168 protein-coding genes and 3 pseudogenes (2 of these 171 only partly in view) are annotated in these 230686 nt (G+C 48.9%); 110 read left to right on the top strand and 61 right to left on the bottom strand.

Annotation, left to right across the window (positions count from 1 at the left end):
• From BGX14_RS04240 to BGX14_RS04205, 8 genes are all read left to right on the top strand, one after another.
• Window positions 1-94 carry the 3' end of a hypothetical protein gene (locus BGX14_RS04240; RefSeq protein ID WP_095879160.1) on the top strand. It extends 1955 nt beyond the left edge of the window, so only the last 94 of its 2049 coding nucleotides appear in the window; its start codon lies off the left edge, out of view; it ends in the stop codon at window positions 92-94.
• On the top strand, window positions 91-1593 hold the full coding sequence (locus BGX14_RS04235) for a secretin N-terminal domain-containing protein (protein WP_073303850.1): 1503 nt from the start codon (window positions 91-93) through the stop codon (window positions 1591-1593). The genes BGX14_RS04240 and BGX14_RS04235 overlap by 4 nt, the downstream gene beginning before the upstream one ends.
• A 21-nt stretch (window positions 1594-1614) precedes the next feature.
• Entirely contained in the window at window positions 1615-1998 is a 384-nt protein-coding gene (locus BGX14_RS04230) for a co-chaperone GroES family protein (protein ID WP_078775349.1), read from the top strand.
• A gap of 339 nt (window positions 1999-2337) precedes the next feature.
• Window positions 2338-7629: an excinuclease ABC subunit UvrA gene (gene uvrA / locus BGX14_RS04225; protein WP_095879159.1), complete on the top strand. Its 5292-nt coding sequence runs from the start codon at window positions 2338-2340 to the stop codon at window positions 7627-7629.
• 61 nt (window positions 7630-7690) lie between these two features.
• On the top strand, window positions 7691-9793 hold the full coding sequence (locus BGX14_RS04220; protein WP_095879158.1) for an SUMF1/EgtB/PvdO family nonheme iron enzyme: 2103 nt from the start codon (window positions 7691-7693) through the stop codon (window positions 9791-9793).
• Window positions 9790-10329 carry a hypothetical protein gene (locus BGX14_RS04215; protein ID WP_073303860.1) on the top strand — a complete coding sequence of 180 codons (540 nt, stop codon included), beginning with the start codon at window positions 9790-9792 and terminating at the stop codon, window positions 10327-10329. Before BGX14_RS04220 ends, BGX14_RS04215 begins: the two co-directional genes overlap by 4 nt.
• 37 nt (window positions 10330-10366) lie before the next feature.
• Entirely contained in the window at window positions 10367-12046 is a 1680-nt protein-coding gene (gene ettA / locus BGX14_RS04210) for an energy-dependent translational throttle protein EttA (protein ID WP_073303862.1), read from the top strand.
• An 85-nt stretch (window positions 12047-12131) separates the two neighbouring features.
• Window positions 12132-13793: an alpha-glucosidase gene (locus BGX14_RS04205; RefSeq protein WP_073303865.1), complete on the top strand. Its 1662-nt coding sequence runs from the start codon at window positions 12132-12134 to the stop codon at window positions 13791-13793.
• Between the two features lie 46 nt (window positions 13794-13839).
• Here BGX14_RS04205 and BGX14_RS04200 read toward each other — a convergent pair whose 3' ends face one another.
• Complete coding sequence (locus tag BGX14_RS04200; protein ID WP_158223230.1) at window positions 13840-15756, bottom strand: BamA/TamA family outer membrane protein; 1917 nt, start codon at window positions 15754-15756, stop codon at window positions 13840-13842.
• Window positions 15753-19607 (bottom strand): hypothetical protein, encoded by a 3855-nt coding sequence (locus tag BGX14_RS04195; protein WP_158223229.1) that lies wholly within the window; start codon window positions 19605-19607, stop codon window positions 15753-15755. The genes BGX14_RS04200 and BGX14_RS04195 overlap by 4 nt, the downstream gene beginning before the upstream one ends.
• Before the next feature lie 39 nt (window positions 19608-19646).
• On the opposite strand from BGX14_RS04195, the gene BGX14_RS04190 reads away from it, so the two are divergent.
• The 8 genes from BGX14_RS04190 to BGX14_RS04155 are packed head-to-tail and all read left to right on the top strand — an operon-like array spanning window position 19647 to window position 27161.
• Complete coding sequence (locus BGX14_RS04190) at window positions 19647-19877, top strand: hypothetical protein (RefSeq protein ID WP_073303871.1); 231 nt, start codon at window positions 19647-19649, stop codon at window positions 19875-19877.
• Window positions 19874-20659, top strand: a complete 786-nt coding sequence (locus tag BGX14_RS04185; RefSeq protein ID WP_095879155.1) for an ATP-binding protein — start codon at window positions 19874-19876, stop codon at window positions 20657-20659. Before BGX14_RS04190 ends, BGX14_RS04185 begins: the two co-directional genes overlap by 4 nt.
• A complete protein-coding gene (locus BGX14_RS04180) occupies window positions 20656-21015 on the top strand; it encodes an STAS domain-containing protein (RefSeq protein WP_073303877.1) in 360 nt (119 codons plus the stop codon). The genes BGX14_RS04185 and BGX14_RS04180 overlap by 4 nt, the downstream gene beginning before the upstream one ends.
• Before the next feature lie 25 nt (window positions 21016-21040).
• Window positions 21041-23086 carry a tol-pal system YbgF family protein gene (locus BGX14_RS04175; protein WP_073303880.1) on the top strand — a complete coding sequence of 682 codons (2046 nt, stop codon included), beginning with the start codon at window positions 21041-21043 and terminating at the stop codon, window positions 23084-23086.
• Window positions 23087-23126: 40 nt separating this feature from the next.
• The gene (ndk, locus tag BGX14_RS04170; RefSeq protein ID WP_095879154.1) at window positions 23127-23582 is read left to right on the top strand and encodes a nucleoside-diphosphate kinase; all 456 of its coding nucleotides are present in this window, start codon (window positions 23127-23129) and stop codon (window positions 23580-23582) included.
• Window positions 23583-23618: 36 nt separating this feature from the next.
• The gene (locus BGX14_RS04165; RefSeq protein WP_095879153.1) at window positions 23619-24467 is read left to right on the top strand and encodes a succinate dehydrogenase cytochrome b subunit; all 849 of its coding nucleotides are present in this window, start codon (window positions 23619-23621) and stop codon (window positions 24465-24467) included.
• Between the two features lies 1 nt (window position 24468).
• Window positions 24469-26382, top strand: a complete 1914-nt coding sequence (locus BGX14_RS04160; RefSeq protein ID WP_073303889.1) for a fumarate reductase/succinate dehydrogenase flavoprotein subunit — start codon at window positions 24469-24471, stop codon at window positions 26380-26382.
• Window positions 26382-27161: a succinate dehydrogenase/fumarate reductase iron-sulfur subunit gene (locus BGX14_RS04155; RefSeq protein ID WP_078775360.1), complete on the top strand. Its 780-nt coding sequence runs from the start codon at window positions 26382-26384 to the stop codon at window positions 27159-27161. The genes BGX14_RS04160 and BGX14_RS04155 overlap by 1 nt, the downstream gene beginning before the upstream one ends.
• Before the next feature lie 889 nt (window positions 27162-28050).
• Here BGX14_RS04155 and BGX14_RS04145 read toward each other — a convergent pair.
• The 5 genes from BGX14_RS04145 to BGX14_RS04125 form a co-directional block, all read right to left on the bottom strand.
• Complete coding sequence (locus BGX14_RS04145; RefSeq protein ID WP_198951137.1) at window positions 28051-29403, bottom strand: IS5 family transposase; 1353 nt, start codon at window positions 29401-29403, stop codon at window positions 28051-28053.
• Between the two features lie 239 nt (window positions 29404-29642).
• Window positions 29643-31094 (bottom strand): efflux RND transporter periplasmic adaptor subunit, encoded by a 1452-nt coding sequence (locus tag BGX14_RS04140; protein ID WP_072977154.1) that lies wholly within the window; start codon window positions 31092-31094, stop codon window positions 29643-29645.
• A gap of 55 nt (window positions 31095-31149) precedes the next feature.
• Window positions 31150-31620 carry a uracil-DNA glycosylase family protein gene (locus BGX14_RS04135; RefSeq protein WP_095879151.1) on the bottom strand — a complete coding sequence of 157 codons (471 nt, stop codon included), beginning with the start codon at window positions 31618-31620 and terminating at the stop codon, window positions 31150-31152.
• 126 nt (window positions 31621-31746) lie between these two features.
• Window positions 31747-32163, bottom strand: a complete 417-nt coding sequence (locus tag BGX14_RS04130) for a hypothetical protein (RefSeq protein WP_095879150.1) — start codon at window positions 32161-32163, stop codon at window positions 31747-31749.
• Window positions 32164-32390: 227 nt separating this feature from the next.
• The gene (locus BGX14_RS04125) at window positions 32391-32762 is read right to left on the bottom strand and encodes a hypothetical protein (RefSeq protein ID WP_143394124.1); all 372 of its coding nucleotides are present in this window, start codon (window positions 32760-32762) and stop codon (window positions 32391-32393) included.
• A gap of 236 nt (window positions 32763-32998) precedes the next feature.
• On the opposite strand from BGX14_RS04125, the gene BGX14_RS04120 reads away from it, so the two are divergent.
• The 21 genes and pseudogenes from BGX14_RS04120 (at window position 32999) to BGX14_RS04035 (ending at window position 61989) form a co-directional block, all read left to right on the top strand.
• Entirely contained in the window at window positions 32999-33409 is a 411-nt protein-coding gene (locus BGX14_RS04120; protein ID WP_095879148.1) for a hypothetical protein, read from the top strand.
• Window positions 33410-33419: 10 nt separating this feature from the next.
• Window positions 33420-34154: a restriction endonuclease gene (locus tag BGX14_RS04115; RefSeq protein ID WP_158223228.1), complete on the top strand. Its 735-nt coding sequence runs from the start codon at window positions 33420-33422 to the stop codon at window positions 34152-34154.
• Between the two features lie 26 nt (window positions 34155-34180).
• Window positions 34181-35416 (top strand): IS256 family transposase, encoded by a 1236-nt coding sequence (locus tag BGX14_RS04110; protein ID WP_095879753.1) that lies wholly within the window; start codon window positions 34181-34183, stop codon window positions 35414-35416.
• A gap of 228 nt (window positions 35417-35644) precedes the next feature.
• On the top strand, window positions 35645-35980 hold the full coding sequence (locus BGX14_RS04105; protein ID WP_095878959.1) for a transposase: 336 nt from the start codon (window positions 35645-35647) through the stop codon (window positions 35978-35980).
• Between the two features lie 11 nt (window positions 35981-35991).
• Window positions 35992-36945 (top strand): DDE-type integrase/transposase/recombinase, encoded by a 954-nt coding sequence (locus BGX14_RS04100; protein WP_095878958.1) that lies wholly within the window; start codon window positions 35992-35994, stop codon window positions 36943-36945.
• 180 nt (window positions 36946-37125) lie between these two features.
• Window positions 37126-38697 carry an NACHT domain-containing NTPase gene (locus tag BGX14_RS04095; RefSeq protein WP_095879146.1) on the top strand — a complete coding sequence of 524 codons (1572 nt, stop codon included), beginning with the start codon at window positions 37126-37128 and terminating at the stop codon, window positions 38695-38697.
• A 15-nt stretch (window positions 38698-38712) separates the two neighbouring features.
• Complete coding sequence (locus BGX14_RS15225) at window positions 38713-39420, top strand: hypothetical protein (RefSeq protein WP_143394123.1); 708 nt, start codon at window positions 38713-38715, stop codon at window positions 39418-39420.
• Window positions 39417-39845 carry an FISUMP domain-containing protein gene (locus tag BGX14_RS04090; RefSeq protein WP_095879145.1) on the top strand — a complete coding sequence of 143 codons (429 nt, stop codon included), beginning with the start codon at window positions 39417-39419 and terminating at the stop codon, window positions 39843-39845. Before BGX14_RS15225 ends, BGX14_RS04090 begins: the two co-directional genes overlap by 4 nt.
• Before the next feature lie 18 nt (window positions 39846-39863).
• Window positions 39864-39992, top strand: coding sequence for an LEPR-XLL domain-containing protein (locus tag BGX14_RS16445; protein ID WP_095879144.1), 129 nt, complete (start codon window positions 39864-39866; stop codon window positions 39990-39992).
• Window positions 39993-40043: 51 nt separating this feature from the next.
• A complete protein-coding gene (locus BGX14_RS04080) occupies window positions 40044-40979 on the top strand; it encodes a hypothetical protein (protein ID WP_095879143.1) in 936 nt (311 codons plus the stop codon).
• A gap of 97 nt (window positions 40980-41076) precedes the next feature.
• A complete protein-coding gene (locus tag BGX14_RS04075; RefSeq protein WP_095878741.1) occupies window positions 41077-42036 on the top strand; it encodes an IS30 family transposase in 960 nt (319 codons plus the stop codon).
• Between the two features lie 86 nt (window positions 42037-42122).
• Entirely contained in the window at window positions 42123-47582 is a 5460-nt protein-coding gene (locus BGX14_RS04070) for a hypothetical protein (protein ID WP_095879142.1), read from the top strand.
• 167 nt (window positions 47583-47749) lie between these two features.
• Window positions 47750-48628, top strand: a complete 879-nt coding sequence (locus tag BGX14_RS04065) for an IS30 family transposase (protein WP_095879463.1) — start codon at window positions 47750-47752, stop codon at window positions 48626-48628.
• Window positions 48629-48673: 45 nt separating this feature from the next.
• Window positions 48674-49168, top strand: coding sequence for a hypothetical protein (locus BGX14_RS04060; protein ID WP_143394121.1), 495 nt, complete (start codon window positions 48674-48676; stop codon window positions 49166-49168).
• 24 nt (window positions 49169-49192) lie between these two features.
• On the top strand, window positions 49193-49681 hold the full coding sequence (locus BGX14_RS04055; RefSeq protein ID WP_095879140.1) for a hypothetical protein: 489 nt from the start codon (window positions 49193-49195) through the stop codon (window positions 49679-49681).
• On the top strand, window positions 49663-50706 hold the full coding sequence (locus tag BGX14_RS04050; RefSeq protein WP_106520597.1) for an IS3 family transposase: 1044 nt from the start codon (window positions 49663-49665) through the stop codon (window positions 50704-50706). Before BGX14_RS04055 ends, BGX14_RS04050 begins: the two co-directional genes overlap by 19 nt.
• A gap of 703 nt (window positions 50707-51409) precedes the next feature.
• Window positions 51410-51556: a hypothetical protein gene (locus BGX14_RS16000; protein ID WP_233126403.1), complete on the top strand. Its 147-nt coding sequence runs from the start codon at window positions 51410-51412 to the stop codon at window positions 51554-51556.
• Between the two features lie 92 nt (window positions 51557-51648).
• A pseudogene (locus tag BGX14_RS16440) lies at window positions 51649-52461 on the top strand (calcium-binding protein); the annotation flags it as partial.
• Window positions 52462-52902: 441 nt separating this feature from the next.
• Entirely contained in the window at window positions 52903-60138 is a 7236-nt protein-coding gene (locus BGX14_RS04045; protein ID WP_143394118.1) for a calcium-binding protein, read from the top strand.
• 29 nt (window positions 60139-60167) lie between these two features.
• Window positions 60168-61406 (top strand): AAA family ATPase, encoded by a 1239-nt coding sequence (locus BGX14_RS04040; RefSeq protein ID WP_095879137.1) that lies wholly within the window; start codon window positions 60168-60170, stop codon window positions 61404-61406.
• Window positions 61399-61989 (top strand): hypothetical protein, encoded by a 591-nt coding sequence (locus BGX14_RS04035; RefSeq protein WP_095879136.1) that lies wholly within the window; start codon window positions 61399-61401, stop codon window positions 61987-61989. Before BGX14_RS04040 ends, BGX14_RS04035 begins: the two co-directional genes overlap by 8 nt.
• A 7-nt stretch (window positions 61990-61996) precedes the next feature.
• On the opposite strand, the gene BGX14_RS04030 is transcribed toward BGX14_RS04035, so the two are convergent.
• Genes BGX14_RS04030 through BGX14_RS04020 form a run of 3 tightly spaced genes read right to left on the bottom strand, consistent with a single transcriptional unit; the run spans window position 61997 to window position 65777 of the window.
• Window positions 61997-63493 (bottom strand): TolC family protein, encoded by a 1497-nt coding sequence (locus BGX14_RS04030; RefSeq protein ID WP_095879135.1) that lies wholly within the window; start codon window positions 63491-63493, stop codon window positions 61997-61999.
• Complete coding sequence (locus BGX14_RS04025) at window positions 63490-64287, bottom strand: efflux RND transporter periplasmic adaptor subunit (RefSeq protein WP_095879134.1); 798 nt, start codon at window positions 64285-64287, stop codon at window positions 63490-63492. Before BGX14_RS04025 ends, BGX14_RS04030 begins: the two co-directional genes overlap by 4 nt.
• The gene (locus BGX14_RS04020) at window positions 64287-65777 is read right to left on the bottom strand and encodes a hypothetical protein (RefSeq protein ID WP_095879133.1); all 1491 of its coding nucleotides are present in this window, start codon (window positions 65775-65777) and stop codon (window positions 64287-64289) included. Before BGX14_RS04020 ends, BGX14_RS04025 begins: the two co-directional genes overlap by 1 nt.
• 97 nt (window positions 65778-65874) lie before the next feature.
• Between BGX14_RS04020 and BGX14_RS04015 the strand changes: the two genes are divergently transcribed.
• From BGX14_RS04015 to BGX14_RS03950, 14 genes and pseudogenes are all read left to right on the top strand, one after another.
• The gene (locus BGX14_RS04015; RefSeq protein WP_095879132.1) at window positions 65875-66213 is read left to right on the top strand and encodes a DUF3467 domain-containing protein; all 339 of its coding nucleotides are present in this window, start codon (window positions 65875-65877) and stop codon (window positions 66211-66213) included.
• Window positions 66214-66295: 82 nt separating this feature from the next.
• A complete protein-coding gene (locus BGX14_RS04010) occupies window positions 66296-67330 on the top strand; it encodes a toll/interleukin-1 receptor domain-containing protein (protein WP_095879131.1) in 1035 nt (344 codons plus the stop codon).
• A gap of 16 nt (window positions 67331-67346) precedes the next feature.
• Window positions 67347-67712, top strand: coding sequence for an HNH endonuclease (locus BGX14_RS04005; protein ID WP_095879130.1), 366 nt, complete (start codon window positions 67347-67349; stop codon window positions 67710-67712).
• The gene (locus BGX14_RS04000; RefSeq protein WP_158223227.1) at window positions 67705-68829 is read left to right on the top strand and encodes an AAA family ATPase; all 1125 of its coding nucleotides are present in this window, start codon (window positions 67705-67707) and stop codon (window positions 68827-68829) included. Before BGX14_RS04005 ends, BGX14_RS04000 begins: the two co-directional genes overlap by 8 nt.
• A complete protein-coding gene (locus BGX14_RS03995; protein WP_095879128.1) occupies window positions 68826-69665 on the top strand; it encodes a DUF4435 domain-containing protein in 840 nt (279 codons plus the stop codon). Before BGX14_RS04000 ends, BGX14_RS03995 begins: the two co-directional genes overlap by 4 nt.
• 14 nt (window positions 69666-69679) lie before the next feature.
• Window positions 69680-70105, top strand: a complete 426-nt coding sequence (locus BGX14_RS03990; protein WP_095879127.1) for a hypothetical protein — start codon at window positions 69680-69682, stop codon at window positions 70103-70105.
• 65 nt (window positions 70106-70170) lie between these two features.
• Window positions 70171-71394, top strand: a complete 1224-nt coding sequence (locus BGX14_RS03985; protein ID WP_158223226.1) for an FISUMP domain-containing protein — start codon at window positions 70171-70173, stop codon at window positions 71392-71394.
• An 85-nt stretch (window positions 71395-71479) separates the two neighbouring features.
• Window positions 71480-75574, top strand: a complete 4095-nt coding sequence (locus tag BGX14_RS03980) for a hypothetical protein (RefSeq protein WP_143394117.1) — start codon at window positions 71480-71482, stop codon at window positions 75572-75574.
• Window positions 75575-75648: 74 nt separating this feature from the next.
• Entirely contained in the window at window positions 75649-87081 is an 11433-nt protein-coding gene (locus BGX14_RS03975; RefSeq protein WP_095879124.1) for a calcium-binding protein, read from the top strand.
• A 117-nt stretch (window positions 87082-87198) separates the two neighbouring features.
• The gene (locus BGX14_RS03970; protein WP_158223225.1) at window positions 87199-88383 is read left to right on the top strand and encodes a hypothetical protein; all 1185 of its coding nucleotides are present in this window, start codon (window positions 87199-87201) and stop codon (window positions 88381-88383) included.
• Complete coding sequence (locus BGX14_RS03965) at window positions 88380-89243, top strand: hypothetical protein (RefSeq protein ID WP_095879122.1); 864 nt, start codon at window positions 88380-88382, stop codon at window positions 89241-89243. Before BGX14_RS03970 ends, BGX14_RS03965 begins: the two co-directional genes overlap by 4 nt.
• Window positions 89243-91186, top strand: a complete 1944-nt coding sequence (locus tag BGX14_RS03960; protein ID WP_095879121.1) for a hypothetical protein — start codon at window positions 89243-89245, stop codon at window positions 91184-91186. The genes BGX14_RS03965 and BGX14_RS03960 overlap by 1 nt, the downstream gene beginning before the upstream one ends.
• Before the next feature lie 238 nt (window positions 91187-91424).
• On the top strand, window positions 91425-92198 hold the full coding sequence (locus tag BGX14_RS03955; RefSeq protein ID WP_095879120.1) for a DUF6261 family protein: 774 nt from the start codon (window positions 91425-91427) through the stop codon (window positions 92196-92198).
• A gap of 410 nt (window positions 92199-92608) precedes the next feature.
• Window positions 92609-93112: pseudogene (locus BGX14_RS03950) on the top strand (succinate dehydrogenase/fumarate reductase iron-sulfur subunit); the annotation flags it as partial.
• Window positions 93113-93233: 121 nt separating this feature from the next.
• Here BGX14_RS03950 and BGX14_RS03945 read toward each other — a convergent pair.
• The gene (locus BGX14_RS03945) at window positions 93234-94328 is read right to left on the bottom strand and encodes a hypothetical protein (protein WP_143394115.1); all 1095 of its coding nucleotides are present in this window, start codon (window positions 94326-94328) and stop codon (window positions 93234-93236) included.
• Between the two features lie 156 nt (window positions 94329-94484).
• On the opposite strand from BGX14_RS03945, the gene BGX14_RS15485 reads away from it, so the two are divergent.
• Both BGX14_RS15485 and BGX14_RS03935 read left to right on the top strand, forming a co-directional pair.
• A complete protein-coding gene (locus tag BGX14_RS15485; RefSeq protein WP_158223224.1) occupies window positions 94485-94649 on the top strand; it encodes a hypothetical protein in 165 nt (54 codons plus the stop codon).
• A gap of 56 nt (window positions 94650-94705) precedes the next feature.
• Window positions 94706-95770 carry a co-chaperone YbbN gene (locus tag BGX14_RS03935; RefSeq protein ID WP_095879117.1) on the top strand — a complete coding sequence of 355 codons (1065 nt, stop codon included), beginning with the start codon at window positions 94706-94708 and terminating at the stop codon, window positions 95768-95770.
• Between the two features lie 120 nt (window positions 95771-95890).
• Here the strand turns inward: BGX14_RS03935 and BGX14_RS03930 are convergent, their stop codons facing one another.
• The 12 genes from BGX14_RS03930 to BGX14_RS03875 form a co-directional block, all read right to left on the bottom strand.
• Window positions 95891-96742: a TIGR02147 family protein gene (locus BGX14_RS03930; protein ID WP_073302870.1), complete on the bottom strand. Its 852-nt coding sequence runs from the start codon at window positions 96740-96742 to the stop codon at window positions 95891-95893.
• A gap of 48 nt (window positions 96743-96790) precedes the next feature.
• Window positions 96791-98362 carry a GNAT family N-acetyltransferase gene (locus BGX14_RS03925; protein WP_095879116.1) on the bottom strand — a complete coding sequence of 524 codons (1572 nt, stop codon included), beginning with the start codon at window positions 98360-98362 and terminating at the stop codon, window positions 96791-96793.
• Between the two features lie 44 nt (window positions 98363-98406).
• On the bottom strand, window positions 98407-99939 hold the full coding sequence (locus tag BGX14_RS03920; RefSeq protein WP_095879115.1) for a tol-pal system YbgF family protein: 1533 nt from the start codon (window positions 99937-99939) through the stop codon (window positions 98407-98409).
• Between the two features lie 115 nt (window positions 99940-100054).
• Window positions 100055-101563, bottom strand: coding sequence for a hypothetical protein (locus BGX14_RS03915; protein ID WP_095879114.1), 1509 nt, complete (start codon window positions 101561-101563; stop codon window positions 100055-100057).
• Window positions 101564-101572: 9 nt separating this feature from the next.
• Complete coding sequence (locus BGX14_RS03910) at window positions 101573-102193, bottom strand: hypothetical protein (RefSeq protein ID WP_073302875.1); 621 nt, start codon at window positions 102191-102193, stop codon at window positions 101573-101575.
• Window positions 102190-103542 (bottom strand): hypothetical protein, encoded by a 1353-nt coding sequence (locus tag BGX14_RS03905; RefSeq protein ID WP_095879113.1) that lies wholly within the window; start codon window positions 103540-103542, stop codon window positions 102190-102192. The genes BGX14_RS03910 and BGX14_RS03905 overlap by 4 nt, the downstream gene beginning before the upstream one ends.
• Entirely contained in the window at window positions 103539-105068 is a 1530-nt protein-coding gene (locus BGX14_RS03900; RefSeq protein WP_073302877.1) for a hypothetical protein, read from the bottom strand. The genes BGX14_RS03905 and BGX14_RS03900 overlap by 4 nt, the downstream gene beginning before the upstream one ends.
• Entirely contained in the window at window positions 105065-105715 is a 651-nt protein-coding gene (locus tag BGX14_RS03895) for a hypothetical protein (RefSeq protein ID WP_073302878.1), read from the bottom strand. The genes BGX14_RS03900 and BGX14_RS03895 overlap by 4 nt, the downstream gene beginning before the upstream one ends.
• A 390-nt stretch (window positions 105716-106105) precedes the next feature.
• Window positions 106106-106735, bottom strand: a complete 630-nt coding sequence (gene nth, locus BGX14_RS03890; RefSeq protein ID WP_095879112.1) for an endonuclease III — start codon at window positions 106733-106735, stop codon at window positions 106106-106108.
• The gene (gene cysE, locus BGX14_RS16265; RefSeq protein ID WP_073302881.1) at window positions 106732-107562 is read right to left on the bottom strand and encodes a serine O-acetyltransferase; all 831 of its coding nucleotides are present in this window, start codon (window positions 107560-107562) and stop codon (window positions 106732-106734) included. Before cysE ends, nth begins: the two co-directional genes overlap by 4 nt.
• Window positions 107563-107577: 15 nt before the next feature.
• The gene (locus tag BGX14_RS03880; RefSeq protein ID WP_073302883.1) at window positions 107578-107949 is read right to left on the bottom strand and encodes a hypothetical protein; all 372 of its coding nucleotides are present in this window, start codon (window positions 107947-107949) and stop codon (window positions 107578-107580) included.
• A 19-nt stretch (window positions 107950-107968) separates the two neighbouring features.
• Window positions 107969-108730 (bottom strand): nitrilase-related carbon-nitrogen hydrolase, encoded by a 762-nt coding sequence (locus BGX14_RS03875; protein ID WP_095879111.1) that lies wholly within the window; start codon window positions 108728-108730, stop codon window positions 107969-107971.
• A gap of 70 nt (window positions 108731-108800) precedes the next feature.
• Here BGX14_RS03875 and BGX14_RS03870 point away from each other — a divergent pair, with 70 nt between their 5' ends.
• Both BGX14_RS03870 and BGX14_RS03865 read left to right on the top strand, forming a co-directional pair.
• Window positions 108801-111128 carry a hypothetical protein gene (locus BGX14_RS03870; protein ID WP_233126401.1) on the top strand — a complete coding sequence of 776 codons (2328 nt, stop codon included), beginning with the start codon at window positions 108801-108803 and terminating at the stop codon, window positions 111126-111128.
• Entirely contained in the window at window positions 111118-111840 is a 723-nt protein-coding gene (locus tag BGX14_RS03865) for a M15 family metallopeptidase (protein WP_233126400.1), read from the top strand. Before BGX14_RS03870 ends, BGX14_RS03865 begins: the two co-directional genes overlap by 11 nt.
• On the opposite strand, the gene BGX14_RS03860 is transcribed toward BGX14_RS03865, so the two are convergent.
• Both BGX14_RS03860 and BGX14_RS03855 read right to left on the bottom strand, forming a co-directional pair.
• Entirely contained in the window at window positions 111800-112771 is a 972-nt protein-coding gene (locus tag BGX14_RS03860) for an L-threonylcarbamoyladenylate synthase (RefSeq protein WP_095879110.1), read from the bottom strand. The two genes, BGX14_RS03865 and BGX14_RS03860, sit on opposite strands and share 41 nt — an antisense overlap.
• A gap of 1 nt (window position 112772) precedes the next feature.
• Entirely contained in the window at window positions 112773-115655 is a 2883-nt protein-coding gene (locus BGX14_RS03855; protein ID WP_095879109.1) for a DUF349 domain-containing protein, read from the bottom strand.
• Window positions 115656-115797: 142 nt separating this feature from the next.
• Here BGX14_RS03855 and priA point away from each other — a divergent pair, with 142 nt between their 5' ends.
• Both priA and BGX14_RS03845 read left to right on the top strand, forming a co-directional pair.
• Window positions 115798-118002, top strand: a complete 2205-nt coding sequence (priA, locus tag BGX14_RS03850) for a primosomal protein N' (RefSeq protein ID WP_233126399.1) — start codon at window positions 115798-115800, stop codon at window positions 118000-118002.
• A 364-nt stretch (window positions 118003-118366) separates the two neighbouring features.
• On the top strand, window positions 118367-121414 hold the full coding sequence (locus tag BGX14_RS03845) for a DNA methyltransferase (protein WP_095879107.1): 3048 nt from the start codon (window positions 118367-118369) through the stop codon (window positions 121412-121414).
• Window positions 121415-122005: 591 nt separating this feature from the next.
• Here BGX14_RS03845 and BGX14_RS03840 read toward each other — a convergent pair.
• The 5 genes from BGX14_RS03840 to der all read right to left on the bottom strand — a co-directional run bounded on the left by BGX14_RS03840 (window position 122006) and on the right by der (window position 126530).
• The gene (locus tag BGX14_RS03840; protein ID WP_095879106.1) at window positions 122006-122758 is read right to left on the bottom strand and encodes a transporter; all 753 of its coding nucleotides are present in this window, start codon (window positions 122756-122758) and stop codon (window positions 122006-122008) included.
• 286 nt (window positions 122759-123044) lie between these two features.
• On the bottom strand, window positions 123045-123434 hold the full coding sequence (locus tag BGX14_RS03835; protein WP_143159323.1) for a hypothetical protein: 390 nt from the start codon (window positions 123432-123434) through the stop codon (window positions 123045-123047).
• A 53-nt stretch (window positions 123435-123487) separates the two neighbouring features.
• Window positions 123488-124495, bottom strand: a complete 1008-nt coding sequence (locus tag BGX14_RS03830; RefSeq protein ID WP_095879105.1) for an NAD(P)H-dependent glycerol-3-phosphate dehydrogenase — start codon at window positions 124493-124495, stop codon at window positions 123488-123490.
• A gap of 27 nt (window positions 124496-124522) precedes the next feature.
• Window positions 124523-125185: a glycerol-3-phosphate 1-O-acyltransferase PlsY gene (plsY, locus tag BGX14_RS03825; RefSeq protein WP_073302897.1), complete on the bottom strand. Its 663-nt coding sequence runs from the start codon at window positions 125183-125185 to the stop codon at window positions 124523-124525.
• A complete protein-coding gene (der, locus tag BGX14_RS03820; protein WP_073302898.1) occupies window positions 125100-126530 on the bottom strand; it encodes a ribosome biogenesis GTPase Der in 1431 nt (476 codons plus the stop codon). Before der ends, plsY begins: the two co-directional genes overlap by 86 nt.
• A gap of 203 nt (window positions 126531-126733) precedes the next feature.
• On the opposite strand from der, the gene BGX14_RS03815 reads away from it, so the two are divergent.
• Both BGX14_RS03815 and alaS read left to right on the top strand, forming a co-directional pair.
• Window positions 126734-128806, top strand: a complete 2073-nt coding sequence (locus BGX14_RS03815; RefSeq protein ID WP_143394112.1) for a M6 family metalloprotease domain-containing protein — start codon at window positions 126734-126736, stop codon at window positions 128804-128806.
• Window positions 128807-129178: 372 nt separating this feature from the next.
• Window positions 129179-131824 carry an alanine--tRNA ligase gene (gene alaS / locus BGX14_RS03810; RefSeq protein ID WP_095879771.1) on the top strand — a complete coding sequence of 882 codons (2646 nt, stop codon included), beginning with the start codon at window positions 129179-129181 and terminating at the stop codon, window positions 131822-131824.
• Window positions 131825-131904: 80 nt separating this feature from the next.
• Here the strand turns inward: alaS and BGX14_RS03805 are convergent, their stop codons facing one another.
• The gene (locus tag BGX14_RS03805) at window positions 131905-132483 is read right to left on the bottom strand and encodes a GNAT family N-acetyltransferase (RefSeq protein WP_233126398.1); all 579 of its coding nucleotides are present in this window, start codon (window positions 132481-132483) and stop codon (window positions 131905-131907) included.
• Window positions 132484-133071: 588 nt separating this feature from the next.
• Window positions 133072-133884 (bottom strand): RNA polymerase sigma factor RpoD/SigA, encoded by an 813-nt coding sequence (locus BGX14_RS03800; RefSeq protein WP_073302901.1) that lies wholly within the window; start codon window positions 133882-133884, stop codon window positions 133072-133074.
• A gap of 312 nt (window positions 133885-134196) precedes the next feature.
• On the opposite strand from BGX14_RS03800, the gene BGX14_RS03795 reads away from it, so the two are divergent.
• Together BGX14_RS03795 and BGX14_RS03790 are read left to right on the top strand one after the other, a co-directional pair.
• Window positions 134197-134985, top strand: coding sequence for a class I SAM-dependent methyltransferase (locus BGX14_RS03795; RefSeq protein WP_073302902.1), 789 nt, complete (start codon window positions 134197-134199; stop codon window positions 134983-134985).
• Window positions 134986-135078: 93 nt separating this feature from the next.
• Entirely contained in the window at window positions 135079-136059 is a 981-nt protein-coding gene (locus tag BGX14_RS03790) for a lysylphosphatidylglycerol synthase transmembrane domain-containing protein (protein ID WP_095879102.1), read from the top strand.
• A gap of 35 nt (window positions 136060-136094) precedes the next feature.
• On the opposite strand, the gene BGX14_RS03785 is transcribed toward BGX14_RS03790, so the two are convergent.
• A complete protein-coding gene (locus BGX14_RS03785; RefSeq protein WP_095879101.1) occupies window positions 136095-138263 on the bottom strand; it encodes a UvrD-helicase domain-containing protein in 2169 nt (722 codons plus the stop codon).
• 356 nt (window positions 138264-138619) lie between these two features.
• Here BGX14_RS03785 and BGX14_RS16435 point away from each other — a divergent pair.
• The 6 genes and pseudogenes from BGX14_RS16435 to BGX14_RS03755 all read left to right on the top strand — a co-directional run.
• Window positions 138620-139635 (top strand): annotated as a pseudogene (locus BGX14_RS16435) (DnaA ATPase domain-containing protein); the annotation flags it as partial.
• 60 nt (window positions 139636-139695) lie between these two features.
• Window positions 139696-140073, top strand: coding sequence for a helix-turn-helix domain-containing protein (locus BGX14_RS16430; protein ID WP_369833018.1), 378 nt, complete (start codon window positions 139696-139698; stop codon window positions 140071-140073).
• A 198-nt stretch (window positions 140074-140271) separates the two neighbouring features.
• Window positions 140272-140799: a Tfp pilus assembly protein FimT/FimU gene (locus BGX14_RS03770; protein WP_158223222.1), complete on the top strand. Its 528-nt coding sequence runs from the start codon at window positions 140272-140274 to the stop codon at window positions 140797-140799.
• Window positions 140800-140808: 9 nt separating this feature from the next.
• Window positions 140809-141270 (top strand): hypothetical protein, encoded by a 462-nt coding sequence (locus tag BGX14_RS03765; RefSeq protein ID WP_095879097.1) that lies wholly within the window; start codon window positions 140809-140811, stop codon window positions 141268-141270.
• Window positions 141267-142586 (top strand): prepilin-type N-terminal cleavage/methylation domain-containing protein, encoded by a 1320-nt coding sequence (locus tag BGX14_RS03760; RefSeq protein WP_095879096.1) that lies wholly within the window; start codon window positions 141267-141269, stop codon window positions 142584-142586. The genes BGX14_RS03765 and BGX14_RS03760 overlap by 4 nt, the downstream gene beginning before the upstream one ends.
• 9 nt (window positions 142587-142595) lie before the next feature.
• Entirely contained in the window at window positions 142596-149555 is a 6960-nt protein-coding gene (locus BGX14_RS03755) for a hypothetical protein (protein WP_095879095.1), read from the top strand.
• Window positions 149556-149663: 108 nt separating this feature from the next.
• On the opposite strand, the gene BGX14_RS15480 is transcribed toward BGX14_RS03755, so the two are convergent.
• On the bottom strand, window positions 149664-149858 hold the full coding sequence (locus BGX14_RS15480) for a hypothetical protein (RefSeq protein WP_158223221.1): 195 nt from the start codon (window positions 149856-149858) through the stop codon (window positions 149664-149666).
• 439 nt (window positions 149859-150297) lie between these two features.
• Between BGX14_RS15480 and BGX14_RS15750 the strand changes: the two genes are divergently transcribed.
• Genes BGX14_RS15750 through BGX14_RS03740 form a run of 3 tightly spaced genes read left to right on the top strand, consistent with a single transcriptional unit; the run spans window position 150298 to window position 151609 of the window.
• Window positions 150298-150651 (top strand): hypothetical protein, encoded by a 354-nt coding sequence (locus BGX14_RS15750; protein ID WP_198951144.1) that lies wholly within the window; start codon window positions 150298-150300, stop codon window positions 150649-150651.
• The gene (locus BGX14_RS15745; RefSeq protein WP_198951143.1) at window positions 150648-151091 is read left to right on the top strand and encodes an AAA family ATPase; all 444 of its coding nucleotides are present in this window, start codon (window positions 150648-150650) and stop codon (window positions 151089-151091) included. Before BGX14_RS15750 ends, BGX14_RS15745 begins: the two co-directional genes overlap by 4 nt.
• A complete protein-coding gene (locus tag BGX14_RS03740) occupies window positions 151088-151609 on the top strand; it encodes a hypothetical protein (RefSeq protein ID WP_073302919.1) in 522 nt (173 codons plus the stop codon). The genes BGX14_RS15745 and BGX14_RS03740 overlap by 4 nt, the downstream gene beginning before the upstream one ends.
• Window positions 151610-151705: 96 nt before the next feature.
• Here the strand turns inward: BGX14_RS03740 and BGX14_RS03735 are convergent, their stop codons facing one another.
• Entirely contained in the window at window positions 151706-152530 is an 825-nt protein-coding gene (locus tag BGX14_RS03735; protein WP_158223220.1) for a phosphatase PAP2 family protein, read from the bottom strand.
• Between the two features lie 343 nt (window positions 152531-152873).
• Here BGX14_RS03735 and BGX14_RS03730 point away from each other — a divergent pair, with 343 nt between their 5' ends.
• The 3 genes from BGX14_RS03730 to BGX14_RS03720 are packed head-to-tail and all read left to right on the top strand — an operon-like array spanning window position 152874 to window position 156754.
• Entirely contained in the window at window positions 152874-154766 is a 1893-nt protein-coding gene (locus BGX14_RS03730) for a hypothetical protein (protein ID WP_095879094.1), read from the top strand.
• Complete coding sequence (locus BGX14_RS03725) at window positions 154763-156256, top strand: oligosaccharide flippase family protein (RefSeq protein WP_095879093.1); 1494 nt, start codon at window positions 154763-154765, stop codon at window positions 156254-156256. The genes BGX14_RS03730 and BGX14_RS03725 overlap by 4 nt, the downstream gene beginning before the upstream one ends.
• Window positions 156257-156268: 12 nt before the next feature.
• Window positions 156269-156754: a dihydrofolate reductase gene (locus BGX14_RS03720; protein WP_073302925.1), complete on the top strand. Its 486-nt coding sequence runs from the start codon at window positions 156269-156271 to the stop codon at window positions 156752-156754.
• A 51-nt stretch (window positions 156755-156805) separates the two neighbouring features.
• On the opposite strand, the gene radA is transcribed toward BGX14_RS03720, so the two are convergent.
• Window positions 156806-158179 (bottom strand): DNA repair protein RadA, encoded by a 1374-nt coding sequence (radA, locus tag BGX14_RS03715; protein ID WP_095879092.1) that lies wholly within the window; start codon window positions 158177-158179, stop codon window positions 156806-156808.
• Window positions 158180-158260: 81 nt separating this feature from the next.
• Complete coding sequence (locus tag BGX14_RS03710) at window positions 158261-159694, bottom strand: pentapeptide repeat-containing protein (protein ID WP_233126397.1); 1434 nt, start codon at window positions 159692-159694, stop codon at window positions 158261-158263.
• 117 nt (window positions 159695-159811) lie between these two features.
• Between BGX14_RS03710 and BGX14_RS03705 the strand changes: the two genes are divergently transcribed.
• Genes BGX14_RS03705 through BGX14_RS03695 form a run of 3 tightly spaced genes read left to right on the top strand, consistent with a single transcriptional unit; the run spans window position 159812 to window position 162033 of the window.
• Entirely contained in the window at window positions 159812-161014 is a 1203-nt protein-coding gene (locus BGX14_RS03705; protein ID WP_095879091.1) for an NAD(P)/FAD-dependent oxidoreductase, read from the top strand.
• Window positions 161015-161023: 9 nt separating this feature from the next.
• On the top strand, window positions 161024-161476 hold the full coding sequence (locus BGX14_RS03700; protein WP_095879090.1) for a SufE family protein: 453 nt from the start codon (window positions 161024-161026) through the stop codon (window positions 161474-161476).
• 8 nt (window positions 161477-161484) lie between these two features.
• The gene (locus BGX14_RS03695) at window positions 161485-162033 is read left to right on the top strand and encodes a hypothetical protein (protein WP_095879089.1); all 549 of its coding nucleotides are present in this window, start codon (window positions 161485-161487) and stop codon (window positions 162031-162033) included.
• 329 nt (window positions 162034-162362) lie between these two features.
• Here the strand turns inward: BGX14_RS03695 and BGX14_RS15975 are convergent, their stop codons facing one another.
• The 4 genes from BGX14_RS15975 to BGX14_RS03680 form a co-directional block, all read right to left on the bottom strand.
• Window positions 162363-162479, bottom strand: a complete 117-nt coding sequence (locus BGX14_RS15975) for a hypothetical protein (RefSeq protein ID WP_288787794.1) — start codon at window positions 162477-162479, stop codon at window positions 162363-162365.
• An 88-nt stretch (window positions 162480-162567) separates the two neighbouring features.
• A complete protein-coding gene (locus tag BGX14_RS15740; RefSeq protein WP_233126396.1) occupies window positions 162568-162990 on the bottom strand; it encodes a hypothetical protein in 423 nt (140 codons plus the stop codon).
• 1 nt (window position 162991) lies between these two features.
• Window positions 162992-163219 carry a hypothetical protein gene (locus BGX14_RS03685; protein ID WP_095879088.1) on the bottom strand — a complete coding sequence of 76 codons (228 nt, stop codon included), beginning with the start codon at window positions 163217-163219 and terminating at the stop codon, window positions 162992-162994.
• 122 nt (window positions 163220-163341) lie between these two features.
• On the bottom strand, window positions 163342-163896 hold the full coding sequence (locus tag BGX14_RS03680) for a hypothetical protein (RefSeq protein ID WP_095879087.1): 555 nt from the start codon (window positions 163894-163896) through the stop codon (window positions 163342-163344).
• A 400-nt stretch (window positions 163897-164296) separates the two neighbouring features.
• On the opposite strand from BGX14_RS03680, the gene BGX14_RS03675 reads away from it, so the two are divergent.
• The gene (locus BGX14_RS03675) at window positions 164297-165142 is read left to right on the top strand and encodes an Rpn family recombination-promoting nuclease/putative transposase (RefSeq protein ID WP_095879086.1); all 846 of its coding nucleotides are present in this window, start codon (window positions 164297-164299) and stop codon (window positions 165140-165142) included.
• Window positions 165143-165390: 248 nt separating this feature from the next.
• The gene (locus BGX14_RS15475; RefSeq protein WP_158223219.1) at window positions 165391-165585 is read left to right on the top strand and encodes a hypothetical protein; all 195 of its coding nucleotides are present in this window, start codon (window positions 165391-165393) and stop codon (window positions 165583-165585) included.
• 74 nt (window positions 165586-165659) lie between these two features.
• Here BGX14_RS15475 and BGX14_RS03665 read toward each other — a convergent pair whose 3' ends face one another.
• The 3 genes from BGX14_RS03665 to nspC all read right to left on the bottom strand — a co-directional run bounded on the left by BGX14_RS03665 (window position 165660) and on the right by nspC (window position 170361).
• On the bottom strand, window positions 165660-168431 hold the full coding sequence (locus tag BGX14_RS03665; RefSeq protein ID WP_095879085.1) for a fibrobacter succinogenes major paralogous domain-containing protein: 2772 nt from the start codon (window positions 168429-168431) through the stop codon (window positions 165660-165662).
• A gap of 368 nt (window positions 168432-168799) precedes the next feature.
• On the bottom strand, window positions 168800-169237 hold the full coding sequence (gene tsaE, locus BGX14_RS03660) for a tRNA (adenosine(37)-N6)-threonylcarbamoyltransferase complex ATPase subunit type 1 TsaE (RefSeq protein ID WP_095879084.1): 438 nt from the start codon (window positions 169235-169237) through the stop codon (window positions 168800-168802).
• Entirely contained in the window at window positions 169234-170361 is a 1128-nt protein-coding gene (nspC, locus tag BGX14_RS03655; RefSeq protein ID WP_073302939.1) for a carboxynorspermidine decarboxylase, read from the bottom strand. Before nspC ends, tsaE begins: the two co-directional genes overlap by 4 nt.
• Window positions 170362-170409: 48 nt before the next feature.
• On the opposite strand from nspC, the gene BGX14_RS03650 reads away from it, so the two are divergent.
• The 6 genes from BGX14_RS03650 (at window position 170410) to BGX14_RS15970 (ending at window position 179326) form a co-directional block, all read left to right on the top strand.
• On the top strand, window positions 170410-171210 hold the full coding sequence (locus BGX14_RS03650) for a hypothetical protein (protein WP_073302941.1): 801 nt from the start codon (window positions 170410-170412) through the stop codon (window positions 171208-171210).
• A gap of 10 nt (window positions 171211-171220) precedes the next feature.
• Window positions 171221-172192: an iron ABC transporter permease gene (locus tag BGX14_RS03645; protein ID WP_095879083.1), complete on the top strand. Its 972-nt coding sequence runs from the start codon at window positions 171221-171223 to the stop codon at window positions 172190-172192.
• Complete coding sequence (locus tag BGX14_RS03640; protein WP_073302945.1) at window positions 172185-172904, top strand: ABC transporter ATP-binding protein; 720 nt, start codon at window positions 172185-172187, stop codon at window positions 172902-172904. The genes BGX14_RS03645 and BGX14_RS03640 overlap by 8 nt, the downstream gene beginning before the upstream one ends.
• A 31-nt stretch (window positions 172905-172935) precedes the next feature.
• Window positions 172936-173841, top strand: a complete 906-nt coding sequence (locus BGX14_RS03635; protein ID WP_073302947.1) for a TraB/GumN family protein — start codon at window positions 172936-172938, stop codon at window positions 173839-173841.
• A 116-nt stretch (window positions 173842-173957) separates the two neighbouring features.
• Window positions 173958-177113 (top strand): DNA methyltransferase, encoded by a 3156-nt coding sequence (locus tag BGX14_RS03630; protein ID WP_095879081.1) that lies wholly within the window; start codon window positions 173958-173960, stop codon window positions 177111-177113.
• Window positions 177114-177739: 626 nt separating this feature from the next.
• Entirely contained in the window at window positions 177740-179326 is a 1587-nt protein-coding gene (locus tag BGX14_RS15970; protein ID WP_095879080.1) for a fibrobacter succinogenes major paralogous domain-containing protein, read from the top strand.
• A 245-nt stretch (window positions 179327-179571) separates the two neighbouring features.
• On the opposite strand, the gene BGX14_RS03620 is transcribed toward BGX14_RS15970, so the two are convergent.
• From BGX14_RS03620 to rho, 3 genes are read right to left on the bottom strand one after another with little or no spacing between them, the layout of a single operon-like run.
• The gene (locus BGX14_RS03620) at window positions 179572-180915 is read right to left on the bottom strand and encodes a sigma-54-dependent Fis family transcriptional regulator (protein WP_078777158.1); all 1344 of its coding nucleotides are present in this window, start codon (window positions 180913-180915) and stop codon (window positions 179572-179574) included.
• A gap of 6 nt (window positions 180916-180921) precedes the next feature.
• Window positions 180922-181731, bottom strand: coding sequence for a pyrroline-5-carboxylate reductase (gene proC / locus BGX14_RS03615; RefSeq protein ID WP_095879079.1), 810 nt, complete (start codon window positions 181729-181731; stop codon window positions 180922-180924).
• A gap of 10 nt (window positions 181732-181741) precedes the next feature.
• Complete coding sequence (rho, locus tag BGX14_RS16425) at window positions 181742-183682, bottom strand: transcription termination factor Rho (protein WP_369833003.1); 1941 nt, start codon at window positions 183680-183682, stop codon at window positions 181742-181744.
• 92 nt (window positions 183683-183774) lie between these two features.
• On the opposite strand from rho, the gene folK reads away from it, so the two are divergent.
• From folK to panC, 3 genes are read left to right on the top strand one after another with little or no spacing between them, the layout of a single operon-like run.
• A complete protein-coding gene (gene folK / locus BGX14_RS03605; RefSeq protein WP_233126395.1) occupies window positions 183775-184362 on the top strand; it encodes a 2-amino-4-hydroxy-6-hydroxymethyldihydropteridine diphosphokinase in 588 nt (195 codons plus the stop codon).
• A complete protein-coding gene (locus BGX14_RS03600) occupies window positions 184355-185044 on the top strand; it encodes a deoxynucleoside kinase (protein ID WP_233126394.1) in 690 nt (229 codons plus the stop codon). The genes folK and BGX14_RS03600 overlap by 8 nt, the downstream gene beginning before the upstream one ends.
• A gap of 4 nt (window positions 185045-185048) precedes the next feature.
• A complete protein-coding gene (panC, locus tag BGX14_RS03595; protein WP_073303725.1) occupies window positions 185049-185894 on the top strand; it encodes a pantoate--beta-alanine ligase in 846 nt (281 codons plus the stop codon).
• Between the two features lie 80 nt (window positions 185895-185974).
• Here the strand turns inward: panC and BGX14_RS03590 are convergent, their stop codons facing one another.
• The 4 genes from BGX14_RS03590 to rapA all read right to left on the bottom strand — a co-directional run bounded on the left by BGX14_RS03590 (window position 185975) and on the right by rapA (window position 195498).
• Window positions 185975-186535: a hypothetical protein gene (locus BGX14_RS03590; protein WP_095879078.1), complete on the bottom strand. Its 561-nt coding sequence runs from the start codon at window positions 186533-186535 to the stop codon at window positions 185975-185977.
• Window positions 186532-190962 carry an acyl-CoA dehydratase activase gene (locus tag BGX14_RS03585; protein WP_073303721.1) on the bottom strand — a complete coding sequence of 1477 codons (4431 nt, stop codon included), beginning with the start codon at window positions 190960-190962 and terminating at the stop codon, window positions 186532-186534. The genes BGX14_RS03590 and BGX14_RS03585 overlap by 4 nt, the downstream gene beginning before the upstream one ends.
• Before the next feature lie 431 nt (window positions 190963-191393).
• On the bottom strand, window positions 191394-192533 hold the full coding sequence (proB, locus tag BGX14_RS03575; protein ID WP_073303717.1) for a glutamate 5-kinase: 1140 nt from the start codon (window positions 192531-192533) through the stop codon (window positions 191394-191396).
• Window positions 192534-192549: 16 nt separating this feature from the next.
• Window positions 192550-195498, bottom strand: a complete 2949-nt coding sequence (gene rapA, locus BGX14_RS03570; protein ID WP_095879077.1) for an RNA polymerase-associated protein RapA — start codon at window positions 195496-195498, stop codon at window positions 192550-192552.
• Window positions 195499-195539: 41 nt separating this feature from the next.
• On the opposite strand from rapA, the gene BGX14_RS03565 reads away from it, so the two are divergent.
• The gene (locus tag BGX14_RS03565) at window positions 195540-196343 is read left to right on the top strand and encodes an RDD family protein (RefSeq protein ID WP_073303714.1); all 804 of its coding nucleotides are present in this window, start codon (window positions 195540-195542) and stop codon (window positions 196341-196343) included.
• 5 nt (window positions 196344-196348) lie between these two features.
• Window positions 196349-197626, top strand: a complete 1278-nt coding sequence (gene murA, locus BGX14_RS03560; protein ID WP_095879076.1) for a UDP-N-acetylglucosamine 1-carboxyvinyltransferase — start codon at window positions 196349-196351, stop codon at window positions 197624-197626.
• A gap of 899 nt (window positions 197627-198525) precedes the next feature.
• Here the strand turns inward: murA and fabF are convergent.
• Window positions 198526-199761 (bottom strand): beta-ketoacyl-ACP synthase II, encoded by a 1236-nt coding sequence (gene fabF, locus BGX14_RS03550; RefSeq protein WP_073303707.1) that lies wholly within the window; start codon window positions 199759-199761, stop codon window positions 198526-198528.
• Window positions 199762-199850: 89 nt separating this feature from the next.
• Here fabF and orn point away from each other — a divergent pair, with 89 nt between their 5' ends.
• From orn to BGX14_RS03520, 6 genes are all read left to right on the top strand, one after another.
• On the top strand, window positions 199851-200423 hold the full coding sequence (orn, locus tag BGX14_RS03545; protein ID WP_095879074.1) for an oligoribonuclease: 573 nt from the start codon (window positions 199851-199853) through the stop codon (window positions 200421-200423).
• 2 nt (window positions 200424-200425) lie between these two features.
• On the top strand, window positions 200426-201676 hold the full coding sequence (locus BGX14_RS03540; RefSeq protein WP_095879073.1) for a penicillin-binding transpeptidase domain-containing protein: 1251 nt from the start codon (window positions 200426-200428) through the stop codon (window positions 201674-201676).
• Window positions 201677-202573: a prolipoprotein diacylglyceryl transferase gene (gene lgt / locus BGX14_RS03535; RefSeq protein ID WP_095879072.1), complete on the top strand. Its 897-nt coding sequence runs from the start codon at window positions 201677-201679 to the stop codon at window positions 202571-202573. It begins immediately after the preceding gene.
• 64 nt (window positions 202574-202637) lie between these two features.
• Window positions 202638-204056 carry a sodium:alanine symporter family protein gene (locus tag BGX14_RS03530; protein ID WP_095879071.1) on the top strand — a complete coding sequence of 473 codons (1419 nt, stop codon included), beginning with the start codon at window positions 202638-202640 and terminating at the stop codon, window positions 204054-204056.
• A 791-nt stretch (window positions 204057-204847) separates the two neighbouring features.
• The gene (locus tag BGX14_RS03525) at window positions 204848-205894 is read left to right on the top strand and encodes a DNA cytosine methyltransferase (protein WP_095879070.1); all 1047 of its coding nucleotides are present in this window, start codon (window positions 204848-204850) and stop codon (window positions 205892-205894) included.
• 6 nt (window positions 205895-205900) lie between these two features.
• Window positions 205901-206899 (top strand): BsuBI/PstI family type II restriction endonuclease, encoded by a 999-nt coding sequence (locus BGX14_RS03520; protein ID WP_078776985.1) that lies wholly within the window; start codon window positions 205901-205903, stop codon window positions 206897-206899.
• A 66-nt stretch (window positions 206900-206965) separates the two neighbouring features.
• On the opposite strand, the gene BGX14_RS03515 is transcribed toward BGX14_RS03520, so the two are convergent.
• From BGX14_RS03515 to BGX14_RS03490, 6 genes are all read right to left on the bottom strand, one after another.
• Window positions 206966-208318, bottom strand: coding sequence for an IS5 family transposase (locus BGX14_RS03515; protein ID WP_198951137.1), 1353 nt, complete (start codon window positions 208316-208318; stop codon window positions 206966-206968).
• Window positions 208319-208591: 273 nt separating this feature from the next.
• Window positions 208592-209323 (bottom strand): peptidylprolyl isomerase, encoded by a 732-nt coding sequence (locus tag BGX14_RS03510; RefSeq protein ID WP_095879069.1) that lies wholly within the window; start codon window positions 209321-209323, stop codon window positions 208592-208594.
• A gap of 58 nt (window positions 209324-209381) precedes the next feature.
• Window positions 209382-210368 (bottom strand): RluA family pseudouridine synthase, encoded by a 987-nt coding sequence (locus BGX14_RS03505; RefSeq protein WP_078776987.1) that lies wholly within the window; start codon window positions 210366-210368, stop codon window positions 209382-209384.
• Between the two features lie 10 nt (window positions 210369-210378).
• A complete protein-coding gene (locus BGX14_RS03500) occupies window positions 210379-211953 on the bottom strand; it encodes an NAD(P)/FAD-dependent oxidoreductase (protein ID WP_233126393.1) in 1575 nt (524 codons plus the stop codon).
• Window positions 211954-212257: 304 nt separating this feature from the next.
• A complete protein-coding gene (locus tag BGX14_RS03495) occupies window positions 212258-212698 on the bottom strand; it encodes a hypothetical protein (protein ID WP_095879068.1) in 441 nt (146 codons plus the stop codon).
• A 12-nt stretch (window positions 212699-212710) separates the two neighbouring features.
• On the bottom strand, window positions 212711-213298 hold the full coding sequence (locus BGX14_RS03490; RefSeq protein ID WP_095879067.1) for a DUF6345 domain-containing protein: 588 nt from the start codon (window positions 213296-213298) through the stop codon (window positions 212711-212713).
• Between the two features lie 146 nt (window positions 213299-213444).
• Here BGX14_RS03490 and BGX14_RS03485 point away from each other — a divergent pair, with 146 nt between their 5' ends.
• Window positions 213445-214458: an IS30 family transposase gene (locus BGX14_RS03485; protein WP_095879066.1), complete on the top strand. Its 1014-nt coding sequence runs from the start codon at window positions 213445-213447 to the stop codon at window positions 214456-214458.
• A 205-nt stretch (window positions 214459-214663) separates the two neighbouring features.
• Here BGX14_RS03485 and BGX14_RS03480 read toward each other — a convergent pair whose 3' ends face one another.
• Window positions 214664-215296, bottom strand: a complete 633-nt coding sequence (locus BGX14_RS03480; RefSeq protein WP_095879065.1) for a hypothetical protein — start codon at window positions 215294-215296, stop codon at window positions 214664-214666.
• A gap of 393 nt (window positions 215297-215689) precedes the next feature.
• On the opposite strand from BGX14_RS03480, the gene BGX14_RS15470 reads away from it, so the two are divergent.
• Window positions 215690-215842, top strand: coding sequence for a hypothetical protein (locus BGX14_RS15470; protein ID WP_158223218.1), 153 nt, complete (start codon window positions 215690-215692; stop codon window positions 215840-215842).
• A gap of 42 nt (window positions 215843-215884) precedes the next feature.
• Here the strand turns inward: BGX14_RS15470 and BGX14_RS03475 are convergent, their stop codons facing one another.
• Window positions 215885-217390: a FecR domain-containing protein gene (locus BGX14_RS03475; protein ID WP_158223217.1), complete on the bottom strand. Its 1506-nt coding sequence runs from the start codon at window positions 217388-217390 to the stop codon at window positions 215885-215887.
• An 84-nt stretch (window positions 217391-217474) separates the two neighbouring features.
• Between BGX14_RS03475 and BGX14_RS03470 the strand changes: the two genes are divergently transcribed.
• The 4 genes from BGX14_RS03470 (at window position 217475) to BGX14_RS03455 (ending at window position 220078) form a co-directional block, all read left to right on the top strand.
• Window positions 217475-217765 carry a hypothetical protein gene (locus BGX14_RS03470; protein ID WP_073303683.1) on the top strand — a complete coding sequence of 97 codons (291 nt, stop codon included), beginning with the start codon at window positions 217475-217477 and terminating at the stop codon, window positions 217763-217765.
• Window positions 217755-218228, top strand: coding sequence for an rRNA maturation RNase YbeY (ybeY, locus tag BGX14_RS03465; protein WP_083545742.1), 474 nt, complete (start codon window positions 217755-217757; stop codon window positions 218226-218228). The genes BGX14_RS03470 and ybeY overlap by 11 nt, the downstream gene beginning before the upstream one ends.
• A 2-nt stretch (window positions 218229-218230) precedes the next feature.
• A complete protein-coding gene (locus tag BGX14_RS03460) occupies window positions 218231-219517 on the top strand; it encodes a hemolysin family protein (RefSeq protein WP_073303681.1) in 1287 nt (428 codons plus the stop codon).
• A gap of 201 nt (window positions 219518-219718) precedes the next feature.
• Entirely contained in the window at window positions 219719-220078 is a 360-nt protein-coding gene (locus BGX14_RS03455; protein WP_143394111.1) for a hypothetical protein, read from the top strand.
• On the opposite strand, the gene BGX14_RS03450 is transcribed toward BGX14_RS03455, so the two are convergent.
• Window positions 220072-220833 carry a hypothetical protein gene (locus BGX14_RS03450; protein ID WP_095879063.1) on the bottom strand — a complete coding sequence of 254 codons (762 nt, stop codon included), beginning with the start codon at window positions 220831-220833 and terminating at the stop codon, window positions 220072-220074. The two genes, BGX14_RS03455 and BGX14_RS03450, sit on opposite strands and share 7 nt — an antisense overlap.
• A gap of 336 nt (window positions 220834-221169) precedes the next feature.
• Here BGX14_RS03450 and pflB point away from each other — a divergent pair, with 336 nt between their 5' ends.
• The 9 genes from pflB to BGX14_RS03405 form a co-directional block, all read left to right on the top strand.
• Window positions 221170-223422 carry a formate C-acetyltransferase gene (pflB, locus tag BGX14_RS03445; protein ID WP_095879062.1) on the top strand — a complete coding sequence of 751 codons (2253 nt, stop codon included), beginning with the start codon at window positions 221170-221172 and terminating at the stop codon, window positions 223420-223422.
• Window positions 223422-224165, top strand: a complete 744-nt coding sequence (pflA, locus tag BGX14_RS03440) for a pyruvate formate-lyase-activating protein (RefSeq protein ID WP_095879061.1) — start codon at window positions 223422-223424, stop codon at window positions 224163-224165. The genes pflB and pflA overlap by 1 nt, the downstream gene beginning before the upstream one ends.
• 355 nt (window positions 224166-224520) lie before the next feature.
• A complete protein-coding gene (locus BGX14_RS03435; protein ID WP_073303672.1) occupies window positions 224521-225036 on the top strand; it encodes a hypothetical protein in 516 nt (171 codons plus the stop codon).
• A 194-nt stretch (window positions 225037-225230) separates the two neighbouring features.
• Complete coding sequence (locus BGX14_RS03430; protein WP_198951137.1) at window positions 225231-226583, top strand: IS5 family transposase; 1353 nt, start codon at window positions 225231-225233, stop codon at window positions 226581-226583.
• Between the two features lie 90 nt (window positions 226584-226673).
• Complete coding sequence (locus BGX14_RS03425) at window positions 226674-227381, top strand: hypothetical protein (RefSeq protein WP_143394110.1); 708 nt, start codon at window positions 226674-226676, stop codon at window positions 227379-227381.
• A gap of 145 nt (window positions 227382-227526) precedes the next feature.
• Window positions 227527-227862 carry a transposase gene (locus tag BGX14_RS03420; RefSeq protein ID WP_095878959.1) on the top strand — a complete coding sequence of 112 codons (336 nt, stop codon included), beginning with the start codon at window positions 227527-227529 and terminating at the stop codon, window positions 227860-227862.
• 11 nt (window positions 227863-227873) lie between these two features.
• On the top strand, window positions 227874-228827 hold the full coding sequence (locus tag BGX14_RS03415; RefSeq protein WP_095878958.1) for a DDE-type integrase/transposase/recombinase: 954 nt from the start codon (window positions 227874-227876) through the stop codon (window positions 228825-228827).
• Between the two features lie 57 nt (window positions 228828-228884).
• Window positions 228885-229115, top strand: a complete 231-nt coding sequence (locus tag BGX14_RS03410) for a YARHG domain-containing protein (RefSeq protein ID WP_158223216.1) — start codon at window positions 228885-228887, stop codon at window positions 229113-229115.
• 50 nt (window positions 229116-229165) lie between these two features.
• Window positions 229166-230686, top strand: partial view of a TonB family protein gene (locus BGX14_RS03405; RefSeq protein ID WP_095879058.1) — the 5' portion only. The gene runs 96 nt beyond the window's last position; 1521 of the gene's 1617 nt are visible here — the first part of the coding sequence; its start codon is at window positions 229166-229168; its stop codon lies off the right edge, out of view.

Raw genomic sequence — 230686 nt, 5'->3', positions numbered from 1 at the left:
GCAGACCGATGTGCTGTTTTTATTGCAAGAATTTGGGGTAAGTCGTAGATATTCCATGAGCCTGCCCGATCAATATGGGAGTAATGCCAAATGAATAAGATCGCTCGTTTTTCACTGATTGCCTTGTTGGTGTTCAGCCTTGTTTCCGCCTTTGCGCAGGAATCCGCGCCAAACAACAAGCTATATGATTTCAAATTCGTCGATATGAATTTTGCGACGGCGTTCCATTCCATTTCGGCGACCTCGGGAATAGACATTGTGCTCGCTCCCGATGTTTCCGGAAAAATCACTCGCCTTCAGGTCACAAAGAAGTCTTGGCAAGATGTGCTGAAATTGATTTGCGACACGTATGATTTGACATGGACCATCGAAGACAACTACATCTACGTGCAGCGTTCCTCTGCCTATCAAGAAAAGCAGAAGAAAATTGCGGACAAATTGCTTGCCGAAGAAAACAATGCGCCGCTGGTACGTAAAAATTTCCAGATTGAACACGCCAAAGCCGCCGAACTGGTGAAAGTCTTGGAAACGATGAAAACGAATCGCGGAAAAATTACAACCGTGGAACGCACGAATTCGATTATTGTTTACGACACGGAAAAAAGCATTTCGCAAATGGAAAACGCTTTGGAAGAATTGGATGTGGAAACCCTGCAAATCATGATTACGGCAAAATTGGTGGTCGTGTCCAGCGATTTGGCTCGTGAACTCGGCGTGGACTGGACCGCGAAAATGGGAACGACCGCTTTGACTCCGGGAACTGCCGGAACGCCGACAGGAAACGTGGCGGGTGCTTCTCGCACGAGTATGGCTATCAATTCTTTCCCCAAAAACGGTATCTCGCCGAGCGTTTCCAATGCTACGACCGCTATTTCGGCGAGTGTGCTAGATAACAATGTACAAGTCGCCATTGCGAATATCCTTTCGGATGCTTCGACCGAAGTGCTTGCAACCCCGCAGATTTCGACACTGGATAATGTAGAAGCGCAGATTTTTATGGGCGACGAGATTTCGATTCGGGTGATTGACGATGACGGCGAATCTTCGACCAAAATGGTGGAAACCGGCATCAAGCTGGTCGTCACTCCGCACGTGTCGGGGGACAATCGGATTATGCTCGATTTGCATCCGCAGAACAACTCTTATCGTTACGATGATATGGGACAGGTCGTCATCAGCAAGCAGGAAGCGGAAACCAAGGTGGTCGTCGGCGACGGGGAAACTGTGGTTATCGGCGGCCTTACCCGGAACGAACATCAGGAAACCGAATCCGGCATTCCGTTCTTGATGGACATTCCGGTTCTCGGCAATCTTTTCAAATACACCCAGAAAAAGGTCACAAAGAACGACCTGGTCATTTTTGTAACGCCACGGATTGTCCATAATCATGTCGGCAAATTCCCGCTTTCAGAACCGCCCAAAACCAAAGTGGTTCCAGCTGCTGAAGCGGAAAAGGCGAAAACCCCGGTTGTTCAGAAAGCGCAGCCCAAGGCTGTCGAGAAGGCCCCGGCGGATTCTTCTGCGGAAGCGGATGCTGTTTCTGGCGAAAACTCTGCGGAAAATGAAAACTCGTCGGAAGAAGGCTGGGAATAGCCTTTAGCGAAAGATTTGCCCATGCTTAATCCATTAAAGAATGTCGTAGTCATCGGCGACCGAATCCTTATCAAACCCATCGAATCGTCCAATAAGACGGGAAGCGGGCTTTACTTGCCTCCCAGCGTCAAGGAACACGACAGCGTTCATACGGGGCTTGTCGTGCGGGTAGGGCCGGGCTATCCGATTCCGGCGAGCCATGACGTCGATGAGCTTTTCCGCAGCGATTCCAGCGATGTGAATTACGTGCCGCTTCAAGTCAAAGAAGGCGATGAAGCTCTTTACCTGCACGCCAACAGCCATGAAATCGAAATTGACGGAGAACACTACGTCATCATTTCGCAAAACGCCGTGCTGATGGTCATGCGCCCTGAAGTGCCGTCCGATATCGAAAGTATTGAATAAAAGCACTTGGCTGGGTGGGGAAGGCCTTCCCCTCGCTCGCGCTACGCTGCTCACTACCCCTTCGCCTAGGGGTGTCCCCCTAAAACCCCGTTTGGACAGGAACGCAATGCGTTCCTTGCATGAGGGATGGTGACCCGGACGGGCGGAGACGCGCGAGCGCGGCTCCGTTGCTCTTGGCGGCTGTAGCTCTGCGTTCTTGTTGCGCTTGCCGCCTAGAGCAATACAGCCCGGCCCGCCGAAGGCGGGGCATGCCCAGTTGTTTATAGAATTTTTGGCACTTGAGGAAAATGAGGACTTGCGTTTTTTGAAAACTGCACAAACGTTTACTATATTTGGCGCATGACACGTTCTATTGTTGTTCGAGATGCTTGCGAGCATAATTTAAGGCATGTTGATGTAACGATTCCCCGGGACGCGATTGTCGTGGTGACGGGGGTTTCCGGGTCGGGCAAGTCGAGTCTGGCTTTTGATACGGTTTTTGAAGAAGGCCAGCGGCGTTATGTGGATTCGCTGTCGGCGTATGCGCGGCAATTTATCGGCGTGATGAAGCGGCCTGATGTGCAGTCGGTGACGGGGATTTCTCCGACGATTTCGATTGACCAGAAAACGGTGAATCGCAATCCGCGTTCGACGGTGGGGACGACGGTCGAGATTTTGGATTTTTTGCGTTTGCTTTTTGCACGGCTCGGTGTGCCGCACTGTCCGCGTTGCGGGAAAATGATTCAGGCCCAAACGGTGGATCAAATTGTGGACGGCTTGTATGCGGAATGCGCAGGCCGCCAGATGACGATTTTAGCGCCGATTGTGCAGGAACGCAAAGGCGAGTATCGCAAGGAGCTTGCGGATTTGGCGGAAAAAGGATTCGGCAGAGTTCGCGTGGATGGCGAAATTTTTCGCACAAATGAAGTCCCGCTTTTGGTGCGTTACGAAAAGCACACGATTGAAGTGGTCGTCGATAGGCTGGCCATTGAAAATCGGAATGTGTCCCGGATTCGGGAAGATTTGGAAACCGCGCTGCGTTTGACGGAAGGCAAGCGGGTCGCATTCCTTTTCGAGGACGGGGAATATCGCTTGCAGGGAACGGAACTCGCGTGCGTGGATTGCGGCATTTCGATTCCAGAGCTGGAACCGCGTCTGTTTTCTTTTAACGATACCCACGGGCAATGCCCGCACTGCAAGGGACTTGGACGGGATTATGTTTTTGCGCCGGAATTGATGGTTCCCGACGAGTCGCTTTCCATTCATGGCGGTGCATTGAAATGCCAAAAATCCGATGGAAAAATCATCTTTACGGATTTCGGTTGGCGGGAATTGGGAAAGCTTGCCAAAGCGGAAGGCTTTTCGTTGGATACGCCGTGGAAGGATTTGCCCGCACGGGCGAAGAATGCCGTGTTTTATGGTAGCGAAAAGGCTGGGCTGGAAGGAATTGTCCCGCAGATGCAGGCGCTTTGGGAACGCTGGCATATTGCCCATTTTCGCAAGTTCATGCACGAAAGCGATTGCCCAGTCTGTCACGGGACGAGGCTTTCTCCGGTGGCGAATGCGGTGACTTTTCGGGATTTGTCTATCGATCAGATGTGTCAAATGCCCGTTGAAAAATTGGAAGCGTTTTTCCGGGAGTTAAAACTTTCGCCCAAGGAAGAGCGGATTGGTCACGAGCTTTTCAAGGAAATTCGCAATCGGCTGAATTTTTTGGTGAGCGTCGGGCTAGGCTACTTGACGCTGGCACGTGGGGCAAGGACTCTTTCTGGCGGCGAGGCGCAGCGAATCCGGTTGGCGAGTGCCGTGGGCGCGGGATTGCAGGGCGTGCTTTATGTTTTGGATGAACCGAGCATCGGTTTGCACGCTCGGGACAATGAAATGCTCCTGGGCATTTTGGAACGCTTGCGTTCGCAGGGAAATAGCCTGCTGGTCGTGGAACATGACGAAGAGACGATGCGTTATGCGGACTATGTAATCGATGTAGGTCCCGAAGCCGGAGTAAACGGTGGACGGGTCGTCGCGGCGGGCACCGTAGAAGATTTGGAACGGAATCCAGAGTCTCTGACGGGCAAATATCTTTCGGGAAAACGCCAAATAGAAATTCCTCAGGAACGCAAACCGGTTACGGAGCGAACGCACTTTTTGGAAATTTTTGGCGCGGCGGAAAATAATTTGAAACACGTCGATGTGCGTATTCCTCTGGATGGCACGTTTACGGTTGTAACGGGGGTTTCGGGTTCGGGAAAAAGTTCCTTGGTCGATTCGATTTTGAAAAAGGAATTGGCGCGGATTTTTTACGGAGCGACGGATGCCCCTGGAAAGTTTGAAAGCATCGCTGGGACGGAATTTATCGATAAGGTGATTGAAATCGACCAGACGCCGATTGGCAGGACGCCCCGATCGAACCCGGCGACTTATACGGGAATTTTTGACGACATCCGCGATTTATTTGCGAAGCTTCCCGAAAGTAAAGTGCGGGGTTATACCAAAAGCCGTTTTAGTTTTAATGTCTCTGGCGGGCGTTGCGAATGTTGCGAAGGGGCGGGAGTCAAAATCGTTCAGATGCAGATTCTTCCCGATGTCGCCGTCCCTTGTGACGTGTGTGGTGGCAAGCGTTTTAACGAATCGACTTTGGAAGTGCACTATAAAGGAAAGACGATTACCGATGTGTTGGAAATGTCGGTGGACGAGGCTTGCGAATTTTTCGCGGACTTGCCGAAGATTGCGGAACCGATTAAAGTTCTTCAGGAGGTCGGGCTTGGCTATTTGAAACTGGGACAGCCTTCGACGACTCTTTCTGGCGGCGAGGCGCAGCGGGTGAAAATCGCAACGGAATTGCGCAGGCCGGGAACAGGTAAAACGCTGTATCTTTTGGATGAACCGACGACGGGTTTGCATTTTGAAGATATCCGCCGATTGCTGGATTGCCTGAAACGTTTACGGAAGCTGGGCAACAGCATGCTGATTATCGAGCACAACATGGATGTCATTAAGTGTGCGGATTGGCTCATCGATTTAGGCCCGGATGCGGGCGAGCGTGGCGGTCAAATTGTCGCTGTGGGCACGCCGGAAGACGTGGCGAAAAATCCGGATTCGATAACGGGAAAGTTTTTGGCGAAAGTCCTTTTCCAGAAAACGGAAACGGCAAAGGCTGTCTCTCGTCAAAAAGAAGATCCGCAAAATTTGGATATTCGGATTGTCGGTGCCCGAAAACATAATTTGAAAAATTTTTCCGTGACCATTCCGCGACACCAGCTCACCGTTATTTCGGGAGTTTCGGGTTCGGGAAAGTCGAGCTTGGCTTTCCATACTCTTTTCGCCGAAGGCCAGCGGCGCTTTGTGGAAACCTTGAGCACTTATGCCCGGCGCTTTTTGGGGCGTCTGGACAGAGGGAGCGTGGACTATATTCACGGTCTTTCTCCGGCGATTGCCATCGACCAGGGATGTGCTTCTAAAAGTCCAAGGAGCACCGTTGCCACGCTGACGGAAATCTACGATTATTTTCGCATTCTTTGGGCAAGAATTGGCGACTCCCACTGCCCGCATTGCGGACGCGCTTTGGAATTTTCTCCGGTGTCTGCAATCATGGAAGAGCTTTTTTCCAAGGCCAAAAAGAAAACGGTAACGATTTTTGCTCCGATTTTTATCGCGGGTTCCCGTGGCGAATGGATGGCCTCGGATGCGCAAAAAGTGCCCCTGTTGTCGAGCAGATTGCAGGAACTCGGTTATCGCAAGCTTTGGATAGATGGGAAGGAAAAGGATTTGCCGTTAAAAGCATTGCCTTCAAAAGTACGCGAGGTTTATGCGATTGTGGATCGGGTTCCTGTTTCGGAAGCGAACGCCCCGAGGCTAAACGAAGCTTTGGAACGGGCGTATCACGATGGCATGAATGTTCTGGGTTTCCGGATCGATTCGGGAAAGCTCGTTTTGAAATCCCTTTTTCCCGGTTGCCCGCATTGCCATTATTATTTGAAACAGGAGTTTGATCCGAAGCAGTTCAGTTTCAATACGCATTGGGGTGCTTGCGAGACCTGCTCCGGACTTGGCGTTCTTTCTTCGGGGAAAGTTTGCCCGGATTGCCATGGAGAACGCTTGAAACCCGAAATTTTGGCGGTGACTGTCGGCGAAAAAAATATCAGCCAGGCTTCAGCGCTGGGCATTCATGAAGCGCGGGAATGGTTTGCTAAACTCCGGTTGGACAAAAATCGTGAAAAAGTCGCGCGTCCGCTGCTGCGAGAAATTCTGGGCCGGCTTGCCTTTTTGGAAAATGTGGGACTTGGCTATTTAAACTTGAACCGGGCGGGAGACTCTCTTTCTGGCGGAGAATCGCAGCGGATTCGCTTGGCGAGTCAGATTGGCAGCGGCTTGGAAGGCGTCATGTATGTGCTGGACGAACCGACTGTCGGTTTGCATCAGAGCGACACGAAAAAACTTTTGGATTCGTTGTATAAATTACGGGATCTGGGAAATACGCTGATTGTTGTCGAACATGATTTGGAAATGATTCGCGGGGCGGATCACTTGATTGATATGGGGCCGCAGGCGGGTGAATTTGGCGGTGAAGTGGTCGCCGAAGGTTCTCCAAAAGAACTTTCGAAAAAAAGTGCGCTCAAAAAATTTCCGCAAAGCGAAACGGTCAAGTATCTGAGCGGAAAAGTGCCAATGTCCAATCCGCCGCTTTCACCGTTGTCCGCAGATGCCACTTTTTTGGAATTTCGGAATTTGCAAGCTCACAACCTCAAAAATATCTCGGTGCGTTTCCCTGAAAATCGGATTTCCGTGGTCTGCGGGGTTTCGGGATCGGGAAAAAGTTCCCTTGTCCTGGACGAGGTCTTGCCGCTTATGCAGGCTGCGTTCGGTCGAGGTGAACGCCGTCGTGCAGCGCGCAGTCGGGCGAGTTTTCCGGATTCCATTAAAGAGGTACTGGCGGTGGATCAGAGCCCGATTTCGGGAACGCCCCGTTCGACGCCGGCGAGCTTTACGGATGTGCTGAACCCGATTCGCGACCTGTTTGCGAAAATGGAAATGTCCAAGATGAAAGGGTTCAAGTCGAACCGTTTCAGCTACAATTGCGGTGCCGGTCGATGCGAAGCGTGTGAAGGTCGAGGGCTGATTTCGGTGGAAATGCACTTCTTGTCGGATGTCTGGGAAGTTTGCGATGTCTGCCACGGCAAGCGCTATAATCAAGAAACCCTGGCTGTGGAATTCAAAGGCAAGAATATCGCCGACGTGCTGGATATGCGAATCGATGAAGCCTGCGAATTTTTCAAGGATATTCCGAAGATAGTCAAGAAGTTGCAAGTCCTTTTGGATGTTGGTCTCGGGTATTTGCGATTGGGGCAATCGGTGACGACTCTTTCGGGCGGCGAAGCGCAACGGATGAAATTGGCAGCGGAACTTTCCCGCGGCAATGGAAAAAAAGGTGTGCTCTATCTTTTGGACGAACCCACGACGGGCTTGCATTTGAAGGATATCCAGATTCTGTGGAATTTGCTGCGGCGTCTTTCGGCTCGAGGAAATACGATAGTCGTCATCGAACACCATCCGGATATCATTCGCCTTTCGGATTGGGTCGTGGAACTGGGACCTTCGGGCGGCAAAGACGGCGGCTTTGTGACTTATATGGGAAGTTCGGCGGACAAAACCTGAATGATGTTCTCCTTTTGATTTGAATTTACTTAAATTAAGCATCAGGTCTATTGGAGAATCTATGCACTTAAAAATTTGGCTGGCGGCTTTTGTTTTTGCAACTCTGTCTTATGGCGGCGGACTTCACGATTATCGGTTTTCGGTTCCTAACGAACAGTTTCAAACGAATGTGAAAATCCTCAATGCCGAAAACATGTGTGTGGAGTCGGAAAAAGATTCTTCGCACATCTATGCGGAAAAACTCCGGTTTCCCCTGAACAAAGGCAAATTTTATCTGCGCTCCAAAGCGAAAGGAAATCAATACGGCTGGTATTCGGGGGGCATTAAATCGGAGTGCTATAAAAAATTGCACGCCTTCAATCTGCAGGAAAATCATTTGACTGCTTTGGAAGCGGTGCATTTGCGCTTTTATTCTTCCATGTCGAGCCGTCCATTCCAAGATGAATCGGAAATTTACTTCGACAAAAAGTATCTGTATTCTTCCCGCGTTCCCAATCTTTATTTTATGAAAAACGGGAAATGGCAAAAGTTGATACCGGCCGCTCTGACGGGAGTCGTCGTTGTGGATTCCTTGCCAGAAGGATCTTTTATTTTGATGGATGCGGAAAAATGGAAGACCCCGTTGACGATTGCTTCGGTGGATACGGGCTTGTTTTATGCGACGGTTTTTGTTCCCGGCTATTATCCCTATATGGCGAGTTTGCGGGTGTCGAGTGGAAATACTTCGCGGTTGAAAACCGTCTTGATTCCTTTAGACACTCTTGTCTATCGCATTGAATCCGAAGTGACGCTGGAACGCATCCAATCCGCGCAAAATTTGGAAGAGACGGAAGCTCTTTACGATCGTTTCATTGCCGATTTGGAAGCGGCGAAAATCGACAGGAGCGTTGCTCCATTTGATTCGATTTACCCTAGGGCAAAGAGGCCGCCTTCCGGAATGGACTCGTCGAATGCGCAGTATGTTGCCTATCTAAAGGCGTATCAAGGCGTTCGTTCGCGTGCACAGGCGCAGTGGCTTTCGGGCAGATTGTCGTCGATTTTGCAAATCAATAACGCGTTGCAAGCTCGTTTGGATTTTTTCCAAAAGGATACGATCCATTTGAACGCCGACTTAATATCCATCGACTGGAATGATTCCGTTTTCACGTTTCGCCTTGGGGATTCTACAGGTCGAATTGATGTGGCTTTCACTGGAAAGCTGCAGCCGGAAATGGATGTTCCGGCAAGCGTTTTTGCCGCAGAAGCGCAGGAACCGGGGCGTGTCCTTTTTACGCTGACTCTGCAAAATAAACCGCTGTGGAAATACGAGGGTTCCAAAGTCAAGACTCGGCACCATTATCGCTTTACGCAGTTGAATGTTTCCTATCGAGGTCAAGTCTATACAGGTTTGGGCGAATTTATTTTGCCGCAGGATATTCAAAGTGAACCGGAAGTGCAGAAATGGTTGCATCCGTCGCCCAAAGATACGCTGACTCCTCCAGTTCCTGAGGCTTCGGACGATACCTCTGCCGCCATCCGCGATTCTTTGGAAGAAAATGTGAGTCGAGCGGTCGCCTATATCGATTCCGGGACTTTCCGCTATAAGAACAAAATTGTTCGCATGAGTCCTTTCCGCATTCGAAAAACGGAAGTAACGGTGGGCGAATATCGGCAAGTCATGAAGGATTCGACGACGAAATTCACGTTTGCAGATAGTCTGATGCCTGCGCACAATGTAAATTGGGACAAAGCCCGGAAATTCTGCTTGGCTGTTGGCGGCGATTTGCCGACCGAATCCCAATGGGAATTTGCCGCCCGTGCGGGAACGAACGAGGGGTATATCTGGCGCAATCGAAATGGCGCACTGCCTTTTGAATACGCGGTTTACCGAGCGGATGCTCCGAAGCGGGTCGCTTCCGCCAAGCCCAATGCCTGGGGACTCTACGATGTTTCCGGCAATGTGGCGGAGTGGACGCTGGATTCCTATTCCTGGTTTTCGTTTTATGTAGAAAGCGAGAATCCGACGGGTTCTTTCTTTGGCGACTCCCGCGTTTTCAAAGGCGGTTCCTGGAAAAGCCGTTCCGACGATGAGCTGGATTTGACGGATCGGGACGACGAAGATCCTAGATATTGGTCCAATGCGCTGGGATTCCGGTGCGTATTTCCTCTAGAGGAGAAAAAATGAAACGCGATCTGAAACTCTTTCAAAAACTCTGTTCCTTTCCCTTTTTGCTGATTTTTGTGGCTTTTCTGTTTCCGCTGGTGAATGTCTCCTGTTCCGAAAAAGCCATCATGCCCGAAGTTCTCGCGTCCCCCAATGTCTATGAATTGGCTTTTCCCAACAACATGGAATCCCTTTTAGAAAAGGACGTGGCCGAAAATATGGCGGATATGAAGAACAATGCCCAATTGAAAGAATTTTTGTTTCAGGATGTTCAAACGACTCCGGCAGTTCTTCCGATTATTTTTGCCGTGGCATTAGGGGCGATCTTCGCTTTCTTTACGCCTGCGGGTTCGTTGGCGATGGCTTTGGCTTCTTTTGTTTCCCTGTGGGTTTTCATTTATAATTTGGGACTGTCTTTGCAAAGGCAGCATTTGACGCTGGAACCCGCTGTCGGAGCGTATTGCATTTCCTTTCTTTTGGCGATTGCCATCGCTATGAATTTGACGGTCTTGATCAAGGGTCGTCGTCAAAAGAAAGACGAAACTTTGCCGAAATAAAATTTCAATTTGTCATTCATTTTTTCAAGGATAACGCATGGCTGAAAAATTTGTATTCTACATGAACCGCATGAGCAAAACGTATGCGCCGGGCAAAACGATTCTCAAGGATATTTCGATCAGTTTTTACTATGGTGCAAAAATCGGAATTATCGGAACGAATGGCAGCGGAAAATCGACCTTGCTTCGCATTATGGCGGGAATCGACAAAGAGTTCCAAGGAGAAGCTTGGATTGAACCGGGGCGCACGGCGGGCTATTTGCCGCAGGAACCGCAGCTGGATGCGAATTTGACGGTTAAAGAAAACGTGATGCAGGCTGTTGCCAAGAAACAGGCGATTTTGGACCGTTACAATGAAATCTCGATGAAGTTCGCCGAACCGATGGACGACGACGAGATGAATAAATTGATGGAAGAGCAGGGCAAACTGCAGGACGTCATCGATGCGGAAGACTTGTGGAATCTGGAGCGGAAAATTGAAATCGCGATGGATGCGCTGAACTGCCCGCCGGGGGACTGGGGCGTCGCCAATTTGAGCGGCGGGGAAAAACGCCGGGTCGCTCTTTGTCGCTTGCTTTTGGAAGAGCCCGACTTGCTTTTGCTCGACGAACCGACGAACCACTTGGATGCGGAATCCGTCGCCTGGCTGGAACGGCATTTGCGTGAATACAAAGGCTCGGTGATTCTGGTGACTCACGACCGTTACTTCCTTGACAATGTGACCGGCTGGATTCTGGAGCTGGATCGCGGGCGTGGCATTCCTTGGCAGGGAAATTATGCGGAATGGCTGGATCAAAAGCTGGAACGGATGAAGAACGAAGAAAAGGGCGAATCGGATAGGCAGAAACGCCTTGCGCGTGAACAGGAATGGGTAAAGCAAAGCCCGAAAGCGCGTCAGGCGAAGAACAAGGCCCGTTTGAAAGCTTATGAAGATTTGCTGGCGGAAGATTCCCGAGAGCAAATCAAGGTGGCGCAGATTTATATTCCGAATGGCAAGCGTTTGGGCAATGTCGTTATTCAGGCGGAGAATTTGCGCAAGGCCTATAACGATAAACTTTTGTTCGACAATCTGTCGTTCACGTTGCCGCGTTCTGGAATTGTGGGAATTATCGGGCCGAACGGTGCCGGTAAAACGACTCTTTTCAAAATGATTACGGGTCAGGAAACTCCCGATGCGGGAACGATTAAAATCGGCGATACGGTCGAAATGATTACGATGGAACAGGGACGGGAAAGTCTGGATGATTCGAAAACGGTTTTTGAAACGATTTCCGGCGGCAAGGAAGAAATTTTGTTGGGCGAACGCAAAATGAATGCGCGCGCCTACTGCGGACTTTTCAATTTTACCGGTTCGGATCAGCAGAAAAAACTCTCCGTCCTTTCTGGTGGCGAAAGGAATCGGGTGCTGATGGCGAAAAATTTGCAACGTCCAGGCAATCTGCTTTTCCTCGATGAACCGACCAATGATTTGGACATCGAAACCTTGCAGGCTTTGGAACAGGCGATTCTGCGCTTTGCGGGCTGTGCCGTTATCATTTCGCACGACCGCTGGTTTTTGGATCGTGTGGCGACGCACATTCTCGCTTACGAAGGCGATTCAAAGGTCGTCTGGTTTGAAGGCAACTGGAGCGAATACGAAGCGGATTACAGAAAGCGGATGGGCGACGATGCCGACACGCCGAAGCGGTTCAAATACAAGACCTTGACGCGGGAATAATTTTTTAAACGGCGAAAAGTTCAAAACAGTCACGGGCTGCTTGGCAATTGTCGAGCGCCCGTTTGTTTACAGGAACAAAATTTTTATGCAAAAATCCGAAGCACTGGAATATTGGAAAAAAATCGTCTGCTATGAAATTTACCCGAGCAGTTTTCAGGATGCAAACGGAGACGGCTTTGGCGATTTGAAAGGAATTGCGAACCGTCTGGATTATCTGGAATCGCTGGGCGTCGGCTGCATTTGGATGACGCCGGTCTATGCGTCTCCCATGCGGGACAACGGCTATGACGTTTCGGATTTTTATAAAATCAACCCGCAGTATGGAACGATGGAAGATATGGATGAACTCTTGGCGAAAGCGCGGGAGCATCATATCGTCGTGATGATGGACTTGGTATTCAATCACGTTTCCAAAGAGCATCCTTGGTTTTTGGAATCCCAAAAAAGCAGGGACAATTCCAAAAGCGACTGGTTTATTTGGAAAGATCCCAAGCCGGATGGTTCGCCTCCCAATAATTGGCGCGGAATTTTCGGCGGCTCGGCGTGGACTTGGAATGCCGCACGCGGGCAATATTATTTGCATACCTTTGGCGACTTTCAGCCCGATTTGAACTGGGAAAATCCGGAAGTGCGAAAGGCTCTTTACGATATCGCCAATTTTTGGATTGGGAAGGGAGTGGGAGCTTTTCGGATTGACGCCATCGTTTACATCAAAAAGCCGAAGGATTTTGCGGATGGCAAGCCCGATGCTTCGGACGGCATGGTGCTGATTCACGACATGACAGCAAATACGGACGGCATTCTGGACTTTTTGCGGGAATTTAAAACGAATGTCTGGAAAAATAAAAACGTGTTTACGGTTGCGGAAGCGAATGGGATTCGCCCGGAAGAGTTGAAAAATTGGGTTGGCGAGAACGGCGTTTTTGACATGCTGTTTGAATTTAATCATTTGCAAGGCGGCGATATTTGGTTTAAAGCGAAGAAACTTTCAATGCTGGATATCAAAATGGCAATTGTTCGCAGCCAGATGGCGACGGCAGAAAACGGCTGGTATCCGATTTTTTGGGAAAATCACGATAAACCGAGATCCATCAGCGCGAACTTTTCGAATGCGGCAGATCCCGTGCTGGCGGGGAAAGCGCTTTTGACTCTTTTGTTGACTTTGCGTGGAACGCCATTTGTCTATCAGGGCGAAGAAATCGGCATGACAAATGTGAATTGGGATTCCATCGATGCGTATAATGAATTGAATTCCCGCAGCCAGTATGAACTGGCGCGCCGAGAAGGTTTTGGTGCAGACGAGGCTATCCGTTTTGTGCAGGCGTTTAGTCGTGACAATGCCAGAACGCCCATGCAGTGGGACTCTTCAGCAAATGCCGGTTTTACTTGTGGAAAGCCTTGGTTGGCTTTGAATGAAAATTATCCGCAGATCAATGTGCAAAAAGAAGAAGGGGATCCCGAATCGGTTTTGGCCTGGTTCCGCAGGTTGTCCAAATTTCGAGAGAAAAGCGAAGTGCTTTTGAATGGCGATTTTCAAATTCTCCTTGCGGATGACGAACGGATTTTTGCATACAAACGCACTTTTCGGGGAAAATCGCTAACGATACTGGTGAATTTTTCGGAAGCGGACGCTTTTTACAACAAAAGCTTGCTGGGCGATGCAACGCTTCTTTTTTCCAATTACGGCGATGCCAAAAAATCGCATTTGCATCCTCTGGAAGCAAATATATTTTCTGCGGACGGCTGATTTCGACAACCCGAATTTTTGAATTTTCGGTTTTTGTCGCCGGCTATTAAAATGCCTGAGAAAGGTCGAAATTGATTCGTTGGAAAGCGAAGGATTCCGGGTTCCAGTCGTTGAAATCTTTTTTGAACGTATAATCCAGACGGATGGTCAGGAATTGCCATTTGTAGCGAATGCCCGTGCCGAATGCCGCTTGAGATCTTCCTTTGTAAACGCCGGATTCCTTGTCGCTGACGTAAGCCCAATCGTAAAATTCGACGAGCTGCCAGTTTTTGGACCACTCGAATGGGGAATTGATGCGAAGTTCCGCATTGGCGCGAACGTATTGTGGAGTCAGACCTGTGTTGATGATTTCTTCGCCTTCTTCATCGATGCTGGTGTAGCTGGGATAAATGCTGCGAAAACGGTAGCCGCGGACGGTTCGCGATCCGCCTTGATAAAAAATGCGGGCGTCGTCTTCCATCGCTTTGTCGAAGAATTTGCCGTAGCTGACGCTGAATGCCGAAAGAAACGGACCGAATAGAGGCAAGTAACCGATTCCTGTGATTTCTCCGTATGTATAAGGGTTCCCTTCCATTTTGGGGTCGCGGATGTTCCCCGTAAAGTTTGCCCCCATGCCGAGTTTTGGCAAAGCGCGTACGCCTTTTGTCGGGTTGAAGTAATCGTCGGTGAAATCGAAAGAGAGCGCTGTTTCGCCTTTGATTTTGAAAAGTCGAAGATCGTTTTTTTGAACAAATCGCGTGTCCAAAGTCGCTCGGAATCGGATGCTTCGGGCGAGTCCAAAAGTCAGGTCTCCCCGGTTGATGATTTCGTAGCGTTCTTCTAGGCTGTCCGGATATGCTGGCGGTGATGTTTTTTCGTGGTTGAAACTGATATGGTCGTCAAAACGGATGGCGGTCGGAATAAAGCTGAAACGGGTGCCGAATAAAAGTGGATTGGCGTAGCCCAATGTCAGTTCCTGCTTGTTCTGGGCAACAAGAATGCTGGCGGATCCTTCGTGAAAATGCCCGCCCAGATTTTTGTGCTTTACCGTGGCGGAGGCCCCGAATCCGTAAACCTCTTCAAAGAACACCGAGTAACGTGCTTCTCCGGGAATCCTTTCGACTGCGCTGAATCGAATGTCGGAAAGGCTGTCGCTGCGGGGGGCGTCCTCTAAATGGATTTGGGAAAAAATCTGCGTGGATAGTAATTTGTTTCGGAACGAAGTGTAGGTTTTCCCGTTGATGACTTCGCCTTTGGGAATGCGCCAAAGCCGGTTGAGCCAAGCCGTGTCGGAAAGTCCCTGCCTGTCGGTGGTATTCAGGTTTGCAATGCGGGCGGGTTTTTGTGTGCTGCTGGTAAAATCTCCCATGCGGACTTTTGTGCCGGGTTCCACATAGATTTCCACGTTTACCTGGTGATGAAGAGTGTCCAAAAATTCCAGATAGTCCGCCCGGACATGAAGATAACCGTTTTCGCGATAAAGAACTTGGATTTGCAAGACGTTATCGGCAACAACAGAAGGGTCGTAATGGGCGCCAGTCTGGAATTTCAAACCTTTCAGCGCAACGCTATCCGCAATGGAATCTCGGTCGATTTTGATTTCATTAAATGTGTAGCGTTCGCCTTCTTGAATGAGAAAACGGTACAGGGTGTAAGGAACGGAATCCTGCTCGTCGGTTTGATTTCGCAAGACTTCCAATTTGGTTGTAAAACTAAAGTAGCCGGCGGAAAAATACAGGAGTTCCAAATTGGTTCTTGCCACCTGCATCAAAAAGTCCTGGCGAATCGTATCGACAATGCCAAACTCTTCGGGAATATCCAGTTCCACGGCGAGTTGCTCGTCGGCATAAAGCTCGTTGCCGATAAAGGAAACTTTCCACGCATTTTTAGGAGGATTCTGAACGGAGGAATCCGCAGGAATCTCTTTTGCTAAAACCATTCCGGTCAAAAAAACAAGAGCGAGAAACAGTTTTTGCAACATCATTTCTTTTCCTTGTTTTCTGCGCATTTCCCCAGCCCAAAGAAGCAGGGAGACCAGAATGTGTAGCTGTAATTAAAACCGATGTTTTTTTCCAAACGGCTTTCGTCTTCGGTGGTCGTCGTGATGTAATTCTTTTGGACAAGGCTTGCGCCAAAGTCCAGTTGCGGATTGTAGTGCTCCGGATTTTTTGTTTTGTCGGCTTCGGAAAAGGCGGGAATGATGTACGTGATGCCGGCTTCCAAAGCGCGATCGTAAGTCGGCGTTTCGCTCTGATCCTGCTTGTATCCAAAAATCAGGCTCAAGTCCTTGACCCAGCGATCTAGGGAAATGGGAATCGTCAAGTAGCTGGAATCTTTTTCCGAAAGGGCTTCATCATCGAAGAATTTCAATTTCATGTCGATATCGCCAACGTATTCTCCGCCGAGGGTTTTGTTTGCTGTCGAAGAGAGAACGCTGCCGATCAGTTTTCCCGCCACTTTGTTCTTGTCAATGGAAGAGTTTTCGCCTTCGGAAATACAGCCCAAAAGAACGCTGTAGTAAAGGGAGGCGGGAGAGTCGTCGGTGTTGCAGTTGGCACTGGGCATCGGCTTGGGCGCAATCAGGGTGCCGAGAATGTCCAAGTGGACAGGGCAAGTTTCGTTGTCGTCGCGGTTGTTGCTGGTTTGGCAATAAGGCAACTCTTGAACGCTGGAAATGTTAATCGTTCCGCGCTTCCAGGGAACGTCCTGAAAAGAGATGGCGAAAGATTCCAAATTGAATCGGAAAAGGTCTTTAAGACCGATGGAGCCGTTTCCGGAATTGTTGATGTCTCCGCGGAAAAGCGGATGGTCCGAATTGCCGAGGATCCAAAGATCGACGGTAAGGGGAAATGAAGCCAGGTTGGTCAAGATGGCGACGGTATCTCGCTGCGAATCGCTGATGTGAACGGAAATGTTGAGAGGTCTGGATTTTGCTGCCGTTTTTTTGACGGGAGGCTTTGTTCTTCGGATTTTGGTAAAAAAGCTGGACAGGGTCGCCGAAATTTTGCTGATACTGCCGAAACCCAGATCCACCGAAAAAGTATTCTTGTAAACGGCTCTGTCCAAACGGATATTACCCTCCAAAGTCGGGTTTGCAAAGCTCCCGTTTTCCGCATGGGGCAAATGGAGAGTGGCGTTCCCGTGAGCTAGGGCATCAGCTTCTCCCCATTCGGGCTTGTTTAATTTATATGTAACGCTGTCCAGTTGAAGAGCCAATTTAAATTCCCTGTCGTCGTCTTCTAGAGTGCCGCGGACGCTGTTGAGTTGAATCCGGTGAATTTGATTCCACAGGATGGAAAATTTATCGGTTCCCAATCGGACGTTTTGCAGCTTTTTGTTTTTTAAATCATAGGAGGCTTCCGCCTGGATAAATTCCCCTTTGTTGTTGGTGAGTTTCGCCGTTGGAATGTGGAATACGCCGTTTTCAAACGTTCCGGAAAATGAAACCGGCAAAATGGGAAATCCGCGTTTGGTATCGATGGCGGTGGAGTCCGAATGAAAGGAGAGACGCAGGCTGTCGATAAAGGAATGAAGGTCTCCCGAAGCGTCGGCCTTGAAGTCGGTATAGACAATTTCCCCCATTCCTTGCGGCAAGAACCAGGAGCCGGAAACCTGCGCATTTCCTTTCCAACGATAGGTGGAGTCGAGAGTTCCGTCCAGCCAAGCGGTCCCGCCAACGGGAGTCATAAAATAAGCGAACAGATGGCGATGGGGTTCCAAAAGCCCATTGATGTCGATTTGCAGATCTCCGTTCCACGCTTGATTGCCCGCTTTGACTTTTCCCGAAATCTGCATTTTTTCTTTTTCGGCAAAGACGTTCAATTTGGAAATGGAAAAAAATTCGGGATCGACATCTTTGAGGGCGAGGTCGCTGAAGGCGAGCGAACCTTGGATTCCAGAACCTTTTCTAAAAGAAACGTTTCCGCTAAAGACCCCTGTAGAAAGCGGGGAACCTTTGTAGGCTTCCAGCAAAAGCGGAATGTCGAATTTTTCCGTAGAAGCCCATGCTTCTATGATCTGCATGTCGTCAAAAAAATTGGCGGCGCTGTCGAAATGCAGCAGGGAAAGTCCTTCCATTAAAATGGAGTTGGTTTTGGTCGAAATGATGGCGGAATCCAGCGAAAGAGAATCTATTGTATTGTGGATTTTAAAGTGCCCGCGCAATGGAATTTGGAGGATTTCCGTTTCCACTTCGGCGTCAAGGTTTCCGTTCCAATCCGAAAAATTCTGGGCGAATGTCGCTGTCACAATGCCGTCGAATCCGCGCAAGAGGGAAGAATCGGCAAAAGGAATGGTCGAAAGGCGAACCCGGTGCGCTTCGCTCTTCAAGTCTAAATCAAAATCGATAAACGCTTTGGCGAATCCGCTGTCGGATTGGTGCACTTCCCACGAGGTATGCGGAATGGAATCGTGCCATTTGACATCTCCCGTAAAAGAGAATTTTTCCTTTGGCGTTCTTATATGGCCGTTTACAAAGTCGATGCCGTTTTTGTTTAGAACAAGAGTTGTAAACAGGGAATCCGCAGTCATATTGTAGGCGTATTCGACCGGAGCGATAGAAACGTCTGCGCGCATGGTGCCGTTCTGAAAATTTCCTTTTACTTGGGGACGGGAACCCAATCGCAAATGCTTGCCGCTCCATCTTGTCGCCCAAGCCTCGTTTGGGGAAATGTCTCCGGTAAAATCGATGTTGAATTTTTTGTTTTTGGCGAGTCCGGAAATGTCGGCTTTCACTTCGGAACCGGATTCTGTTTTGACGACCGCTTTTAAAGAGTTGGCAGAAGACTTGGTCGCGTGGACGGTACAGTTCAGCGGCTGGAATCGGGGGCCGAATCGGGACTCGATGCCGGAAATTTTGATGTCGGCGGATCCCATCAGATTCTTATCGACTTTTCCTTGCAGGGCGATGATTTGCCCCGGTTTCTTCCCGCTCAATTTCCCGTTGATTTGAAAAACCATTTTTTCGTTGCTCTGGAGGTTCAGGTCGAGAGCCAAGGCGGGCAATGGCCAAAGCGCACCAAGATTCGTTTGGATTCGGGCGTTGTAAGAAAATTTCTTTTTTTCGATGTCCGCATTGTATGCGGTATGGAGCCGAATATTTTTGATGGAAATTTGCTTGGGAATTCTGTTTGGAACCAGCAATGCGGGATTTTGGATTTGAGCGTCCGCAGTTCCGGAAATACGCGTAGGCGCATTTCTTGGACAGTGGAGTGCCAAAGACAAAGTGTCGTTGTCCTCCGTCTGGATTTTGACATTTGCCGAAAGAAAATCCCCTTGCCAGGAGGCGTCCAATGTTCCCGATGTTTTTCTTTCGATGAATTTCCCTTGGGCGTTTTGAAAGGAAAGACGGGCTTCTTTTTCGTTCAGGGATTGGATTTCAAAGGAGTCGGCGGACCAGTTTCCCATATTTTTTACCGAAACCTGCAAGTGGGATATGCGGGTTTGGACGTTCAGTGGAATGCGAAAATCCGGAATCTGCACCGTCATTTTTGAAGAGTCGCTTTGGGGGAGCTTTTCCGGATCGATTTCCATGCGGACCGTATCGGTTTGGATCCGGATAAAGTCCTCGCCGGGAGAGAGCAGCAGGTGCGCATTTAAATCGGGATTTTGGAGAACGACGTCAAACCCTGCTCCTTTGACTGCGATGGAATCCCAGCGGTGCGAAAGAAATCCTTGTGACGAATGCCCCTGAAAATGCACTTCGACACTCCCGTATGTGTGGGAGGTATTCAGGTAATTGTTCAAAAAACGATAACCCAACCAGACTAAAGCCACAAGGCAGCCTACGAACACGGCGAAGATACTGATGGCAACAGCGGGTTTTAACCGTCTCACAGGTTGCAATATAGCTAGAAATCTATATATATTGGAGGCATGGTTGAAATTCGTTCCATCCGTTTGGAAATTTCTGCGGACGAGGATTTTGCTCCCGTTTTGGAAAATTCCGTTGCTGATTTTGCGCGCTCGCTGGATTTAAGCGAACCGTCTTTGGCGCGCATGAAAGAAGATTGTTATCGGCTTTTCAAAAAGAATGCAGACCGGGAAAGCGTGCAGTTGAACTTCTGCTTTGACGAAAAAGGGCGGACAGGTGTTTTCTCCGTATGAGTCCGATTCAAATCCAAAATCTCGATGAAGAACCCGAAGTATTCGTGCTGAAGTTGCAGGGCGATATTGGGTTGGACTTGGTTCCGCAGATGACCGCCGCCATGGAACGCCATTTTGCAGCGGGAGCTTTACATTGGGCGGTGGATCTTTCGGATGTGTCTTTTTTGGGTTCGCCGGCTGTTGGGGCGATTATGGGCCTTCGTTCCCGGGTTATTCGTCAGCAGGGCAGCGTTTCGCTTTTTTCCGCCCATGCGGAGTTGAAAGAAAAACTGAATTTGATGGGCGTCGATTTGGCAATTCCGGCGTTTAAAGATTGGCATAGTTTTTTGGAATATTTTCGCTGGGAATATCGCGGGGCGTCAAAATTTGTCGATTTGACATTGCCGGCGAAAGCCTGCATGGTGCCTCCGATGCGCCGCTTTATCGGCGGGCTTTTGTTGAGCAAGGGCTACGGGGAAAAGGACGTTTTTGTGATGGAATCCCTTGCCGATGAACTGGCAAATAATGCCATAGAACATGGGAAACCGCCCAACGGCATATTTCAGATGCATTTAAAGTTTGACAAGAAAAAAATGGAATTGAAGGTTGCCAACGATTGCGCGCCTCTTTCCGACGAAGCGCAGCGGGAGCTGGTTGAAAAATATGAACATCCGAAAATGACTCCGGGATCTTTGCGCGGTCGAGGAATCGTCCTTGTCAAAAAATTATCGAACCAGATGTCTTATTCTGTAAAACCGCAGCGGGTTGAAGTTGCGGTTGTTAGAATGCGAGAGGAAAAATGAACGAAAATCCAGAAATTTTAACCATCGAACAGATTGAAAATTATCCGGCGGCTCGTCTTTTGCGATTTGTCGGCGACTTGGATTCCACCAATGCCGAGGCAACATCGAATCGGATTCTCGCCCTGCTGAACGATAATGTGAAAACGCTGGTCGCCGATTTTGCCAAGTTGCGCTATATCAACAGTACGGGACTTGGTGCCCTCCTTTTTGTCAATAAGAAGGTAAAAGAAATCGGCGGCGTTTTTAAAGTGGCGAATGGAAATGAAAACGTTTTGGAAATCATTGAAATCATCGGTGCCGACCAACTGCTCGAAATCTATGCTTCTTTAGAAGACGCATTGCGGACGTTGAATTAGGATTTTATTTGCAAGGAAAACCGAAATGAAAAAAATTGTAGCTTTCCCGATAATCGTTCTTCTTGGCGTTTTTTGGGGCTGTTTGGATAAACAGGGAGAAGACAAGCTCGTTGCCAAAGTGGGCGCGGAAAATATTTATGCTTCCGATGTGGATTTTTTAAAGAGGATCCAGCCAAAGCCCTATGCGACTCCGGGACAAGAAAAAGCGGCCTTGGAAAATATCATCGAATCCTTGGTGATTTTTCAGGAGACCAAGCAGCTAATCGGTGAAGACTCCGTCATTGAAAATCGGATTCGCGATTTGGAAGACCGTTTTTGGGCGCAGGCTTACGGCGATTTTTTCCTCACGCAAAATTTGGGATTTTCTGATGAACGTTTGCAGGATTTTTTTCAAAAAAATCGAAAAATCTTCTTGGCGGATTCCTGTAAATCCGTGGACAATTGTCGGGAACGAGTCGCCAAGGCTCTTTTGATTTCGGAAAACGCGGATTCTTTAAAACGGTATGTGAAGAAACAGCTTTTGGATGCTCAATCTGCCAAAGTGGAACTGGCTTATGTGGAAGCGTCGGATTCGTCTTCAGTTCGTAAAGCGGAAGAGGATTTGCGTGCCCAAAAAATTTCTCTGGAGCAGATTCCGGGATTAAAGCGCGAAGAATTTTTGTCTAAAATGCCACGTGGAATTTTGGAAATCGATTCGGTTTACCATTTGCTTTTCGGCAAGGATTCGCTGGCTGTCGGGGAAATCCGTTTTGTGCGCGGTTCCCAGAGTTTTGTTGTGTTCAAAGTGCTGTTGCGCCGCGCGCCGCGCGATCTTCCCGAAGATAAACAGGATTCCATTTTGCAGGCAAATTTTGCTTCGGACTGGGCTGCGTTTCTGGTGAGCAAAAATGACAGCGTTCTCGAAAGCAAGTATCGTCTCCGTTACGAGCCAATCATTACTTCGGAAATCCGCAAATACTATGAAGCACACAAGGATTCTTTTGGCGACTCTCCCATCGACAGCGTTGCCCGGCAGATTGAAAATACGCTGTTCAAAAATGCCGAAGTCGAGCTGGATTCGGATTATGTTTTAGCGACTGTTGGAGGAAAACCGCTGGTTTTGGAAAAGGATGTCCAAAAGTTGAAACTGGAAATGCCCGAGAGATTCCGTATCCAGTATCCTCGCCGTCGTTGCGTAATGATGCTTGCCGGTTGGAAAATGAAAGCGCTGGCAGCTAAGGAACAGGGATTGGATAATGACGGTTTGGTTCGGCGGATTCGCGAGTCTGTGCGACGTTCTTTTTACCGCAATGCGTTTGCGGGAAGGCTTGCGGAATTGGGCTTTTTCGCTTCGGAAGCGACGATGCGTTCTATTTATGAACGGATTGGGACGCGGCTGTATCCGAACCGGGATTTCGCATCGATTCGCGGCGAGCTGGGTATTTTTGCGCAAACCCATGACCGGGAGTTCCTGTATGAATACTATCTGCTCTATCCGAATTCGGAAGTGACGGATCTGGACTCCATCAAGTTGGCGGTGTTTCCTCAGAAAACGACCATTTTTTCCAGGAACTGGTTTGAAAACTATCGCCGGGATCTCTATAAAAAATATCCGGTCCAAATTGAAGACCCGGCATATTTGCCGCGGGCGGATCTTTTCTCTACGCAGAATTTGATGCTGATTGCGGATTCCATGTACCAGAATCAAAATCTGGTCGGCGCTTATATTACGTGGAAACGCATCATGTCGCTCTCGTCGTCGGACGATTCCCTGTTCGCTCGTGCGGCTTACGAGCTTGCGGAACTGGATTTGGAACGGGAAAAATACAAGGAAGCGGATGCGGAATTTGCCGCATATCTGCGGCTTTGGCCGCAATCGGCTTTGGCGGAAAAATCCCTGTTCAGCCGGGCGTTCCTGTTGCACGAATATCTCAAAAACGACTCTCTGGCTCTTCCGCTCTTTTTGCAGTTCCAGCAAAAATACCCGAAAAGCGAGATGATTGAATCCGTGAATTGGCTTGTCAAGGATATTCAGAGCGGCGGAAAGCTTGGCGAGGAACTTTTGCAGAAGATTTCCGAACAGGAAGAATAGATTTTATATATTTGCATCACTATTTCAAGGCGGTAATTCTATGGAAATGACATTTGCTATGATCAAACCCAACGGCGTCAAGTCTGGGCTTATCGGTCGAATTTTGGATCGCTATACCGGAGCGCGTCTGGCGGTTGTGGGGCTCAAATTGCACCAGATGACTTCGGAAGAGGCGCGGGGCTTTTATGCGGAACACGTGAACAAACCGTTTTTCCCGGAACTCGAAGAATACATGACAAAGGGACCTTCGGTGATGATTGCCCTTGCCGGTGAAAATGCGATTGCCGCCGTACGGGCGATTAACGGAGCGACAAATCCGGAAAAAGCCGAACCGGGTACCCTGCGTTACGATTTTGCTCCGTCGATGACGGAAAACGTCGTCCACAGTTCCGATAGCCCGGCCAGTGCGGAACGCGAAGTGGCTTTCTGGTTCACAAAAGAAGAGCTTTATGATTACGCCGCAGCCTCTCAAAAGGCCTGCAAGGTTCTCGGTTAAGTTTTCGTTTAACCCAATTAAGGAGACAAAAACCTCATGCAATGGATAATCAAATATCTGACTTCCTCCATCGGTAAGAAGCAGATTATGGGTTGCTCGGGTGCTGCGATTGCGCTCTTCGTTTTAGGGCACATGATCGGTAACTTGCAACTGATCAATTTAGATCAGGCGGCGGCGCAGGCGCATTACAATGCCTACACGCAGCTTCTCACGGGAATGAAGCCTATCATCTACTTTGTAGAAATCGGGCTCATCGCGATTTTCTTCATCCATATTTTCCTTGCTATCAAACTTAAAATGGAAAACCGCAAGGCTCGCGGTCCCGAATCCTATGAAGTGAATGCGCGCAAGGGCAAGAAGACTTTTGCGAGCTTTACCATGATTTGGTCGGGTCTTATCATTCTCGGCTTTGCCATTCAGCATTTGATGACGCTCAAGTTCGGTGCGCACTATCTGTATGAAAATGAAGCCGGGCTTGTGATTCGCGATATGTGGCTCACCACCATCGATATGTTTGCCAATCCGATTTGGACGGTTTTCTATTTGGTAGCCATGTTTGTTATCGGTATGCACTTGTTCCATGCGATTTCGTCGGCGTTCCAGACTTTGGGCATCGCCCACCAGAAGTGGACTCCGATTATCGATTTTATCGGAATGGTTTACAGTGTCGTTGTGGCTTTGGGATTTGCTTTTGAAGCGGGCTTCAGCTGCTACATTGCCCACCAGCCGGGGACGGAAGCTCTCCGCAATGCGGCCCACCAGAATCAAAATGTTCTGGAACAGAAAAAACAGGCTCAGGAAGAAGCGGCGAAGGCCAAGAAGGTCTCCTTTGCTGTTTCCGCTGACGAATTTCAAGTTTCTTACATCGTAGAAGGAGATCGCTAAGATGAAACTGGATGCTCATATTCCTGGTGGAAATATCTCCGAAAAGTGGACTCGCCATAAATTTGAACTTAAACTGGTGAACCCCACGAACAAGCGTAAATTCAAGGTGATTGTGGTGGGAACCGGTCTTGCCGGCGCAAGCGCTGCCGCTTCTCTTGGAGAACTCGGTTACAATGTTCTGGCTTTCTGCTATCAGGATTCTCCGCGCCGTGCACACTCCATTGCAGCACAGGGCGGTATCAACGCAGCCAAGAACTATACGAACGACGGCGACTCCGTTTACCGTCTGTTCTATGATACGGTAAAAGGCGGCGACTTCCGTGCTCGTGAAGCGAACGTGCACCGCCTTGCCGAAAACTCCAATTTGATTATCGACCAGTGCGTGGCGCAGGGCGTTCCTTTTGGACGTGACTACGGTGGACTTCTGGCTAACCGTTCTTTTGGCGGAACCCAGGTTTCCCGCACGTTCTATGCTCGTGGACAGACCGGACAGCAGCTTCTTCTCGGCGCTTATCAAGCTCTGATGCGTCAGGTGGCGAAGGGTTCTGTCAAGATTTTCCCTCGTCGCGATATGCAGGACCTGGTCGTCATCGACGGCAAGGCTCGCGGAATCGTGGTTCGCAATCTGGTGACGGGAGCTTTGGAAAGCTACGAAGCGGATGCGGTCTGCTTGGCGACTGGCGGCTACGGCAACGTGTTCTATCTTTCGACGAATGCGAAGGGCTGCAATGTCAGCCCGGCTTGGCAGGCTTATAAGAAAGGTGCGCTCTTTGCGAATCCCTGCTACACACAGATTCACCCGACTTGCATTCCGGTGACGGGCGATCACCAGTCCAAGCTGACTTTGATGAGCGAATCCCTCCGTAATGATGGACGTATCTGGGTGCCGAAAAAAGTCGGCGATACCCGTCCGGCAAATGAAATTCCGGAAAGCGAGCGCTATTACTATTTGGAAGAACGCTATCCGTCTTTTGGAAACCTGGTCCCGCGTGATGTGGCTTCCCGCAATGCGAAGATGGTCTGCGACAAGGGCATGGGTGTCGGTGCGACGAAACGTGCCGTTTATCTGGACTTTGCCGATGCCATCAAGCGTATGGGTGTCGCAGGCGTTTCCGCCAAATACGGCAACCTGTTCCAGATGTATGAAAAAATCACCGACGAAGATCCGTACAAGGTTCCGATGCGCATCTATCCGGCTTCCCATTATACGATGGGCGGCCTCTGGGTGGACTACAACCTGATGAGTACGATTCCGGGCTGCTTTGTCTTGGGCGAAGCGAACTTCTCGGACCACGGTGCGAACCGCTTGGGCGCATCCGCTTTGATGCAGGGACTTTCCGATGGATACTTTGTCATTCCTTACACCATCGGCGGTTACTTTGCGGGAACCAAGCTCGACAAGGTCAGTGCTTCTGATCCGGCTTTCAAGGAAGCGGAAAAGAATGCGATGGAACGCCTGAACAAGATTCTGAACATTCATGGAAAGAAGAACGTTTCCGAAATCCATCGCGAATTGGGTCAGGTCATGTGGGATTATGTCGGGATGGGCCGTAACAAGGAAGGCTTGGAAAAAGCGCTGGAACGCATTCCGGAAATCCGGGCGGAATTTTGGGAAAATGCCAACGTGCTCGGTGCCGAAGGCGATTTCAACCAGAATCTGGAAAATGCCAACCATGTCGCAGACTTCCTGGAATTTGCCGAACTTCTCGCTCGCGATGCTTTGCACCGTGAAGAATCCTGCGGCGGACACTTCCGTGAAGAACACCAGACCGCAGAAGGCGAAGCCATGCGCGACGACGAAAACTTCTGCTATGTCGGCGCCTGGGAATACAAGGGCGATGGCCAGATTCCGGAACTTTCCAAGGAACCACTCACATTTGATAATGTTCACCTCGTGACGCGGAGTTATAAGTAATGAGCGATAATATGCATCTGACTCTCAAAATCTGGCGTCAGAAGAACGCCAATACAAAAGGTCAATTTGAAACGGTAAAAATTGACGGCATTTCTCCGGATATGTCTTTCCTTGAAATGCTTGACATCGTAAACGACCGGGAAATGAAACAGGGCAAGGAAGGCTTTGCTTTTGACCACGATTGCCGTGAAGGTATTTGCGGAATGTGCTCCCTGGTCATCAACGGTATGCCGCACGGTCCCGATCATGCCATTACAACTTGCCAGCTTCACATGCGCAAGTTCAAGGATGGCGATACGATCGTCATCGAACCGTGGCGCGCTTCGGCATTCCCGGTCATCAAGGACTGTGTCGTGAACCGTTCCGCTTTTGACCGCATTATTCAGGCTGGCGGTTATGTCAGCGTGAATACCGGTGCGGCTCCGGAAGCGGCGTCTCTCCCGGTTCCCAAGGATAAGGCGGATCGCGCATTCGATGCGGCTGCTTGTATCGGTTGCGGAGCTTGCGTTGCCGCTTGCAAAAACTCTTCGGCAATGCTCTTTGTCGCAGCAAAGGTCAGCCATCTTTCCTACTTGCCGCAGGGCAAGGTCGAAGCGAAAAAGCGCGTGCTCGCCATGGTCGCCCAGATGGACAAGGAAGGCTTCGGCAACTGCACGAACCTTTACGAATGCCAGGCGGCCTGCCCGAAGGGTATCACCGTGGATTACATCGCCAAGATGAACCGCGAATATCTCGGCGCGACGGTCTCGTATGCCGAAAAGGTGTACGGGAAGGACTAATGTGGGGTGTGGAATGTGGAATGACAAATTGATTTCATTTCACATTACACATTACAAATTGCACATTGGTTTTAGTGTCATCCTGGAGCGTCCGTAGGATGCGATAGGATCCAAAGCATTAAAAAGAGGACTGCTCAATAGCAGTTCTCTTTTTTTATGAAGGGGGAAGACAACTCACAAGGCGAATGCTGCGACTGTGCTTGCAGGGGCATTGCTGAGCCTAAAGGTTGGGACTTGAGCAAAGCGAGAGTCCAATCCCCCTGGCTTCAGCCCCTTTGGGGCTTCCGCGCACCCCCACTGCGGGCTTCAGACGCTAGCCCGCAACGCCCCGCTTTTAGCAAAAATGCTCCCACAATTGTGTAAAGTCGCTTCCGTATTTGCGGGAGCGGCTTTTACATTGTGGGGGAGTTGCTTGAACTTTTGCTTTTGTTACAATGTCACTTGTGTAAAGCAGCGGGGGCAAATGTCCGGGCGGTTTTGTCATTTGTGCAAAACGGCCCGGTCTTTTGCCGGAGTGTCTTTTACACTTATGCGAAGAAGCCTGAACATTTGGCCGAGCACCTTCACCGCTTAGGTGATGGTGCTGGGGCGTTTGCCGGAGCGGCGTTACCACGGTGATGAAGTTGCTTGGGCTTTTGCGCGAGTGGTTTCACCACTTGTGCAAAGGTCCTCGGACAATTGCATAAGCGCTTTCTCCACTTGTGCAAAGGCGCTAGAACTTTTGCGGGAGATGCTTTTACAAGGTGAAGAAGGTGCCTGGACTTTTGCCGGGGCGTGTTGCATTCTTGTGTAAAGGGGCTCGGGCAAATGACCGAGGGGCAACACTACTTATGCAAAGGCGCTTGAGCATTTGCGGGAGCTCCTTTTACATAGTCGTCCCTTAAAAAGGTCACTTTGCGAACGCAAGATAAGGACGTTCGCATTTTTTGTTCATTCCGTTCCACAGAAGGCAAAAAAAGTATAGCCATTCCAACAGGACAAAAAAGCGCCTCATGGCCCTCTTGAAGTTGAACGCCGCTGCTGCAAGCTTTGCATTGAGCATATCGCCAAAGATTCCCTTGTAGAAATTTCTGCCCATACGGTGATCGCTTTTCAGATGGCCGTTGATAGGCTCGATGCCAGCCCTCTTGCAAAAAAGATTGTGTGCCTTTTTCTTCTGGTAGTAAGTCGCGTTTTTCTTCGGGACGTCGGGTATCACGATCTTTGTCGTTCCGGATTCCTTTTGTCCGCGGTAGCCTCGGTCGCATGCGGCCTGGCTCGGCCTGAATCCAAGCATTTGTTCAACATGGTCAAGCGTATCGTCTATCGTATGTCCGTCATACTCGTCCCTGAACGCGACTGCGCCGACGATGATGCCGTTGTAGCTCCGGGCAATTGACACCTTGTTGCCGAACTCGTATTTCTTGTGTTCCTTGCCCTTGCCGATGCATTTCACTTCGGGTTCGTGTAGCGAATAGATTTTGTCCTTGTCGCATTTCTTCTGTGCCAGAACTTTGTAGAAAAGTTCAATTTTTCCTTTGTACGTACCCGACAGATTTTTCTTCGAAAGATTCCGTTCCATTTCGCGGACGAGCCGTCCCGCGATGGTTTTCAACCTGCGATCCGCCTTGTGAGCCTTTTTGGCGTTTTTCGGGTGATTGCGGAAACGCTGGTCACGATGAATCTTCTTCAAGGTTCTCTTGTAGGACTGTCTCTGCGGAAGGCCGTGTTCTTCCACGATTTTCTGCACCTGCTCTATTATCTTGTTCGCAAGTTTGGCGTCTGTAGGGAACGTGATGTTCTTTTCCTGCACGGTCGTGTCAAGAAAGACCGTGCCGCATCCTGTCGGTCCTTGTTTATCGTGGTCATCGTTGACGAGGATACTTTCCTTGAGGATCATGTCCAAGCCTTCCTCGCCGATCTTATGCCGGAAGTGGACAAGTTCGCTCGGGTCGCAGGGTTGCTCCGTCGAGAAGAACCGTTCTCCGCAAAAGTACTGGTAATAGGCGTTTTCCTGGAACTGCTCCACGACGGACTCGTCCGATACGTTGCGGATGTGCTTCAGGATGATGAGCCCGGTCATGAGACGGATCGGCTTGTTCGGCGCACCCATTTTGTCGTCAAACAGTTTCGAAAACTCGGTCTCGAACTTGTTCCAGTCAATCTTGTTCGCAAGAACGTAAAGGGGATGCTTGTGGTTCAACTGCTCCTCAAGGGAACAGAAAAGGCTTGTCTGGGCGGAGGATTTTGGCGGTCTGTACATGGGAAAAATTGCAAGGTTTTCAGTCATATTTTAGAAAACCTTGCAATATTTTCACAGGGTAGAAATCAATTTTTCCCAATAGTTATGCGGGCTGGGCGGGATTTTAAGGGACGACTACATAGTGGGGAAGTCGCTTGCACTTTTGCGGAAGCTGCATTTACAAGGTGACATTGATGCTTGCACTTTTGCAGGACCTCCAACCACACTTTTGGGCTGCTTTTCGGGACTTTTGCCCCCCCTTACCACCAGAGTTTCAGGCGCAAGTAGTCAATGGCCTGGTGCGAAAGAATCCACCAGAGGGTGCGTTTCCCTGCGAAAATCTTCGCGATACCTGTCATGCCGGGGCGGAACCACGGGGGAGTCGCTCGCACGAACTCGCCGCGCACGGCGAAGGTGTTTTCCTGGTCCTTGACGCTTGCCGTCGGGTTCATGAGAGTAGTGCGGAACCTGTACACGTAATCGGGACGGCTCTTGATGGCCATGAAGCCCTCGCCGCCAAGCCGCACGTTGTTCACTTCCAGTTCGCTCACGTCGGCCTCCATGTAGATTTCTTCGATGGATGCCAGCTGGAACAGTTCGCCGCCCTGGTTCACATGCGACCCCACGCGCTTTTGCAGGTCGCCCTCGATGACCACCGCGCTGTCCGATTCGCAGCGCACCACCGAGCGAGAGAGCTTGTAGCGCACCGTCTTTAATTTCGCCAGTGTCTGCGAGAGCTTGGCCTGCTGTATGCGCAGGTCGGCCAGCTGCCTGTTCGCCTGGGCCTTCTGTATTTCGCGGCGGTTGTCCTGTTCCTGGGCCATGAGGTCGGCCTCTTCTAGCTTGAGTTCCTTTTGGTCGAGTCGCAAGAGCTCGTCGCCCTTGTACACGATGTCGCCCGGCTTCACCTTCACGCTCTGGATGAACCCGTCGAAGGGGGCGCTCAGGTAGGTGATGTGGTCGGTCTTGAGCATGGCCGGGGCGCTAACCCTGTAGGGGATGGGCACCAGTGCCGCGAAAAGCACGAACGCCGTAAGCAGAATGCCTAGCAGTTTTGCCCAGGTGTGTTCGTGGCCCAGCAGCTTGGCTAACCCCTCCCGCGCGGCCCGGGCGAACCTCTTGCCGAACCAGCCGCTCTTGCGGTAGAGCTCGTCTATCCTTGCGCTAGTGAGCGTTGCTACCAGGTGGATCTGGGCGGACTCCTCGTCGTCGAAGGGGTGCGCCCCGCGTTCGCAGGTGATTACCGCGATGGTCTCTTCGCCCCGCCTTACCGGGACCGATAGCATGTGCCCCACGCCGTAAGTCTTGCTGTAGTACTCGTGGATTCGGGTGGCGAGCGGGGTGCCGCCGTCCGGGGGCGGGTAGGCTATGCTGGCGTCCTGTTCGTAGGCCTCTTCCATGGCGCACTCCAGGTCGCGCACCACCTGCATCTTGCCCTCGAAATGGTCGGTGTGGCTTATGGCCGCGAGCACCACGTAGTCGTGCTTGACCATGCCGATGCTTACCCTTTCGGCGTGGTGACGGTCGGCGATTTCGCCCGCGAGTGCGAGTGCCGCCGTCTTGAAGGTCTTTGCCTCGCCGACAACCCGCACGATGTCCAGGACCTCGTTCATCTGCCCGATCTTGGAACTGGTGGTGCGCAGGGCGTTCTGCAGCGCCTTGATGATGGCGCCCTGGTCGAACTGCGGCTTTTCCTGGTTCTGTGCGGTCATTGGACTGTCGGTTAGGGTGTGGTTTGGGTGGAAATAATAGTAAAACGAATTTGTGTTACGAAAATAGGTTGCCAGAATTGTTTTTGATTTCTGTTGTAATTACGGCCAATCTTTTTTCCGTATTGCCTTTTTCGCCTTTTTTTAGTTCATTACCATCAATGTCTGTTTTTATCATGAAGTTGATGTTCCGGGGAGATAAGTGAATTGATTTAATGATTATCAAATCGGGACGGTACGTCTTTTTGACAAGTTCAAGAGCTAAAAGAGCTTTTTGACCGAATGCAATTGCATATTTTGTTGTTAAAAGATCCCTGTTAAGGCGTGCAATATTGTTTGAATCTACGATTTCTTCATTGCTTGCTTCACTCCGCTCTGTTTTGCGTTTGTATTCAATTTTATCCCAGGCGTTGGTTATTCCGATTAAAGATCGTTTGAGGCGAAATCCTTGAAAGTGTAAATGTTTAAGAATAAAGTCTAGTGCTTTGCCTGTTTTACCAGCACAGGGCAGTCCCTTTTTTTTCTTCAAATCGACCAGGACAGGAGAATACGGCTGTGATTGCTGTAGAACTGTTCAAATTTTCGAAATAGGGATGATGTTTCATTTCCATTCCTTTTAAGACAGATTAGGGGCTAGTTTACTAGCCCCTATATTTTATTTCAATAGTTCTGCGATGATTCTTGCCTGAACATCGGGATTCATTTCGATGTACATGGTGCCACCGCGCATGAAATCGTATTTGTCCTGAAGTCGGCCAAGCCATAGCCAGTTACTTTGCCTTGTTGCGTGAAATTTCCAGGCAACTTCCCTTGCGTAGCCAAGATTATCGGTTTCGCTAGGTTGCAATATTCTAGAGGATGTTACGAGGCCGATAGCCTTGATATAAAGTCCTGCCTTTGGACTGAACGACTTAAGGAAGACGATATCCCCTATATTTATCTGGCGGAGCATTTCGTGAAACGCCGGAGCGTCCTTGCTGTCCCAGCCAATACAGGCGATGCCTTTGCTGATGAAGGTTGATGCGTGGTCTTCTGTGCCGCTTGAGTATGCGGCTCCAATGCCGTAAAACATATTTTACCTCTCTAATAAATTTAGGTATAGGATTCTGTTAATGGAGCGAACCCTGTTCCACAATTTCGTGGTATTACAATCAGCTCGCTAGCCTATGGCTATAATAGAAAAAATTGGGTGTAATGGCAAGGGGGTAGAAAAAAGAACCCTGCTTGTAGCAGGGACCTGAAAAGTGAATCGTTCAAACTGTATAATCAATTATATTTTTTGAGAATTAATCGCTTGTTTTATGCGTTCAGATATCTATTGAATAACTGGCTAGCCTTAAACATAAATTTTACTATATCTTTCATTCCCATATTCTCTATTGTCGTCTTTATTGCGGCTGTCTGGTTTATGTCCTCTCTCTCTGGTTGCATATTCCAGTTAATATTTGTTGGTGATAAGATATCGTAAGTATCTATATTTGTGTAAGTAGGTAGTTTGTATGATTTTGTACCTAATACGATTTTAGATATTTTCCCGTTGTAAACACCTCCGTTAGCACAAATGTTTCCGTTTCCGTCAACGTAGGCAAAGTTGTTGAGTTCGTTAATAGAAACACTGGTTACGCCGAGTTCTATGGCCTGTTTTAGTTCTTTGAGTTCTTCGTCTGTCATATGATTTCCTTGTTTCTGCAAATTCAACATTGAATTTGTCAAAAAAATATAAGCATTATGTTTTTGAAAGAAACTCAAATTTCAGCGGTATACAAAAAAATCGGACCTCGGGACGGGGTGTGGGGTGAATAAGGTTTTTTTTACCCCCATTTGGGGCGTTTGGGGCTGGAAAAGATTACTTCTTTATTATTTTTATGTTTAATTGGATCGCTTTTTGCGGTAGGAGTTGTTATTCTATGGATGCGGCTAAACTGGACCAATTGAAGGATGTCCTGAATCGGGTATGGGCCGAGGACACCTGTTATCCTGGTTCGTGGAATAAGGATATCCCATGCAAGGGACAATGTGAGCCGACGGCATGTGTCGTGCAGGATTTATTTGGCGGTGATATCTACAAGATTGTCGGCGACGAGTCAATCGGTGCTAAGGGCGCGCATTTTTTCAATGTTATTGATGGCAAAATTGTTGACCTGACTGCCGCTCAGTTTGACGGTCCTGTTGCCTATGGAAAGGGCTATAAGGTGGAAGGACTTGCTCTTCGACAGCTGAGAACTTATAGCCGATTTAATCGAAAGCAACGCTATGAAAACCTGAAAAGAAAGATTGCTGCTATAATGGAATATCCTTTAAATGCTGAGGGGAAATAAAAGGCTGTTTATGACGAAACAAGAATATATCCAATCCTTGAAGAAAGAAGTTGAACAGTTTCATCCTTTTTTAAGGGACCGGCTTTTTGCGGCCATGCAAAAAGAGACTGCTATTGATTCCTATGATTATACGCATGGAAATAATGAACAAGGTGCGGACTTTATAGTGATAACCCGTGATGGGGTTACAAAAAAAGAAATAGCTGTAGCGGTGATTGTCAAGTCCGGTTCTATTACGAATTCTCTTGAGACCGTTGAACGACAGATTTCTCAATCAAAAACAGACAAAAAAAATCAAGATGGCGAAGATTTTTCTGTCCGCAGATTTTGGGTGATTACAAATAATACCATCTCAAAGAACGCAAGAGACTATATAAAAGATAAGTTTAAAAACTTGAATATTGAATTTTGGGATTATCAAGAAGTCGTTAGATTAAGTGATTTGTATATGGGTGATGATTGGTTGGAACCGCATCATTCGACAAATACCTTCTTGCAGACGAAACGGCAGTATTTTGTGGATATGATGTCAAGGAATTCCCTTGCCCAAAATTTAGGAGAATTCTCTTTAAGACAAACTGTTGTTGAACGAAAGGCCGAATACAATAGCAACCAGCAGAAGAATGACCCGCCGAAGAAGGTAAATGTCTTGGAGTGCGCCAAAAAAAGGAAAATGATTCTGCTTGAGGGGGGATTTGGGACTCTATCCATAAAACTGTGTCATTCACCACCAAGCATCATTTGAAAAATGATGTAAATTGAGGAACTATGATGACACACGAAGAATATAAAGAGATGATCAAAAAAGCAGCATCTCAGTTCAAAACAGGAAAGCCAATTTTTGGCAAAGACGGAGCATTTCACCAAGTATTGGAAGATTTTTTGAATGCTGCATTAGAAGCGGAAATGGATGTTCATTTGGAAAAAACAAAGCCCGAAAATCGAGAAAATCGGCGCAATGGGAAAATGCCGAAAGAGATAAAAACGGCATACGGAGCAGTCCAAATAAACACGCCTAGAGACCGCGAAGGAAGCTTTAATCCTGAGATTGTGAAGAAACGTCAAACCGTGCTTGCCGAAGGTCTTGCAGACCGAATTATCGGCCTTTACGGACTCGGACAAAGTATGCGCGATATTCAAAAATATTTGGAAGATGATTTTGGCGAATACATTTCAGCCGATACCATTAGCAACATCACAGAACGCGTGTGGCCAGAGATTAACGAATGGAGAACGAGACGTTTAGAAACGGTTTATCCCATCGTTTGGATGGACGCAATTCATTACAAAGTAAAAGATGAATCAGGCATCGTAACAACGCGAGCAATTTACAATGTCATCGGTGTTGATTCAAATGGTTACAAAGATTTGCTAGGCATGTATGTGTCGCAAAGCGAGGGTGCAAAATTCTGGATGCAAGTCCTTTCCGATTTGAAAAATCGCGGAGTGGAAGACATTCTCATCGCTTGTGTAGACGGACTTTCAGGCTTTCCGGACGCAATAGAATCCGTGTTTCCAAAGACCAATGTTCAGTTGTGTGTAGTGCATCAAATTCGAAATTCACTCAAGTACATTAACGCAAAATCACAAAAAGAATTTTTGAAAGAACTGAAGTTAGTTTATGCGGCATCGACCAAAACGGAAGCCGAAATTGCACTAAAAAAATTAGAAGAAAATTGGGCAAAAAAATATCCAATCGTCATTCAATCTTGGAAAGAAAAATGGGATAAACTTTCGTGTTATTTTGATTATCCAAGTGAAATTCGTCGCATTATTTATACGACAAATACTGTCGAAGGTTATCATCGCCAAATTCGAAAAGTGACAAAAACAAAAGGTCTGTTTCCAAATGATGACTCGCTTGTAAAACTCGTGTACTTGGCGTATCGAAATATCAAAAAGAAGTGGAAAAAGCCATTGCAAAACTGGACAACTTGCGTACAAAAATTATCGATTCTTTTTGGTCAAAGATTTAATCCACTCAACTTAAATCAAATTCCAAAATGAATTTTCTCCGCCCCCAAACGGAAACACAAAAACTTTAATTGGATGATTTTTTTTCAAACAAGGAATGATAATTTTATCATTTCTTGTTATATTTGAATTGCTTCAAAAGGAGAAATTTGAAGTTGTCGCAAAGACAAAATCGAGTTGAAAAAATGTAGCGCTTAACCGCAACTTGGAAAAAATTGAGGAAGCTAATAAGGTGTATATTTCCAACCAAGGAGCCACCTTATGGCAGAAGAAAATAAACCTGAAAAACAGAAACGTCGCCGCCTGAGTGCGGAGGACAAAGTCAAAATCCTGAGCGAAATTCTCCTCAAGGGCAGGGGCTTATCTGAACTTGCGGACGAGTACAAGATACATCCGAACAAAATTCTCGAATGGAGGAAGGTACTTTTCGAATCCGCTACGGGGATTTTCGAGCAGAAACGCCCCGACATAACCGAAAAGGCGCAACAGCGTAAAATAGACGCTCTCGAGAAAACCCTGGCCGACAAGGATGCCGTCATCGCCGACATCGCTCAGGAGAACCTGGCCCTCAAAAAAAAATTAACTGGCCGTCCCTAGGAAAGAAGAAAATGAGCCTCTCCGAACGGACCGCCATCATTGCGGAAATCGACGCCATTTACGCAAGGACGGGAATCGCCCCGTCCAGGCTGGTATCCTTTTTGGGAATCCCGCAAAGTACATGGAACAACTGGGTTTCGCGGAGGAAGGCGGAAACGCGGCATAACCACGATACGCCGAAGTCCAACTGGATGACCCCGGAAGAGACTCGCGCCATCGTCGACTTCTGCAAACAGTACAAGGACCATCTGCATGGATACCGCTACCTGGCCTGGCTTATGGTAGACAGGGATATCGCATACGCCCGTCCATCGACGGTTTACAACATACTGAAGAGGAACAACCTTTTCGGCAAATGGGCTTTTCCTGCGGAAGCGCGGAAAAAGGGGTTCGACCAGCCGACACGTCCGAATGAACAGTGGCATACGGATTATTCCTACGTCAGAGTTTGCGGAGTGTTCTTCTACTTCGCCTGCGTCCTGGACGGGTTCAGCCGCAAGGTTCTCGTCTGGGACCTTTTCTCCACGATGGAAGGCTTGAACGTTGAAATTCTCGTGACCAGGGCGAAGGAACTCCATCCCGATGCGCATGCCCGCATAATCCACGATAACGGGAAGCAGTTCGCCTCGAAGGATTTCCTCGATCTGGTTTCGAAACTTGAACTCAGGGAGACCTCTACATCTCCCTTCCATCCGCAAAGCAACGGGAAAGTGGAACGTTTTCACAAGACCCTCAAGGCGGAGGAAGTCCGTCGTGACGCTTACCAGGACTATTCCGATGCAAAGAGGAAAATGTCGGACTGGATCAATTACTACAACTCGGAACGGCTACATTCCGCAATCGGATTCCTGACTCCTGACGAGGTTTTCGCAGGAAAGATGGAGGAACGACTTGCAGAACGAAGAACAAAATTGTATAATGCGACAAGAGAACGTGAGGACTATTGGGCTAACCAACCGACCTGACGGAATCCCTTATTAGCTTTGTTAAAATTTTCCAAGTTCAACTTGGGCGGGACAAAAACATCGCTTTGATTTTGCTTTTCGCTTCTTCAATTTTGAAATTTCAAAGCTCTTTTTTTAGCTAACAAAAACTAAATGACACAGTTTATTTGACAGAACCGGATTTGTTCTGGCAAAACTCGCATGCTCCATCAGATTGGCCTTGATTTGTGTGACCAAAAGAATGATGAACACCCGTTGATTCCGATTTATTTGACATATCAGGATTTATGCACCAAATATAGACTCGATGCAGACGAAGTTGTTCTCAATGAAATAGAAAAGAGTGTTCAGGATGAACTGCAAGATGATGGCCAGTACCTGTTCCTTATAGATGGTGTTGACGAAGCAAACTTTCCTGATCGTGAAAAAGCTGAAAAGTTATTCAAGTTTTATCAAAAAATAGAATCGAAAAATGTGAATGCGGTCCTGGCGACTAGAAACATAACGCCGCTATTTCAAAAAGAAGAAAGACTTAAGAGCGACTGTCGTGTATTGGAAATACGTCCTTTATCTACAACAGAAATAATCCGCTACATTTTGAATGTTTGCAAAAGAGAAAATCTTTCGAATAGGGTGTTCTCGGATTTAAGCAGTAATGATTTGCTTAAAGATATTGCGAAAATCCCCATTACGGCGATTCTACTTGCTCAGATATTAAAAAACGATGTGAAAGATTTGCCATCTACATTGCCCGAACTTTTCCAGAAATTTGTAGAGTTGTCTTTGGGAAGATGGGATGTCGAAAAGGGCTTGCTAGCCCAAAAACAGTATGAAGCTCTCGATGCTATTGCGACCGATATTGCGATATACATGTTCGACAACTCTCTTACGCAAATAGGCGAAGATGAGGCGAAAGGGTTCTTTGTAAAATATGTAAACGAGCGCAACACCGGATTGGTTGTTGAGCTACTATATAGACATTTAGTGGATAATTCCGGCATTGTGACGGTATATGATGAGTGTTTTTCGTTCAAGCACCGTGCAATTCTGGAATTCCTGTATGCTAGAAGGAAGGCTCTGGAAAAGACTCTCCCTATCAACAAGCAAATGCTGACTCTGAATTGGCAAAATGTCTATTATTTCTATTACGGATGTCTGAAAGATTGCCCTAATGAAATTAAGGCGTTCAAGGATCTTGAATGCAGTAACACGTTTGAAAAAATGATGAAGCTGTTTTTTGCGCCGAACTTCCTTTTAGCGGCATACAATACACCATATAATGTTATATCTGAAACTTTGTCTAGCGCATTCAATGAGTCTGGTCTCATCTATCTTGAGATGAAAAAGGATGCCGATTGCCCATTTTTGCGTTTTTCGGAGATGAATTTTCTGTGGTTCTTCCAAATGCTGATGAGGAATCTGTATTCTTACAATTTCTTTAGAGATGCCATAGAAAAATATCTGGTGGATTTAGACTCAAATAAAATTACCGAACCCGATGCTTACACGCTGTTCTTTATTTCTATGATTCGCGTGACATTAAAAATCGACAAGCCAACAGATTTCTTGTTCGATATGCAAAATAAGTTGCCTGCCCAAATTAAGCTGGGGCTTTTCCATGAAGTTAAATCCGAAAAGGACTTGTCGGAAAAAGCGACGACTTACATTAAGAAAATGACTAACAAATTGAAAAAAAATGGCTTTGCCGATAAGGGATTCTTGAAAACCCTTTACAATGAACCTTTAACAATCAAAGCTAAAAAGAAAGTTTAATAATAGGAGTATGAAATGAAAACGATTAAGAAAATTGGCCTGGTGAGTGTGGTTGCATTTGCGATGCTCGCGTTCTCGGCTTGCGACGATTCGTCGTCAGCCTCTAGCAATGGACCGGATGAAAATGCCACGGTGGAGTCGTCCTCATCTTCAATCTGTAAAGATTGTGATGACGAATCAAGTAGTTCTGCTAAAAAGATTGAATCTTCTGATGAAAAGGATGTTGGGACGTCAAGTGATGCCAAAACAGATGAATCATCTTCAAGTAAGGGAAAGGGAACAAGTAGTAGTTCCGTAAAGACAGATGATTCTTCTAGTAGTAACAAGGATAAGTCCAGTTCGTCAGTTAGTTCATCTTCTAGCGAAAAGCAAAATAGCTCTTCTTCTACAAAGCAATCATCATCGTCAGTAATTTCAAGTAGTAGTGGGGAGTATGTTCCATATGCTCATACGGCGGATCTGGGACCCCTATGGTTTGATGACGTGTTTAAACAATTTGTGGACACAAGGAATAATCGGTCCTACTATTATTTAACCATTTACAATAAGGATCATTCAGATTCGTTGACTGTGTTTGCGGAAAATCTGAATATTGGTGAAATGGTCGAGTTTATAGATAGCACATCTTTTCAGTCAGACAACAAAAAAATTGAACGTTTTTGTTATGACAATGATACGACCAACTGTGACCGTTATGGGGGCTTTACCAGTGGGCGGAAATGATGGCTTTTAATGACAGTTGCAATACCAAGAGTTGTGCTCATTTGATTCAAGAGGACCATCAAGGAATCTGTCCGAAAGGATGGCGCTTAATGACCTATGCTGATTACAAGTTTGTTGCTCAATCGGAAAATGTTATTCATAATAGCTATGAAGATATGAGAACGCAAAATGGCTTTAACGGCTATAATGCAACTGGATTTAGTATTGTGCCCGCTGGATACATTTGGATGAACGCATTTACAAGAATACGAGAAGGCGTATATTGGCATTATCCTGCAGAAAGCGTTAAATTTGACGCAAAAGAGTATTCAAAGAGTGGCCGAACAAATACTTCTGGTGGTGATCTTAATGTCCAGAATACAAAAAAAACATACGGATTCACGGTTCGTTGCGCAAAAGTGACAAATAAGGCTGAAAATAATTAATACAGGTAGAGGTTTCATATGTCTAAGGCAAACAATAAAAAGAACAGAATTAACAAAAAATCTACAAATAACTTCCGCATCGAATCTCTTGAACCAAGATTCATGATGGATGCGAGTGTTGACTATGAAACCTTTACTAACGCATAGCATTTCCAGACTGAAATAACGGAGCAGCTCCAAAATTTTGAAACAGCGGATTTGAGTAATCTTGGGCTTAATGGTACCCAAGTCGAGGCTTCTGCATTGTTTAATGGAATTGCTACTGATGCAGTGCAAAAATTTAATACCCTGCAAAATCAAATTGCCTCGCAGTTGAATGATCCTGATGCCGGTTTGTCTGGCATTGTAAGGCAGGATGGCGAAATCGTCAGTGTTGATAAGGCAACATTGTTGTCGGTCCTTGCAAACATGGACATCTCTGGTCTCGATATTTCGGTGGACGGAGACCTTGTCGATGTTTCTTATGCGTATGCAGGCTCAGGCAATCTGCCGCAGATGTCTTTAGATACATTAGACATGGCCGTTGCTGCAAACGACTCGCTTTCTATTGGCGCTACAGTTAACATTCAGTATAATCTTTTGGATAATGGAACGGCAGTCACGAATCCTGGCGCGAGCGTGACTGTCCGCGACTTGTTTGCGCATGTTGGCAATGTCGGCGGAACGGCTCGTTTCATGAATCTGAATGTCCTTGAAATTGCTGATTCAGGAAATTCGCCAATGGATGTCCATCTGGGGTTTGATGAAAATAACCCGTCCGTTGACTTGGATTTGGAATTCCAGCTCGCAGCCAACAATGGATTCCCCTTTGAATTCAATAATACGACGGATTCAATAAAAGTCGGTCTTGATGATAATGACGAAATATATGTGGAATTACCGGAGCTGAAACTTGCCAATGGTTTCGATGATTTCTCAATGACGCATATTATTGAGGGAATCGATTTTTCTCAAGTTCCCTTTATAAGTAATCCGAAGTTTAAAGTTGATGGTGTAGAAAAATCTATCCCTGAAATTGTTGCTGCCTTGCAGAATTATTGGGCTAAATGCTCTTTTGCTGTAAGTGGTGCCGTTCAGCAGGTTCAAGGCGGAAACGGTTATCAAATCGCGAATTTTCACCGTCAATGCGACTGATATAGGTTGAATCGGGAAGAAAAAAAGTTCCCTAGGGCTAGCCCCTGGGGAACCTGGCCGAAACTTTTCTACCTTGCCGATTCTACCAAAAAAGGACATGGCGGTGAGTCTCAACCAAGCACAAAGATACGAAATACGAGCGCTCAATGCGGCAAAGATCCCCCCGAAAAACATAGCCTTGCAGCTGAAGGTCCACAAATCCACAATCTACAGGGAACTAAACAGGGGCGGCGGCCGCCAGCATTACGACCCGGTCAAGTCGCAGGAACGGGCAGACCTCCTTGCCGCGACAAGTCACCTGCATTACGACTACGACGAGGACGACTGGAAAATCGTGGACGGGAAAATCAAGGAAGACTACTCTCCCGAACAGGTGAACGGACGCGCGAAACTCGATGGGATGGGTGTCCCTAGCGTCGCCACGATATACAGGCATGTGAACAAGGACGAGGACCTGAAGAAGCACTTGCGGCACGGCAAGAAACCATACCGTAAGCGCGGGGAGAAGAAGGACAAGAGAGGCCAGATTGTAGGCCGCGTGCCCATCGAGGAACGTCCGGCAATCGTGGACGAGAAATCACGCGTAGGCGACATCGAGATAGACCTGATAAACAGCGCGGACCATGACGCGAACCTGCTCACGATCAACGACAGGATGACGAATTACAGCCTGATAAGGTATCTTCCGACGAAGAACGCGAAAGACCTGAAGAGAACGCTTGTGAGGGCGCTGAAGGACTTTGAGAAAACGTTCGAAGTCAAGATTCTCACAATCACTTCGGACAACGGGAAGGAGTTCGCCTGTCACGCAGAAATAGCGAAAGCTATGAAGGCGGATTACTACTTTGCGAACCCGTACCACTCCTGGGAGCGCGGTGCCAACGAGAACATGAACGGTCTAATACGCCAATATCTTCCCAAGAAGGAGTCGTTCAAGGGAATCTCTCCCCGGAAAGTTCGCTGGATACAGGATAAACTGAACAACAGGCCTCGAAAAAGGCTTGACTTTATGACCCCTTTAGAGTATATTTATACGCAAGTTAAACTACAAACCTAAGTCGCGTTAGCGACGAAAATCCGCCAATTGATTTCTCTAGGGTGCAGACCCTTTTCAACTTTATTCAGGGAAGTTCTACGGGAGGGGTGCTGAAATCGCTCACTATTGGTGACAAAACCGAAAACGGGACCTGTGTATTGGGCAATAGCGCCCAACAAGCGACATCCTTGTTCTTGACATTTGAACCCAATATTGACATAATTAATGAAAGCCTTGATTTTGGGTTGCTAAATCTTTCTGGATTGACAGTGAAATCATCTATTTCTGTCGAATTGAAAGTTTATGTCGATGCCTCTGGCAACCTATGTTTTGAAGACTTTTCCCTTGATGAGTTTAAACTTGATGTCAAAAAAACGAATATTTCAGGTACAGTAAATCTTGGACTTTTCAATGCAGAAATTACGAATGGGAATTTTTTACTTAGCATTGAAAAGAATAACGGTGCTGATTTGCAAACGAATGTGTCGTTCAATTTCGATTCTGCCCAACTAAAGTCTGGCAGCGTAAATGTTTTGTCGTTGCCGGTAAAGAATGGTGAAGGTGGTGTCGTAGTACCCTATACCTTTAAATATGATGGGGTGCAAAACAACTGGGATGTTCCCATAGAATTGAAAAAGTACACGTCACTTTCTGGAGAGACACTTGTTAACCAGGTTCAGATATATCTTAATTCCTTGCAGACGACACTGCGCTCTGCTATAGAAGATCGCTTGAAATTAGATTTTCTGGGTGACTCCGCCGATAAGATTGTTGATATAATAGATAAGGTGGAAAAGGTTGTTTATGGGGGTTATAAAGAAGGTGATGAAACTGTTTTTGTTGCGGGCTTGCTAAAAAAAGTTGATGCGACTTATCAGAAAAATTTTGATAGCGTTGAGTCCTTTGTAACGCTGTTCAATACCCTTTGGGCTGAATTTCTTGGCGTTTCTAATGTATGTTCAATGAAATATGTCGGTGAAAATCTGCAACAATACTCTTTTGTTGATGAAGGCGCAATAGAAATTCCTGCGGATTTCCAGTTGAAAAATTACTTGATTGCATTTAACTTGGGTTTTGGGCTAGATAAGTATATTGAATTGAACTTGTCGAAATCCTTGGGCTCGTCGTTTGCCAATGTTTCAACAGAAGGTGTTGCAAAAATAAGTGGCAATGCGGGCCTTCAATTCACGCTGAGTATAAAGTTTGAAGCTGAATTGTTGGGCGAAACAACAACACTTGGCGAAATTGGTTTCGAAAACCATGACTTTAGCGATGAAAAATATTTTTATTTAGATGATGACAATCTGTTTACTTTGAACAATGATTTGTCTTTTAACTTGATTGATTCTGGCAAGAATTCTTTGGGAATTGTAGCGGCGACAGTAGGCAAAGTTAAAGAAGAAATAGGTGATTCTTCTTGGAACGTAAGTGCTACGGGCTTTTCACTTGATTATTCGGAGGATAACCGAATCCTTATTATAGGCAATCAAGAATTTGATGTTGTAGGTTCAGAATCTGATATCGCTTTTTTGAGTTTAGGCCTTACCAGTACAAATTTGCAAACGACTGTTGAAAAAACTATTAGTGATTCCTGGACAGAAATTTCGTTCAATATCTATGCATCTGACTCAACGGAACCGATTGCTTTTCAGGTGACGAAGAATGAACTAAATCGTCTTTCTTCTGAGGGAATAATCCTTGCTACTGATTTAAAGGGTCAATTAAATGAATACCTTTCTTTGCAGTTGTCAGATTCTGAAAGCGATGAAATACAAACTTGGTCCAACAAGTATGGCTTGTATGTATTGGATGTAAAAGATTTGGGTGATGGAAATAAAAAAATTCGCTTTGCCTGTGATAATTCTCGGTTATTGCGCAAAACCGACCCGTCTGCAAGTGCGACATATAAGATAAAGGATGGTGAATCATACAACTATTTACGGATGTCGAGCGTTCTGCGCGCAGCTGCTGAGAAAAGTGATGGAAACGAATATGCGGTCTTTAAGAAAGATGGAGTGACGTATTTCTACAATTTGGAATCCAATGAATATTCGAGTAGTGAGGCTGATAGCAAAATTTCTGATATAAATTCAGTTCTATCAGGGTATGGTTTAACAAACTGTTTTAATGTTTCCAAAATAGATATAGGGACAGACCAATTCTCTATTACAGTTTCTGGAAAACCTGTGGTAGATACAAGTAGCAATTCTGTTACAAAGCCCAATGTTGCCAAAGTTTCCCATAATGTAATTTCTATCAATGCAAAGAAAGACAATGTCGATAATATTGTGCTTGTTGATACGGCTGGTTGTTTAACGGCTTCGAACTTGGCTGTTGTCATCCGGGATGCATTCAAGACGAACGAATTGTTGAATGATAACTATGTCAAGTCCGTTTCTTTCGAGAATGATACCCTTGTATTAACAACAGCAAGCGACGTTGTTGTTGAAAGTTCGTTGTTTGGTAATACACCTTATTCTTCCCTTGATGATGTGAAAATCAAAAACGCTCAAAGTGAAAGATCAGTTGATTTTGAAAGCGATTTAGGCAATTTATCGAGTTCAACGACTCTTTCGGAATTGGTGAGTGCGATTAATTCCTATCTTAACCCAGAATCGGAACTGTCGGAATGTTTAGGTGTTACACTGCACTATTGTGACAACGACGGGACTGAAAATACAGAGAACTGGGACCATTTGGAATTTAGAAGTGCCAGCGCGTTTTCGATAGAATCGATGTACCAAAGTAAGGTGCTGGAAAAACTCGGCTTTTCGTCGGGAACAGCTTTTAAATATAATGAAAATGATTATCGCATTGTAGGTAGCACCCTGATTGGATGTGACTGGTCTAAGCAGATTTCTTTTGCCAAGAATTCGGAACTGAATGTGTATGCGGATGCGTCTTTCTCTATTGTGCATAGTGAAGAAGATGCTCAAAACCCTGCGGTCGTTAAGGCGTCTCTTGGCTTTATGGGTGTTGAACTTGATGTTGACGGCCAGTTGGATGTTCATGCCTCGTTTGGCCTTGAATTGTATGAAGATTCTAGTGCTGAAGGGCCCGTTGCATTGCGATATAAACTGACTCCAGAGTTTACAGTTGGCAATGTCGAGGGGAATCCTAACAACGCATTATCTTTCGATATAAAGGTAGATGGACTTGGCTTGAGTGAAAATCCAACAATGGTTGGTTCCGGTACAGTGTCGCTCAGCTATGATTTAGAGAATGGCTTTGAGACTGCGACGAGCTACTCCATGGGAGAAGGCTTCGAGAGCCTTTTGGATTATTTTTCTTCATTCTCGATAGAAAAACTCTATACTGCTCTGGATTCTCTTGCAAAGCGAATTGCAGAATCGGTAGAGGGGTCGAATCAAAAAATACCGGTTATTAATAAGTCCGTTGGCGATATGGTGAATGTCGCAAACGACATTCGTGATGTAATAAGCAAACTGCGCAGAAGTAATATTACGAGTTTCCAGGAATTAAATACATTTTTGGTTAAGGCCTTTAGAGATTGCGGAATTGCAATCCCAACTTCATGCGAAAAAATATTTGAGATTCATATTGGCGAGGGAACTCAATATAATTTGCTCTTGAATCTTAATTTCGAAAAAGAGTTTTCGTCTGTCCAGAAATTTCATTTTGGAGGAACAACTTGCGGGATAAGTGGAAATGCTGATTTGAATGTCCAGGGAAAATTCTGGCTTGATTTTTCTGCAAAAGTAAATATCAGTAGCACCTCCTTTGATTTGCAACTGACGGATGCAATAAAATTCGGTGCAGATGTAAACATTGTTGGTGAAAAGCTGTCGTTCAACTTGGGAATAGATAGCACGGATGGCAGTTTGTTGGCCAATTTGATAACGGTTGGCTCCAATGACTCTAACGCTTTTGTTGTTGCGCAAGCCTGCTTGATTGGAAAATATGGAAACGAAAATGTTTCCGTTACAGATTGGCGTAATGGATCTACTGCTGTAGCAAAACCAAGCATCACACTGCCCGTTGCTGTTTATGGTGTTCTTCCGATTAGCGTCTGTAATTATTCCCTGGGTGAAATATCTTTTGGAAAATTAAATGGTGGTTCTGTCATATCCTATTCGGATTTGAGTAGGGCTCAATCAACATTTAACACTAGTCTGTCTGCTTACAAGAATTCTTGGCTGACGTCAACAACGGAACCAGATTGTCCGTCTCAGGCTATTGATGTCTCAAAGACTGATTTTGGTTTCGATTTATTGGGAACAGAACAAGAATCCTCAATGGCCACAAATGTATTTGCTGTTGATATGAGCGAGGTTTACCAAGAGCTGGGTAAATTGAGTGACCTGGAAAATATGGACTGGTTTGATAAAATCAAACTGGCCGTGACGGGTTTGAATACTTTGTTTGATACTTTAGAATCAAGTTTGAACAGCAATCTGGCGAAGAATATAAAGTCTGTCCCTGTAGTAGGAGATACTCTTAGCACGGGTGTTGATTTCTTAAGTAAGTTGAAGGATTCTGTCTTGGATCCGTTCTCGCAGTTTGTCTATGAATCGACTGGCCTAACAGCAGAAATGGTCGCTCGTCAGATGAATTCGCTTTTTGGAAAATACCTTATTGAAGACAATACAAATCTTTCTGTGTTAGATGGTTCAACATGGTCACGTCTTGACAATAAGAGCTATTATCGTTCTGGGAATAAAGAGGCGGAATGGTTCTTCAGACTTGGTGGGGAATATGATTATGGTCAAGGAATTGGCTTTGATTTTGGATTCCCCGGATTAAGTTTAGATGCAACTGGAGGACTTAACCTTAAGCTGAATTGGTCTCTTGAATTTGGATTCGGAGTGTCCGAAGACAATGGCTTCTATCTGATTTTGGGCGACCAAAATGAGATAGATGTTTCTGCTGTGATTGACTTTGATAAAACGTCTATCAATGGCTCTTTGGCAGGCTTGGGAATGTCTTTGTCTATGGGGACTGATACATGGGCTTTGTTGAATTTTGGAATTGATTTAGGTGAAGGATACGATGAAAAATTTAGCTTGACTCACGCAAGAGAATCCTTTGTAAGAGATAATGAATCCGGGGATGTTGAAAAAAGTGATGTGGGTGAACTTGAAAAGTATGGACGGGTCGACCTTGCTCGCGTTATAGGAAATTTGCCGACCTTTAATTATGAAGCATATATTCATGTTCAAGCAGACATTTCTGTTGGAATTTCGAAAGATGTGGCTGGAAACACCCCTAAATTCCCGACTATTGGGGGAAAATTCGTCTTTGAAGCTGGAAAACTACTGAGTGATGAATCCTTCGAGATTGATGCTCTCGGTTTCCATGAAATGAATATTGAATTGGGCTCGTTTGTCAATGGAGTCCTGGGACCGATTGTCTCAAAAATTCAACAGGTTGTGGAACCTTTAAAGCCCCTTATTGATTTCTTGACAACGCCTTTCCCCGTGCTTGATGACTTGGGAATTGTGATTACCCCGCTTGACTTGGCAAAGCAATATAGCAAGGGTAAATTTGATGATAGCATGATTTATGCTACGCGAATTTTCACCGTCAATGCGACTGATATAGGTTGAATCGGGAAGAAAAAAAGTTCCCTAGGGCTAGCCCCTGGGGAACCTGGCCGAAACTTTTCTACCTTGCCGATTCTACCAAAAAAGGACATGGCGGTGAGTCTCAACCAAGCACAAAGATACGAAATACGAGCGCTCAATGCGGCAAAGATCCCCCGAAAAACATAGCCTTGCAGCTGAAGGTCCACAAATCCACAATCTACAGGGAACTAAACAGGGGCGGCGGCCGCCAGCATTACGACCCGGTCAAGTCGCAGGAACGGGCAGACCTCCTTGCCGCGACAAGTCACCTGCATTACGACTACGACGAGGACGACTGGAAAATCGTGGACGGGAAAATCAAGGAAGACTACTCTCCCGAACAGGTGAACGGACGCGCGAAACTCGATGGGATGGGTGTCCCTAGCGTCGCCACGATATACAGGCATGTGAACAAGGACGAGGACCTGAAGAAGCACTTGCGGCACGGCAAGAAACCATACCGTAAGCGCGGGGAGAAGAAGGACAAGAGAGGCCAGATTGTAGGCCGCGTGCCCATCGAGGAACGTCCGGCAATCGTGGACGAGAAATCACGCGTAGGCGACATCGAGATAGACCTGATAAACAGCGCGGACCATGACGCGAACCTGCTCACGATCAACGACAGGATGACGAATTACAGCCTGATAAGGTATCTTCCGACGAAGAACGCGAAAGACCTGAAGAGAACGCTTGTGAGGGCGCTGAAGGACTTTGAGAAAACGTTCGAAGTCAAGATTCTCACAATCACTTCGGACAACGGGAAGGAGTTCGCCTGTCACGCAGAAATAGCGAAAGCTATGAAGGCGGATTACTACTTTGCGAACCCGTACCACTCCTGGGAGCGCGGTGCCAACGAGAACATGAACGGTCTAATACGCCAATATCTTCCCAAGAAGGAGTCGTTCAAGGGAATCTCTCCCCGGAAAGTTCGCTGGATACAGGATAAACTGAACAACAGGCCTCGAAAAAGGCTTGACTTTATGACCCCTTTAGAGTATATTTATACGCAAGTTAAACTACAAACCTAAGTCGCGTTAGCGACGAAAATCCGCCCTATAAAAGACCTGATAGCATTGAGTGAAAAAATAACTCAATTCGGTGATAAAAATCCTTCCATTGATATTGGAAGTATGGATTTGGTTGGCGGCAGTGGCGATGAAGATGCTGCGGAAGATTTTTTAAATGGAAAAATATCATCTGAAGCTATCGGGGCTGTTCTTGAAACAGGGTATCTCGGCTTAGCATCTGATGCATCTGTTGTTCAAGAACAAATTTCCTCGACTCTTTCTGGAAATGGCTTAAACGTTGGAGATGGAAGTTGGACATTCATTTGGGACAATCCTAGCGACATTTTCAAGCTTTTGCTAGGCCAAGATATTACACTTGTGCATTATAACATGCCCAAGCTGAGTTTCGATTTTGATTGGGATACGTTTATCAGAATTTGGGGACCATTGGGCGCCCGTCTTGGTGTAGCTTTCAATGCAAGTATTGACCTTGCGTTCGGTTATGATACCTTGGGCATCCGCCCCCTTCCTCAGGTCAAAATGTCCGCTTTCATCTCCTAAATCCGGGGCGGAAAGGGGACTTTTATGTCCAGAAAAACTACCGATACAACACTCAGGGATTCATTTCTTGAGCGAATAAAGAAGCCGGGATGCCCGTCTGTCAAGACCATCGCCGAAGAAATGAACCTGCCAAAAGCTACATTGTACTCATGGATTGCTGCGGAACGGCAACGCAAACGTCAGGGAGTCTCCATGAGCAAGAAATCGGCAAAAAGATCCGCACTCACCAAGTTCAGCCTCGTCGCAAAATCTGAGGGCATGACACCCGAGGAACTCGAAAAGTTCTGTGCCGAAAACGGGGTTTCTTTTGCAGAACTCCAGTCCTGGAGAGACCTTTCTCTTTCCGCAATGGAGAACTCTGGTGACGGAAACGTGATGTCCGTAAAACAGCATGAGGATGAAGTTGCCAAGCTCAAGGCGGAACTTGCACGCAAGGAAAAAGCACTTGCCGAAGCAGCCGCACTCCTGATTCTTCAAAAAAAAACTTCGGCAATATTGGGACCGGAAAAGTAGAAGAGGAAAAGAAACGGAAAATCCTTGCGGCCATCGAGGAGGCTATCCAAAATGGCGCAAGGCTTTCCAAGGCGTGCGATGTAATCGGTCTTTGCGAACGTCGTTACAGGCGCTGGCGAAGGAATGTTGCGGACAACCGAGGTGGCTATCGTGAAAACAATTCACAACGGCTTTCCCTGGAAGAAACAGCCTCGATTATCGAAAACTTTACGAGGGAAGAATACCGTAACCTCCCGTTGAATATCGCCCATGCAAAGCTTATGGATCAAGGAATCTACATTGCTTCGCCGTCGACTTGCGAACGCGTTATGAAAGCTTATTATCAAGGCATAGGCAGAGTCGCCGACCGCAATATTGTGCGGCGTAAACGGCCTGAATATTCAGCGAAAGGACCGAACCAGGTCTGGTGTTGGGACATTACCTGGCTCCATTCCGAAGTGACCGGGAAGTACTATTACCTCTACTTGATTATCGACATGTATTCGAGGTACATCGTCGGATGGAGTCTGCATACAAAAGAAGATGGAAAACTGGCGGAGATGCTCTTTGCGGAGACTCTACAAAAATATTGCCCCGGCGAAAACGTATCTCTGTTGGTCCATGCGGACAACGGGAAACCCATGCGCAGCAAGGATCTTAAATCTTTGTTTGAAAAGCTGCACGTGATGTCAAGCCATAGCCGGCCGCATACGAGTAACGACAACGCCTTTGCCGAGAGCATTTTTGCTACGATGAAAAGTCGTGTGGTATATCCGGAATACTTCATGACTATCGAGGACGCGGAACGATTTGTCGTGGAATTTGTGGACTGGTACAACAACGAACATCTGCACTCCGGACTGGATTTGCTGCCGCCGTGCGCCGTTCATTTTGGCTACCACCAGGAGATTCTCGACCGCAGAAATGCGTTGCTGGAAAGGTCCAGGGAACTGCATCCTGAACGCTTTGGGGGAAGGAGAAAGTTCTACAAAATTGATGAAACCGTCAGCCTAAAACATCGAATCCACTTGCAAAAAGCAGTATGACATACTAACTTTAAACTAAACTAACCGAGCGGACATATTGCCTGAAAATTGCCGATCCGCCAGTGGGTAAAGAGTGACTATAAGGATTATGGCCGCCTGCTGAACGGTTTTTATGTAGATGACTTGGATGAAAAAGGAAACGATAAGAACGAACTTTCGTTCTATGGTGGCTTGACTGCTGCGGCTGAACTCAACGCAGGTGTTTCTGCCGGAGTCGGTGGTGGTGTTGGCATCAATGTAGGCTTTAATCTCTACGACCCGAATAAAGATGGCAAAATACGTTTGAATGAAATCTCGGAATTGTTCAAGAGTGAAGGCCTTTTTGGATTCTTCGATGTGAATGGTGCCATCACTGCAAAACTATACGCTTATGTCGATTTGCTTTTCTATACCAAGAAGTGGAACATTACCGACGATATAACGCTGTTTGAGTTCGAGTTCAAACACAAAACGACTCCGGTAATGATTTCAAAGTCGGGAGATGATGTTGTTGCGAATATTGGTTCTAATGCATCGAGCCGTATATCAACCAATAATCTGAATAAGACTCTGGATGATGGTGATGAAACACTAGAATTAGATGTTAATGGTAGCGAAGTTTTTGATAAATATGGGCATTCAGAAAAGGTTGATGGAAAGCTTATCATCAATGCCGAAAAGGGCAATGATAAGATATATATTAAGTTAGCCAAAGAAGATGGTGTTGAAGCAGCAGATTTTGACATCGAAATCAATGGCGGTGATGGTGATGATTATATTGACCTTTCTGGATTGCAAATGGCAAGTAATCGCACCGTATTTATATGGGGTGGTGCTGGCAACGACACTATCATCGGTGCAGATGGCTTGAACATAATCTTTGGCGATATTGGTACAGTTCGCAAGGAGGACGATAAATATATTATTGAAGCGAATGTTGACCCTGGTGTTGCCGGGAACGATATGATTTTAGGGGGCTCCAAGAAGGATATTATCTTCGGTGGCGCTGGAGATGACCAAATTGATGGCGGTGCTGGCGCTGATTTTATTTTCGGCGATGGTGGCCGTTACGATGAAACGGGCTCCATTCCCCAAATTGATAGGACCGATATCAGCCTCGATGGGGGCAAGGATACGCTCATTGGCGGAGATGACGATGATGTGATTTACGGTGGTGGGGGTGACGACCATATTGATGGTGGTGCCGGTGATGATTTAATCTATGGTGAAAAAGGCCATGACCGCATTATGGGTGGTTCGGATGACGATACTATCCATGGCGGCGAAGGTATGGATATTATCTTTGGCGACAGAATAAATAATACCCCGCTGGATCTTGCTGCGCCCTTTGCTGTTGATACAACGAACAAGACGGCTGCATTTAGCCAGGAATTTATAGATGCTCAGTTCAAAAAGAATGATGTAAAGGATACTGAAATAAATGAAAATGAGTTTAAAATAAAGGTTGATAAGAGTGCCGACTATTATAAAAAATATACCGAGGAAATCAAGAATAAAATTAATAACGAAGGTATTCTTAATTCTTCCAGTGATACATTAACAGAAAATAATTTTGGCAGTGATTTTATCTATGGCGACGACGGCAACGACCTTCTCTTCGGCGATGACGGCAGTGATACAAATGAAAATGGCGGAGCCGATAAGATTTTCGGCGGTATTGGCAACGACATCATCGACGGCGATGGCGGGGCCGATACAATCAGTGGCGGCATCGATAACGACTTGATTTATGGCGGTGCCGGTGATGACATCATTGACGGTGGTGCCGGTAACGATATGCTGTACGGCGACAATGGTGTGACGGATTACCTGCCGTCGTCGATTGCCGATGGAAATGAATTGACCGCTCAACCCGGTGTTGATGACAAGATTGTCTTTGGTGATAACTATGGCTTACATGGCAAGATATATGCCAATGCAAAATCACAGACGACGGGCGGCAACGACAAGATAACTACTGGCCCGGGTATGGACTTTGTGGACGGACAGCGCGGCAACGACAAGGTGTTCGTAAACTTGATGGGCGACAGCACCACCAACTATGCCAATGTGACGGACTCCGGTGAAGATGAGGGGGAAATTAATACTCTCACGGTTGAAGGGACAGAAAATAATGACTTGCTGCTGATGCGCCGTAGCACAGATGGGAAATTGGGCTTTGTTGCCTTGTTGCCTAATTCAAGTATCGATGATTCAATGAATTCTAACATTGAACGAGTGAATTTCACCAGGAATGTGAATGCGGTAAACCTGAATGCCAATGGCGGCGATGATAAAATCTTTGTTGATGGCACGGCGAAGAAAACCAACATTGACGCTGGTGCCGGGAACGATAAAATTCATATCGGGCAGGTTTATAAGTCCAAACGCGATAGTGGTGATTACGCCAAAGTTGCTGAAGATGACCATTTTGAAACCGTCGAGACGGATGACGGTCTTTTCTTAAGCACGGGTGTCACGAAAGATACCTCGCTGAATGTTGAAGGTGGGCTAGGTACAGACAATTTTATTTCCTTGAACAATGTCGGTCGCTTGAGCATGAACGGTGGCCGAGGAAACGATAACTTTACCATTTATGGATTCAGCGATGTCAATGGCGACGTTATCGAGAAGGGGAGTAATTCCATTGATGGTGGAGAAGGTGATGACTCGCTGTTTGTTCGCGGAACCAATGGCGATGATACTGTTGTCGTTACCAAGGATGGAACCCTTAGTAACATGGTAGGTGTAAAGGCTGCCGGAGTAGAAAAGACCACTTTCGATGCGGCTGGCGGTGACGACATGTTCTATGTGCTTGGAATCCGGGAAGACCAGGTGACGGAACTGAACGGTGGCAAGGGTAATGATACCTTCACTACGGGTGGCCTTGACGAAGATAAGGTCCTTCGCAGTTCAGAAGCGGATAGTCAGGCGTGCTATGTTGAATATGAAATTTTGACTAGCGAAGGGCTTGATGCAACCCAGCAGGCTACCCGAGATACGGCTTTCGATACCGCAAAGGTAATTGCGGATAAGTTTAACATTGTAGATACCAGTAACGCTCCCGCTGTATTTATTACGGATTCAGAAAACCATATTTGCTCGAATATATCGATAAATGAGGGAACAGCAGGTGACTTCTATGTCCGCTATGCGGGCGATATTAAGGGCGGTTCAATCAAAGTAACTCTCGGTGCTCCTATTCTTTCGAATACGGCGTTTATGCAAGGCGACCGAGGTGTAATGATCGCCTTGATTGATGATAGCGAAAATGTAGTCAGTTACGGCGAAACTGTTTCGTTTACGTTCGACAGTTCGCACCAAAGTTCCCATATAAGGATTATTGCCTTTAATGACAGGCTTGCTGAAACAGAATCCGTCAAGTCGGTTTCTGTGGAAAGTTTCTGGACCCGTACCGAGCAAAACGAAAGTGTGACATCAGCCCTAAGCGATTCTGTGTCTGCACTAGCCGTATCAGTTGGCAATAGTGCCGATTCTGCATCGAACCAGTTGCTCTGCTATTCCGAAGAGTTCCGCTATACGGGAAGCCCCGTTCAACTTGGAGAGTGGGCGAAGGGTCTTCCGCAAGGTTACACGATGCAGGTGTGTGCCGTTGGTGAAGATGGTGTGAAACCCTCTACGCTGAATACTACGACGGGTATCCTGACGATAAATGATTCAAATTGCAAAGGAAAAACTCTTGTGGTAAATGTCCGTTCAAATTCCATGCGAATTGACGGTTCCAAGGCCATCCTGGCATACGACGAGATTCAGTCACTGACGGTTAAATATAATGGCAAAGATGTTCCCGTGGCGGGAGCATCCCAAAATACTACAGGAATCTACTACAAGCAAAACGGCAATGTGCTGGTGTTCTATAATGCCGACAATAATCGTTTTGTCACATTGCACGGAACACTGACTGTAACAGGAACGATAGCTTCTTCGACAAATTCCGCTGGCGAACCTCCTGCAACGCCAACGGAACCCCAGAATATGCCTCCTGCCGTTGTCGTAAGCAGCCATGCAGATACTCTTGTCGAATATGCAAGCGATAGTCACAATTCTGTCCAATGTTCTGTTGGACTAAATCAGACTGTTGCTGCAGGGAAGACTGTTTATGTGAAGGTTAGTACGAAGGAGCTTGCTTTCGCAAAGGATGTTCTCGAACAGGATGGCTCGCTTAAGAAAAATAAGCAGGTAACATTATCTGCTGAAGGAGTGACGCCGGAGTCCGATGGCAGCCTGATTCTAGCCTTTACCAGCGAGAAGACTTCTTATACGGTGACTGTTTCAGCCATTGCCGATACATACAGGGAAGATTACGGACTTACGACGGTTACGGCTGGGAACGACAAGACTATAGCCGAAATTGATGGCCCTGTCTATGCCTATGGTGAAGGTAAGAGCATCGACGTGGATTTGGATAATCCCGAATTGCTGAAATACGAACACAAGATTCAGGCAAGTACGCAGAATGTTGACGCAAGCGATTATAACGAAAAGAACAATTACGATATGGGCTCCCTCTTTGTTGCACGGAGTGTGGCAGGAAATGTTGTCTCTATCGCCTTGTCTGATAATCAGGACTTGTATGCTTCCATTTTTGAAAAACTTGAAATGGATGTGACAGATGAAGCAACATTTTTTAAGAAGACGCTCAAGTTTATTCCGACTGGAGCGGGAACCGTTGAAGAATCTGGATGGTTCCAAATTGTAGATTGTTCCATTGCGGATGGTGTTGTCACCCTGACTCTGAACGACGATTGTGCTGATTTCAGTGCGTCCAATTCAAAGATAATGCTTTCTGGCAACAAGGATTACCTGTTCCAGGATGAGGCGACTATGGTTGACCGCCTGTTTGTGAACAACCAGGATGATAAAAATGCCAAGACCAGTTCGCTGAATGCGTTTACGTCAATGACATCGGGTAGTAGTATGGTTGTAGAGGCTGAAAATCAGGTGCCTGATTTTGATGCCCACGCAGTGCGTTTCAACCATAGTGACCTTGCTGCGGAAGGTATCGCTGCCGCCCAGATGGAATATGCCGAATACAACCTGGGTTCGGGTTCCGACACGGTAAATGTGAACAAGACTATCTACCGCGAGGATGGATTCCAGACATTCACCGTGGTGAATACGGGTTCTGGCGTTACTGGCGGAAACGCTACTGACGATACCGTGAACATAAACAGTTATGCCGAGGAATCGGCAACTGAAATTGCTTCGGGTACATCTGCCGTTCTTTCGGGAACTGCCGATAACGGTGGCGCAACATACGCCTACACGCTTACCGGAAGTGCCGAGGCGTTCAATGTGGCCAAGTCCGCACTTGATGTATCGGAAAAAATCTATGTAGATGCCACGCTGAGCGACGGCACCACCCAGCGCCGTGAAGTGACGGAATTCGATTCGGTTTACTTTGCCGTGAAACGCGCCTTCACGCTTGCTAGCGGCGTTTCCGTTGTCTCGGTAAGCTTCAAGCATGGCTACAGCGGTGACGGTCAGCTTGTGGTGAACGCCCAGGGTGGTGACGATATAATCAACGCCACCTCGAATGCAGTGACCCGTAACGACATGGTTGTTTTAGGTGGTTTCGGTGACGACACCATAAACATGAACCGTGGCGGCATCGCGTTCGGCGACCGTGGCCAGGTGCTTTACGGCGAAGACCCGCAAAACCCCGTGACTGTGCTCGGTTCTACGAACAGCGGTCTTGACTATACGACTGGCATAAGCAAGAACCATGGCGACGATACCGCTGCAAACGGACCCGTGCATCGCTTGCAGACGGACGGTGTGCGTCGCGGAGCCTACGAAATCCGCTCCATGAACGATGGTGAGGGTGGTTCCGATACTATAAATGTCGGTGGAACCGATAGCGTGGTGATTGGCGGTGCCGATGGCGACACCATTACTGTTTCGGGCAACAACAACATTGCCCTTGGCGATAATGGTTCCGTTAAATACTATAACGCGGCGAATGTGGGTGCGGTCTATGGTGACTCGCTGAACCTTGGCCTGCATACTGTAGAGACCACGAGCGATTCTGTGGGTGATGTCGATACTGTGACCATCAGCGGCAACAAGAATGTCGCCATGGGCGGCGAGGCTGGCGATACAATCGGTATTGGCGGCAGCGACAACGTTGTGATTGGTGATGGTGGACGTTACACGGTGTTGTCGGATCGCCTGATTGCCGAGAGCAAGAGCGATACTGAGGGCGGTCGCGACACGATTACCACGGGCGACGGCAAGAATGCCATTATCGGTGGAACCGATGCCGATACCATTACCACGGGTGCCGGAAACGACATTATTGTGGGTGATGGCGGCAAGGTCATTATGGACACCGGGCGCAATGCGCTTATGGTCACCAACAAGGACCGCAATATTACGGGAGCGGGTCTCGAAGACGGTAGCGCAGGTGGTGACACCATCGATGCCGGAAATGGCCGCAATGTGGTGTTCGGCGGCCTGGATAGCGACCATATCAAGACTGGCGAAGGTGAAGATGTCGTGTTTGGCGACAACGGCTTTGCGACCTTCCAGGGCAATGCCGCCGAAAGCGGTGTGGAAACCCGCACCGAGGCGACGCTCAGTTTCAACTTCCAGGGAGCCTCGCAGACCGGGCTTTCGTCGGAAGCTGTGGCGGGCGCCCTGAACGCGACCCATGGCGACGATTACCGCAGCGCCAACTGGAACAACGTGGGCGGGAACCTTGCGGGCACCTACGGCAACGACGACCGCGAGGTGGTGCGCTTCGACGACGGTACCCGTGCGAGCGCCGTGAGCGTGAGCTATGGCGGCATCGAGAGCCACCGCAACACGGAAACCGACAACCGTATCAACCTGCAGGCCTACGGCCACAACTTCGCGAACGCCTCTACCGACGCAGATGCGGCGCTGATGAACGCGGGCCTCATGACCACGGCCCCGAACGCCCAGTGCGACAACAGGCTCGAAGTTGTGGTGGATGGCCTTGCCCAGTACTTTACGGAATACAGGGTGGTGGTCTATCTGGATATACCGGATTCCCATTCCGCGTACGAGCACAGCGTCCGCAAGGTGAGCCTGTATGTGGGCGACTCCAGTGCTGCCCTGCAGAGCTTCTATGTGGACGATGCCGAAGGCGAAAATTTTGACGGCGGCTACGAACGGGCTACAGCCACGACGGCATCCGCGGCAACCTACGCGAACTACGCCGTGTTCACGGTGTCTGCGGCCAGTTTTGCCGACAGCTTCCGCGTGGTTATCGAGGACGCGTTCCCCGACCAGCACCCCAACGGCAAGAACTTGCCGGGCATCGCGGCCATCCAGGTGCGCGGCGACCTGTATGCGCAGGATGTGGCCGTGTCTACGCAGTTGAACCTCGGCGGTGATGATATCGTTTCGACGGGTGGCGGCGACGACATCGTCGTGGGCGGTGCCGGTAGCGACTACATGGCTACCTTCGGCGAACTTGCGGGCGGCATACGCGACAACGACCTTGTGTTCGGCGACAGCGCCTCGCTCCGTTTCGAGGATCGCCTGGGCACTGGCGATACCATGATGTCGTCTGCCCGTAGCCTTGACCCCGCCGCAGCAGACCTTGTCCAGGGAGTCGGCTTTGACGACCGCATAGTGACTGGTGACGGCAACGATACGGTTGTGGGCGGTCTCGGTGGCGACAAGATTCTTGCGGGTAGCCAGTCCGAACTCACGCAGCTGGGCATCGCGCAGGCGTTCTATGGTGACGAGGCTACGGTGGAAAGCCTTGACGCCGCGAACGGCCCTGCCGCCATCCGCGACCTGGAACAGCTCAAGGATGCGACGGTGGAAGGCCGCAAGGTACTGAGTATCAACTTCACGACCCGCGACGCGGACGATTCCACCATGGCCTCGGGCCATGCGGGCGTAGTGCACGACACCGGCTGGAACAACCTCTACCTGTACAACAACCACCTGTACACGCATGAGGGTAACGAAAATTCCACGACTCCGGTGCTGCGCTACAGCGACGGCGGCACGGTCACGGACAGTTCCGTCGGCATATCCCTGACATCGTACGATTCGGGAACGACTGACCAGGGCCAGAACGGGAGCCTTGTGTTCCGCACCTCTACCGAACTGGACGGCGACACGGCCAACAGCCGCCTGTTCGCGGGTTATACTGCCGCCCAGCAACAGCAGGACATCCATGTTTCGCTCACGAACCTATCTTCGTTCCGTGGCGAGGGCGGGACCTGCGACGTGTATGTGTACCTGGGTGCGGACGACTCCGACACGGACGCCCACAGCCACATCTACGAAATCCAGGGTTCCGAGGATGGTAGCCGCTACCTGAACGACTGGAAGGGCCACGCCTTCGACGGCGACTATCGCGAGGCGACCTGTAGGAGCCGTAGCGATGCGCTCGCGAACCTTGCCTCGGGTGCGACCCCCATGGTGGAACTCATCGGCAACTACGTGGTGTTCCACGGTGTTGCGGGCGATACCTTCGACCTGTACATTCGCAACTTGCACACGGAAGGCGGCCAGTGGCCCATGAACTTGCCGGTGATTGCGGCCATCCAGGTGGTGGCGGGCTCGGGCAGGGCCGATGCTGCCGTGGGCGGCGACCATGACCGCGACCTTGTATTCGGCGACAGCGCCGCGCTCACATTCGACATGGATGTGCCGTATGCCGCCGGGGAAGACCTCGCGGACTTCGCGAACATCAACCGGGTGAACGGGGCTTCTTCTGTGGCACTTGACGACGGCCTCTATGCCCTCGGTGCCGATGATGCCATTTACACGGGCATGGACCGCGACGTGGTTGTGGCGGGCGAGGGGCCCGATACGGTGACACTCGGCTCGGGCGACGATGTCGCCCTTGGCGACAACGCCTCGCTGGTGCTGGAGCACAACAACCCCGTGGGCGTATTCCGCCCCGATGTGGAAACGGTGCTCGAAAGCAACAACTACCAGGCCGACAATGCGGCGTATCTCGGTTCGCCCACGGTAGATGCCGGGGATATCCAGGACAAGTTCGAGGATGGCGATGTGCCGGGCGTGACGCTCGAAGCGTCTGCAAACGGCGGCACGGATACATTCACCGATGCGACCGACAAGGACTGGACCGTGCAGCAGGAAGTGACACCGGGCACGATTTCGCGCACGATTGACATTTCTTCGGGTGCGCAGGTGATTACCTTTGCCGAGGGCGAAACGGTGCTGCTGGTAAGCGACACCTGGCCCGGCAAGGACAATCCGTGGTGGAACCCGAACATCGTGTTGATTTCTGATGGTCAGGGCCATAGCGTTCCCGCTCTCGAGTGGGAATGGGACGTGAACGGCACAACCATGACGGCTACCACGCAATCGGGCTATTACTTCACCGTAGATATACCCGACACACCCAATGGCGATAACCGCTACGAAATCCGCGTGACTGCACTCACCGCAGGCACCGCCGTCATTTCTATCGGGTAGTTTTTACTAATTTTGGAGCGCAAATGCATATGAAGAAATTGGTAATAAAAAACATCGGTCCGATACAAAGTGTTTCTTTGGACTTGAAAAAGATAAACGTCGTAATTGGTCCACAGAGTGCAGGAAAAAGCTGCATTTTGAAAATAGCCTGTTTCTGTGCCTGGGCAGAAAAACGCATCTTGCTGGAACAGGGGAAAAATGGCTTTGCCAACTTTAGCTATGTCATTGATAATCTAATCGTATTCCATAAACTGGAAGGTTATATCCGTTATGGAAGTCTTATTGAATATAAATCCGATTATGTTCATTTTATTTGCGATTTCAGTAAATCGACATTTGACTTGACTATATTTGACGGTTGTTGGCGATATAAGCGAAGTAAGATTTCTTATATACCCTCGGAAAGAAATCTTGTTGCGGCTATTCCCAACTGGTTTGAGGTAAAGTTCGATAATACGAATATCCGAAACTTTATCGCAGACTGGAATGGTGTCAGGGGCATGTATAGTCCTGGCAATATGCTTGATATTTTGGATTTGAATGTCAAATACTACTATGATGCGGAAGCATCTAGGGATTATGTCTTGCTTGGTGATGGAAACAAGGTTAACTTGACGAATGCATCTAGTGGATTGCAGTCCGTTATCCCAATGTGGGCTTACCTGAAGTTCCTTTTTGACGAACAGTATTCTGCCAAGTTGCCGTCCAATATCGTAAGTGATAGTGAAAACGAATCGGTGCTTTTCCATATATACGAAAAACGCTACAAAAAATCCCTGGAAGCGCTTGCAAGCGAAGAAGATCGATATTTTGGAAAAGTCGGTCGCTTGACATTGCCCTTTAAGTCTCAAGAAGACTATAAGGAATGTTTGAAACTATACGAGAACTTTACTCGTACTGCGTATTCGGATATATACCTGGAAGAACCCGAGCAGAATCTTTTCCCGCTTACGCAGGTCGAACTTGTACAAAGTCTTCTGAAAAATGCTTCGATGCATTCTGACGGATTGTTTATTGCGACGCATAGTCCCTACCTTTTATATGCGATTAACAATTATATGCTTGGATATATTGTTCGCGACAGATTGCAGGATGATGACCGAAAGGATTGTTTTGTAGATCCACAAAATGTAGCTGCATGGGAATTACGTGATGGGACTGTAACCCCGTTACAAGATGAAGATGGACTCATTCGAGGCAATTACTTTGACCGCGTAATGAAGCGTGTGATGAGCGAATTTTCCAACTATGCAGCATACTATGGCTAACATTGTTGAAGAATTCGAACACGCCCGCGAATATCAAAATGACGTGTGGGTCGCCGATTATACGGAACAGACTTGTTTCGAACCGGAGAGCGCAAAAAAGGGCGTCTGCGTCTCGGAATCCGAGTTTGACGATATAAAGTCATTCCATTTGCAAAATCCCAAACATGTTGTAATCTACGGTGTTAATTTTGAAGAACATCCGGATTACTTTCCCGATAAAACCAAAAATTGCGAATGCCTTTTCAAACCGAGAGATGTTGTTGATGGTGGGTTTTTGCTTCTTTGCGAATTGAAGTATTGTAGAGCGCACAACATCGAGGCTAATGCGGACAAGGCATACGAACAGCTTAAGTCAACCTGGTCGCATTTGGAAAGCCAGCAAATCTTCGATAGAAATCACTGCAAGAGTTTTCTCAATATATCTGTTCCTGACCATAGCGATAAATCGCCTTTCAAATCTTTCACGGCAAACCAGGATGAAGAATTGAAATGGCTCAAGGAATATAAGATAAATTTGCTTGGTGAAAATGACCTTTTGATTCTTGATAAGGGCGTTGTCAGAATCCCGGAAACGGAAATATAGACTTGCCCTATTCTGCGGTCAGGTCGTCGCGCAGCACGAGTCTATCTTTTTTCCAGGTTTCGAGTCCGTTCTGCAGTAGCAGTTTGCCCGAGGCCCGCATAAGCCGCACATCTATCACGCGCAGGGTCCGCATGTTTTCGAGCTGGCGGCGCTCCGCTTCGCGCAGGTCCTCTTCCATCTCGAAAATTTCGCGGTAGTTGCTCTTGCCCATGGCGAGCTTCTTGAATTCCTCTTCGAGTTCCTTCTGGTGGTATTCCACCGCAATCTGCCCGTAGCGCCACTGTTCGCGGATTTCTTGCGCCCTGTTCTGCAGAATCCGGTATTCCTCGAAGATTTGCGCCTGCAACAGCATAAGCCTTGTGCGGGCGGCCCTCACGCTGTATTTCTGGGCCGATATGCGGTGCCGCTCGGCAACGCCGCCGAACAGCGGTATGTTTATCTCTATGCCGCCCGCAAGCACGGTCTGGCGCTTGCCCTCGGTCTTGAAGTTCCTCACGGCCTCGCGGGCCTTGTCGTTACGGCTCCTTATGCCGTAATTGCCCACGAGGTCCACGGTAGGGAGCCAGTCTGCCCGCCTTGCCGAAAGTTCCGATTCGCGGAGCATGACCTCGGCCCCTTGCGATAGGTAGCCCGGATGCATGAGCGACATGGAATCCAGGAAGGTGAGCGAATCCAGCCTTGCCGCCGAATCGGGGGCAAGGTCCGGGCGCATGGCGATGGGGCGGGGGTCGTGGATGTATTCGCCGGACGACAGCGTGAGCAACAGCGTAAGCCTTGCGCCGCGCAGCTTGTCGAGTGCGTCGAGCCTTGCCGACTCGCGGTCGGAATACTCCGCGACGGCCTTGCTATAGTCAAGGGGCGAAAGCAGACCCTGCTTGAGCCGCTTGCCCGCATCTTCCACGATGTCCTTTGCCACGCGGGCCGACTCGGTGGCCGAGGCAAGGAACCTGTCGGCGTAGTAGTAGTTCCAGTAGGCGTCGCAGAACTTCTCCAAAATGTCGTTCAGTGCCTCGCGGTATTTCTGGTAGGCGAGTTCCCTGCGGAGCCTTGCCTGTTCCAGCTCGTTCGTGGCCGAGAAGAACAGCGGGCCGTCCTTGAGGAGGTGCTGGCGCAGCTCCCCGCCAAAATAGAGTTCCGAGGTGTAGTCGCTGTGCGTGTAGGTGGCCTGGTTGAACCCCACGTTATATTCGGTGCCTGTGGGGAGCGCCCCCTGTACGCCTATCCTGTATTCTTCCTTTGTCTCCGTAAACAGTGCGCCGGGCCGCTCGGCGGTCTCCTTGAACGCGCGGCCCACGAGCCTCGGCTCGAACTTGCCGTAGGCCCCCGTGGCCGCTTCGGATTCCGAGAGCCACGCGAACTTCGCTTCCGTCACGTCGGCGTTGTTCGTGAGCACGGCCTGCAGGGCCGTCCCGAAATCCAGGTACAGCGAGTCGCCCTTTTCTTCGGCGGCAAGGGCGGCAACTACAGCCAGGGTGGCGATGATGTTTACGGCGCGGAAACTCATTTAAGCAGGATTTTCCCCGTGACTCCCGGCTCGACGGCCAGGTCCGTGTTGTCGAATATGACCTTCACGGTGCGCAGCATGCTGGACTTGTCCACCACGGGCGACACGAACTCGATTTTGCCCTTCTTGCGGCGAACCTGCTTGCGTCCGTCGAGCGAAAGGCTTACCTGTTGGCCGGGCTTGAGCTTGCCCGACCTGTTCGCCACCACATAGGCGACTATGCGGCAGGTGCGCACATCCGCGATTTCGATGACGGGTTCCAGGGCTTCGACGCTTTCGCCCTTGTTCTTGGATATGGAAACGATTTCGCCGTCGAAGGGGGCGGTGAGAACGCGCTTTTCGAGTTCTGCCCGGGCGACATCGTGTTCGAGCTTCGCGCGTTCCCTCTCGGTTTGCGCCGAGGTGAGTTCGGCGGCCGCCACGTCGTGGTTCATCTGCTTTTCCCAGACCTGTTCCGCGCTTACGGAGTTGCTGTTCTCGTAAAGGTTGCGGGTCGCGTCTAGATCCTTCTTGTAGGCCTGGATTTTCGCCCTGGCCGAGAGTACAGCCGAGGAGTCGTTTGCCGTGATACCCGTGATGCGGACGCGCAGCCGTTCTTCGCGGTTCACGAGGTTCATGAGCGTGTCGCCCTTGCGCACGAACGCGCCTTCCTTGACCCAGATGCTGTCAATCTTCCCGGACACGGTAAACCCGACGCGGGCCTGGTTGATGGGTTCCGTGACACCGTCGAACCCCTGCTGCGCAAGTGCAGATGCCGCGAGGGCGAGTGCTGTAAATAGGGCTTTGCCGAGCATCAGTCTGCCGCCGCGCTGGAAGAACTGGATGACGAACTAGACGCAACCGATGAACTGGACTCTGCCGACGAACTCGAAGCTTCGGAAGAGCTGGAAGCCTCGGACGAACTGGACACGGGGGCCTTGGAAAGCTCGGTGAGCACCGTCAGCCCCTGCAAGTAGAGCCCGTTCTTCGCGTGGGCGGTGATGTTCATGCCCACGGTGTCGCCCGCCGCAAGGGAGTCGTCGAATGTCTCGAACATCTTGACGAACAGCGTGTCGGCCTTGATCCAGGCGTCGGCATTGGGGGAAATGTTGTCGGCGTAGATGGACTTCTTGACCTTTGCCGCCTTGCTCCATTGGACCGTGGCGAGCGAGTCGGAGAACTTGACCCAGAGCGTGTCGTTTACCGAGAAAGTCGCCTTGTAGCGGCTGCTTGCCGCCCAGGCGTTGCTCGTGACGGCATAAAGTCCGCGGTTCGTGGTAAAGGCCGCGTCGCCCGAAAGGTCTACGGTCAGCCTCTCGCCCTTCTTGGTGTAGCCCACGATGCTCACGGAGTAGGACTTCTCGGCGGCAAGCGGGGCCGTGTGCCGCAGGTACAGCGTGTCGCCCTTGATTTCGGGCATGAGGACCGTTGCGGAATCGCCCGCGAGGCTCACGGAAATGTTCTCCTTGCTGAGCGCCTCGCTGAACACGTAGTAGGGCGTAATGAGCGGCGAGAGGTTCTTGTAGCCCATGCGGTTGTTGTCCATCACGTTTGAAGATACGATGACGGGGGCGCTCTCCTTGAGGGTGTCGCGGACGAGGAAGATTCTGCCCATGTCGTGAACGGCGTCGGAACGCAGGCGGGGGAGCGCCGTGTTCGAAAAGCGGTAGGTCTTGCCCTTGTAGGTGAAGGGTTCCGCCGAGAGCGTGAGGCCGGAATCGGCGGGGAGCTTGTTGAATGCGAAGCGTCCGAGCGAATCCGTCGCGGCGGAGAAAGTTTCGGGGGCGATGTTCACGAAGGCCGTGTCCTGGTGCGCGAGGCGCAGCTTTACCTTGGGGGCGGGTGACTTTACGCCCGTGGCCTCTTCTTGCACATAGAGTTCGCCGGAAATTCCCGCGTTCAGCGGCGAAAGCCGCACGACGCGCGACCCGCTCGCCACTACGCCCTCCATGTAGCTCGATTCGCCCGTGGATGCCACCGTGATAATCTTGGGGGCGTAGTAAAGCGTGTCCTTCTTGTCAACCGTGTAGTGGCTGAAGGTGAAGGTGTGCTGGCCGTAGGGCAGGCCGTCTATGAAGAATGCCCCCGATTCGTCGGTGGATGCGGTCTCCTGCTTGCCGGAATCGTCCAGGTAGTCTATGGAGGCCCCTTCGAGGCCAAGCCCGGTGGAGCCGCTTACGACACTGCCCGAGAAGGTCCACTTGGAGTATTCGTCGTCCTCGGAATCGGACACGGAACAGCCCGAAACGAGAGCCGCCACGGCAAGCGCCGCAGCAAAGGATGTATAGATTTTGACCAGGTTCATAAAACCCCTTGATATGCCCTCGGAAATCTAGTAAAAGGCCCTCCATTTTACTAAATATCCATAAAAACATTAACCTTAAAAACAAAGGAATTGCAAAATGGCAGAAAACAAGCAGCCGCAAATCGAATGGAACGACAAGGACATGCGCACCACCTACGTGAACGCGACCAACGTAGTGGCCGGGCGCGAAGAGGTGATGATGATTCTCGGCGTGAATCGCGCATGGCAGATGAACCAGGAAAAGGTCGATGTCGCCATCTCCGACCGTATCGTGATGAACCCCTACACGGCAAAGCGCCTCGCCATTATGCTCAGCGCCACCGTGCGCGCCTACGAAAAGAAGTACGGCCCGCTTGATATTGGCGTGAATACCGCCCCGGCGGCAGCCCCTGCCGCTCCCGCGGCCGCCAAGGCCACCGGCAAGTCGGCCAAGTAACGCCCGCCCCGCCCGCCCCCAAGGTCCAATCTCTTTGGGGGAGGGGGAGGAGGGATAGGTTTTCTTTAGGTAAGAGGATTTTATGCCTGTAAAAATCTTTATAAGTCATTCTAGTGCAGATAAACCTGTAATTGAGGCATTGCAGAGAGTGCTTCAGTTGGCGTGTAACCTGAAACAACAAGATTTCTTTTGTACGAGTATTTCTGGAATGGGATGCTCTGGGGGTGATTTTTTTAATGAAACAATCAGAAAATCTCTACAAGAAGCTTCTGTCGTTGTTGCTTATCTTTCTAAAAACTATAAACAATCGGAATTTTGTTGTGCAGAATTAGGCGCAACATGGATTTCTAGAGAAAGTAAACTTTTTGTACCTCTGTTAGATTCTGAGTTGGACTACAATGTTTTTGGTGGTGTTCTAAACGGAACGCATTTGTATAAAATAAATGATAGAGCGAATTTACTTTCTACGGTGCAGTCAATCATAAAAACATGTCGGTCCAAATCCGATTTGCCTTATCTATCAGATCAGATAGATCATTTTATTAAAGAATATCCAGCGCTAAAAATAAACGTACCAGATCCTTTTATTTGTACTGAAGAACAATACAATACTTTGATGAATGAGCGTGATTCTTTAAGGACGAAAAACGTAGAATTGAATGCGACTATAGAGTATAAAGAAAAAGAGATTGCTCGCTTAAAAGAATTAAAAGATGCTGAAGAGGTCAGGAATCTTGAACTAGAAAATAATAGAGACTCTTTGCAGGCCTTTAAGGATGCCGCACATGAGGTGTATTTGAAGGGAAAAGAAATGAATAGTTATGTTCGCAAGTTCATTATTTATGATTATTTCGGCTTGACTGTTAGAGATTGTGATGATGAGGTTTATAAGGAATATGTTAAGGCGAAGGATGCTGGTTATTTAAGGGAACCATTTGACGGCGATTTTCGCGTCAATGAAGAAAATCGGCATGTAGGAAAAATCCATTCTGCTCTAGCGCAATTTAAGGATTTTGCAGAATCCCTAGATGAAGAGGTTATTCGTGTTATTGAAGATGAATATGATGCAGACTTTGATTTGAATAGTACTGAATTTATTGACAAAGTTCTATGCTAAACGATAGGTTTTTGTTATGACCGAAGAAGAAATTAATGCTATTTGGGAAAAGGGCCGGAAAGTGCCGGACTATGACCCGTCCAAGTTTAGGAAGGATGCCTGCGGCGCATGGATTGCCCGTGATAAATATGGCGATGCAGATGCCGATTTTGGCTGGGAAGTTGACCATATTTATCCGCAAGCATTAGGTGGTGGCGACGATGATGTAAACAAAAGACCTCTTCATTGCAAGAATAATCGAAGCAAGGGCGATGACTATCCTTCTTATAAGTCTGCAGTGACCGCTCGTGGAAATAAAAATGTTGAGCTTGAACGAATTCTTGTCGTGAATAAGAATAAAATGGAACTCTTGAACTCTATGTATGGAGCGCCCAATGCTTGAAAAAATGACAGTAAAAGGCTTGTTGCATCAGTTCAGTTATGAACTAGACTTTACTAATGAAAACGGACCTGCTGTAAAGTATATTACGGGACCGAATGGATTTGGTAAAACGACAATTTTGAAACTGTTGGTCGCTCTGTATGGTGCCGATTGGAAAACTATGGCGGCTTTGCCGTTTAAGTCTTTTGATTGTGTAATAGATGCCAAACGTCTAATCGTAACAAAAGATGAATGTCAGATTGTACAAAATGATGATTCCGATGAACAGGATGACCTTGATGTTCGTTTAGACATTTTGTTTGAAGGCCAAAAACCATTGCAGGTTTCTGTAAAGGGGCGTGATGGTAAGTTCTACACACCGAAAAAGAGCGGGGACCACTCTGTCGAGATGATTCTTTCGCAAAAGAAAATCTTGTACATTCCGGATACACGTGTCATAGAAAAGAATCTTCCCAAAAGAAACCGAAAGTCTCCTGTGAAGACTTGTAATGATTCTTTCATTAAGAATCTATCGATGCTTTCTGATAAAATAGAGGATTTTCTAAAGAGCAAACTCAAAAATGAATTCCCGGTGAATGAACCCATCGAAGGTTTGAAATTTCCTCTAGTTGACAAAATGCTCGGTTTCGGCTTGGATTCTGAATTCTTGACGGATGTCAAAAAATATGGTTCAATTGTTGAAAAACTCTTGAACGATGAGTTTTCTATTAAGCACGAAGTTGATAAACTTGAAAAGTTTATGGAACTCATAAATCGATATGAGTTTATCAACAAGAAAATCTCAATATCCGAGAAAGATGGTTTCCGGTTTAAGTTGACGGACGAATACAATACGATTGTCGATTTGGATGATTTGTCATCTGGCGAACGGCAGTATTTGATGCTTGTTTATAAAATGCTGTTTGAATCTAGCGAACATACTTTAGTTCTTGTCGACGAACCTGAAAATTCCATGCATATGTCTTGGATTCTTGAGTTTCCCAAAGTCATCAGGGAACTTTGTAAATGGAGTGATTTGCAATTCATTATCTGCACCCATAATTCCAACATTTTTGAACAAAGATGGGATATGTCGCAGGACTTGTTTGAAAAGAGTCAACTGAGGAAGGCAGAATGATTCAAGCTCCATTGCAAGAAGTGACGGAAGCAAACCGTCCTGGCGACACTTTAGGTGCCATTCACCAAAGTATCAATTCGCATATGCAAGCGATGTGGGTTATTGTTGAAGATGAACCTGATGTTTTGGTTTATAGCAAATTCTTTTCAACGAACCGCTTAAATGTTCGGTCATCATCGATAAACAAAAGAAAAAGCTGTAAGAATGTTGAAAAAATCGTAGATACTATACTACACGAGAATTACGACAAAATTATAGGAATTAGGGATAGGGACTCTGTTGACTTCTTAGTACCGGCATATACACCAAAAAAGAATGTGTATTTGACTGATCAACGCGACATTGAAATGCAAATGCTTAAGTCAGACAGGGTGGTTTCATCACTAAAGCAGAAAGATTCTGACATTGAACAGAAAATTGAAAATGTTAAGCCGATTGCCAAAGCAATAGGGTGTTACCGAATCTTTAATGACATTAAAGAGTTTGGTTATTCATTCAACAAAAAATTAAAAATAGGTCGTTTTAGAGATGATAATGCCCATGTTCTTAAACAGAACGCTTTAGTAGAACTTGACAGTTCCTTTTTCGAAGGCAAAACGGAACAAGATCGGGACAATTTTAATAATCTTAAAGAACTTTGTGATGAAAAAGAATTCGCGTTAATTTGCAATGGACATGATTTTCTTGCTTTATTAGATTGCTTAGCGACTATTCCGCACTTGAAGGAATTTCTGCCTCAATGCTACGACATGGATGCTTTTAAGCAGTCTACCCTTTATACTGATTTAAAAAACTGGGCTGATAGTAATAATGTTTCACTATTTGAGGGAACATAAAAGTTTTTGCAAGAATGAAAGAGTTTAAAGAAAATCCCTTTATAATCGAGTCGCTGGAACGGCGACAGATGATGGATGGCGCGCCGGGCGACATCGTGCTGCCGGGTGGCATTGAACAACCCGAAGCCGTTATCGAGGCCCCGGCGGTGATTGGCGAGATAGAACAGCCCGTCAATGTGACCCCAAACGACGCCGACTTCTTGACCAAGGCGAGCTTCAAGCAGCTTGCCAACACGGAATTTGTCCGTAACCCCGAGACGGGGCTGTATGTGGCGGAAGATTCCGGCGAACTAGTCAAGTCCGTAAACAAGGGCTTGATAGTAAAACCCCAAAAAAGTTTGGATATTCAACAGCCCGCACCGCTGAGCGTTGCGGACATTCAAGCCCTGCTCTCTATTGACCCGGACAACCTGGGTGGCAAGGGCAACACAAAAGTTTAATAACAGGAGAATGGATAATGAAAACGATAAAGAAACTCGGCTTGGTGAGCGCTGTTGCTTTTGCAATGCTTGCGTTCTCGGCTTGCGATGACTCTTCGTCGGCTAGTTCCGACGAAACCGGTACTTCCAGTTCATCGGTAGAAACTTCTGATTTGGATGAGTCGTCATCTTCTGTTGACAAGAAGTCGTCGGGAAATGAATCTACAGAAAAAGACAAGTCTTCCAGTAGTGTCAAGGGATCTGAGCCTGTCGAAGTATCAAGTAGTTCTGCAAAAGAAACAAAGAATTCATCTGACTCCAAGAGCTCAAGTTCTGTAAAGACTAGTGATTCTTCTAGTAGTAACAAGGATAAGTCCAGTTCGTCGGTTAGTTCGTCTTCGAGTGAAATTTCCGTATCTTCTTCTAGTTCTAAAGATGTAATGGGGGGACCTTGCCCAAAAGAAGGCTTAAAGAAAAAAATAGGAGATGAATTCGCCAAATGTGTAGATGGTGTGTGGGTCGTTTATCTTCCTCCCTCATCTAGTTCCGTCGCCCGCAGCAGCAGTAGCCGAGGCTATGAACCCCTGCCGAGTCCATTGGGTTATAACATGTCTTATGGTGAATATGAAGACACTCGTGATGGAACGAAGTATGCGACCATTGAAATAACGAACAAGTACGGCCCGGACAGCGTTCCTAAAATCACTTTTACCGTATTTGCGCAGAACCTAAAATACCATGAAAAGATAACGCTTGGTGCAAATGAACAGGACGATGATACCAAGGTTGAAATGTATTGCTATAACGATAGCGTTGAATATTGCAACGACTGGTGGGGCGGACTCTACCAGTGGGCCGAAATGATGGCGCTGCCGTATGAGTGCAATAGCAAGAGCTGTGCCGACCGGATAGATCCCGACCATGATGGGTTCCACCAGGGAATTTGCCCGAACGGTTGGCACTTGATTACTAAGCTGGAAATGCTCGCCGTATCTTATGCGACAGGCGGAAGCACTTATATCGAGGACAGAATGAGTTCACTTGCTTCGGAAGTATCTTTTTCGGTAAGTATAGGCTTGAATACATCTGGAATGAGTTTTGTTGCTGCTGGGTATCGGGGATATGATTACGAAAAACTTATAAATAATGTTTTTGTAGGTAAGAATAATGCTGCTTCTTATGACTATCCAGAAGAGTATCCATCGCGTGAAGATAGATGCAGAGGGGGAGGAATTTCAAAATATTCATCATTTGATTCCGCTTGTGAAAAAAAATGGGGAGCGAGTGTTCGCTGTGTAAAGAACTACTAAACCATCATAAGTTATTACTTCATCTTTAAGGATTCAGCGTATGTCTAGAAAGAACAATAGAATGTCTAGGAAAGATAATTGCAACGTGTATAAAATCGAATCTCTTGAAAAAAGGGAAATGCTCAGTGCCACGGCAGAAGATGCTGCTGTAGATTGGATAAACGAACAGGTGATAACAGAAGTTTCCACCAATCTCAATCTTTCAGAGAACGATATTGTAAAGGTTGGCGGAACGAACCTCTCCATCAATGACTTAATTAACGGCTCTTTTGTGTTGACTTCGTCAGATGTTCAATTGACAAAACAGGAAAATACGGATTATTACGATGTTTTGCTTTCTGATGACATAAATTTTGAATCGATATCATTGAATAACTTGTCTGTAGATGTTGGTGGACATACCATTTCTGGGTTGAATGGACTCGTAAATACATCAATTTCTTTTGACGACCTGCAACTAGAAATAATTGAGGATGACGGGAACTTCTCTGTTTCAAGTAAACAATATACTGATATCAGTCTGAATTCTCAAATTTCTATTGATGAAGCGGCAAATGCAGGTTTGAATGATGGATATCTTGGTCTTGTCGAACAGACGGATTCCTTGGAAACATCGGCAGACATCGAAATAGATGTTGCTGCAAACCAATCAAATTCTAGCATTGATTTGAGTTTTGATTTAGAATTTGATACTGACACAAATTCGATTGTCACTTTCAATCCGGACATGAAGGTGACATCTGTTACAACTGCTTTTAGTTACGATGGTTTGACATTTAGAGACTCTGTTGATCAGTCGATCAGAAGAATTGAAGAAGCCTTTGATTTTTTCAAAGACGGAACTAGCGAATTTATTAATGGCGTTAAGGTAGGAAACACCGTCGTTGAATGGAACTCTTTTGCTGAAATCATTCGCCATTATGCTGCTGCTGCGTATGTTGCAAGGCAAGTTGCCGCAAGTAATTCTACTGATATAGGCGATGTCTTTGATGAAATTCTTGATAAGACATCCTGGAATACCTTTGATGACAATAGTTTGACTATTTCAAGTAATCAACTTGTATTGAAGAAGACTTTCAATGGAAATTTGAATTTTGATTTGCTTAATGTTTCTGCAATACCCGTAGATATGGAAATTATACTCAACTTGTCGGATTCGGGGGTGACGGTTGATAAGATTTCTGCATCAATCAGTGAAACAGGTATTTCGTTTGATACAAATTTTGGATTATTTGATGGTCATGTGGAAAATGCTTCTGTGAATTTTGATCTTGATGTTGTGTTTAGAGATGGAGAATACTCGATAGGTAATATCAGTGGATCTGTTTCCTCTAATGCGGCGAAAATTGTTTATAATGATGCGTCTTCTAATTCCGAAAAAGAATTTGTTGTCTGTGATGAAAATTCACCATTGTCAATGGAATATGATTCCGATGAAGGTGTATGGAAGTTTTCAAGTAACTTAAACAAGTACACATCAATTACGGGGCTTACTGTTGCCAATGAATTTGAAGTTATAATTAGGACAATTGATGGGGCTGTCCAAAAAATGGTTGCAGAAAACGTAAGTTCAGCCCTGAATTACAAAACGAATGCGAATATTTTGGATGGTTCTTTGAGTGAATATGTCAAGTTCCTTGATGAATTTAAGGACACTTTAGATGGATTGACTGTAGCTGGCGAATATGGAAATATCGCGGCATTTGTCAATTATGACGGACTGAATTCGAAATTGCAAGAGATTCTTGGTGATACAACAAAACAGTTTGTTGAAACAACTGTTGTTGACGGAAGTATCTCTGTCAAGATTAATTTTAGCAAGACTGCTTCGTTTGATTTTAGCAATAGTAATATCTTGATGGACTTATCGAAGGCTATGGAAAATATTGAATTGTCTTCGAATGCAAAGTTTAATTTTACGGCTAGTGGAAATCTTGGATTTACGATAAGTATTTCATTCGATAATGCTGACGTGACAGCAAACACTCCGTTTACCCAGATTTCTCAGAATTCAGTTTTGCAAAATACGCAAGCGCTTGAATTGGTAAAGGGAGAAATCTTTTTACCACACGATGCTAAATGGACTTTGATGTCGGGAAATAATCCGACCTCTCAGATTCTTTCTCCTACAACTACGACAGAATCTTATACTGATGTTCATATGATTGTGTCCGATCTAAATACTCGAAATGACTCCTCTCCCTATACATATAGTAGTATTGATAACAAAAAAATAGTTGTTTATTCTGATTCTATTTTTTCAATTCAATCTGAAAGCGGTGCTAATGCATTCTCTGTTTTGGGCTTTTCCAATGCCAAAGGTCATTGGGCTCGAAAAATTACCGGTGATGTAGAAATTCAGATTAATGGAGTGTCCCTTTCGCTTGAAACTAACGGGTTGACTGAAAAATCGTTAGCCGATTATCTAAATGAACAACTTTCGGATTTAGAGAAGTATAAGGTTGATTTAGGTCTTGATGGTGTAAATGATAAGTCATGGTCAAGTGAATATGGCCTGTATGCTGTCTGCCTTGATGACAATACGGTTTTTGTTGTGTGCGATAGTAGTCGAGCAAATTTTTCAATAGATAAGACTGCTCAAGAAAATTTGGAAAATAATTTCAAACAAAATGCTTCAAATGCTGTATTTTTGTATATATCCTCGAATTTAGAATACAAATCGAAAATAGAGTCTAGTTTTTCCATAAATTTAGGTAATGACTCAATTACGATAAACAACGATGAGAAAATGCAGACCTTTTCATCGTTGTCGTTGATGGCTAAGGAATTAAACAAAGAACTTGCTAAAGGGACTCTAAATGGCAAAGTTGTTGCCGTTGTAGAAAATGATTCTATAATCCTTAGAACGAGCTCCTCTGAAAGCCTGTCTGCACAATATCTTAGTTCTTCTACGAATTGTCCCGCATATGCTGATGGAATATATGAATTTAAAATAAATGATGAAGGTGTTGATGTTGATTTATCTAATGCAAATACAATCAATGATGTTTGCAATATAATTAATGTCGCCTTGACTCAGCTGCAAAATATAAGCGTTCAGTTAGCGTTTGTTGATGGCACGTTTAAATTCTCTAGTACGGAGTTTTTTACAATTGCATCTGTATTGAATTGTGATTTACTAAAGGTGCTGGGTTTTGGCAATAATGCTGTTGCCGTAAAATACGGAAATTCAAACGATTATATTATCAAGGGGGCTTCTGTTGGGTGTCAAGATTTAACAAATCGATTTAAATTTAGTGTTGACGAACTTGAACTTAGTCTAAATGCTTCTATTGGTGGGTTGTATGCTGAATATGGAGAGGATTCTAATTTAGATGATTCTAATGCTGAATCTTTTGTTGTTTCCGGTTTAAAAGCAGCTAGTAACAATGTGAATGATTACGTTGGAACCTTCTTGAAGATAACAAATACTTCGGGTGTTTTTTATTTTGAAGTTATGTCTGCTCAAATGGGACAAAATGGCTTAATGTCCATTAGTATTAAGCCTGAAGCGAAGAATGATGAAAATAAGGTGATAGATGTTTTTGATTTAAATGAAGGAAAAATTCTATTTGTTAAATTAGATAATCCGGCTGTTTCTCTTAACGCCAATTTTGTTGAAGCTTCTGTTTTCGCTTCTGGTGGATTTGCACTGAATGTATCTTATCCACAAAAGACCAATAGTTTCCAGACAAATAACAATGACTTCCTAACGGATTTGTTGAGCACATCAGTTGATGTATCTGGCTCCATTGATTTGGATGGCTATTTGACCATTGGAAATCATTCTTCACTTTTTAATATTGGCTGTGTTGCAGTTTCACAAACCGAAGGGCTTGATGTATCTGGCTTAAGTATCGATTCGTGTGACTTGTTGAAAAATCTTGATGATTTTTCGATAGAATCAGTCCTTTCTATGCTGGAAAATATTGCAAAACAGGCTAAGACTGCTATTTCTAAACTAGATGTTTCTATTCCACTTGTAAACAAACGTGTTAATGACATTGTCAAGGTCGGCGAGAATCTTTCGCAAATTGTTGCGGAACTTCGCAATTCCGATGCGTTGAGCGTTCAGACCTTACAAAAGCTGGTAAACAAGTTCCTTCTTGATGCGAGTTTCATTGAAAAAGCGGTCAATTATTCTGAAGATAATCCTGTGTATGTGGGGGCCTTGTTTTAAGTGTTAATGCGCTTAATCAACTAGAAGTATCCTTTTCTCTGAATAAATTCATTAACGAAAGTTCTTCGTTTAGTTTGGGAAAACACCTGAGCGGTGCTGCAAAACTGGTTGTTTCCGGTGGAATCTCCGTTGATATGAAAGGACACTTTGAGGGAACGTCTTTTAAACTTGACCGGGAGATTTATGTTGATGCAAACATTGATTTGAGAGTCGATAAGCCTTCGTTTGACTTGAGTATTCCTGAACTGAATGTAAATGGGGTGTTACATGTTGGAACGAATAAAAATAACGATAGCCCATCCTCTTTGAATGCGAAATTTATTGTCGCTGCGGGTATTGGAGACAAAGGCGAAACATTGGCAAATATCAGTGGAGAATCCTTTGGTTTTGGTTATGCCTTTGACTTAGAAGGCGAACTCTTTGTTTATGTGGGTGATTCCTATCTTGGAAATATAAGCATCGACAAGTATATTGACGGAGTGAAAATTGCGTCTGATTTAACGAACCTGCCGGATGTCAGGATTGAAAGTGATGGTGCTGTAGAGTATAAAAAAATATCTCAAACGGATTTCGTCCTAAAAAAGTTGTCGACAGATCCAATCCCAGAAACTGGCGCGGTATTTGTTGTTGATATTTCAGGGATAATGGATGCTGTTGGTGATTTTATCAATAATCTCACAAATGGTAATCTTTATGAGAAATTAAAGTTAGCCGTTTCTGGGTTGGATTCGTTCTTGGATATCGTTGATACGACGATGAATGATGGGTTGGCGAATAGGTTGAAATCGCTGCCTGTTGCCGGGAATGCCCTGAGTGCTGGAGCTGATTTCATTGAGAAATTGCATCAATCAGTAATTGATCCTTTGGCGAACCTTGTTTATTCCTCGCCGGATTTGGATGCCAAGTCCATGGCGAGCTATTTTGTCAAATGGCTTGAAAGTTACATAAATCTAGACCTTATTGATTCGGATGACCAATTTAATGTAAATGCAGTGCGTCAGGATTGGACTAATGCTGGAAGTGGTGTTTACTATCGTAGTGAAATAACAGAAGAAAATGAATGCGCCGAATGGTTTTTCACTTTGGCGGATGAATATAAATTCGGAACAAATCTTGACTTTGATTTGGGTTTCCCTGGTCTTGGCTTAAAGGGGCAAGGCGGAGTAGGATTGAGCCTTCTTTGGCAGTTGAACTTTGGTATTGGCATTTCTCAAGACAAGGGTTTCTACCTAATCTTGCCTGATGGTGATGAATTGAAAATCAAAGTCAATGTCAAGCTGAATGAAACAGGAACTGAATCTACAATAACAGGCCGTTTAGCTGGGCTTGGTGCAAAATTGTCGAATAAGATTGAAAACTCTATTGTAGACGAATTTGCAGAAGCGTCGTTAAATATTGATCTTAATAAGAATGAAGATGAAAATATAGGTGTAGAAACTAAATCAATTGGTGAAATCCTATCAAATGCTCCGAGTGTTGCCTTTGATGCTTCTGTAGAGTTGAAGTATGCAATAGAGGTTGGTGTTATAGGTGACAATGATGTTTCCGCCAAGTTCCCCAATATTACGGGAATCTTCGAATTTGCATGGGGTCTTGATACCGGTGTTACTTCTTTAGGCTTTTCTACCTTGAAAATAGACCTTGGCTCCTTTGTAAAAGGAACGCTTGGGTCTGTAATCTCTAAAATTAGGACGGTCCTTGAACCTGTTGAACCCATTATTGAATTCCTGACATCTCCGTTCCCTGTTCTTGATGATTTGGGATTGAGTATTTCTCCACTTGACCTGGCGAAGATGTGTAATCCTGATATAAAGGTTGATTTCATCTATGCCATGCAAGATTTACTTGTGTTGGCAAATAAAATTAAAGGCTTAAGCGATGTGAATGGAATTGTTTTGCCTGATTTGCAGTTGATTAAAGGCAAACTTGATAGCGAAAAAAGTGTTTCAAATGCATTTTTAAATGGATCTGGAAAACTTTCTGCAATTACAAGCAATATTGAAAACTACTTTGACAAATTTGACGAATTCAAGCAGACATACGGAATTTCTAGTTTAAATGAATTGAAAACCCTGTTTACGGAAGAAATGAATAGCCATGTTGATTCTAGTGGTGTCAGCGCAGGCTTTACGTCAAACGGTGGTGGCTGGGAATTTTTCTGGGATAATCCGACTGAAATTTACAAGTTGCTGCTTGGCGAAGATATCATGCTTGTCAAGTACCATATGCCAGAATTGGATTTCAATTTCAACTGGGACCAATTTTTCCCAGTGGTGGGTCCGCTCGGTGTTCGGGCCAGTGTTACATTTGGCGCGAAAATAGATTTTACCTTTGGTTACGATACCTTGGGAATCCGTCAATGGGTGAAAAGCGATTTCAGGGATGTTGAAAAATTGATGAATGGCTTTTACCTGGATAATAGTGATGGTAAACCTGAACTCACGTTCTATGGAGGTCTAGGGGCATCCGCTGAACTTAATGTGGGGGTAAAAGCTGGTGTTGGTGGTGGCGTGGATATAAATATATATCTTGACGCTTTTGACCCGAACAAGGATGACAAATTACGTATTGGCGAAATAAAAGAAATCATCAATGAACTTGGTGCTTTAAGTTTATTTGACGTAAGGGGTGAAATAACTGCGCAACTGTCCGCCTATATCAAATTTTTATTCTATACAAAACGTTGGGATATTACTAGCAAGATAACACTATTCAGTTTCGATGTTAATAACCAAATGCCAACGGTTTGGGCAAGTGAAAGTGATGGTAATGTCATTGCGAATGTGGGTGACAGTGCTGAGTCTCGAATTAACGATACCTCAAATAGAAATGAAAAGGTAACTTACATAATAGATGGAGATAAGGTCTCTTGGGAAGATGGCTCAAAGAAGGAACTTCAAGTAGCGAGTGGAAAAATTTTTAAGATTGATGCCAAGGACGGCAATGATGAAATCACTGTAAAATCTGAGGATGGAAAAAATGCAACCATAAATATTTTGATTGATGCCGGTGAAGGCGACGACATCATTGATTTGTCTGGTTTGTCTATTGATAGTTCTCATTACGTAATTATTGTTGGCGGAGCAGGCAAGGATAAGATAAGGGGGGCCAAGGGCAAGAATATTGTTTTCGGTGATAACGCCGTGTTTGTCTATAACAAAAATGGCGATATTGTAGGAATTCAGGAAGTTCCCGTTGATTCGGGAAATTCTGGGGACGACTATATCGATTTGAGTGCTAGTACCTCGGAAAATATCGTCTTTGGTGGAGCCGGAAATGATCAAATTCTTGGTGGTACGGGAAATGATATTTTAGTTGGCGATGGCGGAAGGATTGCTGTAGACTTGGTTGGTTCTTATGCCAATGCAATAATTTCTCATACTTCGCTAAGCAGCGAAGGCGGCAGCGATATCATTTATGGAAATGCTGGTTCTGATAAGATTTACGGCGGTGCCGGAAACGACTCTATAGATGGTGGTGCTGGCGATGATGTAATTCATGGCGAAAAGGGCGACGACCGCATTGGGGGCGGCTCTGGGAACGATGAACTTTATGGCGAGGCTGGCATGGATGTACTCGTCGGAGATTCAAGTGACAACCTTGACCTTTCGGGATTGTTTGGAAGCCAGATAAAGTCTGTCATAGCGCAGGAGTTTCTCGAATCTTATAAATTCAATTCAGACAATTTATCCGTCGCATTACTGTCGCTGGACACATGGTTTGGCGTTACAACTCCTTCCGATAGCGACATGGCTGATGACGACAGAATCTATGGCGGGGAAGGTCAGGATGTGCTGATTGGAGGAGCCGGAAACGACCATGTCGAGGGCGGCATCGGCAACGATATAATCCATGGCGGTTCTGGAAACGATAAACTTTATGGAGGCTTGGATAACGATGTTATTTATGGCGGTCTCGACAGTGATTTAATTTATGGCGAATCTGGAAACGATACTATCTATGGTGATAATGGTCTTGTTGGTATGAGCATCCCATCGACCTCTGGTCTCGATGCGGAAATTACATTCGGAATAAACCTTGGATTGCTTGGGAAAATTTATCCTGATGCCCAAAGTGAACTTGGTAACGATGATCAAATCTTCACTGGTTCGGGAATGGATTTTGTCGATGGACAAGGCGGAAATGACGAAGTTACCGTAGAATTTATGGGTGATAGCACTCTAGGTTATGCGAATGTATTTGATAGCGGAGAATCCTCAGGTGATACACTAATTGTTAACGGAACAAATTACAATGACAAATTGCTTGTGCGTGCATCTGAGTATGGCGTTGGTTTTGTCGCGTTAGTTCCGAATATTGATATAGATAATGCCGTAAATAATACCAATCTGGAACGAGTTAACTTTTCGTCAAAAGCAGATTTTGTTCAACTGAATACTGGCGATGGAAATGACCGCGTTTCAATTGATGGAACCGTTACTGATATGTCGATTAACGGCGGTGCTGGCAACGATTCGTTCCAAATAGGTCAATTGTATGAATCTAGGCGAAATTCTGTTGCAAATGTTGCTGAAAACGATCTCTTTAATACCGTCCGCACATCAGATGGATACCTAAGTGAGGGCGTTGGACAGAATACATCTTTAACCCTTAATGGTGAAGAAGGCGAGGATAATTTCAACTTGCTACATAGTGTTGGAGATACCAATATGTTTGGTGGCGCCGACAATGATACATTTACTATTAATGGCTTGTCTTATGATGAAGAACCCGGAAAGACCGGAACCGTTGAAAATGGTTCAATTGGCATAGATGGTGGGGCCGGTATTGATAAGATGATAATGAATGGCACCCGTGGCGATGACACATTTGTTTTGACCGACAAGGGCCTGATTAGTGATATTGCGGCGGTTGATGCTGTTGGTGTAGAGGAAACACTCGTAAATGCTGGTGATGGAGATGATCTCTATTATGTAATCAGTAGCAAGGCAGATAACGCTATTGAACTTAATGGCGGTAATGGTAATGATACTGTAGCTGTTGGTGGTATGCCCAAACAGTCATTTAAGTCCACCAATGTTGAAGGAATGACTGAAACAGTTACATTTGCGATGGGTGATGATAAAATTATTGACAGTTTTACAATTGTTGATACCGAAGAACCTGTTGTATTTTTGCAAGATGCGAATGGAAACTTTGTTTCGAAAGTGTCAGTAGTTGAAGGTCAACGGTCTGGTGCTATTACGGTTGGCTATGCAGGTAATTTAGCAGATGGTGAAGAAATTGAAGTCACGATTAGTATTCCTCGCGTGTCAAAGAATGCTTTGCAGAGTGGCAACCGCGGTATTGGACTTTCTAAGGATGGATTGTCTGCTTGTGAAAATACAATTACTTTAAGATTGACAAGTGCTGGTGATTCCGCTACAGGAACATTCTATGTTCACGCATTAAGCGATTTACTTGCTGAGGGGGCTGTCTCGACAGGTTTGATTATAAAGTCGAGGAAAATTGATGCTTCTGGAACTTCGCACAATTTGAAACAGGTTTCAATGACCGTTGAAGTGTCTGATGAAAGTGCTTCTGTCTCGGATAACAAGGGCTTGATTGCTAAAACTTCGTCGTATAATTTAGATGTAAATAATCCAATTATTGAGTTAGAAGACGGTTGTGCAGGAATAGAGCTTGTCTTTATTGATGGTTTGACAAGAAGTCTTATAAACGAAGTTGATTATTCAATTTCTGGCAACTCGCTTACTATTACAAATGATGAACTGAAAGCATTTTTGTCAACAATTAGTCAGCCGACTTTATATGTTCATTATCGCTTAAGTGAAATGGCTGTTAGTGGGAGTAGCATCAGTCTTGCTTATAGTTCTTTTGATGAAAATGAAGATTTCTGCGTGATGTTGGACTCCTTGCAAATAGGAAATAAAGCTCAAATGGGCGCAGGAACTTATAGTAGTGACTATTATTATGTTCTTAGCGGTTCAACAATAACATTCTATAGCGCTACAACTCAACGTCAGGTTGCGGTAAACGGAAATGTTTCTGTCGTTGCAACAAAAAAATTACAACTTGATTCTGTGAAACCACTCATAGATAATGTTGTTGTGGGAACTGCTTTTTCTGTTAGGAAGAACCAGATAAAGATATACGAGTCTACAGAAACATCTAAGGATGATGCTGATGCTTCCTCTTGCATTGAGTACACGATTACATTGGCCGAAAAATTGACTGAAGGTGAGACGGCGGACATTGTCATGCATTTAGATGAACTCCAAAATGTGTGTGTAGATGGCGCAGTCCAGAATGCAGATGGATCCTATACTATTCATTTTGAAGGAATTGGGGTTGATACAGCTGTTGTCAGAATATATGCATTAAATGGATGCTGTGACCCTGCAAAAATGGCAAAAAAAGTTGTGCCAGAACATGCTAAGGACATTAGCGAAATTCGTGGAAATATTGTCGCAAATGGCTTTGGTGAAGCCGGCGGAATTGATGCGGGCGACACGACCGTCCTTACCTATAATCATAAATTGACGAACAATGATGCTGTTGCTGAACCAGAAAGTAATACGCGAATTGATGGCGATGTGTTCGGAAACCAAGTAGCAGAAGATCCTAATGCGGAAAGTGGTAATGTTGATCGAATTATCGTCAATAATCAGGAATCTTCCCTTGCTCGTTCTGAAACAACCCTAGAGAGTGTAAATGATGTTGGCGAGGAACTGAACACGGAATCGCTCCTATTTACCAATAGTGATCTTGCGCAGGGCAAAGGTATTACGGCGAATGAAATGGAATTTGCCGAGTTTAACTTAGGTAAAGGAAAAGATCAAGTTGACATTTCGAAGACCCTTTATCGTGAAGACGGATTCCAGACATTTACTGTGGTAAATACCGGTGACGCAAATGATTTGTTGGATGCATCTGAGTATGATGACCAGGTCGTTGTTGAAAGTTATGGTGATAAGGATGGAACACTGGTTTTGAATACCCAAGGCGGCAAGGACAAAATTGTCGCGACTTCTGACGAGATAACGAAGGATGGTATCATTGCCTTTGGTGGCAATGGCTCAGATGAAATAGATGTTGCACAGGGTGTGATTGCTTTCGGCGACAAAGGCAACGTTCTGTATAAGAATGCGGCAGGCGCGTCCGTGACGAATCTCGGTTACGATATTGGTGGAAACATTATCTACACTAGAGTTGAAAAAGATGCCCAAGGAAATCTGCAGAAACAAACGGATGGTGTGGCTAGAGGTGCAAGTTCCATTAAATCTGTTCAACCTTCTGAAGGCAATCGTGATATTATTACTGCTGGAGGAAAAGATAGCGTTGTAGTCGGTGGCTATGGAAATGACGATATCACGATTAATGGCGCAAATAATGTAATTCTCGGAGATAATGGTGAAATCAACTATAGTTCTAATGAAACGACAGATACGACTTGGAATAACCAAGACGGTCTTGAATCTTATATCTCTAAGGTAAAGACGATAGAAAATGGAATTGGTGATGTAGATAATATTGAGATTACAGGTTCTGAAAATATCGTTATGGGTGGAGACAAAGGTGATTTCATCAATATTGGAGAATCTGGAGTAGAAAATAGCGGAAAAAATAATGTTGTTCTTGGTGATGGCGGAGAATACGAAGTTAATAATGATAAAACCAGTGTGAAAGTCACAACCGATGATGACTCAATTGGTGGTGCTGACGAGATTAATGTCTATGGTGGTGGAAACATCGTCATGGGTGGCGCTCAAAGTGATGAAATAACCATTGGTGAAAGTGCTTCCTCAAGCAGTAATGAAAATGTTGTTCTTGGTGATGCCGGTCGATATGAATTAAAGAAAAATGAATCGCTGGAAATTCAGACGAAGAATGATTCCATTGGTGGCGTAGACTCTATTAAAATATATGGTGGAGACAATGTTGCCATGGGTGGAGCCTTTGGTGATACGATCGAAATAGTCGGGACAACTAATGTTGTACTTGGTGACGGAGGCCTTGCTGAATACGATAAATCTAACGTCTCTAATATGGTAAATTCTGGCTTGCAGAAAGTTGAAACACAGGCTGATGCTGAAGGTGGCGTTGATGATATTGACATTCATGGCGACAGAAATGTTGTGATGGGGGGTGCCTATGGTGATGAAGTTGATATTGACGGTGCTGACAATGTTGTTGTTGGCGATGGCGGTAAATATCAGGTTGAAGAAGACTATCGTACCATTGAAACAAGGTCGGAACATGATGGCGGACATGATACTATAAATACAGGAAATGGTCGAAATGTCGTAATGGGTGGTATGGATTCTGATGAAATTACTACGGGCAATGGAAACGATATTATTCTCGGCGATGGAGGCTTTGCTAAAGTAGATAATGACTTTAATGCGCTGATGGTCTCCAACGAGGGTTACAATGTTGGAACCGACCTGGGAACGGCCGGTGCCGATGACATTGATGCGGGCAACGGCGACAATGTGGTGTTCGGCGGCCTTGATGGTGACGATATCCGTACCGGGACAGGGAAGGATGTCGTGTTCGGCGACAACGGCTTTGCGACCTTCAGGGGCAACGCCGCCGAAGCGGAAGAACAGGTAACCGATACGCAGAGCATTCCCGAGACCCGCACCGAGGCGACGCTCTCGTTCAACTTCATGGGTGCCTCGCAGACGGGGCTTTCTTCGGAAGATGTTGCGGGTGCGGCAGATTTCGCGAAGGCGAACTGGAACAATGTGGGCGGTAGCCTTGCCGGGACCTACGGCAACGATGACCGCGAGATTGTGCGCTTCGACGACAACACCCGCGCAAGCGCCGTGAGCGTAAGCTACGGCGGCATCGAGAGTCACCGCAATACGAGCACCGACAACCGTATCAACTTGCAGGCCTACGGCCACAACCTTCCGAACGCCTCTACCGATGCCGATGCGGCGCTCATGAACAGCGGCTACATGACTACCGCTCCGGGCAACCAGTGCGACAACAGGCTGGAAGTCGCCGTGGATGGCCTTGCTCAGTACTTTACCGATTACAGGGTGGCCGTCTACCTTGACATGCCCGACGCGAATTCCTGGGAAGGCCAGAGCATCCGCAAGGTGAGCCTGTATGTGGGTGACTCGACAGTTGCCCTGCAGAGTTTCTACGTGAACGACTGCGCCGGTTCCAACTTCAACGGCACCTACAAGCGTTCCGAATACACCAGCGCCGAGGCGATTTTGGCAGACCTCGCGCACAATGCGGCGGTTCTCTCCGGTGAGCTGACGGGCGATGATGCAGTGCTGATAGACACCACGGGCAACTACGTGGTGTTCGAAGTTCCAGCGGGTGTTGCCGCGGACAGCTTCCGCGTGATTATCGAGGACGGCTACACGCTCGACAACATCAACGGCAAGGACATTCCGGGCATAGCCGCCATCCAGGTGAAGGGAACCCTCCACGCGCAGGATGTGGCCGCCTCTACCGACATTGCCCATGGCGGTGCCGACACGGTTTACACTTCCGGTGGCGACGACATCGTGGTGGGCGGCACGGGTGGCGACACCTTGACGACCTACGGCGACGAGCGCTACGGCATCTACGACAACGATGTGGTGTTCGGCGACAATGCCAAGATGGTCTTTACCGACCGCGACAGCTCCGAGGCCACGGCCTCCACGCTCTCGCTTGCCGAGTCGCTTGATTCACGCACTGTGGCGGGCGACTACAACGACCATATATACACGGGTAACGGCAACGATGTCGTGGTAGGCGGCCAGGGGGCCGACCACATCGAATCCGGCGCGACAGCCGCAGCAGAAACGATGCTCGACGGAATCCAGGTTGCTTCGTTCAACTTTACCCGCGAGAATGCGACCGCAAGCGAGATAGTCGCTCCTGGTGATTATATCCCTGTGCTTGATGAAAACAATCAACCCGTTTATGAAAACGACAAACAGGTGTTCGACTTTATCCCGCACGAGACGGCGGGTGTTGTCGCGGATAACGACTGGACGAACCTCTACATAAAGAACAACGGCCTGCATGTCGTTGGCGAGAACTACACCAACGACCCCGTGACGCACGATGGCATAGGCATTTCGCTGGTTGCCTACGATACCGCCGTGGGCGACGGGACGCAGAATTCGAGCCTGATGCCGAAGGATGATGCCCAGCTTGACGGTGACACCTCGAATTCCAAGCTGTTCAACGCCTACTATGCTGCCCAACAGCAGCAGGAAATCAAGCTCACGCTTACGAACCTTGATTCCTTCGCGGGCGGTGCACCCTGCGATGTGTATGTGTACCTCGGCGGCGACCAGCAGAACACGGACACCTACAACTACCTGTTCGATGTATGGGGCCACCAGGTGGGCGGTGATACGCCCGACCAGCACTACTACCTGAACGACTGGACCGGTAGCCATTTCGACGGCGACTACCGCCGCGTTGAACGCGAGACCGCCCCGACAGCTGCCGAGCTGCTTTCGCAGGTTGCGCCCGACATGAGCCTGGTTGGAAACTACGTGGTGTTCCACGGTGTGAGCTCCGCTACCTTCGAGGTGCGAATCAGGAACCTGTTCACCGACACGAACCAGTGGTCGCTGAACCTGCCCGTGATAACCGCCGTGCAGGTGGTGGCGGGCGAGAACCGCGAAGAGGATATCGCCGTGGGTGGCGACCACGACAAGGACCTGGTCTTTGGTGATGATGCCCGCGTGACTTTCGATATAGACACGCCGTTCGCCCGCAACGAGAACCTGGCCGACTACGCGAACCGCGCCATCGAGGCCGAGAGCATACATTATGACGGCGCGGCCGTGGAAATCCCGCTGGACGAGAACGACGAACCTGTCGAGACGGGCGACACCATCTTGACGGGCAAGGACCGCGACGTGATTGTCGGTGGCGACTTCGGCGATACGATTACCATGGGCGACGGCGACGATGTGGCCCTTGGCGACAATGCCTCGTTGATCCTCGAACACAACAACCCCGTGGGCGTGTTCGCCCCCAGCGTGGAAATCATGCTGGAACAGCACACGGTGACGACATCGACGCCCGAGGTTTTCCTGGGCAACAACGATGCCGACGCCGATGACATCCAGGACAAGTTCGAGGATGGCGATGTGCCGGGCGTCACCCCGGAAACCTCCGAGAACGGGGCGACCGACACCTTTACGGACACGACCGACAAGGACTGGACCATACAGCAGGAAGTGACTCCGGGCACGATTTCGCAGACGATTGACATTTCTTCTGGTGCCCAAGTGGTAAACTTTGCCGAGGGCGAAACGGTGTTGCTGGTAAGCGACTCCTGGCCTGGCAACCAGTGGTGGCACCCGAATATCGTGATGGTGGCCGACGGCCAGGGCCATAGCGTTCCCGCTCTCGAGTGGGAATGGGACGTGAACGGCACTACCATGACGGCTACCACGCAGGAAGGCTACTACTTCACCGTAGATATACCCGACACCCCGAACGGAGACAACCGCTACGAAATCCGCGTGACTGCACTCACCGCAGGCACCGCCGTCATTTCTATCGGGGCCTAAGAAGTGATACAGGACCGTCAGCGCAAGATTTTCCACGAGTCGTGGTACCGCCTTGCGGGGAGCCGTATAGCTCTCCGTTCGAGCGTCCGTATTCACCGCCAGATATATCGGGGCGTCTTGTGGTATGTGCTCTACGAGCCGTTCACCAACCAGTATTTTCGTCTGCCGCAGGGGGCCTATTCCTTTGTTTCTCGACTTTCCGTGAGTAGGACCGTGGGCGAGATTTGGAACAGCATGCTGGAAAGCGGCGAGGGCGACATCCCGGGCCAGGGCGAAGTCATCGAGATGCTTGCGCAACTGTACCAGGCGAACATGCTGCTTTATGACGGCGTGGAAGATGGCACGAAACTTTTCGACCGCGACAAGAAAAAGACCCGCAAGAAGGTCAAGTCCACCTTGCTCAATATCTTTTTCCTGCGAATACCGGTATTCGACCCCGACCCGCTCCTGAACCGTTTACGGTGGCTGATCCGTATTCTGCTCAGTACGCCGATGATGCTGGTGTGGCTTGCGACGGTCATTGTCGCCGTCAAGTACGGTGTCGAGAACTTCGACGCACTCAAGGACCAGAGCGCGGGGTTCCTGGCTCCGTCGAACATTGGCTGGGTGTACGTGTGCACCGTGTTCGTGAAGCTGTTCCACGAGTTCGGGCATGCGAGCGTCGTCAAGAAATATGGCGGCGAGGTCCATACGCTGGGCGTGATGTTCATGCTCCTTGCGCCCCTGCCGTATGTGGATGCCACGGCGAGCTGGTCTTTCCGCAAGAAGCGGCACCGCGCCTTTGTGGGGGCCGCGGGAATGCTCTTCGAGTTCTTTATAGCCTCGGTGGCGCTCATACTCTGGGCGAACCTGGGCGGCGGCACGGCCCGCGCGCTCTGCTACAACGTGTTCATCATCTGCTCGGTCTCTACGGTGCTGTTCAACGTGAACCCGCTCATGCGCTTTGACGGCTACTACATATTGACCGACCTGCTGGACATGCCGAACCTGCAACAGCATTCCGTACGGCACCTGCAGTACCTTCTGGAACGATATGCCTTCCGTAAGCGCGACGCGGAACCGGTCGCCTTCAGGGCGAGCGAGAAGCTGATATACACGGTTTACGGGATATCCAGCACTGTCTACAGGTTTTTCCTCTTTGCGGGGTTCATCGTCGCCATATCGGCCCACTACCTGATACTTTCGTTTGTCATGGGAGTGCTCCTTTGCCTTACCATGGTGGTTATTCCGGTCGGGAAGTTTTTCAGGTATGTTTTCTGGGGCCGGGACTTTCGCAGGTCCGTAACCGTGCGGCAGTCTTGACGGTAGCCTTTTTCGCCCTGCTGATTGCGGCGCTGTTCTACTTGCCCGTTCCCGATACATTTACGGCCCCGGGTGTACTGGAAGCCCGCCATTACGAGAACACCATAGCGAACGAGGGCGGCTTTGCGGCCAAGCTCTATCGAGGGAGCTATAGCGCAGTCAACAAGGGCGACACGCTAGTGCTCTTGCAGAATCTGGAACTCAAGTATGCGGTAGAGGCGAAGCGTTCCGAAATACAGGAAGCGCGGCAGATGTATTACCGTGCTCTGAACGAGGCCCCCGAGGATATGCACCCGCTCGAAAAGCGTCTTTCGGTATTGAAGCAGGAGCTTGAAGAACTCGAAAAGAGCGAGAGCGAACTTGCACTTGTCGCGGGGATGGACGGAATCTGGAGTGCGCCCGGCATCGAGGACTATCAGGGGCGCTGGGTAGGCAAGGGCGATTCGCTGGGCATCTTGCTGGATACGACCGCGTTCGATTTTTTGGCAGTGGTAAACCAGGAAGATGGCGCAAGGTTGTTTACGGACAAGCCCGTTCGCGCGTCGGTGCGCTTGCATGGCGATGTATTTAAGGAACTGAAGGTGGTCTCTGCCATGGCTATCCCCAGTGCGCAAGACCGCTTGCCCTCGAATGCGCTGGGTTGGCTCGGGGGTGGGGAAGTCGAGACGAAGAGCGACGGGTATTCGGAACAGACGGCGGAACCCGTTTACCTTGTAAGGGCCGAGATGCCCGATTCGATGGATGTTTGCCGCCTGCACGGAAGGACGGGCAAGATTCGTATTCAGCTTGGCTATGCTCCCTTGGCCGTCCAGGGGATACGCAAGGTACGGCAGGCGTTGCAAAAATACTACAAGATGTGATGGACTTGACTGGCGACTACAGGCTTACTTCGTTGAAACGCGTGGAGAAGATTCCCGTGGGTATCGATGCGTTTGTGTTCCGGCTTGTCGGACGCTTCAGGAGCCGTCGTTCCGTTATCTGGCGCATTCTGCGGACCGCAAGGGAGATCGATAGGCTCGGTCGCAGTCTTTCGGACCAGTCTGACGCCGAGCTGAAAGGGCGGATAGAAGGGCTTGCCGCCCTGCTCAAGCGTCCTGTCAAGGACTCGACCCTTTGCGAGGCATTCGCGTTGATGCAGGAGGCCGCTTTCCGGACGATGGGGTATAGGCCTTATGTGGAGCAGATTGCGGGAGCCCTTTGCCTTTATCGTGGCTATATCGCCGAGATGTCCACCGGCGAGGGCAAGACGATTACCGCCGCCATGTGTGCAGCGGTGCGCGGCTTGTCGGGTATGCCGTGCCATGTGATAACCGCCAATGATTACCTGGCAAGCCGCGACGCGCAGATAATGAAGCCGCTGTTTGACTATTGTGGCCTTACTGTGGGAGCCGTGACCGGTGCGATGAAGCCGGAAGAACGAAGGGCGGGCTATGCCGCCGCGATTACCTACTCTACGGCGAAGGAAGTGCTGGCCGACTTCTTGCGGGACCGTATCGCCATGGGGAAGATGCAGAACTTTTCGAAGCGGCTCCTGGACCGTTTTAGCTTGCAGGGCGGGGAGTTCGGCAGGGGAGTGGTGCAGCGGGGGCTATGCACCGCCATTGTCGATGAGGCTGATAACGTGCTGATTGACGAGGCCGTGACGCCGCTGATTATTTCTAGGGAAAACAAGAACGAGGGCTTTAACGAAAGCTGTAGACAGGCCTACGAACTTTCGGGAAAGTTGCAGGAAGGAATCGACTTCCTTGTCGATGGCAAGTTGCGCACAATCCATTTCTTGATTGACATGGATGAATGGCTCGAAGGCCCCGCGTCGAGCGGCTTTTCAAAGGCTGCATTCCTGAAGGACCTGATTCGTCAGGCGCTGACGGCGCGGTACCTTTTTGTAGCCGGTCGCCAGTATGTCGTGGAAGAGGGTAAGGTCGTAATCGTGGACGAGTCCACGGGCCGCAAGATGCCCATGCGTTCCTGGAACGGCGGGCTTCACCAGATGATAGAACTGAAGGAAGGGCTGGAACTTTCGGGGCTCAAGGAAACCGAGGCCCGAATGAGTTTCCAGCGATTCTTTAGGCTCTACAAGAATTTCTCGGGTATGACGGGGACCGGTAAGGAGGCCCTCGGTGAATTCTGGACTATTTACGGGTCCCCGGTCCTCTGCGTCCCGAACCATCGTCGCTGTCTTCGCAAGATTTCCATGCTCAGGATTTTCTCTACAAAGGAAAGCAAGCGTGTCGCCATAGTCCGTGAAGTGATGAATGTCCATGCGACGGGCCGCCCCGTGCTTATTGGGACGAAGGATATAGACGAAAGCGAAACGCTGGCCGAAATGATTACGGCTCTCGGGCTTGAATGCCGCGTGATAAATGCCGTGCGTAGCGACGACGAGGCCGCGATTATCGAGCGTGCCGGACGCCTGGGCGCGATAACTGTCGCTACAAACATGGCCGGGCGCGGCACGGATATCAAGATACCGGACAAGGTAAAGAAACTTGGCGGACTGCACGTGATTGCCACGGAATGTAACCCGTCGTCCAGAATCGACCGGCAGTTGTTCGGGCGCGCCGCAAGGCAGGGCGACCCCGGCAGCGCAAGCCATTACGCAAGTTTCGAGGATGATGTGCTGCGCCGGAACCTGCCGGGACCGCTGTGGACCCTTATGCGGCATCTCGGAAGGCTCTCTGCGCTCGCCGTGAGGTGGGCGCAGTATTCGGCGGGCAGAAAAGCGATGAAAAGTCGCCTTTCGGTGCAGCGGACAGACACCTGGCTGGAAGATTCTCTCGGCTTCAGTGGGAACGGCGTGTAGGACTGTGTAGAATCTACACATCGCCGTGACACAACTTTTACAAAAAATAATGCAACCCAGACAAAGTTTTTAGTTAGTTTGTACTCAATTACACTTTGTCCTTAATTTTTGTTTTTTCGTCGGAAACGGGCATTTTGGGTGATACGCTTTTGAAATTTTGGCGGTATCCCTTGAAGACAAGGGAACGCAAGAGTTCCTGAGACAAAAACCGACAACATTCTAAAACGGGGATAGAATCATGATGAAGATTCACGCTCTCAACTACAGAACACTCCGCAACGAAGAATTCCTGGGACTCCACAAGTACTTCGTTGAGCAGACTGCAAGCATCACCAGCGAAGAGATTCGCAAGTCCATCGAAGCCTACCGCACCTCTGTAACCGAATACGCTAACCTCATTGAAGTGTCTGTCGACGAATCTGCCGCAAGGGCCGTCAGCCGCCTTGATTCCGAACGCAATGCAGCCTACTCCTCTTGCAGGAACTTTGCGAAGAGCCTCAAGTCGCTTGCCGACAGCGGCGTGGTTGCCACGGGAGAACGTCTCCGCAAGATCTTTGCCGAGAACGCCGACCCCACGAGGCTGAACCAGGACCAGTCCACGGGTACTTTCACGAACCTCATCAATACCCTCAAGGAGATTGGTGAAGATAAGCTGAGCGCCTGCGGATTCAAGCCCTGGCTCGAAAACCTCGAAAGCAAGCACAACGAATACCTGACGGCGGTGCAGAACCGCAACAAGGAAATCGCTTCGAAGGTGGCCGACGCCAACAAGGTGTGTCGCGAACGCTGCCTCGAAGGATTCGGAATCGTGACGACGCTTGCTATCGGCAAGGCCACCCTCGACAAGGACGAAGGCTGCATCCAGTTCATCAACGCCGTGAACAGCCACATCGACCAGAAGAAGGTGCACCTGAAACTTCGCAAGGGAAAAGGGAAGAATACGACCGAGTCTCCCGAGACGACCGTGGTAGAATTCCCCACCGAAACGAAGGAAGAGGAAAATGCCGCATAGCTGTAAACGACATAACTTGAATAACATTGCTCCTGCCTGATAAAAAATCAGGCAGGAGTTTTTTGTTTTACAGGGCGTGACCGAGTAGGCCGTGCCCTGTGTTGCGAGGGGGAGCGGGGGGACCCCCGCAGCGTTAGGGATAGTGACCCTGTGAGCCAAAAGCGACTCGTATTGACGAGTCGTGTTGGCGAAAGTGTAGCGATAGCGGAACGGTCATATAAGGGACAAGACCCGCGCAGCGAGGCTTGGTTCTGGGAGGTGAACGGCAAGCGTCAGCGCAGCCGATTGCCCCCAGAATATAGTCCGACCCACGAAGTGGGGAACGCCCAAAAGAAAATGCCGCGTCAGAGGCGGACTCAATTTGACTTTGAAGATTTGGGTTGTGTGGGAAGCAGGGCAAGGAAGGGAAAAGGAAGTTCAAGGATGGCGATACGATCGTCATCGAACCGTGGCGCGCTTCGGCATTCCCGGTCATCAAGGACTGTGTCGTGAACCGTTCCGCTTTTGACCGCATTATTCAGGCTGGCGGTTATGTCAGCGTGAATACCGGTGCGGCTCCGGAAGCGGCGTCTCTCCCGGTTCCCAAGGATAAGGCGGATCGCGCATTCGATGCGGCTGCTTGTATCGGTTGCGGAGCTTGCGTTGCCGCTTGCAAAAACTCTTCGGCGATGCTCTTTGTCGCAGCAAAGGTCAGCCATCTTTCCTACTTGCCGCAGGGCAAGGTCGAAGCGAAAAAGCGCGTGCTCGCCATGGTCGCCCAGATGGACAAGGAAGGCTTCGGCAACTGCACGAACCTTTACGAATGCCAGGCGGCCTGCCCGAAGGGTATCACCGTGGATTACATCGCCAAGATGAACCGCGAATATCTCGGCGCGACGGTCTCGTATGCCGAAAAGGTGTACGGGAAGGACTGATCGTTAAAAGGATTCGATATTCGCCCCGCCTGATGGCGGGGCGTTTTGTATGGTGGGGAAGAAGGCTTGACGTACAAAAAATGCCCGCCTTGGGGCGGGCACTCGTATTCAAAACGAAAAGTTACTCGGAAATCCTTGAAACCGCGTTCCAGAATTTCCGTTTCGCATCCCGCATTTTTTGCCGCCGGGAATCCTCTGCCGATTTTTTATAGAAAACGGATTCGTCGGAGGGCGCATTTTCTATTGCACTATGGACACATTGAGTGAAATCGTTGCCATTATACTTTTCATACTCATAAACCAATTCAACTGTGTTTCCTTTGGCATTCGTGACGGTGGTGTAGTCAAAATAATCTTCATTTTCTGCACGGCAATAAGGGACAACAGCATCATCTTCAAAATCCACATCGTAAAATTCGCAACTAGTGCCGTTTATAGACACGGTTAGCGCAATATCGTGAGTGTAATAGGATCTTTCAAATTTATTGACAACGATATCCACGGTTTTCCCGTTCAGCACGAAATTCGCCGCATTTTTCTTCCAGGAGTTTTTCTGGATTTCGAGTCCTTGGACAGCGGCTTCTATTTCTTCCGAAACATCTAAAAAATAATCTTCCTCATATCCTTGAATGCAGGTGTAATTACCGTCTAAGCATTCTAAAAGCTGGAGCATGGCCGGTGTTTTTATAAAATCGCCTTTGGCCTGCGGGATATTGTCGCTATAGCGGAAATTGGATTGGATGGTCGCAGAGCTTTTCGAAATACGGAGAGTCATGTCCTGGATAAGATAGTCATCCTCGTCGTCGCAATCCATTTCTCCATCATAGCCGTCATAGGAGCAATTTATCGATTGCCAAGTACCGTAAAGCGAACCGGCTTTGCCTCCGACGAGAACCGGATAGCCTTCCAGAGAAATTTCGTCGTCCTCTTCGTCATATTTAAAGAAGATCAGAGTGTCGCCGAAAAAACGATATTTGAATATGTTCGGAGAAATTTGTATTTTGTCTATCGAATAGGAATCCCCGTTCTTGACGCAATAGTCTTGGCTTGTATAGTTGAATGTAATCGTTGATGCCTTTTCATCGACTTCGATGGATGCTTTGAGTTCTACATCGTAAACTCCAGAAGAGCTGCTCGAAGAGTCGTCGGAGCAGGCGGTGAATGAAAGCGAAAGGGCGGCAGCTGCCAGACCCATTTTGACAAAAGAAATTTTCATAGTTCCTCCTTTTTGTATTTGAAACTTGGCGAAAAAAGTAGAATAAAAAGGGAAGTGCTGCAAATAAATGGGATATTTCACCGCTGAATTTGATGGGGTCGAACCATTCGAGGTGCACTAACCGATTTGAAAATACGCCATTTTGGAGGAACGAATGTGACGAAGCAATTTTTCGGAGAGTCATTCCCCAAAGATGGACTCGTCGCAACGCGGCTTGCTGGGATGAAGGAAATTCTTCGAGTAAGCCATTGGCACGGTGCCGATGTCCATTTTTCACCGGGGACGGCTTTCGGCATGATGCTGAAACAAGTTAGTGGTTAGTAATCAGAGGCAAGGGGCTGGTTGAAAGTTGGGAGTATTGGAAAAACGGTTTCCACGTGGAATACGCCAAGTCCAAGTGCCTACGCTATTTTATCCATCAGGTTCTGCAAGATTATATTTCGCGGAATCATCTCGAAAAATTGAATGCGCAATTTCAAAAAGCGGAAGAGGGGCACGTCTTGGCGCGGGCTATCGCCAATCTGGCCGACCACGAAAATCTCGACGATTTCTCGTGGAATGGATTTTTGCTTACAACAGGAAACGACTTTGAATCCGAAATGGGGAATCTGTGCGGCCATTGGGGGCAGATTTTCTACTTTAAAAGAAAAAAGAGATTGAAAATGAAAAATTGGAAATGTTTTCCCGCGATTTTCTGCGTACTTGCGCTTGTTTCCGGAGCTTTTTCGGCTCCCAATGACGACGAAGATATTCGGATTGTAAAAGTCAATGACAGCAATTTTGAACAGGAGATTTTGCAATCCGACAAGCCGACGATTTTGGAATTTTCTTCGACCAGTTGCCCGCCTTGCCTCATCATGATTCCCACGCTGATAAGCATCGCCAAGAATTATCCGGATATCAAGGTGGCGTCTGTGGGAATCGACGAACCTGGCATTGAAAAAATCAAGAACACGTTCCCTATTCAGGCTTTTCCCACATTTTACTTTATTAAAAACGGGCAGATTGTCCATCGGGCTATCGGTGCCATCAAGGAAGAGGAAATGCTCGCGGCTCTGCAATACACGCCAAAAAAAGAAGCCAAAAAGAAACAGGCGAAGAAAAAATCGTCGAAAAAGAGAAATCTTTCGTGCTCGGTGAATGGACAGTTTAACGGTTTGAAAAATCACGTGACGATTTCGTTTGTATTTGGCAAAGAGGAAATTGAAAACGTGGATATTGTGACGGATGTTTTTGTGCCGCCCGAGTTGGAATCGCATCGCGAAGAAATGATGGCGAAAATTCGCGCCAGCGGAAAAGGGGACGTGTCGCCGACTTTGACGGGTTTTCAAATGCACACGGGAAACGACAGCCGTTTTATGAAAGCGATGGACATGAAACGCACTTCCACTTACGGAGAGATGAAAGCGGGGCTGGAATTGCAAGGATTTACTTGCAAATGATGAGGATAGACGCTTCTCGTCAAGAGGAAGACGGCTGAAGGGCGGCTTTGAATTGCCGTTTTGCTAAACGAAAAATCCCGGACAGGATGTCCGGGATTTTTGTGGTTTTGGATTAAAGAGTCAGCACTTTCCGCCAATGGGAAAGAGCAGCAGTTGCAACTGGTAAACTTTGTCGGCGTTTTCGTCTTCGTCAGCGATTTGGGCGATTTCTTTGCGGAAAGCGCTCATCCGTTCGACAATTTTTTCGTACCCGCTTTGGGAAATGCCGAGAGTGAGGCTGGAGCAGTTTCGGGTGTTGGGCGGATCCCTGTCGATGGATTCTGCGCCAAGAGCCAGACAGCGCTGGTGAAATCCGCGAAGGGCGAGTCGAGACGTGCGGTCGCCTGTGGTGATGTCTTTATTGACGAGCGCGTAGGAACCATCCGCTTTTTTTTCAATCAGGTCGCATTTTTCCAAAAGTTGAACGGATTCTTTTGCTTCTTCTACGGAAATCGCCGGATGGACGGACTTGGCCAGTTCGGCGAAATTCCCATGGAATCCAAACATGCCGATAAGAGAACGGACGACTAGGTGACGCCAGTGCGAATAGACCTGAAATTGATAAAAGGCTAGCTGATGCTGGCCGGCTGTAAATCGGACGATTTTTAATTCGGCTTGCATTTTCTGAAACCATTGATTTTTTTCATCCATGGTTTCTGCTTGATTGAACCAGACGAGCGCTTCAAAAAAGGCGGATTCCCGTTTTCCAAAATGAAGCCCGGAGGAAATTTTCTGAATGCTCTGTGCGGAAAGGTTTTTGCTACCCTGCATCACCCGACTGATGAAATCTTTGGCCTTGAACCCGATTTTGTCGGAGAATGCGCGCAGAGAAAAAGCGGGATTGTTGTTTTTTTTCGACTGGTAATAGTCGCGCAAAAATTCCCTGTAGTCCAGGTATTCAAAAATTTTGCGTTCTGTTTTTTTCTCTGCCATGTTCAGAATGTAGATAAATCAAAAGATGGAAGCCGCTTTTGCGCACTTTTAGTGTTGTCTAGAAACAACGGGAAAACGAAGGATGTTTTCATGGGAAAGAGGAAATTTTTTCAGGAGATCGCTGGAATGGCAGCCGTTTTCAGCTGGAATATCCGAGATGCGGGTCACGGTTGCGTTCTTGATTTCAAAAATGCCTTGGTTTTCGGGGAAGATTTCGTCTTTGGGGCAAATTCTTCCCGAAAATTCTCGATGTTGCTCGGCGAATTTTTGCAGGTAGGCAGGAACGTCGAGAATGCGGCAGATGCCGAAGTTGGCGTCTTCGCTGCCGAAATCAAAACCGTCTTCGGTCATAAATGTCAAGGGCGTTGGCTGATTTTCGCTGAAACCGAAATCGGTTTGCCATGCTTTGAAGTCTTTGTTGTCTTGGATGGTCCAGACTGCCAGACAGCCGTTGTTGCGGGCGCTTTCCAGAGCCGAAAGAATCAGCTTTTTGGCGAATCCTCGCTTTTGAAATTCCATGTTCGTCGCCAGTCCGTAGATGTAGCCTACTTTTCCCCACGAACTTTGAAATTCCAACAAATGCAGCATCGAGGCGATCGAATTCCCTTCATACAAAGTCTTTCGCGATGAAGGATTGGAGTACGGATAAATGAAAGTCGCCAGAAATTCGTTGGAATCTTCGGGAAACGCCGTTTGCCAGAGCCGCCAGATTTTGGCTTCTTCGGAATCTTTGGAAAAGGCAAAAAACTCTTCGGAAATTTTGTCGGGGTAATAGGAAAGTTTGGACTTGCGCAGTGAAGGAAGCCCCATGTCTTCTTCACGATTGATGTATTGGATTTCTTCGGGAAGGTTTTGTGCGGTAAGCTGGTTGATTTTGGCGTAGGCACCTTCGTAACGGGCATCCGCTTTTTCGGCGTGTACACAAAAAGTGTTGCCGTTGATTTGGGAACCGTAGGAGAAAGCGATGGGATTGTCGTTTTCTTTTAAAATAACTCCGAAGAGTTGGAGAGCATCGTAATGCTCGATGGAAAGCCGAATCATTTCCTTTTCTTGCAGGATTGTCGTCGTGATTTTTTCCTGGGATTCTATCCATCGATTTAAAAGAGCGTATAAAGACTCTCTGTCTTTTGCTGCATCGATAATGTGCCAGGTGGCGTTCGGGTGCTGCTTGTCGAATTGCGTGATGTGGTTTCGTTTGGAATGCAGTTTTCGCCCGCGGAGAAAGGCGAGCTTTTCGCGGCCATACAGATAGTTGCCAAAGCTGCGGTCTTTGTAAAAGTAGAGGGCGCGGGATTCGGGAAAGTCTTGAATTGCTTGGACAAAGCTTTCGGAGAGCGAGAAGAATCGGACGGGTTGATTTTCTTGAGCGGCGTCTTGAAAGATGAATGCAAGGACTTCTTGTCGATTTCCGTTTCCAAGTGGCTCCAGATACGCCCATTTTTCGGAACCGGCGATGTGGAATCGGATGACGAGAAATCCGCTTTCTTCGCACCAGACGGTTTTGTAGAATTTTGCCCACGCGTAAAGGTTGGCGAAAGCGTAATCGCAGCATTGCTTGTCGGCAGCTTTCAGGTATTTTTCGAAAATGGATTTGTGGTGGATTTCAATAGATTGAAACATATCGTTAAAAAGAAAAGCTTTCGCATGGCGAAAGCTTCATCAAATCATTTTTTTCTTTTCTTGGAATTTTTCTTTTTGGACTTGGAAGATTTGGATTTTTTGGATTTGGAAACCTTGGGTGCAGGCGGCTCCTCTTCTTGAACTTGAGCCGGTTCTTCCGGTTCGGTTACGGAGGGCTGCTGAAGTTCTTGCAGGGCGCGATTCGCTTCTTGGACAAATCGACCGTCCGGGAAACGCTTCAGGTAAATCTGGTAGTCTTTGACGCTGTTGCTTTCTTGAACCAGCCGGAAGATGCACTCTTCCGCTTCGTTGCGGAATTGTCCCTGGGGGAAGTTGGCGAGATAGTCCAGATAAGCCTTGAAGTTGTTGGCCTCCTGCGCCTTTTTGAAAATCTGGTAGTCGCCGATGATTTGCAATTTGGCTTCGACTTCTTTTCGGTAGGCGGAGTTGGGATAGTATTGCAGGAACATCTCCATCATTTCGGGATCGTTGGATGCCATGACCTGCTTGAAACGGGAATCTTCTTGAGAGACTTGGTATTCTTTAAGTTGAACCTTGTTGGAATCCAGCGTGCTGTAAAGCTGTTCCTTGGTGGCGAGGTCTTCCGGGTGGCAGAAGGCCAAGTAGCTTTCCAGAACGTCGTTGAATTGCGCCTTGGTGTATTTTTCGCTCATGTCCGGCAACTGGCCGTCTTCAAGGAAGAATCGGTAGTCGCGTTCAATCGCCATGCAGTCCCAGTCGGAAAGGGTGTCCTTGACTTCGGAATTATTGCGGAGCTGGGCGTCCCGGTCGCGGAGGGCAAAGCGCATTTTGCGATCCCGCCGGCTTTCCCTGCCAAATTCCAGGGAAATTTCCAAGGCGATGCGCACGGGGAGCTTCGTTTCGATTTTTGAGAAGGTCACGCCGGAATAGGCACCGGGAATGGACAGGTCTTCGGAAGAGCTTTTGAAATTCGGAGTCGCTTTGATGTCTTCCAAAGTGCTGAACGCTTTTTTCGCGTGCAACCCAATCTTGAGGTCGCCGTCCTTGAAAATTTCGACCAGGCGGTATTCCAGCCCGCCTTCCACAAAGTAGCTCAGTGCCGTTTCGGAATGCGTCTTGGTCGTCGCGGTCTGCTTGTCTTCAAAACGGATGTACTGGAGCCCGATTCCCCCTAAAATGCGCAGGTCGAGATTGCCGACCAGATTGACGGAAAATCCCGCAAGTCCCGCCGGATTAAATGACATGAAGGAAAGCTCGTTGCCGCTGCCGGATTGTTCGCCGTTGTAATAGTAGTCGGCCCCCGAAGAAATGCTGCCGAACTGGAATTCCCCGAACTGGGCGCCCAGCCAGATGGTAAAAGGAACGTCGGCTTTAAAGAGCGGAGTGAAAATCGGGTTGAAAAGGAATCCGACGGACATCGGAACGGTGTACACTTCTTCGTCGATTTTTTCGGTGAGGTATTGCCCTTCGCCTTCGAAGCTGATGGGTGTATAAGGTTCAACCTGGAAAAATGTCTGGGTATGCCAATTCGAACGTTCGAAGTCAGCGCCAAAGGCAAGGCTTGCAGCAAGGAGGGGGAGTAAAATTTTACGCATCGACTATAATTTACTTTCTTGGAGCGCAATCGTTTTTCGGAAAAAAGGAAAAGGAGCGAAAAAAAGTGCTTATTGGGAGCGTCATGCCCGAGTATTTTTTCCCGCATCCGCTTTTTTAGAAAGTGAGAAGGATGCCCGTCGCCAAAAGTCCGCCCGCCGCGATGAGGAAGCCGGTTCCCAGATAGCGTTCTTTTTTGGAACGATCCGCATAGCGGTGGTTTTCGCGGACAAGCTTTTGAAAATTCTCGCCCTGCCCGGAACTCGGCAGGGAAAGTTCGTCTTTGATGTCGCGGGCCTTGTCCCTGTCCTTGTGGGAAAGGTAGAGCAAAATTCCCCCGGCGACAGCTGGAGCCAAGGAAACGCCCAAGGAGACTTTTCCCCAGAAAATGCGCTTTTGAATTTGCTGAAAGACCCGTTGGTTTTCAACATCCTGCGGCGATTGCAGGGAATCCAGGCGGACTTCGACAACGGTTCTGCTGGTGGCGTTTACCCGGAACTGGACGATGGAATCGCGAAAGCCCTCTTTCCATAAATGGAGACTTGCGGGCCCCGGCGTCTGCGTCGTCAGGATTTTTGGGCTTTTCCCGATAGGACGGCTGTGGGGAGTCAGATCGTCTGCTTCAAAAATCTGCGCACCGGCGGGAATCGTGCGAATTTCGACTTCGGGCTGGACGCGCTTCAACTGCAAATTGACCTTGGCCGTATCGCCGGGAATCGGACGGATGGTCGCCTTGTTGGCCCAAAGGGCGTGTTCCATTTCCCAGTAGGCTTCCAATTCGATTTTTCCCGTGTCCAATGTGGCGAAGGAACACGGAGTTTGACAGATGACTTCTTCGCCTTTACGGGACAGGTTGGCCCCCTCGGGATCCGTAACGACTTGGATAAAGCTCTTGGTGGATTTTTCCCTTTCGGGTTCTTGGTAGTTGCCATTCGCCTTTTGAATCCAATGCATAAAGCGGTTGTCCGAAAGCAATTCGGTAGTTGCTTTTTTGGCGGAAATGGTCAGCTTTTCTGTTTTCTGCGATTGAGTGGCAAAATGAAAGCGGTGCAAAAGAAGGTCCAGACTGTCCTGGTGTTTTGAAGGCAGCACTTCAAGACTCCAGATGGAGTGGGCGTTTGGGGCTTCTTGGATAATGCACGGCGAGTCGTGGCAATGGGGGAAATCCTGTGCGGTGACGCGGATGGGATGTTCGCCGAGTTCGCGCAAGGTTTGCATTTCTAAATCTTGCAGGCGAATGGCCAGGAGGGAATCAATCGGGCGGCGGATGGCAGGAAAAACGAGGGCTTTCCCGGTGAAGTCCGTTTGCGGCTGCGGTTCGGTTTCTGGCAAATTGCCCGTGGCGGAATCCGGAACGGACTGCGAAAGGTTTTCCAGCAGGGAGTCGGGCAAAGGATTTCCATTGGAATCGAGCAGACTTTCTATTCGGTTTTTTAAAATTTTGACCACGGTGAAGGTGTCGGCGATGAATCCGCCAAAGAAAACCGTATCGCTGGAAATTTGGAGGAGCTCCGCATTTTGGGTGGCGCCAGAAACGAGTTTGATGGAAACGGGAATGCCTCGCTGGGAAGCTTCGGCGAAAAGAACGGAAAACGCTAGGGAAAGAATGATGAAAATCTTCTTCATCGTCTGCTCCTAAAAATAAAACACGGCTGCTGCCGCAAAAAGGACTGCGCTGATGCCCAGAGAAACAAAAGAAGCTGTCCGAAAATGCTTTCCGCTTTGTTTCTCGTCATGAAAATCCCGCTGGAAGTTTTTGAAATTTTCGCTTTCATGGATAATACTTTTTTCCATTTTGTCCCTCGCGTCTTCCGCCTCTCGAAATTTCATTTCGGCAATTCCGGCGAATGCTCCCGACAGGGCGAGCGGTACAAATCCCGAATAGAAAAGGACTTTTCCAATGCGCCTGTTTTCCCTTTTGGCGATGATGGCGTTCTGCCATTCCAGCTTGTCTAAATCCGATTCTTCTTGAAGCTCTATCCAGACAAAATTTTTACCGGGATAGCGGAGATGAATGTCAATGGTGGTGTCTGCATAGCCGGGCTTGAAAAAGGTGACTTGCACAATGGAATCTTCGGCGGAAAGGTTCAGCGAATCCGGAGTAACGGCTTGTGCTTTGGATACAAATGAATCGGGGCGTTTGCCTGTATAGACTTCGGCACCTGCGGGCCATGTGGAAATGCGCAAGGATTTTTGAGGGGCTTCTCCAAAAATCGGCACGCATAAAAGAATGAAAGAAATCAAAAGGACTTTCACAATTCCCCCGGATTGAAGGGACCCGAAAGGAACAGGGAGTCGCCAAGAGATTCGATTTTCCAGAGAATCGGCACGGAAAGATTGCCCGCATAATCGCGAAGAGAAATGAAAAGGTCGCACTCGTTGTCACACGTGGGGAAAATTTGAAGGACATCCTTTCGGATGGTGCGGCTGAGGGTGTCGCCGGAAAGCTGAACCAGAATGGATTTAGAAGAGACTCCGGAGCCAGCGTCAAAAAGGGAAAAGACGAGGGAATCCGATTTGGCAATGCGTCTGTGGATGGGAGCGCAGATAGGCGGAATGGTATCGAGCAGAGTCAGCGTATCCAGAATGTTGTATGTAGATGGGGAAATCGCAAAAGATTTTTGAACGGGAGAGTATTCCCAAAGCAGGGAATCGAAAACCGTAATTTGCAAATTCCCTTCAATGGAAATATCTGAAAATTGAATCGTGGAGGGATTTTGAGAAAATGTGTGAATCGCAATCGTGTCGCCGTTTTCTTTTTGCAAAATGGCTTTGCCTGCGGGAGATTGTCCCGGGGACAAAGAGCGGTAACGAACGGGAACAAGAATGTGAGAAAATTCGGTTCCGACAAGAGCGGTGTAAAAGGTCTGGATTTCAGAAGTGTCGGCATCGAAAGTGTAATCCGAATCGGGAACTTTAGCGACGACTCCCCAGAAAAAAGCGAAGGACGTGTCTGCGAGGTAATTGGAATCGCCTACAAAAAATGGACCTTTGATTTGGTAAGTTCCGTTGCAGGGAATGCTGTCGTAAGGAAAATCCCAAAGCGCATTTTTTTCCATGGACAAATAGAGGGAACATTGTACATTTTGCCAAGAGGCAACGCCGTCGGTTTTTACTTCAAAAATCATTCCGCTGGAATCCAGAGCGTTGAATTGGTTAAACCCGTTGACCGGGGATATCGGAGAAACCGAAATCGGAGTGGTTACATACAAAGTCAGCGTATCGGAAAGGGTATCGTCAAAATAATCAATCGTTTGGAGAATCACAGGAAAGACGCCCGTGTCGGGAAATGCATAAGAAAGAGACGATGTGATATAGGATTTGTCTTCGATTCGCCAGATGAAATTTTTGACATAGTCCGAAGTGTAGTCGTTGGGTACGCGGGAACCGTTGATTTGAATCTCGGCGATGAAACGCCCGGAAGTGCCTTGGAGTGTTTCTATTTCTCGGAGGTTCGCAAAATCCTGATAGGAGCTGCCGTAATAGGAAGAAGGAACAAAACAGATGGACGAAATGAGTTTTGGAATGTTGTCTTCATCGACGCGGGGCGCGTTTTCACAGCTCCAGCAGCAGAGTAAAATCAAGAATCCGCAAATTTTTTTCATCCGGAAATTCCATTGACATAAAGGGTGAATGCATTTTCAAAACGGGCACCGCTTTCGTAGAGAATGACGACTCGGATTCTATTGGCGGGCTTTTTGAATAAAGTCCCAGAGAATTTTTTCTGTGCAAAATCGGATTCGGCAGAAGCTTCCCCGTCCCAAGAACCGTCTTCGTCAATGTCCCAGAAAAAACGTTTGGGTTGAAGGTGGGGACAGCGATTGGCAATAGGAATGACGATGGAAGAATCTTTTTCTATCAGCGTATCGCCAAGGCTTTGAACGCAGGATCTATCTGGAGAAATATAAAGGTCGTTCTGGGAAAAATTGCCGGCGCGATCTTTGGCGGAAATCGTGAGAGGGTGCCAGATAAAGGAAGGCGAAAGTTCTGCGGTAAAAAGACGAAGCGTGTCGTTTTTCAATTCCCACGTTTCGTAAGGCGTTCCGTCGATAACAACATCGATATTTTCAGAAGGAATGTGGAAACCCGATTCTACAAAGAAGAATAGGAGAGTGTCTGCAAAAGACAATGAATCGTTCATACATTTTTCGCAGAGCAGAATAGGCGAGACGGTATCCCGAATGGAAATGTTGTCTATCTGGGTGATTTTTTGGGCTTGAATAGAAAAGGGAATAGTGTCGCTCGTGTAATCGGCATAGATTGGATTTTTGAAAAAAATGCGATAGGGACCGGGCTCGAGATTTTGTAGGCAGAACTGGTTCTGGCTTTTTTGAACGGTGAAATTTGAAATTTCCGAATGCGAGGAATCCCAAAGAGTAAAGGAAATGGAGTCGCCGATTTCGGGTAAAGGGAGGTTCAGAGAAAAGAATGCGCTTCCGGTTTGGGAGTTGACGGAGTCGGCTGTCCAAAAGGCCGATCGAATCGTATCGTTTGCATCCATGCCAAAATCGTCACGAGCGGAAACTTGCCAAACACAACGCTCCAGCGGCGGCAATTTTTTTTGCCAAATGAATTGGGCGGACTTCAAAAGAGTGTCGGCGAACAATTGATTTCCGCATTCTAAACGAAAAGAATAATAGGTTGTCGCTAAAGGATTTTCGTTGGTGAAATTCCAGGCAAAGGAAATGGCGGAATCAAAAGGAAGATTTTGGCTGTTGTTTTGTGGGACGATTCTTGTGGTGTGCAGAACGGGTTGAGGAGCGGTCCAAAAGATGACGCTGTCGGTCAGCGTGTCGGAGAATCGATCCAAGAGCAGGAAACGGGCGATATGTTTTCCGGGCTCTGGAATGTTTGTGCGGTAGGAAAATTCAGACCGGATTTCTCCGGAATCGATTTGCCAGTAAAATTGATGGATGCGAATGGAACGGGAAGGCTCGATAATGGCCAAAAAGATAACGCTGTCGGAGGGAAGCAGGGTGTCCGTTTTCAGCCGGTTTTTGGAAGAATCCCCGAGATGCGTCAAGTAGGCTTGGACAGAAACCGTTTCGGCATCGGTCGGTTCAAAATAAACGCTGTCTTCGGAGCAGGCAGCAAGGAAGAGGGCCGCAAGAAGAAAAACGATGAATTTCATTTTTCCTCCACGACAAAAAAGCGGATGGTTTCCGAGGAATCCCGAAGGCCGTAGCCATCTTGAACAAAGACGCGGAAAGTATGGCTGCCCGCAGAAAATCCGGATTGGTATATTCGGGTCAGCGTGCCGACAGAAAAACGGGCGGAGTCCAATTCAAGAGTGAAAAAGAGAGAATCGTTTTGGTCGGGATCGGTTGCGGAATAGGCAAAAAGAAAAGCAGTTGTCGCGTTTCCGCGGAGAGTGTCGCCGTTTGCGGGAATTGTCTTCGTGCTGATTTGGGGAGCGGTGTCAAAAACAAAGGAAAGGGGGAATGAAAGCGAGTTCCCGTAAGAATCCTGAGCGACAAGGGTATCGGGAACGCGGCTCGTATCCGTTTTGAATTGAGCGTTGCTGGCGAGGATTTTCCCGTTCGCTTTCCAAGAAAAGTGCAGACTGTCTTCCAAGTAGGCGGGGGAGATTTTGGCTATGACGGAGAAGGAATCGTTCGGCGAAGCCTGTAATGTGGTTTTGCAAGGGGAACTGTTTTGAATGAGGCAAGCGGAAAGGGTGGGCGATTCCATCGATAAGACCGGCGAGTCCGGGACTTCTAAACACGCAAATAGAATCCCGCAGAACAGAAAAAGAAATATGAGCCGATCCAGAAACATATTCCTAAAATAAATAATCAAAGCGGTTTCTAAAAATGTATTTTCAAAAATCGTAGTAGGCAAGCGGCTTGGGGCTAGTGAAAAGTTGGGAACTTATATACAAAACTCCACCCGATTTACTTGGTTGGTGTGCTTCGACAGGCTCAGCAACCGGTTAAGAGTTGGGAGTTGGAACTAAGAACTAAGAACTAAGAACTAAGAACTAAGAACTAAGAACTAAGAACTAAGAACTAAGAACTAAGAACTAAGAACTAAGAACTAAGAACTAAGAACTAAGAACTAAGAACTAAGAACTAAGAACTAAGAACTAAGAACTAAGAACTAAGAACTAAGAACTAAGAACTAAGAACTAAGAACTAAGAACTGATAACTGAAAATGATTCCTAACCACTAGTCTTTGCGGTATTCGATTCGGCTGCAAATCGGGCATTTTTCAGGAATGTGCCCCCGGGCGGGGCAATAGGATCTGCCGAAATAAATCATTTGCAGATGCCGCCGGTTCCATTCATCTTTGGGAAAAAGTTTTTTCAAATCGGCTTCTGTTTTTTGAACGCTCGAACCGTCGGAAAGTTCCCAGCGATTGGCGAGCCGATGGATGTGGGTATCTACGGGAAAGGCGGGAACGCCAAAAGCTTGGCTCATGATGACGCTAGCCGTCTTGTGGCCGACTCCGGGAAGGCTTTCTAAATCTTCGAACGAGCGGGGAACTTTTCCCGAAAAACGCTCCAGAAGCATTTGTGACAACGCTTTGATGTGTTTGCTTTTCGCAGGAGCAAGTCCGCAAGGGCGGATGATTTCTTCGATTTTTTCCGTCGGGATTTGCGCCATTTTTTGAGGGGTGTCTGCCTGAGCGAACAAGGTCGGCGAAATCGCATTGACTTTTTTATCGGTGCATTGCGCGCTCAAAAGAACAGCGATCAGAAAAGTAAATGTGTTGGAAAAGTTCAAGGGAATGGCGGGCTCGGGATAGAGCTCATCCAAGATGTTTCCAATGAATTTGGCGCGTTCCTTTCGAGTCATTTGGCGGTGGTTTGTTTGCTGGAAAAATCGCGGGTAAAGTCCTGCTTCATTTCGAGGCTGGGCAGTGCGCAATCCGGATGTCCTATTTTAATGGCGGGAACTCCGGCAACGGTTACATGGGGAGGCACATCGTTGAGGACGACGGCACCGGCTCCGATTTTTGCGCCTTTACCGATATGGATATTGCCAAGAAGTTGCGCATGGGCACCAATCATCACGCCATCGCTCACTTTCGGGTGCCTGTTTCCGGAGTCCTTTCCGGTTCCGCCCAGAGTGACGCCGTGTAAAATGGAGACGTCGTTTCCGATGCGGGCGGTTTCACCGATAACCAGATTGGTGGCGTGGTCCAAAAGAATGCCCCGTCCGATTTTTGCTGCCGGATGAATGTCGACGGCGAATTTCTGGCTAATCAGGCTTTGCAACATTTCCGCCAAAAAGAAGCGGTTGTTTTTCCAAAAGACGTGTGCAATGCGATAGGCTTGCAACGCTTGGTATCCTTTGAAAAAAAGGAGTGGCTCCAGCATGGACTTGCAAGCGGGATCTCGATTGAGAGTGGCTTGCAAATCGGCTGCGGAATCTTCGACGAGGGAGGGATTTTCCTGGTAGGCGCGAATAAAGAGAATTTCCAGTTGGGAGCGGCTGAGGAAAGAGCTGGCGAGTTTACGCGAAAGACCGACGGCGAGGATTTCCGAAAATGAGCTGCGAAAAACGATCTGCTCGTCGAGAACGGATTTGAGCAGCGGTTCCGAGGAGGAAAGCGCAAGCGCTTCTTTTACCAGGGCGGAAAAGATTTCTTTGGAAATTTCTTTAGAAGTTTCTTTGGGCATCGATCGTCTCCTGCCTTAAAATGCGGGCGGATTAAATTTAGAAAAAGCCGAAAAGAATCCGTTGCTCCCCAATTTTTTCAAGACTTCCAAAGCTTTGTTCGATGGAATCTGCGGAATCAGCTCGACGATTTTTGGCGGCAAGGGCTTTTTCAGTTGAAATTCTTTGGGAATGGAATCATTGCGGGAAAGCTGCCAAAGAATGGCGAGCTTCTGTAAAAAATCTCCCCAAGGAAAAGCGTCTCGTTCCGAGAAATGGATTTCTGCCGGGAGAATGCTGTCGCGAGCTTCGGCGATGGCGACGTCGGGGTAGCCCATACGAACGAGGGTCATCTGGCGAGGGATATTGTTTGTCGCAGCCTGTGGCGGAATTTGTAAAATCAGTTCCATAAAATATCGGGTGGTGGTTTTAAATTTCGGGAAGGGGCAGCGGAAATGCTTGGCGAGCGCAGAGGACGTCGTTTGCCGAGAGTTCCACGGAAAAAATTTTTTCTTCGTGGTTGGCGACGAGAAGTTCGTTGCCGTTCGGATCAAAAGCGCAGCTGCTCGCGAATGCGCTCCCGGCTCTAGCGCAAGCGAGAACAAAGCATTGGTTTTCAATAGCTCTCGCCCGTAACAGCGTTTTGAAATGCGTGTCGCGGCTCTGCGGCCATTCCGCTTGGACAATGAAAAGAGAGGCGCCCGCTTTGCGGGCTTTCCGAAAATCTTCTGGAAATCGCAGATCAAAGCAGATAAAGGGGAATGCGCAAAATCCTTCCCAAAAAAAGGAATTGCTTTCAGTTCCCGGCGCAAAAAGAGTGGCTTCGTCAGCAAAAGGATGGTGCTTACGGTAAATGGCGAGCGGATTTTCTCCCGTGGCTGCAAAGGCGGCAGTCCAATTTCGAAAACGGAAATCGATTTGCGAAAAATTCTCGATTCCCCCGCCTAACACGGTACATTGTGTTTCTTTTGCCAAGTCCTGTAAAAAGCGAAAAGTCGGAAATTCGGGCGAGACGTTTTCCGCTAGTTCTTGGGAGGGACGAGTCAAAAAGCCCGTGGCGAACATTTCCGGAAAGACGAGAAGGCTTCCCGGTCGGGGAGCTTCTTTTGAAATCAGGGAACGGGCGTGTTCAAAAGTTCGCTGTTTGCCGTTTCTGTCGGGTTGCATTTGGATGAGGTATGCGGTTGCCATTTTTCTTAAGGTAGAAATTTTATATTTTGGGCAATACGCTATGCTGAAACGAATTTTACCCTTTTTTGTTTTGCTCCTGTCCGCTGGGGTTTTTGCTGCCCCGACGCAGATAATTGGAACGGTTTTGGAATCTGAAACGGATCATCCCTTGTCCTCGGTCTCTATTTTGTATGAATCGGGGCGTTCTTTGGGGGAAACCGATGGGAGAGGACGCTTTGAATTGACGGCGGATTCTCGTCATGCCAAGCTGATTTTTGCCAAGGACGGCTTTGACACGTTGCACGTTTCGCTGGACGATTTTGCCGATTTGCTGGATATTGTTGTCGTGATGCACACCAATGTGCGGAATTTGGGGGAAAGCACGGTTATTGGCGGCGGCACCAAGGCGGAATGGCAGGAGCCTTCGCATATTTCGGTGGAGCAGCTCGAAGATGTTTCGGGAATGCGTTTTGACATTGCGGAATTGCTGGGTTCTGTCGAGGGCATTTCCGGGCAAAAGGATTTTTCGAGCGATTTCTTTTACGACGGCTCCCGGGCGGATGAAGTCGGCTATCACCTGGGGCGTTTGCGTATTCCCAATATGCGCCATCTGGATATCGGTTTTCCGGGGAATCTTTCGGTCATCAACCCGCATCTGCTCAGTTCCATTGCCGTTTACGATAATTACGGAGAAGGACCTGTGGGGCAAGGCCTTGCCACTTCCGTCGATTATATTCCGGAGACCCTTTCAGGCGAAGATTTTGTCTTTGGCGTTTCGGCGGGGACGACCATGCGCGAAATCACCGTGGGCGGGCCGTTCCTTTTTTGGGATTCGTTCCGTTTCAGTTTCCGCTGGCTGGACGGGGAAATGCTCAAGAACATGGGCGAAAAGTTTTTCACGGAATTTCGGAAGCGGGATTCAAACTGCGATGAATGCTCCACAGAAGGTTCGGATTCTTTCGACTTGACTTCTTTCGATCTGTTTGCCCAGCTGGCCGGGCACGATTCGCTGGAAAATCGCTGGATGGTGAATGGCATTTACAGCCGCGACGAATATGTGGTTCGGCAAGATACGACGACGGCTTTGGAAACTTCAAACAGCGTGGATATTGTCCGTGGGCAGCGCACTTACGGCGTTCTGGGACTGGAATACCAGTCGCGTTTTGGCACCAGCTTCCATGCGGGTGTCGTGCGGGAAGAGGCGTCCGACACACTCCGGGATACGACCGGATTTCGGAAAGATGCTCTGGCGGAAAACGCTGCGTTTATCGACGGTTATGAACAGGACAAGACGACTTTCACTTTGGGCGCGGACAAGCCTTTTCCCGGCAGCCTTTGGGGGGCGAAACTTTCTGGAGCGTTGCTTTACGAGCACCACATTGTGACGCGGAAATGGCCCGATTTTTCCAAGACGCAGAAAACGGAAGTCCAGGCGAATGTCCTTTCGGGAACCAGCCGGATGACGTGGACGACCAATGCGCAAAAAACGATTTTTGCTTTTGGCGCGGTCGCCGATTTTGACGGTAACGGCTCTCCGATGGTTTCTTTGGATTTCGACAGAAATCTCTCTGCGGGAACGCCGGGAATCGCTGCGGGAGAAGGATTCCGGATTTTTGGAAATGCCGCTTGGCGTGGAGACTGGCGTGAAAAATGGAACGACGGAGAACTTGAAAGCGGCATTGTAACCGGTTCTTCGGCAAAATTGGGGGTGGGCTTTTCGCAAAAACGCATTAGCCTGAGCGCTCATGGATTTGGTCGTTACTACTTGAATCCGGAGTTGCCGGTGCCTTTGGCGTATGCGCACTACCGGGAACTTTCCGAAGCGGACTACGCTTGGGTGCTGGGAGCTGCCGCCAAGTTGGAAGCGCGCACATTGCACCATTTTGCGCTGGGGCTGAATGCGACGACGGTTTACGGTGAATACGCTTTGGACGACGGACGATCCCTTCCTTGGGAAGCGAATTCCCGTTTAGACATGGCGACTTCGGTTCGCTACTATCCACGCAAGGATTCTTTGATTTCGGTCATTCTCACTCATCATGTCGGCTGGCATCGTCCGCTGTATTATTATAAGGTAAAGCCTTCAAATTCCGCGACCCAGACTCTAGGCACTCGGGAAATCCACGACTACAATGAATTTGCGGATTTGTTCCGGACGGACGTTCGGGTCAATCTGGATTTGCCCGGACACATTTTCTTTTTCCGAAAAGTCCGTTTTTATGTGGAAGCGGACAATGTGTTTTCGGCGTTGGATTCGGGCTCGTTTAAATTTCTGGGTTCCGACAATTACCGGGAGCGTTCGCAGGTCACACGGGATAAGGATGGCAGAACTTCAAACGGCTACGATGTGATTCCCTTTATGGCGAAAGGAATGGGGCTTTATTTGCAATTCGGAGTCGAGGCGAACTTTGCCATTTAGCCGTTCGCTCTGGCTCTTGCTGCTTTCTTTGTTTGCCGTTTCTTCGGCAAAAGAAAAAGTGTTTGAACCGCGCCGCCCGGAAAAACCGCTCCGCTTTTGTGGGGAATATGCGAAATGGGAAAACTATGTGAAAGGGGACTCCTCCTATGTGGACTTGTCCGCATTTCCGGTTCGTTTGGATTTGCGCTATGCGACATTTCACAATATCTCCGGGCATGATTTGTATTGCGGGGCGGAACGGGCGTATTTAAAGTCGATGGCTGCAGAAAAACTTCGCAAGGCCATTGGCCTGTTGCAAAAAGAACATCCCGAATTGCGGTTTGTCATTTTCGATGCCGCACGTCCGGTTTATGCGCAGGCGCAGCTTCGAAAAGTTGTTGCGGGAACGCCATTCTCCGACTATGTTTCCAATCCGGTGCGGGGAAGCGTCCATAATTTTGGTCTGGCGTTGGATTTGACCCTTGCCGATTCGAGCGGAACCCTTTTGGATATGGGAACGGATTTTGATTCCTTTGAAGATCGGGCGGGAGAACGAGGGGAGGCTGCGGCACTCCAAAAGGGAACTTTGACGGCGGCGCAGGTGGAAAACCGCAAAATTTTACGCCGGATAATGAAAAAAGCGGGATTCATCCCGCTGCCTTCCGAGTGGTGGCATTTCAATGCCATCCCCTCTAAAACGATTCGGGCAACTGGCGAATTGCCGCCCTTTTAAGCCTGTCGTTGCAGGCGATTCCCACGCCTTCGTTTGGAATGGGATCCACCAGAATCAAGCGGTTTTCCGCTTTGTCCAGCAGACGCATGAACGCATAAAGATTCGCGGCGGCTTCTTTTACATCTCCGGATTCCGAAAGATTTAAAGTCGGGGGGATTGCCGACGTTTGATGCCCGAACGCAATGCGTACGGTGCCGCTTGGAAGTTTGGCATTCTGAGGAAGCTCTCCGTAAAAGAGGGGAACTTGCGGACGGTAATGGCGGTCGATCATTCCGGGGGCGAGCATCGGGCCTTTCGGATTGGATTTGGATTCTCGAATCGAAACGCTGCCGGTGACTTTCTGAATCATTTCGGGAGTAATTCCGCCGGGTCGTAGGATGACGGGAGTTTTTTCCGTAAAGGCGACAATGGTGCTTTCGACTCCGACTCCGCATGGTCCGCCATCAACAATGCCGTCAATGAGTTCGCCGAGTTGTTCCGCCACGTGTTCTGCCGAAGTGGGACTGACGTGCTGAAATAAATTGGCGCTGGGAGCTGCGAGCGGGACTTTTGCCAACCGGATGATTTGCTGGGCAATGGGGTGGCTGGGAAAGCGTACGGCAACAGTGGGAAGTCCGCTGGTCGCCAGTTCCGGAATCCGCTCCGTTTTGGGCAGCACGAGGGTCAAGGGTCCCGGCCAATAGGCTTCTGCCAGTTTTTTTGCCATCTCGGGGATTTCGGACGCCACATGGGAAAGTTCTTCCAGCGCGGCGATATGCACAATTAGCGGATCAAAATGCGGACGCTTTTTGGCTTCAAAAATTTTGGCAAGGGCTTTTGCGTCGTAAGCGTTTCCCGCAAGTCCGTAAACGGTTTCCGTCGGGATAGCCACGATGCCGCCGTTTTGCAAAATGCGAGCGGCGTCTTCGGGAGTTGTCCAAGGAGGATACATTTTAGCCTTCGGAATTTTGAGGTTCTTCCTGTGGCTTCTCGTTTTGGCTGTTTCCGAAAATGGTGTCGCAGGCACTATTGAATCGCTTCCAGATTTTGTCGGAATCTTTGCGCGGTACGGCTCCGATTTCCCGCCAATGTTTGCGCAGTTGTTTGACTTCGTTTTGCGCATCCCGGCGGTTTTCGTCGTTCAGATTTTCTACAAGGCGTTCTGCTTCTTCGCAAAGGCGAATTTTATTTTGCAGGTTGTTTTCGCGCGCTTGTTCCTGAATATCCAGCTGGTCGCGGCGGCGGTTGAAAAAGTCGTCGCAAACGCTGCGGAATCGGGCGTACAGCTCTTGTTCTTCGGCACCGCAACGAGGCAAAGTGCCCCATTCGTTCTGTAGATTTTTGACGACTTCCGCACTCTGATTTGAACCGGCAGAGTCGAGAAGCTCAGAAATGGTCGTCACCATGGATTCTTTTTTCTGCTTGGCTTCTTCGACTGCCTTTTTGAATTCCGGATCGATTTCGGCGCGCTTTGACGCATACCGGTTCAGAATTTCCCCGTAACGGTTTCGGACTTCTTCCACCTTGTCTTTAGGAACCATGCCGATGGCTTTCCATTCTTCGGCAGCATCGGCAAAGGCTTTTGCCGTTTCTGGATTTTCGGGATTGCCGTCTAGCGATTCCAGCTTTGCACAGAGGGCTTCTTTGGCTTCCAGATTTTTGATTTTGACGGCATCCATTTCTTCAAAGTGGGAACGCTTGCGGTTAAAGAACTGGTCGCAGGCCGAACGGAAACGGTTCCAGATTTCTTCGGACTTGGAGCGGGGAACCGGACCGATTTTTTTCCAGGCTTCTTGCAGGTCTCGGAATTCTTTGGACACGGCATTCCAGTCGGAAGATTCCGAAAGGGCTTCGGCCCGTTCGCAAAGGGCGGATTTCTTTTGGAAATTGTCTTCACGGAGAACGTCTTCCTGTTTGACAAATTCCTTGTGCTTGGCAAAGAAGGCGTTTTCCGCTGCGCGGAAACGGTCCCAAATCGGCTGGACGTTGTCTTTGGGGACCAAGCCGATGGCTTTCCATTTTTCCTGCAATTCCTGCATAACTTTGTATTTGTCGCGCCAATTGGCATCGTCTTCGGAAGCGAGAGCTTCCACTTGCTGACAGATTTCTTCTTTGGCGACGAGATTTTGCTTGCGTTCCTCTTCCTGCTCTTTCAAGATGGGTTCGCACTTGGCCATGATTTCTTCAAAAAGGGTGCGGAACTTTTCGCGGAATTCGGTCAGTCTGGCAGAAGAAACCGGGCCGACGCTTCTCCACAGGTTGGTGAAGTGGCGAAGTTTTAAAAGCATCTCTTTGCTGGGTTCTTCTTTGGCGAGAGCGACGATGCTGTCTAAAATGGATTCTCGGTCGTGTTCATTGTGCCAAGCTTCCCATTCCTGCATTTCTTTGAAGCGGGAAGTGGCTTCCTGATATTTTTGCCAGCTTTCTTTATAACGGAATTTATTTTCGCCGACGATTTCTTTCCAGCGTTTATAGGTATCGCGAAGTTTCTGGGAAATTTCTTTGAAGTTGCCGTTCTCGTCGATTTGCTGAATTTCTTCGATGATGGCTTGGAGCTTTTCCGAATTTTCCTTGAAAATTTTTTCGTCGGCTTCCCTCTGTGCTTGGAATTTTTCGGCAAGTTTGCTGCGGAGGGCGTTGTAGGCTTGCAAATTCGGATCGTCGCCTTCTGCCGCCGGCTGTTCTTCCCAAGAGCGAATCAGGGCTTTTATTTTGTGCTCCGCGGATTTGGATGTGTCGTCCGCTTCAGCCAGAAGTTTGAGCTGGGCGAGAATTTCTTCGCGGTTTGTCGATATTTCCGCTTTTTCGGCTTCTTGATCGGTGAATTGCTTGAAACGCGCTACGGACATTTTGAAAAGCCCGGCAATGGCGTTTTCGGCATTTTCGTTCAATTCCTGGAATTTGGCGATGAGCGCTTCGATTTTTTCCTTATTGGCCTGGACGTTTTCTTCAATTAGCCTGTCCATTTCGGAAATGGTGTTCTCGAGCTGCTTTTGCTTCTCGCTTTTGGCTTCGGATTCCGCCTTTGCCTTGTCGATTCGGGCTTGTTCTTCGTCCCGGCGCTTGTGGTAGCTTTCGATGACGCGGTTCAAATCGGCTTCGGCGGGTCCCATTCCCAGCTCTTTTGCGGTTTCAAGAAGTTTGTCAAAAGCGGGCTTGTTCGTCATGAAATCTTTGGCGTCGGCAAGCCGTTGAGCTTGCTGGATAATGGCGTCCCGTTTTTGGAAAAGGAGAACCGTGTCGTTTTTTTCGGAATCTTTTTCAGAATTCTGTTTGCTGCGGAGAAGTTCTCCCGCTTTTTGGCGCACCGTGGTGTGTCTGGAATTTTGAAAAATGTTCTGGAGCATATTGCTGCGAACCACGCCTTCCAGTGCGGCCATCGCGACGTTTTCTTTGGCGTCCTTGAGCGCTACAAATTCCAGGGCGCTCTGGCGGGTCGATTCCCGAACCATCGCCAGTCGCAGTTCCGAATTGGGCATGGATTTCAGCAGGTCGTCGGCAAAGCGCGTATTGGCGATTTCAGAAACGAGTCCCAGTTCAAATGGGGTTGCGGCTTCGCGGAAATTTTTAAGATGGTCGGCGATTCTTTCGAGAAGGCGGTTCTTGGCGTCTCGCTTGTTCGATTCGTCCGTTTCGGCACTGGCGATTTTTTGCAGGACTTCTATACTGTTCAATTTGCGAATGGCGATGCCGCGGATTTCGTTGCTTTGATCGTTTTGCGCAACGTTTTCAATGGCACCTTGGTCGGCGTTTGCTTTCAAACGGATTACGGCGTTTTTACGGACGTCCGCATTTGAGTGTTGCCATTCAGGCTTAAAGAAATTGAAAAATCCCATAGAAGTTCTCCAAAAGCGATATGCGTTTTTTTACGCGGTTTAGCTAGCTCTAATCTAAATAAAAGCCGAAGATAAATGCAAATGAAAATGGAAAAAATACCGCTGAAACGTCGATGCTGCTTCTAAAAATGGCTTTGGTGCAGTGGTACCTGTCCCTGAGTTTATCGAAGGCTGGAAACCGGCGCCGTGGATAGTAGAAGCGTTAGGGGAGAAAAGCGGGATGCTCGTCCGCATCACGTCATGGCGAGGAAATGGATTTTTAGAGGTGACCGCAAAAACTATTTTTAAAAGGATGGCGAAGCGCATTCACAAAACAAATCCTCCGGAATCCATTTTTAAGGAATATCCCAGCGGCGATTTTTCTGCTTATTGTGAAGTTTACGTCCCGCAGTCCCCGATGATTTTTACCTATGCCGTTCCGACTTCCGTGCAGGTTCGGCGGGGGAGCGTTGTGTGGATCCAGCTGGGAAAACGGAAGCCTTCTTTGGCGGTGGTTTCCCAAGTGACGACAGAGAAGCCCGCTTTTCCCAAAATCAAACAGGCTTTTCCGCATGAGTCGGGTTACGCTTTTGGTGAACGCTATATGGAAAAGCTCGATTGGGTTTCCCGGTATTATATGGCGACGCCCATGCAATCGCTGAATGTTTTTTTGCCCAAGGATTTCGGCAATTATCTGGACGCCCTGTTGCAGGCGGAAAACGAAAAGAAGAGCGAAGAGGAAAATGAAAGAGGGGAAGCTTCGCCGGGAGAAAGGGAATCGGAACCGCCTTTGACGCTGGAACAGCAGTCGGCGTTGGAAGCTCTTGCAAAAATGCTCGATGGAACGGGATTTCGCGGGGCGTTGCTGCATGGCGTTACGGGAAGCGGTAAAACTCGGGTTTATATGGAACTTGCCAAGCGGGCTTTGACTCTCGGGAAAAAAATTCTCGTGCTTGTGCCGGAAATCGGTCTTGCTCCGCAAATCGCCGAAAGGTTTTCCAAGAGCCTCGGTTTTGAAGTGCCATTGATACACTCCGCATTGTCCGCTCCGATAAAACGGAAGTCCTGGCTCTCCATTTTGTCGGGTAGGGCGACGATCGTGATAGGAACACGCAGCGCCATCCTTTCGCCTTTTGAATACGATTTGGTCATTCTCGACGAAGAACACGATTCCTCTTACAAGCAGGAAGATTCTGCCCCTCATTATCACGCCCGGACACTCGCTTTTCATGAAGCGGCAAAGTGGGGCGGGCTGGTGCTTTTGGGAAGCGCAACGCCGTCGGTAGAAACTTTTTGGGCGGCAAAATCCCGAAAATTGCATTACCTTGTTCTTTCGCATCGGGCGACGGAAGTGGAACTGCCCAAAGTTTCCATTGTCGATATGAAAAAGAAATGGAGAAAGCAGGATTCTTCGCTTTTGCTTTCTTCGGAATTGCGGGAAGCCTTGACAAAAACCGTCGAAAATGGCGACCAGGCGATTATCCTGATGAATCGTCGAGGCTATTCCAAATCGCGGGTTTGCTCGGAATGCGGCAATACGTTTTGCTGCCCGGTTTGCAAAGTGCCCTTGATTTATCACAAGCAGCATAATGGGCTTTTGTGCCATTATTGCGGACGGATTTTTTCGCTGCAAGTTCCCTGTCCGGATTGCGGTTCAAAGCATTTTGAACTTTTGGGCGGGGCGATCGAAAAGTTGGAAGAGGAAATCGCCGAGTGGATTCCGCAAGCAAGAACCATACGAATGGACAGGGACACGACGGCGAATGTCGGGGCGGCGGAACGGATTCTGAACGATTTTCGGGAAAGAAAATTCTCGGTGCTGCTGGGCACGCAAATCGTGGCCAAGGGCCACGATTTTCCCGATGTCCAACTGGTTGGCATCGTGGGCGCCGAAGCGGGCGCCGGCGTGCCGAATTTCCGTTCCGGGGAACGCCTTTTTGAACTTTTAAGCCAGACTTCGGGTCGCGCGGGTCGTGCCAAAGGAAACGGGACGGTCATCCTCCAGACGAACAATCCGGACGATCCGATTATCCAGTTGGCGACGACGCACGATTATCTCGGCTTTGCGGAAAAGGAACTCGCTTCCCGTTTTGATGCGCATTATCCGCCGTACAAAAAACTCGCTGAAGTTCGCCTTGGGCACAGGAACGAAACGTTCTTGCACGAAAAGGCGGAGCGCTTTGCTGAAATGCTCTCGCAAAATTCCCGGATTGAAGTCTTGGGCCCTGTGGACGCCTACATTCCTTGGGATGGAAAAACATTCTGGATGCACTTGCTCATCAAAGCGGAACGCGTCGCGGAAATTCGAGAGGCTCTTTCTCCACTTCCCCAGGATTTGGAAGTGCGCATAAACATCGACCCGATTTAATTCCCGCACAAAAATTTTAGGGACTTATATACAAAACTCCACCCGATTTGCTTGGTTGGTGCCCTTCGATAAACTCAGGGACCGTCGGTTAGTGAGCTTGTCGAACTAGTCGAACCATGGTTGGTGCCCTTCGACAGGCTCAGGGAGCAGTTGGGAGTTGGAAGTGAGAAGTGAAGAGTGAGGAGTAAGGAGTAAGGAGTAAGGAGTAAGGAGTAAGGAGTAAGGAGTAAGGAGTAAGAAGTGTGAAACCACTGGGAAGGACGGTCCCCCGACCGTCCAAAAAGAGGAGGACATGAAAAAGGGCGGTCTCCCGACCGTCCAAGAAAGAATCATTTTTATAAATTCATCTCGAGAGGAATCGCAAATGAACCAGATACAGCAAAAAATCGCCGCCCAAAAATTTGCCGAATACTGGAAAGGGAAAGGCTACGAAAAGGGCGAATCCCAAAAATTCTGGATAGACTTGCTCGAACATGTTTACGGTGTCCAAAACGTCGCGGAATACATCTCGTTTGAAGACCAGGTGCATTTGGACCATACCAGTTTCATCGACGGATTCATTCCCTCGACCCATGTTCTCATTGAACAAAAAGGACTCGGCAAAGATTTGCGCAAGGGGATCAAGCAATCCGACGGCTCGGTACTCTCCCCTTTTCAGCAAGCGAAACGTTACGCCGCCGAACTTCCCTATTCTAAGCGCCCCCGCTGGATAATCACCTGCAACTTTTCGGAGTTCCTCGTTTACGATATGGAACAGCCGAACGCCGAACCGCAGCGGATTCTGCTGGAAAACCTGGAAAAGGAGTTTTATCGGCTCCAATTTTTGGTGAACGAAAAAGAAACCCTGCTGAACAAGGAAATGGAAATTTCATTAAAGGCAGGCGAACTCGTCGGGAAGCTCTACGACGCGCTTGTCAAGGAATACAAATCCCCGGACGAACACAGCTACAAAAGCCTGAACATCCTCTGCGTGCGTCTCGTGTTCTGCCTTTACGCCGAAGACGCCGGACTTTTCGCCACCCGCACCGCCTTCGAAGACTACCTGCGCTCCTTCAACCTTCCCAACGTCCGCAAGGGGCTCATCGACCTCTTCAAGGCACTGGACACCCGGGAAGAGGACCGCGACAAATACGACGAGACCATCAAGCCGTTCCCCTACGTGAACGGCGGGCTGTTCAAGGACGAACGGATTGAAATCCCGAATTTTACGCAGGAGATCGTGGACGTGCTGGTGAAGGATTGCGCGCCCTTCGACTGGGCGAAAATTTCCCCGACGATTTTCGGAGCCGTCTTTGAAAGCACGCTCAACCCGGAGACGCGGCGCAGCGGCGGCATGCACTACACCAGCGTCGAAAACATCCATAAGGCCATCGACCCGCTTTTCATGGACGCGCTCGAAGCCGAATACGCCGACATTCTCAAAATAAAAGCCGTCAAAACACGGCGACAAAGCCTGCTCGCTTTTCAAGAAAAATTGGGCAGCCTCACGTTCCTCGACCCGGCTTGCGGTTCGGGCAACTTTCTGACCGAAGCCTTCCTGAGCCTGCGTCGGCTGGAGAACAAAATCATTTCCGAAATCAACGAGGGCGAAGCGGTGCTCGGGCTGGACGGCTTCATCAAGGTGCATGTCGGCCAGTTCTACGGCATCGAAATCAACGACTTCGCCGTGACGGTGGCGAAAACCGCGCTGTGGATAGCCGAAAGCCAGATGGTCGCCGAAACGGAAAGGATCTTGAGCCGGAACATCCAGTTTTTGCCGCTGACCACCAACGCCTTCATCGTGGAAGGAAACGCGCTGCGCATGGACTGGGCGACGCTCCTCCCCGAAAGCCCCAAGAGCGCCCTGCCCGAAGACGACTTGTTCAAAGGCATCACCACCCACGTGGACGGAAGCGCGCACCGCTACGACTATATCATGGGCAACCCGCCGTTCGTTGGTGCGCGGCTTATGTCGGAAGAACAGAAAAAAGATGTAAACGATATTTGGGGAAAAACAAAGAATGTCGGAAATCTTGACTATGTTTCCTGCTGGTATAAAAAGGCTGCTGATTTAATCAAAGGCACGAACACAAAAGCCGCGCTTGTTTCAACAAACTCCATTACGCAAGGCGAACAGCCGGCAATTCTCTGGAAAACGCTGATGGAAAACGGCATAAAAATCAACTTTGCCTACCGCACGTTCCGCTGGGACAGCGAGTCAAACTTAAAAGCGCACGTGCATTGCGTTATCATCGGATTTAGTTGCCGCATATATTCAGCAGCTGCACCAAAGAGTTCTGCGGTTGAGACTGTTGAAGCCAAACGCATTTATATCAACGAAAAGCAAAGCATTGAAGCCAAAAACATCAACGGCTACTTGCTTGACGCGCCGGATATTTTTATTGAAAGCCGAAGCAAACCGCTGTGTAATGTGCCGGAAATCGGAATTGGAAACAAGCCGATAGACGGCGGAAACTATCTTTTTACCGAAGAGGAAAAGAACGCTTTCATCAAAAAGGAACCAGCAGCTGAAAAGTATTTCCGCAAGTGGCTTGGCTCGGACGAATTCATTAACTGTTATTTCCGTTACTGTTTATGGCTTGGTGAATGCTCACCGGCAGAACTGCGCAAAATGCCGGAATGCATGAAACGTGCACAGGCAGTGCGTGACTTCCGCCTTGCAAGCAAAAGCGTGCCCACACAGAAACTTGCCGATACGCCCACAAGATTCCACGTGGAAAATATGCCGGAAAACACATATTTGCTTATTCCTCGTGTATCTTCAGAAAAGCGGAGATATATTCCAATTGGATATATTGAGCCTCCAACATTAAGCAGCGATTCTGTTCATATCATCCCGGACGCAACGCTCTATGACTTCGGCGTGCTCACTTCAAGCGTTCACATGGCGTGGATGCGCGCTGTCTGCGGACGGCTCGAAATGCGGTACCGCTACTCAAACACAATCGTGTACAACAACTTCCCGTGGCCGGGAAAGGACGCAGGGAGAGAAGTCACTGGGAAGGACGGTCTCCCGACCGTCCAAAAATGGAAAGGCATAAATACGGACGGTCAGGAGACCGTCCAAGAAACGAAAAACAGAAAACCGTCCGTCATTGCGAGGAGCGGAGCGACGAAGCAATCTTTTGCAAATGCGCCGAAGATTGCCGCGCCTACGGCTCGCAATGACGGCGCGGAACAGCGCGCAAAAATCGCCCGTACTGCCCAAGGAATCCTCGATGCCCGCGCGCTCTACCCCGACTGTTCCCTCGCCGACCTCTACGACGAGACCACCATGCCGCCCGAGCTGCGCCGCGCCCACGAAGCCAACGACCGCGCCGTGATGGCCGCCTACGGTTTCGACCCCGCAATGACCGAGAGCGAAATCGTCGCGGAACTCTTCAAGATGTACGAGGAGCTGGCAAGGAAATAAGACAAACGGATTTGTTCGCGCCTAACGGCACTCACCACAAAGAGCGAAGAACGTTAGTTCTGAGCAAATCCGTGTGTTATGATCACGCTTCGACAAGCTAAGCGACCGATTGCCGAACTAATCGAAGGGCACTCGCCGCTATGCCGCTAATCACAAACTCATGCGCTTTGGAATGTTCCCAAAGCCCGTTTTGGCATTTTGCCATTCGCCGTCCCGGGCAAAAAACGGTCTTCGGCGTTTTGCCGAATGCTGTCCCGGGCAAAAAACGGTCTTCGGCGTTTTGCCGAATGTCGTCCCGGGCAAAAAACGGTCTTCGGCATCGTGCCGAATGTCCTTCCAAGCGGGATTAGAGCTTTGGAGAGAGAATTTAGAACTTAGAAATTAGATTTTTCCAGCGCCAAAATCAACTCCCAACTCCCAACTCCCAACTTCCAACTCCCGCCTCTCGTCGTTTTGCCGAATGCCGTCCCGAACAAAAAACGAGCTGGCAACCGTTTCTCCAAACTCCCAATTCATAACTCCCAACTACGTTTCTCTACGCAATAAAAAAGGACCGCTTTTCGGCGGTCCCGGATTGCTTTATAACAAAATTTAGAAGTTGTAGCTGAAGTTTACATCGAAATGGGTCGCGTCGCCGTCGATATCGCCGGAGCGCATCTTGATTTTGCCATCGACAGCCATTGCTTCGTTAATGGCATAGGCAACGCCAATCCAGAGGTTGAACTGATTGTCGCCGGCATTGTCTTCCCAAGCGCCTGCGCCGTTCCATTCGTCGTCAGTCAGCTTGTATTTGAACTCGATTCCGGCAAAGGGGGTCAGCCCGATTTCCTTAATCGTGTAGCCGATTTCTGCGCCTGTATTAAAAACGAGTCCACGTTCAAAATCGTTGTGTTCAAAACCCCAGTCCAGACCGGCTTCCACTCCCAAGAGGAGCTGCGGAATAAGTTCCTTGTAGAACTGTCCACCGAAGTAGATGGCCCATTCGTCCGAACCGATGTAGCCGCCTTCGCCTTCGTCGCCAAACGGGATGTTCAAATCCAAGAAGATGTTGACCATTTCTGGAAGAACGGCGTAACGCGCGCCAAAGGTAAAGTCGGTAAGGCCGCTGCCGTCCGGATCATCTTGAGAGGCGAATCCAAAGGACTGCAAGGATAATTCCAAGTTCGGAATGACAACATAGCGACCGCTGACGTTGATACCCCATCCGGACCAAGGATCGTCGGTGTCGTATTTGAACTGACCCTTTACGGTTCCTTTACCGGCTTCCGGAATTTTGTAATAATCCCAAGTCGCAAAGCTCGATGCGGCAACGAGCGCAACAGCGAGAGCTATTTTCTTGAACATCTTTGTCTCCTATTTTATTATGTGTGCCCCAAAAATAGAATGAAGTAAAAATTTTGTAAAGCGTCGTGTAAGCGCAATCACAAGGGAAAGGTTAAGGCGATTTTTTGGGGGGAACTTTCGCCTTTTTGTTTGGGGAGGATTTGTTCTTGGATGCGTCAAAAGGGAAGAAGAATTTTCCTTCCAGGATGCAGCCAGGTGCTCCGGGGTCGCATTCCTGATTCCGGCGATTGCAGTGCGTTTCGCTTAAAAAGCGGCATTCCCAACTCATACGATACCTCTGTGAAAATCAGCGTCTTGGCGGCGGTGGGGGTGGATAGTCGTCCGGCCTTCCGCGGTGCCTTCTGGGCGGTGGCGGCAAATAATGATGATGGTAGTGAAATTGCCATTCGACTTGCGGGGCGTAATGCGGACGGTAGGTTTCGCAAAAAACGGTCGAGTCGGCGGCGAGGTAGCAGAAGGTTTCCGACGATTGCCCGCGGCATTCGGAACCGTAGCAGACCTTGCAGCGGTAAACGCCTTCTGGAGTGTAAAAGCAGCGCTGTTCGGAATAGACGGTGGGCAAATCGCTTTGAACGACGCAGGAACTCAAGAAAAGAAAAAGGACCAGCCCGATTCCTTTGCGGAAAGAAACCGTTGCGTGCAACCTTTGAAGAGCATAAAATGGAAGAAAGGGCATTTTACCTCGTCAGCGTTTGAGTGGCGGCATTCCTTCCGTGGTTCCCGGCGAGGCTATTCTTCTTCGGACTTGAGATCCCGCAGCATCAGCATTTCGATAATGTCGGCGGGCTTTTTATTGTTGAAAAGTACTTCGTAAACCGCATTGACAATGGGCAGTTCCACGTGAACGCTGTCTGCCAGGGCTTTTGCGCTTTTGCAAGTCGGAACGCCTTCGGCGATCATGGTCATGTGCCCCATAATCTGCTCCAGAGTCTCGCCTTTGCCAATGCATTCCCCGACGTAGCGGTTCCGGCTGTGCTGGGAAAGGCAGGTCACAATCAGGTCGCCCATGCCGGCAAGCCCGGCGAATGTCCGAGGGTTGGCTCCGAGAGCGCGTCCCAATCGGCAGATTTCCGCTTGCCCGCGGGTGATGAGCGCCGCTCGGGTATTGTCGCCCGCGCCGATGCCGTAAAGCACGCCGCTAGCGATAGCGATGACATTCTTAATCGCGCCGCAAAGTTCGACTCCCACCTGATCCGTCGAAGTATAGACGCGAAGATAATTGTTGCTCATGAGCTGCTGCACTTTTTGGGCAGAAGCTTCGTGGGGGCACGCGGCGACGATGGTAGTGTAAACCCGGCGGGAAACTTCTTCGGCGTGGGTCGGCCCGCTGAGGGTCACGACGTGTTCGCTCTCGAGCCAGGGGACGTTTTCAAAAAGGACTTCGCTCATCCGCTGGTTGGTGCCTTCCAGAATGCCTTTGGTCGCGCAGACGACAAGGGGAATCTGGCCTTCGGGTTTGCACTTGGCGAATTCCTTGGCGACGTTTCCCATGAATTGTGACGGGACGACGAATAAGACGACTTCCGCTCCGGCAAGGGATTTTTTCATGTCGGTGGTATAGGTGAACGATTCCGGGAAAATAACACCGGGAAGCTTGTCTTTATATTGATGTTCCGTCGAAAGCAAATCGACTTCTTTTTGTGAAAAAGTCCAAAAGGAAACCTGATGACCGTTGTCGAAAAGGACTTGCCCGAGGGTGAGTCCCCATCCGCCGGTGCCGATAATAGTGACGTTCATAATACCAACCTTTTTTCTTGCAGAAAGTTAAACTTTTTTTCTTTTTTTGCCAAAGCCGTTTTCCGTTCCGTTCAGCAGACGCCGGATGTTGGCTTTGTGTTTGAAAATAACAAAAACCGCGACCAGCCAGGCAACCGCCAAAATCCCAGTGTGAATCTTGTCATGCGGGTATAGGTCGGGTTCCAGATAGCCGAAAAGGGAAAGCCCCGCGAGAGCGATGCAAGCACCGATGCTTCCGACTGAAACATATTTGGTGGAAAGGGTCAGAACGAGCCAGACGGCAAAGGAAAGGAGAGCGGTGACAGGAGCGATGGCGAGAAAAACGCCGAAAGCGGTCAGCACGCCCTTGCCCCCACGAAATCCGGCAAAACAGGTGAAACTGTGCCCGAGAATCGCGAGAATCCCGCAGACGAGAGGCAACCAGAAAAAGTCGGAACCGCCGTTTGCCTTTGACGCTTCGTTCATCCAGATGGCGATGGTCGGGGCGAAGAATCCCTTCAGCAAATCCACGATGACGACGGGAAGCGCGGGTTTGACGCCCAATACGCGGAACGTGTTCGTGAGTCCCGAATTTTTGGAACCGAAATCGCGGATGTCGTAATCTTTACCGTTTACGATTTTGGCGACCCAGATGGCGGTCGGGATGGCTCCCAAAAGATACGCTATCGGAAGCGAGAGTAAACTGTTCAAGGTCTTCGTCCTTTCTTAAAGTGAGTTTGCTGTCGAAATTCAGGCGGAGCGGTGCACCGTTCAAGTGGAACGCTTCGTAAAACGTCTTGAGAAGGTAACGCTTGTAGGATTCATCTACGGCGTCGGGTCGTCGGGTTTCGATATCGATGACCGGCGGCTCCACCATGATTTGGCAGGCGCGGGTCAGCTTGACAAGGCGTCCGGCGTGAGCGGGGTGCGGATTTTTGGCAATCGCTTCGGCAAAGACTTCGGCGACCCGGTCGCGCCCGATGACGCGGCGGCAGTTGGCATAGACGGAGCGGATTTCTTGCAGAATGCGGTGAACCCGCAGCCCTTCTTTCGCGCTGATGGAAAGAATCGGGATGTATTCAAAAAGCGGTTCCCGCTCCCGCATTTCCTTGACCATGCGGTCGAAGGATTTTTCCGTTTTGTCGGGAAGGATGTCCCACTTGTTCAAAATCAGAATCAGGCCTTTTCCCGCCTGGCGAATGTCCTGGATAATCCGGAAATCCTGTTCGGAGATGCCCAGCGTGGAGTCGATGACCAGCAGGGACAGGTCGGAGCGGCGAATGCTTTCCTGCGAGCGCATATTGCTGAAAATTTCCACTTCGTCTTCGACCTTGGCTTTTTTACGCAGCCCGGCGGTGTCCGTCACGACGAATTTTTCCCCGTTGGCGGTGAAGGTGCAATCGATGGAGTCGCGGGTCGTTCCCGGAATGTCCGAAACAACGGCGCGTTCTTCGCCGAGAAGCCGATTGAGAAGAGTCGATTTGCCCGCGTTCGGTCTGCCCAGAATGGCAAAGCGGATTGGGCGCTTTTCTTCTTTGTCCGAAGCGGTTTTGTTCGGAAGAAGGGAGATTACTTCGTCCAGCAGAGAAAGACAGGCGTATCCCGTAAGGGCGCTGATGGTGCGGGGCTGGCCCATGCCGAGAGAAAGAAGTTCCCAGCATTCGCTGCGGTCTTCGGGGCGTTCGCTCTTGTTCGCGACCAGAAGGACCTGCTTGTCGAGACGGCGAATCATTTTGGCGAACTGGTCGTCGAGTTTGGTAATGCCCACCCGTACATCGACCATAAAAAGGACCAAATCCGATTCCTGGATGGCGGTGAAAATTTGCTCGCGCACGTTGGCGGCAAGGACATCGATAGTTTCGTCGGGAAGAAATCCTCCCGTATCGACTACGGTAAATTCTCGCCCATGATACGTCGCTGTCTGGTAATGGCGATCGCGGGTGACGCCTTCCCTGTCCGAAACGACTGCAGCCCGGCGTCCGAGAATGCGGTTAAACAAAGAGGACTTTCCCACATTCGGGCGTCCGACAATACAAACTACAGGTAATTTACTCACGCTCCAAATATAGATAAGGCTGCTTTTAAAATGGCTGCGGCGAAGGAAAATGGAGTGGGAGATTTGTGATTCGTGGGGTGGGGGCTAGGAGTTAGGGGGAAGCGGCTGAAATCGGGCGGGAAGAGTATTTTAATGTTTTTTTTTTGCGCTTTCGTGGGACTAGTCGGCTTTTGGGAGAATATATTTCTTTCAAGGAGTTTTATATGGATGGTTTTTGGAATAAGTTGCGGTCTGCGCTTTTTGCGGGCCTTCTCGCCCCGGGACTTTGGGCTGTGCCGATGAACCCCACGCCTTTCACCATAGACAATGCGGGCGATTCCCTGACTCTTCGGGAAGTCGGCGACGAGCATTACAGCTACACGCACACCCTCGACGGCTATATCGTCATCCGTGGAGAGGACGGCGTTTACCGTTATGCGGCGGAGGATGGGACAGAAGGAAAATTTCGTGCGAAGAACGCGGATTTGCGTAGCGATGCGGAAAAGGCCTACTTGAAGGGGCTCGACAAGGATAAAGTCCAAAAGGCGCATTTCGAGAGGAATCCGGATCGGATTCTTTATCCAGACGACGAACGCGTGGAACGGGCCCCCTGGGTTCCGACCGTGGACACGTCCTCTTCAGCCGAGATGCCGCAGAGGCTTCCGCCCGCTTCGGGACATGTGAAAGGTACGAATCGCTTCCCGGTCCTGCTCGTGGAAAGCCCGGATATGGCAAACTGCGATTCGGCGGCGTATTATACGCAGGCCAACGCCGAGGGCTTTTCGGAAAGAGGACATATTGGTTCTATCAGGGATTACTTTATTTCGCAATCGGATGGAGCCTTTGTGCCAACTTTCGACGTGTATCCGGTGCAGGTGGGAAATTCCCTGTCTAGCTATGCCCAAAAGGAGGGACGTCTTATCAAGGAGGCTGTCGAGTCTCTGCGATCCAAATTTCCGAATTTCGATGCCAAAAAGTACGATGCCGATGGCGACGGGGAAATCGACGCTGTCGCCGTGATGTATGCAGGAACGAAGAGTGCGGCGAACAAACTCGGCGGCTTTGCCTATAAGCTGGAATATTATAATAGCTTAAATGACGGGGTCGGCAGACTGGATGCGGGAAACGGCGAGTATTTCAATCGGTATTTCGTCCTGTGGCAGATGGATTCTCAAACGAAAATGTCTCCCATTGCGCCATTTATCCACGAATTCAGCCATACGATGGGACTCAAGGATCATTACTGCGCCCATAGTACGAAATGCAATACGGATGATTACACGGACAGCGTATATCAGGCTCCAGGCGCTCACGCTTGGGACGTGATGGGAAGCGGAATGTACAACGGTCCCGCGCTGGGGGCGACTCCGGTAGGTTATAGCGCTTTTGAAAAAGCGTTTATGGGCTGGATTTCCTACAAGCCGTTCGATAATTCAGCTGCGGTTTCCGTCTTGACTCCTTTCAATACGACCAATGTCGCCTACAAAATTCCGGTCGAAGGCAAGGACGACGAATGGTTCATTTTGGAAAATCGGCAACGGACAGGTTGGGACGCGTATCTTCCGCATCACGGGATGCTGATATGGCATATCGACTATAATGAAAGAGCCTGGAAGCAAGACACTCTGAATAATTTTTCTGCGCATCAGCGTGTCGATGTCGTCGAGGCGGGAAACCTGAAAATCAATTCCTATAGCGATGGTTTTTATTATTCGACAGCAAAGGCCAATTTGATGGACGACCCGTTTCCGGGTTCGCAGAATGTGACCGCTTTTTCATTTACCGCTTGGGACGGAAATTCGTTAGGAGTGAATTTGTATAATATCCGGGAAGAGAGTGATGGTATTGTCTGCTTTGCGACGCGGGAAGGCATTTCAATAACCGCATGCCCCGATGAAAGTTCCTTGGCAAGCTCTAGTTCCGTCGCGGAATCGAGCTCTAGCTCTATTGCTGTTTCGAGTTCCAGTTCGGAATCGAGTTCCAGCTCCGGGTTCGTGGAAAGCTCGTCTTCGCTGGGCGAGTTCCTTTCGAGTTCTTCGGCTACGATGGCTGTCGTCCAAGTGCAGTCCATGGGACATTCCGTTAAACTTTTCGGGACGACCCTTTCCGTGCAATCCGGATTCTCCGGGCGGAAAATGGTTCGCGCCTACGACCTTTCGGGAAAGGAAGTTCTGCGAAAAACCTTCGACGATTTCTCGGCGGATATCGATTTGCGGGAAATGTCTGGGCAAGTGCTTATCGTGAAGCTATCCGCGCAAGGGCGTACGCTCGAGCTCAAACGTATCGCGGTGAATTGACGGCGAAGTTCCCCGGAGGGTGTTCCTGTTGGGAAAATTCTTTCTGCCATTGCGCGGCGCAAAACGACCGCTATGCAAACTCATCAAGCTTATCATGACTTTTTTTCAAATCGCTCGGTGTGCTTCGGTTAGTGTGCTTTGGCAACCGATCCCTGAGCCTGTCGAAGGGCCGCAACCGGTTGTCGAAGCACAGCAACCGTTTATCGAACTAGTCGAACCATAGATGCTTGGGAGGCTGCCTTTCCCTGTTTTTCTTAACTTCCCACTAGCCACTATTTTCACTACTTGATTTTTCTTCACCAAAACCGTTTTTTGATCAAGCCTTTTCCGATTCTTTCTATCTTTGGTGCGGAAAAATCCAAAGGTATCATTATGTCCGAAACGATGACTTCTGCGCAGGTGCGCAAATCCTTTATCCAGTTTTTTGAATCCAAAGGACACTTGTTTGTCCGCAGCTCGCCTGTAGTTCCGCACGACGATCCGACGCTGATGTTCACCAATGCGGGCATGAACCAGTTCAAGGCCATTTTCTTGGGAGACAATCCGAAGGGCTGGAAGCGCGTCTGCAACAGCCAAAAGTGCCTTCGCGTTTCGGGAAAGCACAACGATTTGGATGTGGTGGGTCGTGACAATTACCATCATACATTCTTTGAAATGCTCGGCAACTGGAGCTTTGGCGACTATTACAAGAAAGAAGCGATTAGTTGGGCGTGGGAACTTTTGACCGAAGTTTGGAAGCTCCCGAAAGAACGCCTTTTTGCGACCGTCTATAAAGAAGACGACGAAGCTTGGCAAATCTGGAAAGAGGTTTCCGGACTTCCCGACGACCGCATCATGCGCTTTGACGAGCACAGCAACTTTTGGGAAATGGGCGATACCGGTCCGTGCGGTCCCTGTTCCGAAATCCACTACGACCGTGGCGACCTCGCTACGCAGGCTGAAACGTTCAAGGACCCCATCAAGGGCGTGAACGGCGAAAACGACCGCTACATTGAAATTTGGAACAACGTGTTCATGCAATACGAGCGTCTGTCTAGTGGAGAACTTGTTCCGCTCAAAGCGAAGAACGTCGATACGGGCATGGGCTTTGAACGCATCTGCGCGATTCTTCAGGGGAAGACCAGCAACTACGACACCGACGTGTTCACGCCGATTATCCAGAAGGTCGCGGAACTTTCCGGCGTTCCTTACAAAGATGGCGCTGACGGAACCCCGCACCGTGTGATAGCCGACCATTTGCGGGCGTTGTCGTTCGCCATTGCGGACGGAGCGTTGCCCTCTAACGAAGGCCGCGGGTATGTGCTGCGTCGGATTTTGCGCCGAGCCAGTCGCTTTGCGCGTCTCTTAGGGCAGAATAAGCCGTTTGTCTGTCGTCTGGTCTCCGTCCTTGCCGATACGATGGGCGAAGCCTTTCCCGAAATCCGCGAACGCCAGGATTTTGTGGCTTCCGTAATCCAGAGCGAAGAGGAAAGCTTTATCCGCACCCTCGATTCCGGTTTGGAACGTTTCGCCGCTCTCTCCGAAGGCCTTGCCAAAGGCGAAAAAATTTCGGGCGACAAGGTTTTCCTCCTTTATGACACCTATGGATTCCCGCCGGATCTGACAGGCATTCTCGCCGAAGAAAAGGGCCTTTTAATCGACGAAGAAGGCTACGAGAAATGTATGGAAGAACAGAAGGCGCGTGCGCGAGCCAATATGAAGCAGGGCATCAACACGATGGGAACCGAAGGCTGGACGGCCTACAGCGATGCGAGTACGCATTTCGTCGGTTACGAACAAAGTTCCTGCGAAACAAAAATCGTGCGCTTCCGGGAAGACAAAGGGGTTTTGAACATCGTCTTGGAAAACTCTCCGTTTTATGCGGAAATGGGCGGTCAGGTCGGCGACAAGGGGACTCTCGTTTCGGGCGGTTTGGAAATCGCCGTATTCGATACCGTCAAGGTGAACGATACCGCAATCTGCCGGGGCAAGGTGATCAAAGGCGAAGCGAACAAGGAAACGATGTCTGCGCTTTTCTTTGCAACTGTGGATGACGCTCGCCGTTCGGACATTCGCAAGAACCACTCCGCGACGCATTTGTTGCAAGCCGCTTTGCGCCAGGTTCTCGGAACCCACGTACAGCAGCAGGGCAGCTTTGTTTCCAATGAACTTCTCCGATTCGATTTTAGCCACTTCAACGCGATGACCGCCGAGGAAATCCAGAAAGTGGAAGACCTGGTGAACGCCAAGGTGATGGAATGCTTGCCGGTGCACACCGACGTGATGGATGTGGACGCGGCGAAGGCGAGCGGCGCGATGGCGCTCTTCGGCGAAAAATACGGGGACAAGGTTCGGGTCGTCAAAATGGGCGGTGCCGAGGAATTTTCCAAAGAACTTTGCGGCGGCTTGCATGTGCAGAATACGGGCAACATCGGGCTGGTGAAAATCATTTCGGAATCCAGCGTTTCGTCCGGTGTGCGCCGTATCGAAGCGGTTTCCGGCAGGGGTGCCTTGGCGCTTCTCCGAGCGGGAACGGAAATTCTTTCGGCCCTTCGCGAACGCCTGCGCTGCAAAGACGCCGATTTGCTCGCGCGTATCGGCCAGACTTTTGAAAAAACGCAGAGCCTCGAAAAGAGCTTGCAGTCCGTCCGGTTGGAACTCGCCACTTTAGCGGCAAAGGAACTTTTGCAAGGCGCGGTAAATGTTTGCGGCGTGAAGCTCTATGTCCGCGAAATGGCGGAACCGGAAGACAAGTTCAAGGTCTTGCTGGATGGCGTGCAGAACAATATCGAAGCGGACTCGGTAATCGTCTTGGCGAACAAAGGCGATGGCAGCGGAAGCATCGCTGTCATGGTCGGAAAGAACGTTCAGGCGAAAGGCATCAAGGCCGGCGATTTGGTTCGAGACTTGGCAAAAGCTTGTGGCGGTAAGGGCGGCGGACGTCCGGATCGCGCGCAGGCGGGAACCCGCGAACCAGAAAAAATCAGTGCGGCAATCTCCAACGCCAACAACTGGATCCGCGAAAAAATCGGCGGATAAGAATCTCTGTTTGCAAACGGAAAATCAAACATCCGCAAGTCTTGACTTGCGGATGTTTTTGTCTGGAAGAGGATTTTCAGTCAAAGCTGACCAGGCAAAACCTTTTTCTCCTTGTAAGGAAAAAGGCGGTCAAATTCTTCGACATCGTTTTCGCAGACAAAATAACCGTCCGGATCTCGGTAAGTTCCGCGTGCCCCGTCCAAAAAACCGGGAACGAGTTCTTTTAGCAGAAAATAAGGAGCGTCAGGATCGTCTGCATATCGGATCCCTCGGTCTTTTGCCAATTCAAATCCGCATTTCCCGTAGAATTGGATATTTCCGCAGATGGCGATGCAACCCGCGCCCATCTCTTTTGCCCGGTTCAATGCGAATTCCAACAGGTGCTTTCCAATGCCTTGGCGCTGCTTGTCGGGGCGAACGCTGAAAGGTCCGAAGGTCATGATGGGAAGACTTTTTCGAGGAGGCGTTGATGGCTCGTCCAGCATAATTTCGCTTTGTGAAAACATAATGTGGGCGAGGATTTCACGGCTAGCCGTTTCCAGTACAAGGCTCAATTCCGGAATAAATTCGGGACGGCTTCGGTAACGGTGCAAAACGCAATGTTCTACGCATCCGGGCCTGTAGATGTTCCAGAAGGCGTTTCGGGTTAAGTTTTCCACAGCGAAAAAATCGGCGGGGGTTTCCTGTCGTATGGTGAATGAAAAATTGGGGTTCATTGTTTAAATCCTTTTTTGCGGGAACAGCGTATATCATTACAAGTTCCTCGGTGAAATTTTTGTTTTCCGGCAAAACCGTTCGGCTCTACCGGCAGGAAACAATGAACCGCATCTTTTGGATAAAAGTCATCCAACTCCGTGAAAAGTTTTTTCGAATATAGCAAATGCGCCTTTTTTGGGGGGGACTTATATACAAAATTCCACCCGATTTGCTTGGTTGGTGTGCTTCGACTAGTTCGCGGTTACCGAGCTTGCCGAGGAGCACTAACCGGCGGTCCCTGAGTTTATCGAAGGGCAGGGACCAGTTGGGAGTTATGAGTTGGGAGTTGGAACTGGGAACTTAAATCGCGAGTGTTGGGGCGGCCTCTAACCCAAAGGCTTAGAAGTCGCCGTTTTGGTTGGTGTTTTCGGATTCGCTTTGACATAAATGTTTGACGCGGAGTTTTATCGATTCGCAAAAAACAAAAACGCATCAAAATGAGCAAAACTTTTGATGCGAAACCCTAAAGTAGGAAATGGGGGACTTTGAACTTACTTGTTGATGGCCGCCAAAAAAGCGTCCTTCTTTTCTTGCAGAAAATCCCGGCTGTTGTATTTGCGAATGCGGCGAAGAGCCTGATCGCGAAGCTGGCGTACGCGTTCGTGGGAAATGTTCATGGATTCGCCCACTTCGCGGAGAGTCTGCGGAGCTTCCAAATTGATGCCGAAAATGCCTTCGATGACCTTGGCTTCCCGTTCCGGCAATTGCTCCATCAATTCCTTGGAAAGGTTTTCCACGCTTTGGATTTCGGAATCGGATTCCGGATTCGACGCCCTGCCGTCGGCCAAAACTTCGCCATAAGTCGCTTTGGAATCGGCTTTGAGCGGGCTGTCAAACGAAACGCCGCGTTGCCCGATTTGAATCAGTTCCCGGATGTCTTCGCTGATTTCCTTGCCGCGGGACTGTTCGTGCAAAGCCTTGCGGACTCTTAAATGCTGGTTTGCGGGCAGACGGATAAGGTTTCCTTGCTCGTTGATCGCCCGGGTGATGTAAGCCTTGATCCACCAGACGCCGTAGCTGATGAATTTCAGGCCGCGGGTATGTTCAAAACTTTCGATGGCTCGCACAAGCCCCATGGCTCCTTCGCTCACCAGATCCGGTAGGGGAATCGGGCAGCCGCGGTATTGGATGGCGACTTTCAAAACAAAGCGCATATTTGCGGAAATGAGTTTCTGACGGGCGATTTTGTCGCCTTCTTTGGCTTTTTGAAACAGAATCTGTTCTTCTTCGCGGGTAAGGGGAGCCGTTTTACGTATATCGTCCAAATAGCGTTTCAGGGTTACATCTGTGGAATCAATATGCATCTATTATCCTTTTTTCTATAATATCGCTTTTTTTTAGAGCAAGGAACGTGCCAATCATGTAAATTTTTTAGGATTGTGAAAAAGGGCACTCATTTTGGAAAAATTTTATGGCTGGCATAGAAAAAAAGCCGTTCTGGTTGAAGTGAATTGGCGTCTGGATGGGCATGTCTTTTTGCATTCGTTGAAAATATAGTAAATAAATGATGACGTTTTGATGTTAAATGTAATCTATTTTGTCCATTTTGGGAAAAGAATCTCCGATTCGATGTGTTTTTTGTCGTGCAAGGGCAAAAATCCTATATTTGAAGCCGTATGACAATTCAAGAACCGGATCAATCCGTCTGGGATCGCTTTTGGGCGCGTAAAAAAGATCTGTCTAAGGTCTATCCTGCTTCGCCGACGATTTTGAAGACGATTTACAAGCATTTCCCGAATGTGCGGGGAATGAAAATTTTGGAAGTGGGACCCGGTTCGGGTCGCGACAGCGCGGACTTGGCAAAACAGGGCGCAGATGTCTATGTTCTCGATTTTTCGGCGGAAAGCTTAAAAACCGTAGAAGCATTGCGGATTCGGGAACATCTGGAAGAAAATCTGCATTGCATCCGCGGAGACGCTTTCCATTCTCCGTTTCCGGACGGTACTTTTGACTTGGTGTTCCATCAGGGATTGGCGGAACATTTTGTGGATCCGCAGCCGCTGATCGAGGAAAATTTCCGGATTGTAAAACCGGGCGGCTATTTCCTTTGCGATGTTCCGCAGACTTTCCACTTATATACAGTCGTCAAGCACATTCTGATTGCGATGAAAAAGTGGTTTGCAGGTTGGGAAACGCAATTTACCATCGGTCAATTGCGCCGTCTAGTGAAAAGTTCGGGTTTTCAAATCCGCTATGAATATGGCGACTGGATGCGCCCGAATTTCTTTTATCGCTCTTTTCGGGAATTGTGTTTTAAATTCAACGTGGAATTGCCGAAGTATCCGTTTGCTGGTACCGCTTACCAAAAAGCGAACAACTGGATTTTGGACCGCTTTGACAGGATCGCGCTTTCGCGCTATACGCAGCTGTCTATCGGGATTCTTTCGCAAAAGCCCAAAGAATAAATTTCCATGGCAAGAAAAATTTTCCTGAAAAGGCTTTAATGCTCCCGGGTCGAGGAAAAAGAGTTTGTATTTTCAAAGGATGAATTTGCATTGATGAATACTCGGGTAAAGTCCTCTTTGATTTTTGGCGTAAAGCTGCTGGTCACTCTCGTCCCGTGTTACTTTGTCTATAATAAGATCGTCGGCACGCCGGGTTGGGATACGGGCGACATTTGGGATCTGTTTTCCGCAGCATCTATCCGTCCGCTTTTCATCGCTTTGCTCTGCCTTTTCCTCTCTAATTTTACGGGCTGCCTGCAATGGAAGTTGCTGCTTGAAAAGCAGGGCGTCCGCTTGGGCTTTGGACATCTGGTAAAGCTCTATTTCGTCGGTTTGTTCTTCAACAATTTCATGCCGGGAAATGTCGGTGGCGATTTAAAAAAAGTTTATGATATTCGAATGCAGGGCGACCAGAAAACGCTGGGCGGGGGGCTTACTGCGACTTTTTTTGACCGTCTTTTCGGGCTTTTCTTTTTGAATGTTCTGGCTCTGGCCGTGGGCTTCCTCTTCTTTGTCCACGATCCGGAACAGCGTCTGTTCCTTTTGCCTTCGTTCTGGGTGTTTTTGGGATTTTGCACTTTGTTTGCGGGGCTTTTCAGCAAACGCCTGGGCCGCATTTTCGCCTGGTTCTCGGGAAAGATTTTTCCGGCTCGAATCCAGATTCGCATTCTCCATTTTCAGGAGCGCTTCCAGCAATTTCGCAGCGGAAAGCTTTGGGTGCACATCACGATTCTTTCTGCCGTGACGCAGAGCTTGCGGATTGTCGTGCATTTCTTTTGCGGGCTGGTCATCGGCCTTTCCATCGATGTGTCGTGGTATTTTTTCTTCATCCCGATGGTCGCCGTCGTCAGTGCGCTACCCATTTCCATCGGCGGTTTTGGACCGAGAGAGCTTCTTGCTCAATCGCTTTTTGAACGGATCGGAACTCCGGGACTTTCTGCGGTGATGGTGCAGTTGCTTGCCTACTTGGTCAGTCTGGTGGTAAGCCTCTTTGGTGCCGTCTTCTTCCTGTCCGAAAAGAAAAAACGCCGCTAGCCTTAGCGACGTCCGAGGAAAAAGGGGCTTGCTTTCTAGCCGTTTTTGGCGCGAAGGAATTGTTCGTAAACAAGAGGGACGAGTTCGGTTTTCGGATTGACGGGGTGGTCTTCGGCGAGAACCTTCACATCGACGGGTTCCAGAATGGTGGATTTGACAATGACTTTGCCCGTATTTTTCCGGGATTCCCATGTCTCGCGGGAGCCTTCAATGTAAATGGGGAGAATCGTGGCGTTGAGGTCGGAGGCAAGGCGGAATGCTCCGCTTTTAAATGGTTTGACCGTGCCGTCTTTGCTGCGGGTTCCTTCCGGGAAAACAAAAACGTGAACGGTTTCCTTTGAATTTTCGATGCGCTCTTTGATGATTTTGCCCGTTTTGGAATTTTGGCGATCGACGAAGATGCAATGCAGAGCTTTCATCCAGAAATTGAGGAACGGAATGTAGGTGAGTTCCTTTTTGGCAAAAAAGCCGATGGTTCGCCCGAGCGAAAGGAAGACGATGGGAATGTCGAAATAGGACTGATGATTTCCGACGACAAAAACCGGACGGTTCCAATCCACGCGGGAAAGGGCGGACTGGTTTGCAATATCGATTTGTACCCGCAGCACTTTAAAACAATACTTCGCAAAATCCTGAACGTGAAAATCTACCCAGGCGTCCACCGTTTTTTTCATCAGGAATCGACGAAATAAAAAGCGAGGAGTGGCGAAAATCATGTAAGACAGGATAAGCAGAACGCAACGAATCTTAAAAAGAAAAAGAGGCATGGGCGACTTCTCCAGAACAGGTCTGTCCAAATAGCAGAGAAAGCGGGACGGCTTGAATTCGGAAAGACGGCCTTTCCAAAAACGTTTTTTACAATATAATAAAATCAATACCGCTTCTGCGCGGGTGACTCCCACATAAAATAGACGTTTTTCTTCTTCCAGCTGGCGTTTTCTTTGCTTTCTCGTTCCCTCGCATTCTCCCGGTGTCAGCCTTTCGGCGAGTCCGGCGTAAAAGACGACCGTGTATTGAAGGCCCTTGGAGCCATGGACGGTCTCCACGTGCACTCCCGGAATTTCTGGCGAGTCCTCTTCGGCTTCCCGGAAAGTGGGAATGGAAAAATCGGCAAGGGCTTCTTCGTAGTAGAGTCGCTGTCGGTTGTAGCGCACGAGAATCGCAAAGTGGCTAAATTCCAGGTCGTAGGCGGTTCGCAGTTCCCGGATTTTGGCGACAATCCGGAGCATTTCTATTTGCGGGTTGTCGCTTTCCCATATTTCGGGCCTTCTATTTTCTAAAAAAAGCGGATTTTGGGAATGATTTCCCGCCCGGAGCGTTTTTCGCAAAAGCAGCGGCTTTTCTTTGAAGATGTTGTTTGCCAAGTACAGCACTTGAGGAACGGAACGGTAATTCCATTCGAGCCGCAACAATTGGGAATGGGGAAAGTCCCTGCGGAAACGAAGGATGTTTCCGATGTCCGCCCCGCGAAACCCGTAAATCGCCTGATCGTCATCGCCGACAGCAAAAAGGTGCGGACGGTCTCCCAGAATGGCGCGCACCAGAAGATATTGGGACTGGTTGATGTCCTGGTATTCGTCCACGAGAATTTCCTGGAAACGTTGCTGGATTTCCTGCTTGACTTGGGCATTGTTCTGCAAAAGATCTGTAGAAAGGTAGATCAGGTCTTCAAAAACGATATTGCCCGATTGCAGAACGCTTTCTTGAATGGGCTTTAATTTGCGGACGAGTTTATGTGAAAGGCGAGGATTGAAAAGCTCCTCCCTGGAAAGCTTTCGCGCGGCGATGCGCCTTTCGGAAAGAGCACAGGCGAAATATTCGGATTCTTCGGAAACGGGTTTCGGCACTTTTTGAAAACCGGCCAGTTCCCAGCCGAATTTTCCATTGAACTTTTCCCGTAAAATGGAATAAGCCAGGGAGTGGAAGGTGCTCAAGCGGATATCCGCATCGGGGAACAGTTTCTGCACGCGTTCCCGCATTTCTTGCGCCGCTTTGGCGGTGAAAGTCAGCGCCAGAATCGATTCGGGCTTGACTCCTTGCAGGACTCGCCATTGGATGCGCCTTGTCAGCACGGCGGTTTTTCCCGAGCCGGCGGCGGCAAGGATCATCAGCGGGCCGTTTTGGGCGTGGTCGTAGAGGACCGCATTTCTCTGATCGCTGTTGAGGCCTTTCAGAATTTCCTTTTCCATTTCCTCTCTTTCCATATTTTCCTCTTTGAAAGTCGGTGGACTTTTGCCCGAATCTGTCTCTATGGGTGTAAACGCTCGAAACGGGAAAAATGGGAAAAAGCATTCGATTTTTTTCTGAATGATGAAATGAAATTTTTGGCAAGGGGTTGTACGAAAATTTTCGGTGGATAAGTTGTGATTTTTGATGTAGTCTGTTTGGTGAGATAGTGGTCATTCAAATGGTTATATATTCTGAATAAAATGCCGACCGCCGGTTTTTGCGGTTTTTTGCGGTTTCTGAATTTTTTTGCGCTGGCCAGTCCTTTTTAACGCGTTTTTATTAAATTCTCGCCAGTTTTGATTTGAAACCTTTGTGAGATGATTGGGTCGAAATGCCTTTAGATAATGTAATCCGTCTCCAGGACGCCCGTTCGAGCGTTTGGGACGATGTCCTTTCTTGCTTGCGTGATTTGCTTCCGGCGAATGGTTTTGGAATGTGGTTCGGAAACAGGAACCTGACTTTGGATTCCATTGAAGACGGGCGTGCCAGGCTGGTCGCTTCCAACGAACTGGTCGCTTCTTGGGTCGATGGGCATTTCAAGGAAGCTCTCCTGTCGGCGTTTCGCCAGGTTTCCGATGTCGTTGATTATACGATTTCCGTTTCTCCGGATAGTCTGGCTTCCCAGGTCCAGGAATTTTCATCGGCGGCGGTCGCTCCGGTCTTAAGCACCCGAGCGGAAAAAGAGCAGGAACGGGCGAAAAGAAAAGAGGCGCTTCTCGCATCCTTTTACCCGGATTACCGTTTTGACACGTTTGTCGAAGGCGAATCGAATCGGATTGCGCTCGCCATGTGCCGTTCCGTAGCGGAAAATCCGCAGGAATGTTCCATGAACCCGTTCTTTCTTTTTGGGGGCCGGGAGTCGGCAAAACGCACTTGCTCCAGTCCATTGGGCGCTATGCGCTGACGTATGAAACCGCACCGACGGTCGTTTACCGGACTGCCGAACAGTTCCTCAAGGATTTTATGAAAACGCAGAATCCGGATCTTTCTCGGCAGGAACGCGCGGAAGCTTCGGCGGAATTGCGTCGGACGTATGAAGATTCGCAGTTGCTGCTGATGGACGACATCCAGATTTTGGCGGGAATCGGTCATGGAGCGACGGAAAAAGCCCTGTTCCAAGTGTTGCAGGCGCGGGTCAATTCCAAACGGGTGACGGTTTTTAGCGCCGATCGCCGTCCCTCGGAAATACCGAGCTTGTTTGAAGGATTTTCCCGATTTGACGGCAACAGCATCGCCGTAAGCGTGCCCGATCTGATTACCCGCGTAAACATTTTGCGGAGGAAAGCCGCCGCATTGCAAATCCCCGCGGAAGAACGGGAAAAGATTTTCCAGTGGGTCGCGAGACACCAGCAAGGCAATGTCCGGGAAATCGAAGGAGTTGTCGCCAAGCTTTTTGCCTATCACGATTTGTTGGGCATCTCATTGACGTTGGATTTGTTCAAGGAACTTTGCGGCTCGTGCGACACGACCTTGCCGACGGCGAGCGGGAAAAAAGCGGCGATTACGATTTCGTCCATCAAAGAGGTCGTCGCGGCGGCCCATGGGATTTCCGTCGAATCTCTGACGGCGAATACGCGGGTGCGGTCGGTTTCGGAGCCTCGCAAAATCGCCATGTATTTTTGTCGCCAGCTGACCAAGGAATCGCTGCTGAATATCGGCTTCCAGTTCGGCGGGCGCAATTATGCGACGGTCATCGCGAGCATCAAGGCGGTGGAACGGGAAATGCGCCGGAATCCGGATTACGCCCAGTCGATAGAAAAGATTCGCCAGTCGTTTTCCCTGTAGCGAGCTTCGGCTCTTTCCAACGGGCCACTCACCACGACTTGTTCACTTATGGCAAGTTGGAATAATCCGCTGGACGGTGAGCGGGAAAATGTGTGCGGCAGCGCATCGTTTTGACAAGAATGGGGAATTGCCTGCGCTAGGGGCCGCTTCGGTCATTTTTTGTTTACCGAGGAATGTAAAAAAGTGTAAATTTATAATGTGGAAAGGAATATCTGGACAAAAAAGGGTTTTACCCTGGTAGAAGTGCTGACTGTTGTCATCATCATCGGCATTTTATCGGCTGCGGGCTATGCCGGTTTGCAGCGTGCCATCGCCAATTCCCGGATAAAGGATGCGGCGTTCAATATGGCGGCATTCATGGAAACCGCTTCGAATAAAGCGCGCCAGTTGAACGATACCGTATGCGTCAAAAAAATTTCGGACAAGCTGCTCGGCATGTATCAAGGTTCCTGTGGCAATATTGCGGATGATTCGGATGAAATCGACCGCTTGGAAATGGTGGTCGGCGTAAAAATCATCGACGGATCCATGGACGGCTATGATGTATCCAATCTTTCCGACGGGGCGGATTTTGTCCACCGTTTCGGGCTTTCCGCCGCTCCTGCCGGGTATTTCTTGGCGCGATACGGCAGCGAATCTCTCTACGGTATCGCTGTCAAATACAAAAACAAAAACGCCGTGGTGCCCCGTGTGAGCTATGACGGATCTTCCTGGTCGGATTTATAAGAGGCTTTTATGAAAGGGCGGAACGGACAGAATGGCAAAAAGGGATTCGGCATCGTCGAAGTGCTGGTTTCCATTGCCGTACTCGGATTCCTGTATGCGGCATTGAACCATTTGCAAACCGGGAATCGAGATGCTCTTCTCCGGATTCGCGGACGTGACGGCGCTATTGAAGTGGCGCAACAGATTGTCGATTCTTTGAATAACATGGGACTCGCTTTGCTGCGGGAAGACACGATTCGTTTTGAGGGAATTTCCCGGACGTGGCGGGGGCAGCCCGGATTGATTTCCCATGACATGACGGTGGAATACTCCGCACTCGTTCTGACTTCTCCGGATTCGAGCTTTTTAGCTTCGGATTCTTCGGATTACGAAAACGTTTCCCATATCTACGCCAAACGGGTACTCATTACGGTTTCGTGGCCTTTTAAAAACTCGCTGCAATCGATTCAGCTTTCGAGGATAATCAGATGAACAAGCGCGGATTCACCTTGATGGAACTCGTCGTGTATATGGCGATGATAGGCATTGTTGTGCTGGTCGCGGGCGAAGCGTTTTCCAATAGTACCCGTTTCCGCGTGCGCTCCCAAAACATGTTGAAAGCGGCGCAGCTGGCGGAAAATGTCGGTGTACTTTTTAAGGACGACGTTTCGCAGCTAGGGGCGAAAAGTTCCAAGGAGTTGAGCCTTGGGGCATCAGCCGATACGTTTTTTGTGGAGAGGGAGAATATTTACATCCATCCAGATGATGCCACCCGTCCGGATTCCTCTTCTTTTGTAATCGTGAAGGATTTTAATGGTGTCGCCGGAAATGACAGCTTGGGACTTTTGCGGATGCGTTATCGGGGAGATGGAACTTACGGCGCTGTGGAAAAAATCGGCTGGTATGTGAAAAACGGCGTACTGAAACGTTCCTGCCAAACGATTTCCGGCGTGGAAGATCCTGAAAATTGTCCTTTAGACGAACCATTGACCGTTGAAATGGCGGAAAATGTGGATCTCTTTACGGTTCTCCCGGCGAAACCGCAGGCTGACCTTGCGAATTCCCGGATTTTGCCGAGTTCAGATACCTCCGAAAAGGCCTTCCGACTGATTCCCCGTTTTGGCGACGACAATTTTGCGTATTTGCAGGCGACTCCGTCCAGCGGCGGTACATCCGTCGGACTCAGCGGTTTCGCTTCGAATTACGACTTTGAATTGCAAAAGCCGACAAACGACGGGAAAAACGCAAACCAGGTCTTTTTGGCAACTGCTAACAGCAATGCCGGAAATTGGAAAAGCCTTTGCAAAAAAATTTCTTTGGAATCTGGCGTAGAATACGAAATCTCTTTTTCCATGCCCTATTCCGAAGACGCCAGCCGGATGTTTTGCCCGGGGCGCGACCACATGTCCGTCGGTTTCCGCTATGTGAACGACGCTTCCCGACCGGCGGAATTGAACGACTTTCTGTTTTACCCGCCGACTCTCGAAGGCGCTGCAGAAGGCTTGCGCTCCATGCGATTCAGCGTCAAGGAGACCATTAATGACGTCTGCCTCGCCTTCACCTTCGCCTCTTATTCTCCGGTAGCGGCGACAGGGACTGTTTTTTTGAGCGATGTGCAATTGCGCAAGGTGGAAAGCGCGAATTACCAGTTTGACGAATCGATCAATATAAACGAATCGGACGCCCAATATGTGCGGAATAAGCAGAATGTAAAAGCCCTGCGCTGGCATTTGGTGGTGAATCAAAATGGGGAAACGGGACAGGTCACTTCGGTGGTGCCGATTCCCAGCAACGGACCCCGGGATTAAGGAGGCTTTATGCTGCAAAGGAAAAAAGGTGTTTCTTTAATCACGGTTCTTTTGTTCATGCTTGTGGCGACCATCGCGGCGACGGCGACCTATCGCTGGATTACCCGGGAAGGGGAGTCTTCGGCGTCACGCATGGTGCGCAGCGAAGCGTATATGAGTGCGGTTTCCGGTATTGAAGCGGCCCGTTCTTGGATGACCTACCACGGAAACGATGTGGGGGCACTCATTGCCGATTATTTTGCAAATGACAAGAAACCGATCCTTTTGGATTCGGCTCTTGCGCCTTTGAACCGCAGCGGGCAAAACTACAATGTATGGCTGACGGGTGTGAATGCGAAAAAAAATTCCTATAAGCTGAAGATTTTTTCGGAGGGCGAAGCGCGTAATGGAGCCAAACACAGCGAAGTCGCCATTTTGAATGTGAACGGATTGTATCGCGTGCAGATACCGCAGGAAGGTTCTGAAATAGATTTTAACGAAGCGTTTTTTGGATCTCTAGCGAGTGCTGGTGATTTAAATGTGAATTCGATCATTGTCAATGGAAGCCCCGATGCGACAAATGGCGGTGGAGCCGCCTTTAGTACCGTCAATGTGACCGATTATCTATTTGTGACGGGAACGGCGGAGTTCAATTCCTCCACCAATGTGGGGACCATGTATGTGGAAGGCGATTTTATGCGCTGCACAAATGTTAATGTAAACGGGGATGTCTTCGTTGGCGGAAAATGGTACGCAACGATGGGGGGAGCCGGTGACGTGATTGCAGGGGATTTGTATGTAGCTGGCGGCATTGATTTGACATGGCAGGGCCCCAGAACCCAAGGTGGTTGTGGCGGAGGAATCGGCGGAACTCTTTCTGTGAGTGGCAATTTGACTTCCGACGGTACGGTAAAGATGCCGGATAATAATGGAACGTGGAACTTGAAAGTAGGGAAAAATTTGGTCATCAATGATGCGATGGTTTTTAACACGGGAGGTAATAGCAATCAAAGTTTTCCGTTGGAAGTGGGTTTGAACACTTATATCAAAGATGGCATTTCTGGAACCCATAACTATGTGGATGTAGCCAGAGTAAAATTTGGAGCCTCTGCTTCAACGGATACATATATCCCCAATGTATATCGAGTGAATGCGGTCGATGCTGAAAAATCGGGCGATCCGAGTACCTATTTCCAGTCGGCGTTATCGGGAGACATTGCCTATTTCAGTATTACGGGACAATACCATAATGGCGGAGCACCAACGAATTTGAATGATTGGAAGGCAAATCGTTTGGATTCACTTAAAGAAAGAATCAAAGATGGCGGAACGGCGAATGGTTGCCAAACGGACAAGTATGTGGAAGATCCGATTCAGTTCAATAAGGATATCCTTACTTCGGAAGTGGTTTTAAAGCAGGAGAGCCATGCCGCATGTCCTGCTTTGGATATATGGAAACAGTGGCCTTCCGATTGGGTCGCTCAAGTAAACGCCTGTTATGCGACTGCGGAAAGCGATGAAAAGTATGACGATACTTGGCTAGTTATTGATTTGACAGATCCCATGTTTGCTACTCCAGGAACATTGCTTGACGGCAAGTATGTTTTCATTATTCATTCCGACGGCAACAGTGGCAATGAATTTGTTTTGCCAGCAATGACTGAGCAATCTAAAGCGTTTATCTATTTCCCCGACGGTTGGAATAAAACTATTCGATTCTATAAAGGGGATAGCGATAACAATCATTACTTTATATTTAGCGATAAAGACATCAAAGATTTCCAAATGAATGTGAACCATCCGATGCAAGGTTCCATCTTTATGTCGAATTGCGCTTCTTTAAACACGGGAACGCATAATGCCGCATTGTCCGCCGTATCGGATAAGGATTTTAACGATATGTTGGCTACTTCCGGGATTATTTGCAACAATGATGGATCGGGAAAATGCAACTCTAATTCTGGAACTGGTGGCTCTTCGGGTGGTTCCGGCGGTTCTTCCACCACATCGTCTGGAGCGTACGACTCCTATTACATCGCGACCGCTCCGCAGCTGGGGATTACGCTGGAATCCCAGTACGAAGCCAAGGAAAAAGCGCCGTCGGCAAATAATTATAACGGCATTTCCCCGTCGATTCTCGTCCTTCCGCGCGTCATTTATTTGAACAGGGACCCGGTTGGGCAACTTTCCGATTATTATACGGTCATCAATTTGAACGGGGCGAATGAAACGCCTTCCGCATCGAATGTTTCCTGCTCGCCGTCAGGCATCAATACGGCGGGATTGCTTTATCAAAACGACGCCTTGATTGATGAAGGAATTTATGAATGTGCTTATTCTTCAACGGGTTCCTATGGGACGGTACCTTTCTATGTCGTTATTTCCGGCACGGCGGGGACAACGCCTGCGGTGAAGTTTAAAGAAAGTGCTGCCGAAATCGCTCCGGGGGGAACTTGTGCGGAGGTGACCCTTGTGGTACCTTCTTCGACGCGAGCAAATCCGATTTCCGTGGATGTTTCTGTATCTTCATTGCCATCTGATTGGACAATGACCGCTTTGTCGGGAGTATCGGAGCGCTCGGGGACGACTGACTTGAATAGAATTTTTACGGCGTCGGCAACGCCTTCGGCTACGGGCGCAAGCGAAATAGCGTTGTTTAAGGTCTGCGCTAATTCCGGAGCGGCTCAAGGAACGATGCTTTTCCAACTGGTGACGCCTTGCGAGGGCTGTATTATCGGTTCCCCGAATTTGGAAATCGTTGCGGTAACTGGTCATGCTGAAGTGGAGCGTAAATCCTTGGAGGCGTATTGCGCGCAAACGGAAAATGTACAAATTTGCGAAGATGAAGGTTGGGATGAAAAAGCGCACTATCCGGATTGCGATGATTTCATTTCGGGCTCGTGGGTAGAGGCTTCCGGCCTGAATTGCAGCGTGGAAGAAGTGAACAATAAATGGTCTTGCGGAACGAATCTCTCTATCGGTTTAAAAGGGGTATCTTCCGTTCCCGATTATTGCGAACGGATAATCCCCTCGGAAAACAATTCCATTTTAAGCCCGGAAAACGATCAAACCTATCCGCTGTATGCGTCCGTCAAAAGGAAACCCTATACCCTTACCGTGAAACTCGAAGGCGCATCCTCCAACGATGCAAAAATTCATGTTTATGAATCGGCTACTGGAACGTATCCTTCTTCGCCATCTTATACATGTACGCAAAGCGATGGCGCTTGTGATTATACCGTTTATGCGGGAAGCCGTATCAAGCTTTCCTATGAAGAAGGGAGCGATAAATTCTCCTATTGGAAGTGCTTGGGGGATAATTGTCCCGTCAATATTTCGAACTCTTCGGATTATTCGCTTTTGATTTCTGCCGATAACGAAGTCACGGCAAAATTCAATGATAAGGACAAGCATTGTTTCTACGAAGATTTTCTTTCGCTGAAGGCCTTCTGCAGTGCCGGGGAAACGAATTGCATACAAAATTGCACATCCAGTGGAGGTTGCGATATTTCGCAGACATCGGCGAATTGGCAGATGATGTTTACCAATGTCAAAGGTAACAACAAGTCGAATGCAGCCCCTGTTATCAAAGACGGCGCCATTTATACGACAAATACGAAAAATGCGAACAATAAGAACGGAACGCAGACCCTTGTGTTGCGAGCAGCAGATGCAGGATCCAACGGTACGATGACCTCCCTGTTTCAAACGACCATTATGCCATCGAATAAGCAAAATGAATTTTTGAATTCCGGCATCATCTTTCGGGCGAACGCGACGATGAGCGAATATCTGATTTTGAATGTATTCGGTGTGGGTTTTGGGGATGCAGGCGTTCTTACTGCCCGTATTTGCAAAGGAGCTGGTCAGGGGATTCAGAACAGCAGCGGCTGCATTGAAAAGACTCTCTTGGATGTAAACGGTGTTCAGAGAATCATTTCACCTACGACGATGATTAAACTTTCCATGACAGTTTCCTCTTCCACGTTGACTGTTAGCGCGACGGTTTCTTCTTCGATTCTTGGGGAGATTTTTGATATATCTTCTACCGTGGGGGCGACTTTTGATCTTTCGTCTTATGGAATGAACGATTTGGAGCACCAGTATGTGGGTTTTGCCCTTGCCGATTCGCCTTTCCGCGTGTACGATTTAGGTTGGGAAAGCTTTGATTATGGTGACGCTTGCTGGGAGACGCCCAAGCTCAGCTGTTCCTTTAAGGCGAATTATTTAGGGAGCATCGTCCCTAAAGACAGCTTGGTGACGCCTTGGGTAGGCACTTCTAGCTGGTTCAGCGAAAACGGTTGCACGTTGAAGTTTTACTATAATGGCTTGGATAATCAAACTTCTTACAACGGCTTTTCTTGGGGAGGCTATGGATTCTCCCTGGTCGGTTCGTATTACCAGTTTTCCGAAGGCGGCCTTCACGGAGTCCCTGATTCCGGTTCTTTTATATGGAACGGCATTACGTATAATTATACGGGCATTCGGCAAAATGTTGTGGTGCAAGCGGACTGTCCTAGCAGCCTGAATTCCAGTTTAAGCGGTGACACGGCGTCTTGCGGAACGTTCATGGTGGGGGAAGTGACTCGCTGTGGTGAAAATGCGGTGATTTTGTCGGGTTCGGAAGAATATGTGCCTGCGGAAACTGACAAAGAATTTTTAACAGGTGCTGCGCTCAATTTAAGGGAGGCCACGCTTTATTTCCATATAGCCAACTTAGATGAAAATGCGACAATCACCGTATATCTAAAAGACTCTTTGGGAAATTTCAGTTTGCCCGGGTACCTTACTACGAATGGAGATGTTTCGCTGAATGTGAATGTCATGTCGGATTTGGAAACCTTTGACCCCCAGGCTGTAACCGCCGTGATTTTAAAGGGTACTTCCTATTTTTATGTTTCCTATATCGCGTCCTCTTGCCCTTATGCGTTAGGGATCGCCAGTTGTGGCGCAACTTATAACGGGACTTCTTGGAAAATCGATGCGAAATTTACCAACCCGGAGGGGGTGGCGAGTAACGGGTGTTCTGTAACGCCTTCTTCGAGTGAAATTAACGGATTGTCAGACGTTACATGCCCCACAGATGGCAGCGGATTTTCGATTAGTGATCCGGACCTATACACGCGCTTAAACAATGGCGGAGTGGATTTGTCGTATTCGTTTGTTGTAAAAGCGAAAAGTTCGACAGGGAGCGAAGTTTCTTGCACGACGGATGAAGTGACTTTCAAACCGGCGGCAATTACTTGTTCCGTCGCGAAATCCGAAGTCTTTACCGGAGCAGGGGTTCCCAAATTGACCTATCGAATTGACAATTGCCCGTCTAGCGGTTGCGATTATACTTTGGAGCTGGAAGGAACGGGAGAATCCGCTTCGGGAACGACTTCGGGGAATTCGGAAACTTGGTCTCCGACGGCGAATACGACGCCTCCTTTATCTGCCGGAGAGTATTTCTATAAAATTTCTTCGATGGGGAAAACGGCGAGTTGCAACTTTACAGTCAAAGAAGCGTCACAGGCTTCCGTATCGAATTGCCGAATTGAAGGGAATACATTTAAAGCGGACGTGACGCCTGCAAGCAATGGATCTGCATGGAGTATCGTTGTGGCGGTTCACGACCAGTTAGGAAATGTGGTAAATGCGGGTTCTACGACATCGGGGACGGGATCCAGCTATTCCTATGTTTTACCGCCGTTTTCGCCCAAGGGAAACGACGAAACTTATTCCGCATTGCTGTATTTGAATGGAAACGGTGTGGCTTCTTGTCAAGAATCGTTTACGGTTCCCGGAACCGGTGTCAGCAGCAGTTCTGCGCAATCCTCCAGCAGCGCTGTCGAAGTTTCAAGCAGCAGTAGTAGTAGTGTTGAGGCTTCGAGCAGTAGTGCAGGAGCGATAACGGCGACGTGCAATGTGCAGCCAAATAACTACAACATATCGGGAAGTGATGCTTTGTATGACTCGCAAGATGCTTATTTCTTGATGAAAAATAATACGAATGAGGCGGCCACTTTTGATGTTTCTTTATATGAAGGAGCGTACTCCAAGGGTTCAGGAACAATTTCGTCATGGAGTGGTGTGTCCAGTATAAATCTAGGAAAGCTTTCGGCTGGAACTCATACTTTTACTCTTCAAGCCTCAGGTAAGACGATTTGTTCTGTTTCTCTCACGGTTAAAGAAGAGTCTATGGAATGCTCCGTAGAAGACTTGAATGGAAATAAAATCAATTCGATTGATATGGGGCAAACCTATGTTCTAAAATGGATTTGTATCCAGCAGGACCCAAATAGCTTTGGTGGAAACTATTCGAAAAATGGAAGCTATGTTGGAGGAGCAAGTTGCAGTAACGGAATTTGTTCGGTAACGACTTCAGAAAATTCCCCAGGTTCATTTGTTTATACACTTGCTTCTTGGAATTGCAATTCTTCTGCTTGTACCAATACAATCGATATTAACGACGTCGCTCCGACAATTACTTGTCCGGATAATATGACAAAATCCGTTGGCTCTACGGTTTCTGTAACTCCGAAATCCTTAAGCGGTTGTACAAACGGTTGCTCTTATACTATCGAAGGAACAAGTGCTTCAGGAAACGGTTATACGGGCGGTGCTATTTCCTTTGCTGGCGCAAGTTATGCCGTAACGGAGACTTATACGTTCAACGTGTCCAATTCCAAGGGGGAACGCGCAAGTTGCAGCTTTAATGTGGAATACTCGGAAGGAAGTACGTGTTTGAGCAGTGATTGGATAATTGGTCAATGGGATTCCAATAAATATATTGATGGCACTTTTACTGGTGCGTGTTACGAATTTAATACCAGTAAAGCTTGTTCGGGCGTTCAAGTTCATGCGAGCGGTAGTGGGGAAATACTCGTCAATGGACAACAAAAAGAATGTTCGTACAGTCAGTCAACAGTTCCAGCTTTGTCTGTTATAAAACTGGAAGTGCCTGATGGTTGTACTGTAACTAAGCTTTATGTTTTTGATTGCAATTAAGGCGATTCCTTTCTCTTGCAAAACATACTCCTCGTATTTTTATCATTTCCTCTGCTCTTGGGCAGGGGAAATTTTTTTCAAAAATTCTTGACGTTTTTTTTAGATTTTCTAAAATTGCGCCAGAATTTTCACTGCGTATAATGGTTCAGCGTGAAATCCGATGGGTTTTATTGCAAAACTTCCACAGAACAAAAAAGAATTTTCGCTGTTTCTTTTTATCATTTCTTTTATTTCAATGAACATCATCGCACCTCTAATCACTTGTTTTGAAATGGGCTTTAGTTGTAGGGGTTTGGATCTCATTGTGGATTCCAGAAAAAGACGCCATTTGATTTTGTGAAAAACGAGTATTCGTTTCGAGCGTCAGAAGCGGACGGCAATTCTGTCTCCGAGTGGACTTGTTTGACATAGAATGAATAGAGCTCAAAGAAGTTGAAATGGGGCGTTAGTGATTTGACGTTGTCATGATGTTGCATTTTAAAATGGGGATTAGGTTGATAGGAATGCTGGCGAGTTTTCTTTTTATATATTTGATATCATGATTCTCTCATTTTCCCTTAAAAATTTTGGTTGTATAGAAAAAGCCGAGGCAGGTTCTCTTGCTCAAATCAATTTGATTGTCGGCCCAAATTCAGTGGGTAAATCGATTTTGCTAAAGGCTCTTTATTCTGGCGTAAAGTCTGCTGAAATGTATAAACGAGGGAAAGATGATCGTTCGTTCTATTCTATCTTCTCCGAAAAATTGAGATGGGTTTTTCAGCTCGATTCCCTTTCCGAGATCGTTCGGGTCGGGCAAAATTCGCCTGCGGAATTTGAATGGCGAACTTCCGAAGAACATTTGTCCATAAAAATTTCATCCGAAGGCAAATTGACTTTCGGCGAAGATTCTCCAAAACCGAGAAATGTAAATTCTGTCTTTATTCCGGCGAAGGAAGTGATATCGCTTCAATCCATTATCAACAAGGCTCGATATGTGGACAAAATCTTTGGATTTGATGAAACCTATTCGGATTTGTGCACCGCTTTGTCGCTTCCGACAACAAAGGGAAAGAATTATAAAAACTTTGCGCATTCCCGCAAAGAATTGAAGGGGTGACCGGCGGCATTGTTTTCTTTGACAAGAAGAAAAGTAGATGGATGTTTAGCAAGGACGATATTACGCTTCCGATAGAATTGGCGTCCGATGGAATCAAGAAAATTGGCATTCTGGATACGCTGCTCGGAAATCGCTATTTGTCGCCGAAGTCTGTCGTTTTTATTGACGAAATAGAATCGTCTCTGCATCCTGCAGCCATATCGAAACTTTTGGATATTGTTTTTCAGTTGTCGAAGACGGGAATTCAATTTTTTATTAGCTCGCACTCCTACTTTGTCGTAAAGAAACTGTATTTGATTGCCTTGGAAAATGAAATAGACATTCCCATTTTATCCTTGGGCGAAAATTTAACATTGAACAACTTGAAGGACGGAATTCCGGAAGACAACGAAATTATTGCCGAGTCCATCCGTCTTTACGAACAGGAAATTCGGCTATGACAGAAGAGGTGAAGATAACAGAATCGGGAATGACTTTCGTGCTTCCGAAAGAAAAATTGTTTTATATCGAACCGTATGCTCAACAGAATGATTTTAAATTGAAAACAGTTGAGTTTGTTTGGTGGGAAAATAACGAGATGCGGTTTATCGAAGCCAAGTCTTCCGCCCCGAATGCAAAATCGGGAAATTCCGCATTGCCTGAATATATAAGCACCATATCTGAAAAATGGATAAATTCTATCCATATTGCTGCCAGCAAATTTCTAGGAGTTCTTCCCGGCGAATCGAACAATTTGAAAAACTGGGGTAATATTCGGCTTAAACTTTATTTGGTTTTAGGAACAAATGCGAACGGGCAAAATTTTAGAAAGGAATGGCTCCCGGATTTACAAAACGCTTTTAACATGAATGGAAATTTAAAAAGCTGGCGTAAAGTCTGGAGTCCAAAAGACGCCAATTGGATAAAAGTCGTGAATGAAGAAATGGCTCGAAAAATAGGGATTCTTCCGGCTAGATAAGTCCCCAGATTCAAATCATAATTTTCCCTTTTCGTTTGTGGATTCCAGAAAAAGACGCCATTTGATTTTGTGAAAAACGAGTATTCGTTTCGAGCGTCAGAAGCGGACGGCAATCCCGGCACCGTTAGGGTAGAAATAAAAAGAAACGCGGTCTTCGCTTTTGCCGTCGCGAAGGTTGGCAAAGCTTTTTCCCACCGTGCGGCCAATGGCAAAGCTGACAAGGGCTCCCGCAAAAATATCGCTCTCCCAATGCGCCATAAAAGACATGCTGGCCCCGATAAGCAGGGAATAGGCGATGGCTCCGATGCGAATCGCCGCATTTTCGGGGTAGAGGGTCGCAAGAGTTGTCGCCATGGCGACCGCTGTTGCCGTGTGTCCCGAAGGCCAGCCGTCAAAAATGCCCCCGCGCCAGATTCCCCATTTGAAATCCCCGCTGTAGTCCTTTTGGTAATCTTTGTCTCCATCGGCGGCGTCGGCAACGTGGGGCGGCGTGCGCCCCGTAAAAATCTTGGCAAAGCTGGTGACGCCAAATCCGAGAATGGCGGCTTGACCGACCGCGATTCCAGCGATTTGGATTTCGCGGCTGTCGCTTCCCCAATACATCGACAGGGGAACGATGAACGGCGCGAGCGATCCGATGACGCCTCCGGGAAGAGTCGCCCACGTAGCAAGAGCTTCGTGTCGAACGCAAAAACGGTTCCATTTCCAGTCGGCTCCGCTTTCCACCAGCCCGTAAGTCCCGGCGGCACCGAGCGCCCAATGCGCCCCATAGCCATAGGTGAATGCGCCCAGGGCGTTCCACCCGAACTGGTGAAACAAAGTGGGGAAGAGCGGGACGCGTTCCGGCTGTTCGATGGCGGCGAAAGCAGAGGTTGCCAGAATCCAAAAGAAAATAATCGGCAGCGCAAAGGAAAATTTCATTTTGATAAGATAATACTTTGAGTGGACTTCAAGACAAGGGGCTTTTGGCATTGCGGTGAGTAAAATCGGAGTGGGAAAGTGCCAGGTCAGCAAAATATCATTTGATGCAAACGGAAAAATGTGGATAGAGAGCAAATATCATTTGATACAAGCCGGAAAATGTGGATGGAGGGCAAAATATCATTTGATGTCGAGCAAAATCTTGTCTGCATTTCATAGCGAGGTGGAAGCAAAGTGAATGACGAAATGCCCCTTTGACTCCCGAATGTCCGGTATTTAAAAACTCCTCCCTTGGAAAGGGCAAAGCAAAAAGTATATTTAGGCGGAAATTTGGGAACCCGCTATGAAATTCCTATACATCTTGGTCAGCAACGATAGCGATATTTTCTATGAACAGACTTTGGCTTCTGTCCATTCGCTGAAGCATTATAATCCAGAAGCTTTTGTTACACTTCTTGTGGATGATAAAACCGATAAAACGTTGTTCGGCTTCCGTGCTGAAATCAAAAAATTCATCCAAGAATATAAGGTCGTTCCTTTTGACGAAAAAATTTCTAATAAGGAACGCTCCCGCCGCTTGAAAACGAATATGCGGAATTTGTTGGAGGGGGATTTTCTTTATATCGACGGAGATACGGCGATTACAGATAAATTGGAACTTTCTCTTGACGAAGACGCCGATATTGCTGCGGTTTCTGACTTGCACGCTCGAGAAAACGATTCCTATCACGTCCGGCACAAGAAAAACAACGCGGATAAAAAGACGCTAGGATTTACTCTTTCTTTAAAGGATCTTTTTTTTAATGGCGGCGTGATTTATGCCAAGGATTCACCGAAAGCCCATGCGTTTTTTGACAAATGGCATGAACTCTATCTTTTTTGTGCTTCCCGCGGCATTTATACGGACCAGATTTCGTTGAATGAAACGAATCATCTTTTAGGGCGTCCCATTCGGGAACTGCCAGGAACGTGGAATTGCCAAGTTCGCGAAGCTTATAATCATTTATATCGCGTGAAAGTTATCTACCCATTGCTATGTCAAGCGAAAATCGTTCATTTTTTTGGCTCGGGAATTGATGGCAAGCGAGAACCGCATCCCTTGATGCGAAAGGATTTTTTTGAATCTATTAAGCGCAACGGAAAAATAGATGAAAGGTCTCGGCAAATTATCTGCAATGCTAAAATGGAATTTGCTTTTGCTCCAGAAACCCTTGATGCGAAAATGCGCTTCCCGCTGTTTTTTATCTATCGTCAATTTCCGCGGATGGCAGAATTATTATTGAAAGAAAAAAAAACACACTCTTTGGCGGTCATCTATAATCCAAAATTCAAAGCCAGTGAATTTGTTATTCAGGGAATTACGCTTCCAGATGTCGAAAAGATTCCTCTTCATTTTCAGAATAACCGTTTGAAATTTGCGCTTTATGGATTGTTTTTGCACTTGCATATTTTTCCTTTAGCATTTTTTTTCCGCTATTCCCGAAAGACCCGGAAAAAACTGAAATCTCTTTGTGGAGATGTTTTTTGCTGGGACTGTTGTTCGCTTCAGGAATATCCTGTGTTGAATAAGGGCTTGCATTCTGCTCGCCGAAAAAAGGTGTTTTTTTGGAATCCCTTATCCCGCTGGCATTCGTTTCCGCATTTTATTCAAAAGCAAGTGGACTTTTTAAAAAATCAGAATTTTAACTTTTACACGATTGAAGCGAAGGATGCGCAAGCCTATTCTCTGGAACTTGTCAAAAACGTCAATCGGAAATGTGATGAGCCGGAGAATGTTTCTATTCGGCAGGATTTTTATTTTATTGGGAAAGAGAAAAAAAGAAAAGAAACAATATCCCTTTTGGAACGCGCTTTGCAAAAAAGAGGATTCCGAACCTTATTCTATTTAGTGAAAGACAAATGCGATGCGATTCCTCTGGATGAAAATGTACGCCATTTGCAGGAATCCGCTTGTATTGTGGATATCGTTGATGAAAATCAATCGGCATTTACGCTCCGACCTTTTGATGCGTTATTCTTAAAGCGGAAACTTTTGACCAATTCTTGGCAAATAGAACAGGCGGATTTTTATCATCCGTCGAACATATACATTATTAAAAATAATTCTTTGGATGGCGTTGAAGATTTTATGAAAGAACCTTATCGGGAAATCGACCCGCAAATTATTGCGCAGTATGAAGTCAATCAGTGGCTGCAAAATTTCCCAGGAGTTTCTTTAATTTCGACTGGACGATGATGGATTCCATACAGACCGATCAAAAATTTTTGATGAAAAGTACGCTGTTTACTTTTTTGGGTTCCGCCCTGAAAGTCATCGCGCCCGTTTTGACGATTGTCGTTGCGCGCGTTTTTGGCAAGGAACTTTTTGGCATTTACGTTTCCACGCAGCTTCTGGTTTTGACGCTTAGCCGTGTGGCGATTCTTGGGCTCGACAAGGGATTGCACCGCTATTTGCCGCAGAACAAGGTGTGCGGGCGTATTTTATACGAAGGTATCGCCGAGTCGTTGCGGTTTGCGCTTGTTGTGGCTTTGATTATTTCATCTCTCCTTTGGATGGGTTCTTTTTTCAATTTGCAAAGGTTTTCGACGGGGCTTGCCATGCTTTCGTCGGCGGAAATCTCCCTCTACGTCCTTTCGGTGATTCCTTATACGGCGCAGTTGCTTTTTGCCGGGGCTTCGGAGGGGAACCGTCGTCCGCAATACAAGATTTTCATTAACGATTTTGCGGTAACGACTCTTTCTCCGGTGATAGCGTTGGCTTTTTACTTTGCGGGAATCTCGGGAAAATTTGCGCTGCCTCTCGGCTTTTTTATGGCCAACATATTGGGCGTTATGGTGTATTTCTTTTTGATGAAAATGCAGTTTCCGGAGCTTCGCTTTTTGCAGAAGAAGAAAATTCCGAAGGAACTTCTGGATTTTTCGCTGCCTCTCGGCTTTGCCGAAATTGTCGCCGCTTTTTTGCTTCGCGTGGACCTTTGGATGGTGCTTGCGCTTATCGGTCCGGAAGCCGCTGGTATTTATGCGGTCATGGTTACGATTTCAAATGGACTGAAAACCATTCGCCAAAGCTACAATCCGATTTTGCAGCCGGTCGTTGCATCGATGTCTGCGGAACGCCTGAAAACCGATTTGAACCCCGTTTTTTCGTATTGCGTTTCGATGGTGACACTTATCCAGTTGGGTATCGGATTCTTTATCGTGTTTTTTCCGGAACAGACGATGCTGATTGCTGGCAAGTCTTTTATTACCGAGGAAAATCCTGTCGCGGTTTTGGGAATTCTGATTATCGGCAATTTGATTAACGGCTTTTTTGGACTTTCTGGCGCGGTCATCAACGGTTTAGGTAAAAGCAAATTCATGTTGATGATGAATGTGGTTTCGCTCATTTTTGCGCTGGCGATGAACCGTTTGCTGATTCCGGTTCTGGGCATTGCGGGGGCGGCGCTTTCGTCGATGTCCTACCAAATTTTGCAAAGTATCTGGATGAATATCTATTTGAAAAAAATGGGATTCTGGCTTTATCAGAAATTTCTTTGGGGGCAGGTGTTTTGGATGGCGCTCCTGGTGGCGTTTTATGTTTATTTGCAGCTCGCCCCCTCGCCTTCGCTTTCTTTGAAGGCGGTCGTGTATGCGGTTTTGCTTCTTTTGTTGCTGTGGACGTTTTGGAAACAGGGGCTTTCCGGCTATAAAAAGGGCGTAGCGCAAAATTCTTCAAAGAAAAATTAGAGGTTTCGGACGATGCTTGTTTCGGCGATTGTTGCGGTTTCGGAAAATAATGTGATTGGTAAGGACGGGCATTTGCCGTGGCATTTGTCGCAGGATTTAAAACGCTTCAAGGCGATAACTTCGGGGCATTCCGTTTTGCTTGGACGCAAAAATTATGAAGACATTGGGCGCCCCTTGCCGAACCGCACGAATTATGTGCTGACGCGGAATGAAAACTTTGAAGCGCCGGGCTGCGTTGTTTGCACGAGCTTGGATGCGGCGGTGGCCGCTGCGAAAGAAAGCGGGGAGTCGGAACTTTTTGTGATAGGCGGGGCGGAGATTTACCGGGCGGCAATGCCGCTGGTGGCAAAGCTTTATTTGACCCGGGTTCATGCGCAGATAAACGGCGACGTGGAAATGCCGCCTTGGGGTTCAGGCTGGAAAATGCTGAGTGAAGAATTTTGTGAAAAAGGCGAAAGGGACGATTTTTCTTGCACTTTTCAAGTGCTTGTCCGGTAGGTAGCTAGTTTTTAGTAGTTAGTGAGCCAGTTGAAATTTCGCCGCCCTTTGCTATCCTCCCCGTACAAATTCAATCGCTTCATCCAGTTTGCGAAAACGCCGGATGTCGATTTTAGAGGATTTGGAGATTTTGGACGAAGCCGGAAGAAGGATGTGTTCAAAACCGAGCCTTTCCGCTTCTTTTACCCGCAGGTCGGTCTGGCTGACGGAGCGAATCTCCCCCGAAAGACCGAGTTCGCCGATGACAATCGTTTTGGGTGGAAGCGTGATGCCCAGATGGTTGCAGACGATAGCGAGCGCAATGGCCAAATCCGTTCCGGTGTCGTTGATTTTGAGCCCGCCGGCGATGCTTGCGAAAACGTCGGAGTTGCCGATGGGAATGCCGCCGAATTTGTCGAGGAGCGCCAGAATGATGGTCAGGCGTTTGGGGTCGATTCCGGCGGCGACCCGTTGCGCGACGGCGTAATTCGTTTGATTCACCAGGGCCTGCGTTTCAAAAAGCATGGCGCGGGAACCTTCGATGGTGCAGCTGACGACGCTGCCGGGCGAGTTCATATTCGTGGCGTCAAGAAATATCTTGCTCGGGTTGGTCACGCTGACAAGCCCGCCGGAAGTCATTTCGAATACGCCGATTTCATCCGTTGCGCCAAAACGGTTTTTGATGGTTCGCAAAATCCGGTATTGATTGTTGCGGTCGCCTTCAAAATAGGCGACGGTATCGACCATGTGTTCCAGAATCCGGGGGCCAGCGATTTGCCCATCCTTGGTCACGTGCCCGATGAGGATGGTAATGCAATTTGAATTTTTGGCGAAAACCATCAGGGACAGGGTGCTTTCCCGCAGCTGGGAAACGCTGCCCGGCGTTCCCGGCAGTTCGGCGTTGTAAATGGTCTGGATGGAGTCGATTACCATGATTTCCGGTTCAATGGCTCTTGCCTTTTCCAAAATCCTATCCAAGTTGGTTTCGCAAAGGAGCATCAAGTCGCTGCCGGAAACTCCCAGCCGTTCGCTGCGCAATTTGACCTGGACCGCGCTTTCTTCGCCGCTGACATAAAGCGCTTTGACTCCAGCGCTTGCCATGGTCGCCATGGTTTGCAGCACCAGCGTGGATTTGCCGATTCCCGGATCGCCGCCGATAAGCACCAAAGAGCCGGGAGCAAAGCCGCCGCCGAGAGTTCTGTCAAATTCGGGGCTGGCGGAACTGAGCCTTTGGGTCGCGGTGGTCTGGATATCGGCTAGGCGGCGGGGAATTCCCGCTGTTCCATCTTTGTCCAAAGAATTGCGGCCAAGTCCTCGCCGGGTGGATTTGTTTTCGGCGGCTCTTTCGACGAGAGTACTCCAGCTTCCGCAATTCGGGCATTTCCCCGCCCATTTTGGGGTGACTTCGCCACATTCGGTGCAGACAAATTCTGTTTCGGCTTTCATTGGCTACTCCATAAAAATCGGGTTTAAAATAAAAAACTGCCACTGTATTTAAGTGACAGCTTTTGTCGAAATTTGAAAAGACTAGTTTTCAATGCCGGCAGCTTGATCCGCAGTCTTGCGGCGGCGTTTCTTCTTTTTCGGCTGGTCCGAAGAACCGCTCTTCTTTTCTACGGTGACGCTTGCCGCTTTTTCGCCTAGCTTGGTGAATCCGTATTGACGAGGTTCAAAGCCGTCCGGGAATTTGGTCTTGGCGTCGTAGATGACCTTTTTAGCGGTGAATTTTTCGATGTGCGCGTTGGAAAGGTCCGCTCCGCTGAAGTCCACGTTTTCCATTTTGGTGTCCGCGTCGAACTTTACGTTTTGCATATTGGCGTTGAGGAATGTCACGTTGTCCAGCTTGGCTCCGGAGAAGTTTACGCCGGTCAAGTTGGCAAGGTCGAAGCTCGTGCGGCTGACCGTGGAGTTCGAGAAATTCGCTTTGGTCAAGTCGGCGTTGTCAAAGATGTCTTTGAAAACATAAGTGCCGTCAAAGATGGACTTTTGCATGATGGCACCGCGGAAAATGCTCTTGCTCGCTTCGCCGTCAAAGAAGGAGACCTTGTTCATTTTGGCCTTTTCAAAGTTGCTCTTGGTGACGACGCCCTTGTCGAAGATGACTCCGGAAAGATCCTGGTTGGCGAATTCCATGTTCTTCACATTGGATTGGGCGAAAGAGGCTTTTTGAATCTGCGTCTTGGAAAGGTCCACGTCGTTGAAATCCGTCAAAGAAAGGTCGGCGCTCTGCATATTGACGTTGATGAACTTGGCTCCGCCGAAATCCGCCTTGGAAAGACCGGCCTTGGTGAAGTTTACGCCGTTGAGTTCCACACCGCTGAAGTCGGCGTTGATCAGGTTGCAGGCGGTGAAATCCGTTTTGACGATAGTCGCTCCGCTCAAGTTGGCGGCACCCATCAGGGAACGGGAGAAGTTGGTGTTGGTCAGGTTGGCATCGCTGAAATCCGCCTGGGTCAAGTCCACGTCGATGACGGAAGCGTTTTTCAGGTTGGCGTCGCTGAAGTCCGCCTGGTCGGAAACTTTCATCGCGTCGAGCCGGGCGTTTTCCAAATTCGATTTCGGGAATTTGGAGTCCAGCAGGGTCGCCCTGTAAAGGTTGGCTTCTTTCAGAGAGGCGCCTTTAAAGTTTGCTCCGCGCAGGTCTGCGCCGGAAAGAATCGCTTTGTCCAGATTGGCGTCGCGGAAATCCGGATCGTTCATCACGGAGTTCTGGAAATGGACTTCTTGCAATTTGGCTTCGCGGAAAGAAACGGGAGAATGCGTTGCGTTGGAACCGGTGAAGTCGGTGACGTTCTTTACAGCCTTTGCATTGTTAAAATTGAATCCGTCAACATTCTTACTGCGGAAAGAGACGTTGATATCCTTATTGCTCCAGTCGGTTTGCTGGGCAAATGCGCCAGTGGCCATGGAGGCGAGCAAAAGAACACCGAACTTGGAAGTCAAATTGAGGTGCATATTCATTCTGTATCCCTTTTTAAGAGTCTAGTCAAAATTTTGATAGACCTAAAATAAATTAAAAAATGCCCTTTGGATAAAAAAAAGATTAGATGTTTCCATAAAAAAGCTATTTTGGGGGGCATGGCAAGTTATTTGAAGGAAAAATACGATGTAATTGTGTGTGGCGCGGGTCCTGCGGGACTCTATGCTGCGAATACCCTTCAAAAAAGAGCCGGGAAAAGAATTTCCGTCTTGCTGCTGGACAGAAAATCGCCGTGGAAAGAGCCCGTTTCCTGCGCGGAAGCGGTTTCCCGCAAGATATTTTCGCGCTACTGGAAGCCGAACGAAGATTGGGTCCGGGAGCATTTGGACGGCGTGTATTTTACGTCTCCGGACATGACGCGGGTGGAATTTCGCCAGCCGGATTGCGGGCTGATTTTGGACAGGGCCGCTTTTCACCGGGAGATGGCGGAAAAAGCCCAGGAGCTCGGCGCGGAATGCCATTTTGAAAATGTCGTGGAAAAGATTTCCCGTTCAGAGGATGGACTTTGGAATGTCGTCGTTCGCCACAAGGATTCTTCTGTAACCCTGCAAACGAGGACGGTTATCGATGCGACGGGACCCGGGGCGAAGATCACTCGGGGAATTTCGGAACTCGCGGAATTGGAAACCGGCGATTTCGATGTGGAACCGGCGGTTTTCGCCCTTGTGGAAGGCATCCCGCACGATGTTCAGCATATTGAACTGCTTTTTGGGCATCGTTTTTTCCCTGGCGGATACGGATGGGTCTTTCCGCGCGACGGCAAGGTGGCCAATGTCGGGCTTGTGAACGGTCGGGAATTTGTGAAGAGCCACCCGCCGAAAGCGACTTTGGATGCGTTTATTCTAGAAGCGTATCCGGATGCGAAAATCCTTTCTTACCACGGCGGAGCGATTCCCTGTGGCCAATCCCTGCGGCCTGTGGCCGCTTGCGGGCTTTTTAAGGCGGGGGATTCGGCGAGCACGGTGAACCCCATCAGTCGGTCCGGAATTGTGGAAGCGCTCAAAAGCGGAAAAATTGCGGCGGAGTGCGTGTTGGAATGGCTTGCCGCTGATACGGACGAGCAACGCCGTCATGTGGAGAAAAGCGCGCTCGCTCGCTGGATGAAAATCCAGGGCAAGTCGCACTTGAATTTTCACCGTGGAAAGGCCGGATTCGGACGCATTTCCGACAAGCAATTGAATCGGGCTGCGCACCGCCTGGCTTCGATTCCGGCGGAAAAACGGACGCTTTTCCGGATTTTTTGGACGGTCCTTTCGTCGTCCCCCACGATTTTGTGGAAATTGCGCTCTTTCTTTTTTTAGGTCTGGGAAATGAAAAGCATTCAAGAAGTGGAACAGGATATTCGGAACGTTTTTGCGGGCTTTGTTTCGCCGGACGACAAGTGGTCTTATCTGCTGCGCTTGGCCAGGGAACATCCCGGAATGGATGCGAAGCTCAAAGAAGAAAAATTTCTGGTCAAAGGCTGCGCTTCCCGGATGTTTCTTGTTCCGGAGTTCAAAGAAGGGCGGCTGCGCTTGCACATGGATACGGAAGTCGGGGCGGACAATCCTTTGATAAGCCGCGGGCTGGGCGCGCTGGCCCTGAAGATTTACGATAATCGCACGCCTGCGGAAATCCTGGCTTCCGATCCGGAGTTCTTTCAAAAAATCGGTTTACAGCAAGGGCTTTCGCCGACCAGATCCAATGGCTTTGCGAGCCTGCTGAAACAAATTTACCTGTATGCAGAAGTTTTTAAGGCACTTTCTGCGCGGGGCAATTTATAGGAGTCACGATGCTGAGTTTTCAAAATATCATGGGCGGAAAAAATCCGTTGGACGATCCGGAAGATGATGAAAATCCGGACGGAGGCAAAAAGCCCGAGCCGACGCAAATTGTCAGCTGGCAGGACGCCTTGGTGATTCTGGTCATTATTGCGGCGATAGTCGGCGGCTACCAGTATTATCAATATACCAAGCGGGAGAGCGAAGAAATTTTTGCCCGTTGTGCGCTTCTTTACGACGGCGGGGATTTGGTCGCTGCCCGGGATTGTTACGAAAGTACGTGGGACTTGAGCTACGCGCCCGCGGACAAGGACAGTTTGCGGGTCGTGCGCCTGGGGGAGATTGAAGACATCAAGGTGGCGCAGGAATTTGTTCTGGAAACCGTGCAAGCGGCGTTATCGGCTGGCGATTCGGCGAAGGCTATCGAAGAGGCTCAAAAAATGACGTCGCCGCTGCTTCTGTCGGAAGAGGATGCCGGGCTGTGGAAAGAAATTTCCGGGTCGCTTGCCGTTTTGCGTTCTGAAACTTCCGAGTCTCCGTCCGATTCGCTTTCGCGTTAAAGGCTGCTTCTTTCGAGGGGAGTTTCGCTGCCGGCGAAAAGTTAAAACCTGTGCGTTTGAAAATAGAAGAAGCGGCGCCCCATGAGTTTTGGTAGCTTGTTTCTTTTTGGCGAATTGGCCACGCCAGAGTCCCCTTCATACAAAGGCAACAAGTTCCCAAGTATTCCGTGTGCAACTCTGCCGCTTGAAGTCTAGCAACGTGAACTTCAAGGAAGGACGGCCTGTCGGCAGTCAGGACGGTCTCCCGGCTGCCGGACCTCCTGTAGAAAAACGAGAAAAGCCCCTGACGTGAGGGGCTTGCGGGGTTAATAAGACGTGGATGTTTTGAGTTATTCTTCTCCGATACCTATAGTAGTTGGACGGCATGGTTTATCACTACTCTTGCACGAGGGATTAAAATTCCACTTGGAGATGTCACCGGTGAAGGCGGAGCTGGTGGCGAACATGTCGCCCATATCCGTCACGTTGCCCACGTCCCACTCCGAGATGTCGACGCTCCTTCCCTTCAGATCGATGTAACATGTACCGTTATTTTCATCGCAGTAGAAAAAAAAGTTCGCTCATGTCCGTAATTTTCGACACGTCGATGATATTCAAGTTCACGTTGTCGCCTTTCGAAGCCGCATCTATTTCCGCCTGTACCAACGTCATCAAGTGCCCTTTCGTCTGTGCTACAAATAGAATTTCGGTTGAACCAGACGATTTGCCTTCCGCCAGATTCGAGCTGGAGGAGAGCGTTCCTTCCGTCCCGGACGACTTCCCTTCGCCCGCGCTGGAACTGGAAGACTCCGCATCTCCCGATTCAGAAGACTTGCCTTCGCCCGCACCCGAACTGGAAAGCTCTACCAGTCCCGGATCGTCTTGCTCGCCGGATACGGTATTGCCGCTGTCGCTATCGCTACAGGCGGACATGGCCAGCAAGAACGAGATTGCCAATAGACTTGTCACCTTCTTCATGTTATTTCTCCTTGGTTTTGGGCATGGGCATACGGGTGCCCAGCACGAAGTTGTGTTTCAAAACGGCGTTGCGGATATTTTTCCAGAGCCTCTCGACGGAAGATTGGTCTTTGGTCAGGGTGATGAACTTCTGGGTCTGCCCGTTTTCGAAAATTTCACCGTCGCGACTTCCTGGCAGGTCGAAACCCCTTCGAGGAGCGAGTTGTCCAGCACGAATTTTTCCTTCCATGCCGCACCCGCACTGGCCGGGACAAAAGAGAAGGGTTTGTCGAAATTTTGGAAGGTCGCACCCTGGTAGAGGACCCTCTCCTTGTCTTCGGCATTCAAGGAAAGCGAGAGAGAGACCTTGGCTTAGGTGTCGAAATCCTTGCCCAGTTTTTCTCGGACCTCGCCGTCGAACTTGGTGGGCCATGCGGGAATTTTGTCCCCCACCACGAAGACCGTGTCCAGAAGGTGCTTGCCGCCCTGGGTGCTGGCAAAAAGAATCAGGGAACCCGGTTCGAGATTTTTCAGCGTTGTGGAGGAAGGCTGCTGGCAGTTCCCGTAGCGGAAGCGTTCCCCGAAAACGAAGGGGTCCGTGTCCTGGGGGCTTTCGCTGGAAGCGTTAGTGCCGCACGAGCCGCACTTTCCCTCGCCATACGAGCCGTCCTCTGCCGGGAGGTCGTTCAAGTCCAGGTAGGGAGTGAAAATCCGGTGGCCCGCGGCATCCTTCTCGATGGTGGCGTGGGCTTCCCATTCGCCCCAGAACCCGATGTCGCCCTTGCAACGGGCTCCTTTCGCGTCGATGTAATCCGCAGCCGCCGATTTGATGAAGTTGCGGGAATGCCTGCCGAGGCTCCACGCCTTGATGTCGCCGTTATTTTCCGGGTATTCCTGGCCCGGGTGGAAAAAGAGTATTGCTTTCATAGCGTCTCCAGTTTATAAATTCGCAATACAAATGTAAGCAAAAAATATTGTCAAGCATTTTTTGAAATTTGGGGGATTTTGGGGTAAAAATAGGAAAAGCCCCTAAAAATGGCTAAAAAAACGCTTGAAATTTGGCCGCGTGAAGTCCAAGGAGGGACGGTCTCCCGACCGTCCAAAGAATCTGGAAATCCGAGGAAGAATTTTCTGGAAAATCCGGCGGTCTATTTTTGCTCGGGCAAGTAGCGCCAAGCGACGAGACGCCCGACGGTTAATCGCTCAAAATTTTTCAAAAGCCTTTTGACAGTCCGGTTTTCCCATATTAGATTTATAATGAACAAATGTTCATTACACAAAACCAAAGCCGTCGCTTTCTAAGCTTGTAGCGACAGGAGAGAGAAAAATGAAAAGATACGAAGACCTGGACATCACCGACAACTTCATGTTTTCCAAGGTGTTCAGCAACGAGGATGTGGCGAAGGACTTTCTACAGGACATCCTGAAAATCTCCATCGAAAAAATCGAAGTCGTCACGGAGGCCTCCGCCCAGGAGGACCCCTTCCACAAGAGCGTCCGCTTCGACGTTCTGGTACGGGAGGAATCTTTCAGCGAATTGAAATCCGTAAGGAATCTGCCGGGCGTCGGCCGCTACTTCGACATCGAGCTGCAGATGGACGACACGGGCGAGCTCCCCAAGCGGGCCCGCTATTACCAGGGGATGTGCGATTTGGACGCCCTGGGCAAGGGAGCGAACTACGAGGAACTCCAGGAGCAATACATCCTTTTCCTTTGCCCGAAGGACATCTTCGGGAAGGGCAAGCCCATCTACCGGTTCCAGAACCGCGAGGAATCCGACCCGAAGATATTGATGGGCGACCTCTGCTACAAGAATTATTATATCTTTAGGAAGTTCGACGAAATCAAGGACGCCTCCATCCGCGAGTACATGCGGTATTTCGCCACTCAGGAACACCGGTCAGAGAAGATGGAGCGTATTCACCGCCTGGTGGAAAGATACCGTCAGGACCCCGTCACAAGGAAGGCTTACATGACTTTGGAACAGGAACTGGACATCCGATACAAGAGGGGGCTCGAAAAGGGGCTTGAGCGAGGCCGTTCCGAGGGCGTTGCGGAAGGGAGGGCAGATGAGAGAAAGGAATTGGCCAAGGCGTTCCGCGACGACGGTGTTCCCATAGAACTCATTTCCAAACGCACAGGCCTCTCGCCCGAAGAAATCCGGGCGTTGTAAAGAACAGGCTTTCCCTAAAAAGCCAAAGTTCAGATAGCGGCGCGCAAAGCGATCCAGTCTGATTTTCCTCCGATGGATTCCAAGCACAGAACCGAATCATCCGGATATTGAATCCGAAAGTCTGCTCCGACATGAGAGAAGCTCCTTTTGCAAATCGGCGTCGCTTAGAATCCGCGTTTGTACGCTTGTAAAAATGAGAACCCCGAAAGCGTTTTTCTTCGCTAGGATAAGCTCCCTAGTCGATAAAGATGTTTTCCGGTTTACATCTTTCCGGTGCTGCCGAAGCCGCCGCGGTTTTTGTCTTCCAAAACGCTTTCCACGAAATGGATTTTTGGTTGGTTCTCCAGAATGCGGAACTGCGCAATGCGGCTACCCTTCTCTATAACGACGTCCTCTGTCGCATAAGCGGGAAACTTCCTGCCGCATTGAATCTGGCTGCGTGAAGAGGCGTTTATGGCGGGACGATGAAAAAAAACGCTCCCCCGAAAGAGGAAGCGCCATTTGAAGAAAACAGGCTTTAATCGATGTCCTTGAGGCAGCGGACGGAGGCGGATTCAGAAACCATATACAATAAGGACCTTTCGAAAGATTTACTCTTGGCAAACAAATACCGCGCATAAGCCTCAGTACTTTCCTTAAACGTAGACGACCAGAAGTATCCGCGAGTGCCGTTATAATTGAAAATGGTTCCGTAATCCGATCCGTATCCTGCGGGGAGCGCCGTGAAACCGAAGTCGTCCGAGCCGTTTCCGCTTGAAGCCCACCCGGAAGTCGATTTGAGCGCAGTCCCTGCCGTAGCCTCTCCCCCAACGGCGTCAGCCAACTTTGCAAACTCGCTGGTATCCGGCAGGTGCCAGCCTTCCGGGCAAACGCCACGGACAGTTCCGCTCGGACTACAAGCTGCGTCGTAACCGCACCCCTTGCCAGCAGTAGAAAATTTAGCAGCGGAATCCATGGCCGCGCTCCACTGGTAAAGCCGCCCGTATTTGGCGCAGGAATCCGGTTTGTTTTTATAGCAGAAACTGGAGGAATCTAGGTCATAGGTGGGTTGCAAGTAGGCGTAATTCAAATTCTCCGCCATCCAGACCTGCGACCCGATGATGACGTATTTATATGAGGAGTTGTCCCTGGCGTCCGAGAAGCTTCCCTTGGTTCCGTGGCCCATCCAGTCGTAGTACTTTTGCTCGGTATCGAACTGGCACACAAAAGCGGAATCCGCAGCCTTCAAGAAGGTTTCCTGATTTCTGGAGTCGCACTGTTTATTAAAGGAAATCTCGTGTTCCGTAGCCTTCTTCCACCAGGAATAGTCAAAACCGGATGAAATGGAATCGTAGCAATGATACAGGGTCAAGGATCCTGCTGTATAAGCCAGGGCATAAATAAATTTTATGACATCGCTTTGCTGCTGTACGCAGGCCTTGAGCAGAGAGTCCTGACTCAGGGAGAGTTCCTCCTGACTACTCAATTTCACCACGTTGCAGGCATAGCCGTTGATGATGGAGTCCTTTATCGCCGCATTGCAAATGCGCCCAGTCACCTTTTCCACTTCGCTCGCTGCGCGCCATCCCGCACTTTCGCAGGCGTAGCCGTTTGTCGCCGTGTTTAGAATCGCTGCCGTGCATATCTTCCCGGTCGCCTTTTCCGCAGCGCTCGCCTCGCGCCAGCCGTCCTTTGCGCAGGCGTAGCCGTTTGTCGCCGTGTTTAGAATCGCTGCCGTGCACACCTTCCCGGTCGCGATTTCCGCAGTGCTCGCCGCCACCCATTCGCCGGATTTACAGACCTTGCCCTTTTCCACGGACACCACGTTTTCGGTGGATTCCAGACAGGCGGCGCCCATCTCCACTTCGCCGGACGAGGCTTTCTTCCACTTGCCGTCGAGGCAGAGCTTGCCTTTCAGCACCTGCGCGTTCAGGTTGCCCGTGCAGGGGACGCCGTTGTTGGAGAGGTCGTATTTCGACGCCTTCACCCACGCGGAAGTGTCGCACACGAAGAGGGTGTCGAAGGTCTTCAGGTTGAAGTTCGTTTCCGCTCGAACGCTGTCCTGCATTTTCAAATCGCAGATGCCGAGGAGCGATTTCTTTAAAATTTCCCAAGCAAAACCTCCGTTATTCGCGCATACAAAAAGGCTGTCGCCTTTCTTCAAATTCGGGTTCGGTTCCGTCCGGATGGAATCCAGCGAGTCCGCGTCGCATTTCCCGAGGCCGCTGGTCATGACCGCCATCCAGTCGTTTTCCGCCGCATGGCACACAAACCAGTTCAGGGTGTCGCCGTCCACTTTTTCCGTGCAGAGCTTGCCGGTCGCCGCCTCGCCCGCCGTCGCCTCGCGCCAGAGCTTTTTGCTTCCATCGCACACATAGCTCGAATCGGACGCTGTGGCATGCAGCCCGAAGATGCGGTGCGGGTTTTCCTCCTTCGCTATCTCGCCTTCATTCTTGTCCGTGCAGTTGCCAAGCGTCGAAGTCGTGTCCTTATCCCAGCCCTCTTCCGTGCAAATGTAGAAGTTCAAGGTATCGCCCCGGAGAGTCGAGTCGCAGAGGTTCCTCGTTGCACTTTCCGCTTCGCTTGCCATGCGGAACATCTCGCCGTCGCACACGTAGAGTGGCAGCGCCTTGTCGCTTGAATCCGCCACGAAAAGCCCGTAATTTCCCGCATCACAGACCTTCCCCGCAGCCTGTTCAATGGAAGACGCTTCCAGCCAGAGCGAGTCCTTGCAAACATAGGTTTTCACATTCTCCTTGTCGCTGGAGTTCGTGGCGAAACTTCCATAATTTTTATAGGTGCAGAGAGCCTTCGCCGCAAGTTCGGCTTCGCTCGCCTCTCGCCAGAGATTCCCCGTGCAGACGTAATGCACGACCTTCTTCTTGTTCGTCGAGTCATCGCGGAATTTGCCTTCCCATTTTTCCACGCAGGCGTTCTTCAGCGCGACTTCCACGTCGGTGGCCGGTCGCCACGCGCTGTCCGCGCAGACCAGAGATTCGCCGTAATTGTCCAGAGCCTTGTGGGTCTCCTTGCGGACCGTTCCCGCCGCCGCCAACGAGTCCGTGCATTCGCCCACTCCCGGGACCGGGTTCCACTTGCCCGATTCGCAGACGTAGGAGCCCTTCATTTCCTCCACGAAGTAAGTGTCGCCCTCAAAGGCCGAAAGGCACTTGCCCAGGTCTTCGACTGTCTTGACCGCGCCTTCCTCGCCGCCCTTGTCGGAACCGGAGGACGACGAGTCGTCCCCGCAGGCAAGCAGGCACAAGAAGGCGGCGCCCGCGGCGACTTTTGTAAGGGGAATCTTTTTCATGTTCTCTCCTTTTAAGGATATTGAAATTTGCTAAAAATATAGCAACAATCTGTTTTTTTTCTTACGTTTTGTACAAAAAAGGATTCATGGCAAACTTCCACAGAAACCGCCAATGGTCATGTTTTCCTAGATGAGAAAGCCCTTTTCTTCCAAAAGGAAAATCTTTCTTCTAACGGCCTTACTCATCTTGTCGCGAAATGGTATTTCAGGCTTTTCGCTGGAGGCGATCGTCATTATTAGCGGCTGTACGGCATCATTGCGTGGCGATCTTGTCGCTCACAAGGATTGTTTCGTCGTTCCGCTCTTCACAACGCCAGACGCAGGTTTATTCGAAGTTTTCCATTCAAAAAATGGGAAAAAGCCGGGTTTTATGCTTTTCGGGAAACTTCTATGTGGCGGGTTTCGTCGTCGGCGATGGAAATCAAAATTTTGTGGGTCAGGAGTTCTTCGCTGTCCAGGCGTTCCGGCCATTCGATAAGGGTCACGCCTTTTTGCGATGCGTAATAGTCGATGCCGATTTCTTCTAGGTCCGCATACGGGGGCAACCTGTATAAATCCAAATGGAAAATGGGAATGGAGGGGTTCGGGTATTCGTGGACAATCGTGTAAGTGGGGGAGTTCACTTGGCCCGCAAACCCCAGACCTTGGCAGATTCCCCGGCTGATGACGGTTTTTCCCGCGCCGAGAGTGCCGAACAGCGCGACGACCGAGCCATGCGAAAGGCTTTTCGCAAAATTTTCCGCCCAGGCGAGAGTTTCTGTTTCGCTGCGGGTTTCCCGAATTTCTTGCACGACAAAATCCTTCATAATTTATCCCGGAATTGCTCGTAAGTAAACCGATGAACCAGTTTGAATTGGCCATCCGGCGTCCAGATGCCGATGCTCGGGTGCGCGACGCCGTTGAAAAAAGTCGTTTTGACCATCGTGTAGTGAATCATGTCGAAAAATACGATGCGGTCGCCGACTTGCAGCGGGGAATCGAAAGAATAGTCGCCGATGACGTCTCCTGCGAGACAAGTATCGCCGCCCAGACGGTAGTCGTATTTTTTTTCGCCGGGGTTGCCGGCTCCGATAACGGTGGGGCGATAGGGCATTTCCAGGCAGTCCGGCATGTGCGCGCTGACCGAGACGTTCAGAATGGCGATTTCCTTTTCGTTGCGTACGATGTCTTCGACGCTGGCGACCAGCTCTCCGGTTTGCCAACCGACGGCTTCTCCCGGTTCCAGCACGATTTCGATTCCCGGGTAGCGCTTGTGGAAATCCCGGAGGATGCGGATCAGGCGTTCCACATCGTAGTCTTCTCGCGTGATGTGGTGCCCGCCACCAAAATTGACCCATTTCATTTGGGGAATCCACTGGCCGAACCGCGCTTCAAAATTCTGGAGAACGGCTTCCAGCGCGTCGGCGTTCTGTTCGCACAGGGCGTGAAAATGCAGGCCTTCAATGCCGTCGAGTTCTTCGGGCCGGAATTCTTTTTGCGTGACCCCTAAGCGGGAAAATCTGCCGCAAGGATTGTAAAGATCGGTTTCTACGGTGGAAAATTCCGGATTGACCCGGATTCCCGGACTGACGTGCGCCGCCAGGGTTTGGCTTTTGTAACGCTTCCATTGGCTGAAACTGTTGAAAGTGATGTGGTCGGCGAGGCGGAGGATCTCTTCGATTTCTTCGCTTCCATAGACCGGTGCAAAGACGTGCACTTCTTTTCCCATTTCATTTTTGGCAAGCTTTGCTTCGTTTAAACTGGATGCCGTCGCTCCAGCGAGATACTTTCCCACGAGCGGGAATGTGCTCCACATGCTGAACCCTTTGAGCGCGCAGATGATTTTGACTTCGGCTTCTTGTTCTACCCGTTGAAGGATTTGGAGATTGCGGATAAGGCGACTTTCTTCTAATACGTAACAAGGACTGGGGACTTGGGAATAATCGATCATGGTTCAAATTTACTTTTTACTAGATTTCACTCCAAGAGAGGTTTTCTTTTGAATCGAATTTGTCGCAATCTTCTTGTTCTTATCGGCTTTACAGGCGTAGCGCTGGCTGCGCCCATGGAAAAAGCTCCCGTTTCGTCGTCTTCTGCCGCTTTGCCCTTGAATGCCGGCACTGCCGCGTCCTCTTCGTCTGCGACGCTGATGCGTGGGCTGGGGGATTTCGGCAAGGCCATCGAAGCGAAAATGGATTCCATTTCGGCATCGCTTTCCAGTGCCAAAGCGTCCAATTCCGATAGCATAGCCAAGGTGAAGGCGGACAGCGTTCGTGCGGCGATTCAGGCGGGCAGCTATGTGCCGCGCGCCCAGTATGACAAGAGCAATTTCGATTCTTGGAAAATCGATACGGTGTATCAGAAATCGATGAAGGAACGGGTGGCAGGAACGTGGCGCACGCCGATTCTTTCCCACGGTCACGCTTTTCGGGATGCGGAACTCAACTTCTTGGGCAACGATACCATTTTGGGAACGACCCGCACCTATTCGGATTCTGGCCGTTACCAGATGACGGGCGAATATACCTATCGGGCGCGTTACCGTTTTGACAACGATTCCACCATCGTCACCCGGGAAGTGTTCAAGGATCGCGGTGTCGTCCGTTGGGATTTTATCCATTTCCGGATTCAAGACGAAAAATTTCTCTACCATCTGGTCAAAATCGAATTCCGGGACTTGAACGACAACTGGCTGAATGCGCTCCAGGGTTTTGACAAGGTCGAACCGGAAGTCTATCTGCGGGTGAAGGACGGAAATGCTGCCGGGCCTAAGTCCGTTTTGAATGTCAACGACAAATAGCTCCCCTTTGATGTGGCGGACTCGGTGCGGTTTTTTCATTCTGGCTGTGCTGGTCTGCCTGTTTGGATTCATAACGATTTTTTGGGGGCCTTCGGCGTTCTCGTTTCGGGATGTGCTTTTGGCATTGGGAGGGCGCGGGGACGTTGTAGTCCATGATGTCGTCTGGCAAATTCGTTTTCCCAAAGCTGTAGCGGCGTGTTTGGCCGGAGCGTCCCTTTCGGTTTCGGGACTGGTTCTGCAAAGCGTTTTTAAAAATCCATTGGCGGGACCGTTTGTGTTGGGAGTGAGTTCCGGGGCCAATTTGGGCGTGGCTCTGGTTTTGCTTGCCGGTGTGGGCGCGTCTTGGGGGCTTGTGCCTTGTGCGACGCTGGGAGCTTTTGGCGTTATCCTTTTGGTATTGCTGGCAGCCAGATATGTTTCCCGTTCGGTTTCGCTTTTGATTGTCGGATTGATGATCGGTTATTTCGTCGATGCGCTGGTTTCTTTTTGGATGGCGACGAGTTCTTCGGAAGCATTGCGCGGTTTTATTACTTGGGGACTGGGCTCTTTTTCTCGATTGTCGCTGGAGAAGGTTCCGGCGTTTGCTGCGTTTGCGCTTGCCGGTTTGCTTTTGTGCTGTTTTCAAATCCGCTACTTGAATGCGGCGCAAGTGGGTGAAACGTTTGCGGAGTCTTTGGGCGTGAATGTTCGGGTTTCGCGGACGGTCGCTCTGTTGGGAGCGAGCTTGCTTGCGGCTTCGGCAACGGTTTATTGCGGCCCTGTCGGTTTTATCGGGCTGACGTCTCCGCATATCGCCTTTGGCATTTTCCGCACTTCCAATCATCGGGTGCTTTTGCCGGCTTCGGCTCTGGTCGGCGTTTTGCTGTCTTTGGTTTCTGGCTTGATTCCGGGCATTCCGCTGTCGAGCCTGACGAGCCTTTTTGGTGCTCCCATCGTACTCTGGATTTTTTTGCGTTCTCACCGCGGCGGGGAATATGGCTGAAACGGTTTTAGAAGCGAAGAATCTTTCTGTCGGTTATGGAATGCCGCTTTTTCCCCAGGCGTCTTTGGATTTGCAGGCGGGAGAATTGGTCTCGCTTGTCGGTCCGAATGGCTCGGGGAAAAGTACGCTTTTGAAAACCTTTGCCGGACTTTTGACGCCTTGTTCGGGGACGATTCGTTTGTGCGGGATGGTGATGGAAAAAATGGCGAAGAGAAAAAGGGCGCAGTTGGTCGCTTCGGTCTTTACCCATGAGCGCGCGCCGTTCGGCATGACCGTCCGGGAATTTATTTCCCTGGGAAGAATTCCCTTTTCGGGAATCTTTGACCAGCGAACGGAAGGCGATGAACTCGCTGTCGATGACGCTTTGGCGAATACGGAGCTGACGGATTTTGCGAATCGCCGAGTGGCGGCCCTTTCGGATGGCGAACGCTCTCGGGTTTTGGTGGCGCGAGCGATGGCGTCCCATCCGAAGCTCTTGCTTTTGGACGAACCGACCGCCTTTTTGGATGTCCCTCATATTTTGTCGCTCTTCCATTTTTTGCGGGAATTCGCTGAAAAAAAACAAATGGCCATTCTGCTTTCGACGCACCATTTGGACTATGCGTTTCGTTTTTCGCACCGCGTCATCGCTTTGGACGGAAAGGGTGGAATCGGCGAAGGCTTTCTGCCAAAAATGCAGGAAGCGGGACTTCTTTCTTGGGCGAAGGAATAGAAAGGCAATTTCATTTTTAGAGGTGGTCAAAATGAAAAATCGAACTTCTGCGCGTTTGCTTTGCGTTTGGATTTGTGCATTTGGGCTTTTGGCGTGCGCCAGCTTGCCGGGAAAAAGGGAAAATTCTGAACGGCATTTTTTGTGGATGGCGGAAAAAAGCGGGCAGCGGACCGTGTGGCTTTTGGGCAGCATTCATTTGGCGGATTCGTCTTTCTATCCGTTGCCCGCGATACTGGATTCGGCGTTGGATGCTTCGACCTTGGTGGCTGCGGAACTGGACATTAACAAGTCCGAAACGGTACAAAAAACGGGAATGCTGATGGCGGAAAAAGGAGCGCTTCCCGCAGGAACGTTTTTAAAAGACGTGTTGCCGGATTCTTTGCTGAATCGGGTGGATTCGCTTTTGGCGGCGTGGAAAATCCCGAAAGAAATCATGGCCCCGTTTCGCCCTTGGATGGTCGCCCTCTCCCTTTCGGCTTTAGCGATAGAGCGTTCCGGGCTTTCCGGCGATTTTGGAATCGATCAGGAAATTCTCGCCCGTGCCGAAGATTTGGGAAAGAAAATTTTTGCGTTGGAAACCCCCGAAGAGCAGATTGGCATCTTTTCAAACGCCGAAGATTCTTTGGGAATCGAATACCTGCAATCGACGCTGAATGAAATTTTGGAGGCGGATTCTTTTGTGCGGGATATGGCGACGGCGTGGAAAACGGGCGACGTGGAAAAGATGCGCCGCCTTTTGGATTCGGATTCGTCGGAATCGGCGTATGAAGAAGAGCTTTATGTCAAACGGAATGTGCGCATGGCGAACGCGATCGATTCCCTCGCGGCTTTGGGCGAAGAGCCTTTTATCGTCGTCGGCTGTGCGCATCTGGTCGGTTCCGGGGATAATGTTTTAAGGCTTTTGGAAAAGAAAGGCTACCGGATTCGGCAGAGATAGGGGATTTCCCGTAACCGCCAAAAGAAAAACGGAATCCCCGGAGGCTCCGATTTTCCTCTGCGGATTCGGAGCTGCTTTATATATATTTTACGGAAAAATCGCAAACGGAGCAAACCATGTCGCAGCCAAAATGCAAAACGATGACCTTGGAAGAGCGCAAAGCGCGCGTTGCAGAATTAGCCCGGCTCTTCAACGAGAACAAAACCTATTATCTTTCTAAAGAATTTAACGAAGCCAACTGCCGCGGACAATTCATCGACGTGCTTTTGGAGTGTCTCGGCTGGGACGTGAAAAACGAAAAGGGCGCCCGCCCGGACAAGCGGGAAGTCATCCCCGAAGACCGCGTGACCATCGACAACCGCACCAAACACCCGGACTATTCCCTCTGTTTCGGAGGCATCAAAAAAATCTACGTGGAAGCCAAGCAGCCCAGCGTGGACCTGAAAAAGGACCCCGCCCCCGCCTTGCAAGTGCGCCGCTACGCCTATACCTCCAAAATGCCGGTAGCGATCCTCACGGACTTCCAGGAATTCGCCGTTTACGACACGCGCATCAAGCCCAACTCCAAGGACACCGCCGGCACGGCGCGCATCGGATATTACACCTTCGAAGAATACGCCGAAAAATTTGAAGAGCTTTACAACCGCTTCAGCTACGAAGCTGTGGATTTAGGCAAGTTCGACACCTATTTTGAAAGCGCGAAAGACAAAAAGGGGACGGCCAGCGTGGACGACGACATCCTTTCCATGATAGAACGTTGGCGACTTCTCCTAGCCGAAGACATCGCGCTCCACAACGCCGAAATCGACGAATACAATCTCACCTCCAGCGTCCAGAAAATCATCGACCGCATCCTCTTCTTGCGCATTTGCGAAGACAAGGAAATCGAAGAATACGACGCTCTAGGAAAAATCGCCCGGAGCAAAAACGGCATTTACCCCCGCCTCCAAAAACTCTTCGACGCGGCGGACAAAAAATTCAACTCCGGCCTCTTTGCCAAGGACGACTTTACCGACAGCCTTTCCATTCAGGATAAAACCCTCGAAAGCATCGTCGGCGAACTTTACTACCCCAAATGCCCATACGAGTTCAGCGTCCTTCCCGTGGAAATCCTGGGCTCGATTTACGAACGCTTCCTCGGCAAAATCATCCGCTTCAGCCGAAAGACGAAAAACGGACACAGCGTGGAAGTCGTTGAAAAGCCCGAAGTGCAAAAAGCCGGCGGCGTGTATTACACCCCCACCTACATCGTGAATTACATCGTGGAAAACACCATCGGCAAAAAAATCGCCGGACGCACTCCCGAGCAGATTGCGAAAATGCGTTTCGTGGACCCCGCTTGTGGCTCGGGGAGCTTTCTCATCGGCGCATACCAGTATCTTCTTGCCTACCACCTCGACTACTACGACAGCGACAAAAACCGCGCCAAGGCCGAAAAATCGGGAATCATTTACAAAGACTCCGCAACCCTTTCATACAAACTTTCCGTCGAAGAAAAAAAACGCATCCTTTTGAACAACATCTACGGCGTGGACATCGACGCGCAGGCAGTGGAAGTCACCAAACTCTCGCTCTTCCTCAAGCTGCTCGAAAACGAAGGCAAGGCCCTCTCCCAAAGCGGCATGGGCGAAATGTTCCGCTCTTCGGATCTTGCGCAAAACAAAATCCTCCCCGACATGCGGGAAAACATCAAGTGTGGCAACTCGCTCATCGGAAGCGACTTCTACGCCGACAAAAACCTTCTGGACTTTTGCATGGAAGAGCAAAGAAAGGTGAACGCCTTCGACTGGGAAAAGGAATTTCCCCAAGTATTTACGGGCGGGGGAAGCCTCCCCCTCGCGAAAGCCAAAGCGTCTTTCGCTACCCCCTCTGCGGGGACACCCCGCAACGCCCCGAAAAAAACGCGGACTGGCGGATTCGACTGCGTCATCGGCAACCCGCCGTATTTGCGTGTGCAAGGTCTGCGCGAAAATTATGAAGAAGAAGCGAAGTTTTATGAACAGAATTACCAGTCTGCAACAGGACGGTTCGATTTTTATGTTCTATTCCTGGAAAAAGGATTCACCTTGTTGAACAAAGACGGCTATCTCTCTTTTATTTGTCCGCATAAATTCTTGAACAGCGACTTTGGCGTGGGATTACGCTCTTTCATATACAAAAATCGTGCGCTGAATTTTTTAACGCATTTTGGCTCGGAGCAAGTCTTTTCTTCGGCATCGGTTTATACCTGCGTCATCGGACTTTCCCATCAGAACAAAAATTTTTCTTATGCGCAAGTGATACCCACTGAAATTGAAAACGGCGTTGTGTCGGAAACGTTCCCCATAGAAAAATTAAGCGATACAAGCCGATGGAGTTTTCAAACAGGAATGGCTGCAACAGTTCTTGAAAAATTACATCAACAAAAAAATACAGTGAAAGAGGTATTTAAAGGGATTTATCAAGGCATTGTCACCGGCGATAACAAAGCATTTTATTTAGAAAACTGTACAGAAACCAAAAAATTTATTACAGGTTATTCAGAGGCTCTAGATCAAGACGTCCAAATAGAAAAAGGAATTTGCAAACCTGTATTGACAGGCAAAACCATTCAGAGATATTCTTTTAACGATAAAAAAGAATACATGATTTATCCTTATTATAAAAAGGATAATGGAAAAACCGTTCTCTATGAAGAACAAGAATTGAAAAATCAATTTCCATATTGTTACGGATATTTTTCGTCTTTAAGAAAAAGATTGGCTAGTCGAGGAACCGCCAGTATGAAATACCCATCTTGGTATTCGCTGTGGAATTTCCGAAATATCGATAATCTTTCAGTGGAAAGAATCTTAACGCCTGATGTATGCTATGGTGCAACAATGTATCTCGATTCCGGAGAACATTATCATAACGACACTTCATATGCGTTTGTTTTGAAAAATCCAGATTCTAATTTGTACAAAACATATTTGGCTATTTTGAACTCGCCTATTATTTGGTTTTACTTGAAAGAAACAGGAACTTCTCTTCGTGGAGGATATTTCCGTTTTAAGACCAAATATTTGGAGAATTTTCCTCTTCCCACCGCCACGCCCGAACAGCAGCAAACTCTTGCCGCCCTTGCCGACCAAATGCTTGCCGCGCACACGCAGCTTGCTTCCGCCAAGTCCGACGCCGACAAGAAAACGCTCCAGCAGCGCATCGCCATTTTGGATGCGCAAATCAATGCGCAGGTCTATGCCCTCTACGGCCTTTCCTCCGAAGAAATCGCCGTCGTGGAAGGCGCATAAGCCGATTTCAGGCGAGGCATCCCTGCGCTCATCCCTGCGGCCCTCCCGTCATTGCGAGGCGCGATAGCGGCCCATGAGTCTTAGGAGCTTTGCTCCTTTAGACGAATTGTGCAAAGCCGTGGCAATCATGTCAGCGGTACGTCATTGCGAGGAGCAGAGCGACGAAGCAATCCTGTCAGCGTGAAAAGGATTGCTTCACCCCTGCGGGGTTCGCAATGACGGAAAAACGTTCGCCATGACAACTGTAGCCGTTTTCACGTACACACGGGCCAAAATTTTCCTTGGCGGGTCATTTTCACGTACACACGAACCGAAATTTTTCTTGACGGACAATTTTCACGTAAAAACGCGCAAAAACCGGTTTGCTTCGACAGGCTCAGCAACCGTGCTTTGATAACCGGTCCCTGTGCTCATCGAAGAGAGCGGTTTGGTGTGGTCATTTCGACAAGCTCAATGACCGGCGCTCCCTGAGCTTGTCGAAGGGCACCAACCATGCTTCGACAGGCGCACGAGCCATAGCTAGGCCACTGACGACTGACAACTCGCCTAGCATTGCAATCTTTGCATTCTTTGGCTATATTTTCCCCGAAACGCCTAGCCAAACATTTTGAATTCGAGGAAAAAGCATGAAAAAGTCTCTTCCAGTTGTTTTGACGGTCGCATTCATGGCTTTGATCGTTGCTTGCGGCGATGAAAATACGACAAATGTAACGAATGTCACGGAGACTTCCGGCATTGACGTTGTCGCTGCGGGGGATTCGCTACCGGCCTGCGATGAAGAAAATGTCGGAAAAATCGTCTTTGCGGAGGACTCCGTACAGGTTTACTACTGCGCTGACGGAAAATGGACGACGCTCAAGGGCGAGCAGGGCGAAGCCGGCAAGGATGGAACGGACGGCGAAGTGGGTTCGGATGGAAAAGGCTGCATTGCGGAAGCCATCGACAACGGTTACAAGATACTTTGCGGTGGCGACTCCATCGGCGTATTGCTGAACGGCGAACAGGGCGAGCAGGGAATTCAGGGTGAAAAAGGCGAGCAAGGCGAAAAGGGCTTGGATGGCGCAAGTTGCACCGCCGTAGCGTTAGAAGACAATTCAGGATTTAATGTTATATGCGGCGGCGATACCATTGGCGTATTGAAAAATGGGGAGAAGGGGGAAGCCGGTGAAAATGGCTCGGGCTGCAAAATTGCCGACCTGGGCGATGGCGTTGTGGAAGTGACCTGCGGCGAAGGGGAGAACGCCTCGACGACGACTCTGTACAAGGCGATGTGCGGAGCGGCAGCCTACGATCCGGCGAAAAAGTTCTGCATCGATGGTGCTACCTACGACTTGTGCGACTCCAAATCTTACGACCTAGCAACGCAATTCTGCGCTGCCGATTCCATCTACGAGTTATGCGGAACGGAATCTTACGATCCCGCGACGCAAATGTGCCTAGACAACCAAATCGTTTTGGTGTGTTCGGATTCGCTGGACGGCGAGAAAATTACGGTGAACGGGACTTCCTACCAGTGCTGGGAACAGAAGTGGATTGAAGAAAAGGCGAATTGGCAATATCTGAATCCTGCGATTTCCTATGGAATGTTCACGGATTCCCGCGACGGCCAGGTTTACAAGACCGTGACTGTTGGAACCCAGACCTGGATGGCGGAGAACTTGAACTATGATTACAATGAAGGAACCGCTAAAAGTTACTGCTACAACGACGAACCGGATTCCTGTGCCAAGTACGGCAGGCTCTACTTTTGGAGTGCTGCTATGGACAGTGCCGGGGTATTCAGCGACGGCGGCAAGGGCTGCGGCTATGGCGTGACTTGTTCCGTATCGGAACCGGTCCGCGGAATCTGCCCCGAAGGCTGGCACTTGCCTGATTCGACGGAATGGGAAACCCTGTTCGCCGCCGTCGGCGGTGTGGATCTCGCGGGAACGAAGCTCAAGTCCACCAGTGATTGGAATGACGCCTATAACGGAAAAAGCGGCAACGGCACGGACTCCTACGGCTTTTCCGTGTTGCCGGCGGGCATCTGCCTTGGCGTTGGGCATTACTACAGCGCCGGCGAGCGCGCCGACTTCTGGAGTTCTACGGAGCGCAGCAGCGGCAATGCGTACCGCTGGTACTTCCACTACGGCAACGAGTCCGTGCTCTTGATTTACTACGACGACTTCAAGGATTACGGGTATTCCGTACGTTGCCTCAGGGACTCGGACTGAGGCAGTGCTTCGGCTAGTTTGACAAGCGGTCCCTGAGCTTGTCGAAGGACAGCAACTATGCTTCGACAGGCTCAGCAACCATGCTTCAACAAGTTCATTTGTTTGTATATCCGAGCCTGCCTAGCCGTAGGCAAGGCCGCCCCGTTTTTTGGGCGGTCGGCTGGTTGTTATCAATTATTAGTTGTTCGTTGACGAGAAATCGCCGGATTCCCCGCAATAGCTGATGGGAGCCTTGGAAGTCCCGTCTATTTATTCCGCTTGGAAATATCTAGCCCCAATCGGCGGGCGAGGGCGTAGAGCCCGGGGCGTAAAATGCCAAAACTTTCGGCGGTTCTGGAGATGGAACCGTCGTTTTCCCGGATTTTCGCCACGATGTATTCCCGCAATTCCTGCTTTTGCAGCTCTTGAAACGCGGCATAGGAAATGCCTCTCCAATCGCGTCGAATCGGGGTGTTCGCCTGTGCGGAAATGGGCGTGGTAAAGATGTTTTCGCTCTTGAGTTCGTCGCCGTTCATCAGCACGAGTCCGCGGTGGATGGCGTTTTCGAGTTCCCGAATGTTGCCCGGCCAATCGTATCGGATGAGTTCCTGCATGGTTTGCGGGGAAATGCGGGGCGAGAGGCCTGGCCGAATGGAGTATTCGCGGATAAAATGCGCGACCAGTTCCGGGATGTCCTCTTTGCGTTCTCGAAGGGCGGGGACGTAAATGGGAATGACATTCAAGCGGTAGAACAAATCGCTTCGGAAACGTCCGGCAAGGGTTTCTTTTTGCAAATCGCGATTGGTCGCTGCGATAATCCGCACTTTGACTTTTTTGGTTTCGTTGGAACCGACGGGACGGATTTCGCCCTCTTGCAATGCCCGCAAAAGTTTGGCTTGCATGGGCAGCGGAATGTCGCCGACTTCGTCTAAATAGAGAATGCCGCCGTTTGCCGCTTCAAAAAGCCCCCGATGTTCGGAAATGGCGCCTGTAAAGGCTCCGCGAACGTGGCCGAACAGCTCGCTTTCAAAAAGGCTTTCCGTAATGGCGCTGCAATTCACGGAAATCAGATGGTTTGAAACCGATGCGATCGCTTTGGCGACCAGTTCCTTGCCGACTCCGGATTCTCCTTGGATTAAAACGGTCGCCCCTTTGCTTCGGATGGCCTTGAGAATGGAGTCGTAAAGGCGTTTGATGGCGTCGCTTTTTCCGACAATTTTTTTCAGGGATTCTTTGATGGCGGCAAGGATTTCGGACTGCTGCTTGAGTTCATTGACGACAGTCATAAAGCGCAGCCGGAGTTCTTCTTTGCTTAAGACGCCGCTGTACAATCGCTGCTGGAATGGATTTAAATGGAGAATGTCCGAACCGACGCCCATAAAGCGCGTTGCCGGAGAAATATCCTGCAAGGTCTGAAAGAGCGATTCGGGGTATGTCTTGTCCAAATCAACTACAGCTATTGCCGGGAGAAATCGGCGGAAGTCTTCGACGGCATTCAAAGAGTCTGGGCAAAGAAAGGTTTCATACCCGTCCACGTTGGAAAGCACGTCTTCTAAAAAAGAAATGCTTTCGTTCTCTTCGGAAAGGAAGAAAATCCGAGTTTTGCCCATGGAATTTTATTTGCCCAGAGCCTGGGAACGGAGAGTCGCCGCTTCTACTGTGTGCATCAGGGTGCCACGGAATCCCGCGTCTTCCAGAACTTGCATGCCCGCAATCGTCGTTCCCGCCGGGGATGAAACCATGGCGGAAAGTTCTCCCGTGTCCTTGCCGGATTTTTTCAACAGTTCGACGCTGCCTTCCAAAGTGGCAAGGGTCAGTTGCATGGCGACAGGGCGGGAAAGGCCCATTTTGACGCCGCCGCGGACGAGCCCTTCGATAAATTCAAAGACATAAGCCGGAGCGCTGCCCGAAAGGCCGGTCACAGCGTCGATCAGGTTCTCTCCGACGGTCACGGTGATGCCGACAGTCGAAAGGAGTTCTTTAGCGACTTCGAGGGATTCTTGGGAAACGCCGTCCGAAGCGATGGCGATGGCGCCTTTCCCGACGGTCAATGGCAAATTGGGCATGACCCGGACGACGTCGCCGTGGGCAAAGTTCAGCGCGTCCAGAATTTTTTGGCGAGAAACCCCGGCCATGATGGAAATGATTTCCGGTTTGGACGTGTTGCTTTGGGCGCTGGCATTCCATTCGCTCGCGACCGCCTTGAAAATCTGAGGCTTGACGCAAAGGAAAAGAACGTCGGCTTCGTTTGCCATTTTTCCGAAGTCGCTGTAACGAACGGCCCCGAGATCGGCGACGGATTTTGCTGTGCTTTCAAAGGGTTCAAAAAAGAGAACGTCCTGGGGATTGTGCCCCGCCTGAAGCAATCCGCGGAGAATGGCTCCGCCCATGTTTCCTGCGCCGGCAAATGCGATTTTCTTTGACATTTTACACTTCCTATCCGTTCATCGAAGCCAAAAATTCTTCGTTGGTTTTTGTCTTGGCGAGTTTGTCCCGCATAAATTCCATGATTTCCACAGAGGTCTGCTCTTGCAGGAATTTGCGCAGAATCCAGACGCGGCGAAGGGTGTCGTCGTCCAAAAGGAGTTCTTCTTTGCGGGTTCCCGATTTGAAAATGTCGATGGCGGGCCAGATGCGCTTTTCGGCAATGCGCCTGTCGAGAACGAGTTCCATGTTGCCCGTGCCTTTAAATTCTTCGAAGATGACTTCGTCCATGCGGCTGCCCGTATCGATAAGGGCGGTGCCGATGATGGTGAGCGAACCGCCGTTTTCAATTTTGCGAGCGGCGCCAAAGAATCGCTTGGGGCGTTGCATGGCGAGCGCATCCACGCCGCCGGAAAGGATTTTTCCAGAATGCGGAATGACGACGTTGTTGGCTCGGGCGAAGCGGGTGATGGAATCCAGTAAAATCACGACATCGTTGCCGTATTCCACCAGGCGTTTGGCTTTTTCCAAAAGGATGTCGGCGACTTGCGTGTGGTGCTCGGGCGGTTCGTCGAAAGTGGATGCGATGACTTCGCCGTGGACGTGGCGACGCATGTCGGTCACTTCTTCCGGGCGTTCGTCGATCAGAAGCACAAAGAGCTTGACTTCGGGATGGTTCTTGGCGATGGCCCCTGCGATATTTTGCAGCAGGACCGTTTTTCCGGTGCGCGGCGGGGCGAGCAGAATGCTGCGCTGGCCTTTGCCGATGGGAGAGAAGAGGTCCATGATGCGGGTGGAGTAGTCGTCCTGCTTCCATTCCAAATTCAATTTTTGATACGGATGAATCGGGGTCAGGTATTCGAAGGCGACGCGGTGCTTTGCCTTGGCGGGATCTTCGCCGTTGATCGTATCGACGCGGGCGAGTCCGAAGTAGCGTTCGTTGTCGCGGGGCTGGCGGACAAGGCCCGTGATGGAATCGCCGGACTTGAGTTCAAAACGGCGAATCTGGTTCGGGCTGATGTAAATGTCGTCCGGCCCGGCAAGGTAATTCAAGTCGGCGTTGCGGAGGAATCCGTAACCTTCCTTCATGATTTCGAGAGTGCCTTCGGTATAGATGGGAGCGCCTTCGCTGGCGGTAGCGGCGAGCAGCCGGTAAATGAGAGCTTGCTTTTTCAGCCGTTTCACGTCGGGGATATTCAGGGCGTTCGCCTTTTCCTGCAAATCGAACATCGGCGTGTTGCGCAGTTCTCGCCAGCGTTGCATGGCAAGGGCGACTTTTTCCGGATCGGCGGGCGGAGCTTGCAGCTGGTCGTCGGGGATGTCGTCCTGGGGAAGGAACCTGTTGTTCCGACCGAATTTGTTCCGACCGAACTTGTTGAATTTGCTGTGGCGGTCATTGCCAAATCGGTCGTTGCCGTAGCGATTGTTTTGAATGTTGCCGTTGGGGTAGCGGCGGCTGTTCTGGGCGGAAGCGTTGAACGGGGCGTCCGGCATGGGCGCATCGAACGAAGGATTGTTCTGCGCTGCGCTGGAATCGGGAATGCCGTCGGTCATGTTTCCTATGGTGTGGAGCGAACCCTGGTTTTCTTCGGTGAGTTCGCTTGTTCCCGGAGTGGCGGTGACGACGGGTTCGTCGGAAAGTTCGGAAGTCGAAGCGGGAATGAATTCGGAATCCGCCGGATGAACTGGAGCCGCTTCGTTCAGAGCGTTTTCGTTGGCTTGTTCGGGTTGATATGCGGTTTCGACTTCAGAAGGCAGCTGTTTCCGTGGACGTCCACGGTGCCGCTTGGCCGGAGCTTCCGTTTCGTTTTTGGCCAAATCTTCGGGAAAAGTGATGGGGGCGGCGAGATCGCCTAAAGCCGAAAGGTCTGGGGTTTGGGGAGTATCGGGGGAAACCATGTCGGAAATCAATGTAACGGATGAAGACCCGTCGGTTTTCTTTTGTCTTGGCACAGGGACTCCTGCGAACGAAAATAAATAGAGGTTACTGAATGCGCTCTCTAAAAATTCATTTTTGAAAAGGAAGGAATTTTAGGGAAACATCAATGGGAAATGGAAAAAGCGATATTGCTTTCACCAGCACTAAATATACAAAAAAATCTATATTGGCGGTTGTGGAATCCTTGGAAAGAGTTTTTATTGCTCTGGGCAGTAATATCCGTCCTCGTGGCAAACGCCTTGCGGAAGCCAGAGCCATGCTCCAGAAAATATCGCTTGGAGGCTGGAAGGAAAGCCCGATTTACGAGACGCCTCCGGTCGGGCCTGCGGACCAGGGATTTTTTTTCAACCAGGTCGTTTCTTTTTGGTATGGGAAGGGGCCGCGAAAACTGCTGCACTACCTGAAAGGTGCGGAGCTTTTTTTGGGTCGTCGTCCGCGAGGGCATTGGGAAGAGCGCGAGATTGACATGGACTTGCTTTATTACGGCGAACTTTTGCTGGATGATCGTCCTGTAGGTCCTGTCGTGCCTCATCCGCTGGCCGCAGTCCGTGGCTTTGTCATGGTGCCGATGGAAAAAATTTCTCCGGATTTTTGCGACCCCCTGCTGGGAAAACCCATCAAAAAAATTTTGGACGATTTGAAACTTTCCGGGTCGGAAGTGGATTTTAAAGAAGTGGAGATGGCGGATGAATGACGCGTTTTTGGAACAGGACAATTCCGAAGTGACAATGAAACTCCCGGAACGGATTCGCTTTATCGCTATCGACGGCGTTATCGGGGCGGGCAAGACTTCGCTTTCGAAAATCCTTGCCAAGGCGCTCGGGGCGAATCTGGTCTTGGAACAATTCGACGAAAATCCGTTTTTGCCGAAATTTTACGAAAATCCGAAAGCCTATGCGTTCCAGACGCAGCTCTTCTTTTTGCTGTCCCGCTTGCGCCAGTTTCAGGACGCCATCGTGCAGAACGACTTGTTCCGTCACAATGTCGTGAGCGATTACACTTTTGAAAAGGACCGCATATTTGCCCTCCAGAATTTGTCGGAAAGCGAAATGTCGATGTACGATACGGTCTCGGAGAACCTTTCTAAAAATCTGCCGACTCCCGATCTGATTGTTTATTTGCAGGCGAGCGTATCGACGCTTTTGGGCCGGATTGCGACCCGCGGACGGACGATGGAAAAATCCATCGATGGCAATTACCTCGGTTCTTTGCTGAATCGCTATGACCATCATTTTTGGCATTATTCCAAGGCTCCCGTGCTGATTATCAATACGAACCAGATTGATTTTGTTCACAATGAAAAACATCTGAAGCAGGTGCTCGACGCGATTGCCTCCGCCCCTACCCAGACGACCTACTTTGCTCCTGAAGGCTAATCTCATGAAAATTATCAAAACGATTGCGGAACTCCGCGCAGAAATTCTTCCCTTGAAAAAAATGGGAAAATCCGTTGGCATCGTGCCGACGATGGGCGCTTTGCACAGCGGGCATACGAGCCTTGTCGATGCGTCCGTCAAAGAAAACGATGTGACCGTCGTGAGCGTCTTTTTGAACCCGATTCAATTTGGCAAAAATGAAGACTTGGACAAATACCCGCGTCGTCTGGAAAAAGATGCGGAACTGGTCGCCCAGCATGGTGGCGATTTCGTGTTTGCGCCGAGCAATGCCGAAATGTATCCGGATGGAGACCCGCTGACCCTTGTCCGGGACGAAACGATGGAAAGCCTTTATTGCGGTGCGACCCGTCCGGGGCATTTTCGCGGCGTTCTGACGGTGGTGACGAAGCTGTTCAACATTTCCGGCGCGGACAGGGCGTATTTTGGCAAAAAAGATTATCAGCAGGCGTTTTTGATTCGGCGTATGGTCAAAGATTTGAATATGCCGATAGAAATTCACACGTTGCCGATTGTCCGGGAGGATTCGGGACTGGCGCGTTCCAGCCGCAATGAATATATGAACGAAGCGGAACGCGGTGCCGCTGTGGCGATTTCAAAAGCGTTGCTCCTTGCCAAAAGCCGTTACGAGTCGGGCGAAAAGAATGTGAATGTTTTGCGTTCCGGGATTCAGGAATCGATTGCCCGCGCAGGCGGCGTGGTGCAATATGTGGAAATTGCCAGCCAGAAAACGCTTTTGGCGAATCTATCCGGCGAAGTGGACGAACCTTCCGTGATTCTGGTGGCTGCGTTTTTTGGCAAGACGCGCTTGATAGACAATATCGAATTGTAATTGTTTTCGGAAAAATTTTCTGCGGATTTTTTCGCTGGAATTTTCTCGGAGTTTTTTGAAGAAATCGGGCGAAGGCTGTTTTAGCCGCCTTCGCTCAATTTTAAAATGCACTCTTCCCGAATTTGCCAGAGTTCTTCAAAGGAATAGGGCAGGGCGTTTTCTCGCAGCCAGTTTTTCATGAAATTCTGGTGGTAGGCGGTTTTTTCTTGGGCGATGTCTTCGTAATCGAAAAGTTCCCGCGTGTCTAGAATACGGCTTTCAAAATCGTTGAAGAATTTTCCCGGTCGGGTGTAGTCTCCGAATTCGCCGTTTTCTTTCAAGTAGCAATGCGCTTCGGGAATAGAGTCGAGGTGAAAATGCTCGAGAACGCTGCGGATTTTGGGCGTGCTTTCCGCACTCATCTTGAATGCAGCGACCATCAGGTGCACATCGGAAATGGCGTTTTCTTTGGCAATGGCGGCGAGCAGGGCGTGCTTGCCGCTGCACGTTCCACGGCCTTCGTTCAGGACCAGCGAAATGTCTTTCGGGTTTGACGTGCGGCCATAGGGAAGTTCGGCGACGTAGGCCTTGAGAGCTTCCCAAGAATCGACGCCTTTCGCCCGGGCAAGATTCGAGTATTTCGCGTTTGCGGAAAGAATCATTCCTGAGGGCCGTTATCGACGATGTGGTGCGACTTTTCCAGATCGCGGGCGTTGATAATCAGCATCTGCAGACGGTTCTCGATGTTGGCAAAGCTCGTGTCCGGATCGTAGTCCAGACTCAAAATCTGGATGTGGGGATACCGGGCCTTGACCGCTTTGGTGAGGCCTCTTCCGCTGATGTGGTTGGCAAGGCACGCAAAGGGCTGCACGATGATAAAGCTGTTGATGCCGTGCGGCGCATTGTAAAGGATTTCTCCCGGAATGAGCCAGCCTTCGCCGGTGTTGTATGTCGGGTCGATAATATCGCCGACGAGTTTCACCAGTTCATAGCAATCGGCATGATGTTCGTAAAGCTTGTATTTCTTCGAGTGCTTCTGGATGGTCTTGACCGCATGGGTGTAGATTTTGGCGGTGGCTCCGCCGACGAGCCAGTTTTCGATGGGCTTTGCGATGAGTCCGCGCTTGATCTTTTCGCGGCGAACCACTTCATCGACTCGGAAGAAGTCCGTCATGCCCGGCAAGTAAACTTCCATGCCGTTGTTCATCAGATAGTCTTCGATGTAACCGTTGGCACCCGGATGGTAATTCATCAGAATTTCCCCGAGCAGAGCGACGCGCGGTTTGCGGTAGCTGGCATCCACTTCGACCTTGTTGAACTCTTCAATCGCCTGATCGAAAACCCGAATCGCTTCCTTGGGATAGGCGATGGATTTTGTAGAAATTTTGGCGACGGTTTCCATCACGCGGGGAAGCCAGATGTCATAGACTTTTTGGGTGTCGCCCTCGTGCAGTTCGTAAGGACGGCTTCGGCGATAAATGGTTTCGATGGCGTCCATCATCGTGAGTCCCCAGAGCATGTGCAGACGAAAGTCCAGAGTGAGCTTGAATCCCGGGTGCATATTCTTGGTGTCGGAACCGGTGGTGATGATGGGAACGTCGGCGTAGCCCGCTTCGTCAAGGGCTTTCCGGGCGAGGACGGCGTACTGTACCGCTCGGCAGTTTTCGCAGTTTTTGGAAAGCGTGACGGCGATTTTGTCGTGGGGACACTCCGGATGCTGTTGCAGCCAGAGCAGGTTTTCGCCGATGTTCACCTGGGCGGGGAAGCAGATGTCGTTGTGGACGTATTTCTTTCCCAGAGCGAACGCTTCGGGTCCTCCCAGCGGCAACAATTCCACCTGATAGCCCAAGTGCTTGAAGTAGGCGGTCGCGAGAATGCTGAATCCGCGGGAAAGGTTCGGTACCAGAATCTTGCGGGTCTTTTTGTCTTTTTCGTTGAATTTGACGGGGAAGAGAGGACCTTCCGTTTTGGGAGGGAAATTGACCTTTCGGCGGGCGCGGACGGTTTCGATAAAGCTTTTGACGCGGATGCCGACAGGACCTCTGGCGTCGCCTTCGTCCAGTTTGAGCATCAGAAGTTCCTTCATGGAAACTTCGTGGAGCATGCGGCTCATTTCATCGGTCAAAATGGAATCGTGCCCGCAACCGAAGCTGACGATTTGCACCAGTTCCAGCGCAGGATCTTTGGCGGCGAGCATGGCCGCTCCGAGCATTCTCATGTGGAAGGTGTTCTTGACTTCCATGCGGGTGTGCTTGTCCACATCCTGATCGAAAACGCCGGGCAGGGATTCCGTCGTCAAAACGGGGATTCCCATTCTTGTGAAGTGCTGCGCGATGTTGTGATTGACCAGGGTGTCGGCATGGTAGGGGCGACCGGCTAGGCAAATGGCGAACTCGCCTTTCTTGCGGACGTCTTCCAGGACTTTCGCGCCTTCTTCGGCGAGGGTGCTCTTGTAGGTGTTGAGCGCCGTTTCCCCTTCGGACACCGCCTTGTCCAGGATTTTCTTTTTGATCCCCCATAATTCGTGGAAGTAGTTTATTGTCTGCTTGCGGCGCTGTTCCAAATCGGTCCAGTGGAAAACCGGCTGAATCATTGGAATACCGTAGCGGTGTTCCGGATCGTCGGAGTTGCGGCTGACATCGGGATAGCCTTGGACGACGGGGCAGACGGCTGTAGCCGTAAATTTGCTGTGATCGCTGGGGAGGGCGACCATCATCGGGAAGAAAATGGCGTCCACTTTTTTGTCGATGAGATCTAGAACGTGCCCGTGGACGAGTTTCGCTGGGAAGCAAATCGTGTCGCTGGCAATGCTCCGCAGCCCGTTTTCAAAAAGGGTATAGTCGCTCTGCTTGCTCACGACGACCGTGTAGCCGAGGCTAGTGAAGAAGGCTTTCCAGAAAGGCAGGCTGGACCAGAATTCCAGAACGCGCGGGATGCCGATGGTCTTTCCCGTTTGCGGAAGCAGAACTTTGGGCGCGTAGTCCTTGACGAGAAGCTGGTTCGTGCGCTTGACCATGTCGGGAACGGCAAGCATCTTGCGGTTGATTTCCGCGATGAGCTTTTTGGTTTCCGGATCGTTCGGGTCGGCGGTGACTTCGCCCCGTTCGCAGCGGTTGCCGGTGACAAAACTCTGGCCGTCGCTGAAAGTGACGATGGTGCGGGAGCAGTGGTTGGTGCAGTATTGGCAAATCATGCCGGGCTTGTTGTCCCAGCTCAGATTGCGTGCGGCTTCAAGTCCGATGAATGTCGATTTGTAATCGGGGTCGGCCTGCTTTTTCTCTTCGATGAATTTCTTGGTAAGAAGCGCCACGCCGATGGCTCCCATTTCTCCCGGACGCTCCGGACGGATGGGGACAATTCCCGTGAGCTGTTCAAAGGCGCGAAGAACGGCGTCATTTTTGAAAGTTCCGCCCTGCACGACGACGACTTTGCCGAGGGTTTCCAGATTGCGAATGCGGATGACTTTCGTGAAAACGTTTTGAATGATGGAACGGCAAATGCCCGCGATAATGTCTTCGGGTTGCTTGCCGTCACGCTGTTCCGTAATGATGGAACTATTCATGAACACGGTGCAGCGACTGCCGAGCTGCGAGGGGGACTTGGCCTTAAACGCCAGCTCGGCGATTTTTTCCATGGGAACTCCCAAGGATTTGGCGTAGGTCTCGATAAAGGATCCGCAGCCCGAAGAACAGGCTTCGTTCAAAATGATGCCGGTGACAACGCCGTCATGCACCGAAATGGCCTTCATGTCCTGACCGCCGATGTCGAGAATAAAGGAAACGTCCGGACGGAGTTTTTGTGCGGCATTCGCATGGGCGACGGTTTCGACGGTGTGATAATCCGCATGGACAGCTTTGGCAAAAAGCTGTTCGCCGTAACCGGTCGTGCCGACTCCCAGAATGTTCAGTTTGCAACCATATTCTTCGTAGCGGTCGGCGAGCTCGTTCAGCGCTTTTTTCAGAACGGCAAGGGGCTCCCCTTCATTGCTCGCGTAAAAGCCGTCGATGACTTTTTCCTCTTCGTCCATTAAAACGAATTTGGTCGTCGTCGATCCGGCGTCAATGCCCAAGTAGGCGTTGATGGTGGAACCCGAAAGCGGTTGCGGGTAATGGCTGTCGGCAAGCGGATGGCTCTTTTTGAATCGTTCGTATTCCGCATCGTTTTTGAAAAACGGCTCGGCGTTGTCTTTGCGTTCGGCAAGGCGAATTTCGTTGAAATGCAAAAGCATATCGAGGGAGCCTTCCCGGCGGTAGCCGCATTCCTTGCCGTTGAACATGTTGCCCAAAGAGAGCGCCGCCCCATAAGCGACGAGGACTTCGGAGTGTTCCGGGCGAATCGCCTGCTCGTCCGAGATGCCAAGGCGTTCCTTGAATGCGCGGATGAGAGTCGGGTTGAATGTCAGCGGGCCGCCTTCAAAAATGACGGGCGGCTTGATTTCCATTCCCTGGGCGAGACCGCCGATAGTCTGCTTGGCTATCGCATGAAAACTCGAAAGGGCGACATCTTCTTTGGCGACGCCGTTGTTCAAAAGCGGCTGGATGTCCGTTTTGGCAAAAACGCCGCAACGTCCCGAAATTTCGTAAACTTTTTTGCCCCGCGCGGCGAAAGATTCAAATTGTTCCGTTTTGATGCGGAGAAGTCCGGCAACTTGATCGATGAAAGCTCCGGTTCCGCCCGCGCAGACGCCGTTCATGCGCATATCGCTGGCAATCAGCTTTCCGGTTCCTTTGTCCTTTTCAAAAAAGACGACTTTGGCGTCTTGGCCGCCCAGTTCGATAGCGACTCGGGCTTCGGGATGGGTGGAGCGGACAGCGAGCGCATTGGCAACGACTTCTTGCACAAAGAATGCGTGAGTGGCTTCGGCGAAAGGCTGCCCGCCGGAACCGCAGAATGCAACGCGGAAATTCTTGTCCGGGAAAATACCATGGGCAGTGGAGAGGACTTCATACACTTTTTGCGCCTGCATCGCATTGTGGCGTTCGTATGTAAAGTGAAGGAGTTTTTCTGTCGCCGGATCTACGACGGCGATTTTGACGGTTGTCGAACCTACGTCGACGCCAACCCACAAATCATGATTCAAGTTGCTCATAGTTCCCCAAATTTACAAAATCGGAAATAAAATTTCTGGATTTTTTGCAAAACATTCGCATCTTGTCGGGGCGATGAGAGGCTAGAGGCTAGTGCTTTCGGTATTAGGCACGTTGAAAGACCATTCAGCGCAATGCGTCGCAATCGATTTTTTGAAAATGAATTTTTAGAGGTGCCTGAACGAAATTTCCCTTTCTTGATAAAGAACTCGGACTCTGTTTCCGTTGAAACAGTTGCATTTTGGGGAAATCAGCGTTTGGCTTTTTTCGAATACAGGAAAAGAAACCTATCTCCAAACACGGGGAATTTTATCGCCCGGAACAAAAGCGCATAGGCGTTTCGGAGCGAAAATACCGGAAAAATGTACTTGCCGACAAAGCTTTTAAAAATGGAGAACGAGCCTTCGAAAAAATCTTAATGGTGCTTGGATTTTTAAAACACCACCAGATCATTTTTGTGAATCAGTTCCTCGGGAAAATCCTTTCCGAGAAATTCTTTCACCTGGGACGTTTTCTTTTTCATCACCAGTTTCAGCGTTTCGCTGTCGAACTTGGCGACCCCGCGAGCGACCGGATTCTTTGCCAAATCCAAGACCTCGATTAAATCGCCCTTGTCAAAATGCTTTTGCACCTGCACGACTCCCACCGGAAGCAAGCTCGAATGCTTTTCACGCAAAGCCTTGACGCCGCCGTCATCGACAAGCACGCTGCCTCGTGGAGTGGTGACAAACGAAAGCCAACGCTGCCGACTGTTCAACTTCTTTTTGGAAGCCGCAAAAAAAGTTCCCTCGGCGTTTTCAAAAACGACTTCGTGCGGAAGCACTTTTAGGCCGTTTGCCAAAAAGGCGTTGCAGCCGCTTTTCGTCACATTGCGAATCGCTTCCAGTTTGCTTCTCATGCCTCCCGTACTGACCGCGGAACCGGCTTCGCCGGGCTTGCCAGCAAGAGCGAGCACTGCGGGCGTAATTTCCGGTACAAAGCGAAGAAGGCGCGCCTTGGGATTTTTCTTGGGGTTGTCGTCAAAAAGGCCGTTTTCATCTGTAAAGATCAGCAGAAGATCGGCATCCAAAAAGAGGGCGACGTCGCTGGAAAGTTTATCGTTGTCGCCGACCTTGATTTCGGCAACCGCCAGCGAATCGTTTTCATTGATGATGGGAACGATTTTATGGGCAAGCATCGCTTCGATTGTATTCTGCAAATTTTTATAACGCTGACGATTTCGAAAATCATCCGCGGACAAAAGAATCTGCCCAACAGACAACTGCACCCAACGAAACATTTCCCGGTAAGCGTATATCAAATCGATTTGCCCCACGGCGGCACAGGCCTGCTTTTCGGCCATGACCGTCGGCTTTTCCTTGTAACCGAGTTCCGCCATCCCCGTCGCCACAGCACCGCTTGTCACGAGAACCACTTCTTTGCCCGCTTCCATCAACTGCGCGACGGAATCTGCGAGCCTTTGTATGTAACGGGTACGAACGCAGCATTTTGCCGAATCCACTAAAATGCGGGATCCGATTTTAATGACGACGCGTTTAGATTCATCCAAGATATTTTTGCGCAATTCACTCATTTTTTATACCTACAAATTAACGGCAGACCAAAAGACGGATAGAATCCAGACGAATCTGCGGGGAAAGCGCCGTTTTCTTTCGGACGGCGACATTTTTCCGGAGAGCGTCCAGAACGGGATTGTTTTGCGCTTGACCGCGGAAAGTGAGCAGGTGATTCATTCGCTGGTATTCCTGTTCCGCACGCTCCTCTACTTTCTTTGCCGACTCCATTGCCTCGATTTCCATTTTCTGCGAAGCAATCCGCTTGGCAAGGGCGTGACCAGTGCTTGCAAAATAGCGCAAGGTTTCCGTCACTGCGGGAACTTTTTGCGGCACATTGGCGTTGCGCATTTTTCCCGAATCCACTTCGGACAGCCTTTCCGAACAGTCCTTGCCCTGCGCATCGATCAGTACGCGAATCATCTTGGGACCAGCAATGTCGGCAAGCCCCCATGCGGCGGGAATTGAAGGCTCTATGACAAAATTATATTGCATCATCAGGCTCTTGCATCCCGCATTGTCCCAGATGACACAGGCGGTAAGTCCCTTTCCAGAAGCCGTCGCTAAATCCAAAACGCCCTGCGCCAAAGGATGTTCAAAGCTCAAGAACGAAATTTCATCGTGCTGCATGGCTACGGTGCGGTCAAAAGTTCCTGTCAAAGCGCCTGCACCACCTGCCGATTTTTCATCCTCGGTTTTTCCGCTCTGCGATGCGGTCTGCGAAAGGAGCGTCGTCGTCGGCATTCCGGGAATCGACCCCGCTTCGACCTGCGGCCCTGCGCTAAACACGAGACTCGTCGGAACGCTTCCCGGTTCCACTTCTACACCAGCGGCTGTCAGTGTTTCTATCATCAGCGTTTTCAGGCGTTCGTCCGCATCTACGCGGCGGATTTCGCTCGTGATGATTTGGGAAACCTGCGGGTCGCGCGAATTGAATTCCAAAAGTTTATCGCGTCCCTTTTCGATATTCTTGCGCAACATTTCACTGTCGCCTTGAACCAGGGGAATCGTATCCTTCATAAACTTTGAAAGCTTCGTTTTGGGTTCCGCCATGGCGGCAATCAGCGTTTCCGTGTATTTGAGGAAAAGTTCACCGCCGCTCATCAACGGAGAACCGAAAGCCCCGAGTCCCTCGTGATACCAATGGAATATGACTTCCTGAGCGCTTCCCTTCACATAAGGAACGTGAATCCGAATCGTCTCCGTTTGTCCGATTCTATCCAAACGTCCGATGCGCTGTTCCACCAAGGCCGCGTCCAGCGGCAAATCAAAGAGAATCAAGTCGTGGCTGAATTGGAAATTGCGTCCCTCGGAACCGATTTCCGAAGCGATCATCAGCATCGGTCCACGCTCGTCGGCAAAGCTCGCCGCCGCCCGGTCCCTAGCGAGAATTGACATGTCTTCCGTAAAAGTGACAAAAGCGTTTTCGCCGACCTCTTCGGCAAGCACCGAAGCAAGAGCGCTGACCACGTCGGGATTTTCACAGATTAAAAGAACCTTGTCGCGCAAATGTTCCTTCAAAAAATGCAAGAGCCACGGAATGCGCTCGTCTTCTTTCCAGGTCGTCTTGTATTTCGTGACCAAAAGCCCATTGACCAGAATATCAAAAGAATGATCCGGGTCCGCATCGCTCGCCTTTCCGACCAGGGCGCGATACTCGGCATTCGGTTTCAGCTCTTCCGCAAAGAGTTTCCGGGAAGGAAAACCGCCCACGCTTTTTCGCGTATTCCGAAATACGACAGAGCCGGTTCCCAGCGCATCGACAATACGGCGAACCCATTCCCCCGCAGTCATCTCCCGGGAATTTTCCTGAGAAAGCCATTCCCGAATCGGAGAATTTTTGGGCAAGGCATTGTTCAAGTCGTCCCAGTCCATCGGGTCGTCCGAATCGACAGGCAGCTTCGACAAATCCCGCGCGATTTTCTGGTAGGATTCTTCGTCTTTCAAAAATTCCGAATAATTGGTAAAGCGAATCGGATCCAGCATTTTCAAACGGTTGAAATGCGATTCCGGCTGCAGCTGGAGAGGCGTGCCCGTCAGCAAAAGAAGTCCCTTGGTGCGAGCGGCTATCGAATTCACCAGCAGATATTCCTTGCTCGTAAAGTCGTCTTCACAAATCAAATGGTGCGCTTCATCGACAATCGTCAAGTCCCATTCCGCCCGCAAAAAATCCTGCATGACCGCGGGCTGGCTCATCACAAATTCCACGGTACAAATCACATTGTTTTCCTGTTCAAAAGGATTCACAATGTCCCGCGCATCGGAAGTCGCATTTAAAAGCCCATGAATATAGCCCTCATCCACCAGAGTGAAAACATGGTTAAAACGGCGGAGCATTTCGGTCATCCATTGATGCTTCAACGATTCCGGAACCAAAATAAGAGTACGCACCACACGTCCGGTGCTGTAAAGCGAATGCCAAATCATCCCCGCTTCAATCGTCTTTCCCAAGCCGACTTCATCGGAAAGCATCAAGCGCGGAAGCGCACTGGAGCTGCAAGCGCGTTTGCACAAATAATACTGGTGCGGAATCAGATTGACCCGAGGGCCTATCATGCCGCGGACCGGAGAATTCTGCCATTCGCACGAAAGTGCCGTCGCTGTTTCTCGCCGCACAAATTCTTTGTTGTCGGCGCAGCTTCCACGGATCAACTGCGAAAAAATATCGGTCACTCGCAGCGATGCCTTGGGTATCAAATCGGATTCCTTCATTTCTCGACCGCCGCGCCCCAAATAGATGGCTAGGCCGTTTTCCATGCGGATATTTTCTACGGCAAAGGAAATTCCCTTTTCATTTTTGGCGTTTTCCCCAATGGTCAAAAGGTAACGTTTCAGGGGAGCCGACGAAATCCGATAAATCCGGGACTGCTTTACCGCCGGAAAATCGATGACAACATTTTTGAACTCTATTTGGCGAACTCGCCCTACGCCGAGTTCCGGTTCCTGTTCACTGGTATAACGCTGGCCTATTTGAAATGTACTCATGGTGCGCAAGTTAGCATTTTTTATAGATTTGGGAACAACTTATGAACTGGTTTTATATCGATGAAAGCATCCTCGAAGGCGAACGCCGCCAAGGTCCCGTCCAACTTGCCGATTTGCAAGCCCTTCAGGAGCAAAATAAAATAAACGACACGACGCTAGTATGGCACAAGGGACTCGATAATTGGATTTCCTGGAAAGAAGCGCGCGAAAAGGAAGCCGAAAACGATCCGCAGGCAAACGAATTGCTGCTCCGGGAAACCGTCGAATCGATTTTGCGGGAACGGGCTGAAGAATGGCAGCAGCGCGCCTACGCCGGATTTTTTATTCGAGCTGCCGCATTCCTTATCGATTGGATTCTCATCGCCGTCCTTTGGGAAATTTCCGCCCAGATTTTGGGAATGTTTTCCGTTTTTGACCTTGCCGCGACTTCGGAAGCCGCCAATGCTCTGATTGAAAAATACACCGAGGACCCGAGCTTCGCCAAGTTTTCCACCGAATTTTCAAACATCCCGGGCATGACAGGGCTATCCCTTTTGTGGCTGGGCATCCAGACCATCTACTTTGTCGGCTTCAACGGATTTCTCTCGGCAACGCCAGGAAAACTTCTCTTCCGCCTGAAAATCGAAAGAGCCGACCACCACGCGCTCAAGCTTTCCGGAGCCGTTGTCCGTTACATCTTTAGTCTGCTTACCCAAGCGACGCTCATCTTCTACGGCATCGGCTACATTCTGGCCATCATCGATCCCCAGAAACGTACCCTGCACGATTTCTTTGCTAAAACCCGAGTGGTTTATGCGCCAAAATCCGAGAGCAAAAGCAAGCCGGAAAATTCACCGGAGGATTAGTTTGTATGGATTATTTTCTCATTTCCCCAACAGGTGCGCCCCTTTCCGGAGAAGTTGAAATTTCGGGAGCCAAAAATGCCGTTCTCGCCACCATGACAGCGGCTATGCTCGCCGACGGCACAACGACTCTCACCAATGTCCCTTACCTGCGCGACACTAAAACCATGTCCAATGTACTCCGTGTTATCGGATGTCGCATTGACGGCGGCGCCCACGAATTCAAAGTGGATTCCCACGGAGCGAACCACTTGGAAGCTCCCTACGAATTGGTGAGCACTATGCGCGCGAGTTTTTACGTTTTGGGTCCTTTGGTCGCCCGATTCGGACGCTGCCGAGTCTCTTTGCCCGGAGGATGCGCCTGGGGTCCGCGACCCGTCGATCTCCACTTGAAAGGACTGGAAGCTCTTGGAGCAAAAATCGAAGTCACCCACGGATATGTCGAAGCGACGAGCGACGGTCCCTTGCCCGGGGGCAACTTCCGCTTTCCCATCGTTTCTGTCGGTGCGACGGTAAATGTTCTGATGGCGGCTACCCTCGCCAAAGGCACGAGTGTCCTAGAAAATGCGGCTATCGAACCCGAAATTGACTCCCTGATCGATTTGCTCGAAAGCATGGGAGCCAAAATCGAAGGCAAAGGCACGCGCTCCCTCGTTGTTCACGGCGTTCCCGAATTGCACCCCGGATTCAGCAAGACCATTCCCGACCGCATCGAAGCGGGTTCCTTTCTATGCGGCGGAGTCATTTCCCGCGGGAAAATCAAAGCGACCCATTGCAATCCGACGCACATCAAATCGCTGCTCGACATTTTTGAAGAAATGGGTTGCACCGTGAACATCGGCGCGGATTGGGTGGAAGTCGATGCCTCTCGTCGGGATTTGAAACCCGTCCACGTCGAAGCCGTTCCCTACCCCGGATTCCCGACTGACCTTCAGGCCCCGCTCATGGCGGTGCTCGCGACCGTTCCCGGTGAAAGCAAAATTCGCGACTCGGTTTACTTGGACCGTTTCAAGCATGTCGCCGAACTCAACCGGCTAGGGACAAACATTTCCTTGGAAGGCAATGTCGCAACCATTAAGGGCGTCGAAAAATTGCAGGGCGCTCCCGTTATGGCTTCGGACTTGCGCGCGGCAGCGGCTCTTGTGATCGCCGGACTTGTCGCCGACGGAGAAACCCGAGTCAGCCGCATTTACCATCTGGATCGCGGTTACGAAGATTTTGAAAGGAAGATCGCCCAGCTCGGCGGAAAAGTTTCCCGGCTAAATGACCAAATTCCTGCGGAATAATTCCGTCCGTTTCATTGTCGTCGGTTCTCCTTCCCTTCTCGCAAACCGGTCAATGTCTGCGTTTTTTCGGCGCATTCCTTTTTGTCCAACGTAAATCGTATCCTCCTCTCGATCGGCAGTGCAATGCCCCAATTCATAGGCGGAAGCCACTTCACGACTATCGTCCTTTACTTCCTCTGGAATCGTCGCTGCAACCGGCCAGCAAAGTCGCCAACGCATCCATTTCCTAGAAATTTTGCACAAACGAATTTATTTTCCATTGCTTCGATGTTTGCCGATCACTTCAATTCCACATTCCAATTAACTGCTAGCCGCTAATCCCTAATTTGTTTCCGGGATGCAAAGCCCCATGAGTCTTGGGAACTTGTTCCCTTAGACGAATTGTCCCTTCCAGGGATACTTCAACTATGGAATCGAAGATTCCTAGTTTCAGGGATGCGCCGCCGTGGCAATCTTGGCTGCGGCACGTCATTGCGAGCAAGGCCCCATGAGTCTTGGGAACTTGTTCCCTTAGACGAATTGTCCCTTCCAGGGATACTTCAACTACGGAATCGGAGATTCCAAGTTTCAGGGATGCAAAGCCCCATGAGCCTTGGAAGCTCTGCTTCCTTTAGGCGAATTGTGCAAAGCCGTGGCAATCCTATCTGCGGAAAAAAGGATTGCGTCTCCCCCTTCGGGATTCGGGGTGACGGTCGCTTTCAAATATGGCTGATTTTCTCCTTGGCGGGTACGCAATGACGAATAGTACCAGTCTCCTCGAAGAGAGCACAAGTCATCGTCAGCACTCCGTCATTGTGAGGAACAACGCTACACGACTCTTGTACATAAGCTAACTATAGTCAAATTAAAAAGACGGAAAAGCACTTGCCTTTCCGCTTTCTATTCATCGCTAAAATCGCTTACTTGTTCTTTCCGAAAATCACGACGCTGTTGTGTCCGCCAAAGCCGAAACTGTTGGACATCGCGTAATCGAAAGAATGTTCCACGGAGCCGTTCGCACAGACATCCAGCTGAATTGCCGGGTCCTGTTCCTCGACGTTAATCGTACCGTGAACTTTCTGATCGAGCAGAGACTGGATGGAAATGATGCCTTCGATAGCCGACGCGGAACCGAGCATGTGCCCGATCATCGACTTGGACGAATTGATTTTGAGGTTTTTGACATCGCCCTTGTAGATTTCACAAATCGCTTTGCATTCCGCCACATCGCCCAGAGGAGTAGATGTTCCATGCGTATTGATGTAGCCGACTTGTTGCGGTTCGAGTTTCGCATCGCGGAGGGCGTTTTCAATAGCGAGCTTTACGCCTGCGCCATCTTCTCGAGGAGCGGTAATGTGGTGCGCATCCGCCGAAAGACCAACTCCCGCGATTGTCGCCAAAATTTTAGCTCCCCGCTTTTCTGCATGGCTTCTGCTTTCCAAAACCATCACTGCGGCACCTTCGCCAATCACAAATCCGTCTCGATTTTTGTCGAACGGACGGGATGCTTTTTGCGGGTCGTCGTTGCGACGGGAAAGAGCGTGCATATTGGCAAAGCCTGCGAGAGAAACCGGAGTCACCGCTTCTTCCGTTCCGCCAGCAACCATCACGTCGGCGCGGCCCAAACGAATCTGGTCGGCTGCGGCGATAAGCGCATGGTTCGAAGAAGCGCAAGCCGAAGTCGTGACGAAATTCGGGCCCATAAATCCCAGACGAATGGAAATTTCTCCCGTCGCCATGTTGGTAATCGACATCGGAATGAAGAAGGGGGAAACACGACGAGGTCCCTTTGTCGCTAAAGCGGCGGAACCGTCATAATAAATATCCATGCCGCCCATACCGGAAGCGACGATCACGCCAGCGCGGGACTTGTCCACTTTTTCCAAGTCCAGTCCGGAATTTTGAACCGCGTGCAGAGCCGAATAGACCGCATAACGGATATTGCGGGAATAGCGTTTCTGGTCGCGGGCACTGAAATACATGGAATCGTCAAATTCCTTGACCTCAGAAGCAAAATGCACATCGTAAGCGGTCGTGTCCATCTTTTCGATATTCGAAACTCCGGACTTGCCTGCAAGCAGATTTGCCCAAAGCGTATCCGGATCATTTCCCAAGGAGGAAACACAGCCCATTCCGGTAACAACAACTTCTTCCATTTTTGATTCCTTTTGTTAAAGGTGGAGAACCGCCTAGAAAGGGGTCCTCTTTCGTTCAGAATAATACAAATTTATAAATTTGATATTAAATGACTTTTCAAAATAAAACTGCGCCAAATTTGGTCTGGATGGATTTGGAAATGTCCGGATTGAATCCGGAACACGACGTCATTCTCGAAATCGCCACGGTCGTGACCGACGCCAACTTGAAAATTTTGGGAAAAGGTCCCGTTATCGCCATTCACCAGCCCGAAAATATTCTGAACGGCATGGATGATTGGAACATCCGGCACCATACGCAAAGCGGACTAGTAGAGCGGGTTCGCCATTCCCGATACGACACGGCAGCCGCCGAAAAAGCGACTCTCGACTTCATTCGCCAATATACGGTGAAGCACGATCGGGAACACAGTGGCAACCTTCTCTGCGGCAATTCCATTACCCAGGATCGCCGATTTCTCTACAAGTATATGCCCCAGATTTCCGAATGGCTCAGCTACCGGAACATCGATGTTTCTTCCATCAAAGAGCTCGCCTTCCGATGGTTCCCCAATTTGCCTGAATTTGAAAAGCAGGAACGCCACCAGGCCCTAGACGACATTTTGGAAAGTATCGCGGAACTGGAATATTACAAAAAGACGATTTTTCATCTCGCCAAATAGCGATGCAACCCATAAAAAAAATTCCCCCCGCCCTCCGATGGTTCAACCGAGTCCTTCTGATTTTGATTGCGGTTTTGGTCGTCGTCCAATGCGCCCGCTGTTCATCCGAGGACGCCGAAAGCTCCAGCGAAAAAAACATCAAAGAAACGCAATCCCTTGTCGCCGAAGCCCTAGCTGATTCCGCAGTCGATTTGGCAGCAACGCCTTCCGCTTCTCAAACGGATTCGGCGAAATCCCAACCCGCAAAGCCCGACCTTTCGCACGTTTACGCCCAAAAGGACACCGGACTAGCCCGTCTCATGGACACTTTCCTGCGCCGGTATCATCCGGATTACGCCATTTACCTTGCCGTCGATGCTCATACTAACGAAATCATCGCCTGGGGAGAACGCAAGGACGGTGCCATTCAAAGCACTCCGGATTATCTTTCCCGCGCTTCCTTCCCGGCGGCAAGCCTCGCTAAAACCGTGACGATTGCGGCGGCTTTTGAATCCAAGCGTTATTCCATCCACACCGAAATTCCCCTGATTGGAAAAGCGCACACTCTCTACAAGCGCCAGCTCAAAATTCCCGAAAATTACCGAGGTCCCATCACGCCGCTCCACTTGGCGTTCGCCAAATCCTACAATGCTCCGATGGCCCTTGTCGGCATGAATGTCGGAGCCAAGCACCTCCGCTCCGCCGCCGAAAAACTCGGATTCAACCGAAATTTTTCTCAAGGCATTCCCGAACGCAGCAACTATTCGCCCCCCGATTCGGGCTACGGACTAGCCGAAGTCGCCAGTGGATTCACCAAAAGTACGACCCTTTCACCGCTGCAAGCCGCCGGAATCGTCCGTGCGATTCTCATGAAAAAATCGTTTGAAATTCCCTGGGAAAAAAGCGGGGCCAAAGGGTTTGCACCCACTCAACCGATTGCTCTGGGCATTGAGCGTTTTTCGGACAACACCTATTTTGGTCTTCGGCAAGCGATGGTCGCAACCGCCACCGAAGGCACCGCCCGCAAAAATATATCTACACGAAACATTTCCCGAAAATTTTTTGCCGACCTGGAAATCGGCGGCAAAACGGGAAGCCTCGACGGAACGGATCCTCAAGGACGCTACGACTGGTTCATGGGATTTGCCCAAAGCCGGAAAAATCCAGAAAAATCCGTCGTCCTCGTCGTTTTGCAAGTTCATGGCGAACGCCGAACACAAGCATCCACGCTTATCGCTTCGCTTCTCATCAACTACTGGGCAAAGGAGAAATAAATGCCTGACTTCACTTGGTGGAATTTAATTCCCACCCACTTTGACGGAATCGCCTTGCAACTGGGCAGTTTTCCGGTGCATTGGTACGGTCTCATGTATCTTTTCGCCTTCGCCACGTGCTATATGGTCATTTGGAAGACCAACCAAAAGCACGGCATCGGCATCCGAAAAGAACAGCTGGACAGCTTCGTCACCTGGGTTATCGCAGGAATTCTTATCGGCGCGCGGCTCGGCTACGTTTTCTTTTATAATCCGTCGCACTATCTGACAAGCCCTTTGGAAATCATTTCGCCGTTCCGCTATGATTCCGATTTGGGATTTACCTTTGTGGGCATTTCGGGAATGTCGTATCACGGCGGGCTTATCGGAGCCGTCGTTTTTGGAATCATCGGGATGCGCAAAAACAAATTGCCGGTTTGGGAAACGCTGAATCTCGGCTTTTTGGCGGCTCCTCTTGGATACAGCTGGGGACGCTGGGGCAACTTTGTAAACGGCGAACTTTTCGGCGAAGTCACGACAAGTCCTATCGGGATGCTCTTTCCCATGGCGCACGATTTGCAACTGCGTCACCCGTCGCAACTCTACGAAATGCTTTTTGAAGGCGTCATCCTCTTTGGGATTCTCTTTTGGCTCAGCCATTACAAAACATTCAAAAAACAGATGTTACCCCTCTACCTGATGGGCTATGGCACTTTCCGTTTCTTCATCGAATTTTTCCGGCATCCGGACAATTTTCTGGGGCGCAACGACCTGATCGGTATGAGCCGCGGACAAACGCTCTGCGTGTTGATGATCGTCGCCGGCATCGTCCTTTTCATCTGGGAGCACCGTCGGGAAATTAAAATGCAGCGTTCGCAAAAATCCCAAGAGATTTCCAAGCCTGCTCCAGTAAAATGATTTTTTATCTTTCGCTTTTTCATTCCCTCATCGCCAAAGCTCATTACAGCCAAAGGAAATTTTTGTGGAAAGCATCAACCAAGTTCTGGATTCTATAGACGGCATTGTCTGGGGCATTCCCCTGATTGTCATCATTCTTTTTGTAGGGCTTCTGCTGACGATTCGCTTGGGAGGTCTGCAAGTCGTCAATCTCAAAAATGCGCTGCGCTATGCCATTCGGAATGAAAACGACGGCAAAGGCGATGTTTCCAGTTTTGAAGCACTGTGCACCGCACTGGCGGCGACCATCGGCACGGGCAACATCGTGGGCGTCGCGACGGCAATCGGCACGGGCGGCCCCGGCGCCCTTTTCTGGATGGAAGTCGCCGCCTTTCTCGGTATGGCAACCAAATATGCGGAAGGCCTGCTCGCCGTCAAATACAGAACGGTCGGCAGCGATGGTTCCATTCTCGGGGGGCCATTCTACTACATTCAATTAGGCATCAAGGAACGTTTCGGCTGGAATTTCAAATGGCTCGCCGTTCTCTTCGCCGTATTCGGCGTCTGCGCGGGGCTTTTGGGAATCGGAACCATCACACAAATTAACGGCATCGCTTCGGCAGCAAATTCCGTCATTCCTTCGGGAGAATTTATCGCCATCGGCAACCACTCGGTTTCCTATACGACGGCAATCGCTGGCATCGTCATTTCCATCTGCACCGCATCCGTTATCATCGGCGGCATTCGCCGCATAGCCAAAGTCGCCTCCATCATCGTTCCGTTCATGGCCATTTTCTACATACTCGCCTGCATGACCGTTCTGCTTCTGAATTTTTCCCAAATTTCCACCGCAGTCGAAACGATCGTGCGGGCAGCTTTTAACCCTGCCGCTGTAACCGGGGGCGTTGTCGGATCTATCTTTATCGCCATGCAAAAAGGCATTGCCCGCGGTATTTTCAGCAACGAAGCCGGACTCGGTTCCGCTCCCATTGCCGCGGCGGCAGCCAAGACCAAAGAACCCGTCCGCCAGGGGCTCGTGTGCATGACAGGCACTTTTATCGACACCATCGTGATTTGCACAATGACAGGACTTGTCATCGTTATCGGCGGAACCTGGGAGCCTTCTCTAGGACTTGAAGGAGTAAACATCACCCTCGAAGCGTTTCGCAAAGGCCTGAGCTTTATTCCAATGGGAGGAGCCATCGCTCCTTACCTGCTGACCATTTCGCTGGCATTCTTTGCTTTCACCACCATTTTAGGCTGGTCGTACTATTCCGAAAAGTGCCTGCAATTTTTGATCGGCAAGAGCCATCGGAAAAAACTTGCTTACCGTTGGCTTTATGTGGCCGCCGTCTTCATTGGTCCCTATCTCACCGTGAATGCGGTTTGGACTATCGCCGACATTTTCAACGGACTGATGGCATTTCCAAACCTGGTCGCTTTGATTCTTTTGAGCGGCTGCGTCGCCAGAGAGACCAAACGATTCTTCGCCAAATTCGATTAGGTTTTTGCACGTTTCATTTTGAAAATCCGGCTTGAAAATTTTCAGGTCGGATTTTTTTTGTAGAAAATTTTTCGCCATCTTTTGGAAAAGCAAAAGGATGAACCATCATTTGTGCAAAATCGAAAATGCCAGAGTATTCTCAACTCTAAACCTCTGCTATCGCGTATGACGAGTTTGCAAAGAGGCGAGTTTTTTTTGAAGTGCGAATCTCATTTCTCAGAACAAACACATCTTTAAACTTCCTGTAGCAAAGAGAATTTTTTTCTCGCAGACGTGCGCGCTTCAAGGCTTCTTCCTGATTTTTGAACTGCATTAACGGTTTCTGCAACAGGTCCAAAAGGGAGAGCGGCGGCTAGACCTCCACGTATTCCTGGCGTCGGGAACGAACGGAATCATCCGCCCTTCGTTCATTTTCGCATAATCCGTAATCATCGCCACGTCCTTCTGGAATTTTCTTTAAAGTTTAATATTCAAATCGGTTGCTGCCCTTCGATGAACTCAGGACCGCTAGCCAAACCACTTTACTCAAGTAATTTTTAGAGGAGGCTGTCATTTTATGCGTTTGAATTTTTGCTTGGCAAATGGCAATGATGGATTTGTCTGTTTGCAAAAAAGGGAATCTTCTTATGGAAGAGCTTGCTGTGCTAAATAGATGGCCGTCAAAGACGGACTCTCGACCAAAATATTTCGCTTGTTGCTGAGTGATGAAGTGTTTTTATTTTGAGAAAAGGAAATAATTCTTCTATTTTTTATTTTGAATGTAGAACAGTTTTGATGGGTGATATTATTACATGAATAATTACTCTAGATATAATGACAGTAAACTGAGTATTCAAATTACGGAAGAGCCTGTAGTTTTGGATTTATTCGCTGGTTGTGGAGGTTTGTCATTAGGTTTTGAATCGGTTGGCTTTGAAACAATCGGTTATGAAATGGTTCCTGAAGCGGTTGATACTTATAATAAAAATCTCAAGGGACATTGCTTTTGCGATAAACTTTCTGTTGGCTATGAATATCCGAAGAACAAAAACATTGATATTGTCATTGGTGGCCCACCTTGCCAGCCGTTTAGTGTATTCGGTAATCAGTTGGGAATGAAAGATGTACGAGACGGTTTCCCCATTTTTATTGATGCCGTCGCTAGATTACGGCCAAAGGTTTTTATGTTTGAAAATGTGAGAAATCTTGCTTTTTCTCATAGAGATTATTTGGAAATGATTTTATCAGAATTGAGAAAGGTTGGCTATATTATTGAAATGCGCGTGCTGAATGCCGTCGGGTATGGTGTCCCGCAAACGAGAGAAAGACTAATTGTTGTGGGGCATCAATCTAAATTTACATATCCTGCGGAGTCCTTGGTAAAAATTACTGTTGGAGATGCGTTAAGCGATTTGATTGAAATTGTAGAAGACCCTACAAAAATATTAACACCAAGGCAGGATGAATATATTGCAACCTATGAAAAAAAATCGCATTGTAAGCGACCGCGCGATTTGCATCAGGAATTGCCGTCGAGAACGGTAACGTGCAGAAATCTTGCTGGGGCGACAAGTGACATGCTGCGGGTAAATCTGCGCGATGGAAGACGTAAACGGGTGTCTGTTCGAGAAGCTGCTCGTCTACAAAGTTTTCCTGATTGGTTTGATTTCTGCGGCAACGAGACAAAACAATACAATCAAATTGGAAACGCAGTTCCCCCTATGTTAGCGCACCACATTGCAATGTCCGTCAAGGAAACATATTACAAGAAATGCTTGCCCAATGATGAAATTGTGAAAATCAATAAAAAAGTTGAAACGGAACTTAAATTACGGAACATTTTGAACCCAGGGAAATAAAGCTTTATGATAAGCCATTTTAAAGGAAACAAAAAACCTCAACTTCAAAAGCTCTATCAGGATTTTCTAAAGATTCTTGAAGCGGTGGGTATTCCTACAAATGATTTAAGTGATCGCGCCAAAGAGAAAATGGTTGGTGCATGTTTAGCTATTGGCAATGCAAAAAAATCTCTGTCGGAATTGATTTCTCGTCAAGTTTCCGATGCTCAAAAAACGAGAGATATTATCAACTACGAAAACAAATATTTCGCTGAAAAAATATCTTTGGGTTCCTATGATGATATAAGAAGAAAAGACTTACTTGCTCCTAAAGAAGCCAATGTAGTGATGAGTTCTGCTAGTTTTGAGGATCAGGCGACCAATTCACCAAATAGAGGCTATATTTTAAATCCATTATTTGTTCATCTTGCCAAGCAATATGGCAAACCAACCTGGGAAGCTGCTTTAAAAGATTTTATGGAAAAGAATGCGCTTCTCAAAGAAAAATTAGCAAGAAAACGGGAATTGTCGAAAATTCCTGTTACATTGCCCAATGGCATTGTCCTGAAATTATCTGTCGGCGAACATAATGAATTACACAAGAAAATCATAGAAGAGTTGCTGCCGCGATTTGGCTTTGGTGCTGAAGTTCTTTATATTGGAGATACAGAAAAAAAACTGTTATATGTAGAAAACGAAAAATTAAAGAACCTTCATTTTTTCACATTGGGACATGAGGAATTACCGGATATTGTCGCCTATAGTGAAGAAAAAAACATTTTGTATATGATAGAAGCGGTACATTCATTTGGACCGATGAGTGAAATTAGAATCAATAAGATAAAACGAGCCCTTGAAGCAACTAATGCAAAAACGGAATTGGCTTTCTTTACGGCGTTCCTTGATAAAAAAACATTTAGAAAATGGTGTGAGTCTATCGCCTGGGAAACGGAAGTTTGGATTGCCGATAATCCAGATCACTTGATACATTTCAATGGTTACAAGTTTCTAGAGATTCATAAATAAAAACTTGTAAGTCCTATTAAATTGGTTTTGAAATTTTTATGACTAGATAGTCGTCCCTTAAAAAGGTCACTTTGCGAACGCAAGATAAGGACGTTCGCATTTTTTGTTCATTCCGTTCCACAGAAGGCAAAAAAAGTATAGCCATTCCAACAGGACAAAAAAGCGCCTCATGGCCCTCTTGAAGTTGAACGCCGCTGCTGCAAGCTTTGCATTGAGCATATCGCCAAAGATTCCCTTGTAGAAATTTCTGCCCATACGGTGATCGCTTTTCAGATGGCCGTTGATAGGCTCGATGCCAGCCCTCTTGCAAAAAAGATTGTGTGCCTTTTTCTTCTGGTAGTAAGTCGCGTTTTTCTTCGGGACGTCGGGTATCACGATCTTTGTCGTTCCGGATTCCTTTTGTCCGCGGTAGCCTCGGTCGCATGCGGCCTGGCTCGGCCTGAATCCAAGCATTTGTTCAACATGGTCAAGCGTATCGTCTATCGTATGTCCGTCATACTCGTCCCTGAACGCGACTGCGCCGACGATGATGCCGTTGTAGCTCCGGGCAATTGACACCTTGTTGCCGAACTCGTATTTCTTGTGTTCCTTGCCCTTGCCGATGCATTTCACTTCGGGTTCGTGTAGCGAATAGATTTTGTCCTTGTCGCATTTCTTCTGTGCCAGAACTTTGTAGAAAAGTTCAATTTTTCCTTTGTACGTACCCGACAGATTTTTCTTCGAAAGATTCCGTTCCATTTCGCGGACGAGCCGTCCCGCGATGGTTTTCAACCTGCGATCCGCCTTGTGAGCCTTTTTGGCGTTTTTCGGGTGATTGCGGAAACGCTGGTCACGATGAATCTTCTTCAAGGTTCTCTTGTAGGACTGTCTCTGCGGAAGGCCGTGTTCTTCCACGATTTTCTGCACCTGCTCTATTATCTTGTTCGCAAGTTTGGCGTCTGTAGGGAACGTGATGTTCTTTTCCTGCACGGTCGTGTCAAGAAAGACCGTGCCGCATCCTGTCGGTCCTTGTTTATCGTGGTCATCGTTGACGAGGATACTTTCCTTGAGGATCATGTCCAAGCCTTCCTCGCCGATCTTATGCCGGAAGTGGACAAGTTCGCTCGGGTCGCAGGGTTGCTCCGTCGAGAAGAACCGTTCTCCGCAAAAGTACTGGTAATAGGCGTTTTCCTGGAACTGCTCCACGACGGACTCGTCCGATACGTTGCGGATGTGCTTCAGGATGATGAGCCCGGTCATGAGACGGATCGGCTTGTTCGGCGCACCCATTTTGTCGTCAAACAGTTTCGAAAACTCGGTCTCGAACTTGTTCCAGTCAATCTTGTTCGCAAGAACGTAAAGGGGATGCTTGTGGTTCAACTGCTCCTCAAGGGAACAGAAAAGGCTTGTCTGGGCGGAGGATTTTGGCGGTCTGTACATGGGAAAAATTGCAAGGTTTTCAGTCATATTTTAGAAAACCTTGCAATATTTTCACAGGGTAGAAATCAATTTTTCCCAATAGTTATGCGGGCTGGGCGGGATTTTAAGGGACGACTAGATAACACCATTAAATGTCAAAGACGGACTCTCGACCAAAATATTTCGCTTGTTGCTGAGTGATGAAGTGTTTTTATTTTGAGAAAGGCTAGAAGGGTTTGGGAAATCCCGACGTAAGGTTGTGCATTCAATCGGAATTTCCCCTTTGGATGGCGGCTATTTTTCGTCTGCGCTGTTTTTGCAGCAGCATTCCCCGTCGCCGTGTTCGTGCTTTCCGCAGCATTCCCCGTCTCCGTGCTCGTGCTTCCCGCAGCATTCCCCGTCTCCGTGCTCGTGCTTCCCGCAGCACTCCCCGTCTCCGTGCTCGTGCTTTCTGCAGCATTTCCCGTCTCCGTGCTCGTGCTTCCCGCAGCATTCCCCGTCTCCGTGCTCGTGCTTTCCGCAGCATTCCCCATCGCCGTGTTTGTGTCTTCCGCAGCAGTGATGCCCTGCGTGCTGTTCGAGTTCCTGAAGTTCTTCGGCGCTCATCGGGTCGGCTTTCACCACTTCAATAGCAAAGTGCAGCGTCTTGCCGGCGAGTTCATGATTCATATCGATGATGACGTTATCGCCTTCGACCCTGGAAACCGTCAGCGGAAGAGGACCGTTTGGGGTGTTGGCGTAAAATGTCATGCCCGGTTCAATGGAATCCGCCTGGAACGCGCTCTTGGGAATCGGACGGACGAGTTCGGGATTGTGTTCGCCGTAACCTTCGGACGGAATGACGTCCACATTGAACTTTTCGCCGACTTCTTTGCCGTACATCGCTTTTTCAAGACCGACGACAATCATGCCCCGCCCTTGAATGTAGTTCAAAGGTTCTTTGCCGATGGAGGAATCGATGACGTTTCCGTTGTCGTCCGTAAGCGTATAGTGGATGGCGACTTTGGTATTTTCTGCAATGGGCATGGTTTATTCCTTGTTGAAATGGAGTCAAAAGATAAAAAGAATTTGATAAGGCCGATGGCTAGAACGATGGCGTTTTATTTTTCTTTACCGCTTTGACGGTTTCCCGCAGCTCCTTGGGCAGTGGCGAATCGACGGCGATGCGTTTTCCTTTCCATTCAAATTCCAATCGAGTGCTGTGCAAAAACAGCCGCTTGAGCCCGAATTCCTTTTTGAAATTCCGGTTGAGTGCGAAATCTCCATAGCGGGTGTCGCCCAGAAGCGGGTGTCCAATGCTGGCAAAGTGCGCGCGAATCTGGTGCATCCGTCCTGTTTCCAAGCGGACTTTGACCAGGTCGTAGCCGTTGAGGTGCTGCTGGACCGTGTAGTGGGTGATTGAACGCTTGCCGTCTTTTTCCTCGGTTTTCATTTTGGAACCGGATTTGGAATCGGTGCGTTTTAAAGAAATGTCAATGGTGCCTTCGTCTTTTTTCAAGTTGCCCTTGATGAGAGCCGTGTAGGTCTTTTGAATGGCGTGCTCGCGGAGCATCCGGGTCAGATCCCGAAGGGAGTCGCCGTAAAGTGCCGCGATGATCAGGCCGGATGTGTCGGCGTCCAAGCGGTGGGCGAGAGTCGGCTTGAAGTTCAGTTGCTGATCCTTTCCCCATTGCCACAGCATTTCGACAAGGCTTTCGCCTTTGCGCGTTCCTGTTCCCGGCTGGCTGGCGATTCCCGAAGGCTTGTCCAGAATCACAAAGTCCTCTTTTTCCAGGGCGAACACCAGATTCTCTTTGACGAATTGGCGGTCGGCAAATTCCGGTGAAGAACCCCAGCTTTTTTTCACGGGGACTTCGTTATTTTCCGAAACGCTTTTGAAATTCTCGTAGATATCGACCGTATCGCCGTCGTGAAGAATTTGCATCGCTTTGGCGCGAATGCCGTTTACCCGGACTTTCTTTTTGCGGAGAATGGCGAAAAAAGTGGAGAGCGGTTCGTTGGGGAATGCCTGCCGTAAAAAACGGTCGAGTCGCATGTTCGCAAAATTTCTGTCGATGATTCGGGTAATCATAAAAGGCAATCTAGCAATTTAAGGCTTTGGCGCGGTTGGCGAGTTTGATTCCGTCCGCAGCGCTGGTGACGATCCCGCCTGTGTATCCGGCACCTTCGCCAAGGACAAACAGGCCTTTGACGGAAATGCTTTCCAGAGTTTCCGGGTTGCGGAGAATGCGCAGCGGGGAACTGGTCCGGGTTTCGGGGGCGACGATCAGGCCTTCCCGAATAAAGCCCGGAATTTTCCGTTCGAATTGTTCAAAACCGTCAGCGAGGGAATTGCAGATGTTGGCGTCTAGGATTTCCCGAATGTCCGCCGGGACGACCCCCGTGGAAAAAGTGCTCTTCGGGAGAGCCGCGTCGATTTTCCCCTCCAGAAAAGAACGGATGGTCTGGGCGGGAGCCGTGTAATTTCTTCCGCCGAGTTCAAAGGCTGCTTTTTCAAAGCGACGCTGCATTTCGATTCCCCCGAAAAGGGTTTTGCTTTGGGGAATGGGCACGACAATGGCTCCGTTGGCGAATTTCCCGTTTCTTTGGCTGTAGCTCATGCCGTTGGTGGCAAGGGTCTCGTTTTCTGAAACGCAGGGGACAAGGACTCCGCCGGGGCACATGCAGAAGCTGTAAGCGGCAGAAGTCCCGCCGAGCGTTTTGGCTGTCAGGGCGTATTCTGCGCTGCCGGTCAAACGGGTGTCCGCTTGCGGGCCGAGTTGCCGCAAATTGATGAGCGACTGGGGATGTTCCACCCGAACTCCCAATGCAAACGCCTTGCTTTCCAACGCGACGCCGCGTTCGTGCAAAAGGGAATAGAGGTTTCGTGCGGAATGCCCCGGAGCAAGGACGAGAGCGTCGGCATCCGTCCATTTTCCGTTGAACTGGAGCCGGGAAATCTCGCCGCCCGAAATGTCGATATCTTCCAAGGCGGTGTGAAAGTGCAGCGTCCCGCCTAGGGACAAAAATTCCGCGCGCAATGCCCGCAGTAAAAGCACCAGACGGTCCGTGCCGATATGCGGTTTGGCAAATGTCAGCACGTCTTTGGAAACGCCAAATCGAACCATGTCTTCAAGAACCGCGCTCGAATAGAGATTTCGGGTCCGCGTGTTCAGTTTCCCGTCGGAATAGGCGCCTGCGCCGCCTTCGCCAAACAAAATATTGGAATGCGGATTGAATTTCCTGTCGCCGAAAAAGCGGTGGATGTCCTGAAAGCGTTCTTCGACGGGACTTCCTTGCTCGTAAAGTTCCACGGAAAATCCTTTGCGCGCAAGCGAAAGAGCGGCCCAAAGCCCGGCAGGGCCTGCGCCGACGACATGGACTTTTCGAGACAGGGGAATGGAATTTTTGAATGCATCCGAATCTAGCGTTTCCTTTTTTTCCGTAGCGGGAACCAGCCAGTGTGTCGTCGGCAGGCGTTTCGCGATTTCAAAACGGACGTTGTAGCTCCAATGCGGAGAGTTTCGCTTGCGGCTATCCAACGCAAACCTTTCGACTTCCAGATTGAAGATTTCGTCTTCGCGCACATTCAGAGCGTGGGCGAGCGCTTGGGCGACCAGACCTTTTTGGGACAGGGGAACGGAAAGTTCCCGGAAATGGTATGGATTCAGGAGCATCGTTTGGGTTTGGCGAAGGGTCGCCAAGTGGATTTGTTCAACTCGGCAGAAAATATACTCTAATGGCGTCGAGTCGCCAAGTTGGTTTCTTGGTCTGCGGTTCCTTTTCCGTACTTTCCGCCTTTTTTTGTAACGGGTTGCCGGTGAAATTTTTCAATTGCGTTAGCGGGAGCAGCCCGCAGGGTTCGAAAACGCTTTCGGGAAGCGTTTTTGAACGAAGGCTTTGCCGATGAACGCCGTGAATACAAGGCAAAGCCTTAGCGCAATCCCGCGACCGCCGCAGGCGGGAACGCCCGGGTGAAAATTATTTTTTCTTCAGGAAATAGGTGTATGCCGGTCCCAGTGACAGGTATTTTCCGGGCAAATCCTTGTTCACGGTGCTGTAAACCAGGACGGGGCAGTCCAGCAGGTAATTGGGAGTCTTTTCTTTTTCAATAAGTCCTACGATGAGAGTGTCCCCGGAAGGGTGGATGCCGATGGAGCGGATGATTTTTTTGTCCGTGTAGATTTGCGCGGGGAAGACGAGAGTCTTTTTGCCACCGACGGATTCAATAAAGAGGGTGTCCACGAAGAACGCGTCGTCGATATTGCCGGAACAATTTGAAATGGAGTCCAGCAGGAGAATGCTTTCGTCGTAATGGAGCGAGGTGTCGTAGTGAAACCCTTCTGTGTCTCCCCATTCGTTCTGGCAGCCTGCAATAAGCCAGCAGCTTACGAGTAAGGATAGGAACGTAATTTTGTTCATCGGATGCCCCTGTTAATATTTTGGAGTCCCCATGGTCACCCATCTGGAGGCTATTCCTGTATATTCTCCCGCTTTTTTAAAAACGGGTTTCTGAATGGAATTTTCAAAAGTTTCTTCCCATGGGTCAAAGAATTTTCCATCAACGTTTCCATAGCGGTAAACGATTTTGGGCTCAACGCCATAGCCGCCTTCTTTGAGAATATTTTTGGAAACGGCATTTTTAAAAGATTCCCAAATCCCTTGCTTTCCCTTAATCCAGTTTGAAGCAAAATCCCTTTCTGTATAATACGAGTAACGATGGCAGGTTTTTAGATTCAGAACTCCGCATCGATATGATTTAGAAAACCAGATGGATTGTGAGCTGTAGCCAAGGATTGAATGAACTCCATTAAACCATGGTTCTTGATTGGATTCCCCATTTTTAAAAACAAGGCAAGAATTTAACATAACCCAATATGTTTTTCCTCCAAAAGATTTAGACGTATTGAAAACTCGGGTAGATTCTTTCCACATTGTTATGGCATTAACCCGTCCGTGCCCGTTGTAAAAAACGAAATTATAGTCGTTCGTTTCGGATCCTTCAAAGCGTTCTTTTGTCACTTGGCTGTTTTCGTATTGCTTCGCGAATTTTCACCGTCAATGCGACTGATATAGGTTGAATCGGGAAGAAAAAAAGTTCCCTAGGGCTAGCCCCTGGGGAACCTGGCCGAAACTTTTCTACCTTGCCGATTCTACCAAAAAAGGACATGGCGGTGAGTCTCAACCAAGCACAAAGATACGAAATACGAGCGCTCAATGCGGCAAAGATCCCCCCGAAAAACATAGCCTTGCAGCTGAAGGTCCACAAATCCACAATCTACAGGGAACTAAACAGGGGCGGCGGCCGCCAGCATTACGACCCGGTCAAGTCGCAGGAACGGGCAGACCTCCTTGCCGCGACAAGTCACCTGCATTACGACTACGACGAGGACGACTGGAAAATCGTGGACGGGAAAATCAAGGAAGACTACTCTCCCGAACAGGTGAACGGACGCGCGAAACTCGATGGGATGGGTGTCCCTAGCGTCGCCACGATATACAGGCATGTGAACAAGGACGAGGACCTGAAGAAGCACTTGCGGCACGGCAAGAAACCATACCGTAAGCGCGGGGAGAAGAAGGACAAGAGAGGCCAGATTGTAGGCCGCGTGCCCATCGAGGAACGTCCGGCAATCGTGGACGAGAAATCACGCGTAGGCGACATCGAGATAGACCTGATAAACAGCGCGGACCATGACGCGAACCTGCTCACGATCAACGACAGGATGACGAATTACAGCCTGATAAGGTATCTTCCGACGAAGAACGCGAAAGACCTGAAGAGAACGCTTGTGAGGGCGCTGAAGGACTTTGAGAAAACGTTCGAAGTCAAGATTCTCACAATCACTTCGGACAACGGGAAGGAGTTCGCCTGTCACGCAGAAATAGCGAAAGCTATGAAGGCGGATTACTACTTTGCGAACCCGTACCACTCCTGGGAGCGCGGTGCCAACGAGAACATGAACGGTCTAATACGCCAATATCTTCCCAAGAAGGAGTCGTTCAAGGGAATCTCTCCCCGGAAAGTTCGCTGGATACAGGATAAACTGAACAACAGGCCTCGAAAAAGGCTTGACTTTATGACCCCTTTAGAGTATATTTATACGCAAGTTATAACTACAAACCTAAGTCGCGTTAGCGACGAAAATCCGCCCTTTGATAAATATGTTACGTTTGGGTAGTTGCTGCTAAGATTGCTCTTGAATGAGTTGACTAGGGCGTTGGCTGTTTTTAGGGCGAGAGGCAGCTCTTTTTGCCAATTATTCTCGGATTGCTTGATAGCGAATGTTACCAGAGAAAATTTAGGGGGAACGATGGCGTCCTTGGTGTGCGCTAGACAAAACGTAATCAGAACTAATAATACAAAATGTTTCATATTTGTTTCTCTTATTTTTCTACGAGGACTTCGTTTATTGGAAGGAGTGATGCGTCTATAGGGATGTCAAATACCATAGGGAGAATTTTGTCGCTATCTTTTGGGGAATACTGCCCTATGAAAGTAATGCTTGGTACGAGCATCGCTTTTCCGTTTTCAGTTTCTATTCGGCTCCATGTTTGCGAAGAATTTTCAAAGTGACCGCGTAATCCGTTTTTTTTGAAGTCTTGGGAAACCGTTTCAACGAGATTGTCAAATTCTTGCCGATGAAGCTTGTTTCGTTTGCTCAATTCAAGAGAACTTTTTACGGGAACCTTGCTGTATTTTTCCCATTGAATGTCCATATAGGATAAGCCGGTAGAATCGTAGTTCATCAACACGTAGGAGCCTCCTCTTACGGAAATGCCGTCCAGTTTTCGATGCATCATTATTATGCTTCCAATAATTTTAGCTTGATTGGTATCACGTTGTTCATATTCAATGTTCACAGATGTTATTTCGCATGAGTCGGCTATTTCTTTGGGTAAAAAGTTCTTTATATCTTCCATGGCGCGAAGGCGCATTTCCGTATTTGATGTAAGAGAAGGTTTCTTTTTGCTTTTCGTATTTAATGTAAAACGATGAAAATTTTCTAGTTTTGTCACTTGGAAATATTTTCCTGATGTAAAATTTTTTTCCCCCCGAAATGATATAGGCGTAGTAGTTTTTCGTGGCTTGGGAATTTTTCATAATTGCCGAAGCGTTTTCCCGCTCTTGTATTTGGTTGTGTATTTTATCGCTTACCGTTAATTGGCCGTAACTTGCAGAAAGAAAAATTACTAAAGTTCAAAGATATTGTAGCCTAATCATTTAAAAGCTCCGTTTTTTAATAGATAAAATAATTATTTATTTTTAGGATGTGTTGAAAATTAGTTATTACATTTTGTTCTCCCGATAAATGATTAAAATCCTGCAATTTCAGCATCTAAAAATGTTTGGCTGGTTTGGGGCGTTTGTTATGATTGCCGGAAAATTTTCCTTCCCCGATTATTCGCTTGATGGCTAACGGTATTTCTTTCGTTACGTCCTGCCTTTTTACGTCGCCAATTGCGTTAGCGGGAGCAGCCCGCAGGGTTCGAAAACGCTTTCGGGAAGCGTTTTTGAACGAAGGCTTTGCCGATGAACGCCGTGAATACAAGGCAAAGCCATAGCGCAATCCCGCGACCGCCGCAGGCGGGAACGCCCGGATGATTTTACTGCTTGCAGGTGAACGATTGTGTCGCTTCGGACAGGTTTCCGTTTTCGTCCTTGGCAAAAATTTTATAGACGTGGGTTCCGGGAAGCATCGGGAATCCGGCGTTGGAAACGTCTTGCTTAAAAGTCGCTTTGGCCGTCGGGATGCCATCGACAAATTCTTCGACAAGAACCTCTTTTCCATTTGTTCCGGAAAGACTGAATTGGAAGGAGCATTCGGCGTCCGAACCGAGAATGCGGATTTTCGGCGGGAAGGTGACGGCGACGGAGTCGGTCAGGGTTCCCTTGGCACTTTCCAGTTTGACAAAGGCGAATTTTTCGTTCCCGCTCACTTTCGGGTCGGTCGCGGAGAATGTGTAATGGAATGTGCCGTTGGCGGAGCGGGTGTTCAAATTTTCGGATTTGGCGTTGCCGAGCTGAACGGTCACTTTGGCCTTGGCGTCTTCGGTAAAGAATTGCCCTTGCAGATGCAGTCCGCTGGAAGTCATGGAAACGGGATTGTCCTTTTGAATGCGGATAAAGGCGTTGCCATCGTCTTTTGAAGGCTTGACGTATTCCAGGAAGGCTTCTTTGCAGAGGATTTCCGCTTCGCCGGCTTTGCACTTGGCGCGAATGCGCTTCGTTCCGTAGGCTTCCTTTTCCCATTCGACAAGGGTCTGGAAATTTCCGTTTTCCAGGGCGATGGCGATTCCGTTAATCTGAAGTTCGACTCCCGCTTTGCACTTGCCGCTGATGCGGACAGAGGTCTGGTTCGTCTTTTCGGGAAGGGAATTAAATTCGCATGGGTTCGCCTTGGCCAGGGAATCGGCGGCTCTGCTCTGTCTTGCGTCCAGGTCTTGCGCCCTTTTTTCCAGCGCTTTTACGTCGATTTTGCCGTTCTGCTTTTCCTTGGAAATTTCTTTGGCGAGGTTCTTGGAGCCGGAGCTGGGCGTCTTGAATTTTTTCATGCCTTCGGCTTTGTCCTGGACCAGCGTTTCCCCGCCGCTGACTTCGATTTTTGCGCCTTGGGCGTCGGTCACTTCCATCTTTCCGGATTCCAACGACACGATGATGCCGTCCGGGCCGTTTTCGACAAAGCCGTTCGTGCCGCGAATGGCCGCAGTCGCTGTGGCGGTTTTAAATTGGAATTCGCTTTTGCCGTCTTGCTTTTGCACATCGAAAAATACACGACCGGATTGGATGTTCACGGTCTTGCCCTGGTTCTGCACGGCGGATTCAAAAAGGATGACGGTGTTTTCTTCAATCGTGATCAGGCTGCCATCTGAAAGGGCGATTCCGGCTTCGCTTTCCACCAGGGTACGGATAATGTCGTTTTCCCGGACTTTCAAGCCGACGCGGAGCGGATTCCAATTGGACTTGGCTTTTTTCTGGACAGTCACTTCACCTAGAATATAGCGGACTTTTCCGATGGTAGGGGTGGCGGCGAATGTCGGGGCGATCAAAAAGGCTCCGGCAAGAATAGTACCTAGGCAAAGGGATTGGATTTTACGCGGAAAGTTTTTCAAAATGAACTCCTTTGGGCAGAAATCGACAATCGGAATATAGATTTTTTTTATTTTTCCCACGAAAAATAGAATAAAGAGGTGATTATGGATACAGAAAATTTGGAACCGACCGTGGAATATACCGACGAAGAAACCGGCGAGCTTGTCATCAAGGAGCTTGCCAAGGAATTTTTGAGCAAGGGCGCCTGGTCCACCATGATGTTCCTCTATCAGGAAAAAAATGCCAAAACGGGCGATTTTGGCGATCCGAAGGTTTCCATCCGCCGCTATCAAAAGCAGCAGGGCGTTTTCAAACAGAGAAGCAAATTCAACATTTCGAGCAAGGAACAGGCAAAAGCGATTATCGAGATTTTGAAAAAGTGGTATGAACTCTAATATGAAGCAAAAACCTCGATTGCCCGATTTTCAGGTTCAATTTTTTGCCGAAAAAGAAGGCGATGAATTTCCGTGGAAATCCCGTTTGGAACCGCTCGCCCGGAAAATTCTTTTAGAAGAAGGGCATCCGGAAAATGTGAATATCGTCATCGGTTCGGACGCCATGGTTCGGGAACTGAACGCCACATACCGCAAACTGGATAAAGTCACCGACGTGCTGAGCTTTGAATGGCACGAAGATTATCTTCTCGGCGAAATCTACATTGCCAGGGACCAGGTGAAACGCCAGGCTCCCAAGTTCGGCAATTCGTTTTATCAGGAACTGAAACGCATGATTGTCCACGGCCTTCTGCATCTTTCGGGCTATGACCACCACACGGCTGCGGAACGGGCCGTCATGCGCCGTCGGGAACGCGAAATTTTGGGATTCGATATTTACCGCATTCAAAAAGGGCAAAAATAGCCATGCAAAGTTTTTCGTGGGATAATTTGGTACCGTTTCTGGTTCTTGCCCTTGTCTGCCTTTTTCTGTCGGCTTTGTTCTCGCTGGTTAAAATTGCTTTTTTGGCTTTGTCGGAAACGACGGATTGCGAAGAAAACGAAAAGCTGGTTCAAAAAGTGAACGGCTATGTGAAGGCTTCCGGCTTTAATGAAACCATTTCCATCGCGCGGACGCTTCTGAACGTGAGCGCAGGCGTTTTGGGCTTTGTCTGCGCCTTCGTCTGGACGCGGGGATTTTACGGCCATCCGTTGTGGGGGCTGGGCGTTTATATTGTTCTTGCGGGCATTGTCGAATACATTGCCGTGTTGCTGGTGCCGAATATGTTTGGCGCTTTGAAGCCGGAAACCTTTTCGTATATCCTGCTCCCGATTTACAAATATCTGCGCTTGCCGTTCGTGCTGGAAGCGAAAATTTCCAGCCAGCTGTATTTAAAAGTCCACAAGATTCTGGGCTACGATTCCAAGCTCAGTTTTTTGTCGGAAGAAAAGCGGGACGCCCTGACTTCGGATGTCTCCGACGACGATGAAGACATTTTGAACGAAGATGAACGCCAGATGGTGCTGAACATCTTCGATTTTGTGGAAACGCCGGTGCGGGAAATTATGACTCCCCGCGTGGACATGGTCGCTCTGGACGTCTCTTCGACTTTGGAAGAAACCATTCAGACCTTGAACGAGGAACGCCATTCCCGGGTTCCCGTCTATCGCGAATCGGTGGACAATATCGTCGGCGTTCTTTCGGCGCGGGATTTTTTGGAATGGTACACGGAACATGGCAAAGAAAATTTCGATTTGCAGTCCTTGCTGAATCCGGTCGTGTTTGTGCCGCAGAACAAGCAGATTGACGATCTTTTGCGTGAACTTCGGCAAAACGGAAACCAGTTGGCGATAGTCGTCGATGAATACGGGGGAGTCGCGGGGCTTGTCACGGTCGAAGACATCGTGGAAGAAATCGTCGGGGAAATCAAGGACGAAGACGATTTGGAAGATGACGCGATGATCCAGAAATTGAAGGATGGCCGTTATATTTTGAATCCGCTGCTCACCCTTTCGGATTTTGAAGATGCGACGGGAATCGAATTGACGGTCCCCGAAGAAATTCATGTGGAAACCGTTTCGGGCTTGATTCTTGCCAAGCTGGGCGCGATTCCTTCGGCGGGAGCGGAAACGATTTTGGACGGCAACAAGTTCCGTGTGCTCAAGATGGATGGAACGCGCATGACGAAAGTGATGCTCTGGCCGGCAAAATGATGGCCTACTAGGGGAAGCGGCTTCTAGCCGCTTTGCTTTTCTAAAGAGGTGAGGAAAGGTTGTTTTCGTCTGGCGGAAAATTTTCCACATAGAACTATTTTGGCCTCCTCTAAAAATCCATATTCAAAAATCGGTGGCAATTAGAATTGCTAATGGTTTGTTTTCTCATCGCGAATTCCCTTTTTCCGATTCCCCGATACCTTGATGGTGAAGCAAACTTCGGGCGCTTCCGTCTCCCCGAACGAAGCTGCTTCGTCATTGCGGAGCGTCAACTTTCACGTCATTGCGGAGCATCAACTTTCACGTCATTGCGAACGTAGTGAAGCAATCTCTAGCGCATACAAAGATTGCTTCGCCCCCTTCCTGCCTGTCGGCGGACAGGAAGGGGCTCGCAATGACGAAAGAGGCTATTTCGCAATTTGCTATGACGAAAATGCTTTACTCGTCGGAAGGATAGAGCCACGTCGCTTTCTGCCTGTTCTGTCCGTTCGACAGGCGGGCGGCAGCCTGACGGCTGTCAGGGCAGATAGGCCTCTCCTAGCATTAACGAGTTATCAATAAAGTACGACCGTTCCGGCTTTGAATTGCCAGGTGCCTTCGTTTTTCAGCAAACCGCCCGGAGCGCATTCCGCGTAAAATCCTAGCGGCATTTTGAGCTTGGCAAAGGCTTGCACGCCGATAGTCGTCACCATTTTGCGGTAGGCATAGGCGGGCATATTCTCTTCGGGCGTATCCAGAATATCCAGATCAATACCGTAATTTTCAAAGACATCTCCGCCGGAATTGAATGCTGTGCGTTCCCAAGTCATGTAAGCACCCATGGCGAAATTTTTTGTAACGTCCAGCAAGAAGCCTCCACCCAGAGAATAGAGGATGAATCCGTCGAAGCGTCCCCAGGAATCGTCCGCTTTCGGTTCGTAATCGTCGTCCTGCAAGTTGGGATAAAATCCGTCCACAAAGGAAACTCCCGCGCCGCCGTAAAAAGAGCCCACCCACTGTACAAAGCTCGGGCGAATTCCCACGTCCAGCGGGATGGTGACGGGAACGGACAAAAAGAATCCTCCGCGATTTCCCCCAAGCGAATAGTCCAAGGAAAATAATTCCGCTCGGAAATGGGCCGCTCCACCCAAGAGTCCCGTTTCATGCTGCGGAGCGCTAATCCGGTAATCGTCGTTTCCGCCAAAAGCAAATCCCGCTTCTGCGAAACGGTACTTTTTTTCGTCCGTCGAATATTTCAACACGCCCGCTTCGCCCACGAAATTTCCGGAACTGGTCATCGCGCAACCGGCGAAAGCCCAAAGAGCTAAAAAAAACAAGCATTGGCGATCAGGAAAAAGAAACCGTCTTTAGCGAACATTGGCCAGCTCCAGAGATGTCGATGTGTAAGTAACGAAGAGGATTTTCATTACTATTTTCTTATGATTTCTGCAAAATAATAAATTCTTCTGCAAGCAAGCTGATATTCTCTCTCGAAACGGCGTTCCCACCGAACTCTTGCGCTCTTGACGAGAGACTTCCCGTTCACATCGTTCTTAGCTTTTTCCGTATTTTACTTGAACGAGCATTTTACCGGATGAAATGCAGGCGTCCCCAAAGTCCGGATGGAGCAAAATCAGTATATTTGAAGGCAAATCAAGCAAAAGGAGATTTGTATGGATCAGTTTGAAGCGTGGAATGGTTTTGAAGGACGCATTTGGAAAGACGAGGTGAACGTTCGCGATTTTATCCAGAAAAATTACAAGCCTTACGATGGGGATGCCGCATTCCTTGCCGCTCCGACCGAGGCGACGAACAAGCTCTGGGGTGAACTTCAAAAACTGCAAAAAGAGGAACGCGCTAAAGGCGGCGTGTTGGATATGGATACGGAAATCGTTTCGTCCATCACTTCCCATGCGCCGGGCTACATCAACGATTCCCTGAAGGATTTGGAAAAAATTGTCGGACTCCAGACGGACAAGCCCCTCAAACGTGCGTTCATGCCTTTTGGCGGCAGCCGCATGGCGGAAGAAGCTTGCACGACATACGGTTACACGCCCTCGCCGAAACTCCACGAAATTTTTACGAAATACCACAAGACGCACAATGACGGGGTCTTTGACGCTTACACTCCCGAAATGAAGCTGGCCCGGCACAACCACATTGTGACGGGTCTCCCGGACACTTATGGTCGGGGTCGTATTGTCGGCGATTATCGCCGGGTGGCTCTGTATGGCATCGATTTTCTGATTGCCCAAAAGCAAAAGGACAAGGCGAATTGCGGCGACGGCACGATGACGGACGACGTTATCCGCTTGCGGGAAGAAATTTCCATGCAGATTAAAGCCCTCAAGGAATTGAAGGTGATGGCGGCGTCTTACGGCTTTGACATTTCCCTCCCGGCAAAGACCGCGAAAGAAGCAGTGCAGTGGCTCTACTTCGGCTACCTCGGGGCGATTAAAACGCAGAACGGGGCGGCGATGAGCGTCGGACGCATTTCGACTTTCCTCGACATCTATTTTGAACGCGATCTGAAAAAAGGCCTGATTTCAGAAGACGAAGCGCAGGAAATGATAGACCATCTGGTCATGAAGTTCCGCATGGTGAAGTTTGCGCGCATCCCTTCTTACAACGCGCTTTTCTCCGGCGATCCGGTGTGGGCGACTTTGGAAGTGGGCGGCACGGGCGTCGATGGCCGCCACATGGTCACGAAGAACGATTACCGATTCCTTCATACCCTCGAAAATATGGGACCTTCGCCGGAGCCGAATCTGACGGTTCTTTACACGAGCAGGCTCCCAGAAAATTTCAAAAAATACGCCGCTAAAATTTCGGTGATGACAAGCTCCGTCCAATATGAAAACGATGATGTGATGAAGCCGGTCTGGGGCGACGACTATTCGATTTGCTGCTGCGTTTCGGCGACGCAAACCGGCAAGGAAATGCAGTTCTTTGGCGCGCGCGCCAATTTGGCGAAAGCTCTGCTTTATGCGATTAACGGAGGTGTGGACGAAAAAACGGGCGAGCAGGTGGGACCGGCTTTCAAACCGATTTCCTCCGAGTATCTCGACTATGACGAGGTGGTGAAAAAATACGACGTCATGCTGGAATGGCTCGCCGACCTTTACGTGAACACGCTGAACGTCATCCAGTATATGCACGACAAGTATTATTACGAAGCGGCGGAAATGGCTTTGATCGATACGGATGTGCGCCGGACTTTTGCGACGGGCATCGCGGGCTTTTCGCACGTGATCGATTCCTTGTCTGCCATCAAGTATGCCAAGGTGAAAACGGTCCGCAACGAAAACGGCATCGTCATCGACTATGAAACCGAAGGGGATTTCCCCAAATATGGAAACGACGACGATCGCGCCGACAGCATCGGCGTGAAATTGCTGCGCAACTTCATCGGAAAAATCAAGAAGCACCATACCTATCGGAATTCGGAACCGACCACTTCCATTTTGACCATTACATCGAATGTCGTCTATGGAAAGGCGACGGGTTCCATGCCCGATGGCCGCAAAGCGGGCGAACCGCTTTCTCCGGGAGCCAATCCGAGCTATGGCGCCGAGCAGAACGGCCTTCTCGCTTCCCTCAATTCCTTGACGAAAATCCCGTACCATTTGGCTCTGGATGGCATCAGCAACACGCAGACGATCAATCCGGGCGCCTTGGGGCATTCCGAAAGCGAGCGTGTGAATAATCTGGTGCAGGTCATGGACGGCTATTTTGAACAGGGCGCGCACCATTTGAACGTGAACGTGTTCGGGCGTGAAAAACTCATCGATGCGATGGAACATCCCGAAAAAGAAGAATACCAGAATTTCACCATTCGCGTTTCGGGCTATGCGGTCAAATTCATCGACTTGACGAAGGAACAGCAGATGGATGTGATTTCCCGTACTTGCCACGATCGGATGTAATGACCGTCGGCTTTGTTCACAAACTGGAATCCTTCGGGCTTGTGGACGGGCCCGGCGTTCGCTTTGTCGTTTTTTTGCAAGGCTGCCGAATGCGCTGCCGCTACTGCCACAATCCGGAAACCTGGAAACTTTCTGCGGGAATGCCGATGTCTTCCGAAGAGCTTTTTTCCAAGGCGATTCGCTATAAGAGCTACTGGAAAAATAACGGCGGCGTGACGGTAAGCGGCGGCGAGCCTTTGTTGCAACTGGATTTTTTGACGGAATTTTTTGAAATTTGCCGTGCGCATTCCGTGCATACGGCTTTGGACACGAGCGGAAACCCGTTTGAAAAAACGCCGGAGTATTTGGCGAAATGGGACAGGCTTTTGAATGCGACGTCGCTCGTTCTTCTCGATTTGAAAATGCTGGACGCCCGCGCGCACCAGGAACTTACCGGCAAACCGAATGAAAACATTTTGCAAATGGCGGAATACCTTTCGGAAAAAGGCGTGCCGATGTGGATTCGCCGCGTGCTGGTTCCGGGAATGACTGACGGTGAAGAGGAACTTTGGAATACCTACGAGTTCATTCGGACGCTTCGAACTGTGCAGCGGGTTGAAGTGTTGCCGTATCATGCGCTGGCGATTCCCAAGTATCAGCAGTTGGGTATCCCGTATTCGTTGATGGACGCGAAAAGCCCGACCGCAGAGCAGATTCGCCGTGCCGAAGAAATTTTGCACATAAAGGATTTTTGGACGGAATAAATGGCGAAAGAGGAGGTATCATCTTTTCACAAGGCGAACTCGGTGAGCAGTTTTTAGTTCTCAGTTCTAACTTCCAACTGGTCCCTGAGCCTGTCGAAGGGCACTAGTCGCTGATCACTAACCACTAATTAAAATTTGGAAATTATATACGATCTTCCACCACATACTCTCAATTAAAAATTTTTTCAAAGTGTGAACATTTTTTTCGCAAAGAGGAACGTTTCATTACAGATGATCAATTATGAATAAATCTGAAATGAGCGCAAATTCGGCAACAGATTGTTTCCTGAAATTTTACTTGACAAAGTAAGTTTTTTTTTACACTTGATGTAAAAATTGTAAGGATTGGACACAGATGCCCAAATTAATCAATCAAAAGCCGTCAATGGCGGAAAAGAAAAGACCCCTTGCTGAAGAAAAAAGCAAGAAAGGGACTTCCAACGGAAAACTTAGGCATGATTTGTATGCAAAATTACTTCAACGGATAGATTCAAGTATTGAGCAGGGCTTCTATCTTGAAGCGGTTACTTTAGAAGAAAGTTTTATAGCCGATAGGCTGGAATCCTACGCTTACTATAAAAAACTTTGCGGAATCAAAAAGAACTTAGGCGATTTGTTGAGGCCGTTGTCTACAGACCCTGAGTTTTCAAAAGACCTTCATTCGGAGATTGATTCCTGGCGAAAAAATCGAAACGCAGTTCTTCATGAAATGGCAAAATTCGATGTAGGCGAAGAAGCCGATTGGGATGAGAAGTATAGTAAGGCAAAAAATGTTGCCGAACATGGAAAAAAGTTGCTTCGAAAAACGGATAAAGAAATTTTGCGTTTGCGCATGAAAACATCGAGCTTAAATTCAAAGGAATCCAAATGAACAAAAGATTCTTGTTAATTGCAGTTCTAGCAATAGCCGCAGCTTTCCCCGTTACGGCATGTAGTGGCGAAAATAAATAGTCGTCCCTTAAAATCCCGCCCAGCCCGCATAACTATTGGGAAAAATTGATTTCTACCCTGTGAAAATATTGCAAGGTTTTCTAAAATATGACTGAAAACCTTGCAATTTTTCCCATGTACAGACCGCCAAAATCCTCCGCCCAGACAAGCCTTTTCTGTTCCCTTGAGGAGCAGTTGAACCACAAGCATCCCCTTTACGTTCTTGCGAACAAGATTGACTGGAACAAGTTCGAGACCGAGTTTTCGAAACTGTTTGACGACAAAATGGGTGCGCCGAACAAGCCGATCCGTCTCATGACCGGGCTCATCATCCTGAAGCACATCCGCAACGTATCGGACGAGTCCGTCGTGGAGCAGTTCCAGGAAAACGCCTATTACCAGTACTTTTGCGGAGAACGGTTCTTCTCGACGGAGCAACCCTGCGACCCGAGCGAACTTGTCCACTTCCGGCATAAGATCGGCGAGGAAGGCTTGGACATGATCCTCAAGGAAAGTATCCTCGTCAACGATGACCACGATAAACAAGGACCGACAGGATGCGGCACGGTCTTTCTTGACACGACCGTGCAGGAAAAGAACATCACGTTCCCTACAGACGCCAAACTTGCGAACAAGATAATAGAGCAGGTGCAGAAAATCGTGGAAGAACACGGCCTTCCGCAGAGACAGTCCTACAAGAGAACCTTGAAGAAGATTCATCGTGACCAGCGTTTCCGCAATCACCCGAAAAACGCCAAAAAGGCTCACAAGGCGGATCGCAGGTTGAAAACCATCGCGGGACGGCTCGTCCGCGAAATGGAACGGAATCTTTCGAAGAAAAATCTGTCGGGTACGTACAAAGGAAAAATTGAACTTTTCTACAAAGTTCTGGCACAGAAGAAATGCGACAAGGACAAAATCTATTCGCTACACGAACCCGAAGTGAAATGCATCGGCAAGGGCAAGGAACACAAGAAATACGAGTTCGGCAACAAGGTGTCAATTGCCCGGAGCTACAACGGCATCATCGTCGGCGCAGTCGCGTTCAGGGACGAGTATGACGGACATACGATAGACGATACGCTTGACCATGTTGAACAAATGCTTGGATTCAGGCCGAGCCAGGCCGCATGCGACCGAGGCTACCGCGGACAAAAGGAATCCGGAACGACAAAGATCGTGATACCCGACGTCCCGAAGAAAAACGCGACTTACTACCAGAAGAAAAAGGCACACAATCTTTTTTGCAAGAGGGCTGGCATCGAGCCTATCAACGGCCATCTGAAAAGCGATCACCGTATGGGCAGAAATTTCTACAAGGGAATCTTTGGCGATATGCTCAATGCAAAGCTTGCAGCAGCGGCGTTCAACTTCAAGAGGGCCATGAGGCGCTTTTTTGTCCTGTTGGAATGGCTATACTTTTTTTGCCTTCTGTGGAACGGAATGAACAAAAAATGCGAACGTCCTTATCTTGCGTTCGCAAAGTGACCTTTTTAAGGGACGACTAAATACGGATGCAAAAAGGAGGGCCTTTCCCTTCATGACGGTTATAATCGAAGAACCTCATGCAGAGACAATTTGACGATTTACGAGTATTTCTGTGAATATGGCGGAAAGTCTGAAAAGTGTAAAGAAGTTATTTACGCTCATGACTTGACAAAGCCCCAATATGGTAATCCGTATGGAACATTTTTGAAGACTGTGAAAAAATTTGGAAAAACTGATTCTGACAAAAGTTTATATGATACCGACTGGATGATTGAAATCAATTATGCCTTGTCGGACACTCCTGATGATGCAGGATTTTTTACGTCCAAAAGGGATGGTGTGACAAGAGTGTGGAGGGATAAAGGAGGCAAATGGGATAGCAAGGGTTCTCTGTATTTGGAAGCCATATATACAAAGAAGAGTGGTTTGCCTTTGTCTGAAAAAAAGTTTGCTCGCGATGGCAAGGTAATATTAGAAGCTTATCGGGAGGACAATGGCGATCCGACAGGCGAATGGTTTGAATATTCGGAAAGTCGTGGTAAATTGCTAAAAAAAGGACGATGGGGAAAATTTACATACAGGGGTGTTGGTGTATGGACATTCTGGGATGGACGCTCAAGATGTTACAAGGAGGTCGATTGTAGCAAAGATAAGGATAAATGTTATTGGGGATTATGGGCTACTTACCATCAATACGACTATTCCAGCTTAGGACGTTACAAATGCAAAACGGAAGATGATGATATAGAACAAAATGAAGATTCGGTAGATGTAGAAGATTCGCAAGAAGACGAATAAATATATCATGACAACGGAGCTGGCGAGGATGAATCTGATGAACTTCTTTCTCCACAAATGCTTGAAAAATTGTAGCGCTTAACCGCAACTTGGAAAAAATTGAGGAAGCTAATAAGGTGTATATTTCCAACCAAGGAGCCACCTTATGGCAGAAGAAAATAAACCTGAAAAACAGAAACGTCGCCGCCTGAGTGCGGAGGACAAAGTCAAAATCCTGAGCGAAATTCTCCTCAAGGGCAGGGGCTTATCTGAACTTGCGGACGAGTACAAGATACATCCGAACAAAATTCTCGAATGGAGGAAGGTACTTTTCGAATCCGCTACGGGGATTTTCGAGCAGAAACGCCCCGACATAACCGAAAAGGCGCAACAGCGTAAAATAGACGCTCTCGAGAAAACCCTGGCCGACAAGGATGCCGTCATCGCCGACATCGCTCAGGAGAACCTGGCCCTCAAAAAAAAATTAACTGGCCGTCCCTAGGAAAGAAGAAAATGAGCCTCTCCGAACGGACCGCCATCATTGCGGAAATCGACGCCATTTACGCAAGGACGGGAATCGCCCCGTCCAGGCTGGTATCCTTTTTGGGAATCCCGCAAAGTACATGGAACAACTGGGTTTCGCGGAGGAAGGCGGAAACGCGGCATAACCACGATACGCCGAAGTCCAACTGGATGACCCCGGAAGAGACTCGCGCCATCGTCGACTTCTGCAAACAGTACAAGGACCATCTGCATGGATACCGCTACCTGGCCTGGCTTATGGTAGACAGGGATATCGCATACGCCCGTCCATCGACGGTTTACAACATACTGAAGAGGAACAACCTTTTCGGCAAATGGGCTTTTCCTGCGGAAGCGCGGAAAAAGGGGTTCGACCAGCCGACACGTCCGAATGAACAGTGGCATACGGATTATTCCTACGTCAGAGTTTGCGGAGTGTTCTTCTACTTCGCCTGCGTCCTGGACGGGTTCAGCCGCAAGGTTCTCGTCTGGGACCTTTTCTCCACGATGGAAGGCTTGAACGTTGAAATTCTCGTGACCAGGGCGAAGGAACTCCATCCCGATGCGCATGCCCGCATAATCCACGATAACGGGAAGCAGTTCGCCTCGAAGGATTTCCTCGATCTGGTTTCGAAACTTGAACTCAGGGAGACCTCTACATCTCCCTTCCATCCGCAAAGCAACGGGAAAGTGGAACGTTTTCACAAGACCCTCAAGGCGGAGGAAGTCCGTCGTGACGCTTACCAGGACTATTCCGATGCAAAGAGGAAAATGTCGGACTGGATCAATTACTACAACTCGGAACGGCTACATTCCGCAATCGGATTCCTGACTCCTGACGAGGTTTTCGCAGGAAAGATGGAGGAACGACTTGCAGAACGAAGAACAAAATTGTATAATGCGACAAGAGAACGTGAGGACTATTGGGCTAACCAACCGACCTGACGGAATCCCTTATTAGCTTTGTTAAAATTTTCCAAGTTCAACTTGGGCGGGACAAAATTGAGTACGGTTGAACTGTCATACGAAGATTTGAAGAGTTATTCTAAAGATGAAAAGCGTATTCTCAGAAATGCAATTTTTGCAAAGCATGGCTATATCTTTAAGAGCGAAGATCTGAAGAATTATTTTGGTCAGTTTGCTTGGTATGCTCCAAAATATTCTGACATAAATGATCAATTGAATCCTATTGAAAAGAGAAATGTCGGTGTTCTAAAGATTTTGGAAGAATAATAAGTTCTTTGTTCGTTTAAATTAATACAATCAATCCCAAAGGAGCGGTTATGAAATTTCTAGTCATTCTTGTAACGATTGCAACTCTAAGCATTTCGTGCTATAGTAGAGAAGCAATGTGTCTCAGTAACAAGGTTGAAACTAAACATGGCTTTGGTTATTTTTATCCTTATAGAATATATGATTGTGATGACAACTATGGTAAAGAATATATACTGGAATGCGGATTAGGTGGAATACTTGCAAAAGTTGGTGGTTACGTTCCTAATGCGTCAAAAAAAATTTGTGACCAGTATGCAACTGCACAAATATCAAAAAAAGAGTTGTTAAAATTGAATGCAATGGAAAGATCAGAATTTGATTCCCGTGTTGATAAAAAATTTTATAAAAAATTGAAGAGGGAAAATATAAATCCGCAAATGGGGGAGATGGTAGACTCCCGCGATGGTAAAAAGTACAAGACTGTGAAAATCGGCAATCAGGTATGGATGGCTGAAAATTTAAACTTTAAATACAAGGTTAAAGGGAAACCATACGGAAATTACTGCAATGAGGACAAGTGCAAAGTTTTGGGACGCTATTACACATGGGCAGCGGCAATGGATAGTGCCGGCCTGTATTCTTCACAAGGCGAGGACTGCGGAGATGGACATAGTAGAGATTGCAAGGCGACAAACCCTATCCGTGGAATTTGCCCAGAGAACTGGCACTTGCCCTCCGGATATGAATTTAAGAAATTATTTGCATATTTAGAAAAATCGAAAAACATAGAAGAACTCGCTTTTCATCTAGATGATGACGCTGCTTTCGCCTTTCAGGCGACTGGAGATGAGTGGGAAAATGCTACCAACACTACCGGTTTTTCCGCTATTCCTGCGGGTTACCGTGGTGACCTTGGTGGCTTCCATAATGTGAGCTCTGAAGCCAATTTTTGGAGTACTGCACTATCTCGTGATAATGATAAGGCCTACTATTTTGGAGTTCATGCGTCTTTTGCGGGTGATTACGACACCTATATGGACAACGGACTCAGTGTTCGTTGTGTCAAGGATGATGAGCCGACACCACGGGATACAATGGAGGTGCTCTTTTATAAAATAAAGGCGATGGCTCATGCTAAAAAGGACTGGAATTCAAACTGGTATGCGGATTATGACCTTATAAAGAATGCAGGGGTTACCCAAAATATTGATAAAGTGAGTGAAGCGCTCAAATCCTTAGAAAAGCAAGATAAGAGAGAGCACTCCATAGCATTTGCCCTTGCTGGTCAATCATCGGGGCTTGTTCCCACAGCTAAACCAAACACAGCTAAACCAAAGTACAACACTGTCATAAAACTGACTGAAGGTGATATTGAAGTTAGCGGCGCACTCTCTACTACGGATGTATTCAAAATAGCGCGTCAGAGAAGTCCTGGATTACGTCATATCTACAATAAATCCATAAAAAGACACCCAGGCTTAGAAGGAACCGTTACCTTGAAGTTTACTATCATAGAAGATGGATCAATATCTGATATATCTATAAAGTCTTCAACGACAGGGAAAAAAGATTTTAATAAAGAAGTAAAG

It is taken from the genome of Fibrobacter sp. UWS1, from assembly GCF_002300445.1.
Taxonomy (GTDB): domain Bacteria; phylum Fibrobacterota; class Fibrobacteria; order Fibrobacterales; family Fibrobacteraceae; genus Hallerella; species Hallerella intestinalis.
This window is presented reverse-complemented; position numbering and strand designations above follow the sequence as displayed.

Excerpts from the sequence above, each read along its gene's own strand:
- BGX14_RS04015 (WP_095879132.1), top strand. The coding sequence starts at position 65,875 with ATGGCAGAAAACAAGCAGCCGCAAATCGAATGGAACGACAAGGACATG.
- BGX14_RS03905 (WP_095879113.1), bottom strand. The coding sequence starts at position 103,542 with ATGAAAAAAATTTGCGGATTCTTGATTTTACTCTGCTGCTGGAGCTGT.
- BGX14_RS03990 (WP_095879127.1), top strand. The coding sequence starts at position 69,680 with ATGAAAGAGTTTAAAGAAAATCCCTTTATAATCGAGTCGCTGGAACGG.
- BGX14_RS03985 (WP_158223226.1), top strand. The coding sequence starts at position 70,171 with ATGCTTGCGTTCTCGGCTTGCGATGACTCTTCGTCGGCTAGTTCCGAC.
- BGX14_RS03930 (WP_073302870.1), bottom strand. The coding sequence starts at position 96,742 with ATGGCAGAGAAAAAAACAGAACGCAAAATTTTTGAATACCTGGACTAC.
- BGX14_RS03830 (WP_095879105.1), bottom strand. The coding sequence starts at position 124,495 with ATGAACGTCACTATTATCGGCACCGGCGGATGGGGACTCACCCTCGGG.
- BGX14_RS15740 (WP_233126396.1), bottom strand. The coding sequence starts at position 162,990 with ATGAAGAAGGTGACAAGTCTATTGGCAATCTCGTTCTTGCTGGCCATG.
- BGX14_RS03695 (WP_095879089.1), top strand. The coding sequence starts at position 161,485 with ATGCTGAGTTTTCAAAATATCATGGGCGGAAAAAATCCGTTGGACGAT.
- BGX14_RS03735 (WP_158223220.1), bottom strand. The coding sequence starts at position 152,530 with ATGAAATTTTCCTTTGCGCTGCCGATTATTTTCTTTTGGATTCTGGCA.
- proB (WP_073303717.1), bottom strand. The coding sequence starts at position 192,533 with ATGAGTGAATTGCGCAAAAATATCTTGGATGAATCTAAACGCGTCGTC.
- BGX14_RS04030 (WP_095879135.1), bottom strand. The coding sequence starts at position 63,493 with ATGAGTTTCCGCGCCGTAAACATCATCGCCACCCTGGCTGTAGTTGCC.
- BGX14_RS04190 (WP_073303871.1), top strand. The coding sequence starts at position 19,647 with ATGGTTGAAATTCGTTCCATCCGTTTGGAAATTTCTGCGGACGAGGAT.
- BGX14_RS03895 (WP_073302878.1), bottom strand. The coding sequence starts at position 105,715 with ATGTTTCTGGATCGGCTCATATTTCTTTTTCTGTTCTGCGGGATTCTA.
- orn (WP_095879074.1), top strand. The coding sequence starts at position 199,851 with ATGACTTTTCAAAATAAAACTGCGCCAAATTTGGTCTGGATGGATTTG.
- BGX14_RS03640 (WP_073302945.1), top strand. The coding sequence starts at position 172,185 with ATGGCTGAAACGGTTTTAGAAGCGAAGAATCTTTCTGTCGGTTATGGA.
- alaS (WP_095879771.1), top strand. The coding sequence starts at position 129,179 with ATGTCCGAAACGATGACTTCTGCGCAGGTGCGCAAATCCTTTATCCAG.
- lgt (WP_095879072.1), top strand. The coding sequence starts at position 201,677 with ATGCCTGACTTCACTTGGTGGAATTTAATTCCCACCCACTTTGACGGA.
- BGX14_RS03815 (WP_143394112.1), top strand. The coding sequence starts at position 126,734 with ATGGATGGTTTTTGGAATAAGTTGCGGTCTGCGCTTTTTGCGGGCCTT.
- pflB (WP_095879062.1), top strand. The coding sequence starts at position 221,170 with ATGGATCAGTTTGAAGCGTGGAATGGTTTTGAAGGACGCATTTGGAAA.
- cysE (WP_073302881.1), bottom strand. The coding sequence starts at position 107,562 with ATGCCCAAAGAAACTTCTAAAGAAATTTCCAAAGAAATCTTTTCCGCC.
- BGX14_RS04110 (WP_095879753.1), top strand. The coding sequence starts at position 34,181 with ATGACACACGAAGAATATAAAGAGATGATCAAAAAAGCAGCATCTCAG.
- BGX14_RS04200 (WP_158223230.1), bottom strand. The coding sequence starts at position 15,756 with ATGATGTTGCAAAAACTGTTTCTCGCTCTTGTTTTTTTGACCGGAATG.
- BGX14_RS04140 (WP_072977154.1), bottom strand. The coding sequence starts at position 31,094 with ATGACCGCACAGAACCAGGAAAAGCCGCAGTTCGACCAGGGCGCCATC.
- BGX14_RS04175 (WP_073303880.1), top strand. The coding sequence starts at position 21,041 with ATGAAAAAAATTGTAGCTTTCCCGATAATCGTTCTTCTTGGCGTTTTT.
- BGX14_RS04145 (WP_198951137.1), bottom strand. The coding sequence starts at position 29,403 with ATGTACAGACCGCCAAAATCCTCCGCCCAGACAAGCCTTTTCTGTTCC.
- BGX14_RS15470 (WP_158223218.1), top strand. The coding sequence starts at position 215,690 with ATGGCTAACGGTATTTCTTTCGTTACGTCCTGCCTTTTTACGTCGCCA.
- BGX14_RS04010 (WP_095879131.1), top strand. The coding sequence starts at position 66,296 with ATGCCTGTAAAAATCTTTATAAGTCATTCTAGTGCAGATAAACCTGTA.
- BGX14_RS04090 (WP_095879145.1), top strand. The coding sequence starts at position 39,417 with ATGATGGCTTTTAATGACAGTTGCAATACCAAGAGTTGTGCTCATTTG.
- BGX14_RS03470 (WP_073303683.1), top strand. The coding sequence starts at position 217,475 with ATGGATACAGAAAATTTGGAACCGACCGTGGAATATACCGACGAAGAA.
- BGX14_RS03415 (WP_095878958.1), top strand. The coding sequence starts at position 227,874 with ATGAGCCTCTCCGAACGGACCGCCATCATTGCGGAAATCGACGCCATT.
- BGX14_RS03960 (WP_095879121.1), top strand. The coding sequence starts at position 89,243 with ATGGACTTGACTGGCGACTACAGGCTTACTTCGTTGAAACGCGTGGAG.
- BGX14_RS03790 (WP_095879102.1), top strand. The coding sequence starts at position 135,079 with ATGAATACTCGGGTAAAGTCCTCTTTGATTTTTGGCGTAAAGCTGCTG.
- BGX14_RS03880 (WP_073302883.1), bottom strand. The coding sequence starts at position 107,949 with ATGGAACTGATTTTACAAATTCCGCCACAGGCTGCGACAAACAATATC.
- BGX14_RS03645 (WP_095879083.1), top strand. The coding sequence starts at position 171,221 with ATGTGGCGGACTCGGTGCGGTTTTTTCATTCTGGCTGTGCTGGTCTGC.
- BGX14_RS03540 (WP_095879073.1), top strand. The coding sequence starts at position 200,426 with ATGCAACCCATAAAAAAAATTCCCCCCGCCCTCCGATGGTTCAACCGA.
- BGX14_RS03485 (WP_095879066.1), top strand. The coding sequence starts at position 213,445 with ATGGCGGTGAGTCTCAACCAAGCACAAAGATACGAAATACGAGCGCTC.
- BGX14_RS04185 (WP_095879155.1), top strand. The coding sequence starts at position 19,874 with ATGAGTCCGATTCAAATCCAAAATCTCGATGAAGAACCCGAAGTATTC.
- BGX14_RS03665 (WP_095879085.1), bottom strand. The coding sequence starts at position 168,431 with ATGAAAAAGATTCCCCTTACAAAAGTCGCCGCGGGCGCCGCCTTCTTG.
- tsaE (WP_095879084.1), bottom strand. The coding sequence starts at position 169,237 with ATGAAGGATTTTGTCGTGCAAGAAATTCGGGAAACCCGCAGCGAAACA.
- BGX14_RS15480 (WP_158223221.1), bottom strand. The coding sequence starts at position 149,858 with ATGAGATCCAAACCCCTACAACTAAAGCCCATTTCAAAACAAGTGATT.
- BGX14_RS03630 (WP_095879081.1), top strand. The coding sequence starts at position 173,958 with ATGTCGCAGCCAAAATGCAAAACGATGACCTTGGAAGAGCGCAAAGCG.
- BGX14_RS03845 (WP_095879107.1), top strand. The coding sequence starts at position 118,367 with ATGAACCAGATACAGCAAAAAATCGCCGCCCAAAAATTTGCCGAATAC.
- BGX14_RS03730 (WP_095879094.1), top strand. The coding sequence starts at position 152,874 with ATGAAATTCCTATACATCTTGGTCAGCAACGATAGCGATATTTTCTAT.
- BGX14_RS03520 (WP_078776985.1), top strand. The coding sequence starts at position 205,901 with ATGATAAGCCATTTTAAAGGAAACAAAAAACCTCAACTTCAAAAGCTC.
- BGX14_RS15225 (WP_143394123.1), top strand. The coding sequence starts at position 38,713 with ATGAAAACGATTAAGAAAATTGGCCTGGTGAGTGTGGTTGCATTTGCG.
- BGX14_RS03915 (WP_095879114.1), bottom strand. The coding sequence starts at position 101,563 with ATGAAGAAGATTTTCATCATTCTTTCCCTAGCGTTTTCCGTTCTTTTC.
- radA (WP_095879092.1), bottom strand. The coding sequence starts at position 158,179 with ATGAAAGCCGAAACAGAATTTGTCTGCACCGAATGTGGCGAAGTCACC.
- BGX14_RS04025 (WP_095879134.1), bottom strand. The coding sequence starts at position 64,287 with ATGCTCGGCAAAGCCCTATTTACAGCACTCGCCCTCGCGGCATCTGCA.
- BGX14_RS03740 (WP_073302919.1), top strand. The coding sequence starts at position 151,088 with ATGACAGAAGAGGTGAAGATAACAGAATCGGGAATGACTTTCGTGCTT.
- BGX14_RS03920 (WP_095879115.1), bottom strand. The coding sequence starts at position 99,939 with ATGCGTAAAATTTTACTCCCCCTCCTTGCTGCAAGCCTTGCCTTTGGC.
- BGX14_RS04040 (WP_095879137.1), top strand. The coding sequence starts at position 60,168 with ATGAAGAAATTGGTAATAAAAAACATCGGTCCGATACAAAGTGTTTCT.
- proC (WP_095879079.1), bottom strand. The coding sequence starts at position 181,731 with ATGTCAAAGAAAATCGCATTTGCCGGCGCAGGAAACATGGGCGGAGCC.
- BGX14_RS03590 (WP_095879078.1), bottom strand. The coding sequence starts at position 186,535 with ATGATTCTTTCCGCAAACGCGAAATACTCGAATCTTGCCCGGGCGAAA.
- BGX14_RS16445 (WP_095879144.1), top strand. The coding sequence starts at position 39,864 with ATGTCTAAGGCAAACAATAAAAAGAACAGAATTAACAAAAAATCTACA.
- BGX14_RS03725 (WP_095879093.1), top strand. The coding sequence starts at position 154,763 with ATGATGGATTCCATACAGACCGATCAAAAATTTTTGATGAAAAGTACG.
- BGX14_RS03680 (WP_095879087.1), bottom strand. The coding sequence starts at position 163,896 with ATGAAAGCAATACTCTTTTTCCACCCGGGCCAGGAATACCCGGAAAAT.
- BGX14_RS04100 (WP_095878958.1), top strand. The coding sequence starts at position 35,992 with ATGAGCCTCTCCGAACGGACCGCCATCATTGCGGAAATCGACGCCATT.
- BGX14_RS04155 (WP_078775360.1), top strand. The coding sequence starts at position 26,382 with ATGAGCGATAATATGCATCTGACTCTCAAAATCTGGCGTCAGAAGAAC.
- BGX14_RS04020 (WP_095879133.1), bottom strand. The coding sequence starts at position 65,777 with ATGAACCTGGTCAAAATCTATACATCCTTTGCTGCGGCGCTTGCCGTG.
- BGX14_RS03760 (WP_095879096.1), top strand. The coding sequence starts at position 141,267 with ATGAACAAGCGCGGATTCACCTTGATGGAACTCGTCGTGTATATGGCG.
- BGX14_RS03700 (WP_095879090.1), top strand. The coding sequence starts at position 161,024 with ATGAAAAGCATTCAAGAAGTGGAACAGGATATTCGGAACGTTTTTGCG.
- BGX14_RS04215 (WP_073303860.1), top strand. The coding sequence starts at position 9,790 with ATGAAACGCGATCTGAAACTCTTTCAAAAACTCTGTTCCTTTCCCTTT.
- BGX14_RS04005 (WP_095879130.1), top strand. The coding sequence starts at position 67,347 with ATGACCGAAGAAGAAATTAATGCTATTTGGGAAAAGGGCCGGAAAGTG.
- BGX14_RS03635 (WP_073302947.1), top strand. The coding sequence starts at position 172,936 with ATGAAAAATCGAACTTCTGCGCGTTTGCTTTGCGTTTGGATTTGTGCA.
- BGX14_RS03460 (WP_073303681.1), top strand. The coding sequence starts at position 218,231 with ATGCAAAGTTTTTCGTGGGATAATTTGGTACCGTTTCTGGTTCTTGCC.
- BGX14_RS03510 (WP_095879069.1), bottom strand. The coding sequence starts at position 209,323 with ATGCCCATTGCAGAAAATACCAAAGTCGCCATCCACTATACGCTTACG.
- BGX14_RS03685 (WP_095879088.1), bottom strand. The coding sequence starts at position 163,219 with ATGGAAGGAAAAATTCGTGCTGGACAACTCGCTCCTCGAAGGGGTTTC.
- panC (WP_073303725.1), top strand. The coding sequence starts at position 185,049 with ATGAAAATTATCAAAACGATTGCGGAACTCCGCGCAGAAATTCTTCCC.
- BGX14_RS03840 (WP_095879106.1), bottom strand. The coding sequence starts at position 122,758 with ATGTTCAAGAAAATAGCTCTCGCTGTTGCGCTCGTTGCCGCATCGAGC.
- BGX14_RS04075 (WP_095878741.1), top strand. The coding sequence starts at position 41,077 with ATGGCGGTGAGTCTCAACCAAGCACAAAGATACGAAATACGAGCGCTC.
- BGX14_RS04125 (WP_143394124.1), bottom strand. The coding sequence starts at position 32,762 with ATGACAGACGAAGAACTCAAAGAACTAAAACAGGCCATAGAACTCGGC.
- BGX14_RS03710 (WP_233126397.1), bottom strand. The coding sequence starts at position 159,694 with ATGAATATGCACCTCAATTTGACTTCCAAGTTCGGTGTTCTTTTGCTC.
- BGX14_RS04120 (WP_095879148.1), top strand. The coding sequence starts at position 32,999 with ATGGATGCGGCTAAACTGGACCAATTGAAGGATGTCCTGAATCGGGTA.
- uvrA (WP_095879159.1), top strand. The coding sequence starts at position 2,338 with ATGACACGTTCTATTGTTGTTCGAGATGCTTGCGAGCATAATTTAAGG.
- fabF (WP_073303707.1), bottom strand. The coding sequence starts at position 199,761 with ATGGAAGAAGTTGTTGTTACCGGAATGGGCTGTGTTTCCTCCTTGGGA.
- BGX14_RS03835 (WP_143159323.1), bottom strand. The coding sequence starts at position 123,434 with ATGCCCTTTCTTCCATTTTATGCTCTTCAAAGGTTGCACGCAACGGTT.
- BGX14_RS03675 (WP_095879086.1), top strand. The coding sequence starts at position 164,297 with ATGAAAAGATACGAAGACCTGGACATCACCGACAACTTCATGTTTTCC.
- BGX14_RS03420 (WP_095878959.1), top strand. The coding sequence starts at position 227,527 with ATGGCAGAAGAAAATAAACCTGAAAAACAGAAACGTCGCCGCCTGAGT.
- BGX14_RS04035 (WP_095879136.1), top strand. The coding sequence starts at position 61,399 with ATGGCTAACATTGTTGAAGAATTCGAACACGCCCGCGAATATCAAAAT.
- BGX14_RS15475 (WP_158223219.1), top strand. The coding sequence starts at position 165,391 with ATGTTTTCCGGTTTACATCTTTCCGGTGCTGCCGAAGCCGCCGCGGTT.
- BGX14_RS03585 (WP_073303721.1), bottom strand. The coding sequence starts at position 190,962 with ATGAGCAACTTGAATCATGATTTGTGGGTTGGCGTCGACGTAGGTTCG.
- BGX14_RS04220 (WP_095879158.1), top strand. The coding sequence starts at position 7,691 with ATGCACTTAAAAATTTGGCTGGCGGCTTTTGTTTTTGCAACTCTGTCT.
- BGX14_RS03620 (WP_078777158.1), bottom strand. The coding sequence starts at position 180,915 with ATGGGCAAAACTCGGATTTTCTTCCTTTCCGAAGAGAACGAAAGCATT.
- BGX14_RS03565 (WP_073303714.1), top strand. The coding sequence starts at position 195,540 with ATGAACTGGTTTTATATCGATGAAAGCATCCTCGAAGGCGAACGCCGC.
- ndk (WP_095879154.1), top strand. The coding sequence starts at position 23,127 with ATGGAAATGACATTTGCTATGATCAAACCCAACGGCGTCAAGTCTGGG.
- BGX14_RS04130 (WP_095879150.1), bottom strand. The coding sequence starts at position 32,163 with ATGTTTTACGGCATTGGAGCCGCATACTCAAGCGGCACAGAAGACCAC.
- BGX14_RS04105 (WP_095878959.1), top strand. The coding sequence starts at position 35,645 with ATGGCAGAAGAAAATAAACCTGAAAAACAGAAACGTCGCCGCCTGAGT.
- BGX14_RS03800 (WP_073302901.1), bottom strand. The coding sequence starts at position 133,884 with ATGCATATTGATTCCACAGATGTAACCCTGAAACGCTATTTGGACGAT.
- BGX14_RS03925 (WP_095879116.1), bottom strand. The coding sequence starts at position 98,362 with ATGTTTCAATCTATTGAAATCCACCACAAATCCATTTTCGAAAAATAC.
- BGX14_RS04095 (WP_095879146.1), top strand. The coding sequence starts at position 37,126 with ATGCTCCATCAGATTGGCCTTGATTTGTGTGACCAAAAGAATGATGAA.
- BGX14_RS03765 (WP_095879097.1), top strand. The coding sequence starts at position 140,809 with ATGAAAGGGCGGAACGGACAGAATGGCAAAAAGGGATTCGGCATCGTC.
- BGX14_RS04055 (WP_095879140.1), top strand. The coding sequence starts at position 49,193 with ATGTCCAGAAAAACTACCGATACAACACTCAGGGATTCATTTCTTGAG.
- BGX14_RS03430 (WP_198951137.1), top strand. The coding sequence starts at position 225,231 with ATGTACAGACCGCCAAAATCCTCCGCCCAGACAAGCCTTTTCTGTTCC.
- BGX14_RS03995 (WP_095879128.1), top strand. The coding sequence starts at position 68,826 with ATGATTCAAGCTCCATTGCAAGAAGTGACGGAAGCAAACCGTCCTGGC.
- nspC (WP_073302939.1), bottom strand. The coding sequence starts at position 170,361 with ATGATCGATTATTCCCAAGTCCCCAGTCCTTGTTACGTATTAGAAGAA.
- BGX14_RS04160 (WP_073303889.1), top strand. The coding sequence starts at position 24,469 with ATGAAACTGGATGCTCATATTCCTGGTGGAAATATCTCCGAAAAGTGG.
- murA (WP_095879076.1), top strand. The coding sequence starts at position 196,349 with ATGGATTATTTTCTCATTTCCCCAACAGGTGCGCCCCTTTCCGGAGAA.
- ybeY (WP_083545742.1), top strand. The coding sequence starts at position 217,755 with ATGAACTCTAATATGAAGCAAAAACCTCGATTGCCCGATTTTCAGGTT.
- BGX14_RS03785 (WP_095879101.1), bottom strand. The coding sequence starts at position 138,263 with ATGGAAAGAGAGGAAATGGAAAAGGAAATTCTGAAAGGCCTCAACAGC.
- BGX14_RS04235 (WP_073303850.1), top strand. The coding sequence starts at position 91 with ATGAATAAGATCGCTCGTTTTTCACTGATTGCCTTGTTGGTGTTCAGC.
- BGX14_RS03705 (WP_095879091.1), top strand. The coding sequence starts at position 159,812 with ATGGCAAGTTATTTGAAGGAAAAATACGATGTAATTGTGTGTGGCGCG.
- folK (WP_233126395.1), top strand. The coding sequence starts at position 183,775 with ATGGGAAATGGAAAAAGCGATATTGCTTTCACCAGCACTAAATATACA.
- BGX14_RS15970 (WP_095879080.1), top strand. The coding sequence starts at position 177,740 with ATGAAAAAGTCTCTTCCAGTTGTTTTGACGGTCGCATTCATGGCTTTG.
- BGX14_RS04045 (WP_143394118.1), top strand. The coding sequence starts at position 52,903 with ATGAATTCTAACATTGAACGAGTGAATTTCACCAGGAATGTGAATGCG.
- BGX14_RS03945 (WP_143394115.1), bottom strand. The coding sequence starts at position 94,328 with ATGAAAATTTCTTTTGTCAAAATGGGTCTGGCAGCTGCCGCCCTTTCG.
- BGX14_RS03525 (WP_095879070.1), top strand. The coding sequence starts at position 204,848 with ATGAATAATTACTCTAGATATAATGACAGTAAACTGAGTATTCAAATT.
- BGX14_RS04165 (WP_095879153.1), top strand. The coding sequence starts at position 23,619 with ATGCAATGGATAATCAAATATCTGACTTCCTCCATCGGTAAGAAGCAG.
- rapA (WP_095879077.1), bottom strand. The coding sequence starts at position 195,498 with ATGAGTACATTTCAAATAGGCCAGCGTTATACCAGTGAACAGGAACCG.
- nth (WP_095879112.1), bottom strand. The coding sequence starts at position 106,735 with ATGACTCGAAAGGAACGCGCCAAATTCATTGGAAACATCTTGGATGAG.
- BGX14_RS03955 (WP_095879120.1), top strand. The coding sequence starts at position 91,425 with ATGATGAAGATTCACGCTCTCAACTACAGAACACTCCGCAACGAAGAA.
- BGX14_RS04230 (WP_078775349.1), top strand. The coding sequence starts at position 1,615 with ATGCTTAATCCATTAAAGAATGTCGTAGTCATCGGCGACCGAATCCTT.
- BGX14_RS15975 (WP_288787794.1), bottom strand. The coding sequence starts at position 162,479 with ATGTTCGCCACCAGCTCCGCCTTCACCGGTGACATCTCCAAGTGGAAT.
- BGX14_RS03875 (WP_095879111.1), bottom strand. The coding sequence starts at position 108,730 with ATGGCAACCGCATACCTCATCCAAATGCAACCCGACAGAAACGGCAAA.
- BGX14_RS03515 (WP_198951137.1), bottom strand. The coding sequence starts at position 208,318 with ATGTACAGACCGCCAAAATCCTCCGCCCAGACAAGCCTTTTCTGTTCC.
- BGX14_RS03600 (WP_233126394.1), top strand. The coding sequence starts at position 184,355 with ATGAATGACGCGTTTTTGGAACAGGACAATTCCGAAGTGACAATGAAA.
- pflA (WP_095879061.1), top strand. The coding sequence starts at position 223,422 with ATGACCGTCGGCTTTGTTCACAAACTGGAATCCTTCGGGCTTGTGGAC.
- BGX14_RS03435 (WP_073303672.1), top strand. The coding sequence starts at position 224,521 with ATGCCCAAATTAATCAATCAAAAGCCGTCAATGGCGGAAAAGAAAAGA.
- BGX14_RS04115 (WP_158223228.1), top strand. The coding sequence starts at position 33,420 with ATGACGAAACAAGAATATATCCAATCCTTGAAGAAAGAAGTTGAACAG.
- BGX14_RS03855 (WP_095879109.1), bottom strand. The coding sequence starts at position 115,655 with ATGGGATTTTTCAATTTCTTTAAGCCTGAATGGCAACACTCAAATGCG.
- BGX14_RS03900 (WP_073302877.1), bottom strand. The coding sequence starts at position 105,068 with ATGAAATTCATCGTTTTTCTTCTTGCGGCCCTCTTCCTTGCTGCCTGC.
- BGX14_RS03505 (WP_078776987.1), bottom strand. The coding sequence starts at position 210,368 with ATGATTACCCGAATCATCGACAGAAATTTTGCGAACATGCGACTCGAC.
- ettA (WP_073303862.1), top strand. The coding sequence starts at position 10,367 with ATGGCTGAAAAATTTGTATTCTACATGAACCGCATGAGCAAAACGTAT.
- BGX14_RS03860 (WP_095879110.1), bottom strand. The coding sequence starts at position 112,771 with ATGTATCCTCCTTGGACAACTCCCGAAGACGCCGCTCGCATTTTGCAA.
- BGX14_RS03795 (WP_073302902.1), top strand. The coding sequence starts at position 134,197 with ATGACAATTCAAGAACCGGATCAATCCGTCTGGGATCGCTTTTGGGCG.
- BGX14_RS04180 (WP_073303877.1), top strand. The coding sequence starts at position 20,656 with ATGAACGAAAATCCAGAAATTTTAACCATCGAACAGATTGAAAATTAT.
- BGX14_RS04205 (WP_073303865.1), top strand. The coding sequence starts at position 12,132 with ATGCAAAAATCCGAAGCACTGGAATATTGGAAAAAAATCGTCTGCTAT.
- BGX14_RS03495 (WP_095879068.1), bottom strand. The coding sequence starts at position 212,698 with ATGAACAAAATTACGTTCCTATCCTTACTCGTAAGCTGCTGGCTTATT.
- BGX14_RS03720 (WP_073302925.1), top strand. The coding sequence starts at position 156,269 with ATGCTTGTTTCGGCGATTGTTGCGGTTTCGGAAAATAATGTGATTGGT.
- BGX14_RS04000 (WP_158223227.1), top strand. The coding sequence starts at position 67,705 with ATGCTTGAAAAAATGACAGTAAAAGGCTTGTTGCATCAGTTCAGTTAT.
- BGX14_RS03500 (WP_233126393.1), bottom strand. The coding sequence starts at position 211,953 with ATGCTCCTGAATCCATACCATTTCCGGGAACTTTCCGTTCCCCTGTCC.
- BGX14_RS03755 (WP_095879095.1), top strand. The coding sequence starts at position 142,596 with ATGCTGCAAAGGAAAAAAGGTGTTTCTTTAATCACGGTTCTTTTGTTC.